The sequence below is a fragment of the Nannocystis punicea genome (genome assembly GCF_026965555.1).
GTDB lineage: Bacteria > Myxococcota_A > Polyangia > Nannocystales > Nannocystaceae > Nannocystis > Nannocystis punicea.
Genome location: NZ_CP114040.1, coordinates 5,462,709 through 5,693,394 on the forward strand (window position 1 = coordinate 5,462,709; position 230,686 = coordinate 5,693,394).

Genomic DNA, 230,686 nt, shown 5'->3' on the forward strand with positions numbered 1-230,686 from the left:
GCCGTCGCCGCGGACCTCGGGACAATCGCAGACGGCCGGCGGGGCGACGGGCGGCAGGGCGGGCACCGGGACGGGCGCGGGGACGTCGACCGGGGCCGGGGCGGCGACCGGCGGGGCGGTCTGGATCCCGACCAGCACCGCGACCCCGCCGAGCAGCACGCCGAGCACCGCGGCTCCGGCGGCGATCCACAGCGATTCACCGCGCGCAGGTCGCGGCTCGGGTCCCGGGGCAATCGTGGGCATCGTCGGGACAACCTAGCGCGTCCTCGCCGCATTCCCAAACGGCCGCCGCGGGCGGCGTCGCTGCGAGCGCGCGGCGATCGTTCTCGGGGGATCGTGCATGGCGCGGCCGGGCGGCAGTGCGATGGCCGACAGATGTCCGCGGCACGGCGTCGCGGGCGCGGATCTTGGCCCCGAATTGCGCCAAACTCGGGCGCGACGGGCCGAACCGCGCCCGCGTGAGAAAATGGCCGCCGGGCGCGCCGCGGCGAGGTGAGCCGCGCGCGCGTTTCTGGCATCCTCTCGCACCTGCGGCGCCGCGCCGCGCCGCCTGCCAATGACACCTCCGGCCACGCACGCAGCCCTGCAGTCCTCGCCCGCTACCCCAGGAACGGCGCTCGAGCAGGCCGTCGGCCTCGTCGCCGGCGAGCTGACCGAGGTAGAGGCGCGGCTCGAGCAACTGCTGCAGTCGTCGATCGCGATCATCCCCGAGCTCGGCGGTCAGCTCGCGTTCGCCGGCGGCAAGCGGTTCCGTCCGCTGGTGACGCTGCTGGCCGCGCGCGCGGTGGGCTTCATCGACCCGGTGCGGATCACGGTCGCGGCCGTCGGCGAGCTGCTGCACACGGCCACGCTGCTCCACGACGACGTCATCGACGCCGGCGAATTCCGCCGCGGGCGGCCAACGGCGCGCCTCCAGTACGGCAACGGCATGGCGGTGCTGACCGGCGACTTCTGCCTCGCGCGCGGGCTGCAGGCGATCGCCTACTCGGGCCGCCTGCACGCGGTGCAGACGCTGTCCGACGCGGTCACGCGGATGGCCGAGGGCGAGGTGGCGCAGCTGCAGATCGCCGGCGACGCGGCGCTCGACAAGGCCCGCTACTACCTCGTCATCGAGCGCAAGACGGCGGCGCTGATCGCCTGGTGCGCCAGCGTCGGCGGCCTGCCGGCGCCGGAGCGGTCGGCCTGGCTGCACCGCTACGGGCTCGAGATCGGCTACGCGTTCCAGATCGCCGACGACGTGCTCGACTACGCCGGCGCCCTCCACGACACCGGCAAGGCGCGCGGGCAGGACCTGCGCGACGGCAAGCTGACCTTGCCGCTGATCCTCGCCTGCGAGCGCGATCCGGGGCTCGGCCGCGCCGTCCAGCAGCTGCTCGCCCACGGGCCGCCGGTCGATCCCGCGGCCGCCGAGGCGATCGTCGCCCGCGTCGCCGCCTCGCCCGGGGTCGAGCTCGCCGCCCGCGCGGCCGAGGACCACGCCGAGACCGCCGTCGCCCAGCTGGCCGAGCTGCCGCCGTCGGCGGCCCGCGACGCCCTGGTCGAGCTCGCGCGCAGCGTGTCGCGCCGGGTCCGCTGAGCGGGGCCTGTCGCAACGTACATGTCGCAAAGTTCCTGTTCGCTCGCACCTGTCGCTTCCGCCCTGTCCCGACGTTCCTGTCCGAACCGACCTGCCCCGAGGACCCGATGACCCAGCCCGCCCCGCTCGCCGAGACCGTCGCCGCGATCGACGCCCACGGGACCCGCGTGCAAGGCATGTTCACCGACATCGCCCGCGGCTACGACCGCGCCAACCGGTGGATGAGCCTCGGCATCGACGCGCTGTGGCGCCGCCGCGCGGTCGCGGAGGTGCTGCCCGAAGGGACAGGCGAGGCCGGGGCGCGGCCGCGGATCCTCGACCTGTGCGCCGGCACGCTCGACTCGACGCTCGAGCTGCACCGCCGCTACCCGGAGGCCGACATCGTCGGCGGCGACTTCTCGGCCGGGATGCTCGCCGTCGGCGAGGCCAAGCTGCAGGGCGCGGCGCGGGCGCGGATCGTCGCCCGCCAGATGGACGCGCACGCGCTGCCGGAGCCCGACGCGACGTTCGACGCGGTGTTCTGCGCGTTCGGGGCCCGCAACCTCAGCGACCTCGAGGCCGCCACGCGCGAGCAGCTGCGGGTGCTGCGGCCCGGCGGTCGGCTGACGGTGCTCGAGTTCTTCCGCCCGCGCGGGCTGTTCTCGCGGGCGTTCCACGCCTGCTACAACCGCACCGTGCTGCCGGTGGTCGGCTGGGCGGCGACCGGCAACCTCGGGGCGTATCTCTACCTGCCGCGCAGCATCGGCGCCTTCGTGACGATCGAGGACTACTGCGCGCTGCTCGAGCGCGCCGGTCTGCGGGTGATCGGCCGCGAGCGCCTGTTCGGCGGGGTGGCCGGGATCGTCCGCGCCGAGCGGCCGCGAGGTGGGGCGTGAACGCGGCACGGCGCCCGGGCGTGCCGGTGATGCGCCGCCCGGCCGCGAGGTCGGGCGAAACGGCGGCGTGGCCTGCTGCGTGCGCGCCGCGTCCACCGCGGCTCGGAGGCGTTGTCTCGGGCTCGGGGCCCGTGGGAGGTGGCGCGTGAAGCTGGTCGTGATCGTCACGGGTGCGAGCGGGGCGATCTACGCCCGCCGGATGTTGCATGTCCTCGCGGACCTGTGCGCAGGGACATGGCCGAACGAACCTGCCCACAAGGACCTGCAGGTCGACTGGGTGGCGTCGGCGACCGCGCCGCAGGTGTGGCTGACGGAGCTCGGCGAGCCGATGCCGTCGGAGATCGGGGCGCCGGCGCTCGCGGTCGCGACCGGCGAGCCCGTCGAGGAGGACGCGGTCGGGCGCCCGCCGGCGCTCCCGAGCGCGGCGGCCGCGAGGCGAGAGTCGGGCGCGTCGCGGGCCAGCCCGGCGACCGAGGTGTTCGGCTCGAACGTGCTCGGGGGCCGGCTGCCGAGCCCGTCGGTCGCGCAGACGCTGCGCGGGCGCGGGGCCGAGTCCGAGCGGATGGTCAGCCAGATCCGCCGCTGGGACCGGCAGGACTTCTCCGCCCCGTTCGCGTCCGGTAGCAACGCCCCCGACGCGGTGCTGGTGATGCCGTGCTCGATGAGCGCGCTGAGCCGGGTGGCCCACGGCGGCGGCGACGACCTGGCGGCGCGCGCCTGCGAGGTCGCGCTCAAGGAGCGGCGGCGCCTGGTCCTGGTCGTGCGCGAGACGCCGCTGAGCCTGGTGCACCTGCGCAACATGGTCGCGGCGACCGAGGCCGGCGCGGTCGTCCTGCCCGCGGTCCCTTCCTTCTACGGCTCGATCCGCACCCTCGACGACGCGGTCGACACCGTGGTCGCCCGCGCCCTCGACCACGTCGGGCTCCACGTCGCGTTGACCCGCCGCTGGGGCGCCCCGGAGAGCCCATGACGCCCGCCGAGCTCGCGCGCCTGTTCGACCTGCCGGCCGAGGCCGGCTCGCGCGCCCAGGCCGCCCGCGCGGCCCACTTCGGCCGCCGCGTCCTCGTCCGCGGCGCGCCGCCGCACCCGCCGCCGGCCGTCGCGGCCCTGCTGCGCGCGGGGGCGCCGGCGCTGGTCGATCCGGCGAGCTGGTCCGAAGAGCATGTCTCGCGGGCCATGGCCGTCGGGGCAGGGTCTTCGGGGCAGGGCGATGCGGGCATGTCCATGGGGCCCGGTGCGAACGGGCAGGGCGCAAGCGCCATGTCCGAAGCGACAGGCGCGAACAGACAGGGCGCAAGCGCCATGTCCGAAGCGACAGGCGCGAACAGACAGGGCGCAAGCGCCATGTCCGAAGCGACAGGCGCGAACAGACAGGGCGCAAGCGCCATGTCCGAAGCGACAGGCGCGAGCGGGCAGGGCGCAAGCGCCATGTCCGAAGCGACAGGCGCGAACGGACAGGGCCTGCAGGACAGGAACTTTCAGGGAGATCACGGTGCCGCGAGCGCGGGGGCCGAGACGACCGGCACGCGTGCCGCCGGCGACGCGAGCGGCGACCCGGGCTGGCCTGAACCGGGCGCGCTGCGGGCCGGCGATCGCCTCGTGTTGCAGGTCGACCGCGCGCGGCTCGCCGCTTACTTCGCGTACCTGAGCCGCCTGGCCGCAGAGGCGCCCGAAGGGCTGGCGGTGGCGCCGTTCTGCGCCCTGGCGGGCGGGCTGATGCGCCTGCACCTGATCGCGGCGGCCCGCATCGCCCTGCCGGGGCGGGTGCGCGTGGAGGCCCGGCACGACCTCCTGGGCATCCGCCTGGCCCAGGTGGCGCTCGGCTTCGGCGCCGACACTCTGGCCGGCCCGCTGGCGGCGACCCGCAAGCTGCCGCTGGCGGGCGTGCCGCGGCCCGACGAGGCGACCCCAGCCGGCCTGGCCGCGCTGATCGAGCGGGCCGGGCTCGAACCTGTCCTTGACGACATGACCTCGGAGACATTGCCATGAGCGAAACCGCCGTCCGTCCGTCCGCCGCCGATCACGCCTCCGACGTCGTCGCCGCGCCGGCGGTCCACACCGGCGAGCGCGGCTTCGCCGAGATCGCGGCCAAGGTGCGCGCCGGGGTGCCGCTCGACCGCGACGACGGGGTGGCGCTGTACCGCCACCGCGACCTGCTGGCCCTCGGCGCGCTGGCCAACGAGGTCCGCGAGCGGCTCCACGGCGACCGCACCTACTTCAACGTCAACCTGCACATCAACCCGACCAACGTGTGCGAGGCGGACTGCAAGTTCTGCTCGTTCGCGCGGCTGACCCCGGATATGCCGCAGGCGTACACGATGACGGTCGAGCAGGTGCGGCAGAAGGTGATCGAGCGGGCGCACCAGCCGATCACCGAGGTCCACCTGGTCAACGGCCTCCACCCGGGGGTGCCGTTCTCGTACTACACGGACATCCTGCGCGGGCTCAAGGAGCTGCGCCCGGACGTGCACCTGAAGGCGTACACGGCGGTCGAGATCCACTACTTCGCCGAGAAGTACGGGATGACCTACGAGCAGGTGCTGCGCGCGCTGATCGAGGCGGGCCTCGGCAGCATGCCGGGCGGCGGCGCCGAGATCTTCGCCGACCGCGTGCGTCGCAAGATCTGCCGCGACAAGGCCGACGCGCGCCAGTGGCTCGAGGTCCATCGCACGGCCCACCGCCTCGGCCTGCGCACCAACTGCACGATGCTCTACGGGACCGTCGAGACGCTCGAGGAGCGCGTCGAGCACATGCTGGCGCTGCGCGAGCTGCAGGCCGAGACGGGCGGGTTCCAGACCTTCATCCCGCTGGCCTTCCACAACGAGCACAACGACTTCCGCAAGCTGCCCGAGCCGACCGGCGTCGACGACCTGCGCACCTACGCGGTCGGCCGCCTGATGCTGCACAACATCCCGCACATCAAGGCCTACTGGGTGATGATCGGGGTCAAGACGGCCCAGATCGCGCTCAGCTTCGGCGTCGACGACCTCGACGGCACGGTGCAGGAAGAGAAAATTTATCACATGGCCGGCGCCGACACGCCGATGGCCCTGGCCCGCGCCGAGCTGGTCCGGCTGATCCGCGAGGCGGGCCGCGTGGCCGTCGAACGCGACACGCTCTACGGGGTGCGCTGGGTCGACGACGGCGCGCCGCTGCCGGAGATCCGGATGGACGCGAGCGTGCCGTTCTCGGGCCACACCAGCCGCGTGCAGCTGCCCGTGGTGCGCTGAGGCGGGGCCTCGCGGGCCTCGCTCGGCGGCACGCTGGGCTGCGTCGTGGAGGATGGGCCGGGAGAGCGGGGGCCTGTAGAGCGTGACCAGGTACGCGCTGGCGCGCTGCGGGCCGCGTCTCGAGGACGCGCTGGCGCGTCGCGGGTCGCGTGACGAGGACGCGCCGGGCGCTGCGGGCCGCGTGACGAGGACGCGCTGGCGCGCTGCGGGCCGCATGACGAGGACGCGCTGGCGCGCTGCGGTCGCGTGACGAGGACGCGCTGGCGCGCTGCGGTCGCGTGACGAGGACGCGCTGTCGCGCTGCGGGTCGCGTGACGAGGACGCGCTGTCGTGCTGCGGGCCGCATGACGAGGACGCGCTGTCACGCTGCGGGCCGCGTGACGAGGACGCGCTGTCGCGCTGCGGGCCGCGTGACGAGGACGCGCTGTCGCGCTGCGGGTCGCGTGACCAGGACGCGCTGTCGCGCTGCGGGTCGCCTGGCGCGACGCATCGGGCGCCTGGTCGGCGTGGAGGCATCCGGGTAATGCGGGGAGTCGAGTTCGGCGCCGGAGCCCGGCGGGCGATGCCAGCGCCGAGCGCACGGCTCGCCGGAATCGGCGGAGTCCTCGCATTCCTCGGATTGCCCGTAAACACCTTCGTTCAGCGCCTGGGCGAGCGCCGGAGGTCGGCGAGGCTGGCGCCCTCGATCGGCGGAATGACGATTCGTCGATTGCAGAAAGTCGACGAAATCGAGTTCGGCGGGCCAGCGCTGGGGCGTGAAAGACATTCATCGTAGCGTGCCGGCGAGCGCGCCGTCGGCCCTGGCGCAGGGCATTGACGCATTCACTGCGGCTCAGTCCGGTGGTGCACGCATTCGCCGCCGTGATTGCGATCATTCGTGGCAGCGCTCGCGGCATATCGTCGCGGTAAATTCTTTCGAGAAAGATGGAATCGGCCGCTATACCCGCCGGTACGCCGTTCCGCGGCCGAGCGGCCGTGCCGCGATCGGTGCGGGCGCCGCGCATCCGGCGGATGCCGCGCGTCGCCGCCTCGCACTCCACGCATTCGCATTCGCATTCCACGACGGAGATTTCATCGATGCATCGCCAAACGACGAGACGGCCGGAAGCGGCCCGCAATCAGGTGACCGCGCGGCTGCAGTCGCTGCTCGGCCGCGCAGTGCCCGAGGCCGGGCGAGGGCGGCCCGGGCCCATCGATCCGCTGCTCAAGCTGGCCATCGTCTGCGCCCTCGCCGGGCTCATCGCCGTGCCGCTGCACTTCGGCCTGTCGCCCTTCCTCGTCGAGTTCGACGAGCTGGTGGCGCTGCCGGTGCTGCGCTCGGTGCTCCTCATCAGCGGGGCGCTGCTGCTCGGCCACGCGGCGCTGACCCTGATGTTCTCGCTGCTGTACCGGCCGACGCCGGCGCCGCGCGAGGGCCTGCCGCGCTGCACGGTGATCGTGCCGGCGTACAACGAGGGGCCGATGGTGGGGGTCGCGCTCGGGTCGATCCTCGTCGGCGACTACCCGCGCGACCGGCTCGAGGTCCTCGCCATCGACGACGGCTCGACCGACGACACGTGGTCGCACATCCAGCGGATCGCGCGCGAGCACCCGGACGTGGTGCGCGCGATCCGGATGCCGAAGAACGGCGGCAAGCGCGAGGCCCTGCGCGCGGGCTTCTCGGCGGCCACGGGCGAGGTCGTGGTCTCCGTCGACTCCGACTCGCGCCTCGACCCCGACGCGCTGCGCCAGATCGTGGCGCCGATCATGGCCGACCCGCGGGTCGCGGCGGTCGCCGGCAAGGTGCTGGTGCTCAACCGCTACAGCGGGCTCATCACCCGCCTGCTGGCGATCCGGTTCTTCCTCGCGTTCGACCTCGGGCGCGCCGCGCAGTCGCGCTTCGGCGCGGTGCTGTGCTGCCCGGGCGCGCTCACGGCCTATCGCCGCTCGGCGGTGATGGCGGTGCTCGATCGCTGGGCGACCCAGACCTTCCTCGGCGAGCCGTGCACGATCGGCGAGGACCGGGCGCTGACCACCTGGCTGCTGCGCACCGGTCACCGCGCGGTCTATCAGTCGACGGCGATCGTGCACACCCTGGTGCCGACGCACTACGCCGGGCTGACGCGGATGTACCTGCGATGGGAGCGGGGCAACCTGCGCGAGGGGTTGACGCTGCTGCCGCTGCTGGCGACCCGCTGGCGCCGCGAGGACCGCTGGTGGCCGACGCTCGACATCCTGCTCGAGCTGGGTCAGGTGCCGCTCGCGTGCCTGGCGGTCGCGCTGACCGTGACGCACTTGCTGGCGGCGCCGCTCGACATCCTCCGCCTGGTCGCGACGATCTCCGTGTTCGCGCTGGTGCAGTCGCTCTACACGCTGCGGTCCGAGCGCAGCACCGACTTCCTGTACGGGGTGGGCTACGCGTTCTTCGCGTTCCTGTGCCTGCAGTGGATCTACCCCTGGTCGCTGGTCACCGTGCGCAACGGCCGGTGGCTGACGCGGTGACGGGCGCGCCGTGCCGCCCGTCGTCGGCTGGCTGCCCGTGGGGGCGGCAGCGTTATGGCTCGGAGGACATGTCCTCTCGACCATGTTGCTGCCGGCCCCGGCGCCGCTGCGCGAGCGGCTGTGCCTCGGCCTGACGATCGCGCTGGCGGCGGCCTTCGGGCTGGTCGAGCTGCTCGGGGCGCTCGGGTGGCTGACCGCGCCGATGGGGCTGGTCGGCTGCCTCCTGTTCGCCGCGGCGGTGACGCGGCCGCGCGGATTGGCGGCGGCGATCGAGGACGGCGCCGCGCTCGGGCGTGGGGTGGTGGCGGCGCTGCGCGGGCCGTGGGCGCTGGCGGCCGTCGCGGGGGTCGTGGCGGTGGCGCTGGCGTCGCTGGCGGCGCTGTGGCTCGAGTCGTGGGGCTGGGACGCGCTGGCGTATCACCTGCCGCCGGTGCACGACGCGCTGCAGACCGGCCGCGTGCGCGAGGTGCCGACGCACGTGACCTACGCGCGCGCGTACCCGCAGGCGATCGAGCGGGTGTTCACGTTGTGGCGGCTGCTGCTGGCGGACGAGTCGCTGGTCGACCTCGGGCAGCTGCCGTTCGCGGTCGCGGGGGTGGCGGGCCTGGCGACGCTGGCCGGGCGCGCAGGGGTGAGGCCGGGTCGCGCGGCCGGGCTGGCGCTGGCCTGGTGCGCGACGCCGGTGGTGATGCTGCAGCTGGCGCACGCGTACGTCGACGTGGCTCACGCGGGGCTGGCGATCCTGGCGGTGGTGTTCGTGACTGGACCGGTCGATCGCGGGCGGCTGGTCGGCGCGGCGCTGTCGCTCGGGCTGCTGCTCGGCAGCAAGCCGTCGGCGCCGCTGCCGTTCGCGCTGCTGGCGGTGACCTTGTGGCTCCGCAGCGGTTCGCGGCGGACAGAAGCGCTGGCGGCCGTCGCCGCGGCGCTGGTGCTCGGGGGCGAGAGCTACGTCCGGGGTTGGCTGATCCACGGCAATCCGGTCTGGCCGGTGGCGCTGCAGGCGGGCCCGCTGGCGCTGCCCGGGCCGGTGACTGCGACGATGTTCTTCGCGGTGCTGACGCCGCCGGGCTTCGCGGAGCTGGACTGGTGGGCCCGGCTGGTGGCGTCGTGGACGACCCTGCCGGGGCCGGGCGCGTACGGCTACGACATGCGGCTGGGGCTGCACGGGCCGCTCCACTTGCTGCTGCCGCTGGCGATCTTCAGCCTGTCTTTCGGGGCAGGCCGTGCCGCGCGCGGGCCGATCGCGTTGTTGGCGATCGTCAGCCTGGCGACGCCGGCTGCGTTCTGGCCGCGCTTCACCCTGGCGGTGCCGGGGGCGTTGCTGGTGGCGCTGGCGGCCGGCAGCGAGGGGTGGAGCGGGCGGGCGCGGGCGATCGTCGACGCGTCGATCGGAGCGCTGGCCCTCGCGGGGGTGGTGCTGGCGGCGCCCGGGTTCACGCCGGAGGGGCCGCCGATCTGGCAGCTCGGGGGCGCGACGCCGCTGCAGCGGGCGGAGGCGGCGACCTCGGTCGGGCAGGCGCGACCGTGGCTCGAGGCGCGCGCGCGGGTCGGGTCGGGCGAGTGCTTCGCCTACGACGAGAGCGTGGAGGTGCCCGGGTTGCTGTGGCGGCCGGACGGGCGCGCCCGCGTGGCGTACGTGCCGCCTGAGGTCGTCGACGGGCCGGACCTCGAGGCGTGGCTGATCGCCGAGCGGGTACGCGTGATCGCGGTCGACCGCGGCGGGCCGCGGGCCCGATGGTTGCGCGAGCGCCCGCACCGGTTCACGCGGCTGTTCGCGTGCCGGACCGCGCCCTGCGAGGTGTTCGCGGTCGCGGATTTTTAAACCAACATGCTCTTCGGGAATGTCTTCAGGAACACGCCTCGCTCGACATGTTCGAGGGAGCTGCAGCGGGGGAGTTTCTGCGACGCGAGTCGGGTGGTGAGCTGCTGGACGAGGTCTGCCAGTTCGGCTGGTCGACGGCAGCGCGTGGCTCACCCTTCGGGCAGGGCCTGTCCCTCCACTGCGAGGAGGATGGGGTGGGCGGGGCGAGACGGCTGGCGGGCGCGGCGGTCGCCAAGTGTTCTGGCTCCGAGGGCATGCTCTTCGGTACATGCCCGAGACGACATGTTTAAAAGGGCATGCCCGAGTGGACATGCCCTTTCGACCAAGCGGCGAAGGCCGCACTCCCGGGGGAGCGCGGCCTTCGGCGTCGGCGCGCGTCGCTCACAGCGAGACGACGTAGGCGATCACCGACTCTTGCTTCTCGAACGCCAACTTGGCGGCCACGGCGGCGTCCCACGAGCTGAACTCGCCGATCCGCACGCGGTGCCACATGCGGCCGGCGGTCTCGCCCGACTCGACGCGGACCTCGTGGCCGTTGCGGCGCAGCTTGTCGGCCAGCTTGGCGGCCTCGTCCTGGCTGGCGAACGCCTTCATCTGCAGCGCGAAGCCCTTCTTCCCCTTCGACGCCGGGGCGTCACCCTTGACGGAGGCGTCGCCCTTGACGGCGGCGACGATGCTGTCCTTGGCGGACTCCTTGGCCGGCTCCTTCTCGACGATGGCGGCGGGCAGCGGGGCGGCCGGGGGCTCGGCGCTGGCGAGCGGCGGCAGGACCTTGGGCGCCGAGGCCATGGCGGGCTCCTTGCCCGGCGCGGGGATAGGCTTCTTGCTCGGCCTCTTGTTCTTGCCGGGCACGCCGCCCATCGCGGCCTCACGCTCGGCGCGCACGACGTCCTCGTCGCGCGGCGGCACCGCCGGATCGCGGGTCTCCGGCACGCCCTCGGTGGCGGGGTGCTGGAGGCCGTCCTTGAAGCTGTAACCGGCGTCGGCGACCAGCGGCTCGGGGTCGGCGAGCACCGCCCGCGCCTCGTTCTGCGCGACGACCTGGGCGTTGGTGTGCCCGGCCTCGTTGCGCCGCCCGACCATCACGCCGAGCGCGAATACGAAGCATCCGACCACGGACAGGCCGAAGAACAAAAAGAAGACCTGGCGGTTGTCGAGCGAGAAATCGACCTTTTCCTTCGAGGCGGTCAGCTCTGGCATGGTGCGGCTCCGGCGAGTGCCTCCTTGTAGGTCAGGTCCGGTGTGGGACAAAAAATTCGGCGGCCCCGACGATCCTCCCGTCCCGACGCCGCCGCCCGTCCGATCGCGGCGCCGCGATCGCCGCGAGGTCGGGGGGCGAGTCGCGGATGCCGCGGGCGCCGCGCGGCGCACCTGTCGTCCGCGGCGTGGTCGAGTCGTGCTGCGGCGGGTGGGCCACTGTCCGCGCGTGGGCCCGTCGTCCGTCGCGCTGTCTGCCCACGAGGGGCGATTGCGACGCAACTTCCGAGAGCCCACGGGGAGTCGGTAGCGAGGCGATGCTGGTCGCGTGGCGGCAGCACGAGTCCGGCCTCGTCCGACCTGGGCAGGTCGCCGACGGAGTGTGAGGGCGCCGGCGTGGCGGGGTCCGCGGCGGGCGAGTCGCGGAGCGGGCACTTCATCGTCCGCCCCGAGCAGGTCGCCGACGCGGCCTGGCCAGGAGCGCGCGGTCGGGAGCGGATGGCGTTGTCTGCCTGAAGAGACAGGTGCGATCGAGGGCAGCTACTGGACGAGCCGCAGCTCGCGGGCCGGGTCGCGCAGGGGCTGCAGCTTCTTGCCCTCGGGCCGCTCTCCGCGGGGGTTGGTGCCGCGGCGGAGGATCTCGGTGGTGGGCGGGTAGAAGAGGTCCCAGGACTCGGTCCTGGCCACCTCGCCGCCCTGGTAGAGCTTGCGCGTGCGGGCGACCTTGAAGCCCCGCATGCCGCGTTGCGACACGGTCTCGGCGCCGGTGGCCAGGCTGGAGTCGTTGCGGACGATGGTGTTGAACGGCAGGACCTCCTGCACGCGCCGCTCGAAGGCGACCTCGTCGAACACCTTGCGCGCGCCGAGGACCTCGACGCGCACCTTGCCGGCGGCGACCCGGGTGTGGAACACGACCGGGAAGTCGAACGAGTTCTTGAGCTTCATGTCGACGTGGCCGTAGACCACGGTCGAGTCGAGGCCCATGTCGACGTAGGCGCTCGGCCGGCTGTGCGGCCGGCTGTGCACGAGGTCGAGGCCGGAGAAGAAGGCGGCGCCGTAGAGGGTGGAGCTGATCTGGCAGATCCCGCCGCCGACGGTGTCGATCAGCTCGCCGTCGGCGATCCCGGCGGCGAAGCGATAGCCGGCCTCGCCGGTGCGATCGCCGACGACCTGGTTGAACGACATGGTGGCGCCCGGCATCAGGACGTAGCCGTCGAGCGGGGCGGCGCCGATCTTGAGGTTGTAGGCGCGGTCGGCGTAGGCGGCCTCGGTCGAGTACGGGGTCTCGAAGGCGGCGAGGACGACGCCGATGTCGAGGCCGTCGGCGATGCTGGCCCAAGGGTCAGGTACTTCGGGACCTGGCTGTGTGACCAGGTCGATTCGGCCTGTCCCGGAGGCCAGGCCGACGGCCACGGCCGACAGCGAGTCGAAGGCCGAGAGCCGGGTGCCGCGCTGGGCCGGCAGGACGCGCCGGTTGTCCATGTCGAAGCGGGTGGCGAGGCTGGGCCGCTCGACCTTGGGCGCGAGGGCGAGCAGCTGCTCGAGCGCGACGTCCTCGTTGAAGCGGAAGCCGGGGGCGAGGTCGACCTCGCCGCGCAGGGCCCGGTCGCGGGCGCGCAAGTCGGCGAGCAGGTCGCCGCTGTGACCGACGCGCAGGGCGGCCGCGATCGCGTTCTCCGGGGCGGGGACGGCCCCGAGGGCGCGGGCGGTGGTCTCGACCTCGACGCCGGGGGCGGCGAGCACGAGCTTGCGGTCGAGGGCGGTGAGGACGGCGGTCTCGGCGATCGCCGGCAGCTCGGTCGCGGTCAGGCCGCCGACGTCGTGGCCGCCGAGGCGTACGCCCGCGACGACGCGGTCCTGGTCGCGCGCGGCCGCGAGGTCCTGCCACAGGGCGGCGGCGACGGCGGCGAGGCCGATGGCCATGGCGGTGGACTCGAGGATCGGCAGGACGCCGAGCCGACGCCGACGCGCGGCCGGGAGGGTCTCCGGCGCGGCCGCGGCCTCGGGTGCGTCGAGGAGCGAGGGCGCAGGCGCGGCGGTCGGCGCGAGCGTGCGCGGCTGGGCCCGGCGAGGGGCCAGCGTGCGTGCGGCCGCTGCGGCGCGCGGGGCTGGCTGCGACATACCCGGCGACGCTAGGCACGCCTGCCGTGGAAGTCCAAAAAACGGCGAAAACGCGGGGGCGCCTGCGGGCGCGGCAGGTCGGGGTGCAGTTGCTCGCCGGGCGTGATCCGGTGACGACGCGGGCTGCGAACTCGCCGCCGACCGTCTGCACGTCCGCGCCGCGACGCCGGATGTGCGCGCGTCCAGGTAGGCGAACAGACCCGCGCGTCCGAGCCTCGTCCCAGGACCCAGGCTTTGAACCGACTCCCCGACATCACGGGTCAGGAGCGTGGGGGCGGTCGGGGGTCGGCGAAGCGGCCGGGAGCGGAGGCAGGCGTGCGAAGGTGTCGGTCGCGCCCTGCCGATGAGGTTGGCCGCACGGGGGGCGGAGACGGCCGGGCCAGGCCGCCGTGGCCTTGCGCGGCCGATCCGCAGGAACGCGGCGGCCGGGGTCGCTTGTTCCGGACCCGGCCGGTCCCGGCCACGGCGAGGTTGCCGGAACCGGCTGCCCCGGGCGGCGTCCATCCGCGGTATGACGAGCCCCGTGGCGCCCGCCGAACCCTCCGGTCTCCCCCCTGGCTATCGCCCGCGTGCTCGCGGGATCCCCGTGCGTAACAAACTGCTGGTCGCCGCGGTGATCGCCAACCTGGCCGGCATGATCGCGGCGGTCTACCTGGCCCGGCTGATCCGCGACGTGCCGGCCGACGCGTCGACCGAGACCATGCTGCTGGCCGGCTACTACACCGCGCTGTGTTTGGTGGCGGTCGTCGACGCGCTGCTCGTCGACGAGCTCTTGTTCGGCGGGGCGTTCCGCCTGACCCACCTCCAGGGCAAGGACCCGAAGTTCGCGCGCGCGAGCGACGAGGCGGCGATGGTGGCGGCGACAATGCAGCGCTCGTCGGTCAGCTTCCCGATCGTCCTGTTGCTGTCCGGCGGGCTGACCTACCTGCTCTTCAACTTCGTGAACCAGGACTTCAACTCTTACTACCGAAGAGTTGGAATTCACGTCAGTTCTTTGCGGGGCGACGATCCCGAGAGTCAGCCCCGCCGGCTGCAGGCGATCGCCGAGCTCTCGGTGCGCAGGTACCCGACGATCGTGCCGACCCTGCGCCAGCAGCTGGCGCGCGGGGGCGAGGTCGGGGCCTGGGCGGCGTGGGCGCTGGGGCGCTTCATCGACGTCACCTCGGAGCGCAAGGCCATCCTCGGCGATCTGCGGGAGACGCTGAAGTCGCCGGACCCGAACCTCCGGCGCGAGGCGCTGATCTCGCTGGCACGCTACCAGGACCGCGACGTCGCCGACCTACTGATCGGCGAGCTGGAGCGCGACCTCGCGGCGGGTGTGATCGATCGCCGGCTGCTGATCGCGGCGGGGTACATCCAGGTGCCGAAGCTGCTGCCGGTGCTCGGCCAGATCCTCCAGCGCGGAGACGAGAAGGCCCAGCGCGTGGCGGCGTGGGCGATCGCGCAGCACCGCGACCAGCGCGAGGCGAAGGACCTCGACAAGATGCTGACGGATCGCCTGCCGTCGGCCGCGTTCCCGGTCCGCTGCGCGATCGTGTTCAGCCTCGGGATCCTCGGCAACGAGCGCGCGAACGTGTCGCTGATGCACGCCTACGACACCGCGACGCCCGAGGAGCGGACGACGACGTGCCCGGTCGAGGTGGTGTACCTCCGGCCCGACGGCCAGCAGGACCACTTCGAGCTGCTCCTGCCGGTCGACAACTACGAGAACCAGATCTTCAAGGTTTTGGGCCAAATCCGCGCCACGTCTCCAGAAATTCGTGCAGAGGTGGAGCCGTGGTTGGAGCGCCTCGTGGCGACGCACAAGGGCGACGGGACGCTCAAGGCCGATCGCGCGCAGTCGCTGCTCGATGGCATCCGCAGCGCTCGCGACGACTCGAAGGTGGCCGCGCCGGAGTAGGCGCCGCGAGCCTGGAGCCGGTACAATCGGTGTGCGCGAAAGAGCACATCGACATGCACCGCTTCGCTTTTCCAGTCCTCGCGTTCGCCTGTGTCGCCGTCTCCGCGACGGCGGCCCACGCCCACATCGCCCTGAGCTCGCCGCTGCCGCGGCACGTGGAGCAGAAGTCCGGACCGTGCGGGGTCGGGCCGAACGACGCGCGCGGCAGCGAGGTGGCGACCTTCCAGGGCGGTGAGACGATCCTGGTCCGCTGGACCGAGACCGTCGACCACCCGGGGCACTTCCGGATCAGCTTCGACAACGAAGGGCACGACGACTTCGGCGACCCCGCCGGTTACGACGACTTCTACTCGAACCCGGCGGTGCTGGTCGACGAGATCGCAGACAAGAACGGGCCGCAGCAGATGTACGAGCAGGAGGTCACGCTGCCGCTGATGAGCTGCGACACCTGCACGCTGCAGCTCATCCAGGTGATGACCGACAAGCCGCCGTACGAGGTCGGCACCAACGACCTCTATTACCAGTGCGCCGACCTCGTCCTCATGGGCGCGGAGGAGACGACCGGGGAGGAGACCACCGGCGAGGCGACGACCGGGGAGGAGACGACCGGGGAGGCGACGAGCACCGGCGAGGCGACGACCGGCGTCGGCACGACCACGTCGGGTGAGCCCGACAGCACGACCGGCGGAGATCCGCAGCCGACGACCGACGGCGGCGACGGGACGACTGCCGATGCCGGCGGGACGACGGCCGCGAGCGGCAGCGACAGCGAGGGGACGGGCAACGCGACGGACAGCATGTCGGACGGCGAGGGCGGCTGCGGTTCGTGCCGCACGGGCGGCGCAGGCGGGAGCGGCCTGGCGGCGGCGCTGCTGCTGCTGGTGACTCGCAGGAGGCGGCGTGGTTAGCCCGGGCGCGCGGCGGAGCGGCTGGCTGGTCCTGGCCGGCCTCGTGTGGCTGCCCGGCACGGCGCGCGCGCACATCCGCTTGATCGAGCCGGCGCCGCGCCACGAGCAGCAGAAGGCCGGGCCGTGCGGGGCAGGCGCCGAGGATGCGCGCGGCGAGGTGGTGAGCACGTTCCGCCCGGGGCAGACGATCACGGTGCGCTGGCAGGAAGAGGTCGCGCACCCGGGGTACTTCCGGATCGCGTTCGACGACGAGGGTCAGGACGCGTTCGTCGACCCCGAGGAGGCGGGCCAGAGCGGGGATCCTGCGGTCGTGCTGGTGGACCTCATCGCCGACAAGGACGGGACGCAGACGTACGAGCAGGCGGTGACGCTGCCGAACCGGCCCTGCGACCGCTGCACGCTGCAGCTGGTGCAGGTGATGACGGACAAGGCGCCCTACGGGGACGGCAACGACCTCTACTATCAATGCGCCGACCTGGTGCTCAGCGAGGACGCGCCCGAGACGAGCGGAGCGCCTGCCGAGAACGACGCCGCGGGCGGCTGCCGGGTGGGCGCTTCGGGGCCGCTGGCGCTGGCGCTGTTGCTCGGTCGACGGCGCCGCCGAGCGTGAGTGCTCGGCGGAGCGGCCGGGCGTCGTCCCCGTTCGGCGCGCGGACACGCGTCGCTCGAGCGGGCAGCGAGGACGGGCGGACGAGCCACGGGACGAGGCGCGGTGAGGCGGGCAGGGACGGCGACCGCGAGGGCTCGCCGAGCTCGAGCGTGCTGCCGCGCGTGCTTCATCCAGCCGTTCACGACCTCGATGACGCCCGGACGAGCGGTCGCGCCGAGCCGCGGGTCGCAGGAGCCTAGAACTGCAGCGCGAACCCGCCGCCGGCCGGTTTGACGCGGACCTTGGCGGTCCAGTTGTCGCGGTCGCGGACGAAGCGCTCGTAGCGGACCGCGCCGATGGCGGTGAGCGGCATGCCGACGAGCATCATCAGGGCGCCGGGGATCAGGAAGTGCAGGCCGGCGTAGGGACCCCCGGGTGCAGGACCCGCGGGGGCGGGCTGCGGGTTCATGACGAGGATGGCGCCGACGATGGTGGTGGGGATCCCGAAGGCGAACAGGCTGGCCCCGAAGATCAGCGACTTGAGGCCGCGCGGTCGCGGGTACTGTTCGTCGATGAGGGACGGCGAGCCGGGGTCCTGACAGGGCTTGCCGGCCGCGGCCGAACGGACCGGCAGACGACACGGACGCAGACCGGCCGTCGCGGTCGTCGGAGCGAGGGCGACGAGGGCAGCGAGCGAACACAGGCACAACGCGCGACGCATGGACGGCTCCGGTTCGAGGGCAGCGGTCTTGACCACACCAGCGTCCGCCATGCTCGGGGGATCTGCAAGCGGGCAGTAGCCGGATGCGCGGTCCGCCGAGGCATGCTACCGATGCGGCGTCAGGAGACCCCCATGATCCAGCAGGCCCTACTTCGCACTCTCACCCTCGCGTTCGGCATGACGGTCCTGTTCGCCGGGGGTTGCAAGGACACGTCGGGAACCGGCTCCGGCGTGCCCGGGAACCCCGATCCGGCCGGGACGGCAGGTGCGGGTGGCGGCGGCGCGCAGACTCCCGTAGAAGCCAAGCCCGAGACGACGCCGGTGGCCGCGACGGCCGGTGAATCAGCAGCGCCCACCAGCCCGCCTCCGCCCGACGACTCGACCACGGTGTTCGTCGAGTGCACGACCCGCTCGAGCATGTGCACGCGCGAGTACAACCCAGTGTGCGGCAAGCTGACCGACGGGTCGCGCAAGTCGTACTCGAACAAGTGCGTGGCTTGCGGCGACCATGCGGTGGTCGGTTACTCGCCCGGCGCCTGCCCCGAGCCGCCGCCGACCTGACCTTCGCCGGCGTGGGCCGAAGTCGTACTGCCCGGGGCGGGGAAGCGCGGAGAGCCGCGCCGGGGCCGCGCCGTCGGTGGCTCACGGGGCCACGCACGCGGTCCTGGGCGCTTTCGCGGGCGCACGTGGGGCGTCCGGCGGCGTTCGCCGGCCGCGCGACCGGCGGCCGAGAAAGTGCTTGACGCGTTCGGGATAGCCGGGTAAAAGCCCGACCCTCGTCGCGCCACTTTAGCTCAGTTGGTAGAGCAGCTGATTCGTAATCAGCAGGTCTCCGGTTCGAGTCCGGAAAGTGGCTTGAAAGTTCGACTCTGCCAGAAGCGACCTCCCTCGCGGGCTTTTCCGCGGCGGAGGTCGCTCACGTCTTTGGCTGCGTGTCGAAGGCGCCGCTGTCAGTTTCGCGGCGCCGACGGCCCGCGGCCCTGGAGCGCCGTATGAATGGACATGCCTGAAGCGACATGTCCCTTGGGACTGGCCGCGGCGGCGCGCGTCTCGCTGTTGCCGCCGCGGTAGATGAGCAGCGCGACGGCGCTGCCCGGCCGGGAGCCGCCGTCGCGGAAGTGGGCCTGGACCTGCACGCGCCAGTGGAGGTCGTCGTGCCTCTCCATGCGGCAGGTGAACCCGAGCATCGCGTCGTCGACCGGCCGCTGGCTGGGCACGTCGGACGGGAGCACCACCCACCACCAGTCGCCGACCTCGGTGCCGTCGTAGACGCGGTAGAGCTCGCCGTCCTGCACGTGGGCGGCGTAGGCCGACGGGATGGGTCGCGGCGACGGACTATCGCCGGTTCCCGCGGCGATACGCTTGGCGTCACTCTGATTCACGGCTCACCTCCTATGCGGCCTCTACGGTGGAAAAGCCCGCACGCCCGGCAAGTGACCCCGGCTACCCGCGGCGCGGCGGGCCGGCCGCTGGCCCCGGGGTCGTGCGGGGCACGAATTGGCCGGGTCGGTGGCTTCGCCACACGGCGCGTCGCGTCGATCGTCGCGGCGGTCGGCGGCGCGGCGGGTCCAGCGTTGCCCGGTGGCCGCGCCGATCCGCGCGGGCGCTGTGATGCGCGAGGGGGTGGCAGTCGGCGTGAGACGGCGTGGCCCGCCGGCGCGGGAGGTGGGATGTCCCGGAGGACATGTGAGGCGAGGCGCCGCCGGGGAGGTCGTTGGTGCGCGCAGGCCAGGTGTCCGGGAGGACATGTGCGCCACGCCTGCGCCACCGGCCCGGACATCCCTGGCCGACGCCACTCGGGGCCCACCGAGCCCCACGCGCCGGCGTGCCTTCTCCACCGCGTCGACGACGTCGACCGCCTCGCGCCGGCCCTGGACATGTCCGAAGGATCATGTCCTGAAGGACATTTCGCGGCTCGGCTCAGAAGCTTCGGGCGACGGCGGCGCGGAAGTAGTTGAGGCCGAACTCGTCGTCGAAGCCGCGGGCGTACTGCAGCATGAGGTCGATGGCGTCGCCGTAGCCGAGCTTGAAGCTGGCGATGAAGCTGGCGCCGACGCCCCACTTGAGCATCTGGCGCGTGAACTTCTCCCCGTTGGCGCCCCAGGCGGCGCCGAGGTCCATGAACGGGGCGAGGGTCAGGCGGCGCAAGAAGCCCGGCAGGGTGCCGAGGCCGCGCTCGACGTCGGCGAGGGGGATCCGGTACTCGACGTTGAGGACGCCGTAGTAGCGGCCGGAGAACGCGAACGGGCGATAGCCGCGCAGGTTGCCCCAGTCGCCGTAGGCGGAGCGGAGCAGGAAGCTGCGCAGGACCTCGGCCTGCTGCGAGGTGCCGCCGAGGTAGAACGGGGCGCGCCGGCCGAGAGTGCCGGCCGAGGCGCCGCCCTCGAGCGAGATGCCGAGCACCTGGTGGCCGCGCCACGGCATGCGCAGCATCTCGACGTAGCGACCGGTAACCCAGACGTCGGAGAAGCGGCCGCCGAGGTGCGGATCGATGAGGTTGACGTTGAGGCTGGCGGCCCGGCCGGTCTCGTTGCCGTAGGCGTAGCGGGTGCTGCGGCGGCTGTCGTAGTCGAAGCCGAGGGTGACCGAGCCGAGGCCGCCGAGGTCGGGCAAGGTGGAGGCCGGGGCGTTGGGATCGACTGCGGGCGCGTTGCTGGCGTTGGCGTAGTGGGTGTACGCGTAGCTGAGGCTGGCAGCGGCGTTGTGGACCGGGTGGCGGACCACGGGCACGCTGACGGAGGCGCGCGCGGTGGTGATCCGCTCGTCGTAGCCCCGCTGCAGGTAAGACGGCGGGCTGGCGCCGGGCTCGAGGTCGCCGGAGCCGTCGTAGACGTAGCGCTCGAAGGTGCCGCGGCGGGCGTAGTCGCGGCTGACGAGCACGCGGAAGGTCGGCAGGAAGCGCGCGAACTCGTAGACGATCGAGCCGGTCGGGGCGGCGAAGGCGGTGTTGTAGCCGCCGTTGAACGAGAGGGTGTGGAACTGGAGGACGTCGCTGATGCCGATCGAGGCGCCGATCTCGGTGCCGAAGCCGCCCGAGGTGGCCGCGGCCAGCGCGGAGGGGAAGATCGTGCGCGGGAAGAAGGTGCGGTAGGGCTTGTAGCGCTGGCTCTTGAGGCTGACCGGCCGGCCGCGATCGCCGACCTGGTCGGGGGTCGGATCGTCGATCGCCGGCAGCGGATCTTGCACCGGCAAGGGCTCGAAGAACTCGGCGGGGTCGAGCTTCATCACCCAAAGGTCAAATCCGTAGGCGGTGAAGCCGAGGTAGACGAGGCGCTTGCCGTCGTGGCTGACGACCGGCTCGAAGGCGCCGCCGAGGACGTTGGTGACCTGGTGGACGCGGGCGGTGGCGACCTCGTAGGCGTAGATGTTGAAGACGCCGTCGCGGTCGCTGTTGAAGAGGACGTACTTGCCGTCGGGGGTCCAGCTCGGCTCGCTGTCGAGGAAGCGATCGGCGGTGGCCCGCAGGGTGGTCTGCGACTCGCGGTCGTAGATGTAGATGTCGCGCATGCCGCCCTCGCGGAAGGCGGAGTAGGCGACCTTCTTGCCGTCGGCCGACCACCGCGGAGCAGTGACGATCTGGATCCGCTCCATCGGGGCGACCTCGGTGACCTCCTTGGTCGCGAGGTCGAGGAAGGCGAGGCGCGCCTGGGCCGAGTCGTTGCGCGAGAAGACGACGGTGCGGCCGTCGGGCGAGACGTGCGGGTCGCGGGCGCGAGCGCCGAAGGTCAGCTGCTCGAGGTCGCCGGGGTTCTGCCGGACGTTGCGCGCGCCCGGGGCCGGCGGCCGCCAGCGCCACAGGTCGGTCCACGAGTAGCGCAGGTCGTGGACGCCCCAGACCTCGAAGACCATGTCCTCGGAGACACCCACGAACGAGCCCGAGCCGGCGTCCTGCAGCTCGACGATCCGCTCGACGCCGACGGTCTGGCCCTGCTTGCCGATGCCGATGCCCTCGCGGATCGCCCCGCCGGTGCTGCGGATCCGCCGGATCCCGGGGTTCGAGTGGCCGTCGTCCTCGAAGTAATAGATGTGCTGATCGTCGGGCGACCAGAACGGGTGACGCACGAAGTTGCCCGAGGCCTGGGCAGAGGTCGTGAAGGTGATCCGCCGGCCCTCGCGGATCCCTCGCGCCCGGATCGCCCGCGCCTGGCCCTGGAAGCGCCGCACTGTGTCGAGCTCGAACTCCTCCCACAGCTTCTCCCAGGTGACGCCGAGGACCTTCTCGACGGCGCGGTTGATGGCGAACGGGAGGGTCTGGCCGCCGTAGACGTGGTTGAGCTCGGCGAGCTTGTCCTCGCCGTAGCGGTTGCTGATGTAGCGCAGGAGGTAGAGGCCGTAGAGGTAGACGCTGCTGCCGTGCGGGAAGATGTTGGCGCCGGAGGAGACGCGGTCGATCGGGATGAAGCCGTGCTCGACGATCGGCGCCCGCAAGTACATCTCCCACTGGCTGTGACGGCCGCGACCCTGGCTGGTCAGGCGCGTCTCCTCGTGGCTGGCGAGGCCCTCGACGAACCACCGCGGCTGGATGACGTTGGGCTGCCAGACCTTGCCGGCCCGCCCGAACCCGAGCAAGGCGTTGATGAGCCGCGGGATGCCGTGCGTGGTGTCGAGGTGGATGATGTGCGTGTATTCGTGGGTCAGCAGGATGTCGATCCAGTCGTCGTAACCCTCGAGCACGGACATCGAGTCGGGGGCGGTGACGTAGGCGACGATCCGCGGGAACGGGCTGGTGTTGGCGAGGCCGTTGGCGGCGTCGGTGTGGTCCTGGTAGACGACGTGGGTCTTGAGCCACGGCGAGTGCGAGAGGCTGGTCGAGAGCCGCTCGTGCGCCCGCTCGAGCACCATGGCGGCCTTCTCGGCGGCGCGTACTCGTTGCCCTGGTAGTAATGGACGTAGAAATGGTCGGTCTCGAGGGTGCGCCAGCGTGGGTCGCGCGTGGCGGCCCCGGCAGGCCGCCAGACGAGACACGCGAGCACGAGCCCGAGCAGCGCCAGGACCCCGCGCAGGCGGCGAGGAACACGGGCAGGGCGCGACGCAGGCACGGGCGCCAAGCCTAACAGGAGGCTCCGCCGGCCGGGACGCGAAGCGGGCCGCGATCGTCGGTGCGCGAGGTCGGTGGCGCGCACGAACCGGCGATCCGTGATGCAGCCGGCGGTCAGGCGGCGCCCCGGGCGCGTCGGGGCCCAGTCACGGCGCAGGGGGCCGTCACGGTGCGCGCGAGGGCCTCGCGGCGGGAGCGGACGGAGACACGGGGCTGGCGGCGGGATCGACCGGGGACGACGGGACGGGCTGCTCTGCGGTCCTGGGGGGTGTCGCGCAGGTCGAGGACGCGGCGCGCAGCTCGAGCTCCGGGCGGGGTGGCGTTCGTGCGGCAGCCGAAGCACCGGGGTTGCTCGGCGGGGCGGTGGGCTCGGGGATGGAGATCCGGCGTGGCAGCGGAGGAACGGGACGTTTCGGGTCGAGCGTCAGGATGAGCAGGGGCGGGCGTCGGTGCAGGGTGCTTCGGGGTCGCTCGACGGGCCGGGGATCACGGGCTGGCGTCGGTGCAGGCGCCGGCGTAGCAGCCGAAGAAGGGGGCGCAGTCGTTGTGGCTGTTGCACGGGTCGCCCTCCTGGCCGTCCCAGCACTGACCGAGCATGCACACGGGCGAGGTGGGGCCGCAGTCGTGGTCGTTCTTGCAGGGATCACCCTCGTTGCCGTCGTAACAAATGTGCTCGACGCAGCTCGGGGTGAACTCGGCGCAGTCGCCGTCGTTGTCGCAAGGGTCGCCCTCGTCGCCGTCGTGACACTGATGATCGTCCTCGGCGCAGTACGGGGCCGCGTCCGGGCAGTCGTTGCTCTCGAAGCACAGCTGGCCCTCGCCGACCGGCGCCGGCGGGGCGGTGGTGGAGGTGATGCCTCCGGTCGGATCGGACTCGCCCGTGGTGGTGTCGGTCGTCGTGGTGGTGGTGCCGCCGTCGGCGGGCAGGTCGGGCTCGGTGGCGCCCGAGGAGGAGGTGGTGTCGGTGGTGGGTTCGACCGGCTCGGAGTCGGAGGTGCTGGCGGTGCCTTCGCCGGTCGAGTCGGTGCCGGCGACCGGCTCCGCCTCCGTGGTGGCCGGGGTGACCGTGGTGATCATCGGCGGCGGTCCGGCGCTGTCGGTGATGCCGAAGCCGAACCCGGACGGCTTGTCCGGCTCGACGCACGCGGTGAGCGTCGCCAGACCGAGGGACAAATACACGATGTGTCGCATGAGCGAGCCTCGCTGGATCGTGGCGATCCGTCATCAGCATGTGCCCACATTTCCGCGCGGCATGATCAAATTCCATCGGCTGTGACCCGGACGGCAGCTGCCTCGCAGACGGGGCCCTGGTGCCTGTTGCGGGCGGAACAGGGGCGAATGGCCGGATTTTGCCGCGGGCGGTCTCGCGCCAGTGGACAATGTGCGTGTGCCGGTCACGACATTGGGACGCCGCGGAGATGCGCGCGGTGATGCGAATCATGATTGTGCAGAGTGGGTCGCTACGAGCGACGCGCGGCACGGGCGAGCGGCGACGGCTCGGCGGCCACGTGGGTGCCACACCGACGAGGTCGCAGGGCCAGGCGCGGGGGCTCGCGGCGGCGTGCGCGGGGTCAGAGGGCGTGGGCCTGGCGGGCGGCCTCGTGGGCGGCTGCCTCGGCGCGGCGCTGGGCGGCGCGCACGTGGGCCCACAGGCACATCAGCGCGGCCGGGGTGATGCCGGGGATCCGGGCGGCCTGGCCGGTGCTGGTCGGTCGCACGCGGGCGAGCCGCTCGGCGGCCTCGGTGGTGAGGCCGGGGAGGCGGCGGAAGTCGGTGCCGGGGTCGATCGGGAGGTCGGCCGCGCCGCCGCGCATGACCCAGATCTCCTTCTCCTGGCGGTCGAGGAAGCCGGCGTAGCAGCGCTGCGACTCGGCCCGCTCGGTCAGCCACGCGGGGGCGGCCGGGTCGGGCCGCGCGAGCAGCTGCTGGACGCGCTCGACGCGGGCGCGGGCCCTGTCGTAACGGACAGGGTCGATGAGACCTGCTGCAAAGGACATGTCCGAAAGGCGGGCGTCGGCGTTGTCCTCGCGCAGCAGCAGGCGGTACTCGGCGCGCGCGGTGAACATGCGGTAGGGCTCGTCGCAGCCCTGGGTGACGAGGTCGTCGATCATGACGCCGGCGTAGGCGTGCTCGCGGCCGAGGGCCAGCGGCGGGCGGCCGAGGGCGGCGAGGGCCGCGTTGGCGCCGGCGAGGAGGCCCTGGGCGCCGGCCTCCTCGTAGCCGCTGGTGCCGTTGATCTGGCCGGCGAACCACAGGCCCGGGATGTCGCGCGCGCCGAGAGTGTGGTCGAGGTCGCGGGCGTCGACCGCGTCGTACTCGACCGCGTAGCCGGGGCGCAGCATGACGGCCCGCTCGAGGCCGGGGATCGTGCGGATGAAGGCCTCCTGCACGTCGGCAGGCAGGCTGGTCGAGATCCCGCCGGGATAGACGCTGTGGGTGTCGAGGCCCTCGGGCTCGAGGAAGATCTGGTGGCGCTCGCGCTCGGCGAAGCGGACGATCTTGTCCTCGAGCGAGGGGCAGTAGCGCGGGCCGCGACCGACGACCTGGCCGCTGTACATGGCGGAGCGGTGCAAGTTGGCGCGCACGAGCTCGTGGGTGGCCTCGGTGGTCCAGGTGATCCAGCACGGGACCTGGGCGAGGACCGGCGGCGGGCCGTCGTCGGGCAAGGTGAAGCGCGGCAGCGGGTCCTCGCTCGGCTGCTCCTCGGTGCGCGCGTAGTCGAGGGTGCGGCCGTCGAGCCGCGCGGGGGTGCCGGTCTTGAGCCGGCGCAGGGAGAAACCGAGCGCGCGCAGGTGCTCCGACAGGGCCAGGGCGGGCGGCTCGCCGACGCGGCCGCCAGGGGTGGTGCGCTCGCCCGTGTGCAGGAGGCCGCCGAGGAAGGTGCCGGTGGTGACGACGACGGCGTCGCCGGCGACGACGGAGCCGTCCTCGAGGACGACGCCGCGGGCCCGCCCGGCCTCGAGATGGACGGCGGCGACGAGGCCCTCGAGGACGCGCACCTGCGGGTGGCCCAGGAGGGCGGCGCGGGCAAATTCGCCGTAGCGGGCCTTGTCGACCTGGACCCGGGTGCTGCGCACTGCCGGCCCCTTGGAGCGGTTGAGGACGCGCCCGTGGATCGCGCAGGCGTCGGCGGCCCGGCCCATGAAGCCGCCCATGGCCTCGATCTCCTTGACGAGGTGACCCTTGGCGACGCCGCCGACGCTGGGGTTGCACGGGGTCTGGCCGATCGTCTTGAGGCTGCCGGTGACGACGAGGACGCTCGCACCCACCCGCGCCGCGGCGAAGGCGGCCTCCAGCCCGGCGTGTCCGGCTCCGACGACGATGACGACGGGTTCCACGGCGGCGGGAGGGTAGCAGACGATGGTGGGGGTCAAAGCAGAGGGCGAGGTCGGGCAGGCGGCTTGCGCGGGTTCGCGCATCGTGGTATGGGGGCGGCGTAGCTGGCTGGAGCGGGCTGGTGCGTGCTCGGCGGAGCAGCTGATTCGTAATCAGCAGGTCTTCGCTCAGGAGGGCGCGTTCGCGCGCGTCCTTGGAGCCATTTGCCCGCGGGTGGGCTATCTTGGCGGACGTGACGGGCTTCGTCTCGATCGTCGGCGCCGGGCCCTGGGACCCGGAACTCCTCACCCTGGCGGGTCGCGAGCGGCTGACCCGCGCGGACGTGGTGATCGCGGATTACCTGGTCAACCCGGCCCTCTTCACCCATTGCCGCGCGGACGTCCACCTGTTCCAGCGCACCGAGAGCCCGCACGCGGGGGCCCACGGCGAACCGGTGCCCGACCAGGAGGCGATCAACCGCCTGATGGTCGAGCGCGCGGCGGCCGGGCTGTACGTGGTCCGCCTCAAGGGCGGCGACCCGATGGTGTTCGGCCGCGGCGCGGAGGAGGCCGAGGTGCTGGCGGCCCGCGGGATCCCGTTCGAGTTCGTGCCGGGCGTCAGCGCGGCGATCGCCGCGCCCGAGGCGGCCGGGATCCCGGTGACCCACCGCGACCACGCTCCCTGCGTCAGCCTGGTGTCGGGCTACGAGGCCTACGAGAAGGGCGGTCGCGCGGTCGACTGGGAGCACCTGGCCAAAGGGACAGGCACGCTGGTGCTGATGATGAGCGTGCGCAACTGCCGGCAGAACGCGGAGCGGCTGATCGCGGCCGGGCGCGACCCGGCGACGCCGTCGGCGGTGATCCGCTGGGGCACCCGGGGGATCCAGCGCACCGTGGTCGCGCCGCTGGGCCAGATCGCGGACCGCGTCGAGGCGGAGGGGCTGCGCCCGCCGGCGGTGATGGTGGTCGGCAGCGTGGTCGACCTGCGCCGGACGACGCAGTGGTTCGAGCGCCGGCCGCTGTTCGGCAAGCGGGTGGTGGTGACGCGGGCCCGCCAGCAGGCGAGCGACCTGCTGCAGCTGCTGGCCGGTCAGGGCGCGGACGCGGTGGCGGTGCCGTGCCTCGACATCGCGCCGCCCGAGGACCTGTCGGCCCTCAGCGGGGCGGCCCAGAGCCTCGACGAGGTCGACGGGGTGATCCTGTCGAGCCCGAACGGAGTGCGCGCGTGGTTCGACGCGCTGGCGGGGCTCGAGCTCGACGTCCGGGCGCTGCACGGCAAGTGCCTGGCGGCGATCGGCACCGGCACGGCGAATGCGTGCTGGGAGCGCGGGATCCGGCCGGACATCGTGCCGTCGGCGGCGCGCTCGGAGGGGCTGGTGGAGACGCTGGCGTCGCGCGGGCTGCTGGCGCGGCGCTGGCTGCACGTGCGCGCCGACGAGGGCCGCGACCTGATCGGGGAGGCGGTGCGCGCGGCCGGGGGGACGTACCGGCTGGTGGTCGGTTACCGGGTGATCCGGCCGAAGGTGCCGGGGCTGCTGACGCGCTCGCTGCTGCCGCCCGAGCACGGCGGCGAGGGGACCGACGCGATCTGTTTCGCCAGCGGCAAGACTGCGCGCCACTTCGTCGAGACGATCACGGAGGCCCACGGAGAGGCGCTGGCGCGCGAGATCCTGGGCCGGGCGCGGCTGGTCGCGCTGGGGCCGGTGACCGCGGGGGCGCTCGAATCGATGGGCTTGCGCGCAGACGCGGTCGCGGGCGGGCTGACCGACGAGGCGATGCTGGCGGCGGTGGTCGAGGCGATGGCCCGCGGGTAGCGCGGGCGTGGCGACGAGCGATGTCGGCGGCGGGGCGCCGCGGTGGCGAGTGATGCTGTCGGGGCGAGGCGCCGGGGTCGCGCGATGCTGTCGGGGCGAGGCGCCGGGGTCGCGCGATGCTGTCGGGGCGAGGCGCCGGGGTCGCGCGATGCCGGCGAGGCGAGGCGACGGGGTCGCGCGATGCCGGCGAGGCGAGGCGACGGGCTGCGGGTCGCGCGGGACCGGTGCGACGAGGCGAGCCGCGGGTCGTGCGGGGCCGGCGTTCGCGGGCGCGCAAGCGGGCGCGCGGGGGGCTCTCGGGGGCTCTCGGGCGAAGGACGAGCGGCCGAGCGTTTGTCCGTTGCCCGGCGGGCCGGTATCGTCGGGCGATGAGCTTTCTCCGCGAGTACGCGGCGAGCGAGGCCGGGGCGCGCACGGCCGTGACGCTGCGGTGGCTGGCGGGGCGCCCGCGCGAGCTGTTCGTCGAGCTGCAGCGCGAGCAGCCGATCTTCTCGACGCCGAGCTTCGTGCTGCTGACCCGCTACGCCGAGGCGCTCGAGGTGCTGACGCGCGGCGATGTGTTCCTGGGACATGCCCTCGAGGCCAGGCGACAGCCGCTGTTCGGCGGGTTCTCGCTCGACGAGCGCGAGGGGCCGCGGGCGGCGGTCGAGGCGGCGCTGGTGCGGCTGTGCGTGCGCGGCGAGGATGCCGAGCGGGTGGCGACGATCAGCCACGAGGCGGCCACCGCGGCGGTCTCGGCCGGGCGCAGAGCCGGCAGGTTCGACGTGGTGCGCGACCTGGCCCACGTGGTGGCGGGACGCGTGGCGGCCGAGTACCTCGGGGTCGGCGGGCCGGAGGAGAGCACTCTGGTGCGGTGGGTCGAGGCGATCGGCCGCGACATCGAGGACAACCCGACCGACGACAGCGAGATCCACGAGGAGGCCCGCGCGGCGGCGGCCGAGCTCGGCGGCTACACCGACACGATGGTGGCCTCGCGCCGGGCCCAGCGCTCGTCGGGGCGAATGGCCGGCGACGACGTGCTGGGGCGGCTGGTGGCGCTGCAGAACGTGGCGCACCTGCGGCTCGAGGAGCGTCGCCTCCGCGAGGTGCTGCTGGGGCTGCTGGTGGCGGGGATCGAGCCGATCGCGTGCTCGATCGGGCTGGCGCTCGGCGAGCTGATCGACCGCCCCGAGGCGCTGCGGATGGCTCGCGCGGCGGCGAAGGCCGGCGACGACGACGGGCTGTGGGCGGTGCTCCGCGAGGCGCTGCGGTTCTCGCCGCCGCGGCTGACGGTGTCGCGGATCTGCGGGGAGGACTATACCCTGGCCAAAGGGACAGCCAACGAGGTGGTCCTGCACGCGGGGGTGACGGTGGTGGTGGCGACGGCGGCCGCGGCGTTCGACCCGGAGCGCGTCGACGACCCGGAGCACTTTCGCCTGCACCGCCCCGATCACCACGACTTCCTGTTCGGCGAGGGGCCGCACGGGTGCCTGGCCCGCCAGGTGGCGATCGCGGCGGTCCGCGAGGGCTGCAAGGCGCTGCTCGGCCACGAATTCCGCCTGTCCGGGCCGCTGCGCCGCGACGGAGGGCGGCCGATCGCGTTCCCGGTCGCCCTGGGCCCGCTGCGCGCGGTCGGGTGAGACCGCCGCGGCAGGGGTTCGCAGGCAGGCCGCGGGGTGGGCTCCGAGGCGGGCGTTAGTGTCTGTCCTTTCGGACATGTTGGTTGGCGCGGCCGTGCTCGTGGGGCGGCGAGAGGATGTCCTTCGGGACATGTCGATCGCCGCGGTTGGTGGAGGGCGGCGGAGGATGTCCTTCGGGACAGGGGATGCGGAGGGGCTCGCGGCCGGGTGACGGCGCGGTCAGGGGGTTGGAGCCGGCGTGGCGGGCTCCGCGACGCAGGGACCTCCGGGGGGTTCCGAGAACTCGAGTTCGGCGTCGCCGGCGAGCTGGTCTTTGGGACATGGGATCGCGGACCAGCGAGCTCGAGCATATGCGGCGCACCTAGCGCCCAACCCATGAAAGCGGTCCGAGCAGCCTGGCGCCGTGGCCGCGGCGAGCCCGGCGATGGGCTTTTCGGGGCTGTTTGGGCCGGTTTGGCGGCGGGGGGCGGCGAGCGAGGGTGGCGTGGAGGTGCGTGCCGCCGCGCTCGTGCCATGGAGAAGCCATGACGACAGGGCAGAGCAGTTTCTCCACCGACATCGCGACCATCCGCAAGCGAGCGCGCGAGCACCTCGAGCAAGGCGCGCTCACGCCGAACTACGGCGCCGACGTCGAGACGGCGATCCGCGTGCTCAACGAGGCGCTGGCGACCGAGATCGTGTGTGTGCTCCGCTACCGCTTCCACGCGGTCACCGCGACGGGGATCGCCAGCGAGTCCGTGAAGGCGGAGTTCGAGGAGCACGCGCAGGAGGAAGAGGCGCACATGCTGTGGATCGCCGAGCGCATCAACCAGCTCGGCGGCAAGCCCAACTTCAACCCCGACGGCCTGTCGAGCCGCTCGGCGTCGCAGTACGTCGAGGGCAAGAACCTGGTCGACATGATCAAGGAAGACCTGGTCGCCGAGCGGATCGCCATCGAGACGTATCGCGAGATGATCCGCTACTTCGCCGAGCACGACCCGACCACGCGCATGCTCCTCGAAAAGATCCTCGCCCAGGAGGAGGAGCACGCCAACGACATGCACGACCTGCTGGTCGCGCACGAGGGCAAGCCGATGCTCGACCACTAGAGGGCGGCGCGAGCGGGCGGCGCCGCGTGCAGGCGGATGTCGTTCGGGACATGTTCGCCCGAGGCCCGGGCGAGGAGTCGCGCCGTCACGCGCAGCTCCCGACGACGCCGCGCAGGTAGCTGCGCTGGCGGCGATCGAGCGCGGCGGTGATCCGCGTCAGGGGCACTCCTCGGCGCGGTTGGCGGGCGACAGTAGGGGGTCCTCGTCGTCCTGCTCGATGGAGGTCGAGCCGCATGACGGGGCCGATGGGACTGGCAGCGGCCAGGGCGGCTCGCGTCGCCGGTCATGCCGTCAGGCGTAGCTCTCGACGACGCCGCGCAGGTAGCTGCGCTTGCGGCGATCGAGGGCGGCGGTGACCATCGTCAGCGGGCACTCCTCGGCGCCGTCGGCGAGGCGGATGATGGGCAGGCGGTAGTAGACGTTGTCCTCGTCGTCCAGCTCGATGGCCCAGGCGGCGTCGTCGAGGTTGAGCAGCATGACGAGGCCGATGTGACGGGCCGCGGCGTCGAGGATCTCGCGCTCGCCGATCTTCAAGATCTGGTTCGGGCGGCGGTACCTGGCCAGGAGGAAGGACTCCAGGGTGTCGAGGGACTCGAGGTCGGTGCCGAGCGGCTCGCCGATCAGGGCGTAGAGCTCGTCCCGGACCTCGACGTCGCCGGCCAGCCAGACCTGGAACGCCTCTCGCGAGTGCAGCAGCAGCGCTTCGTGCATGGGCGGAGCTTAGTCGAGGGGGGCGCCGATTGTCTCGACGGCGGCGCGGCTCGCAGGAGCTACGAACGGCGAGGACAGGTGGCGACAGCGGCCCGTCGAGCGGGCTCCGAAGATGGCCTTCGGGACATGTCGGGAGAGGCGACGGGCCTGGGCGCGGCGAGGGTCAGGAGAGCCGCTCGTCGAGCCAGGCGAGCGCCTCGGACTCGGTGCCGCACAGGCGGAGGGTGTTGGGGCGGCCGCTGAGGCGGAGCATCAGGTTGATGGCCGCGCGGACGAGCGGGCTGCTGGTGACGGTGCAGGTCGGGCCGGCCTCGCCCATGGTCTGAAGGTGCTTGCGCGCCTCGGTGGTGTACTCGGTGCCGCGCGGGACCACCGACATCGAGGGTTTCATGTAGTAGGGGCCGTCCTTGCCGAAGCGCTGGACGAACTGCTCGGCCTCGGTGAGGCCGAACTCGCCGGCGACGGTCACGCGCACGTACGGGCGACCCCGGGGCGTCAGGAGCTCTTCGAAGGCGATGGACATGGTCGTGGCTCCGCAGCGCGGCTGGGTGGATGGGAGGGAGCGACGCGTCGCCCCCAGTCCGCAACTTTAAGAAAGGGCGCGGGGGAGGGTCAATCGCGTCGCCGGCGGGTGTTTGCCGGGCGAGGTCGGGGCGCAGGCGTCAACGTCGTACTCGCGAGTGCCGCGAAACCGCGTGTGTCGGCGCGGCGTGGCGGTGAGCGCTGGCGAACGCGGGGGCGCTGCGGGATCTCGCGCGGGTGCTTCCAGCGCGACCAGAGTGAGCGCGGAGCAGTGGGCCGCCGAGCGTGGAGCGGTGCATCCACGTGGGGGCTCAAGTGCGGACGGGCGAACGACGGCGAGGGCGAGTCTGGTCGTTGCCGCGTGGCAGCGGGGATCGAGCGCGGGCGGGCGAGACGAGAGTGCGCCTGGCTGGTCGATGAGACATGTCGACACGGACATGTGGAATGGAGCATGACCGTTCGGGCATGTCCGAGAGGTCACCCGCCCCAGAAGGCGACGACGTCGGCGATGGTGTCGCGCGGGCGGAGGACGGTGACCGCGTCGCCGTCGAGGCCGAGGGCGGCGGGGATCGCCCGGCTGCAGTAGCGCGACCACATCGACAGGGTGTAGGCGCCGGTGTCGCGGATCAGGACGTGGTCGCCGGGGGCGAGGGCCGGCAACGGGAGGTCGCGGGCGAGCACGTCCCCGCCGAAGCACAGCGGGCCGGCGAGGGTGGTGGCGACGGGGTCGCCGGCGAGGGGCAGGCCGTCGCGGCCTATGGCGAGGAAGTCGTGGTGCCACTCGTGGGGGCGGTAGACGCGGCGCACGAACAGGTCGGCGCCGACGTGAAGGCCGGCGACGGGGCCGGGCTTGACGACCTCGACGCGCGAGACGACGAAGCCGCAGTCGGCGAGGATCGAGCGGCCGAACTCGGTGACGAGCTGGACGTCGCCGCGGAACAGGTCGGGGACGGCGGCGCGCAGGGCGGCGGCGTAGGCCGTGGGAGTGAGGCGTGGGGCGTCGTCGCGGTACTGGGCAGGCAGGCCGCCGCCGAGGTCGAACATGTCGAGCGGGACAGGTCGCACGGCGACCAGCTCGCGCCGCAGCTGCCACACGCGGGCGACGCCGTCGACGAGCTCGGGGATCGTGACGCCCTGCGAGCCGATGTGGACGTGCAGGCCGGTGAGGAAGCGGTGGCGGGCGAAGGCCTCGACGATGGCAGAGTGCTGCGACAGAGGGACGCCGAAGCGGCTGCCGCGGTGGCCCACGCTGGTGAGGGCGATGGCGGCCTCGGCGAGCTCGGGGTTGATCCGCAGGCCGATCCGGCTGGCGCAGGCCGGGGTGTGGAGGGCGGCGATCCGCTCGATCTCGGCGAAGTTGTCGGCGTTGATCCGCAGGCCCATGCGCAGGGCCTCGGCCAGCTCGGCCTCGGTCTTGACCGGGGAGTCGAAGACGATCCGGTCGGGGCTGCAACCTGCTCGAAGGGCCAGGTGGACCTCCTCGATGGAGGCGGCCTCGAGACCGGCGCCCGCGGCCACCGCGACGCGCAGGACGCCGACCAGCGGGTTGGCCTTGATCGCCACGGTGTGCAAGGCGCGGGGTCCCGCGAACGCAGCGGCGACGTCGGCGAGCTTGGCGCGGAGGCGGTCGAGGTCGTGGACGAGCACCGCCGGCTCGTCGGCGTGACCGGCCGCGCGTACGCGGCGGAAGGCCTCTGCGAGCTGTTCGGGCGCAGGACGGGCGTCGACGGCGATCGGCACGATCGAGAGCGTCGCCCATGTCGCGCGCGCGCGCCAGAGCGCCACACCCCTCGCATGGCGGCGCGCTGCCTGCGGCGACGGCCGCTGCGCGGGTCGGCCACGGCGGCGTGAGGCGTTGCGAGGAGCCGAGGTCTGGAGCGCGTGCGGCCGGCGCCGCGTCAGTTGCGTTCGCTGGTGAGGATCGCCTTGGCGGCGTCGTGGCCGCTCTGGACGGCGGACTCGATGGTGGCGGGCAGGCCGGTGCGGACCCAGTCGCCGGCCATGTAGAGGCCGCGCACGGGGCCGGTGACCTCGGGGCGGCAGTGGTAGGTGCCGGCGGCGTGGGAGATGGTGGCGCGCTTCTCCTTGATGACCTTGAAGCGCTTGATCTTGGGGCCCTGGGGGCCGGCGGCCGGGAAGTAGCGCTGGAGCTCGGACTGCAGCAGCGCCTGCAGGGTCTCCGGCGGGTCGTCGACGCAGGCCCGGGCGGCGCTGATCGTGCAGTTCATCATGACCTCGCTGCCGACCTCGCCCTCGATCTGCGAGCGGTTGAACATCCAGTGCAGCGGGCCGGCGACCAGGCCGACGAACGGGTCCTCAAACGGGGCGCGGTCGACCGAGAACCACAGGTTGACGATCGGCGACGGGCGCAGGCGGGCGATGTCCTGATAGACAGGGTGGTTGGGCAATGTCCCCGGGAGCATGTCCAGAAAGGCTTGCGGGGGGACGGTCGAGACGACGACGTCGGCGGCGAGGGTGTCGCCCGACTTGAGGGTGACGCCGGTGACGCGCGAGTTCACGACCTCGAGCGCGCGCACCGGCTCGCCGAGGCGCAGCTCGCAGCCGCGGGCGCGCAGGTAGGCCAGCGACTGCTCGACGTAGAGGCGCGACAGCGGGACCTTGGGCACGCCGAGGCGCGAGGCGTCGCGGCTGGTGAGGAAGGCGCGGTCGAGCACGGCGGTGAACATCGCCGCCGACGAGACCAGGGGGTCGTCGTTGAGGGTGCCCCAGATCAGCGGGTCCCAGAAGGCGTTGCGCAGGGTCGCGGTCTGGCCCAGGCGGCGCAGCCAGCTGTCGCAGGTCTCGTTGTCGTCGGGGCGCTGGACCTCGCCGCGCAGCATGAGGCCGGCGCGCAGGGCCGCGGCCTTGTCGAGCACGCCGAGCCCGCGCATGGTCAAAAGGCCGGTGGCGAGGTGCAGCGGCGCCGGCAGGGCCGGGCACTGCAGGTGCAGCCGCTTGCCGCCCGGCTTCACCATCGTCACCTCGAGGTTCTTCTGGAAGTAGACGCCGTCGGTGCTGTCGATCGCGCGCAGGAACGCCAGGGTCTCGCGGTAGCAGCCCATCATCAGGTGCTGGCCGTTGTCGACCTCGCGGTCCAGGGTGGCGTCGTGGAACGAGCGGGCCCGGCCTCCGCCGGCGCGGGTGGCCTCGATCAGGGTGACGACCCGGCCGGCCTCGGCCAGGCGCACTGCGGCGGACAGGCCGGCGAGGCCGCCGCCGATCACGATGACGCTGCGGGTGCTTTCGGACATGACGGAAAGGACATTCTCGAGAGGACAGGGCCAAAGCGACAGGTCCGGGGGGACATGGCCCCCGGGACAGGACGCTCAGGACAGGACGCTGGCCCCGGCGCGGGCCAGCGCGAGGAAGGCGACGCGGAGCTTGTCGCGGCGGCGCAGCGAGGCGCGGCGGGTGAACACGTTGTAGTTGCGGGCCCGGATCTCCTGCAAGATCTCGTAGTAGGTGCGGCCCATGATCTCGGCCGGCAGGAGGCGGCGCTGCTGGATCTCCGGCAGCAGCGCCCAGGCGGCGTGGTACTCGCGCTCCGCCGCGGCGGCGAAGTCGGCCGCGGCGCCGACGAACCGGCCGTCGTAGCGGTAGTTGAAGACGTCGTCGGGCGTGAGGCCGTGGCGCGCCAGCAGCTCGAGCGGGAGGTAGATCCGGCCGCGCGCGGCGTCCTCGGCGACGTCGCGGAGGATGTTGGTGTACTGCAGCGCGAGGCCGAGGTGCTCGGCGTAGCGGCGGGCCGGCTCGCGCTGGTCCTTGAAGAGCGCCAGGCACAGGAAGCCGACGCACGAGGCGACGCGGTAGCAGTAGAGCCGCAGCTGCTCCATGTCGTCGTAGGTGTTGCGGTCGAGGTCCATGGCGACGCCGGCGATGATCTCGTCGAAGGCGTCGCGCGGGTAGTGAAAGTGCTTGTTGCTCTCGGCCAGCTGGCGCCCGAGCTCGGTGTGCGGCGGGTCGTCGTCGACGTAGGCGTCGCCGTAGATCCGCGCGACCTCGGCGCTCCAGCCGGCCAGGGCGCGGCGGGCCGCCTCCTCGCCGGCGGGCCCGGGCTCGCGCTCGTCGACGATGTCGTCGACGACGCGGCAGAACTCGTAGACCTGCTGCAGGCCCTCGCGCTGCTCGGGGCCCAGGAACAAGAACGCGAACTTGAAGTTCGAGTTGGAGCGCTGCACCAGCCGCCGCCACAGGGCGACGGCGCCGCTCGGGATCGTGCGCGCGAGTTCCATGAGCTGGGCCATCGTGCAGCTACACCTCGCCGCGGAGGAAGCGGCGGCCGAACGAGAAGATCGAGCGCGCGGCGATGCCGAGCATGTCTTGCTTCTCGAGGGTGGGGCGGAAGCCGAGCACCTCGTAGTCGAGGTCCTCGATGCGCTGGAGGATGGCCATGCCGCCGCGCCAGGTCGCCTCGAGCTCCATCGACAGGCCGGGCTCGACGCGGCGGACCAGCGGGTAGCCGCGGAGGAACATGCTGCGGCAGCGCGAGACCGAGAACGCCATCAGCTCCTTGAAGGCGCGGGTGTGGCGGGCGGCGAGCAGGTCTTCGCGGGTGACGTTGAAGTGGACGAGGTCCTCCTCGGGCAGGTAGCAGCGGCCGCGCGGGGTGTCGACGCTCAGATCCTGGAGGAAGTTGGCGATCTGCAGGGCGGCGCAGATCTCGTCGCTGAAGCGGTGCAGCTCGGGCTCGTGGTGGCCGTGGACGTAGAGCACCAGCTGGCCGACCGGGTGGGCCGAGTGCTTGCAGTAGTGGCGCAGCTCGGCAAACATGCCGTAGCGCTTCTGCGTGAGGTCCATGCGGAAGGCGGTCAGCAGCGCCTTGAACGGGCCGATCGGGATGTTGTGGCGGCGCACCGTGTCGCGCAGGGCCAGGAACACCGGGTGCTGGATCTCCTTGTGGTAGGCGGCGACCAGCAGCTGCTCCCAGCGATCGAGGGCGTCGACGCGGCGGCTCTCGAACCGCGGCTCGTCGGCGAAGTCGTCGGCGGTGCGGGCGAAGGCGTAGATCGCCATGATGTTCGGCCGCAGGTGCGCCGGCAGGAAGCGCGAGGCGACCGGGAAGTTCTCGTAGTGCGTGGTGGCCATGCGCTCGCAGTAGCGATAGGCCGTCTCGAGGGTCCACGGGCCGGGAGGGGCCCCGTCGGGCGAGCTGACGCGCTGACCCTCGAGGTCGCCCTCGGGAGGCGGAGGGACGCAGAAGAGGCGGGGTTCCGTGGCGCTGACCATGACGGGGTTCTCCGAGGAGTGACAGGCGAGGCGAGGTCGTGCGGGGCTTCGGCGATCGTGCTGGTGCAGGACGCGGTGTGTCGTTGCGAGCCGCCGCGAGGTTCTCAGGGTGAGCGGAAGTCTAACGGCTTTCGGATCGGAGCTCGTGCAGCAGGAGGACCGCGCGATCGTGCTTGATCTCGGCCGACTCCACGAGTCGGTGGACGAGGAGGTCGACCTCCGCGCCCTGGGCCCCGGCCCCGACCGCGACGGAGCGGGCGTGGAGCGACATGTGGCCGCGCTGGATGCCTTCGGTGGCGAGGGCGCGCAAGGCCGCGAGATTGCTGGCGAGTCCGACTGCGGCCATGACTTGACCCAGCTCGGCGCCCGAGGTCGCGCCGAGGATCTCGAGCGCGAGCCTGGCCGCGGGGTGCACCTTGGTGGCGCCCCCGACCACGCCCACAGCCGCAGGCAGGCTGATCGCGCCGCACAACCAGCCTTCGGGGTCGAGCCGCCAGGTGGCGAGCGGACGGTAGGCGCCGGTGAGACCCGCGTACGCGTGGGCGCCGGCCTCGATCGCGCGCCAGTCCTGGCCGGTGGCGAGGGCGACCGCGTCGACGCCGTTCATGACGCCCTTGTTGTGGGTGGCGGCGCGGTAGGGGTCGAGCTCGGCGAAGCGCGAGGCGGAGGCGATGCCGGCCGCCGCGGCGGCGCCCGAGAAGCCGCGCCCGGCCAGCGCGCCAGGAGGCACGCGGCAGGTGACGTGGGCCCGCCGGCGATCGGCGAGGTTGCTGAGGATCCGCAGACCGGCTGTCCATCCGGTCATGTCCGAAAGGCGGGGCGCGAGGACCTCGGCGATCGTGTTGAGCAGGTTGGCGCCCATGGCGTCCTGGCAGTCGACGACGACGTCGACGACGAGCATGTCGGGCGCGAGGACGCGGACCAGCAGGTCGCGCGCGCCGCCGCCGCGAGCGACGAGGCGCGGGTGGGCCGAGTCGGCGAGGGCGAGCAGGTCCCCCCGCGCGGCGTGGATGGCCGCGACGGCCGGCTGCGGCGCGGGCTCGCCGGCCCTGGGCGCGGTCAGCTGGACCTGGGCGATCATCCACGGCGGGTCGCTGCGGGCGAAGAAGCCGCCGCCGGCGCGGATCATCTTGGCGGCGTTGGAGGCCGCGGCGACCACCGAGGCCTCCTCGACGGCCATCGGCACCAGGAAGTCGCGGCCGTTGATGCGGAAGTTGGTGGCGACCGCGAGCGGGAGCTCGAGCGTGCCGATGACGTTCTCGATCAGGTTGTCGGCGCTGCCGAGGTCGAGGCTGCCGGGGTCGAGGGCGGCGAAGCGGTCGCGCGGGATGTGGGTGGCGGCCGCGACTGCGTCGCGCCGGCCGTCGACGCCGAGGCGGAAGAAGCCGGACATGCGCGAGGACAGCGGCGGCCGCTCGTCGCGGCGCAGGCCGGGGGCGGCCACAGGGAGGCGGCCGATCGCGGCCAGGCCGTGCTCGCGATGCAGTCGCTCGGCGAGCAGGTCGAGGTCGGCCTGACGGGCGGCGAACACGACCACGAGGTCGCCCCCGCCGGCGCCGCTCGGCTTGGCGGCGAGGCCCATGCGCGCGGCCTGATCGACGATCGTGGCGATCGTCGGGGTGACGATCGGGGCGTCGCTCAGGCGCTGCAGGGCGCGCAGGCCGTCGTTGTGGAGGGCGACCGCGTCGCGGATGGCGGTGAGGCCGACGTCGGCGTCGGTGCTGTCGTAGCCGCCGCGGAACAGCTCGGCGGCGCGGCGCAGCTGGGCGGTGGCGGCGGCGTGGGCGGCGGGGTCGCGCTCGCCGGCGGCGCGGACCTGCTGGACGAACGAGGCGGTGTCGGCGGGCGCGCCGGCGTCGAAGAAGCCGATGTGCAGCCAGGCCGGGTGGGCGACCGGGACCGGGGCCTCGCCGCGGGTGAAGGCGATCGTGCCGCCGAGGACCGCGCAGGCGACGTCGGCCCCGCTGCCGCCGCCCTGGACCTGGGCGTGGGCGGCCTGGGCCAGGCGCAGGGCGATGGCGCGGACGGCCGGGTCCTCGAGGTCGTGGCCGGCCTCGGCGAGGTGGAAGCCGACCACCGCGGCGACGGCCGCGGCCGAGCTGCCGAGCCCGAGCTTGCGCGCGCCGGCGGCGAACGAGCCGGTGTCGACGCTGGTCAAGGGGCCAGGTGCTTTGGTTCCTGTGCTTTCGGACAGGAACTGGCGGACATGCGCGTAGGCGGCCTCGGTCAGCGCCGAGGCCGGCGGGCGGTCGGGGTCGTCGCAGTCGGCGGCGACGGCCCGGCGGCCGACGGCGGTGACGAGGGCGGTGGCGCCGGCGAGCACCGCGTACTCGCCGATCAAGAACGCCTTGCCCGGGGCGGAGACTGCCAGGCGGGTCACGCGAACACCTCGACGGTGGGGTCGGGGCCGGGGCCGACGACGTCGACCGCGTGGACCCCGGCGACGCCGCGCAGGCGGACGGCCAGCTCGTCGGCCTGGTCCGCGGCGCACAGGACCTTGACGTGCGGTCCGGCGTCGCTGGTGACGTAGCCGCGCAGGCCCTCGGCGCGCAGGCGCCACACCGCGTGGATGACGTCGAGGGTGGCGCCGCGCCAGTACACGATCGGCGGGCGGCTGGCCATCATGCAGGCGTGCATCTTGAAGCAGGAGTGTTCGAGGATGTCCCCGAGGACAGCCAGGTCGCGGGCCGCCAGCGCGGCCTCGGCGGCGGCGAGGTCGGCCTCGGAGGTGTCGACCCACGGGCCGTAGTAGGGCGAGGTGTCGCGGCTGCGCTGCATGCCGGCGGTCGAGCCGATCGCCTTGGGGCCGCGCTCGGTGTGGACGATGAGCAGGCGGACGTCCCAGTGCGACTGCGGCTGCAGCGGGTAGGCCCGGCAGTCGCTGCCGTCCGGGAGGACGCCGCGCTCGAGGCGGACGAAGCCGCCCCACAGCGAGCGCGCGGCCGAGCCGGAGCCGCGGCGCGCGAGGGCCGAGAGGGCGGGCCGGCCGGGCTCGTAGTCGAAGGCGGCGGCGGCGGCGAGGGTCAGCGCGGCGAAGCCCGAGGCCGAGCTGGCGAGGCCGGCGGCGGTGGGCAGGTAGTTGTGCGAGGCGACGGCGCAGGCCGGGCGCGGACCGGCGTGGCCGGCGGCCTGCCACACGCGGTCGAGCTGGCGCATCACCTTGGCCGCGACCTCGCCCGAGGCTGGCTCTTGGTTCAGGTGGAAAGAGTCCTGGTCCCCGGGACAGACGGTCGTCTCGCTGCGCAGACGATCGAGGGTCAGCGACAGCGAGCCGACGGCCGGCAGGTTGAGGTCGGGCGGCGACGAGTCGCGCTTCCCCCAGTACTTGACGAGGGCGATGTTGGTGTGGGCGACGGCGCGGGCGCTCTTCATGACGCGGCGACCTCGACGAACAGCGGACGGAGGGAGGGGAAGGCGGCGGTGAGTCTGTCGGGGGCGTCGCCGGCGAGGGCCAGCAGGCAGCCGCCGCAGCCGGCCCCGGTGAGCTTGGCCCCGCGCGCGCCGGCGGCCCGCGCGTCGGCGGCCATGCGATCGAGCGCGGGCGAGGAGACGTCGAGCGCGCCGAGCAGGCCGTGGGCGACGTCGAAGAGGACGCCGAGAGTGTCGAGGTCGCCGTGCTCGATGGCGTGGATGCCCGACTCGACGGCCTGACCGATGGCGATCAGGACCGGGCGGACGACGCTCGGCAGGTGCTCGAGGCGGCTGCGGCAGCGCGCGACCTGATCGGCGGTGCTGCGCGGGATGCCGCTGGGGATGATGCAGAGCGGCAGCGGGGCGCCGGGGTTGATCGAGCGCGGCGGCTCGCCGCGGACGTAGCGGAGGACGCCGCCCTGGGCGGCGACGCGGCTGTCGAGGCCCGAGGGCTCGCCGTGGAACACGCGCTCGCCGGCCAGCGAGGCGGCGACGACGTCGTCGACGCCGGCGTCTGGCCCGAAGACCAGGCGGGCGAGAGCCACGGTGAGCGCCGCCGAGGAGCCGAGGCCGGCGCGCGAGGGCAAGGCGCTGGTGCCGTGGATCGCCCAGCCGGTGACGGGGCCGTCGCAGTGGGCGAGGACCTCGAGGCAGGCGCGCGCGACCGGATGATCGCTGCCGGCGTGCAGCTCGAGGTCGAGGTCCCAGGCGGGGACGGTGAGGGTGATCGGCAGGCGCGGGTCGGGCCGCGGGCGCGCCTCGAGGACGATGCCCTGCGGCAGGCCGGCGGCGACGGCCGGGTAGCCGTAGACGACGGCGTGCTCGCCGAGGACGATGACCTTGCCGTGCGCCTCGGCGCGCGGGTGCAGGGGGATGCTCATCGCCGCGGCTCCGGGACCCAGCGGGCGAGGGTGGGGCCGAGCACCCGCGGGGCGCGCTGCAGGTCGGCGACGGTGCGCGAGCCGGTGAGGAGCATGATGCTGCGGACGGTGAGGACGACGCGGCGGAGGAAGGCGACCACGCCGTCGTAGCCGCCGGCGCGGTGGGCCTTGAGCACCGGCGCCGCGAGACCGCCGGCGGTGGCGCCGAGGGCGACCGCGCGGGCGACGTCGCTGCCGGTGCGCAGGCCGCCGGTGGCGACGATGCCGCGGAAGCCGAGGCCCTGGACCTGCAGGACGCTGGCGGCGGTGGGGATGCCCCAGTCCCACAGCTCGTCGGCGAGGGCCCGCTCGTCGGGGTCGACGGCGCGGTGGGCCTCGACGGCGACCCAGCTGGTGCCGCCCGAGCCGCTGACGTCGAGGTGCTCGACGCCGACGCTGCGGACCCGCTCGGCGACGCCGCGCGACAGGCCGCAGCCGGTCTCCTTGGCGACGACCGGGATGTGCAGCTCCTCGACGAGGCGGCGCAGGGTGTCGAGGCCGCGCGAGAAGTCGCGATCTCCGCCCGGCTGGACGATTTCCATGGCCGGGTTGAGGTGGATGCAGAGGGCGTCGGCGCCGGTGTCGCGGCACAGGGTCGCGATCTCGGCGGTGGTCATGGCGCGGGCCTGGACGATGCCGAGGTTGCCGAGCAAGAGGACGTTCGGGGCCTGCTCGCGGACCTTGAAGGTGTGGGCGGTGTGCGGGCGGACGAACATGGCCCGCTGGCTGCCGAGGCCGAAGCCGAGGCCGAGCTGGTCGGCGGCGCGCGCGAGGTCCTGGTTGATGACCGCGGCCTCCTCGGTGCCGCCGGTCATCGCGGCGATGACGACGGGCGCGCGCAGGCGCTTGCCGAGCAGCTCGACGCTCGAGTCGATGTCGTCGAGGTGCATCTCGGGCAGGGCATCGTGCACCAGCTCCACCTGCTCCAGGAGGCTGGTCTTGTCCCGGAAACCGACGTTGTCGCCGGCGCACAGGGCGAGGTGATCCTTCTTGCGCTGCGAGATGTCGAGGCGATCGGCCATGAGCCCCGGCAATGTAGCTGCTAGCCCCAGGTGGCCGCCCGCTCCGCCACGCGCCGGCCCGTGCGGAAACTCGTTCCCGCGCCCGGATGTCGCAAAAGACGGGCGCCGGCGCCGCCCGGACCCGTGATCCGCAGCACAGGGCCGAGCGCCTTCGGGTGATCCCGCAGCCGGTCCGCACGCGCGCGCACGGCCGCTCGAACCGCGTTCTCAGGACATGTCGGATCGGGCATGACCGATCGGCCAGGTCATTCCAGGCCGCGTGGGAGGGCCCTCCGGATGGCCGCGAGCGAGGTGCCGTCCTCCAGAAAGAGGGTCTCGCGGACCTGCGGCAAGAAGAAGGCGGAGAGGTCGCGGGTGTTGCGCGGGAGGACAGCCCGCACGGGTCGCCGTCGTCGGCGAAGAGCCGGCCGTCGACCTACCCGTCGGCTCCGCCGCAGCAGAGGCCGTGGTCCGCGAGCCAGCGCGGAGGTTCAGCGCGGCGCGCTCGATGCCGAGCTGCAGCTCGGCCCGCCGTCGCCGGTGAGGGGCCGACGCTGCGATCGATCTGTCCGTAGGACCAGGTGCCGGGCGAGACGGCGGCGTCGCGGACGAGATGTCCGAAGGGTCATGTCGAGACCGATCGCCACAGACGCCCGTCGCGGCGAGCGCGACGGAGCGAAGGCGCGAGGTGTCCGAAGGGACATGTCGAGTCGCAGGGCCCGAGGTCGCGAACTCGAGCCCGGATCGATGGATCCGGGGGTCGGGTCTCCGCGGCCCCAGGCCGCCGGGAGCGCTTGTCGGGCCGATGTTGCTCTGATAGAGGTCGACGCATGGTCTTCGCTCGTCGTGCTTGTTCGTGCGCGCTGTTGTCCATGCTCTGGCTCGCGGCCTGCAGCTCCGCGAAGGAGCCCGGCGAAACTGCCACCGAGGGATCGGGCAATCCGAGCGGCGATCCGACCGGCGGCGGTCAGGGCCACGCCGCATGCGAGAAGTACCTGGCGTGCGTCGCGGTCGTCTTGCCGTCCGAGCTACCCGACGCCGAGGCGGGCTTCGGCCAGGCGGGGACGTGCTGGCAGAGCACGCCCGAGATCGCGCAGGGCTGCGTCGACGCCTGCGAGTCCGGCCTCGTGGCCTTCGCCATGATGTACCCGAACGAGCCGGCGTGCGGCGGCAGCGGGATGGGCACGACCGGCACGACGGAGAGCCCCACGACGACGGAGGGGACGACGACGGAGGGGACGACGACGGAGGGGACGACGACGGAGGGGACGACGACGGAGGGGACGACGACGGAGGGGACGACGACGGAGGGGACGACGACGGAGGGGACGACGACGGCCACCACCGACACCTCGGCCGGGCCGATGACCACGGACATCGGGCCGTGCGAGGACCTGCCCCTTCAGCCCGACGGCGCGACCTGCACGCAGCCGAGCGGGTGCGGCTGCAGCTCCGGCAAGTGCTTCGTCTATCCGGTCTTCGGCGGCTATTGTGGCGAGTGCCTGGTCGACGCCGACTGCGACGGCGGAGGCTGCACGGGGCCCAACCCGTTCACCGGCCCGGGGGCCGTGTGCAACGACGGCGGCCCCGGCGACGGCTGCCAGTCCGACGCGGTCTGCTCCGACCCGAACAACGGCGTCTGCGCGGCGGTCATCGAGGTCCCCGGCATCATCACGGTCTCGACCTGCGGCGAGTGCCAGACCGACGCGGACTGCAGCGCTCCGACGCCCGTGTGCGCGCCGAAGTACGACGTCGCCGATTTCAGCGGGCGGTTCGACTGCGTGGCCAAGGGCTCGGTGGCGAACAACGGCGGCTGCAACAGCGACGCGGCCTGCGCGTCCGGCCACTGCGGCGCGGCGAGTCTCATGGGCCTGGTCCAGTTCGGCGTCTGCGGCGAGTGCCTCACCGACGCCGACTGCAGCCCCGGAGAGCAGTGCGTCGAGGGGGAGGCCGACCTCGGCGGTGGCAAGCTGACCGGCGCGACTTGCGAGTGAGCGCGTCGGCGCCGGCGTGAGCAGGGTCGATGGGACATGGTGGTGAGGACATGTCCATGCGAACATGTCTTTTTCGACATGCCACTCGTCGGTCGTGAGGGCTCGATCTCAGGGGAGAGCTGTCCCGAGGGGCAGGTTACGGTCCGGAGGCCTCGGCGCGGGGGACCGCGGGCGCAGGTCGGCTGCGAGGTCGCGGCGGACGACGAGGCTGCCCGGCGGACGCAGGTCGGCTGCGGGCGACGAGGCCGCCCGGCGGCCGTGTGCGCCGGCTGCCCATGAAGGCGACGAGGCTGCTCGGCGGGCCGTGTACGTCGTGCTCATGACGGCGCCGGGGCGCATCCGCGGCCGCGACAGCGCGCCGGTCCCGTTCCTGGCGCGCGCGCCAGGTCGAGCGGTCCGGCTGGCGTGCGCGGCGGGCCAGCGCCGCGACCTCGCCGCAGCCGCGGCCGTGGGGCCGGGTTCAGGGAGCGGGGCCCGCGGCCGCTCCGCCGCGGTTGCGCGCGGCCAGGGAGTCGCGCTACGGATCGGGCGCGATGCACCTGACGCAAAGGCTCCCCAACGGCGTGACCGTGTACAAGTGGCCGCACAACGTCGAGCCGACCGCCGAGTCGGTGGCGGCCGAGATGGCCCGCTTCGGCTTCCGCAGCTACGACCTTCAGACCGTGCCGCCGTGGTTCTTCCGCAGCCGGCACGCGCACGACGAGGAGGAGATCCGCGGGGCGGTCAGCGGGGTGACGACGTTCCACTTCGACGAGGGGCCGGTGACGCTCGAGGCCGGCGACATCCTGATCATCCCGTCGGGGGTGCAGCACGAGGTCCGTAGCCACAACGGGCGCACGTTCTCGGCCTACAAGGGCTCGCGCAGCGGCGAGCGCCACGTCACCGAGCACGGCGACGGCCGCGGCAGCGTCGAGGACCTGGCCGGCGGAGGCAAGTCGTGAGCCACCTGATCGCCCTCGACCTCGACGGCACGCTCGAGGACAGCCGCGACGACATGGTGGCGGCGGTGCTGCGGGTGCGCGCGAGCTTCGGCCTGTCCGAACAGCCAGGTGACACGTACCGCCCGTACGTGAACGCCGGCATGGACCACCTGTACCGCAGCTGCTTCAAGGAGTACGTCGGCGCGGGCGGGACGGTCGACGACGTCCGCGCGGCCTACGAGGCCGACTACCTGGCCCACATCGCCGACACGACCCGGCTCTACCCGGGGATGGGCGACGCGCTGGTCGAGCTGGCGGCGCTCGGCAGCCTGGCCTGCGTGACCAACAAGCCGCAGCGCCTCAGCGCGGCGCTGCTCGAGGCGCTCGGGGTCGGGCGCCTGTTCTCCGCGGTGATCGGCGGCGACACCTGTCCCGAGAGCAAGCCGAGCCCGATGGTCCTGGCCGAGGCCAGCCGCCGCGTCGGCCGCACGGGCGCTGCCCTGATGATCGGTGACTCGGCCGCGGACGTGAAGTGCGGGCGCTCGTTCGGCGCGACGACGATCTGGTGCGCGTGGGGCTACGCGGCCGACCCCGGCGCCGAGACTCCCGACCACCGCGCCGCGACGCCGCTCGACCTGCCTCGGCTGGTGCGCTCGCTGGTCGCGTGAGGCGCGAGTCGTGACGACGGCGAGGCTGTCCGAAGGGACATGCCTCGTCCGGGCATGTGCCTCGTGATTCGTCGCGCTTGCTGGCCGTGCGGGGGCCTTCGTGGTGCGTCATCCGGGGATCTCCGCTTCTCGTCGGTGCCCGATCCATGATGTCTTGGCCCTGGCATGGAACCCCGCCTCAAGTCCCCCCCGAGCAAGCTGGCGAAGCTGAAGCCGGCGATCGCCGCCCTCCTTCCGGGGGGCCTGCCCGCCGACGTCGCCCGCTTCTACGCCAAGAGCGACGGCCTGAAGTTCTCCTTGCAGGGCGAAGAGGCCGTCCTCGTCGGCCTCGCCGAGATGTTCGGCGGGCTCAAGAAGGGGGCGTTTCGCGGGCACGTCGTCGTGAAGAAGGCGGACCTGGACGAGCTCGAGTGGTCGGATCTCCCGTTTTACGAGCGTTTCTTCAATGAGTATGCGGACGTCTTCGACAAGAAGTCGCTCGACCGGCTCAACCTCCGCATGCGGCTCAAGCTGCTCGTCAGCGTCGCGGGCGAGTCGACCGAGCTCGGCATCGACTACTTCGACGCGAAGCCCACGATCTACTTCGTGCACCGCGCCGACGCTGCGTACCCGCTGAAGGACCTCGGGTTCGACGACTTCGTCGAATGGTTCGCGAAGTTCGGCACGCGCCGCTGGTACTTCGCCTTCCTCGACAAGAAAGCCGAGGCGAGTCTCAACATCGATCTCCGCGCGGAGCTCGAGCGCTCGCTCGAGGATTTCCCGCCGGAAGCATGGGCGCCGCTCCTCGCGCGCCTCCCGAAGAAGAAGGAGCCCGGTCCCGTGCGCGCGCAGGTGCTCGCCGCTGCGAGTGACCGACCGGTCGTCCTCACGTCCTTCCCGCCGCTGAAGCAGCCGCCCGAGGTCCTCGACGAGGAGCACCCGCGCGGCGTGGCGTTCAGCGCCGACGGCCAGCACCTCGTGGTATGGGGCGCCAACCACGAGGTCGTCGTCCACGACGTGGGCCGCCGCGAGCGGCTCTGGAAGCAGAAGCACGCGGAGGCGATGGACCTGTCCGCGGACGGCCAGACCGTCGCGGTGCTCGAGCACCCGCGGGCGAGCGAACGCGCCGATCGGCTCGTGCTGCGCGCGTGTGCGACGGGCAAGCCGCTCCATCGCGAGCCGTGGCGGCCGGGCTGCGCGCTCAAGACGCTGGCCTGCGTCGGAGGCGGCAGGGTCGTCGTCGCCGACACCGCCGACACGCTGCACGTCCTCGACGTCGCCACGCAGCGGACGCTGAAGACGGTGCCCCGCGTGAAGCACGTGCGCCGGCTCGGCGCCGCCGGCGACACGGCCCGCGTGCTCGCCCACATCCAGGCCTACGACGAGGGCGCCATGGCGCTCACGGGCCCTTCCGCCGTGAAGCTCCTCGATCTCGCGACCGGGGCGGTCGTGACGAGCTGGGCCGGCGCCACGACCTTCGCCGCCTCGGCCGACGGCGCACTCGTGGCACTCGGCTCATCCGGCAAGCGGTCGGTCGTGCGGATCGTCGAGCTCGAGTCGGGTCGCGTGGTCCACGAGCTCCAGGGCGGCGCGACCAACCCGGACGAGGACCCCCACGCCGGTTTCCATCTGGCGTTCTCGCCCGATGGCGCGCGGCTCGTCGTCAGCGAGCGGGTGTACGACGCGAGCAGCAAGACGGTGACGAGCACGGTGAGCCTCTACGACGCGAAGCTGGGGACGCTCGTCGAGCGCGTCGACCTCGGACGGAACCCCGAGCGCCCGCGCCTCACGATCGACGCCGAAGGGCTCGCCCTCTCGGCCGATGGCGTGCTCTGCGTCGCCGCCGACGCGTACGGCCTTCGCCTCTGGCGCGTTTGACGTATCCCCTTCGCTCGTGTGCCGACGATCAGGTCGGCGGCGTGACGGCGAGCCGTCGGGCGTACGGCAGCAGCGTCCGCGGCAGAGACAGCTCGCTTCCGAGGCAGGGGAGCGTCGGGTACCTGTCTTTTGGTTCCGGCGCGACAAACCGGATCTCGTGGCAAGCAGGCTCGTCGGGTACCTGTCCCGTAGTTCAGGCGCGAGCGGGCCCCGGATCTCGACGGAGTCGACCTTCGCCGCCCCAAGAGAGCTCCCGGAGGACGGGGGCCGGGGGCGTGTCGGACCGAGTTCCGCAGGACGAGGCAATTGCCTGGGCGAAGCAGGCCAGCCGCGTCGAAGTCCGAGGACTGCCCGAGGGCCGGCGCGCCCCCGGACACCGGCCCCGCGACCCTCGCCGCGCTTCATCCGGGGCCCGGTCGCGCCGTGCGACGGCCGACGCACGGTGGCTGGCCGCCGGGTAAGAAGTACTATGCAACATGTCGTATTCGCCATGCACGAATAAACATGTCTACAAGGACATGTCCAAAAGAACATTATCAGGGCCGCAGCTGGAACACCGCGTCTTCGAGCCAGTCGTTGAGGAACAGCCCGCGCGGATCGAGGGCGGCGCGGTGGGCGAGAAAGGCGTCCATCTGCGGGTAGCGCTCGCGGACCGCGCGCGGGTGCAGCAGGTACTTGCCCCAATGCGGGCGCGCGCCGGCGATCGCCAGCATCTCTGCGCTCCACTGCTCGTAGAACACGTCCGCGTCGCGGGCCGAGCGGGTCGTCACCACCTCGAGGTCGCAGATCGCCCGGCCGTGCGCCGGGGCCAGCAGCGCCGCGCTGGGGCCGATGAAGCGGGCGTGCACCACCATGTTGACCGGGAAGCTGGCCGCGCGGGCCAGGTGTTCGATGAGGCCGATCGTGCGGCGCCAGGCCGGCTCCGCGTCGGCCAGCGGCACCCCGTACGACATGTCCCAACAGCGCGGGTAGGCGCGCTGGTAGTGGAACGCGCGCGACGCCGGGGCCACCGCGCAGCCCGGGGTCATCGACAGGCGCGGGGCCAGCTGCATGAACGCGGGCGTGAGCTCGGGGGCCACGCGGCCGAGCAGCGGCAGCACTCCGTTGCACGAGGCGAACGTGCAGGCGTAGGTGAAGGCGAACTTGAGTCGGTCGGCCAGCGTCGCGCCGGCGTCGGGCTCCTCGGTGCGGCGCATCAGCTTGCACCACATCGTCTCGGTGAACGGGAACCAGTAGAGCTCGACGAATTCGTAGGTCGCGAGCAGGTCGGGCAGGCCGCCGAGGACGTCGTCGACCGCGATCATGCGGTCCTCGACGTGGAGGTGGAACTCGGGCCAGCAGCGCATCGTCACGTCGTGGACCACCCCGAGGGCGCCGAGCGAGCAGCGGGCCGCGTCGAACAGCGGGCCGTCGGCGGCGCTCAGGTGGTGCACCTCGCCGCGGGCGTCGACCAGGGTCATGGCCACGACCTCGTCGGACATCGTCGACGTGCGCAGGCCGGTGCCGTGAGCGGCCACCGCGATCGCGCCGCCGACCGAGATGTCCTGGAAGATGGTCGGAGTGATCAGGGTGAGGCCGCGGGCCTGCGTGAACTGGACCAGGTCACGCACCGTCGCGCCGGCCTCGACGCGGATCGCGGGGGCGCCGTCGTAGCTCGTCTCGTGCATGCCTCGCAGCTGGCCGAGATCGATGAGGCTGCCGCGGGTGGGCACCAGCGGGCTCCACGAGCACGAATTGCCGAGCGGACGGATCCGCCCCTTGCGACCGGCCTGACGCACCGCCTCGCGCAGCTCGTGCAGGCCGCGCGGGCGGTAGAGGTCGGCCGTGCAGGCGAGGTTGTCGTTCCAGTTGCGCCACTTGTACTGCGGGATCAGCTGCACTGGTTTGCTCGTCAGATGTTGATGCTGTTCGGGACCAGCCGCGGCAGCAGGTACGGGTAGGGTCGCGGCCGCTCGCGGTTGCGACGCTCGATCTCTCGCTCGACCGCGTCGAGGTCCGCGTGCAGCCTCGCGAGCAGCGGGCGGGCCGCGGGGACGCGACCGAGCTCGTAGTGGGTGTAGTCGCCGAAGCGATCGAAGCGGTAGAACGCGATCTGGTTGTTCTGGAACTGTTCGGCGCCGACGTGCAGCGGCGGCAGGGTGGCGGCGATCCGGGCGGCGTCGACGACCTCGTCCTCGCGCGGGGGCGGGCGGTAGGCCGCGCCGGGGAACGCGGGTACGTAGGTGAAGTGGTCGGTCTGCGGGAAGTGGACTGCCGCGTGGCCGGGGCCGGCGATGAACAGGAATTGCGCGAGCAGGTCGACGAGTACGTCGCGGCTATCGAGGCCGGATGCCGACAGCAGGCCGCGCAGGCGCCCGCCGTCGTCGGCCTGCAGCTCGGCGACGAAGGCCTGCAGCTCGGCGTCGGCGCGCACGGCCGCGTCGTCACCGTAGTAGAGGGCGACGTAGTCGGCGACGAAGCGGCGGAGCACGGGGGTCCACAGGCGGGCGTCGTCTCGCCACGGGTACTCGCGCGGGTCGTCGCTCACGCCGCGCGCGGCCAGATCGGCCTCGAGCTCCTGCTCGCGCACCGACCAGCGCTCGTAGCTGCGACGCATGATGTTGCGGGTGTCGCACAGCTCGCCGGCGTAGAGGGTGGCGAACAGGCCGCCTGGCTTTTTGAGCAGGTTGAAGGCGGCCCGGTTGACGGCCATGGTGTGCTGGGTGTGCGGCCGCAGCAGCACGTGGATCGGGTGCGAGGGCGCCAGCTGCCGGCGCGAGCTGACCGCGAACGGCTCGGCGACGTAGTGGTGGCGGTAGATGTGGCTCGACAGCGCCTGCAGGTTGAACTCGGCGATCTCGACGTAGGTCTTGGCCAGGGCCCAGCGATCGCTGCCGTCGCGCAGGTAGAGCGGGTTGGGATCGGCGGCGCCGGGCTGATCGACGCGGATCGCCGCCGGCACGAGGTCGCAGTCCGGATCGAGGCCGGGCCGCTGGCAGAACAGGGCGATCGGGGCCGGCAGGTACTTGCCGCGCCAGCGCGAGTCGCGACCGGCGGCGCCGCCCGGCGAGAGGCTGCGCGCCAGCAGCTCGAAGTCGGCGACGAAGAGGTTGCCGGCGGCGTGCTCGGCCGCCAGGGTGGCGCCGGGGCCGAGCACGCGCCCGAGCTGGGCGTCGCTCACCGGCAAGCGCGCGCGCAGGTCGTCGAGGTCGCGCACCCGCGCGAGCAGCAGCGGGTTGGGGCCGTCGATGCGGTTGCGCGCGAACAGGCCGTCGCGCTGGTGCTCGGTGACCGCCGGGGGGGCGCGCAGGCCGAGCCGATCGCTGAAGAGCCCGCGAAACACCTCGAGCTTGTCGACGCCGCCGAGGACGCCGCGCAGGCGGTACCACAGCTTCTTGCCCTGGGCGTCGGCGACGGAGCGCAGCAGGTGCGGGAGGTAGGGCAGGGCCCAGCGCGGCCCGTAGAGCTCGCTGAGCGGGAACTCGCCGGCGACTGCGATCGGCGCCAGCGGGTTGTCCTCGCTGCGCGCGTAGGTGTAGCGCTCGCGGGCGAGGCTCAGGGCCCGACGCCGCGCGACCGGATCGGGTGCGTGCTGCGGCAACGTCGGCGACGGGTCGGGCTTCATCGAGCTCGACCGTAGCACGGCGATCCAGGCGGGGGCGCGGAGCACCTGTCCCCAGAGACAGGCGATTCGGCCGCGGGGCCGTCGGCTCGGGTTTCGCGGGCGAGGGTCGCCGCGGCAGACACTGCATGGGGCCAAAGCGCGTCCTGACGCCCCCGGGCCAGGTCACGCGTGGGTGGGCGCAATCATCCATGACCTCGAGGACAGGTATCGAGGAGGCTGTCTCTCGGGGCATGTACGAGGCCGTCGTGACGGCGTTCCGCGACGCGCGACGCGCGACTGCGCGGGCGGCGTCGCGGCCGCGGCGAAGCGTCGCGCCCAGAGAGCGCGCCTCGCCCAGCAGCGCACCCACAGCTCTTCGTCCGCCGCCCGCAGATCTCCGAGCGGTTGCCGGCCGCGCTCACAGAACATGACCCGCGCCGCGAGCTCGTTCATGCGCTGAAGCGGACACGACCGGCGCGCAAGGCCTCGCGTATGTCCTTCAGGATAGGCTTCATCGGGCATGTGCTTCCTGACATGTCATCCAAGACATGCCCTTTCGCGCATGCACTCCGGGACATGTCATGAAGTGCGCCGGCGGCGGGTGAACGAGCGGATCAGGGCGGCGACGTTGGCGCGGACCTGTGGGTCGGTGCTGAGGCGGTAGCCGGGGGTGCGCATGGCGGCCGGGAGGAGCGGGAGCAGCTGGTCGTTGAGCCGCTTCTCGGCGCGGGCGTCGACGATCTTCTCGAACAGCTCGGCGACGACGGTGTCGCCCTCGAAGTCGATGGTGAAGCGGGCGTCGCCGAAGCTGTAGCGCAGGCCGCAGACGAGGAAGTTGAGGCGCGCGGGGCCGTCGATGACCAGGGCAGGTTCGGCGCCGATCCGCAGGCCGCGGTCGTCGACGCGCAGGCGCACGCTGGTGCCGGGCAGCAGCAAGACGTCGACCAGCGTGTGGTGGAACAGGACCAGGCGGCCGCGCTCGTCGACGGGGAAGCGGTCGAGCACGCCGCGCACGCCGGAGGCGCTCGCGTCACCGACGTCGCCGATCTGGCGGCGGATGATGGCCTCGACCAGAGCGTTCTCGAGCTGGCCGAGGCCGCCGACCTGGACCTCGCCGGACTGCAGGTGATAGCGGGCGCCGCGGAGCTGGATCGCCAGGCGCAGGCCCGGCATCCGCGCCGACAGGCCGCGCTCGCTCTCGACGGTCGCCTCGACCTCGTTGGCGGTCAGGGTGACGGTGTCGGCCGGATCCATCAGCAGGGTGAACTCGCCGTAGTCGCCGGGCAGGCGGGCGCCGAACACTGCGATCCGCGCGGGGTCGTGCGGCGGGGCGGCCGGCATCGGCGGGCGCGGCAGGCCGAGCCGCTGGGCCCACACCGCCGGCAGCTTCGGCGCGGCGAGCACCTTGTAGAGGTGCGAGAGGACGGCCTCGGTGACGGGGCTGACCGCGGCGGCCTCGTGGTAGTGCTCCTCGGCGATCCCGCTGATCGTCAGCTTCACCGCGGCGTCGCGCGAGCGCAGGCTGAGCTCGTGGAGGTAGAAGTCGGGCAGCCAGTCGAGCGCCTCGCCGGTGACGAACAGGCCGGCGGCTGACCGAAGGGACAGGCCGTCGTTGTCGAGGTGGAGGTCGATCGAGCCGCCCTTCGCCACGCAGATCTTCAGCGGGCCCCACGGCTTGCCGCGGCCGAGCGCCAGCAGGATGTCGTGGCCGGCCCGCGGCGAGCGATCGCTGGGCCAGAAGTGGCGCATGAACGCGGCGAACAGGGTCCGCATGGCGTGGCTGAGCAGGTGCTGCGCGAGCTCGCCGGCCGGCGGGGAGGCGTCGATCTCGAGCGTCCACGGCAGGAAGGTGAGGTCGACGGTGCGCACTGTGATGTGCAGGCCGAGGCCGAGGACGCGGACGGTGGCGCCCTTGCCGAAGCTGATGTGGGCGCCGCCGCGGCTCAGCGAGAGGTCGACGGTGCGGGAGGCGTCGGCGCTGACGCGCACTGCGCCGAACGAACCGAAGGTCTGCTCCCACACGACGAGGCCGGGCGGGGCCGGCAGCGGCGGCGGGAGCGGGGCCGCCGCCGGCAGGGCGAGCCGGCGCAGCGCTTCGGCGAGCGGCTTCTCGGGCACGAAGCGGGCGAACAGCCGGCGCAGGACCTCGTGCACCAGCGGGCCGGCGGGCGGGTGGCTGCGCAGCTCGAGCGCGCCAGTGCCGGGGCGGTAGACGACGCCGTCGACCGCGAGCTCGGCCAGCAGGTCGGTGCCCTCGGAGACGATCTGCAGCGGAGCGTCGGCGCCGAGCTCGAGGGCGTCCGGGCGCCGCTCGAGCCGCAGGCCGGCGCCGGCGGGCAGCTCGAGGCGGACGCGGACGCGCTTCGAGCTGTCCTTGGGGACCTGCGTCAAAGGCCATGGCTCTTCGGGCAGCTGCTGCGGGGCCAGCGGGAGGTGCGGGCGCAGGCGGACGAGGCCGAACTGCTCGACGCAGCGGGCGGCCAGCCGGGACAGGTAGTCGCCCAGCGGCGGGTCGCTGTCGGCGCGCAGGGCGACCGCGGCGATGTCGTGCTCGACGGCGGCGACGCGCAGGACGAGGCCGAGCTCGGGGGCGACGACGGCGAGCTTGCGCGCGCTGGTGAGGCGGAGGTCGGCGGGGCCGAGGCGGACGGCCAGGACGTCGGCGGGGTCGAAGCGGACGTCGAGCGCGCCGACCACCGGGACGGGGACGCTGGCGGCCACGGCGGACAGCTGCTGCTCGAGCTCGGGGTCGAGGGTCGGGCCGCCGTCGCGGCGCACGCCGAGGATGGCCGGAAGGACAGGTGCGGCGCGGACCCGGATCAGCTGGGCGAGGGCGAGCTCGCCGAACTCGCCCAGCTCGGGGGTGGCGTCGGCGACGACGCTGCCGTCGTGCCAGCGGTACTCGAGCCTGTGGATGTCGGCGTCGGGCAGGACCGGCAGGCCCTGGAAGCGCAGGCGCACGCCGGTCGGGGCCTCGACGACCAGGGCGTCGCTCGTGTGGCGGACGCGGACCTCGGCGTCGGCGTCGGCGGTGAGGCGGACGCCGGTGCGCGGGTTGAACGGCTGATCGAGGAGGAGCAGCTCGTCGGCGTCGCGCTCGCCGACGAGGCCGAGGCGGGCCAGGAGCGCGGGCGAGAGCCGGGGGATCACGCGGGCGTCGACGACGCGGCGGAGCAGGGCGCGCATCAGCGGGCCGAGCGGTGGGTCGGTCTGGATCTCGAGGCGGACCCGCGGCTCGACGCCGGGCGCGCCGGGGGCGGCGCCGACCAGGAGCGCGCGGACCAGCCGCAGCTCGGCCAGCTCGGGCAGCTCGTCGGCGTGCACCGACAGGCCGCCGGGGGCCTCGAAGCGGACGCCGCCGGCCGCGCGGGTGAGCACCAGCTCGCGGTCGCCGAGCAGGGCCAGCTCGCCGCGGGCGCCGAGCGGGATCCGGGCCAGCACCCGGGCGCCGGGCGGCGGGTGGCCGGCGTGGAGCTCGCGCGGGACGACGCCGGCGAGGCGCGCGCGCAGGCCGGAGGCTGGCGCCTGGGACAGGTGCTCGGGGGCATGTCCTCCGGGACCGGTAAAGGTGTCCGCAGGGGCATGTCCGTTGGGGCCTGTCTCGGAGAGCGTGTCCGAAGGGACCTGTCCGTTGGGACCTGTCCCTGCGGCCTGGCCGGCCGTCCCCTTGCGGGTCCGGCGCGGGCGCTTCTGGCCGCGGAGGCGGCGGACGAAGTCGGCCAGGCGGGCGCGCCGCTGCTCGTCGGCGAACAGGTCGTAGCCGGGGATGTTGACGGCGGCGGGCAGGCGGCCGCGCAGCCAGCGAGAGGCGAGCCAGGCGGCGAAGCGGAGGATGGCCCGGCGGACAGGTCCGGTCGGGCCGGGGTCGATCTCGAGGCGGGCCGGGCCGAACAGCAGGCGGACGGCGAGGATCGGCACGGCGAGGCCGAGGACCCGCAGGAGGGCGGGCCGGCTCAGGCCGAGCTCGAGCCGATCGCCGCGCAGCTCGGCGACCAGGCGAGCGTCGGCGGGCAGCCAGGCGCTGGCGCCGAGCGGGCCGGAGAACACGCGGCGGGCGCGGGTCCCCGGATCGGCGGGCAGGTTCTGCGCGAGGTAGTCGACGAGGCTGCGGCCGGGGTGCCAGCCGAAGCCGCGACGGAGGGCGATCCGGAGGGCGACGCCGGCGGCGGCGAGGAGGAACGGGCCGATGGCGTCGGCCTCGGCGGTGACTGTCCCGAAGACCAGGTCGAGCCGGGTCCGCCGCAGCTCGACGGTGGGCAGGTCGGGGAGGCGCGCCAGCAAGGCGCTGCCGGGGTCGATCTCGAGGACCTCGGCGTCGAGCGCGAGGCGCAGCGGAGCGCCGAGCGCGAGCTCGAGGTCGAGGGGACCGACGACCGGGAGCTCGACCCGGCCGAGCGCCTCGCGGGGGACGTCGCTCGCACCGACGGCGCGAGGGCCCTCGTGCGGTCGGCGATAGCCGGGGACCTGATCGTCGAGGCCTGCCATGCCTCGGGTGTATCGGATCTGGCGGAGCTTGGGCAGGGAGCCGGTCCATCACGCGGCGGCGCCGGCGACCCGAAGTGCCGGAACACGGCGACGCAGGTCCGCGGCGTACGCGCTCAATCGCCCGTGTCGCGGCGAAACGGGGCCGCACGGGCCCGTTCGTGCGGGACGGCGATCGGGGTCAGCGTCGCCTCGACGAGCATCCGCAGCGCTCGCTGCTGGCGCCGCAGGCTGCTGCGATCGGCGGCGAGCAGACCGACGACGATGAGGAACGGGACCAGCAAGGTGGCGGCCACGACAGGTCCGGCGATCGCCAGCTGAAAGCCTGCCATCGCCAGGCCGAGCGCGATGATGTACGCGAACGCGGTGCGCGTGAGCGGGTGGAGGCGGAAGCGGACGACGACGTGGGCGCCGCCTTCCCGCGGGGTGAGGGCGACCTCGCAGATCGCCCGCGTGCCGGGCCGCCAGGCGCCTGGATCGGCGGTGAGGTAGAAGCCCTGCGGGCCGCGCTCGAGCGCGTAGCCGGGGTCCTCGCCGTGGCCGGTGTGCGCCTGCAACAGAGCGACCTCGGGCGAGTCGAGGAAGCGCTGCTCGACGGCGACAGGGTCGGCGGTGACCGTGAACTCGAGCACCGCGGGGACGCGGGCCAGGGCGCGACGCGGCGCGAGGGCGGAGGGCTGCGACGAGGACGACATCGCCGGCCCGCGCGAGTGACCTAGCCCTTGGGCAAGGACTTTTTGACCAGGTCGCTGGCGACCACGGCGAGCTTGCTCGCGGCCTCGGCGACGGCGGCGGAGGTGCCCACGGCGCGGACGATGCCCGACAGGCCGGCGATCGCCTGGCGCAGGCTCTCGAGCTCGTAGACCGTGAGCGGCAGGAGCTCGACGACGACGAGGCTGACGCGCTGGTGCTCGTCGCGGAGGACGCTGATCCGCTCGTCGAGGCCGCGGATCTGGTCGTTGATGGCGCTCCAGCGGGCGGGTTGCTCGTAGGGATCGACCTGGTCGAGCCGCTGTCGCATGCGCTCGCTGGCCTCGGTCAGCCGCGCGAGCGCCTGCGACAGGTCTTCGAGGAGTTCGTGTTTGTTGCTCATGCCGAGGTTCGGGGGCGGAGGGCGGGAGAGTGGCTGGGCGGGGCACGGCGCGGCGGCGGGCTCGCCGGGCTTCGCGCGCCTCGCAGGCCGCTTGCGCTGCCGTTTGTCCGCCACCCCGAAACACTACGCAACTCGCCGTGGCGGCGCCAGGTGGGCGAAACACGGCGCGATCGCGACACGCGCGCGGCGAGTGTCACGGCGGGGTCGGGTTCGGGCTCGGAGGGTTGCCGGGGTCGCGGTGCGAGTCGGGCGGGCGCCGCTCGTCGGGCCCGCGCGTCGGCGGCGTGGTCGGATCGCTCGGCTCGTCGACGTCCGGGTTCGTGATGCCTCCCGGACCGGTGACGCCGTTCCCGTCGCCGCCGCTGCTTCCGCCGCCCGAGCTGCCGCCGTTGGCCGTGGCGGCGCCGACGGTGGCGCGGACTTCCTTGAGCCCGGCGTCGACCTGCTGGCCGACGATCGCGCCGTACTCGACGTAAAACCGCGCGCCGTCGAGGAAGCGCGGCGGGCTGGCGAGGATGAGCAGCTGCTGGACGAAGCGGTGCAGCGCGGCGCGGTCGATGGTGAGGGCGTGGGTGCGCGCGAGCACCGACTCTTCCCACTCGAACGAGCGATCTTGCACCGCGCCGGCGGCGGTGGTGGCGGCGACGAGGGCGTCGAACAGCGCGAGCTGCCGGGTGCGCTCGGGATCGCTGGCGATCTTCCAGAAGTTGATCGTGCGGGCGTTGTACTGGCCCTGCTCGGCGATCTGCTGCTGGCGCTCGACCAGGTTGCGCTGGCGCAGCTGGGCCACCGCGGCGCGCGCGGCCGCGAATTCGGCGGTCTCGCGCTCGAGCCGCCCGCCGGCCTCGGCCAGCACCGCGGCCTGGGCCCGCATCTCGCGCTGGGCGCAGCCTGGCGTGAGAGACAGGGCGAAAAGGACAGGTCCGAAGGTCCATGCGCGATGGGACATGGCGGTCACCGAGCGCAGCCTGGCGCGAGAGACAGGGCGAAAAGGACAGGTCCGAAGGTCCATGCGCGATGGGACATGGCGATCACTGGGCAAGGACGGCGCCGGCGAGCACGCCGAAGCCGACGGTCGAGACGATGAGCTGGGCGAGGGCCTCGGGGGCCATGCCGCCCCTGGTGAACTTGACCAGCTCGGTGACGCCGGCCGCGAGGTAGACCTGGCGCAGGGCCATGGCGGCGCGCGAGCGGACGATGCTGGCGTCGTGGCGGACGCCGAGGTCGAGCGCGTCGGCCCGCTTCTGGTTGGCGCGGCCGAGCGTCCAGGCGTTGCCGAAGGCGGTGAGCGTTTTCGTCAGTTCGTCGCGGCACTTGCCGGCCTCGTAGGCCGACAGGAGCGCCTGCAGGGGGCAGCCAGCGCGCTCGAGCTTGATCAGGCTGGCCTCGGCCTCCATGAGCAGGACCGCCTCGTCGAGCTGGGCGACCAGCTTGGCGCGCGCGAGCCGGAGCCGGCGCTCCCCGTGGCCGATGGCGGCCACCAGGGCGTCGTGCTCGACGCGCAGGGTCTCGCGGATCAGGGCGAGGACCGCGAGCTCGAGGGTGTCGACCGTCTGCTGCAGGCGGTCGATGCCGACGATGGTGGTGTGGACGACGCGGGCGAACCGCGGGGCGCCGGCCAGCGCCTTGGCGGCGGCAGGATCGTTGTCGGCCGCGGCCTTGCGGCGGGCCCGGATCTGCCGCGACTCGATCAGGGCGTCGACCGCGGCCAGCTGCTCGGCGAGCTGGTACCAGCGCCCGAGCTCGGCCAGGGGCCGCAGATCGTAGGTGGTGAGGATCGCCGGGATCGGGACGTCGGCCAGGGCCGCGAACCGGTCCTGCAGGACGCCCTCGTCGCAGACCTCGCGGCCGGGGGTGAAGACGACGCCGTCCGGGGTCGGGGTGAAGCTCGGAGTGGCGGGGGGCTCGGCGGCCGTGCCGGGCGTCGTCGTGGGGGCGGAGGTCGAGGTGGGGGCGGAGGTCGAGGTGGGGGCGGAGGTCGAGGTGGGGGCGGAGGTCGAGGTGGGGGCGGAGGTCGAGGCCGCGGCGCCGGTGCCGATCGGGGTGGTCGGGGCTGCGGCGCCGGGCGAGGGGGTCGGCGCGCTCGCCGGAGTGGAGGCAGTCGGGGTCGGGCCGGCGCCGGGCGAGGTGGTCGGGTTCGCGGAGGTCACCGGTCGCGTGGCGGGGGTCGCCGGGGCGAGCGCGAGCCCTCCGAGCAGGCCGGCGCCCGGGAAGACGGCGTGGGCGGCTGGCTGGAAGGACAGGTCGAAAAGGACAGGTCTGGAGAGACCTGCGCCATCGGACATGGCTGTGGCGACAGGTGCATCGGGACCTGTCCCCAGAGACAGGTGGTCGGGTGTCTCTCGAGGCATGGCCGCCGCTACAGGTGCGTCGGGACCGGCCTGGAGAGACAGGGCGCCGGGGACAGGCGAGGATGTCGCCAGGGACACGGCCGAGGCGACAGGTGCTTCGGGACCGGTCCGAAGAGACAGGTCGGCGGGGGCCGCGGCGAGCGACGCCCGGCCGGGGTCGCGGTGGACGGACCGCGAGGCGACGGAGGCGGGGCGCGGGGCCTCGGGCTGCTTCGGCTGCTCGGGCGGGGTCGAGAGCGCGGGGGTGCCGGACTTGGTCGGCTCGGGGCGGATGTTCGCGGCCGGCGGCTGCTTCGGGGTCGCGGGCCGGGGCTTCGGGGTGAGCTCGGTCTTGCCCTTGCTCGGCGGCTCGGGGGCGGAGCAGGGCTGCTTGGCGGCCTCGTAGGCGAACAGGCGGCGCGACAGCTCCTCGTGGTGCTGCTGCAGGGCGTCGTGGACGGCGAGCAGCTGATCGATGGTGGCCCCGAGCTCGCTCGGGCCGCACGCGGGGCCGTTGCAGACCACGCGCTCGCGCAGGGTGGCGAGGTTGTCGCGGCGGTCCATGCACAGCCGGCGCTGACGGTCGACGCTGGCCTGAAGGACAGGTGAGCTGCCCGGGCGCAGGAAGGCCGGGCAACCGGGGCCGGCGGCGTCGGCCGGGCCGAGGTGGAGGGCGCGCGCGGCCATCTGGTGCTCGTTGACGGCGCGGGCCAGCCGACTCTCGCCGCTGTCAGGGCCCTTCCAGTGGCGCTGGAGAGTCCGCAGCTCGCGCAGGAGGTCGGCGGCCGGATCGGGGGCGGGAGGCGGCGGCGACTTGCCCTTGCCGGTGACCGGCGCGGGCGGGTCGCCGAGCGGGAAGGCGTGGCCGACGAGGGCGTGCAGGCGGGTCGAGATCTTGCTGCAGAGGGTGGTCCAGCCGTCACCCTTGAAGCGCGCGCGGCAGCGCGTGAAGTAGAGGACCTGAACCTCGGGATCGGCCTCGCCGCGGGCGCCGAGGATGTCGAGGAGATCGCGGTTGCGCCCGACCTCGGCCCAGGCCTGGGCGGCGGCGACCTCGTCCGTCAGCATCGCCTGCGACTGCGCCAGCTCCTCGCTGAAGCCGTCGACCAGGCGCGAAGCCTTGAGCTCGCCGTCGGCGCCCTCGGCCGTGGCGGCGTCGCGCGGACGGTGCAAGTGCAGGCCGCAGCCGAGGGCCGTGGCCAGGAAGAGCGGGACGAACCGAAGCCGAGCGGGCACGGAGGCTCAGCACTGTGGCACGGGCTCGCCGCACAAGCCAGCACCCCGCGCTGCGAGCAGTCAGGTAGGATCGCGCCGACCATGGCCTCGGGCCCGGATCCAGGTCGCGCCCCCCCAGGCTCGACCGACGCGCTGCGGCGGCTGCATGACCGCCACGCGGAGCGGCTGCGCACGGCGGCGCGCTGGCTCGGCATCGACGACCACGATCGCGACGCAGCCGTGACGTGGTGTTTTCGGACGGTGGCCGCGGCTGTCCCGGAGGACAGCGCGACCGGCTGGGCGGCGCTGATGCGCGCGCTGGCGCGGGCGCGGGCGTCGGAGGTGCCGCCCGGCCCGCGCGCGACCGGAGAGGCGGCGCTGCTCGGCTTCCTCGCCCGCCGCACCGCCGACGAGCGGGCCGTGTTCGCGCTGGCGGAGCTGGGCGGCTTCGACGCGATCCAGCTGGCCCAGGCCATCGGCGCGCCGCCGGCGGCCGGCCAGGCGCTCATCGTCGGCCTCCGGCGCGCGTTCGCGGCCGACCCCGCGGTGGCGGCCGCCGGCGGACCTGCGCCGGTGCTGGCCGAGTGCCTGATGGTCGACCGCGCGCCGCCGGGCTGGCGGGCCCAGGCGCTGGCTGAACTTCTGGGCATGTCCGAAGAGGCAGGCGAGCCGGGGATCCCGCGGGCCGCGATCGCGGCGGTGGCAATCCTGGCGGTGGCGGTGCTGGTGGCCCTGCGCCCGCGCGCTCCCGTGCCGGCGCCCGAGCCCGCGCTGGCGCCCGCGGCCGCGGCGACGGCCAGCGAGCGGCCGCCCCTGCACGAGGCGGCGGTGCCGACCCCGGCGCCGACGATCGAGGCACCGCCGCTGATCGGTGAACCAAAGGACATGGTGAAAGGGACAGGTTCCGGCCGCCATGTGGTGGTGCGCAAGCGGGGCGGGCGAGGCCCGAGCGGCGGGGTGAACGCGAAGAAGGAGGCGCAGGCCCGGCGCGAGGCGGAGGCGGCGGCGAACGACCCCGGCAACGTGATCGTCGAGCTCGAGATGCTCGGCGCGGCCCGCAAGGCCCTCAAGTCGTCGCCGGCCCAGGCGCTGGCCTACGCCGACCAGCACGCGCGCGACTACCCGCACAGCCAGATGGCCGAACTCCGCGCCGAGGTCCGCGTGCGGGCGCTGTGCGCCCTCGGCCGCGCGAGCGAGGCCCGCGCAGAGGCGCAGCGCCGGCCGTCGACGAAGGTGCAAGCGGCGCTGCGCGAGGGCTGCGGCGGGTGAGACGACGCCGAGGTTGTTTGGCCTGTCGGACATGTCTCTCGGGACATGATGAGACCTCCGGGGCATGAGTCATGGCCTCGCTGCGTATCTGTCTCTTGATTTAGGAGCGACCGGTCCCCGGACGAGGCGATTCCGGGGCCCGGTCTTGCCGTGCGCTCGCCCGTGCCTCCGGGGCAGCGTCATGCCTTCGCTGTGTATCTGTCTCTTGGTTCAGGCGCGAGCGGGCCCGAAATCTCGGCTCAGCCGACCGTCACCGTTCAAGAGAGCTCCCGAAGGGCGGGAGGGGACAGGACGTCCCGCGACAAATCAGCGACCTCCGTCGGGTCGCGGTGTCGCCGCGTGCCTGTCTCTTGGTTCAGGCGAGAACGGCCCCGGGCCTCGCCGCGTACCTGTCTCTTGGTTCAGGCGCGAGCGGGCCCCGGATCTCGGCGGAGCCGACCGTCACCGCCCAAAGAGAGCTCCCGAAGGACGGGGCCCGGGACGCCCTGGCACCGAGTTTGCGCAGGACGAGGCAATTGCCGCCTCGAAGCGCCCCAGCCGTGACGACGTCCGAGCAACTGTCTGAGGAGACAGGGCGTCCCGGACACCGGCCGCGCGACCCTCGCGGCGCATCATCCGGGGCCCGGTCGCGCCGTGCGATCGCCTGGGCGTGGCCGCGAGGACTCGTGGGAGGGGCCAGCGCACCGGTCGCGCGACCATCGCTGCGGGTCGGCGAGGGTCTGTCGCGTCGTGCGGTCGCCTGCGCGTTCTCTCATCGCCCGCTCGTACCAGCGGGCATATCGATGCGCGACGACATGCCCGTATCGACATGTCCAAAAAATCATGGCGCGAAGACCAGCGAGCCGCCGGCCGGGATCGTGAAGCTCAGCTTGCCGAGCGCGGACACGGTAGCCTTGCCGCCGGCGAGCGCGTCGGTCAGCTCCGTGGCGGCTGCGAAGCCGAGCGCGGGGCCGGCGTCGACCGTGAGCATCTGCGGCGCGCCGGCGCGGGTCAGCGCGACGATCGCCGCGTCGCCGTCGGCGATCTTGCGGCCGAACACCAGCGTGTCCTCGTCGGCGTACAGCGGCACGTAGGCGCCGCGACGCAGCGGCGCCAGCTGCTGGCGAGCCGAGCCGAGCTTGCGCGCGTGCTCGAGGGTCGCCAGCTCGTCGGCCGACAGCTCGTCCTCGGGCCGCCACATCAGGCGGTTGTTCGGGTCGGCGCCGCCCCACTGGCCGTACTCGTCGCCGTAGTAGAGGAGGGGCGCGCCCGGCAGGCCCAGGAGCCACGTCAGGGCCAGGCGGGCGCGGCGGTACGGCTCGGGGTCGTCCGGCGCGACCGCGGTGTTGTCCCACTGGTTGCCCGGCACCCCCTTGTCGTGCTGCCCGTCCTGACCGCGGTAGTCGGCGTGGCTGACGAAGCGCGGCGTGTCGTGGCTGCCGATGTACGGCGTCATCACTGCCCCCGCCGGCCACTTGTCGAGGCCGTGCTGCACCCAGTAGTCGGCGTGCAGCATCCCGCTGTCGCCCCAGGCGAAGGTGCGGTAGCTGACCCCGTGGTAGAGCACGAAGTCGAACTGGCCGTCGAGGCCGAACGGGCCGATGTAGCGCGAGATGGTGCCGTAGTTCTCGTCGTTGCACGGGTCGGCGCAGTCGTTCCAGCCCATCGCGGTCTCGCCCATCAGGAAGTACTTGGTGCCCGCGCGCTCGAAGCCCTCGCGCACCGCCGCGGCGAGGTTGCGCGTCGCCGCCTCCTCGACGTGCTTGACCGCGTCGACGCGCAAGCCGTCGAGGTCGTACTCGTCGAGCCACCAGGCCGCGTCGGCCACGAACTGCGCGTTGGCCTCGGTCACGCTGTGGTCGATGTCCGGCAGGTAGTCGGCGAACATGCACTCGAGCGCCTTCTCGGTCCAGTCGCAGCCCGGCGTGCCGCACACGCAGCCGGTGCGGAACCACTCCGGGTGCGCCTGCATGTACTCGTGCTCGGCGTGGATGTGGTTGATGACGTAGTCCTGGAGGACGCGGATCCCGTGGCGGTGAGCCTCGTCGATCATGGCCGAAAGGGCAGCCTCGCCGCCCAGCCGCGGATCGACCTCGCGGGCGCGGATCGGCCAGTAGCCGTGGTAGCCGGTGACCCAGTGGACGCCGTCGGCCGCCTTGAACGCGGCCTGCGGGCCCGTCTGGAACGGGGTCAGCCAGATCGCGCGCACGCCGAGCTGATCGAGGGTGCCGTCGGCGATCGCCTGGCGCAGGCCGTCGAGATCGCCGCCGTCCCAGTCGCCGCGCGGATCGGCCATCGGCGTCGGGCCAGGGCTGTCGCCGGGCTCGCCGTCGCGGAAGCGATCGGTGACGACCATGTAGACGAGCGCGTCCTCCCAGCGGAACGGCTCGACCTCGATCCAGAACGGCAGGAGGATCGGCTCGCTGACGTGGCCGTCGGCCGAGGCGACGGTGACCGTGACGCGGTGCTTGCCGTCGGGCAGATCGGCGAGGTTGATGGTGATGTCGCCGGTGGCCGGGTCGACGGTGAACTCGCCCTCGGTCAGCGGGCGCGTGTCGCCGCCGGTGCGCAGGGTGAAGCTGAAGTCGCGCACCGCAGGTCCGGCGCCGGCGAGGCCGTCGACGTAGCGCAGCGTCGCAGCGTAGGCGCCGGCGCCAGGGCCGGGGCGCTCGGCCTGCGAGGCGGTGACCTCGACGCCGGGGAGGCGACAGTCGGGCACCAGGACCGCCGAGTTCTCGGTCCCGCCGACGTACTTGCGCCGGCCCTGGCCGGGGTCGAGGATCCACTGGTCGGCGCCGCCCTGGGTGTAGACGATCTTGTAGCCGTGCAGACCGGGCGGGAGATCGACTGTCCCTTGATACATGCCATTCGGGTCAGGTCCTTCGAGACCTGTCGCGGAGGCCAGGTCAAAGCCGTGCCACTCGCCGGCCACCCGCGGGGCCTCGGCGCCGGTCGGCGGATCGAAGCGGAAGCGGGTGGGGCAGGCGAGCGGGTCGCCGTCGGTCGGATCGGCGGTGGTGGGCTCGTCGGTGGTCGCGGTGGTGCCGGTGGTGGTGCCGGTGGTCGGGTCGGGCAGGGTGGTCGAGGCCGCGTCGGTGCCCGGGAAGCTGCTCGGGTTGTTCGTCAGTCCGGCCGTGGTGGTGCCGTCGGTCTCGCCGGGCGTGGGCGTCCCTGTCGAGCAGGCGCCGAGGAGCAGCAGGGCAGGGACGAGGCGGACGAGCGGACGCTCCATGCGAGGCCGACCATAGCAACACGCCGCGCGACGAGACAGCGTCCGCGCTGCGCGGTAGTGTGGGCCGGTCATGCCGCGAACATCCTCCGTCGCCCTACTGGTCGCGCTGGCGTCGACCTCGCTCGCCGCCCCGGCAACGGCCGCCGAGCCGCAGCGGACCCGCTTCGCGCTGCCCAGCAGCAACGGCTGGGGCGCGCTCCTGGTCGACCTCAAGGCCGGCAAGGCGACTGAACTGCGGGAGCATGCCTTCGCCGCCGAGGAGCCGCAGATCGACGCGCAGGGCCAGGACATCTGGGACGGTGAGCAATTCGCGGCGGTCCACACTCGCGACCTGATGTACGACGCGTACTTCGGGGTGCGGGCCGAGGGCGAGCAGCTGTGGCTGCCGTCGGTGCCGGTGGACGAGGACGCCAGCGGCTACCTCGGCTGGAGCGACAGCGAGGCGGTCGGCACCGGCATCGTCACCATGGTGCAGCCGCTCGGGGCGCTCGAGGCGACGACCTTCGCGTTCGCGCCGCAGGGCCTCGAGGCGGCCGGGATGGTGCTGCTGCTGCGGCTCAAGAACACCGGGGCGCAGCCGCTGCAGGGCGTGCAGGCGTTCTCGCTGCACAACTTCCACCTCGGGTTCGGCCGCGCCGACCGACCGTGGGACGTCCACGAAGACATCGGCAACAACGGCGAGACGGTCGAGTTCGTCGGCGGCCAGGAGGCCCGCTTCGGCGAGCGAGGGTTCGCCGGGACGATCGTGACCCAGGCGCTCGCGCCGATCGTGCACCGCGGGGTCGGACCCGCGGTCGATCTGTACGCGCTGGTGAACCAGGGCCTGACGGACCTGCCCGACAACGCGGCGCCGCCGAATGCGGTCGACAACGCGACCACCGCGTTCCAGTGGAACCTCGGCAGCATCGCGCCCGGCGCGGAGGCGTGGGTCGGGATCGCGGCGATCCACCGCGGCGACCCGTTCGCCGGCGCCGACGCGGAGTCGACCCTCGACGCGTGGATCGACGGCGTCGGCCCGCAGCTGCTGCTGGCGCGCGAGCGGGGCGTGTGGGCGGACCTCCACCAGGACCAGTCGAAGCTGCCCGACGGCCTGTCGGCGGCCGAGGTGCCGATGCTGCGCCAGGCGGTCGCGATGTTGCACATGGGACAGGTCCTCGAGGACAGGTCGTTCGCCCGCGAGTGGCTGAGCCAGGACGGCGAGCCGCGGCGCACCCGCTTCCCCGGGCCGGGCGACGAGCCGGCGCAGCTGCCGGCGTGGATCGAGCACCGCGGCCGCGGGGCGGTGCTGGCCAGCCTGCCGCCGGGCGAGTGGACCTACGCGTGGATCCGCGACGGCGCCTACGCGACCACGGCGATGGCGGCGCTCGGGATGCAGGAGCACGCGAAGGCGTCGCTGACCTACTACCTCGACGCCGAGGCCGGCCGGTTCCAGCAGTGGTCGGAGCTGCAGCCGTACGGGATGCCGCCGTACCAGATCAGCCTGGTGCGCTACCACGGGTTCGGGGTCGAGGAGACCGACTTCAACGCGTTCGGCCCGAACCTCGAGTTCGACGGCTTCGGCCTGTTCCTGTGGGCCCTGCGGGCCTACGAGGTGCTGACCGGCGACACCTCGCTGGCCGACGCGCGCTGGGAGCAGGTCGCGACCGAGGTCGCCGACGTCCTGGTCGCGCTGGTCGACCCCGAGACCGGGATGATCCGCGCCGACTCGTCGATCTGGGAGACGCACTGGCTCGGGCGCGAGCGCCGGTTCACGTACACCAGCATCACCGCGGCCCGCGGCCTGTGCGACGCCGCGGCCATCGCCGAGCGCCGCGGCGACGCTGCCCGTGCGGACATGTACCGAAAGACAGGTGAGTCGATCCGCGCTGCCATCGCCGCGCACGCGACCGACGGCGACGGGGCGCTGGCCGGCAGCGTCGAGGAGCTGGCGACGGGCGAGGGCTACTTCGACGCGGCGGTGTGGGACGCGCTCGCTATGGGCCTGTTCGATCCGCAGGGGCCGATCGCGCAGGCCACCTTCGCCGCGCTCGACGAGCACCTGCGCGTCGACGCCGGGCCGGGCTGGTCGCGCAACGACGACCGCTGGGACCACGCGATGATGGAGGACGCGACGCCGTGGGGCAGCGACTACGACAGCGCGGAGTGGGTGATCACCGACCTGCGCGGGTCGGTGGCGCTGCGAGCGGCCGGCGAGTCGGCGCGGGCCGACGCGCTGCTCGAGTGGGTGCGCGAGCAGGCCGCGACGAACTACTTCATGACCGCGGAGACGTTCGACGAGAACACCGGCGTGTACAAGTTCAACTCGCCGATGCTGGGCTTCGGAGCGGGGGCCTACGCGCTGGCGCTGGCCCACCGCGCGGGCGCGTTCGCCGACCCGGCCTGCGGGGCGTACTTCGTCGAGGACGAGGCGCCGGGCACCACCGGCACGGATAGCGACACCGGCGAGACGACCACCACCGGCGGGCTCGACACGACGACTGCGGTGCCGACGACCGGCGCGACGTCGACGGGCACGACCACCGAAGCGATGACCTCGACGTCGGGCGTGGCGAGCGCAGGTGTCACTGCAAGTGCGGGCCTCACCGGCGGGACCAGCGAGGATGGCTGCGGATGCACGTCGGGCGGACCTGGAGCGCCGGCTGCGCTGCTGCTGCTCGGTCTGCTGGGTCCGCGTCGGCGACGGCGCGCTTGACCCAGCGGCGCGCGGCGCTCCACCATCGGCGTGGATGACCGCGTCGTCGCTGCTCGTCGCTTATTTCTCGATGGAGATCGCCCTGTCGAGCGAGCTCCCGACCTACGCGGGCGGGCTCGGGGTGCTCGCCGGCGACCACTTGCGAGCGGCGGCCGACACCGGACTCCCGATGGTCGCGGTGACCTTGCTCTACCGAAAGGGTTACTTCCGCCAGGTCCTCGACGCGCAGGGTCACCAGCAGGAGCGTGACGTCCAGTGGCTCCCCGAGCACCACCTCGAGCGGGTGCCTGTGCAGGTGGTGGTGACCATCGAGGGGCGAGAGGTGAAGGTCGGGGCCTGGTGTACGTGGATCCACGGCGCCGGCGGCGGGCGCGTCCCGGTCTACATGCTCGACACCGACGTCGACGGCAACGACGAGGAGGACCGGCGGATCACCGACCACCTGTACGGCGGCGAGGAGCGCTACCGGCTGCAGCAGGAGGCGGTGCTCGGGCTCGGCGGTCGGCGTCTGCTGGCCGCGCTCGAGCTGACGCCGACGCGCTGGCACCTCAACGAGGGCCACTCGTCGCTGCTGGCGCTCGAGCTGCTGGCGCTCGAGCTGTCCGCGAGGACAGACGACCTCGAGGGCGCGATCGCGGCCGTGCGCGAGCGCTGCGTGTTCACCACGCACACGCCGATCCCCACCGCTCACGACCGCTTCCCCAAGGCGCTGGCGACCGCGGTGCTCGGCCGCGAGCTGGTCGAGCTGTACGCCCGGCTGCCGACGCCGCACAGCGCCGAGATCAACATGAGCGCGCTGGGCATCGAGCTCAGCGGGTTCGTCAACGGCGTGTCGCACCGCCACGCCGAGGTCTCGACCGGCATGTTCCCCGGCCGGCCGATCCACGCCATCACCAACGGCGTCCACTCGGCCACCTGGACCGCCCCGGCCATGCGCGCGGTGTTCGACCGCTGGATCCCCGAGTGGCGGCGGCACGCCCACGCCCTGCGGCAGGCGCAGAAGATCCCGACCGAGGCCATCGTCGCCGCCCACCGCGAGGCCAAGCGCGCGCTGGTCGACGAGATCAACCGCCACGGCGATCACAACTTCGGCGAGGAGCGGTTCACCATCGGCTTCGCCCGCCGCGCCACCGCCTACAAGCGCATGTTGCTGGTGCTGCGCGACGTCCGGCGCCTGCGGGAGATCGCCAGCCGCTGGGGCGCGCTGCAGATCGTGTTCGCCGGCAAGGCTCACCCGCGCGACCTCGAGGGCAAGCGGATGATCGAGGCGGTGTTCCGCCAGCAGGAGGTCGTCCTGCCGTCGGTGCGGATCGCGTTCCTGCCCGGCTACGACATGCGCCTCGGCGGGCTCATCACCGCCGGGGTCGACCTGTGGCTCAACACGCCGATGGCGCCGCTCGAGGCCTCGGGCACCAGCGGCATGAAGGCGGCCCACAACGGCGTGCCCAACCTCAGCGTGCGCGACGGCTGGTGGTGCGAGGGCTATGTCGAGGGCCAGACCGGCTGGGTGCTGGCGCCCGGGCACCCGAGCGACGACGCCGACGCGGCCCAGCTGTACCGCGTGCTCGACGAGGAGATCCTGCCGCTCTACCTCGGCGCGCCCGAGCGCTGGGCCGAGCGCATGCGGGCCAGCATCGCCCTCGCGGCCAGCTACTTCAACGCCCACCGCATGCTCGGCGAGTACCTCGAGCGGGCTTATGCGCCGCGCTGGTAGGCTGGCCTTCGGGCCATGTTTCGAGGGGCATGCACGGAGGAGCATGTCCCGATGGGCATGCCCGGGAGGACATGCCCTCAGAGATAGCCGTTGGCGGCGAACCACGCGGCGGCGCGGCGCAGGGTCTCGTCCAGCGGGCGGACGGTGAAGCCGAGCTCCTCGCGGGCCTTGCGGTTGTCGAAGTGCAGCGCCTGGCTGGCGTAGTCGACCGAGCCGCGGGTGATGAGCGGCTCCTTGCGGGTGGCGCGGTCGGCCAGCTGCTCGAGCGCCCAGCCGGCCGCCTTGGCCACGGCGACCGGGGTGGCGAACATCGCGTGGCGCAGGCCGAGCACCCGCCGCATCTCGGCGATGAGGTCGAAGATCGTGAGGTTGTGGCCGGTCAGCAGGTAGCACTCGCCGCGACCGCCCCGCTCCTCGGCGAGCAGATGGCCGCGCGCGACGTCCTCGACGTCGACGATGTTGAGGCCGCCCTCGAAGCACACGCGGATCCGGCCGCTGAGCGCGTCGACGAGGGTCTTGCCGGTCGGGGTGGGGCCGACGTCGCCGGGGCCGAGCGGCATGCCGGGGCCGACGATCGTGACGTCGACCAGCGGCGCGAACGCCCGCGCGACCTGCTGGCCGAGGTACTTCGAGCGCACGTAGTCGAAGCTGCCGGACCACAGGTTGAACGGGGTGGCCTCGTCCGAGGGGACGCCGTCCTCGCGCACGCCGACGGCGGCGATCGAGCTGGTGTACACGACCTTGCGCACCCCGGCCTCGGCCGCCGCGGCGAGCACGTTGGCCGAGCCGGTGACGTTGACGTCGTAGATGACCTTCGGGTCAGGTACCCAGGTGCGGTAGACGGCGGCCAGGTGGTAGACGACATCGCAGCCGCGGACCAGCGCGCGCATGCGGGCCGCGTCGAGGACGTCGCCCTCGACGCGCTCGAGCCGGGCAGGATCGATGCCGGCGAGGTTGCGCGGATCCTCGCCCGGGCGCAGCACCGCCCGCACGGTGCGACCCTGCTCGACCAGCAGGCGGACGACGTGATGGCCGATGAAACCGGCTGCGCCGGTCACGAGCACGGGTGCTGCGGACATGCCGGCGATGAAACCGCAATACGCTCGTGACGTGAAGCCCCACGCGGCGTGGTAGGGTGGGGCCCATGAGGTCCCCCCGCCTCGGCAGCGTCACGCGGACGCTCCTCCTCGCCGTCACGCCGACGCTGTGCGCCGCCGGCTGCTTCGTCGACGTCCCGCCGGCGCTGACCGGCGGGAGCAGCGACGGCGGGGACGCGACCGAGGGGACGACCACGAGCACGACCCTGGCGACCACCGGCGACATCCACGACGACACCGACGCCAGCTCGAAGGGCTGCCCGACGACGTCGCCGCCGGGCAAGTGGTACCTCGATCAGGACGGCGACGACTGGGGCGTCGAGCCGGCCCAGATCGCCTGCGACGAGCCGCCGGGGACCGCGCCGGAACGCGGCGACTGCGACGACCACGACTCCGAGCGCTTCCCCGGCTCGCTCGAGGTGTGCGACGGCGAGGACGACGACTGCGACGAGATCGTCGACGAGTTCTCGCCGGTCAACGAGGCGTGCCACGGCTGCGCCCTGGCCGAGCGCGACGGGGCGCCGCACTGGTTCTGCAAGGTCGACGCGATCGACTGGGTGGCCGCGCGCGCGGCCTGCTCGGCGCTCGGCTGGACGGTCGACCTGCTCAGCCTCCACAGCGAGGCCGACGACCTGTGGGCGCGCAAGCAGGTCGAGGCGCTGTTCGAGGGCGGCGATCCGATGGGCACGGTGTGGATCGGCCTGCGCCGCGCCGACCCGCACTGGACCGGCTGCGAGGCGAACCCGGCCCACTGGGAGTGGAGCGACGGCAGCCCGGTCGACTACTCCGCCTGGTCGATGGGACAGCCGGACTCGGCCAGCTGCGACCCGATGTGCGAGCCGGTCGACGCGCTCGACGCCGCCTGCCCGCGTGAGAACTGCGGGCAGATGCTCTACATGCTCGGCGGCTGGAACGACCGCGCCTGCTTCAGCGCGGGCGTCGGCTACGCCTGCCGCGCGGCCCCTCCGCCGTGAGCCCGGCGGCCGTTGCGGCGGCGATTTCGGTGTGGCATTCCTTGCCGACGATGACGACCCGGGCCGACCCGCGCCTCGACCTGTCCTGTGAGACATCCGGCCTGCAGCCGCGCCCGCCGGGCACCTTCGAGGTGCTGGCGCAGGCGCCGGGCTCACCGGCGCGGGCGGGGCGCCTGTGGACGGCGCACGGCCCGATCGACACCCCGTGCTTCATGCCGGTCGGCACCTACGGCGCGGTCAAGGGCCTCGACGCCGACGACCTGCGCGAGGTCGGGGCGCAGATCATCCTCGGCAACTCGTACCACCTGGGTCACCGGCCCGGCGCCGCCCGCGTCGCCGCGCTCGGCGGCCTCCACCGCATGATGGCGTGGGACCGGCCGATCCTCACCGACAGCGGCGGCTTCCAGGTGTTCAGCCTGCGCGGCCTGCAGAAGATCGACGACGCCGGGGTCTCCTATCAGACCCATTTCGACGGCTCGCGCCACCGCATGACCCCCGAGAGCGTGCTCGCCACCCAGGCCGCGCTCGGCTCCGACATCTGCATGATCCTCGACCATTGCCCGCCGGCCGACGCGGAGCCCGCGCTGATCCGCGCGGCGGTCGACCGCAGCACGCGCTGGGCGGAGGAGGCGGCGCGCCGGCGCGGGGAGATCCTGCAGCCGGGCCAGCTGTGCTTCGGCATCGTCCAGGGCGGCACGAACGTCGCCCTGCGGCGCGAGCACCTCAAGGCGCTGGCGGACCTGCCGTTCGAGGGCCTCGCGCTCGGCGGCCTCAGCGTCGGCGAGCCGATCCCCGAGATGCACGCCACGATGGCCGCCATCGGCCCGGAGATGCCGCAGGACCGCCCGCGCTACGTGATGGGCATCGGCACCCCGCACGACCTGCTGGCCGCGGTGAGCTCCGGCATCGACATGTTCGACTGCGTCATGCCGACCCGCCACGCCCGCAACGGCCAGCTGTTCACGTTCTCGGGCCGGCTGAACATCCGCCAGGCCCGCTTCCGCGACGACGACGCCCCGATCGACGCCGCCTGCGGCTGCCGCTGCTGCGCGCGCTACAGCCGGGCCTATCTGCGCCACCTCCACGAGCAGAACGAGCCGCTGTACGGCCGCCTGGCGACGATCCACAACCTGTACTTTTATCAACAATGGGTGGGCGCCCTCCGGCGCGCCTTGCGCTTCGGCCGCTTCGAGGCCCTCCGGAGCGAATTTTCATCCATTATTTCCACCGTTTACGCCGAGGGCGCGGCGGGCGAGGGCACCGTCGACGGGGTCGCCGACGCCGCCCTCGCCGCGCCGGAACCGGCGTGACAGGCCCGGGGTTCTTTGGTACCCCCCTGCGACCGGTGACCGGCCTGCGTTTTTGCACGCGTCGGCCGCCCGCGGCGGCGTCAGAACGCAGGTGCCCCCGTGGATACTCCCGTCCGGACCATCGCCATGCTCGCCACCATCCTCGCCCAGGCCCCCGCCGCTTCGAACCCGCTCAGCGGGTTCATCGTCCCGATCCTGATGTTCGCGGCCATCTACTTCATCTTGATCCGCCCGATGGGCAAGCAAGAGAAGGAGCGGAAGTCGAGGCTCGACAAGCTGGCCGCGGGCGACTCCGTGCGGCTCACCGGCGGCATCATCGGCCGCATCAGCAGCATCGACGGTCCGACCGCGATGGTCGAGGTCGCGGAGCGGGTCAAGCTCAAGGTCCTGCGGGCCGAGATCGCGGACCGCTACGACCCCGAGGCGGCGACGGCCAAGCCCGAGGCCGGCGCGGCGGCTCCCAAGTGAGGAATTTTCGGCAGGAAGCAAGGCGGACCGATGCGTAAGTTCCTCAAGACCAAGGCCCTGCTGCTCCTCCTCATGGTCGCGACCGCGGTCATGATGGTGGTGCCGTCCATCGCACAGATCCTCGGCACCGACAAAGAACTGCCGGGCTGGCTCACCAGCACCTTCGACAATCGCTTCAAGCTCGGCCTCGACCTCCAGGGCGGCCTGCACCTCGAGTACTCGGTCGCCGTCGACGAGGCGCTCGAGAACAAGCTCGACCAGATCGCGGCCGAGCTCGAGGCCGGCTTCAAGGAGAAGAAGGGCGTCGTCGTCGACATCGAGCGCATCGGCATCGACCGCCTCGACATCAAGTTCCCCGACGCGGCGCAGGTGGCCACCGCCGAGGACGACGTCATGGGCGTCGCGCTGACCGACATGGAGCGCGTCGACACCCAGGACGAGTCGGCGGGCGTCATCCACCTCAAGATGTCGGACCAGCGGATCGGCGAGCACCGCTCGCACGCGGTCGCGCAGGCGCTCGAGACGGTGCGCCGCCGCATCGACGCGATGGGCATCGCCGAGCCCAACATCTACCCGAAGAACCGCCAGATCGTGATCGAGCTGCCGGGCCTGTCGGACACCACCACCGAGATCAAGGCGGCGCGTCACGAGGTCGAGGACCGCCTGCGGCCGCTGCTGCAGCAGGCCGGCGCCAACCAGGTCATCCTCGCCGACAGCGACGAGGATCCGGGCGCCTTCCGCGTCACGCTGACCGACAAGGTCGCGCGCGACATGCTGCACCAGCTGTTCGCCGGCAAGATGATCGAGCAGACGATCATCGACGAGCGGCTCGGCACCGGCGTCGAGCTCGAGATCCTGCCCGACGATCCGGGCCGGCCGTCCGCGCCCGACACCGTCGAGGTCAAGCTCAGCGAGCGCTCGCGCGACAACATCCTCGAGGGCTCGTCCGACTTCCGCCGCCTGCTCAAGGTGGTCGAGCGCGCGGCCGTGCTCGAGATGCGCATGGTCGACGACGAGCTGCCGTTCGGGCCGGGTCAGCGCAACTACTTCCAGGCGCTGCTCGAGGGCGGCCAGATCGGCCCCGGCAGGGGCATCAGCGTCAACAAGCTGTCCAACTACGGCAGCCCGAAGGGCCACAACGTCGAGAACGTGTGGGCCTTCTACGCCAAGGACCGCAAGACGCTCGAGGACTTCTTCAACCAGCTGCCGGCGCAGTGGCGCCTGCCGGCCTCGCACCTGGTCGCCTACGGGCCCGACTCGGTGGTCATCCGCGGCGAGCCGACCCGGGTGTGGCGCACGTACATCGTCAAGGCGCGCGCCGAGGTCACCGGCGAGAGCATCCTGGCGGCCAACGTCAGCCCCGACCCGCAGACCGGCCTGCCGGGCGTCGACCTCAAGCTCGACCGCCTCGGCGCCGACCGCTTCGAGCAGATGTCGGGCGACAACATCGGCCGTCGCATGGCGATCATGCTCGACGACGCGGTCATGTCCGACCCGGTCTTCAACGACCGGATCCCCGGCGGCAACGTCCGCATCACCGTCGGCGAGACGCCCGGGCAGAGCGTCCGCGACACCGCCAACGACCTGGTCAAGGTGCTGAAGTCGGGCAGCCTGCCGGCGCGCCTGGTCAAGGAGTTCGAGATCCGCGTCGGCGCCGACCTCGGCAAAGACGCGGTCGAGAGCGGCTTCTGGGCCTTCGTCGTCGGCCTCGGCGCCGTCGTCGCCTTCATGGCCGTGTACTACCGGCTGTCGGGCCTCATCGCCGTGTTCGCCCTGGTGCTCAACGTGCTGCTGATCCTGGCGGCCATGGCGTTCTTCCAGGCGACGCTGACCTTGCCCGGCATCGCCGGCATCGTCCTCACGCTCGGCATGGCGGTCGACGCCAACGTCATCATCTACGAGCGCATCCGTGAGCTCGTGCGCGAGGGCTACACCGCCCGCGCCGCCATCGAGGCCGGCTACGACCGAGCCTTCACCACCATCCTCGACTCGCAGCTGACCACGGCGATCGCCGGCGTCGTGCTGTGGCAGTACGGCTCGGGCCCCATCCGCGGCTTCGCCATCACCCTGCTGATCGGCATCGCCACCTCGATCTTCACCGCGGTGTTCTGCACGCGCCTCTTCTTCGACTTCCAGGCCAACCGCCGCGGCTTCGACCGCGTGTCCATCTGAGGCACACCACCATGGCGCAGAAGTTCTTCGAGCTCATTCCGCCAGGCACGCGGTTCCCCTTCGTCAAGTCGGCGAAGTACTTCATCGCGTTGTCGGCCGTGCTGATGGTCATCAGCATCGCCACGATGGCCTACAACTTCAGCTCGCGCGGGTCGGCGCTGAACTTCGGCATCGACTTCGCCGGCGGCTCCTCGGTCCGCCTGCAGCTCGCGCCCGGCAAGGATGTCCCGATCCAGGAGGTCCGCGAGGCGCTCGACGCCGCCGGCTTCGAGGGCGCCTCCGCGGTCACGGTCCCCGACGCGGACAACCAGATCATCGCCCACGTCAAGGACGTGGCCTCGATCGACATGGCCACCGCCAAGGGCTGCGAGGAGGCCGTCAAGGCCTACCCGAAGGCCAAGCTCAAGCGCCCGATGTCGTACCAGGAGGGCGCGAGCAAGATGTTCTTCGTGTTCGAGTCACCGCCGGTGTACAGCGAGCTCGAGGCGCTGCTCACCAAGGCCGGCTGCGAGGGCAAGGTCGACAAGGGCACCGGCAAGCAGGACGAGTTCCCGGTCGAGGTCAGCCTGGTCGGCATGGGCTTCAAGATCCAGGACGAGCTCAACAAGGCGCTCGGCGCCGGCACGGTCACCGAGATCGTGTCGTCGGAGACCGTCGGCGCCAAGGTTGGCAGCCAGCTCAAGGCCGACGGCGTCAAGTCGCTGCTGTACGCGCTCGGCTTCATCTTCCTCTACGTGATGCTGCGCTTCGACCTGCGCTTCGCGCCAGGCGGCATCATCGCCCTCGCGCACGACGCGTTCATCACGGTCGGCGCGTTCGCGCTGACGTGGAAGGAGTTCAACCTCCAGACCATCGCCGCGCTGCTGACGATCGTCGGCTACTCGATCAACGACACCATCGTCGTGTTCGACCGCATCCGCGAGCGCGTGGCGCTGAGCCGCGACACGCCGATCGAAGAGACCACCGACGTCGCGCTCAACGAGACCCTGAGCCGCACGATCCTCACCTCGGGCACGACGCTGCTGGTGGTGCTGGCGACCTGGGCCCTCGGCAAGGGCTCGATCAAGGACTTCGCGTTCGCGCTGATGATCGGCATCGTCGTCGGCACGTACTCGTCGCTGTTCATCGCCTGCCCGGTCTTCTTGTGGGTCAACCGCCGCTTCTACGGCGGGGAGGGCCACCTGCTGACGGCCGAGGACGCCGCGGCGACGGTCGACCCGGGCACGGTGCTGGCGGCCGAGAACGCCGAGGTCGACGAGGCCACCGGTCGCGCGATCGGGGACCTGCGGGCCGAGGCGGCCGCCAGGGCCGAGGCGCAGGGCGAGGGCGAGGCAGCGAAGGGGCAAGGCGTGGGTGCGGAGGACGGAGACGAACCGGCCAAGGCCAGCCGCCGCCGCCGCCGCCAGCGGCCGCAGAGCTGAGCTCCGCGAGCCCCCCGCATGAGCTCGCGGCTCGCGCTGACGAAGCCCCGCCCGGCGCAGTCCGACGCGCCCCGTCCGGCCCCGCCGCCGCTTGTCCTTCGGGGCATGTCCTCGGAGGCAGGTGAGCTGCGGGACCGCGGCGCGGCGCTCGGCGTCGGCCCGCACGCGGTCGCGCTGATGCTCCGCCGCGGCGTCACCAGCCCGGAGGCGCAGGCGCGGGTGCTGCGGCCGCGCCTCGCCGATCTGCGGGCCCCGACCGGCATGGCCGGGTTCGAGGCGGCGCTCGAGCTGCTGCAGACGGCGCAGCAGAGGCGGCTGCGGATCGGCGTGTTCGGCGACTACGACGTCGACGGGGTCACGACCACGGCGATCCTCACCACCTACCTCGAGGCGCTCGGCATGGACGTGGTCGCGCGCGCGGCCTCGCGTGAGGGCGGCTACGGGCTGCAGGTCGAGGACGCGCGGGCGCTGCGCGAGGCGGGGGCGCAGGTCGTGCTCACCGGCGACTGCGGGACGTCCGATCACGACGCGCTCGCCTGGCTCGAAGGACAGGGCATCCCGACCGCGGTGATCGATCACCACCAGGTGCCCGAGCGCATGCCGCCGGCGCGGGCGCTGCTCAACCCGCACCAGCCCGGCTGCGGGTTCCCGTTCAAGGGCCTGTGCAGCGCCGGGGTGGCGTTCTACCTGTGCGCGTCGCTGCGCAGCGCGATGGCCCGGAAGACCCAGAGCGCGCTGCCCGACCCGCGCGCGTGGCTCGACCTCGTCGCGCTCGGCACGATCTGCGACATGGTCCCGCTGGTCGACGAGAACCGGATCCTGGTGCGCCACGGGCTCGGCGTGATCGCGTCGCGCCGCCGGCCCGGGGTGCGGGCGCTGCTCGAGGCCGCCGGCGTCGGCGAGGACGACCCGATCGACGAGACACACCTCGGCTTCCGCCTCGGACCGCGCCTCAACGCGCCGGGTCGCCTCGGGCCGGCCGAGCCGTCGCTGCTGCTGCTGCGCGCGCGCAGCTCGGTCGAGGCGCGGGCGATGGCCGAGCGGGTCGAGCACTTCAACATCCACCGCCGCGAGCACCAGGACGCGATCGTCCGCGAGGCGCTGGCCAAGCTGGCGGCCGATCCCCGCACGCCGGAGCGGCGCGGGATCGTGGTCGCCGGCGATTCGTGGCTCCACGGGATCGTCGGCATCGCGGCCGCCGGGGTGGTGGCGCAGTACCGGCGGCCGGCGCTGGTGCTGGCCGTCGATCGCGCGCGCGGGGAGGCCCGCGGGTCGGCGCGCACGGCCGGCGACATCGACGTCCACGCCGCGCTGCGCGCCTGCGCGCCGTATCTGCGGCGGTTCGGCGGCCACCGGGCGGCCGCGGGGGTGAGCCTCGACCCGGCCCAGATCCCGCAGCTCATCGAGGCCTTCGACGCGGCGGTGGCCGACCAGATCCGCGAGCGGCAGCTCGGCGAGCCGGCGCTCGAACACGACGGGCTGTTGCCGTTCGAGGCCATCGACGAGCCGCTCCTGGTCGATCTGGAGCAGCTCGCGCCCTACGGGGTCGGGTTCGCGCCGCCGCGGTTCCTGTGCGAGGACGCGGTGATCGAGCGGGTGCGGGTGCTGAAGGGCCGGCACCTGTCGCTGGCCCTGCGGCAGGGCCGGGTGGGCTTCGAGGCCATCGCCTTCGGCCAGGCCGCGGCCCACCCGAACCTCGCGCCGGGCGAGCGGGTGGCGTTCCTGTTCGTGCCGCTGCGCTCCAGTTTCCGCGGCCGGGTGCGGCTCCAGCTGATGGTCGAGTCGATGTGGCCGGCGCGCGGGTTTTGACGCCCCGATCCCCTCGGCGCTACACTCATGGGATGACGGTGTTTCGGTTGCGGTCCCGACGCGTGACGGCGCCCCGCGTGACGGCTCTCGCGGTGAGCCTGATCCTCGCCTGCGGAGCTCGCAGCGGTCCGACCGACGAGGACACCGACGGCGGCACCGGCGTGCAACCGGTCGATCCGCGCGAGGGTGGCTGCGACAACCCGATCGTCCTGCCGCTCGCCAACATCGAGGTCCGCGGGCGGTTGCAGGGGCCGAGCCGCGTCGAGGGGTGGTGCGGCGACGGCATCAACGACGCCGGCGCCGAGGACACGTACCTCATCACGCCGGCGACCGACACCGACGTGTTGTTGTTGATGCAGCCGAGCACCGAGTTCACGCCGACGCTCCGGGTCACGCGCGACGGCTGCTACATGGACGAGGCCAACCTGCCGCGGGTGTGCGCGGCGCCCTACGGCGACGTCCCGTTCCGCCACTTCTTCGCCCAGGCCGGCCACGAGTACTTCGTCACCGTCGACTCGCCGGAGGGCACCGACGGTCACTACGCGATGCAGGTGGTGTACACGGCGCCGCCGATCGAGGGCTGCACGATCCACTCGACGCAGATCGACCAGGAGATCGGCGGCTTGTTCACGTGGAGTAACGTGTTGGGCGGGCGCGCCGGATCGGTCGACGGCCGCTGCGGGGGACCTGGCGCGGAGAACATGTTCCAGCTCAACGTGTTCACGCCCGGCGCGATCACCTTCACCGTCACCGCCGACGTCTCGTTCGCGCCGGTCCTCAGCATCCGCACCGGCTGCGGCGGCTCGACCGAGCTGACCTGCACCTCGATGGTGGAGCAGGGCTCCCCGAACTTCTCGCTGACCTGGGAATTCCAGCCGGGCGTCTACTTCGTGGTCATCGACCAGAACGACGTGCTCGGCGGGTCCTACACGCTCGACGTGGCCTCCTAGCGCCCCCGGGTTCCGTCGTGTTCATCCGCCTCCGCGCCGCGCGACCGGAAGACTGGACCGGCAAGCTCAGCGACTTCGCCGTCGGCCTGGTGTTCCTGTCGGCCTCGGTCGCGGTGTTGCTGGCGCGCTTGCCCGACGCGTGGGTCGAGGCGGTCGACGGCCGGCACTGGATCATCCGCGTCGGGCTGATCGCGCTGCTGCTGTGGCTGAACCAGTGGGTCGGCAACCTGGTCCGCACGGTCCTGCCGCGCGCGCCGTACCTGTTCGGCCGCACCTTGACGGTCCGCGAGCGCGGCCGCCGGGTCCGCCTGCCGGTCCGCGAGATCGCCCGCGTCTACGTCGAGCCGCGCCCGCCCGGCGAGCGCGACACCTTCGTCGTCGCGCTCAAGAACGGCGAGACCTACGACCTGTGCCCGATCGCCTGGCAGGGCGCCGCCCGCCTGTACGCCCGCCTGGCCCGCGCGCTGCCGCGGCCGCGCTGAGCGCGAGGGCAGGGGCAGGTCCCTGCGGACAGGTACGAACGGGCATGTCCGTCCGAGCAGGTGCGGAAGAGCAGGTCCGATCGGGCAGGTCCGATCGGGCAGGCCGCGTCAGGTCGGCAGGCGCGACACCTGCAGCGTGTACTCGCTGCACGATTGGTCGTTGGCGACGCGGATCACCCGGATGAACACCTTGGCCGGCCAGGGCACGTTGTTGAGGTAGTTCGGGTTCGGGTTCGGGTTCGGGTTCGGCGGGGTGTGGGCGTCGAAGAACTCCCACTCGCGGGCGGGCGGGGTGCCGGGGCCGTAGGTCGCGTTCAGGCCCTCGAACGGCATCTTGTTGCAGGCCGTGTAGACCTCGAAGCGGTAGTCGGGGTTGGCGGGATCGCCCGGGTTGACCGCGAAGACGGCGGCGAGCTTGCCGGCGTTGGGCCGGTTGCCCATCGCCATCGCCTCCGGGAATTCGACCCAGTACCAGTCCTCCTGGCCGTTGCCGGGGCCGTTGTCGATCCCGGTGATGGAGCCCTTGATCGGCGGGACGACGCCGCCTTCGGCGATCACGCCGAGAGCGCCGGGCATGCCCTCGGCGCAGGTGTCGGAGGCCTTTTCCGGGGGCGTGACCGCGCACTCGCAGTCCGAGGCGTCCGAGGCGTCGGGGTTGGCGTCATCGCAGTCGGGGCCGGGGTCGTCGGGGCCGTACTGGTCGCAGCCGACCCAGAAGCCGTCCATGTCGGCGTCGACGCAGACGCCGCAGCTCTCCCACGAGTTGTAGCTGGCGTCGTCGCAGTCGGGCCCGGCGCTGCAGCCCTCGCCGTGGAGATCGCCGTCGTCGTCGACGCAGTTCGGGTCGGGCAGGGTGGTGGTGCCGGGGGTCGGATCGCCGGTGGGATCGCTGCCGGTCGGATCGCTCTCGGAGCTCGGCCCGGTCGGGGCGGTCGTCTCGGAGTCGGACATGCTGCCGCCGGCCGTCGGGGTGGGGTCGGTCTCGCTGCCCGGCTGCCCGGTCTCGGTCCCGGGGGTGGCGTTGCTGCCGTTCCCCTGGCTGTCGAACGGGTTGGTCGAACCGATCCCAGGATCTCCGCCGGCGCACGCGCCCAGGTGCGCAGCGGCGGCGAGCACGAGCGAGAGCCGGACGAGGGTCGGGGTAGGCCTGGACGCTCCGAGCATCCTCCCCACAATACACAAGGAGCTGCCCGCCTTCGCACTTTGGCGCATGTGAGCTCGAGGGTGGGGTCGCCTCCGCGGGTCCCGCCGGGTCGCCTTCGAGCGCCGGTTTCGCGGTCGCGATCCGGGAGACGCAAACGTCGCTGACAAACGTCGCCGGCGACGCGCCGGAGGCGAGCGGCTTTGGTACGATGCCGCCCGACCTTGCCCGAGCTGTTCAAAGCGCTGGCGAGCTACATCCCGGCAATCGTCACGCGGCGGCTCTCGGTCGACCCGCGTCCGCTGCATCAGCCCCAAGCCGAGATCGTGGCCGCCGCAGTCCTCTGCGCCGACGTCTCCGGCTTTACGGCCCTGACCGAGGCGCTCGCCAAGCAAGGGCCCGCGGGCGTCGAGAAGGTGGCCGCGGGTCTCAACACGTATTTCGGCCGGCTGATCGAGATCACCGCGGCGCACGGCGGCGACGTCGTCAAGTTCGCCGGCGACGCGCTCACGGCGGTGTGGGTCGCCGAGGGCTCGTCTGCCCGCGCGGCCGAGGCCGCGGTCGCGTGCGGCCTGGCGATCCAGGCCGCCCTGCACGCGTGCCCGATCGACGACGGCATCGAGCTGTCGCTGCGGATCGGCGTGGCCGCCGGACGGATCGCGCTGGTGCACGTCGGCGGGCTCGGGGGGCGCTGGGAGCTGGTGCTCGTCGGCCCCGCGATCGAGGCGGTGCGGCGGGCCCAGACGTTCGCGCGGCCCGGCGAGGTGGTGATCGATCGCCGCGTGTGGACCATGCTGGGCACGCGCGTCGACGGTGAGAGCCGCGGCGAGCACGGGTTCGGCCGCGTCGTCGGCGTGCGCGAGCCGGTGGTGCCGACGCCGCTGGTGCGGCCGCAGCTGCCCGACGCCGCCGAGGACGCGCTGCGAGGCTACGTGCCGCCGGCGGTGATCGCCCGCCTGTCGGCCGGGCAGAGCAGCTTCCTCGCCGAGCTGCGCCGGCTCAGCGTCCTGTTCATCAACTTCCCCGACCTCAAGCACCAGACGCCGCTGATGGAGGCGCAGGAGGTCATGATCGCGGTGCAGCAGATCGTCGAGGCGTGGGAGGGCACGATCGGCCACCTCAGCGTCGACGATCACGGGACCACCGTGCTGGTCGCGTTCGGCCTGCCGCCGCTGGCCCACGAGGACGATCCGGGGCGCGCCATCGAGGCCGCGCAGCAGGTCCGCGAGCTGCACAAGCGCCTCGGCTGGCGGGCCACCTGCGGGATCGCCTCCGGGCGGGCCTTCTGCGGCACCGTCGGCAGCGCCGAACGTTGCGAGTACACGGTCCTCGGCGACGTGGTCAACCTGGCCGCGCGGTTGATGCAGGCCGGCGACGGCAAGTCGGTCCTGTGCGACCACTACACCTTCGTCGCCACCCGCGGGCAGTTCCTGTTCGATCCCCTGCCGCCGATCTCGGTCAAGGGCAAGGAAGGGACGATCTCGATCTACACCCCGGCCAGCGCGAGGCTGCCGGGGCGCAGCCAGCAGCAGCGGGCCGTCTCGGGCCCGCTGCCGGTGGCGGGCGCGCCCAAGGCCACTCTGGTCGGCCGCATGCGCGAGCGCGGCGTGCTGATCAACGGCCTGCACGAGGTGCTGCGGGGCCGCAGCGCCACCATCGTGGTCGAGGGCGAGGCCGGGCTCGGCAAGACGCGCCTGGCCGACGACCTGCTCGAACAGGCCGAGGCCGCCGGGGCGCAGCGCCTGCTCGGCGCGCGCGAGATCAGCGAAGCGGCCGGCCCGTACCACGCGTGGCTGCCGATCTTCGCCACCATCTTCGGCCTGAACCAAGGGACAGATCAGGGCTCCGACCCGTGGCAGCGGGTGGTCTCGGGGCTGCGGCGGCTGGTGCCGGGGGCGGTGCCGCGGGCGCCGTTGCTCGGCGCGGTGCTGCCGATCGACGCCGTCGACAACGACCGCACCGCGCCGCTGCAGGGCCGCGCGCGCGCCGAGCAGACCCGCGTGCTGCTGGTCCAGATCCTGCTCGCGTACCTCAAGGGCAACCCGGCGGTGCTGCTGCTGGAGGACGCCCAGCGGTTCGACTCGGCCTCGTGGGCGCTGCTGGCCGACGTGCGCGAGGAGGTCCAGCCGCTCCTGTGCGTCATCGTCACCGGGCCGGTCGACAGCGACACCGCCGCGGCCGAGCTGCGGCAGATCCTCGCCGACCACGGCACCTATCACCTGCAGCTGCAGCCGCTGTCGCTGGCCGAGACCGAGAACCTGGTGTGCCGCCGCCTCGGCGTGTCGCGCCTGCCGCCCGAGGTCGCCAGCTTCATCTACGAGCGCGCCGAGGGCCACCCGTTCTTCTCCGAGGAGCTGGCCTCGGCGCTGCGCGACGCCGGCTTCATCACCATCTGGAACGGCGAGTGCCTGCTGTCCCATGAGGCAGGTGACCTGCGCACCGCCAAGTTCCCCGACAACCTCGAGGCGGTCATCACGAGCCGCATCGATCGCCTGCAGCAGCAGCACCAGCTGGTGCTCAAGGTCGGCGCGGTGCTCGGGCGCGTGTTCTCGCTGAGCCTGCTGCGCGGGATCTACCCGATCGAGGCCGACAAGGCCCAGCTGCCCGAGTACCTGCAGGCGCTCGAGCGCCGCGGCCTCCTGGTGCCCAAGCCCCACGCGGCCGAGGGCACCTTCCTGTTCAAGCACGCGCTGACGCAGGAGGTCGCCTACAACCTGCTGCCGTTCGCTCAGCGGCAGCAGCTGCACCAGGCGGTCGCCGAGCACTTCGAGCGCGCGCACGGCAGCAAGCTCGAGCTGTACTACCCGCTGCTGGCGCACCACTGGTACCGCGTGGTCGCCTCGTCGGCGCTGGTGCCGGGCGGCGGGCGACCGAGCCCGGAGCTGATCGGTCGCGCGGTGCTCTACCTGCAGCGCGCCGGCGAGCAGGCGATCCGCAACGACGCCGGGCAGGAGGCCGTGCAGCACTACAGCCACTCGATCGAGCTGCTGCGCCACCTGCCCGAGAGCCCCGAGCGGGTCGAGCAGGAGATCGGGCTGCAGATCGGCCTCGGCAACGCCCAGGTAGCGACGCTCGGCTTCGGCTCCGACGAGGTCGAGCAGACCTTCGCCCGGGCCCGCGAGCTGTGCCGCGAGGTCGGCGACACGCGCCACCTGTTCCCGGTGCTGTTCGGCCTGTGGCAGCACTACGTCGTGCGCGCCCAGCTCGACGTGGCCCGCGAGCTCGCCGAGCAGATGTTGATGTTCGCCGAGCGCCGGCGCCAGCGCGTGCCGCTGCTGGTGTCGCACCGCGGGCTCGGCACGCAGCTGTTCCACCAGGGCGACTACGAACGCTCGCGCGCCCACCTCGAGCGCTCGGTCGTCCTCTACGCCCCCGACTTCGACCGCAACCTCGGCCACCTCTACATCCACGACCCGCGGATCGCCGCCCTGGCGATCCTCTCGCTGACGCTGTGGATGCTCGGCCGCACCGCCGAGGCGCTCGAGCGCAGCCGCGTGTCGGTGGCCCTGGCCCGCGAGCTCGGCCACGGCTTCTCCACCACGTTCGCGCTGGTGACCGCGGCGATCCTGCGCCAGATCCTCCGCGACGTCGACGGCGCCCGCACCCTCGCCGACCAGGTCTACCAGCTCAAGGCCGAGGCCACTCTCGGCGCGTGGGTCAGCTTCGCCGACGCCATCCGCGCCTGGGCGATGGCCGAGCTCGGCCAGCACGACGAGGGCCTCGACCTGCTGCGCCAGGCGCTCATCGAGCTGCAGGCCGCGGGCATGGGCATGTTCATGCCGTGGACCTTCTCTGTCTTCGCCGACCTGTGCATGAGGGCAGGTCGCGTCGACGAGGCGCTCAGCGTGATCGCCGAGGCGATGGAGTCGTCGCGGCTCAGCGGGGCGCGCTGGTGGGAGGCCGAGCTGATGCGCCAGCGCGCCGAGCTCGCGCACGCGACCGGCGACGTCGACGAGGCCTCGGAGCTGCTGCGCGACGCCCTCGCGCTCGCGCGTGAGCAAGGCGCGCGCGCGCTCGAGCTGCGCGCCGGCCTCAGCGTCGCCCGCCTGTTCCCCGACGATCCGACGGCGCGGGCCCGCCTGCGAGCGCTTCACGACGACCTGGTCGACAAGGTCGACGACGTGCTGCTGGCGGCGCTGGCGGCGGCCGCAGCCGGCAGTTGAGGGCCCGGGCCGCGGCGGCGGCATCTGTTATGGTTGCCGGGCCATGTGGAAGAAGCTGGCGATCTTCCTGCTCGTGCTGCTGCTGCTGGCCGGCGGCGTCGTCACCTACTTGTGGCTGCAGGTCACTGCGCTGCCCGACTGGTACACCGAGCTGGCCAAGGAGGACGCGCCGGCGGCCGCCGAGGACGCCGGCGGGAAGCTGCAGTGGCAGCCGGCGGAGGGCCAGGCCGGCCGCAAGGAGCTGCGCAACTTCCACCGCAAGGCCGCCCGCTCGGCCCCCGAGGTCAAGGAGGTCATCAAGGCCTCGCGCGCGACCTTCGAGGACGGCCAGCTCGAGGCCGGCGTGGTCGCCGACCTGCGCAAGCTGCCCAAGGACAAGATGAGCGGCGACCAGCAGGGCCTGTTCGAGCGCGCCCGCGAGGCGTTCCCGTCGCTGACCGAGCGCGACGTGTACATCGGCGTCGAGGACCCGTCGCCGGTGATGAAGGACGGGCGCGTCACCATCGGCCCGAGCGCGCGGGTCAAGATCGGCAAGTTCACGTACTCGCTCGACGGCGCGGCCGAGAAGCTCGGCATGACGCCCGACAAGCTGCGCGCCGAGCTCGAGAAGCACATGCGCGAGCTCGGCGTCGCGGCGCCGGACTGAGGCACGGGTCGAAGAGACATGTACATCCGGACATGCTCGATCGGGCATGTCCGGACGGGCATGAGCGTTCGCGCATGTCGGATGGGCCAGCCCCTCCGTCCGGCCTCGCGGCTCACAGGAGCGGCGAGAGCAGGCGGGCGAAGCCCTCGCCGAGGCGGCGCGGCAGCGACTGCTGCTTGCGCGACTCGGGCCGCACCTCGAGCGCCCGGGCCAGCTCGCGCGTGAACACCTCGGCGAGGTCGAGGGTGAGCCGGCGGTCGTAGAACAGGGCGGTGACCTCGTAGTTGAGGTAGAAGCTGCGCACGTCCATGTTGGCCGAGCCGATCGCGGCCACCCGGTCGTCGACCAGCAGGTACTTCGCGTGCAGCATGCCGGGCAGGTACTCGTAGATCCGGCAGCCGGCGGCCAGCAGCTCGTCGTAGTAGCTGGCGCCGGCGAGGCTGACGAGGCTCGAGTCGTTGTTGCGCGGCAGCGGCACCAGCAGGCGCAGGTCGCAGCCGCGCAGCGCCGCGGTCTTGAGCGCGAGCGACAGCGGCTCGTCGGGTACGAAGTAGGGCGTGGCGATCCAGCAGCGCTCCTGCGCCGAGGCGATCGCGGCGGTGAACTGGGCCGCGATCGCGTCGATGAACGGCAGGTCGGGCCCGCTGGGGACGATCTGCAGCATCGGCCCGCACGAGTGGCCGGGTGGGCGCGCCAGCAGGTCGGCGAGCTGGCGCGCGAACGCCGGGTCCTCGGCGTGATCGTCGGAGTGCGCGGCCAGCCAGTCCTCGAGGAAGATGGCCTGCAGGCCGAGCACTGCGTCGCCGGTGATCCGCACCTGGAGGTCCGACCACGGCCGCGCCCCGAGCCCGCGCCCGAGGTACTCGTCGCCGACGTTGAGGCCGCCGGTGAAGCCGAGGTCGCCGTCGACGATGACGATCTTGCGGTGGTTGCGGAAGTTGATCATGAGCGGGCGGTAGCGCAGCCGCACCGCGCCGAAGGTCAGGACCTGCCCGCCGGCCGCGATGAGGCGGTCGAACAGCTCGCGCGGGGTGCCGAGGCAGCCGAACTCGTCGTAGAGCAGCCGCACGTCGACGCCGGCGCGCGCGCGCTCGCACAGGAGCTCGATCCAGCGCCGGCCGGTGTCGTCGTCGCGCCAGATGTACATGGCGATGTGGATCTGCTGCTTCGCGCCGGCGAGCGCGGCCTCCATCGCCGCGAACGCCTGCGCCGGATCGGCCAGCAGGTCGACCGCGTCGGCCCGCCGCAGCGGCGCGGCCGAGCTGTTGAGCGCGAGCGCGACCAGCCCGCGAAGCGGCTGGTCGAGCTCCTCCAGCGGCGTCTCGAGCGGCAACAGGCCGCGCGTGACGTCGGTCGGGTTGACGCTGCGCCGCGCTCGCAACCGCCGGCGCCGCCGCACGCCGGCCCGCCCGAGCAGGAAGTAGAGGCACAGGCCGAACAGCGGGAGGAAGATCAGCGCGAGCAACCACGCGAGCGCGGCGCTCGGCCGCCGTCGCTCCAGCAGCACCAGCGCCGTGATGCCGATCACGTAGAGGACGGTGACGAGCTGGATGAACCAGAGCTCGGTGAAGACTTCAGGCAACGCGCGACAAGTGTAGCGCGGCGAGCGGCAGCTATAGTTACGCCGATGTCCTCGGAGCGTCTCGTCCCGCACAACCCGGCCACCGGCCAGCCGCTCGATCCGGTCGACTGCACCACGCCCGAGGGGGTCCGCGAGGTCGTCGCTCGCGCCCGCTCGGCCCAGCGCGCCTGGGCGGCCACCGCCGCCGACGCACGCGCGACGCAGATCCGGGCCGTGGCGAAGGCCATCGGCGACCACGCCGACGCGCTGGCCCGCTCGATCAGCGACGAGATGGGCAAGCCGATCCGCGAGGCCAGGTCCGAGGCCCGCAGCATCGCCGCCCGCGTCGAGTCGTTCGTCCGCGCCGCCGATCAGGCGCTCGCCGACGAAGACGGGGTCGAGAACGGGATCCGCGTGCGTGTGCGCTGGCGTCCGCTCGGGGTCGTGGGAGTGATCGCCCCGTGGAATTACCCGGTGGCGACGCCGAGCAACCTGCTGCTGTCGGCGCTGCTCACCGGCAACGCGGCGGTGTTCAAGCCGTCGGAGTACACGCCGCACACCGGAGCGCTGCTCCACCGCCTGTACGCCGAGACATTGCCCGAAGGACTGGTCGGCCTGGTCCAAGGGGCAGGTGCGGTCGGGGCCGCGCTGGTCGCCAGCGACGTCGACATGATCGCGTTCACCGGCTCGATCGCCACCGGCCAGGCGATCATGCGCGAGGCGGCGGCGACGATGAAGCGGCTGGTGCTCGAGCTCGGCGGCAAGGATCCGATGCTGGTGCTGCCCGGCGCCGATCTGCAGGCCGCGGCCCGCCACGCCGCCGACGAGGCGCTGCGCAACGCCGGGCAGGTGTGCGTCAGCGTCGAGCGCATCATCGTCCACGCCGACGTCGCCGGCGAGTTCACCCGCCGCGTCGCCGAGCTGGTGCGCGCGGTGAAGCCCGGCGATCCGCGCGACGAGTCCACCACGTTCGGGCCGATGGCCAGCGCTCGCCAGCGCGACCTGGTGCTCGCGCAGCTGGCCGACGCCCGCAGTCACGGCGCGACCTTCGTGATCGAGGGCCAGGCGCAGGGCCCCGGCTACTACCTCACGCCCAGCGTCGTCACCGACCTCAAGCCGGAGATGACTCTGGTCAAGGACGAGACCTTCGGTCCGGTGGTGGCGATCCAGGTCGCGCGCGACGTCGACGAGGCAGTGGAGATGGCCAACGACACCCGCTACGGGCTCGGGGCGAGCGTGTGGGGCGCGCCGGGGCCGGAGCTCGACGCGGTCGCCGATCGCATCGAGGCCGGCATGGTCGGGGTCAACCGCGGCCTGTCCACCGCCGCCGGCGGACCGTGGGTCGGCTGGAAGATGTCGGGCCTCGGCTACACGCGCAGCGTCACCGGCATGCGTCACTTCCTTCAGCCGCAGTCGCAAGCGCGTCGCGCCGAGTGACGGGCCCCTCGTCGGGCCCGGCGGCCGTCGCGCTACGCGGCGGCGGGTAGGCTACGCGGTTGCTGAAGTCGCGAGTCCGGCGGCCTACGATGTTGCAGTCCTCGCATGGTGGTTGCCGGTGACGCGGCGAAGCAGACGTGGCCGTCGCCGCGTCTGAACCCGCCACATCGTTGGCATTGCAACAACGTGGGCCCGCAGCCTACGTGATTGCTGCACGCGGACCGGCGGCCCCGGTGCCTGGCGAAGGACCGCAGGGCGCAGCGGCGGGCTACCTCGTTGAAGTGGCGGGCTACCTCGTTGAAGCTCAGAGGTCCGGCCGACTACCTCGTTGAAGCGTGGGCGGGCAGGGCGGCCCGAAGGCGGTGGGGCTACCTGGTTGCAGCCGCGGTCGCGGCGCGGCCGCCTGCGCGGGGCGCACCTGCCGGTCGGGCGTCGCGGGGCTCCTGGCGAACGCGCGCATTTGTTATGGTTCGGTCGTGGGCCTGCTCTCCAGCCTGCTCGCCGAGGCGGCCACCAGCCGCCCGGGCGAGGTCGTGATCGAGACCGACCAGCCGCTGCGACTCGTGCACACGCAGGGCGGGGCGACGCTGGGCGAGGCGCTGTCGGGCGAGATCGTGTTCGACGCGCTGGTCGAGGTGCTCTCGTGCGAGCAGCAGGCCGACCTCGCGCTGGGCGAGCCGGTCAAGTTCGACCTGATGGTCGACCAGGTCATGTGGCACCTGGTCGGAGAGACAGCTCGAGAGATGACCTCGGTGCGCGCGCGGCCGGGCGCCGACGGGTTCGAGTCCAGCGACAGCGTCAACATCGCGCTCGACGAGCCCGAGGCGCCGATCGAGCCGACGCGGCAGCCGCGACGCCACGCGAGCGGATCGGCCGACATCGACATCGAGATCCAGATCGACGACGACGCGCTCGAGGAGCGCGCCGGCGTGCGCCTCGCGGCCTTGCGTCCGCTCGCCGTCGAGGCCGAGCCGCGCGTCGGCTGGCCGCGCCGGATCGCCGGCACCGGCTGGAACGGGCGCGCCGAGTCGCCGCGTCGACGCGGTCCGGCGCCGGCGCGAGAGACGGGCCGCCGCGAGGACCTCGACGCGATGGCGCTGGCGATCCCGAGCGGCACTCTGGCGTTCCTGCACCGCGCCGACGGCGGGGCCGAGGCGCTGGCCCGGGCGCTCGGCTGGCCGCTGCGGACGATCGGCGAGCGCGACACGCCCGATCGCGTCTGGGCCGAGTGCAGCGCGCTGCCCGAGGGCGCGGCGTTGGTGGTGCGGCTCGAAGATCCGAGCGCGTGGCTGCCGTGGCTGCTCCGCCGGGTCGAGGAGGGCAGGCGCGTCCTCGTCGAGACGCAGGCGACCTCGCCCGCAGGCGCGCGACGGATCGCGCTCGGCGTCGCCGCGACCGACCGCGCCGCGGCCTGGCTGTCGGCGATCCGGGTCGTCCACGCGGCGCTGCTCGGCGGCGAGTGGACGTTGCTGTCCTTCGAGACCTGATTCGAGGGGCAGGTGAGGAGTTTCGGCCGGCGCGGCGAGCGGCGCTCGCAGGGCTGCGTCCGCGTGGGGTCCGTGCAGCGGGCTAGCGGCTGGCCTCTTCGACATGATTCAAAGGACAGCCCGCCACGAGCGGTCTGACTGGGAGAACACGCCTCGCGGCCGCGACGGCCGGCACGAGAGGTGAGGCGCGGGCGCCCGCGTCGTTCGGCGGTCTAGCTGTCCTCGGAGACCTGGTTCAAAGCACAGGTCCGGAGCTCGTTCGCTGGACCCGGAGGGTCTCACTCTTCGCCGTCTTGCGGCTCCTGGGCGGCGGCCAGCGAACCCTTGACGCCCTCCTGCGCGATCTGCTGATAGAGCTCCTCGCGATAGACCGGCAGGCCTTGCGGGGCCGAGATCCCCAGGCGAACCTGACGCCCGCGGATCTCTCGGACAACGATCTCGATGTTGTCCCCGATCCGGATCTTCTGCCCGACTTTTCTGGTTAGCGTCAACATGGAAACCCTCCGTGGCGGAGCGGGTGCACCCTCATGAGTATCACGACGAAGCGATCTTCGTACCGGATAGCTATTGAGGAATATCGAGTTTTCTGCAAGAGCTTCTTTCGCGCGTGACAGGCTGATTCCGCTCGGATTGAGGCCGAATGCGCAGGGATGCGCGGTTTTGAGCGGGTGCCGATCTGGCTCAAAGGCCAGGTAAAAACTGCGGGCTCCAGCAGGTGCGCGCAGCGTCGTGCATGCGCCGCGACGATCGTCCGTCGTCGTCACGCGCGTCGTTCACTCGCGGCACAGACCTTGTTCGCGTTGTTGCTCGGCGGGGTCGATCGCGACCTGCGCGAGGTCGCAGTGCAGCGCCGGGATGAAGGGGTTCACGCGCAGCGCTCGCGCGAGCGCGAGGCGAGCGCCCGCGAGGTCACCGACCAGTCGCAGCGCGCGCCCCTCGGCGGCGGCGAGGTTCGGCTGCTCGGGGTCGTCCTCGCCGGCGCGACGCAGCAGCGGCACGGCGCGAGCGGCCTTGCCGAGCTGCAGATAGAGCTCGCCGAGGCGCCGCGCGAGCTTCGGATCGTCGCGCACCCGCGCGTCCGCGGCCCGAGCTTTCTCGTACTGCTTGGCGGCGGCGCCGAGGTGACCGCGCAGCGTGAGCAGCACGCCGAGCCGCGCGTGTTGACGCGCCGCGCCGCCGCCGAGATGCGAGAACACGTCGCCGAGCAGCGAGAGATCTTCGCCAGCCTCGGCTGCGGCCTGTTGATCGGGCGCGAGCGGCTGCAGCTTGCGCAGCGCGCCGCCGGGCTTGCCGGCGGTGCGCTTCTTCATCACGTCGCGCCAGTGGGCGTCGAAGCGCTCGAAGCTGTCGCCCCACGCGGCGGCCAGCGCGGCCTCGGCGTCCTCGCCGGCGGCGACGCGGCGCAGCAGCTCGTCGATGCCCGCGCCGCCGCGCTCCTCGTGGAGCACGCCGAGCATGGTCTGGACCTGCGCGTAGGCGAGGGCGGCCCGCTCCTGCGAGGGCAGCATCGCCAGCGACGGGTACATCTCGGCGAACGTGACGAGGTCGTCGGCCGCGAGCGCCTTGGCCAGCAGCTTGCGCGAGGGCGGCTCGAGCGGCAGCGGATCGGGGCTGCGCCAGCGCGTCTCGAGCAGCTTGGCCAGGCCCTCCTGCAGCCACACCGGGGCGCGGTTGCGGGTCTTGAGGGTGACCAGGTAGTGCACGTACTCGTGCACCGCGGTGTCGATCCACCCGTAGCCGTAGAGCATCACCCGCGGCGAGACCATGACGATCCGCCGGTACTTGGTGATGCCGACGGTGCCGGTCGTGTACACGTTCTCGCGCGTGAGCGGCGAGACGAGCGCGAGCTTGACCGCGTCGTCGAGGATCTCGAAGCGCACCGGATGATCGGGCTCGACGCCGAGGTCGGCGGCGAACGCCTGCCGGGCCTCGGCCATCGCGGCGAACAGGTAGGAGGCGATGAGCTCGTCCTTGGCGTTGGCGAACACGACCTCGACCTGTCCGTCGGGGCTGGTCAGCCGCGTGGCCGGGCCGAGCGCCCGCTGAGCCCCGCGCGCGAGGTCGAGGTAGTGCTGGGCCTCCTCGCGCAGCGCCCCCGCCGGCGGCAGCTGCCCCGAGGCGACCGCGCCGGCCAGCAGCGACTCGGCCTCCGGGTAGGCCGCGCGGTGGAACGCCAGCACGCCCGCCTTGACGTCGCGCGCCGACCCGCCCGGCATGGCGGCGACGGCGTCCGCGGCGTCGGCGAGGTCCCAGGCGTTGATCGCCCCGTCGAAGCGATCGGCCAGCTCCGACCAGGCGTCGGCGTCAGGGGCGAGCGCGAGCGGCGTGGGCTCGGCTGTCGCTTGCGACCTGGCGAGAAGGACAGGGTCCTCGGGACCTGTCGCTTCGGGCATCGAGGTTGGCACTTCGGCCATGGTCGAAAGCACAGGGTCTTTCGCACCTGGCGAATCAGACATGGCGGATGCGACATGTCCCCGAGAACCGGGCGCTTCGGACATGTCCCTCACGACCTGGCCGTTCGGACCGGCGGCCTCGCAGCCGGCGAGGGCGAGGGCGAGGGCGAGGCGGCGCCGAAGGGGTGGCCGAGACGTCATCGCAGCAGCTCCTCGTAGTAGCGCTCGACCGAGCCGCGGAAGCCCTCCGGAGCGTGCTCCTTCATCGCCTCCATCAGCTCGTCGCGGAGCGAGCGGTCGCGCTCGGTCTCGGTCGAGACCTCGTCGGGCTCTGGGGCGGTCTGCGGCGCGGACGAGCTGTCGCGCAGGCTGTCGAGCGCGCGCTGCAGGCCGCCCAGCGCCCCGCCCTGGCGCTCGAGCGCCGGCCCGCCGCGGCGCTCCCCGAGCGCCCCGCTGCTGGCCTCCATCTCCGAGATCGCCCCGCGCATCGCCTGCTTGCCGGGGTCGGGCAGGTGGCGCGCGTTGGGGCCGTCGAGGACCTGCTCGGCGCGGGCGCGCAGGCCCTGCTGCTTCTGCGACAGCGCGTCGAAGCGGGCCTGGGCGGCCTCGTCGAGGCCCTCGGCCGGGGCCGGGAGCTGGGCCTCGAGCAGCTTGCGCAGCGCGTCGCCCCGCTCGCGCAGCGGCCCGAGCTGGCGGCGCTCCTGCGAGTCGTCGCCCGCGCCGGCGACTGCCCGCTCGAGCGCCTGGGCGGCGGCCCGCGCGGCCTCGGCGGCGGCGAGGGCCTTGGGCTCGGCGGCCTCCGCCTCGGCGGCGACCCGCTGCAGCTGCTCGCGCGCGTCCTCGAGGGCGCGGCGGCCGTCACGACCGAGCCGGGCGTCGTTGATCGCGTCGAGGGCCTTGCCGATCGCGCCGGCCTGCTTGGCGGCCTGCTCCGCGGCGGCCTGGTCGAGGGTGCGGCTCTGGGCCTGCTTGCGCCACTGCTCGTGGAGCGACCGGCTCTCGCCGCGCAGGCCGGTCTCCTCGTCCTGGATCCGGCTGATCTCTCGCATCAGCTCCATGCGCGCCCGCTCCTCGGGCGTCATCGCGGCGCCTGGCCCGGCGGCCATGCGGTCCTGGACCCCGGTACGCAGCTTTCGCAGCTCGTCGAGGACGCCGCGGGCCCGGTCGAGCGCGCCGTCGACGTCGCCCTGGCGCAGCTGCTCGCCGACGTCCTGCTGGCGCATCTGCTCGGCCATCGCCTCGAAGGCGTCGGTGTTGAGGAATTCCTGGCCGAGCTCCTTGTCGAGCTTGGCCCGCGCCTCCGACAGCCGCCGCAGGTCCTCGCGGATCCGCTGCTGCAGCTGATCGACCTCGCCGCGCACGCTCTCGTCGCCGGCCTTGAGCCGCTCGAGCAGGTCGACGAGCTTCTGCTGCGAGGTCTGCAGGCGCGCCACCAGCTGCTCGATCTGCGCCAGCAGCTCGTTGTCGACCAGGTCGTCGAGGCGGATGACCTCGTCCTCGAGCTGGGTGAGTTGCAGTCGGTTGGTCGCCAGCAGCTTGCCGAGCGTCCGCGCGGCCGCGTCGGGGCGCTCGTCCTCGGCGCCGGGCGGCAGCTCCGCGTGCTCGGCCGACTCGCGCCGGTGCAGCTCCATCAGCCGCTTGTGCACGCCGACCAGGACCGCGACGTCGCGCGGCGGCGCCAGAGTGTCGACCGACAGCGAGTCGATGGCGGTGCTGATCGCGGCGAGCAGACCGCCCGAGGCGGCGAGCAGCTCGCGCATGCCGGTGACCCTGCGCACAGGAGCGCCGTCCTCTGCGGGCGGCGCGTCGTCGGCGCGGATCAAACCTGGCTCTTCGGTCAGCATGCGACGTGCCAGCAGATCGACGGCGGTGTCGCGCAGCGCGGCGAGGTTCGCCAGGTTCTCGGCGTGCTCGGTCTCCTGGTCGCGGATCGTCAGCGTCATCTTGGCCGAGCGCGCGACCTTGCCGGGCGGATCGGTCAGCGGAGCGAGGCCCAGCCCCGGGTCGTTGTCGCGGACCTCGATCCAGTAGGTCAGCCGCCCGCGGTCCTCGACCGGCAAGGACGACAGGTCCCAGGTGTAGCGGTGCTGCCAGGTGCGCGCGCGCGGCGGCGGGCTGCCGGCGTCGAGGCGCACGGGCTGCTTGTCGCCGCCCTCGAACACGAGCACCGCGCTGGCGATGCCGAAGTCGTCGCGGGCCTTGAAGCGCAGCTCGACGTTGTCGAGCTCGCTCGGGGCGCTCTGCGAGCGGGGCAGGGGCAAGAGCTCGATCTCCGGCGCCTCGTCGGCCTCGATCTCGAGCGGCGCCGGGGCTGAACGGACCGGCTCGTCGCCGTCCTCCGGGGTGACGACGACGTGCCAGCTGCCGGCCGCGCGCACGACGAACCGGCCGCGCCACTTCCCGTCTGTCTCTTTGGACAGGTCGATGCGCTCGGGCGCCGGCGGCTCCGAGAGCGGGCCCTGGTCGTAGCTGAGGATCACGTGCACCGCGCTGGCCGGCCGTCGCGTCTCGAGCTCGACCTCGGTCTCGGTGCCGGCGAGCGCTCGCACGGCGCCGCTGGGGTTGATGAGCTGCCGCGGCATCCGAGCGCTGTAGTCGGGGTAGCGCAGCGTGAGGCTGAGCGAGGACCAGACCGGCTCGGGCGGGGCCGGCGGGCGGCCGTCTTCGGCGGCGAGCCACAGCTCGAGCCCGCGCGCGAACTCGGGGTAGCCGGCGAGCACGGCCCCGAGGAGGGCGAGCAGCGCGGTGCCGAGCGCCGGGACGCGGAAGTTGGCGGGCGGTGCCGCGAGCTCCGGTCGCGCCTCGGCGAGCGACCACTCGACCTGCCGCACGTACGCGGCCGCGAGGTCCTGCGAGCCGAGGTGACCACCCGGCCCGGCGAGCAGGAGCTCGGTGGCCCCGAGGATCTCGCGGCGCAGCGAGCCGTCCGAGCGCAGAAAAGGTGAAGCCTCGCGGGGTCGGCGCGTGAGCGGCCCGCGGAATTGGGCTATGGTAAGCGCCGTCCGATGGGGAGTCCCAGTCAGTGCGAGGATCCGACGCCAGGCGCGTCCGAACAGGGCCAGCAGCGTGACGACGGCGCCGGCGAGCCAACCGGCGGCCGCGAGATCGCCACGCAAGGTCCAGCCGGCGAGCCCGGCCGCGACCACGGCCAGGGCCGCCAGGAGGGCGATGCTGTGGAGCGCCGCCGCCGCGAGCTCCCGCCGACGCACGACCCGGCGAACGGCTGTCAGAAACTCGAGCAGAGACGGGGGACGGACGTTCATGAGGGTCGGCGTCAGCGTCGGTCGCTCTTCGGTATATCCCCCTTAAACCACTTCGTCACGGTCCGGATCCGCCACGCGCTCCGGCAACTCCCCCGCGCGCTGGTCGCGCCCTGAATAGGGCGGCCGCGCGCTCGTAGAAGGACGCTCACGTGGTTCCTCCAGAAGCCGACGACCAAGCGCTGGTCGAAGCGTGTCGCCAGGGCGACCGGCAAGCCTTCCGCCTCCTGACGCAGCGCTACCAGCGCAAGGTCTACTCGATCGCGTACGGGTTCCTGCGCAACCCTGAAGACGCGCTCGACGTCGTGCAGGAGAGCTTCATCAAGGTCCACCGGTACCTCCACAACTTCGAGGGCAACTCGAGCTTTTACACGTGGCTGTACCGGATCGTCACCAATCTTTGCATCGATCACATCCGCAAGAACCGGCGCCACAAGGAGCTCGAGTTCGACGACGGGTTGCGCCACGACGACGACGGTGACACGGCGTATGTGCCGCCGTCGCCGCTCGGCGATCCCGCCAGCCTGGTGCAGCGGCGGGAGATCCTGGAGGCCGTGCAGGACGGGCTCCAGCACCTCAGTGACAAGCACCGCGCCGTGATCGTGATGCGTGAGCTCCAGGGCATGTCCTACGAAGAGATGGCGCGCACGATGGGCTGCTCGAAGGGCACGATCATGAGCCGGCTCTTCCATGCCCGGCGCAACATGCAGCGCCTCCTCACCGAGCGGCTGGGTTACGTCCCCAGCGGTCCGACCGGCGGAGCCGATGAAGATTCCGACGCTGAGCGCGTCCCAGCACCACAAGCCATGCTGCCATGACCGAGCCGCACTTCGACCCGCAGCAACTCAACGCCTTCCTCGACGGCGAGCTTTCAGCGCCAGAGCGCGCCGAAGTCGAGCGGCTGCTCACGACCAACCCGGAGGCCAGCGCCTACCTCGCCGGATTGAAGGCGCTCCAGGGCGCCGTGGTCGCCGGCTTCGAGGCCGAGGCGGCCAAGGTCCCGGAGGCGCGGTTCGAACAGATCTGGGACGAGATCGAGCGCACCCTCGACCGAGATCTCCGTTTGCAGAAGGCGCCGGAGCCGGCGCCCTCGCTGTGGGCGCGGCTGCGCGAAGTGTTGCGCCCCGTGTTCGTGCCGGTGGCGTCGGCAGCGGCGGTCGCCGGGCTGGTGGCAGTGTTGTGGAGCGGGCGCGGCGCCGAGGAGGGCCCGGCGAACCCGGCGCCGGCGGTCGCCTCGACGGCGGCGCCCGAACTGCCTGTCCTTGCGGACAGCTCGAAGCCGGCGGCCGACGAGAGCGAGGTCGTGTTGCCCGAGCCGAACGGCGGGCCGGCGCACATTCAACGGATCGATTGGGGCGTCAAGTCGGGACGCATCAGCGAGATCGAGGGCAAGCGCAACACGACCACCGTGATCTGGATCTCCGACGACGACCCTAGCAGCAGTGAGCGTTCCTTATGATGTACAAGTCGACCACGAAGCGGCTGTTGGCCACGACCGTCGTTGCCGTCCTGCTCCCCGGCGTTGTCGGGAGCGCTTACCTCGTGCCGGACGTGGCCCACGCCGAGGTCAAGGCCGTCGCCTGCAAGGTGACCGCGTTCCTGGTCCAGAAGGACGGCGACGGCATCATCCCCGCGGACCTCAAGTTCCTCGAGGAGCAGCTGCAGGACGACTCGTTCGCGGCGTTCAAGGGCTTCCGCTTGCTCGAGACCAAGGCGCTGCGCCTCGGCATCGACAAGCCCGGGCTCGCGGCGCTGAAGTCCGGCTTCCAGCTCAAGCTCAGCCTGCTCGGCGAGGCCAACAGCAAGCTGAAGCTGCACGCCAACCTGATCGCTCCCGGCCGCGACGCGCCGCTCGTCGACACCGATTACGCGATCGACGACAACGGCCTGCTCCTGGTCGGCGGCGTGCGCCACCTCGAGGGCAAGATCTTCTTCGCCATCCAGTGTGGCAAGCAGCCGAGCTGAAGCGACCGCCGCCGCGTGATCGCGCGAGTCCGCCTCCGTCCCCGGGGCGTCACCGCGCTCCGCGGCGTCCGCTCGTTTGCTCGGAGCGCGGCCGGGCGGTACTCTGAGCCGCCTTTTCGCCGCCCCCCCGGCGCGTCCGGCCATGACCACCCCTGAGCCCACGAAGAGCCCGAGGCCCCGCTGGCGCCGCATCGCGCTCATCGGCGGCTCGCTGGGCGCGCTGCTCCTCGGCGGACTCGCGGTCGGCGTCGCCACGTTCCCGCGGTGGGGCGACAGCTGGGTTCACGAGCTGGCGCTCGAGCGGCTGCAGAAGATCGCCGGGGTGCCCGTCACGATCTCCCGCCTCGACCTGGTCGACTTCGACAGCGTGGTCGTCGAGGGCGTCGAGCTGTCATTCGGGCCCGGCAGCTCGCTCACGGTCGACCGCATCGACGTGGGGATCGATCGCGCCGCGTTGTGGTCCGGGCAGGTCGTCGTCGACCGCGTACGGGCCGCCGGCGGGCGTCTCACGGGCGACGGCGCCACCCTCCGCGACTACGCCCGGGACCTGCGCGCCCGGCTGTCGACGCCCCGCGAGGGCGGCGAGGGCCGCGTCAAGCTGGTGCCGCCGAAGGCCACCCTCGAGCGCTTGCAGCTCGATCTGCGGCACGACCTCGGCGGTCGGCCGCTGACCTTGCGCGGCGTCGCGGCGGCCGAGGTGCAGCTGACCGATCGGACAGCCGCGCTCACGCTCGCGGAGGTCGAGGCCTCGGTCGGCGAGCGCGCGCTGCGGGCGGCTCAGCTGGCGACCAAGATCGACCTGTCGAAAGGGACAGGTATCGACGGCGCGTTCCCGCTGACCGTCGAGGTCGAGCGGGCGGCGACCGCGATCACCCCGCAGATCGCGGTCGCGGAGATCCGCGGCACCGTGACGCTCGCGGACGCCTCGGCCAGCCGGGTGATGCTCGACCTCGCCGGCGGCTTCTCCGACGAGGTCACCGGCGACGAGGAGCACGACGCGTCGGCGCCGCTGTGGGCGCTGACGGGCGACGTGGCCCGCGACCTGTCCGACGGCACGGTGAACCTCAACATGGACGCGTTCAAGCTCGGGCGCGTCCCCGACGTGCTGGCGCGCTTGCCCGTGATCGAGTCGGAGTCGGCGACGATCGGCGGCGATCTCAAGGTCGCGTTCGCCGACGGCAAGGCCGACCTCGTCGGCGACCTCGAGATCGCCGGGCTCAACGTCGACCATCCGCTGCTCGCGCGCCAGCCGGTGCGTGGCCTCGGGTTCTCGCTCGCGCTGACGGCCGACGTCGATCCGCGCGAGCGGGTGGTGAAGATCGAGCAGGCGACGCTGCAGCGCGGGCCGGTCAAGCTGACGCTGTCCGGCGAGTTCGTGCACGCCGACGAGCCGGCTGCGCGGCACTACCGGGCCGACCTGACGATGCCGAAGGTCCGCTGCCAGGAGTTCCTGAACGCGATCCCGGCCGAGCTGGTGCCGAGCCTGCAGGGCTTCGAGCTCAAGGGCGACTTCGAGTTCGAGATCAGCGCCGACATCGACTTCCGCGACCTCGACGCGCTGGTGCTGACGGCCAAGCTCAAGCCGGAGACCTGCAAGCCGGTCAAGGTCCCGCAGCTGGTGTCGGCGACCCGGCTCAACGGGCCGCTGGTGCACCGCGTGGTCATGCGCGACGGCTCGGAGCGCTCGGTCGACGTCAGCGAGGGCTCGGCCGACTACACGCCGCTCGACCAGATCTCGCCGTACGTGCTGGCGGCGGTGATGACGACCGAGGACGGCGGGTTCTGGAAGCACAAGGGCTTCATCACCTCGCAGTTCCGCGCCGCGCTGCGCAGCAACCTCGAGGCGGGCAGGGTCCGCCTCGGGGCGTCGACGATCACCATGCAGATGGTCAAGAACGTGCTGCTCAGCCACGAGCGCACGCTCTCGCGCAAGATGCAGGAGGTGTTCCTGACCTGGTACGTCGAGCAGTCGCTGACGAAGAACCGGATCTTGGAGCTCTACCTCAACGTGATCGAGTTCGGGCCCGGGGTGTACGGGATCACGCGCGCGGCCTCGCACTACTTCGCCAAGGCGCCTGCCGATCTCACCCCGCCCGAGGCGGCCTACCTCGCGCTGATGCTCCCGAGCCCGGTCCGCCGCCACGTCCACTACTGCGAGGGCGCCCCTTCGCCGGCGTTTCAGGCCAAGCTCAAGCGGCTGCTGGCGATCATGCACGGGCGCGGGCGACTGGACCCCGAGACGTTCGAGCAGTGGAAGGACGAGGGGGTGGTGTTCGACGCGACCGAGCTGACGAGCAAGCGGGAGTGCCTGGCGGAGGTCGAGCGCCTGCTGGCGGCGTCAGGCCAGCAGCGCTCCCTCACCGGACTCCTCGACGACGGGCAGGACATCGTCGACCTGTCGATCGACGCCGAGCCGCTGGCCGCCGCCACCGGCGGCAAGCCGAAGCCGCGCGGGCAAAAGGCCGGCTTCGAGGACGCCACGCTCGAGGTCATCGGCGGCCTGGACGAGGGCGACTCGGGCCGCCCGGCGAGACGACAGCCATGATCCGTCGCGCCCTCGGTCTTGCTGTCTTTGCGGGCATGTCCTTGTGGACATCTCGTGCCTCGGCCCAGGAGGTGCTGATCGAGGCCGACGCCAGCCCGCGCCCGCCGGAGTACCAGGTGCGCAAGGTCCACGGCGACATCCGCTTCGGCGCCGGCTTCGGCTTCGTCGCCGAGGACCCGATCTTCAGCGCCGAGCCGTCGCTCGGCCTCGACCTCCGGGACATCGCGCCGGTGCAGCTGCGCCTCGGCGCGCCGGTGCACATCCGCATGTACGACCGCGATCCCGAGCAGGGGCCGGTGGTCCGCAACACCGAGTGGGACGAGGCCGGCGACTACCTGGCGATCCTGCAGCGGCTGCAGTACAGCGGCGACTACGTGTTCGGGCGCGAGGGGCGGGTGCTGATCGACCTGCGCGTCGGCGACCTCCAGCGCGTGCAGGTCGGGCACGGCAGCCTGGTCCGCGGCTACGCCAACAGCCTCGACCTCGATCGCCGGCGCAGCGGCGTCGACCTCGACGCGCGCATCGAGGGGCTCCTGCTCGAGCACCCCGCGGGCGCCGAGATCGCGTTCGTCGCCGGCGACCTCTCGGGCCAGCAGATCTTCGGCACGCGGATCGCCGCCGACTGGGCCGGCGCGGCGCTCGGCTTCTCGGTGTTCGGCGACCCGTACGCGCCGCGCACCCTGGTGCCGTGGGCCGGGAACCCGGACGCCCTGACGGTCGACAGCAAGAACCGCCTGCAGACCACGGGCTCGCTCGGGGCGATGGCGATGGGCATCGACCTCAGCTACCGCTGGACCGATCGCTGGCGGTTTCTGGTCACGCCGTACCTCGATCTCAACCTCATGCCCGGGCTCGGCAAGGGCATGCACCTCGGGCTCGACACGGAGTTCATCCTCGGCCGTCGTCGCCGCGCGCGCCTCGGCGTGGTGGCCGAGCTGACGGTGGGCGATCGCGGCTACGACCCGACCTACTTCGACGTCTTCTACACGATGCAGCGCATGCAGGCGCAGTTCGTCGCGTACCCCGGCGATCTGCCGGCCGACTTCGCGACCACAGCGCTGCCGAAGTACAGCTTCGTGCTGCAGAACAACCTCGGCGGCGTCGGCGGTTACGGCGGGATCCGCTTCGCCCACGACGACGGCGCGTTCTTCGAGACCGGCTATCGCTACCGGCCGGGGCCGCTGGGGCACACCTGGGAGACGCGGCTCGGCGTCGACCTCGAGGTCGTGCAGCTGTCGCTGCTCCACGCCCACCGCGGCAAGCTCGGGTTCGACATCATCGACCCCGCGGGCAGCCTGGCGCGCTTCGATCTCAACGTCCCGGTGCTGCGCTGGCTCGACGTGTTCGCCCAGGCCGGCTTCCAGTACCAGGTCCGCCGCGCCGACGGAGAGTCGGCGGCGGCGCGTCAGCCCGCCGGCGGGTTCGTCGGCGGCGGCGGGCTCATGCTCCTCGGTGTCGCGGGCAAGTTCGGCTGGTGATCATGACATGTCCCTTCGCTACTGACCCATCAGACAGGTACTCGCCTGCGCCCGGCCGGGGCGGCGCGCGCCGGGGCGGCGGCGGAGTCCACGCCGACGGGCGCGGGCCGGCGTTGCGGACGCGAACGCGGCGAGAGATTGACAGGGCGGTGGGCGTCGTGTTTGGAACCATGCCGAGTCCGATGTCCGGAATCAGGCAGCAGGGCGCGGGAGTAGAGAGCGACGGGAGGTTCACGTCGTGAACGACGCGCCACGGACAGGTCGCTCGCGCCTGCGGAAGATCGGGCTGTGGTGCCTCGGCCTGGCCGGCACCGGCATGGTCCTCGGGGCAGGTTCGGTCGCCGGGGTGTTCTGGTACTACGGCCGCGGGATCGAGGGCATCGACGTCGCCGCGATCCGCGACTACCGGCCGCCGCAGGTCACGCGGATCGTCGCGCGCGACGGCGTGGTGATCGGCGAGATCTTCAGCGAGCGGCGCACTCTGGTCGGCTACGAGGACATCCCCGCTCACGTCGAGAACGCCTTCCTCGCGGCCGAGGACGCCGACTTCTACAACCACGAGGGCATGGACTACGTCGGCATGGTCCGCGCCATGCTGAGCAACATCGAGGCCGGCGAGATCCGCCAGGGCGCGTCGACGATCACGCAGCAGGTGGTCAAGAACTTCCTCTTGTCGCCGGAGCGGACCTTCGAGCGCAAGATCCAGGAGATCCTGCTGGCGCGTCGGCTCGAGCGCGCGCTGAGCAAGCGCGAGATCCTCGAGCTGTACCTCAACGAGATCTACTTCGGCCACGGGCGCTACGGCATCGAGGAGGCCAGCCGTTTCTACTTCGGCAAGAGCGTCCGCGACATCAACATCGGACAGGCGGCGCTCCTGGCCTCGTTGCCGAAGGCGCCGGGCAAGTCGTCGCCGCTCAAGGATCCGCAGCGCTCGAAGGAGCGCCAGGTCTACGTGCTGCAGCAGATGGTGCGGCATGGGTGGGTCCAGCCGGTCGAGGCCGAGAAGTTCATCCAGGGCCCGCTCGAGCTGAGCCCGCAGACGCAGGACGCGGTGGTGGTCGCGGGCGCGCAGGAGTTCGTCGACGCCGCGCGCGAGAAGCTGATCGCGATGTACGGCCAGGAGCGCCTCGATCGCCTCGGCGCGACGGTGACGACGACGGTCGACCTCAAGCTGCAGGCCGAGGCCCACAAGGGGCTGATGGACGGCCTGATCGCGCTCGATCGTCGGCAAGGCTACGGCCACAAGATCAAGCCGACGCCCGAGAAGCAACAGGCGAAGGTGCTCGAGAAGGGCAAGGGGCCGCTGCAGGTCGGGGCGGTGCTGCCGGGGCTGATCCAGGCCCGCGAGGCGAGCACGCCGGTCGACGCGTTCGTGGCGCTGGTCGGCGACACCCGCGTGCTGGTGAAGGTGCCCGAGGGCACGCGCTACGACGATCCGAAGCTGTCGATCGACGAGCAGTTCCCGGCCAGTGGGGTGGCGATGGTGCGCATCGTGACGCTGCCGACCGCCGACCAGCCGGCCCACGGCGAGATCGGCTCGGGGCCGCAGGCGGCGGTGCTGGTGGCGGCGGTCGACACCGGCGAGGTGTTGGCGATGATCGGCGGCGAGGACTACCAGCGCGGCGACTTCAACCGCGCGACCGCGGCCAAGCGCCAGCCGGGCTCGTCGTTCAAGCCGTTCGTCTACGGCGCGGCGCTGGCGACCGAAAAGTACACTGCGGCGACGATCGTCAACGACTCGCCGGAGATCTACGAGAAGTGGCGGCCGACCAACTTCGAGGCCGACGAGTACCGCGGCGACATCCGCCTGCGCGTCGCGCTGACGCACTCGGTCAACACGATCGCGATCAAGCTGCTCGACGCGATCGGCTTCGAGGCCGCGCACACTTTCGCGCGAGCGGCGGGGATCCGCGGCGAGCTGGCGAGCAACCTCGCGCTCGCGCTCGGCGTCAGCGAGCTGACTCCGTTCGACGTGCTCTCGGGCTACCTCACGCTGGCGCGCGGCGGCTCGCAGCTCGAGCCGATCGTGATCCGCAAGATCGAGATCCCCGGCGAACCGGCGTGGACGCCCGAGCGCGTGCCGCAGCAAACGCTGCGCGACGACATCGTCTTCATCCTCACCTCGATGATGACGAGCGTGGTCGAGGAGGGCACCGCCAAGGCCGCGCGCGCGCTGGGGCGGCCGTCGGCCGGCAAGACGGGGACGTCGGCCGAGCACCGCGACGCCTGGTACGCGGGCTACACGCCGCGGCACGTCGCGGTCGCGTGGGTCGGCTTCGACGTGCCCAAGAAGATCGGCAAGGGCGAGACCGGCGGCAAGGCGGCGCTGCCGATCTGGATCACGGCGATGAAGGCCGCCGAGGCCGACGAGCCGCCGCTGCCGTTCGTGCCGCCGGCGTCGGTGCAGGTGCGCACGATCGACCGTCGCACGGGCCTCCTGGCGCCCGCCGACGCCAAGCCCGAGGACGTGCTCGAGGAGTACTTCATCGCCGGCACCGAGCCGATCGAGACCGCGGAGCCCGCGGCCTTGCCGACCGGCGACGTCGTCCTCGACCTCTACGGGGACGGCGACGAGCACGCCGACGCCGCGCCTGCCGCCGAGGCTCCGGGGCCCGAAGAGCCCAAGAACGGGCTCCCCAGCGTCCACGACGACCCAGGCTGATGGCTTGATGCTACTGTACGATCCATGAGCGCGCAGAAGGTCGTCGACCTGGTCGTCGAGCACGGCCGGGTCCAGATCGTCCAGGCGGGGGCAGGGGTCGCTCCGCAGGTCGCGCCTGTGCCGCTCTCGACCGCCCTGGCGACGCGAAACGTGGCCAGCCTGACGACGCCGTGGAGCGTCCTGCTGGGCAGTGGCGCGGCGTGCATGGCACTCGGCGCGATCACCCTCGGCTTGTTCCCGTTCTCGGTGGTAGGGCTGGTGCTGACCAACTTGTTGTTCTCGGCCGGGGCCGGGCTGGCCGTGCTGGCCTTCGCCAAACGGTCGAGCTCGGCGGGCTCGTCGCAGCCCGCGGCGCTGCCGGCTCGCGTCGATCCGTCCGTGGTCGCCGAGCGCAGCCGGCGCGTGCGGGCGATCCTGCGCGGCTCCGGCCCTGTGACGTTCGAGCGCATCAAGAGTGAGCTCAAGTGGACGCAGGTGGCGCTGGTGTCGACGCTGGTGCACATGAAAGAGCAGGGCGAGGTCGTCGAGGACCTCAGCCTCGACACCGGCGAGTGGGTGTACACCCTGGCAGACAACCCTGACGCCGTGCTGGGATCTCCCACGCTGGCGGAGCGGCAGGCCCAAGTGGGCGAGGTGAAGGGGCAAGGATGAAGGACAAGAACATCGCGTCGATCCTGGCCTTCCCGCTGTTCGGCGGCTGGGGAGCCCACAAGTTCTACCTCGGGCAGGTCGGCGCGGGCATCGTCTACCTCGCGTTCGCGTGGACGCTGATCCCGGCGATCATCGCGTTCTTCGAGTTCATCATCCTCGCGCTGATGGACCGCGACGAGTTCAACCGCCGCTACAACGGCAACAACGCGCTGAGCGGCGCGCCCGTGGTCGTCAACATGCTGCCGCCGGCGCCGGCCTACTACCCGCCGAACTTCTCGCAGGTCCCGCCCGGCTACCCGCACCACGGCTACCCGCAGGCGGGCTATCCGTACCCGCCGAACGTCTACCCCGGCGTCTACCCGCCCGGGACGCAGCCCGGTCAGGTGGCCTCGGGGACAGGTCCTTCAGGACAGGAGTCACCGGCGCGCAGCGCCGCGGCGGTCGACGAGCTCATCGCCCGCCTCGAAAAGTTGAACGAGCTGCGGATCGCCGGGCTGCTCACCGACGAGGAGTTCACCCAGCAGAAGGCCCGCGTGCTGCAGCACATGTGACGGGTCCGTGCTCGTCGTCGTCGTCTACTGCGTGTTCCTGCTGATGATCGGCGTATCCCTCAGGCGCCCGCTTGGCGCCTTGAGGGAGGGCCAGCGGCAGCGCGCCAACCTCGAGCGCGAGCTGCGGGCCCTGGCCGAGGCGCCCGAGCTGCCGGCGGTGACGAGCGCCCACCTCTCGCCCGCGCTGGCGCGCCTGTTCGACGAGACCCGCCTGCTGCGCACTTCCCTGGAAGAGCCGTTGCAGGCCGTGCGCGCGTGGCAGGCGGCCGATCGCAACCCGTGGCTGGCGCGCGTCGACGTCGGCGACGGCTCGGACCTCGATCGCCTCGAGGAGGTCGACGTCGCCCTCGTCAACGCCCGCCGCGGCGTGTGGGACTGGCTCGGCATGGTCGATGACCTGCCCGAGGCCGACCGCGAGACGCTGGCGGGGCTCGGCCTGTCCGTCGGAGCTGTCCGCGCTGCGCTCGAGGAGCGCGACGCGTTTCGCCGCACCAGCGTGGAGGCCCGCAAGGAGTCGGCGCGGATCGAGCGGCTCGTGATGCACGTGCGCGCGGGGCTCGAGCGCTTCGAGGGCGCGCTGTCGCGGGCCACGCGGGCCGGGCTGTACCGCTGAGCCCCGACCTCCGGAGCCGAGTCCGGGGCGCGCTGGATGGCGCCGAGACAGGCCTCGCACTCCTCGGGGGGGGACCTCGTCGACGGCGCCGACGTCCTGCTCGCAGCTGTCTTGCCGTGGCGCGAGCGCGCGGGCCGACGGGCTCAGCCGCCCGAGTAGTGCAGGGCGAACTGCAGGAACTGCGAGGGCGGGAGGTCGCCGCGGAACGAGCCGACGAGGACCTGGTAGCCGAGGCCGAGGCCGACGCCGTGGAACAGCTTGCGCGTGCGGTCGGGGCTGAGCAGGAGGCCCAGGTTGAGCTGCGCGCGCGGGCCGTGCGGCAGCATGGCCGGCAGGCGGGCGGCGCCGCCCTCGAGCAGGCGCTCGCGCGTGGGCGCGAAGAAGAAGTCGTAGCCGACGCGGAAGTCGAGGTAGCCCCGCTGCAGGAAGCCGAGTCGGCCGAGCGACAGCGTGGGACCGCCGCCGAGGAGGGCGGTCATCTGGCTGCGGCCGTTGGCGCCGAAGTCGATCGTGCCGCCCTCGCCGCGCAGGGTCACCGCGTAGCCGATGAAGTTGAAGCTCTGGCCGATGTCGACCTGCGCACCACCTGTCCTTCCGGACAGGCTGCTGTTGCCGAAGCTGCTGCCGATGCTGTACTGGGCGCGGGCGATGATGTGAAACCGACCGGGGTTGTGCTTGGGTCGGAACATCTCGCGGTACACGGCCGCGACCGCGGCGTCCTCGGCGGCGGCGGCCTCGGCCTCGGTCGGCACGGGCTGGCTCGGACGCTTCTCGGGGTGTTGATTGACCGACGGACCGAGCAGGGCCTCGGCGAGCCCGGGACCCTGGGTCTCCCCGGCTGCGGCTGGCGCGGTCGGCTGCGCGACCGGCGCCGAGACGGGATCGGCTGGGGACGGCTCGGCAGCGGTCTGGGGCGTGTTCGCGCTCGAGTCGGCAGGCGGAGCCGGAATACTCTCGGCCGGCGCGGCGGTTGTGGGGTCTGTCGGCGTGGGTGCACCGGCCGGCGGCGCGGTTCCCGAAACCGTGTTCGTTGGCCGCTGGACCGGGACTGCGGCAGGAGCAGCCCCCGCGGTGACCGGGAGGGCGACGACGAGGAATGCGAGGCCTGCCCGGGGCGGCCGCCGGAGCGCGAGCATGCGACAAGGCTACTCGTGGCCCAGGATCGGAGCGAGTCATTTCGTTGCACCGGCGGAGACATGTGTTCAAAATGCCCCCGCGAAGACGCCCGTACGGCCTAAAAACCCGTGCTGGGCGGTTCTTTCGCTACCCATCGATCGGGAGACCCCTCATGATTTTCGCTCGCAACCCCCATCGCGGGAACCTCGGCCCCGGCTCGGGCCTGAAGTTCGCGCTCGTCGCCTCGGTCGCGTTCACGGCGACCGCTCCGCTCGCGGCCTGTGGCCCGACGATCTTCGAAGACGCGTCCGCCCTGTCCGTCGTCGGTGATCCGCCGCCGCCGCCGCCCAAGCCGAAAGTCGTGCAGGAGAAGCCGAAGCGGGTCGTGGTCGAGGAGAACCGGATCAAGATCAACGAGAAGATCGAGTTCGACTTCAACAAGGCGACCATCCGCCCCGAGTCCGACGGCCTGATGACCGAGATCATCTCGGTCATCAAGGAGAACCCCCACATCAAGAAGATCGCGATCGAGGGTCACACCTCGAGCGAGGGCAGCGACAAGTACAACCTCAAGCTGTCCGACAAGCGCGCCAAGGCCGTGATGGAGTACCTCGTCAAGAAGGGCGGGCTCCCCAAGGAGATGTTCAGCGCCAAGGGCTTCGGCGAGAGCAAGCCGCTGTCGGACGAGTCGACGGAGGAGGGCAAGGAGAACAACCGCCGCGTCGAGTTCAACATCGTCGAGCAGGACGTGACCCGCAAGCGCGTGGCGATCGACCCCGAGTCGGGCGAGAAGACGGTCATCGAAGAGAAGACCAAGACCGAGGCCGACGCCGCCGGCCCGCCGCCGCCGCCGCCCGCGCCCGCCAAGTGAGTCACACCGCGAGATTGCGAAGATAAGGAGTTCGTGATGCGTAAGAGCACGATGTTGAGCCTTCTGTTCGTCGCTGTGTCCGCGGTCGTGCCAGGGTGCAGCTGCATCGCCCGCGACGCCGAGACCTACAAGAACGACACCCGCAGCCTCCTCGAGACCCGTAACAAGGCGATCAAGGACTGCTACGACGTGGCCCTCACCACCGATCCGAAGATCGACGGCGAGGTCGTGGTCAACTTCACGGTCGAGAAGAAGACCGGGAAGATCATGAACGTGGTCGCCGACAAGGAGCGCACCAAGGCCCCCGAGTCGCTGAGCAAGTGCATCGTCGACGCGGTCGACGGGCTGATCCTCGACCCGGTCGACCAGCGCGACGGCCAGGCCACCTTCAGCTGGAAGTTCCGCGCCAACGAGCCGAAGCCGGCCGAGGAAGAGGCCGCGGCGCCGACGGGCTGACCCGTCGAGCGCGCCTTCGCGGCCGATAGCGAAGGGCGACCGGCAGCCGTGCCGGTGCGAGCGTCCCCGCCGGGCAGACTCTCGGGTCTGCCGGACGGCGACGCTCGTTGTGTTCGTACCGCGCGAGGCATGCCGCGGGCGGACCGGGCTGCTGCCCGCCGGGACGAGGGTGAACCGCCGGGCATGCCGCGGGCGGACCGGGCTGCTGTACGCCGCTACGAGGGTGAACCGTCGGGCATGCCGCGGGCGGACCGGGCTGCTGCACGCCGGTACGAGGGTGAACCGTCGGAATGGTGACCGTGACCCGAGGGCCGCGTCGCGCCGTTCGCGGGCCGCTGGGGCCGGGCCGATCCGCGTCACAGGTCGCGGTTGCGGCGTTGTCCAGGCCGTCGCCTGCGGCCTACACTCGCGGCCGTGCGGCACACCATCGAGCACGTGTTCGACACCTCCCCCGAGCGCCTGTGGGAGGTGTTCTTCTTCGACGAGGACTACGCCCGCGGGCTCTATGAGCGCATGCGCCTCACGGTGGTGCGGCGCGACCTCCAGCGCGAAGGTGAGGGGCCGAGCCTGATCGTCCGCCGCAAGCTGCAGCTGGCGGCCGACCGCGAGCTGCCGGGCGCGCTCAAGCGGCTGTTCCAGGGCACGTCGACGGTCACGGAGATCGGCGAGTTCAACGCCGCGCTGCGCCGCTACAGCGTGACGATCCAGGTGCCCGTGATCGGCAACCTGGTGGACTACGGCGGCGAGTACACCTGGGACACCTTGCCCAGCGGACAGCTGCGCCGCGTGTGGCGCGGGCACTGCGACGCGCGGATCCCCCTGGTCGGCGGCAAGCTCGAGGCGTACCTGCTCGGCGAGATCGAGAAGAGCATGGCCGAGAACTTCGCCTACACCCGCGACTACCTGAAGGCGCACCCCGCGGGCTAAACATGCCCGAAGAGGCAGGTCGATGGAGCGGGCCACGGGCGGCGTGCTCCGCGGCTGAATGAGCTGCCCGGAGAGACAGGTCGATGGAGCGTGCCGCAGGCGGTGTGCTCCGCGGCTGAATGATCTGCCTGGAGAGACAGGTCGATGGAGCGTGCCGCAGGCGGCGTGCTCCGCGGCTGAATGAGCTGCCCGGAGAGGCAGGTCGATGGCGCGCGCCGCAGGCGGCGTGCTCGCGGCTGAATGAGCTGTCCGGAGGGGCAGGTCGATGCAGCAGGCCGCAGCGGGCGTGCTGGCGGCTGAATGAGCTGGAGAGGCAGGTCGAACTGAACGATCTGTCCGAAGAGACATTTCTATCAGATCGGGCGCGGCCGCGTGCTCTCGCGGTTGAATGAGATGTTCCGAGGGACAGGTTGCTGCAGCGGACGAGAGCGGTGCTGTCCGGGAGCTGAACGAGCCAGATCGAGAGCCAGCTCGACGGGAGGGGGTCTCGGCTGGACCCGTCGGGAGCTGAACGAGAGAGGCCGGGAGGTCGCTCGACGGGCTCGGATCGCCAATACGCCGAAGGAGCTGTCTCGAGAGAGACAGCTCCTTCGGAGCGACTTGGCGACCGCCGGTCAGACGGCCGCGAGGGCGTGGTCGAGGTCGGCGATCAGGTCGTCGACGTGCTCGACGCCGACGCTGATCCGGATGAAGCCGTCGGCGATGCCGAGGCGATCGCGGGTGTCCTTCGGGACAGACGCGTGCGTCATGATCGCGGGGTGCTCGATCAGGCTCTCGACGCCGCCGAGGCTCTCGGCGAGGGTGAACACGCGCACCGTCTTGAGGAAGCGGCGCGCGGCCTCGAGGTCGCCGCGGAGGTAGATCGAGATCATGCCGCCGAAGCCGCGCATCTGCTGGCGGGCGAGGGCGTGCTGCGGGTGGCTCTCGAGGCCCGGGTAGATGACGCGCTCGACCTTGGGGTGGCGCTCGAGGTGCGCTGCGATCGCCGCGGCGTTGCTCGCGTGCCGCTCCATCCGCAGCGCGAGGGTCTTGAGGCCGCGCAGGGTGAGGAAGCTGTCGTGCGGGCTGGGGACCGCGCCGACGGCGTTCTGCAGGAAGGCGAGGCGGTCGTAGAGGCCCGAGTCGCGGCAGACGACGGCGCCGCCGACGGTGTCGGAGTGGCCGCCGATGTACTTGGTGGTGCTGTGGACGACGATGTCGGCGCCGAGCTCGAGTGGGCGCTGGAAGGCCGGCGACAGGAAGGTGTTGTCGACCGCGAGCAGCACGCCCTTGGCCCGGCAGATCGCCGCGATCGCGGCGACGTCGCCGAGCTTCAGCATCGGGTTGGTCGGCGTCTCGAGCCAGGCCAGCTTCGTCTGCGGAGTGATCGCGGCGGCGAAGGTGTTCGGGTCGGTCGGGTCGGCGTAGCTGAAGCGCAGGCCCTGGCGCTGCAGCACCTTGTCGAACAGGCGGAAGGTGCCGCCGTACATGTCGTCCCCGGCGACCACGTGATCGCCGGCGCTCAGCAGCTGCAGGACCGTGTTGGTGGCGGCCAGGCCGGAGGCGAAGGCGAGGCCGTAGTGGCCGCCCTCGAGCGAGGCGATCGCCCGCTCGAGCGCGTAACGGGTCGGGTTGTGGGTGCGGCTGTACTCGAAGCCGCTGTGCTCGCCGGGGCCGCGCTGGGCGTACGTCGAGGTCTGGAAGATGGGAGGCATCACCGCGCCGGTGACGGGCTCGGGGTGCTGGCCGCCGTGGATGGCCAGGGTCTCGAAGCGGGCGCCGGCGGGCACGTGATCGGAGGCGGGGTCGTAGACAGCCATGCGGACATGTCCCTTGGGGCTACTGCTGCGAGGCGAGGTAGTCGATGAGGTCGATCTTGGTGAGGAGGCCGAGCAGGCGGTCGCCCTCGGTGACCAGCACGACCTTGGCGTCGTTGAAGATGCTGCGCAGCAGCTGGATCCGGGTGTGCGGGGTGACGGTGGCGTAGTCGCTGTTGACGAGGTCGGCCAGCGGCTCGTCGAGCCGGCCCTCGCTGCGGACGAGGAAGTTGAGCAGGTCGAGCTCGCTGACGATGCCGCAGTGGCGGCCGTGCTCGTCGAGGATCGGCAGCTGGCTGATGCTGTTCTCCTTGAGCGTCTGGATCGCCACGCGCACCGAGGTGTCGCGGGTGGCGGTGATCGTCCGCCCGGGCTTGCGCTTGAGGATGTGGGCGACGTAGCCGCTGGCCTCGTCCTCGTCGAGGAAGCCGTTCTGGCGCATCCAGTCGTCGTTGAAGATCTTGCTGAGGTACTTGGTGCTGCTGTCGGGCAGCAGGACGAGCAGGCGCTTGGGCTGCTTGAGCGTGCGCGCGTACTTGATCGCGCCCAGCACCGCGGCGCCGCCCGAGCCGCCGCAGGAGATGCCCTCGCGGCGCACGAGCTCGCGCGTCATGATGAAGCACTCCTTGTCGTCGACCTGGACGATCTCGTCGAGGATGTTGAGGTTCATCGTCGACGGCAGGAAGTCCTCGCCGATGCCCTCGACGTAGTAGCTGAAGGGCTTGGTGAGCCGGCCGGTCTTGACGTACTCGTAGTAGAGCGAGCCGACCGGGTCGACGCCGACGATCTTGACCGCCGGGTTCTTCTCCTTGAAGTAGCGGCCGCAGCCCGACAGCGTGCCGCCGGTGCCCATGCCCGAGACGAACACGTCGAACTCGCCGCCGGTCTGCTCCCACAGCTCGGGCGCGGTGCTGAGGTAGTGCGCCTCGGGGTTGGCGGGGTTGTGGTACTGGTTGGCGTAGAAGGCGCCCGGGGTCTCCTCGACGATCCGCCGCGAGACCGAGTAGTAGCTGCGCGGGTCGGAGGGGTCGACCGCCGTCGGGCACAGCACGACCTTGGCGCCGTACGACTTGAGGTTGTCGATCTTCTCGCGCGACATCTTGTCGGGCATGACGAAGATGCACTTGTAGCCGCGGGTGGCCGCGACCATCGCCAGGCCGGCGCCGGTGTTGCCGCTGGTCGCCTCGATGATGGTGCCGCCGGGCTGCAACATGCCGCGCGTCTCGGCGTCGCGGATGATGTTGAGGGCCACGCGGTCCTTCATCGAACCGGCCGGGTTCAACATCTCGAGCTTGACGTAGACCTCGGACGTGAGGCCCTCGGTGACGTGGTTGAGACGGACGATCGGGGTGTTGCCGATCGCGGCGGTGACGTCGGCCCGGGCGCCCTTCATCAGCGCCCGCTCGGACCGGGACGAATTGTTGCTCATGAACCCTCCGCGGCGTCGTCGCGCGCGCGCGACGAAGATACGGGGGTTTGCGTCACGTGGCGAGCGCAGGCGCGTGGGTGCGCGTGGCCTTGCTCACGGTGCGGACGAGCGCTGTTTCCTCCGCTTGCCGACCTCGAAGAACCAGCCGAGGCTGAAAGTGACGATCGGGTACCAGCGCTTGAGGTCGAGGTTGAGGTGGATGAGGTGCGTCTTCATGCCGCCGACGCGCAGGCCGAAGTTGAGCGCGCCACGGTCGAGCCGGCTCGTCAGCGACAGCTCGAGCTGCAGCGCGTGGTTGCCCCACAGCGCCGGCTGAGCCAGGCCCTGGTGACCGTCGGTTTGATTAGCCACGGTCGGGAACGGGAAGATGAAGGACCAGCCGGCGGCGGCGCCGAACAGCTTGCCCTGATAGCCGAAAAACAGGCTCGGCTGAAGGATCGCCGGCATCGCGTTGCGCGAGTTGCCGACGTTGTAGCCGATGCCGATGCTCGGCCGGAACATGGCGTACTTTGCGAACTGCAGCTGGTAGGCGAAGTCGAGGAGCAGCGGCGCGAAGTGGAAGCGCTGGCACCGCTTGGGGCTGTCGTCGCACGCCTGGCTGGCGCGCACCCAGTCGGCGACGATGGCGATCCGCAACCGATGACGCGCGGGCAACTGGCGCTGGCGCGGATCGCTGAGACCCTCGTTGCCGATGCTGCGCGCGGGAGCGGCGGCCGCGGCGGTCGGCAGCGCGAGCGCGAGCGCGACCAGGACGGAAAGACAGCGCACGGCCGTCAGGATCAACCGAGCGCGGCGATGTGTAAAGTGTTCGGCCGATCGCGGTCCGAGCAGGGGGCCGGAGCGGAGCCGGACGCTGCGCACGGCGGACCCGCAGCGCGCGCGGACGGATCGGCGGTCACGCGGCCAATGGTTGGCCGTACGGCTGAAATCGAGATGCGCGAGGTGGCGAGGCGAACTCTGGAGCCGCGCCTGGCGTCGGCGCAGGCGATTCCGGCTCGGGCGGCCGGCGCCGCCGAGAGTCCGTCCGGATCGAACCGGCGGCGTCCCGAGTCACTCCGGCCTCGGGCGGCGCCGCGAGTCAGTCAGGATCGACGCAGTCGCGCTCGCCGTGGATCGCGATCGGCTCGCCGCTGAGCGCGCGCGCGGCCTGGAGCCCCGCCATGACCGCTCCCTCGGCGCAGGCGAGGTCGAGGCCGCCGCCGACCCAGTCGCCGGCGAGCCAGAGGTTGCGGAAGCCGCTGTCGCCAGCGCCGATCCGGTGGCGCGGATCGCCGGGGAGGGTGACGATCTGGCGATCGCTGGCGTTCTGGGTCGCCCAGCAGTGCTGGGCGGCGAGGCGGTGCTCGGCCGCGCGACCCTGCGGATCGAGGAGCAGCTCCCAGTTGAACTCGTCGGCGCCGGCGAGCGAGGCCTCGGGCCACAGGGCGCGCGGATGGCTCTTGAGCCAGGTCTCGGCGATGTCGCGCACGGGCTCGCGGCTGCCGTCGGCGGCGCGGTCGGGCCGCGGTCCGCTGAGCGAGGCGATCGCGCCCGGCCAGTGCTCGCGCGGCCAGCCCTCGTACACGGCGGCGGAGGAGAGGTTGACCCACCGCGGCAAAGAGGTGCGGAGGATCTCGCCGGCGCCGGCGAGCGCAGGGCTGCCGAGGAGCTGGGCCCACGTCGGCGAGAGCCACAGCTGGGCGCCCATGGCGGTGATCGAGTGGGTGTGCGCGAGCAAGGCCTCCCACCGCGGGTCACGGGCGGCGAGCTCGCGGGCGGCGCCGGCGAGGGCGGGCGGCGGGATGCCGAGGACGATGTCGTCGAAGTCGACGCCGGCGCGCAGGATGACCTCCTCGACCTCGGGCGACTCGTTGGCCTCGAAGTCGATGGCCTGGATCACCGGGTCGTCGCCGAGGACGATCTGCGAGTAGAGCGGGCGGCTCGGCCAGCACGGCAGGCCCTTGACCTTGACGAGCGGCTCGTACTCGTCGACGCCGGGCGCGAGCTCGATCTGGCGGCCGACGACGGCGGCCGAGACCGCCGCGTGCTTGGGGTCGGGGCAGAGGTGCTTGAGCTTGTGGAAGAAGCGGAAGCCGACGCCGCGGTCGCGCAGGAGGCGGTAGAGCGGGGCGAACAGGACCTCGCCGAGGCCGGCCGCGGGGGTGTAGTAGAGGGCGCCGGAGAAGGCGAGGTAGCGGCGCAGCGCGGCCCGCAGCAGCGCGCCGGCGGCGGCGGCGGGGCGCTCGAGGTCGCCTGACTCATAGGACATGTGGTCGGCGTAGAGGGCGACCAGCACGGTGCTGGCGAGCGAGTCCTCGGCGGCGCCGTGGCGGCGCAGCCAGTCGCGCAGGTCCTGGTCGTCGATGGCCGAGAAGCCGGCGCGATCGAGGCCGTCGTGGAGGATCCCGCGCACCGTGGCGAGCGCGAGGTCGACCATGGTGGTGAACTGCGGGTGGGTCTGGCGCGCGCCGAGGCCGATCAGCGCGCGCAAGCTGTGCTCGCCGCAGTGGGTGAGCGGCTGGGCCCAGGCCCGCCGCTGGCGCGAGGTCTTCGGCGCGTCGTCGCCGTGGACGGCCGCGGCGGCGCGACGGAGCAGGCCGTCGTAGTCGGGGCTCTGCGGGTCGAAGCCGTCGTAGGCGCGCACGCCCTGGCCGCCGGCGCGGCGCATCAACGCCGGCCACAGCGAGCGCGAGGCGTCGGCCCAGCGCGGGACGATCGCGGCCCAGGTCGAGTACTGCGGGTGCAGCCGCGGGATGCAGTCGATGGCCCAGAGCAGCAAGGTCTGGGCGAAGTGCCACACGCTCGGTTGCGACGCGCCGTCGCCGGGGAGGTTGTCGCCGCGCGGCAGGCTCATCTTCCACGGCGGCGCGCGGTCGGAGCCGTCACCTGTCCCGAGGAGCAGGCTGTCGCACGGCTTCCACGCCTCCTTGAAGGTGGCCAGCGGCGCGCCCGGGGCCCGCCGCGTCTCGGCGTAGACGCGCCGCGCGAGGGCGAAGGCGTTGTCGTACCAGCCGTACCAGACGTGGTGCCCGAGCGCCTCGCTGCGGGCGTGCGCGCGCAGGTTACGGCCGCTGCGGGCCTTGCCGCCGAGGCGCCAGCCGATCTGATAGACGGTGATCTCGAAGCGCTCGCGCCAGTTCGGCAGCTCGGTGAGCGCGAACACGGCGCTGAGCGAGCCGAGCCCGCCGCCGAACACGGCGAGCTTGCGGGGGCGGGTCGAGGGGCCGGGGGACATGGCTGCAGAGGTCGGCGATGGTAGCTCCGTTTCGCCCGGAGCGGTCCTCCTCGGATGTTCAGCCCCCGCCCGATCGATCGGCCATGTCGATGAAGTTGTGGAGGAAGCCGCAGGTGGAGCAGACGAGCGAGTGCACCGGCGCGGAGTGGGTGAAGCCGCCGCTCGGCGAGGTGAACCGCAGGGTGCTCATGTGCAGCGGCAACGGAGCGCGCGTGTCGTGCCCGGCGAAGATGGCGACCGGCAACAGCGTGACGCCGCCGCACATGACGCAGGTCTTGTGCGCGCCGGAGCGGCGGCGCTCGCGGGTGTCGTCGGCGACGCCGCGGGCGCGGGCGTCGGCCTCGGCGAGCTCGCGCCGCAGCCGCTCGTTCTCCTGCTCGAGCGCGGCAATCTGCAGGATCATCGCGTCACGATCGTCACGGTAGGCCACGCACACGCGACTTTAGCAGGTAGCGAGCGGAGGCTGCTACCCTCACGCCCGGTGACCCGCTTCATCGCCCGTCAATGCGAGCGCGCGAGCTGCCGCCTCCGCTTCCCGGTGGCCGAGGGCAGCCCGCTCGGCGAGTCGTGTCCGCACTGCGGCGGACCGACGGCCGTCGACCCCGAACCCTACGAGAGCCACGAGGCGCGCGCGCCGGCGCAGGCGAGCGGACCGAAGGTGCTCGCGCTGCTCGACAACGTCCGCAGCCTCAAGAACGTCGGCTCGATGTTCCGCACCGCCGACGGAGCCGGGGTCGAACACATGCACCTGACCGGCTTCACGCCGACGCCCGATCACCCGGCGATGGCGAAGACGGCGCTCGGGGCGGAGAAGACGGTGCCGTGGACGCTCCACCGCGACGGCGCGGCGGCGGCCGCCTGGCTGTGTGACGCCGGCTACCGGCTGTGGGCGCTCGAGGGCGGACCGCGGGCGACGCCGTGGTTCGCGGCGCTGCGCGAGAGCGCCGGGCCGCCGATCGTGCTGGTGGTCGGGCACGAGGTGTCGGGGGTCGACCCGCGGATCCTGGCCCGCTGCGAGCGCGTGCTGGCGCTGCCGATGCTCGGCATCAAGGGGTCGCTCAACGTGAGCGTGGCGTTCGGCGTGGCGCTCTACAGCCTGCGCTTTGGGACAGGGTCCGACTGATCCACTGCGAGGGCGCAAGACTGTGCGCCAGCGCAACTTGCCGGGGCGAAAGAGGCGAAGAACCGACGTGTAAGCCCGGCGGTGCTGCCGCCGCCGGCTGTGCGATCGAACAGGTGCGATGGGCCATGAGGCCGGATCGCAGCGCGCGTGGGCCGAGATGCGGCGCCGCCGGATACGCGAGATTTCATGGCCCGCTCGCTGTTCACTGCGTGTGCGGAACCGCCACATCGAAGTTGCCACTCGTGCGTGACATATCGCGGACGAGGCGCCGGGGCTGGAGTTGTGTTACCGTGCCGGCCTCTCAGAGGAGAACCCGAAACGTGATGCTGCTTCGAACTCTGGCTGTTCCTGTCCTGGTGCTCGGTCTGGCGGTGGCTGGCTGTGGCAAGAAGACCCCCGACGGCACGACTCCACCGGGCGAGACCGGCGCTGGCGGTGCATCCGCCGGAGGTGGCGAGTCCGGCGGTGAAGCGGGTGCTGGTGGTGAGTCCGGCGGTGAGTCGGGCGGTGAGGCGGGCGCGTCCGGCGAGCCCGATGCGTCGCAGAAGGTGTGCGACGCGGAAGTGGGCGACACGCCGAAGGCCGTGTTCGCCGACAACGTCATCCTGCGCCTGCCGAAGGGCATGGACCTGGTCGAGGAGAACCCGTTCTTCGCCCGCATCGCCACCAAGGAGACCGTCTCCACGTGTGACGGCGTGATCAGCTTCGGCGCGCTCGGTTACTTCCAGACCGACACGGCCAAGAACGTCAAGCAGATCCGCGACGAGACGATCCAGGCCGCCCGCGGTGTGCCGCCGAACGAGATTACCTGGGCCGACGAGACCGAGAAGGGCCGCGACTACTCCGGCTCGTACTCGATCCCCGAGGACTCGAAGGGCAACCCGCCGATCAAGGGCTGGTTCGTGCTCAAGGAGAAGGCCGGCTACACGTTCTGGTACGCGCTCGAGACGCATCCGAACGCCTGGAACGCGCTGGCGAAGACCTTCCAGGAGTCGGGCAACCGCCTCCGCATCGGGCCGAACATCGCCGCGCCGCCCCCGCCGCCCGCGCCGGCCGGCAAGAAGAAGGGCAAGTGAGCTGAGCGCGTCGTCAGGCGCGTCCCCGCGGCTCCGCGCTCCGGCGCGGGGCCGCTCGTGTTTCGTGCGGTCGAGGGCTCGGTCGCGCGGGGCGATGCGACGTCGTCGAGTCATCGTCGAGCGGTTCGCCGACGAGCGAGGTCGATCGAGGTCGAGCTTCTGCAGTCGCGAGCGTAAGCATGCTCGCGGCTCTGCGGCCGCGAACGCAGGGACGATCGAGGTCGCGGGTCTGCGGCAGCGAGCGCAGGGATGCTCGAGGCTCTGCGGTTGCGAACGCAGAGACGATCGAGGTCGCGGTCTGCGGCAGCGAGCGCAGGGATGCTCGAGGCTCTGCGGTTGCGAACGCAGGGACGATCGAGGTCGTGGGTCTGCGGCAGCGAGCGCAGGGATGCTCGAGGTTCTGCGGTCGCCAGCGCAGGAGCGATCGAGGTCGGTTCTGCGGCGGCGAGCGCAGGGATGATCGAGGTTCTGCGGCGCCGAGCGCAGGCATGGACGAGCTCGCCGTTGCGAGCGGCGAGATCGACGGACGCGAGGTCCTCGTCCGCCGGGCGAGGCGCCGCGAGCGGCGGGAGCGGGCCGGCGAGACACTGTTCTCGGCGAAGTCGTCGCGCGTGGGCGCGGATTGACTTCGCCGGCGGCCCGCGGTCTGATCGCGCCACGCCGGGCCGCGGGCCCGTCACGCCAAGGAGATCTCGATGTCGCGCGTCGCCCTGTCTCTCGCTCTCGCGCTCGCGTGGGCCCCGCTCGCCGGCTGTGCCGTGAGCGCCAGCGCCAGTACTGGCTCGGGGGCCATGTCCTCCGGGACAGGTCCTCAGGGCAAGCCGGCCCGGCGGGTCGACGAAGGCGGCGGCGAGGCGGGCGGGGGCGGGGCCGGGGCAGCGCCGGCCGGGCCGCCGCCGTGTCAGCCGGCGCTGGCCGACGCCCCGACGGCGCTGTTCGGCACGCGGATCCTGGTGCGGATGCCGAAGGGCGTCGAGCTGGCCGAGCAGAACCCGTTCTACGCCCAGGCGGTCGCGCCCGACCAGGCGACGAGCTGCGGGCAGCCGGTGGCGTACGCGGCGGTCGGCTTCTTCGAGTACCCGAACGCGCCCGCCACGGCGGTGCGCGATCAGGTGCTCGAGCTGCGCGGGATCGCCAAGGGCACGGCGACGTGGGAGGACGAGGGGACGCGCGGCAAGGTGTACACCGGCGCTTATTCGGTGCCCGCCGACGCGGCCACCGGAGCGCCGGCGGTGCGCGGGTGGTTCGTGCTGCGCGACGCGAACGACAAGTACGGCTACTTCGCGCTGTACGAGACCGACCCGGCCCACTGGGACGCGCTGAAGAGCGTGCTGGTGGCGAGCGGCAAGTCGCTGCTGGTGAAGCCGCGGTCGATCGCGCCGCCGGCCGATGCCAAGGTCAGCGCTGCGCCTCCGGCGGCGTCGGGCGGGGCTGCCGGCGCGAGCGCGGCTGGCGGGCTCACGGCCGAGCCGGCGGGGGCCAAGCCTGCCAAGGACGCGAAGGCCGTGAAGGCCAAATAAACGGCGGCGGGGCTAACGCACGCGCTTCCCGGCACGAGGCGCTTGCGGGTCGCATCACAGTCGAGTAAAAGCCGCAGGTCCCAGCCGCGCGTGGCGCTCGTGACCCTGTCGTCCAGAGGCCTAGGACAGTGGCCTTTCACGCCACCAACACGGGTTCGAATCCCGTCAGGGTCGTCTCTCTCGCGCGCGGCTGGGCCGCTTGAGCCCGCCTCAGGGGCTCAGGGCCCGTAGCTCAGTTGGTAGAGCAACGGACTTTTAATCCGTGGGTCGTCGGTTCGATCCCGACCGGGCTCATTCGCTTCACGGCCTCGCGGGCCGAAGGGCCTCCGGGCCGTGGCCCGCGAGGTTCTTCGGGCGAAGGCGTGCGCGAGGATGGGCGGGGCAGGCGCGCTGAAACTGGCCGCCCCGAGATCTTCTGTTATGGTGGCGCTGAGCTCGCCCCCCGGAGGTTTCGCCATGTGGATCGCACGAGGCCCGACTCTCGCCGTCAGCTTCGCCGTGGCCATGGGCCTCGGAGCGTCGCTGGCCGCGGCTGCTCCCGCCGACGCGCTGTCGGCCTGTCTGGAGCGGTGCGACCGCGCGCGGCTGTCGGAGACCAACCGGGCGACCTGTCGCCTCGACTGCGAGCAGGACGCGGCGACCGATCCGGAGCTGATCCGCTCGCAGATCGCGGCGCAGACGAAGACGGGGACGGGCGCCAAGCCGACGCCGTCCCCGCGACCGAATCAAACCGCCGCGGCCGCGCCGACGCCGGCACCGGCGCTCACGGGGCGGGCGGCGTGCAAGGCCGAGTGCGCGGCCGATCGCACGTTGTCGGCCGACGACCGGGCGACCTGCGCGCTCGAGTGCGATCAACTCGACGAGCCGGCGCGGCCGGTCGGCTCCGGGGCGCCGAGTGCGGCGACGACCGGGCCGGCGACGACCGCAGTGGGAGGGTCCGTGACCGCGGTGACCGGCGGGGCCACGAGCGGGCCGGTCGCGGTGGCGACCGGGTCGGTCGCGCCGCCGAGCCTGGGCGTGGGGCCGTCTAGCTTTTTGGCCATGTGCCTCGAGACATGTCGCAAGGGCCCGGTCAAGTTGAGCGCGACCGACCAGGCGACCTGCCGCCTGACCTGCGAGAACTCGGCGAGCGTGGTCGACGTGGCGCTGGACGCGGTGCCGAGCGGGTGGTTCGCCGCGCCGGCCCTGACGGTGATGACTGCGCCGAGGCCGGCGCCGGTGACGGCGAGCGCGACGGGCACGCCGGCGCCGGCGCGACCGATGACGACCCCGGCCGCGGGCGGCTCGTGTCAGGCGGAGCGAGCGACCTGCGAGAGCGCGTGCGGGAAGGTGCGGGCGCAGTGCGAGCGCGGGTGCGGCAAGCAGAAGGTCAAGACGGACCGGGAGACGTGCAAGCTCGAGTGCGGCGAGAACCTCGGGCTGTGCACGGCCGACTGCGCGGGGGCGTACGCGAGCTGTGTCAACCGCGGCGTCCGCTGAGGCGGGCCGTGGCGCGGCGTCTTGACGGCGCGGGCACGGATGCACGATTGGCGAGGTTGAACCAGCCTGTCGCGGCCAGTATGGGCTACGGACGGCGAGTGCAGCGAGCCTTCCGTGCTCCGGTCGTGCAGCGAGGCGCGGTTGCGGGGATTCAGCTGTCCTTCAGGACATGAACCAAAGCCCAGGCTCTTCAGACTCCGGCGGAGCCTCACCCGCAAGATCAAGAACCAAGCACCGGCGAGCTCGTCGATGAAGGCCCGGACGTCCCCGAGGCGCCGGAGGTCGCGGTCGTGTGATTCGCGGTCGCGGGCCCCGCGGCAGTCGTTCGTGGATCGCGCCGAGGAGGGTCAGCTGCGGGGGCTGGGGAGCGGGTGGGCGGCGAGGTCGAGGAGGGCGAGGCGCAGGGTCTCGCCGACGGCGCCGAGGCTGCGAGCGTCGAGCTTGTCGCGGGTGTCGGCGTGGGTGTGCCACGCAGGGTAGTCGTAGTCGATGAGCAGGACCGAGGGCACGCCGGCCTCGTCGAGCGGGACGTGATCGTCGAGCAGCGGCACGGCCAGGGGCGTGGAGTCGAAGGCGGTGAAGCCGTGGGCCTGTCCGATCGACCAGATCCGCTGGACGAGGGCCGGGTGCTGGGCGAGGCTGGCGCGGTCGGGCTGGACGCGGAGATCGCGGTCGCCGACCATGTCGAGGACGACGCCGAACTCGGCGCGGGCGACCAGCGGGAAGCGACCCTGAAGGACCTCCATGGCGAGCGCGCGGGAGCCGGCGAGATACGGGCCGAGGTCGGGCCGGCCGAGCTCCTCGCCGTCGAACAGGATGACGGTGAAGCCGACGTCCGGCGGCAGCTGGCGGACGAGCAGGGGCACGAGCTCGAGCACGACTGCGACGCCGCTGGTGCCGTCGTTGGCGCCGACGATGGGCTGGTCGCGGCGTGATGGATCGGGGTCGGACTCGGCCCAGGGCCGGGTGTCGAAGTGGGTGGCGAGGACGAACCGGCGCGGCGCCTCGGGCCGCACGTGGCCGAGGAGGGTGGTCATGTCGAAGCTGACGCCGGTGAGCGGATCGGCGCCGCGGTGTTCGAGGCGATCGATCACGGTGGCGCCGGCGGCTCGCAGATCGCCGGCCAGCGCCTCGATGGCGCCGGTTCGCCGGGGGTCGCCGAGGGCTCGCGGGTAGCGGTCGAGGAGGAGGTCGACGCGCGCGAGCGCGGCCGCGCCCGAAAATTGCTCACCCACGTCGCCGCTGGCCGCGACGCCCGAGGACGGCGGGCCCGGGGGTCGGCCGCAGGCCAGGGCGAGGGCAGCGAGCGCGAGGAGGCGGCGAACAGGCATGCGTGGCCCCTGGCATGCCTCGCCGCGGCGGCCCGCGCAAGAGGAAACGCCAGGCGCGGGGCAGGAGCTCGCGCGGACGGCCACTTGCGGTGACAGGAGCTTGCGGTGGCGGGAGCTACTGGTCGCAAGATTTCGCGGTGACGGCATCCCGCTGTCGGTGAAGCCTCGGGACCGGATTCGTCAGCGAGCCGGACATGACTTCTCGGTGGAGTGAATCTTCTAATATGTTCAAAAGGTAATGTTCGTATGGACATGTTTTAATGGATATGACTGTCAGGACATGTCATTAGAGATCGGAGAGCGCGCGGCTCGCCCTGGCGGCGATGATCTGCTCGCCCGAGAGCGGAGTGGCGGTGCGCGGCGTGGGGGCCTGCTGAAAGCAGGCCTTGGCCGAAGAGTGTCGAGTGATGGACTCGGGGCAGCGCTCCGAATTCGCCGGCCGTGCTCCGCCTCGCGCGGCGATGGATGCGACGGCGGAAAACGCAGCGCAGGCGGCCGGGGGAGCGAGACGCGATGCGCTCTGGCAAGGGTTCGAGCAGCTCGAGCGTGCGTCGGGCCTCGTGGGGCTTCGGTCCTCCGAGAGACCGACTCGCGTATGGCCCGGTTGCGCGGTCGAGGGCGAGCTCGGGCGGTCGGCGAGCTCGGCGCGATGGGTGCGTCAGGGCAGGCGTTCGAGCAGCTCGAGCGTGCGTCGGGCCTCCCGGGCGACGGACGGACGTGGGTCGACGACGAAGGCGGCGACGGCGGGGATGTCGGGGCGGCGGCCGAAGTCGGACAGCACGGCGAGGGCGCCGACGAGGGCCGCACGGGAGGAGGCGGGGTCGGCGAGGGTGGCGAGGCCGTGGCCGCGGTAGTCGATGGCGCCGAACTGTTCGGCGAGGAGGACTCGCGCGTGGTGGCGGACGAGGCCTTGAGGATCGAAGGTGGCCCGGATCAGCCCTTCACGATCGCCGCGAGCGGCGAAGCCGCGGACGCCGACGACCCGCACTGCGGGGTTGCGATCGGCGGCGAGCACCGGAGCGAGCTCCTGCAGGACGGACGGCGGCGTGATCGCGGGCTCGACCGCGAGGTGCCCGGCCCAGATCCGCAGCCACGGATCGCGGCGCGCGAGCGCGGCGGTGAAGACGTCCCGGATCTCCGGCTGGCCGCGGTAGAGGCCGACGAGGACATGGGCCGCGGCGCGCACGAGCGCGAGGTCGCGGTCGCGTAGGCTGTCCCAAAGAGCAGGTCGTGCTGCGGGGCTGCGCACTAGCTGTTCCAGGGCCTGGCGGCGGGCGACGCCGGCGCGGACCCAGTCGGACATGCGGACGATCAGGGGGAGGCAGCGGACCACGAGCTCGGCGTGACGCGCGGTCAGACGCGGCTGCAGGCCGGCCCAGGCGAGGTCGGCGATCGGGCCGACGTAGTCGTTGAGGCGGTTGATGAGGAAGGCGGTGCCGAGACGGTCGACGCGGTGAGCGAGGCGACGCACCGCGGCCTCGCGCGCGTGGCCGTCGCGGACCAGGCTGGCGACTCCGAGCGCGCCGCTGGTGCCGCCGCAGAGCTCGATGCGGTCGAGGTCGCGGGCGCGGAGGTCGAGGAAGCGGAGGCCGAGGTCGTGGTGGAGGCCGGCGTCGCGGAAGGCCCGGTCGAGCGCGGGGACGAGGGTGATCGGCAGCGCGGCGAGGATGCGATCGATGTCGGCGGCGGCCGACGCCACGGTCGCGGTGTGGCGGTGCAGCAGGTCGGCGGCGCGGAGCAAGATCGAGGCGACCGGGGTGCCTCGACCGGGCTCGCGCAAGTTCGCGGTCATGCGGACATGCTGCCTCGATCGCGGCCGCGACCTCCAGCGCGAGGAGAGTGGCCGAAGCCGCGCGCGCGGTGTATGCCTCGGCCATGAAGGCAGACGCAGATCCGAAGGCGAATTCGTCGGTGTATACGCGGCGCGAGCTGCTGGGCGCGGGTGCGGGGGTGGTGAGCCTCGTGGTGATCGGCTGCGCCGGCAAGCTGCCGCCCGCGCACGAGGTGCAGGCGGAGGGCGGCGAGGTGGCGATCGCGCTCGCCGACGCGCCCGAGCTGGCGCAGCCGGACGGGGTGATGACGCTCGAGGTGGCGGGGGTCAAAAAGCCGGTGCTGCTGGTCCGCGACGGCGACAACTACGAGGCGCTGCTGCTGAAGTGCACGCACATGGGCTGCACGCCCGGCTGGAACGCGGCCGAGCGCCGGCTCGACTGCCCGTGCCACGGGTCGCGCTTCGACGCCCACGGGGCGGTGCTGAAGGGGCCGGCGAAGCAGCCGCTCGAGAAGTACGCGGTGACGTCCGACGGCACGACGCTGCGCTTCCGCGTGGCGTAGCGCGGGCGCTGTCATTTCCGCGAGGACAGCGCCTCTGCTGCGCCGTCCCGCGGCGCAGGGCGGGCCGGCATGGGCAGGGCACGGCTTCGCTGCGCGTGCGCTCGGCGCAGGTCGGGCTGGCACCACCATCGCCTTGCGGCGCTTCCGCAGCGAAGGGCAGGTCCCAATCGCCATGGGCGAAGAGACATGTCCTTATGCGCATGCTCGATTGGGCATGCTCATGAGGACATGTCCGTGTGAACATGTCCTCTCGATCGGGCTCAGGCAAGCTCGCTCGCTCCGCCAGGTGCTCACCCGCCGGCGCGCAGGGCGGCGATCCGCGGCTTGCGGCTCTCGGGGCTGTCGAGGCTGAAGGAGCGCGCGTCCCCGAGGTGTTCGCGGATCATGGCGGCGGTGCGCTCGACCTCGGCGCGCAGGGCCGCGTCGGGGCGGATGAAGCTGGACCAGGCGATGTCCTCGTGCTCGGGGTCGTACTCCCACAGGCCGACGATCCGGCCGCGATCGAGGATCGCGTGGCTCGGCAGGTCCTGCAGGCCGCCGATCGCCTCGACCTTCGGGACGTCGGCGGGGTCGAGGAGCAGATCGAGCTGGCGCCGCAACAGCATCAGACCGTCGAGGCCGGCGACGAGGCGGTACACGGGGGTCTCGGGCGGGACGAAGGCGCGCAGGGGGTCGAGGTGCTCGGGGAGGGTCTGCAGCGGGCTGTCCTTGGAGACAGGTCGAAGATCGAGCGGGGCGACGGCGGCCTTGCTCGCCTTGACGCCGAGGCCGGAGAACGCCTGGAAGTGGGCCAGGCTGGCGGGGCCGCTCCAGCGGAAGAACCGGCGCGCGAGCTCGACGTGGGCCTCGGCCTCGGACAGGGCGAAGCCTCGCAGCGGCGAGTCGGCCCAGCGGACGTAGGCGTAGCGCTGCTGATCGAGGCGGCCGCCGATCGGCTGGCGGCGGAGCTCGCCGGTGGTCTGCAGGCGGCCGAGGACCAGCGGCAAGGTGGTGGTGAGGCCCCGCTTCTTGCCCTCCGGGCCGAGGCTACGCACGAGATCGCCGAGCCTGTCCTTGAGGGCAGCCGGGTCGAGGGCCTCGCCGGCGAGGACGTCGAGGACGGCGCGGGCGAGGCGGTCGAGCTCGGCGTCGGTGACCCCGAGGTGCTTCTTGGCGGTCTGCACCTGGGCGGCGTCGCCGAAGCCCTGGCTGCAGCGGAGGGCGAGCGCGAAGTCGGAGCGCGGGACGACGTAGGTGCAGCCCCGCGCGCTCGGGAGCTCGTGGATGTCGAGGCGGGCGACGGCGCGATCGATGGCCGGGCGGGTGTGGCCGGCGCGGGCGAACTGGGTGAGGTAGGGGCCGGCGCCGCCGACCGAGCGGGCCCAGCCGGTGCGCTCCAAAACTGTCTCCGGGGACAGGTCGGGTCGACACTCGAGGAGGCCCTGACGGGCGGCCCAGAAGGCGCGCAGCTTGTTCGGAGTCACGCGCGAAATCGTACACTCGGGCCGGCGGGCGCGATAGCCATGCCCTGCTCGCCGCGACTCCGAGCGCGCGTGGAGGTCAGCTCGGTCCACGTGCGTGCGGCGCCGCGGAAGAGCCCGCGGAACCGCTGCAGGTGGCCGAGGTGCCCGCTGAGGCGCTGCAGCGCGACGGTTGCCGATTCGGGCGGCGCCGAGGACACCGCCCGACGCGATCACCCGCGCTGCGGCTCACCAGACTTCGCAGCTGTCCTTGGCGCGCATGGCGGCGCCGGGCTGGCACTGGAACGTCTCCGCGAAGGCCGAGAAGTGGGCCAGGGGGACGTTGACGCGCTGCTTGGGCGGGCTGTGCGGGTCGACCGTGGCGCGCAGGCGCTGGCTCTCGGGGGTCTCGTGGGTGCACCAGCCCTGGGCGAAGCCGATGAAGAACAGCTGCTCGGAGGTGAGGCCCTGGATCAGCGGCTGCTCGGGCTTCTTGCTGGCGTGCAGCTTGTAGCCGGCGTAGGCGGCCTTGATCCCGCCGAAGTCGGCGATGTTCTCGCCGAGCGTCAGCTTGCCGTTGAGCTTGACCGCGGGCAGCACCTCGATGCCGCCGTAGGTGTTCTCGATGCACTTGGCGCGGGTCTCGAACTTGGCGGCGACGCTCGGGTCCCACCACTCGCGCAGGACGCCGTCCTTGTCGAACTTGCGGCCCTGGTCGTCGAAGCCGTGGCTGAGCTCGTGGCCCATGACCATGCCGATGCCGCCGAAGTTCATCGCCATCGGGAACTCGGCGCTGAAGTACGGCGGCTGGAGGATGCCGGCCGGGAACACCATCTCGTTGGCGCTCGGGTTGTAGTAGGCGTTGACGAGCGCGGGCGGCATGTGCCACTCGCCCTTGTCGACCGGCTTGCCGACGCGGTCGAAGTCCCGCTGCAGCAGGAACTTGCGGATGGCCTGGCCGTTGCCGGCGTGGCCGGTGCGCTGCAGCTTGAGCTTGCCGTAGTCGCGCCACTTGTCGGGGTAGCCGATCTTGTTGTGCAGCGCCTTGGCCTTCTCGAGCGCACGCCCCCGCGTGGCCTCGTCCATCCACGCCAGCGCCGGCAGGCCGGCGGCGAACGCCTCCTCGATGGCGGCGATCATCTCGAGGGCGATGTCCTTGCTGGCGCCGGCGAACCGCTCCTTGACGAAGGCCTGACCGACGAGCTCGCCGAGGCCCATGTTGGTCCAGCCGGCGCACCGCTCCCACCGCGGCGACAGCTCCTTGGCGCCGGTCAGCGCCGAGGTGAACTGGAAGTCGGCGTCGACGATGTCCTTGCTCAGCGCGGCCGCGCTGACGCGGATGATGTGCCAGCGCAGGTAGGCCTGCAGGGTGGCCGGGTCGGTGCCGCGGAGCAGCGCGCCGAGCTTCTCGAAGTAGCCGGGGACGGTGACGTTGAGGTCGGCGCCGAGCTTGGTGTAGCCGAACGACTTGAAGAAGCCGGCCCAGTTGAGCTCGGGGTCGAGCTTGGCGAGGCCCTCGGCGCCCAGCAGGTTGTAGGTCTTGTCGGGGTCGCGCATCTGATCGCGCGGGGTCTGCAGCTCGGCCAGCCCGGTCTCGAAGGCGACGATCTTGGCGGCGAGGTCGGCCGCGACCTCGGGGGCGTCGCCGAGGAAGCCGAGCATGCGCGCGACGTGGGCCTGGTAGGCGGCGAGCAGCGCCTTGGTGCGCTCGTCGGTCTTGAGGTAGAAGTCGCGGTCGGGCAGGCCGGTGCCGCCCTGGTCGACGAAGGCGACGTAGACGTCGGGGCGCTTGGGATCGGGCTCGACGAACAGGTCGAACAGCGGGCCGTGGCCGCCGAAGAGGTCGGCGTCGAGGCCGCCGACGACCGTCATCAACGTGTTGACGTCCTTGACGCCCTTGACGCGCGCCAGCAGGGGCTTGATCGGCGCGATGCCGGCCTTGTCGATCGCCGCCTCGTCCATGCACGCGCCGTAGAAGGCGCCGAGCTTGCTCTCGATCGGGTCCCTGGACTTGCTGGCGGCGGAGCGCTCGAGGATCTCGCGCAGGACCGCGTTGTTGCGATCGGTGACCTCGCCGAAGCCGCGGCCGTAGCGCGGCTTGTCGGCCGGCGGCGGGGTCTTCCGCAGCCACCCGCCGCAGGCGTACTGGTAGAAGTCGGTGCACGGGTCGACGTTGGTGTCGAGCGCCGCCAGGACGCCGGCGCCGACCGGCTCGCGCGCGACGAGGTTGGCCCGCTGCACGGGCGAGGGCGCGGGCGCGGCGACGGGCTCGGGCTTGGGCGCGGGGGTCTCCGTGGCCGCCGGGCGGTCGCAGGCGAGGGCGAGCAGGGCCAAAACCCAGGGCGAGGGCGAGAGGCGTGACATCGGCGGGACGATGCCACAGCGCGCTCACGCGCCGCGGGTTTCACGAAGTTAGACAACTCACCGCGGCGCGGACGCCCGCGGCCCGGGTGAGGCCTGGCGACACCCGGGTGCAGCGCGGACAGGCTGCTCGCGCCGGCGGGCGCAAGGAGCCGCGACCTGGCGGAAGAGACCTGGCTGAAGGGGCAGGTCGTGGACCTGGCGGAAGGGGCAGGTCAGTCGGCCCAGCCGTCGGCGACGAGGCCGGCGACGATGGCCCGCGCGCGGTGGCCCCAGATCGGGTGCGGCTCGGTGGCGAGGGCGTCGGCCAGGCGGTTGGCGGCGGCGGCGGAGGTGATGTTCTCGCGCTCGGCCAGCTCGAGCGCGCGGCGGGTGACGACGTAGACGGCGTTGTCCCAGTCGCGACCGTAGTGGCGCTCGATGGCGGCGTCGTGCGGGACCTTGCCGTACTGCTCGTTCGCGCAGTAGACGATGCCCATGCGGTTGCACAGGAAGTCGGGCACGTAGACGATGCCGCGCGCGCGCAGGGCCTCGCCGTCGCGCACGTCGTCGAGCAGCTGGTTGTTGGCGGCGCCGCAGACGATGCGGGCCTGGATGGTCGGGATGGTGTCGGGGTCGAGGATGCCGCCGAGAGCGTTGGGCGCGAGGATGTCGCACGGCTCGGCGAGGATCCGGTTGTCACCCGGTTCGGCGGGGACGACGGTGAGCGGGGCGCCGGCGAACTCCTTCTCGAGCTGCTCGCGCCGCGCGGGCGACAGCTCGCTGGCGAGGATCGAGCCGACGCCGCGCTGGACGAGCTCGCCGATCATCGCCGCGCCGACGTTGCCGGTGCCCTGCATGACGATCTTCTTGCCGGCGAGGTCGCCGAGGCCGAGGTGCGCCAGAGCGCCCTCCATCGCGCACACGACCCCCTTGGCGGTCGCGGGCGAGGGGTTGCCGGCGCCGCCGACGGCCGGCGGGGTGCAGGTGACGAAGCGGGTGCCGCGAGCGACGACGGCCATGTCCGCGGGCCCGGTGCCGGCGTCCTCGGCGGTGATGTAGCAGCCGCGCAGGCTGGCGACGAAGCCGGCGTACTCGGTGTAGAGCCGCTCGCGGAAGCCGATGTCGTGGTAGGGGTGATCGATGTGGCGGGCGATGAGGCCCTTGCCGCCGCCCCACCACAGGCCGGCGAGGGCGCTCTTGCGGGTCATGCCGTGCGACAGGCGCAGGCCGTCGCTGAGGAAGCCGGCGAGGTCGCCGTACGGCCAGTAACGCAGGCCGCCCTGACCCTGGCCGCGGGTCGTGTTGTGGACGAAGGCGCCGAACAGCGCGCCGGTGGTGGCGCCGACCTCGAGGAAGACACCTTCGTGGCGGTGATAGTCGCGGGTGTCGCCGAGGAGGTGGTTCGCGATCTCGGCCAGCTCGGGGTGCGAGCTGCGGACGACGCCGTTGTCGTGGACGAAGGAGGCGCGGCGACGGCCGAGCGAGGTGAGGTGCGCTGCGAATGCTTCGGGGCTGAGGTCGACGAGGCGCGGCATGACTGCGCCGACTTTAGCCGCGGCCTCGTGGGCGGCGAGGCGGGCGAGGCCGTGAGGGCTCGCACCGTCGCCGGACGCGCGCTCGCGTCAGGTGAAGACCTGTACATCGACGTCGTTTGTGCCGCGACTGGCGAGCGCGTTCGTGGTGGTGCTGGTTCGGCCCCGCGGGCCGGCGCGGGGACCGGACGCGCGGGGCCGCGTCGGCAGGACGAGGCTGCAGGGAACCGGCCTGCAGGCGGCGCGGCGCTAGCGATGCGCGAAGGTTTGCGCGCCCTCGGCGGCGCCGCGGGGGGCGAGGCCGATCAGGCTGAGGCCCTTGACGCCGGTGTCCTTGTTGAGGGTGCCGTCGATCTCGGCGTAGCGCAGCATCGGGTTGCGCGAGCGGTTCTTGCGGTCGCCGAGGCGGGCCCGGAAGTCCGACAGCGGCTGGACCTGATAGGCCCACAGCTGATCGGCGTGGACCCACTTCTTGCTGTAGATGGTGCGCAGCACCAGCGACTGCTCGTCGCCGGCGAGGGCCTCGACGTTGGCGACGAACTGCTTGTTGTAGTCGAAGTACTCCTCGGCGTTGCTGAAGTAGACGATCCGCACCGGCAGGTTCAGCGCCTTCGCGGCGGCGCCGACCGATTGCAAGGAGTTGGGGCCGGTGAGGTCGCCCGCCATCATGCGCACGCGATCGGCGAGGAACATGTTGCGGACGTACTGGTACATCTCCGGGTTCGACATCCACGCCGTCGGCTGGTCGTTCTGGTGGCGCCGGTACACGCGATCGAGGTGGATGAAGACGGTCTCGCGGGCGGCCCGGTAGAGCCGGACGATGCGCTTGCGATCGGCCTCGGGCAGGCCGGCGTAGGCGGCCTCGAGGATCTTGACGCTCTCCTCGACGGCGCCCTCGGACCAGCGGTCGAACAGGGTCTTCGGATCGGGCGAGGCCTCGACGAGCGCCTCGTAGCAGCGGTGGAGGTCGACGACGCTCTGATCGATGTCGAGCAGGAACATCAGCTCGCTGCCGGCCGCGGCCGCGATGGTGTAGTTCTGATCGGAGCCGACGCCGACGTAGACGCCGCCCTTGCCGCCGACGTACGGGAAGAACACGTCGTGCCGGACCTCGTTGCTCTTCATGTAGTGGATCGGCGTCGTGAGCAGGCTGTCCTCGGGGCCAGCCAGCATCGCGGTCCGCTGTTCGCCGGTCAGCGGGGCGGTGCCGCCGGCGCCGGCAGGCGGGCTGGGCGGGGGATCCGCCACCGGGGCGGCGGCGGGCGCCGGCGCGGGCGTGCGCGCAGGCGCGGCGGGCGTGGGCTCGGGCGCGGGGCTGGTGCCGGCCGACAGCGATTGATGGGCGCTGGCCGAGGACGCAGCTTCGGTCGGGGGGCGGCCGCCGCACGCGATCGTGAGCAGGAGGCCGAGGGCGCACGCGGGCGACATCCAGCGCTGAAATCCGCGGGTGAGGCGAGGCAAATTGCGTGGGCTCGGGGAGACCGGCATCGGCGAGAGCCTATGCCACAAGCCCGGCAATGTTGGGAAATTGGTGCTTGTCAGTTCGGGGCGGAAGGAATACACATGCGGGCGCGCGGGTAGGTCCCGCGCCGCCGCACGTGCCGCGGATCCGCGGATTGGTCCCGGATCCACACGTGGAGCCACCGCGGAGCCCCGCGGAGACCCGCTCTGCAGACTGGCCGTCGCGTGCGACCCGAGCGGCCGCGCGCGGCCGCCCCCGCGAGAGCAGCACGCATGACCACGCACGAATCGAACTCCAATCGCAGCGTGACCATCCGCGCCGAGAGCTTGTCGAAGATCTACGGCGACTTCGCCGCCCTGCACAGCGTCACCTTCGAGGTGCGCAAGGGCACCGTCGCCGCGTTCCTCGGCCCGAACGGCGCCGGCAAGTCGACGACGATGAAGATCTTGACCGGCTACCTCGCGCCGACGTCCGGCAGCGCGAGGGTGCTCGGCTTCGATCCGACACACCCCGACCAGCGCATCGAGATGGCGCAGCGCCTCGGTTACCTGCCCGAGAACGGCCCGCTCTACAACGACATGACGCCCCGCGAGACGCTCGAGTTCGTCGGCAAGGTCCGCGGGCTCGGCAACGGCCTCAAGTCGGCGATCGAGCGCGTGACCCGCCAGTGTGCCATCGGCGAGGTGTTCGACAAGCCGGTCGGCAAGCTGTCGAAGGGCTTCCGCCAGCGCGTCGGGATGGCCCAGGCGCTGCTGCACGACCCCGAGGTGCTGATCCTCGACGAGCCGACCAGCGGCCTCGATCCGCTGCAGATCCGCGACGTCCGCGAGCTCATCCGCGAGCTCGGGCGGACCAAGACGATCCTGCTGTCGACGCACATCCTGCAAGAAGTCGAGGCGGTCGCCAGCGAGGTGATCGTGGTCGGCGAGGGTCGGCTGGTGTTCTCCGGCACGCTCGACGAGCTGCGCGCCGGCAGCACGGTCGAGCAGCGCTTCTACGCGCTGATGGACCAGAAGCGGCGCAAGGAGGCCGCGTAGTCATGGCTTCGACGTCTTCGAAGGACGTGATCCTCGGCATCGCCGGCAAGGAGCTGCGCAGCTTCCTCGGCAACCCGACCGGTTACGTGTTCCTCACCCTGTTCATCGCCCTGTGCGCCGGCGCGGCGTTCTGGCCGCGCGAGTTCTTCGACCGCAACCTCGCGGATCTGGCGACGCTCAACCGGCAGATGCCGGTGATCCTGATGCTGTTCGTCCCCGCGATCACGATGACGCTGTGGGCCGACGAGCGGCGCGCGGGCACCGACGAACTGCTGCTGACGCTGCCGGTCCGCGACACCGAGGTCGTGCTCGGCAAGTTCCTCGGCGCCGTCGGGGTGCTGTCGATCGGCCTGGCGTTCAGCCTGGCCAACGTCGGCGTGCTGGCCTACCTCGGCGAGCCCGACGTCGGCCTGATGTTCTCGACGTTCCTCGGCTACTGGCTGATGGGCACCCTGTTCGTCGCCGTCGGCATGATCGGCTCGCTGCTGACGACCAACGTCACGGTGGCGTTCGTGCTCGGCGTGCTCGGCTGCGCCGCGTTCGCGCTGGCCCAGTCGGTGGCGATCGGCGGCGGCGTCATCGGCGTCGCGCTGCTGGCGGGCCTGGCCTCGCTCGGCTGGCTGGTCGCGTTCGGCTCCGGCATCCACGCCGGCTACGCGGCGCTGGTCGGCGCGTTCGTCGGCGTGGTGCTGTGGCTCGGCGACGTCATCCCCGGCTTCACCGGGCTGTTCGCAGCGTTCGACGCGCCGTCGCACTTCGCCAGCTTCGGCGAGGGCGTGCTCCGCCTCGGCGACGTCGTGTTCTTCGCCGGCGGCACGGCCGTCGCGCTCTACCTTTCCGGTCTTCTGCTGTCCCGGAGGCACTGGTGATGCACCCGCGCGTCCATCGCTTCATCCGCTTCGCGTCGATCGCCGTCACGGCGGTCTCGCTGACCTACATGGCCCAGCGCGCCAACGTGCGCGCCGACGTCACCGCCGAGAAGCTGAACCAGGTCACCTCGGCCACCCGCGACCTCATCGACGCCGTCACGCCCGAGCGGCCGGTGGCGATCCACGCGTTCGTGTCGCGCGAAGTCCCGCGCGACTACGTGACGGTGCGCGCGCGCCTCCTGTCGGTGCTGCGCGAGATGGAGGCCCGCGGCAAGGAGGGCCTGACCGTGCGGATCGTCGAGCCGTCGTCGTTCTCCGACGAGGCGGTCGAGGCCGAGGAGAAGTACGGCATCCGCCCGCAGGTGGTCGCCAACCGCGACGGCGACCGCGTGCAGGAGATGCAGGTGTTCCTCGGCGTGGCGGTCACCAGCGGGCCGCACGAGCAGACGATCCCGTTCATCGACCGCGGCATGTCGCCCGAGTACGAGCTGGTCCGGGCGCTGCGCACGGTCACGCAGGAGAAGAAGAAGGTGGTCGGGGTGCTGCGCACCGACGCGACCATCATGGGCAACTTCGACCTGCAGGCGCGCAAGCAGCAGCCGGCCTGGCGCGTCATCGGCGAGCTCAAGAAGCAGTACGAGGTCCGCAGCCTCAACCCCGGCGCCGAGATCCCGAAGGACGTCGACGTGCTGCTGGTGCCGCAGATGAGCAGCATGACGACTGCGCAGCTCGAGCACCTGAAGAAGTACATCGACGAGGGCCGCCCGGCGCTGCTCACCGTCGACCCGATGCCGCTGTTCGACATGCGGCTGTCGCCGAGCGAGCCGATGCTGCCGCCCCCGGGCCAGAACCAGGGGATGATGTTCGGCATGCAGGACCAGGGCGGGGAGCCGAAGGGCGACTACCTCGGGTTCCTCGAGAAGATCGGCGTGAAGTGGGAGTCGGACAAGATCGTGTTCGACACCGACAACCCGCACCCGCGCTTCGCCGGCAGCCCGCCGCAGGTGGTGTTCGTCACCGAGCGGCCCGACGGCACCAAGCCGTTCGACAGTCAGGACCCGGTGGTCGCGGGCATCAACGAGGTCGTGGTCCTGTTCGGCGGCGCGATCAAGCCGGCGGCCGGGTTCGAGGCGCAGTTCGTGCCGCTGCTGCAGACGGGCACGAGGGGCGGCTACAACAAGTTCGAGGAGATGACCGAGCGGCACATGCTGTTCGGGCTCCAGGGGCCGATCCTGCCGCGCCAGCGGACGATGACGGGCGCGAGCGAGGTCATCGCCGCGCACATCACCGCCGGCGAGACGTCGGGCGAGGCGGCGAGCAAGGGCAAGAACGTGATCGTGGTCGCCGACCTCGACATCTTCGGCGACCAGTTCTTCGTCCTCAACGAGCGCGGCGGCGACCTCGACGGCGACGGCATCGACGACCTGCGATTCGACAACGTCACCTTCCTGCTCAACGCCATCGACACGCTGACCGGCGACGCCGGCCTCGTCGAGCTGCGCGGGCGCAAGGCGCAGTACCGCCGCATGACGACGATGGACGCGCTGACGAAGGAGGCCGACGACAAGCGCAACGCCGAGATCGAGGCCGCCAACGCCAAGGCCGAGGTCGAGCTCAAGGGCGCCCAGGAGGCGCTCGACGCCGCGGTCAAGAAGATCCAGGACGACGCGTCGCTCGACGAGACGACCAAGGCAGTCCTGCTCAAGAGCCGCGAGGAGGCCGAGAACCGGCGCCTGGCGGCCAAGCGCGAGACGATCGAGCGCGACAAGGCGCGCGCGCTCAAGGCCACCGAGAACGAGCGCGACAAGGCGGTCGAGTCGGTGCGCGCGAAGGTCCGCCTGCTGGCCAGCACGACGCCGCTGTTGCTGCCGATCGTGCTGGGCTTCGGCGTGTGGCTGCGCAAGCGCGGCCGCGAGGCCGAGTCGATCCCGAGCTCCCGGAAGCGAGGTGCCGCATGAACCGCACGACCATCCTCACCGCCGTCGTCGCGCTCGCCAGCCTCGGCGGCGCCCTGGCGATGCGCCCTGGACCTGTCCCTCAGGTCAGCTACGAAGACACCGGCCAGCTGCTGTTCCCCAGCTTCACCGACCCGTCGCAGGCCGCGAGCCTCGAGGTGATCGGCTGGGACGAGACGGCCGCCCGCAACACGTCGTTCAAGGTCGAGCTCAAGGACGGCCGATGGACCATCCCGAGCCACAACGACTACCCGGCCGACGGCACCGAGCGCATGGGCAAGGCCGCGGCGTCCTTCATCGACGTGAAGAAGGACATCTACCGCGGCGACCGCCCCGAGGACCAGTCGAGCTACGGCCTCGACGACCCGACCGACCCCAACGCGAAGGAGCGCGGGCAGCGGATCACGATCAAGGACGCGTCCGGCACGGTGCTGTCCGACGTGATCGTCGGCAAGAAGGTCGAGGACAAGGAGGGCTACCGCTACGTCCGCCTGCCCGACCAGAAGCGCGTGTACGCGGTCAAGATCGACGTCGACATCTCGACCAACTTCACCGACTGGATCGAGAAGGACCTGTTGCTGCTCGAGCAGGACCAGGTCGTGTCGTTCATGAGCGACACGTACAAGGTCGACGAGAGCCAGGGCAAGGTCACCGGCAGCGACCCGTTCCTGGTCAAGAAGGACGCGGCCGACCCCGAGGGCTCGTGGCTGCTCGCCGAGGGCTCGACGCCGATCGCGGGCAAGGAGCTCGACCCGTTCAAGGTCAAGCAGGCGATCAGCGGGCTCGACCGCCTGCAGATCGTCGGCGTGCGCCCGCGGCCGGAGATGCTGACGCTGCAGGCGCTGCAGTCGAAGGGCTTCTTCGTCACCCGCGACGGCTCGCGCCTCTACGGCAACGAGGGCGAGGTCAAGGCCATCTGCGACGACGGCGTGGTCTACAACCTCTACTTCGGTGAGGTCACGTACGACTCCGGGCTCGCGCTCACGGCCGGGCAGGAGGGCGCGGAGGCGGCGCCCAAGCCGGAGGACGAGGCGGCGGCCAAGAAGGACGCCAACCGCTACATGTTCGTCGACGTCTTCTACGACCCGACGCTCGACACCAAGGCGACCGCCGGCGGCAACCCGGAGGACGCCGCGGGCGCCAAGCGGGCCAAGCAGCTGTCGGCGCGCTTCGGCAAGTGGTTCTATGTGATCTCCGACGCGAGCTTCAAACAGATCCGCAAGGCCAAGACGGAGTTCTTCAAGGACGCGCCGGCGGGCAGCGGGGCGACGCCCGCGAGCCCGGCGGCGCCGGTCAAGCCGGCCGCGCCGAAGGTCGAGAAGAACGAGCAGAAGAAAGCGCCCTAGTCGGCGGAACTCGAGTTCGCGGCCGGGCGGGACGCCCGCATTTCGGCCCCTCACACAGCCCGGCGGCGCCCGCTCCGGGCTGTGTGCATTTTCGCCCCGGCGCTTCGGGCCGGCCGGGGACGTGGTCCGGATCGGTTGTCATCGCCGGCCGGCGCGGGCATAAGTCGCATGGCGCCGCATGGGGAGCGAAACAGACGAGGAGCCCTCCAGACCCCGCCTCAGCTGGCGAGAGGGCTTCTATCTCGTCGGGCCGCAGCCGCTCAGCACGCCTTACTTCGTGTCGGGCTTCTTGCTGGCGGCCGGCGTCGGCTACGCGACGCCGGTGGTGCAGGTCGGCCTGTACGTGCTGCTGCTGCTGCTGGCGCCGCTGTACATCGAGGCGGTGCTGCTGACGCTGTCGAACGGCGGCACGTACATGATGACCCGCTACGCGCTCGGCCACCTCGGCAAGCTGGCCGTGGCGGTCTCGGCGTTCGTCGGCGTGATCATCTCGATCTCGTACGCGGTGTCGACGCTGGCGTGCCTGCTGGCCTACGGGGCCCACATCACGGCGCTGAGTCAGGTGGTCCTCGGGACAGGTACGGTCGGCGTGGTCGGCCTGTCGGCGCTGCCGGCGATCGTGTTCGGGATCTGGGTGACGCCGAAGGAGTGGCGCTACGTCGCGCTGCGCCAGGGCCTCATCGCCTTCGTCGCGCTGCTGTTCTCGGCGGTGGTGCCGGACCCGATCATCGCCACCTTCGCGCCGATCGGGATGCTCCTGCGGCTCAACAACTTCGGCCTCAAGCCGAGCGTGCGGGTGTCGAAGGCGATCTTCCTCGTCAACCTGCTCATCATCGGCGCGACGATCGTGGCCGGCTACGTGTGCCTGGCTTTGCAGGGCATCGACGCGTCGGCGGTGTGGGCGGGCTACGGCCGGGCGGCGCCGGCGGTGCCGCTCGACGCGACGTTCGACATCGGCATCATCCCCGGCCTGGCGATGCTGTCCGCGCCGATCCTGCTGGCGGGCGTCGGCAACGGGGTGCTCAGCGCGACCGGGGTCGAGACGGTGATGAACATCCCGGAGGAGCTCGAGAACCCGCAGCGCGACGTGCCGAAGATCTACTGGGCGATGCTGCTGACGCTGCTGGTGGTCGGCGGGTCGCTGGCGCTGCAGGTGTTCCTGCTGCTGCCGCCCGAGGTGCTGCTGTCGCGCAGCGGCGACCTGGTGGGCGCGCTCGGCTACCACGTCGGCACCACGCTCACCGGCGTGTCGGGGGTCGGCGGGGCGTGGCAGGCGGCGCTGGTGGCCAGCGCGGCGCTGATGCTGATCGGGGCGGTCAACGCCGGGTTCGCCGGGTCGCGCGGGCTGTGGCTGGCGATGACCCGCGACAACCTGCTGCCGCGCGCCCTGATCACGCCGAACCAGCGCGGGGCGCTGGCCCGGCTGCACTGGCTGCTGCTGGCGGCGGCGCTGCTGCTCGGCTCGCAGTCCGACTGGAACCCGCTGTCGCTCGACCGCTGGCACAAGGCGATGTTCGGCCTGGTGATGTTCTCGGGGATGGCGGCGTTCATCCTCCTGCGCCGCTTCAAGGGCGAGGAGCGGCGGGTCTACACCGCGCCGTGGAACATCAGCCTGCTCGGCACGCGCGTGCCGGTGGCGGCGTTCCTCGGGGTCTCGGCGCTGTCGTACGCGCTGCTCAGCCTGTGGGCGGCCAGCTCCTCGCACCTCGAGGAGCTGCGCACTCTGGTGTGGGTGGTGCTGGTGCTCGTCGGCACCGTGGTGCTGGTCTACAACCACCGGCCGCTGATCCGCGCCGGCTACCGCTACGTCCGCCGCGTGCTCGAGACGGTCGAGTCGACGGTGATCGATCCGCAGCAGCGCACGGTGGTGGTCGCGGTCGGCGGCGTCCGCGTCGGTCGCCTGGTGTCGAAGGCGATCGACCTGGCGCACCAGCAGAGCCGCACGACCGGGATCCCGTACCGCCAGGTCGTCGTGTTCCACATGACGAAGGGCGTCCGCAGCGAGTTCGTCTACCGCATCACGCAGGACTCGATCCGCCCCGAGGGCATCGAGGGCGCGACGGTCCGGATCTTCACGGAGCTGACCGAGATCGCGCCCAAGGACCTCGACCTGTACCTGGCCCTGGTGCCCCACAAGCAGACGCCGCAGCACAAGAGCCTGCTCCACGCCGCGTTCGACGCGCTGGTCCGCTTCCACGAGGCCCACAGCTTCAAGGGCCACATGGTCATGATCGGCACCTACGGGGTGAAGCCGGCCGACATCGAGGAGCTGCAGACGCGCCTCAGGGACACGACGCTGGTACCCGTGCCGCTGTTCGACGACTGAACGTCGGGGCATGTCCGGCGGGACATGCTCGCGCGGGCATGTCCGCACGGGCATGTCCGTTCGGGCAGGCGCGTCAGCGGGCGCTCGCGGGGTCGTAGTGCGGGTCGAGCTCGACGGGCGGGCCGTCGTCGGGGACGGCCATGTGGACGACTGCCTCGCCCTCGTAGCAGAGGACGCCGTGGGGCAGGGCGAGGATCCAGCCGTCGACGTCGGCCCGGATGTCGCCGCCGGCCGGCAGCGAGCGGCCGTGGATGTCGCTCAGGGTGGCGAGCCTGTCGCCGACCCGCACGAGGTCGCCGGGCTCGACGTGGTAGTGGACGATGCCGGTGGCGCGCGCGCGCGGGACCAGAGCGCGCATGACCGGGAACTCGACCCGCGGGATCGGGATGCCGACGAGCGGCTCGAGCGCGCCGGGCAACATGCCTGCGCCGCGCAGGACGTTGAGGCAGGCGACGATGCCCGCCTGCCGCGCGGCCGGATCGACCGCGCCGGTCAGGCCGAGCTCGACGGTGATCGCGGGGATGCCGGCCTGCAGCAGAGCAGTGCCGCTGACCGAGCGGTGCAGCCGCGCTTGCAGGTAGCGGTCGCTCGGGATCTCGTTGACGACCGGCAGGCCGCTCCAGGCGCACAGGGCGTCGAGGCGATCGGCGAGCTCGCGGGCGGCCGGCAGATCCTCCGGCCGGCGGTAGAGGACGCGATCGCGGATGATGAAGCAGCAGGCGCGCAGGCCGTAGCAGTGCAGGTCGACGAGGAAGTCGGCGCGGCGCATCTCGGCGAACAGGCGCGCGTAGCCGGCCTCGAGCACGGCCGGGTGATCGCTGCTGCTCTGGCCGGGCTCGGGCGGGAAGTCGGGGAAGAGACGGTTGGGGTCGCGCCGGTCGAGGTAGGAGACGCGCTGACGGGCGTGTAGGCCGGCCGGGTTGAGGCTGGGGATGGCGACGAGGGTGCCCCGCAGTTGCTCGGCGAGGCCCTGCTCGAGGAGGCCGTGGACGACGCTGAGACCGGTGACCTCGTCGCCGTGGATGTTGGCGGTGATCCACACGGTCGGACCAGGCTCGCGCCCGTGGACGAGGACGATGGGCAGCCGCTCGAGGTGGCCGGTCGGCAGGGTGGCGAGCTCGAACCAGCCGTGGACGAGCTCGCCGGGAGCGGCGACGACGTCGCCAAGCGCGAAGGAAGTCGTCATGCCTTCAAGTGTGCCTCAGCCGGGCTCGAGGACGAAGGGGTAGCGCACAGTGGCGACGTTGGGGGCGTCGGCGGGGAACTTCCAGCGGCGCGCGGCGGCGGCGATGCACGCTCCGACGCTCTTTTCGGCGAGGGTGTCCTCGAACACAGTGGCGCTGCCGACTTCGCCGTTGGTCTCGATGCGGATATCGAGCGTGACGCGCCCCTTCAGGTTGGGGTCGCGCGCGAGGCCCTGCTCGTAGCAGGCGCGCACCTCCGCGACGTGCGCGCGGACGACCCGGCGAATGACCTCGCGGTCGAGCGAGCCCAGGACCTCGGCCTTGGCCTGGCGCACAGTGGGCACCCGCGTGCCGCGACCGCCGAAGCCTGCGCCGGCGCCGCGACCGTAGCCGCTGCCGTAGCCGCCGTGACCGCCGCCGCCCTTGCCGATGAGGCCGGTCGAGCCGAGGCCGATGGTGCCCTCGCCGGCGCCGCTCATGTCGACGCCGAAAGGTGATTCGACGGGGATCTGCACGGTCCGCAGGGTGCCGTCGGGCTGCCTCTCGCTGCGCTCGTCGACGGCGACGAAGGCGGTGTAGGCGGTCAAGATCCGGTGGCGCAGGGCGAGCGCGACGACGGCCTCGCGGGCGTCGCCCGTCAGCTCGCCCGGGTGCTGGTTGAACGGGTAGAGGCCGAGGTCGTCGATCCGCTTGCGCGCCCACATGCTGGCGAGGCCGTCGTGCTCGGTGACCCGCGCGCCGGCGAGCTTGACCGGGAGCTCGACGTCGGCGCCTCCGAGCTTGCCGCGGACCTTGACCTCGCCGGCGAGGGCGCCGCTGTAACGACCGTGGAGGACCAGCGGCTGGCCGGCGAACAGGTCGGGCAGGCGGACGGGAGCGATGTCCTCGATGTCGAGGCCGCCCCAGTCGATCGAGATGTCCGTGAGGACAGGTCGATCGATGCTCTCGTAGAACTCGTCGACGACGGCGTTCGGCCGCTCACCCGGGCCGACGACGATGGCGCTGCCGCGGCCGACGCGGCCGAGGCCCTCGACGAGGAAGCGGTTGACGCTGCTGCCGACGCCGAGCGCGAACACTCGAGCGTCGCGCCGCTTGGCCGCGAGGGCCTCGAAGATCTGCTGCTCGTTGCCGATGTAGCCGTCGGTCATGAAGAGCACCATGCGCAGGCGCTCGGGGTCCTTGGGGGCGTCGAGCGCGGCGGCGACGCCGGTGAGCATCTCGGTGCCGCCGCCGGTGTTGCGCGCCCCGGCCAGGAAGTCGAGCGCGCGCCGGCGGTTGTCCTCGGTGTTGGCGACGCTGCCTGGCTCGAAGGACAGGGCGCCGCTGGCGAAGGTGATGAGGTTGAAGGTGTCGTCGCTGCGCATGCCCGCGAGCGCGCGCTCGACCGCGGCCCTGGCGGTGTCGAGCGGGACGCCGCCCATCGAGCCGGAGACGTCGACGACGAACACGAGCTCGCGCGGGCGCGAGCGGCCGGCGTCGAAGCCCTGCGGCGGCTGGATGGTGAGCGCGAAGTAGCCGCCGCGGTCATCTGTCTTTTGGGCCATGATCTCGGCGCGCGGCTGGGCGCCGGCGAGCCGCCAGCCGAGCTCGAAGTCGCGGTCCGCTCGCACGGGCCCGCGCGCGAGGGCGACTGCGACGCCCTGCGCGTGCGGAGTGACCGTGACCGCGTGCATCTTCGAGGTGACGTCGGCGACCGGCAGGGTGGTGTCGATGTCGACGGCGATCTCGACGGGGACGCACGAGTCGACGCCGGGCGCGAGCATCGGCGGGGTGATGCGATCGGCGTCGGCGACTGCGCCGGGCGGGTTGTAGCGGGGACCGACGACCGTGGGCAGGGCGAGCGAGTAGCGGCCGGAGCGCTGACGCAGCGGCTGCACGAGGTGGATCTCGACCTCGATGGTCTCGCCGGGGCCGATGTTGGTGACGGCCTGGGTGAAGACGTTGGGCCGCTCCTGGGTGAGGAGCGCGGCGGTGCGACCGGCCTCGCGGGCCTCGTCGTAGGTCTTCTGCGCGTCCTCGCGGCGCTTGAGCAGGCCGTGGATCGAGCGCGAGCCGATGCGGATCCAGTAGTCGTCGACGGCGGCGTCGTCAGGCAGCGGGAAGGTGTAGACGGCCTCGAGGCGCTCGCTCTGCGGGTTGACGAAGGTCTGGGTGACGGTGGTCTCGGCGAGGGTGCCGACGACGACCGTGTCGTAACGGATGGCCTGGAGCGGGAGGCCGAGCCAGCGATCTCCGGCGGCGATCTTGAGCTGGGCCTGATCGGGGGCGACCGCGGGATCGATGGCGACGAGCTCGGTGGGCCGCGGGCCGCTGCAGGTGGAGGACTCAGGGCCGGTGTGGAGCACCCGGTCGGTCGACTCTGCGCTGTCGTCGGGGGCGTCGAGCTCGGGGTCGTCACTTTCGGCGACGGGGGTACAGGCGAGAGCGAGCAGCGACCACAAGGACGAGAGCGCGAGCGGACGGACCAAGGTGCACCTCCACGGCATGCAGCGGGCCAGGAGACAGGCCGAGGCCGCGAAAGTTCCCCGCGCACGGTGCGACGGGCCCGCGCACGCGAGACGGCGTATACTGAAGATCGGTGAGGACAAGAGGGACGATCGTTCGCAGTTCGTTCGCGCTCGGCGCGGTGATGTCGATCGGCGGCTGCTTCCACGACTCGCCGCCGCAGCTCGGCTGCGCGAGCGAGTCGGTGTGCACGACGACGTCGGCGAGCACGACGACCACGACGATGGAGCCGACTACGTCGACGACGACCACCACGGGGGAGTCGGCGGAGCCGCGGACGTTCCGCATCGACTCGCTGCGCCTGGTCGACCCGCACCTGTTCTCCGACATCTGCTTCGATGTGACGGGTCTGGTGAACATGTTCGGCCTGACGCAGCAGATCGGCGACGGCGAGCTGAACCTCATCCTGCACTTCGCGGACTTCGATCCCGGGGCGCTGGCCGCGGTGCTCGAGGAGGCGCTGTCGTGCGACCTGACGGCGCAGACGTGCGTGCAGGACGAGGGGGTGAGCCTGCAGCTGCCGGTCGAGCGCATCACCGAGGCGCCGTGCCTGGCGGTCGATCCGGCGGTGTTCGCGACCATGAACGCGGCGTCGCTCAACCAGCCGGAGCCGACGTGCTTCCGCACCAGCGCGGTCGAGCTGGCGCTGCCGCTCGGGGCCGCGGATGCGCCGATCAACATGTTGCAGACGCAGGTCGCGTTCAACTTCGACGACCCCGACGATCCGCAGGCGATCCTGCACGGCGTGATCTCCGGGTTCATGACCCGCGCGTCGGCCGAGGCGGTCGACATCGAGGTGTCAGGGGCGGACTACAATTTGTGGGCCCTGGTGCAGGGGCCCGAGGGCTGCGCGGAGAGCCACCCCGACTTGCTGCCCAGCGTGGATGAGCTCGCCGGGCCGGACGGGCCCATCGAGGGGGTCTGGCTGGCGTTCAACGCGACGGCCTCGCGCGTGGCGCTGGTGCCGCCATGAGGCGCGAGGGCGGCCGGGAACTTCACGCGCGGGCCGACGTCCAAGCCCCCGTGACCGAACGCGCCCGTCCACTGGTGGTCGAGGTGGTGGCCCGACAGGGCGCGACGATCGTGGATGTGACAGCGGTGGGCGGGCGGGTCCGCGCCTACCGGATCGGTGAGGGGCCGCTGGCGCAGGCGACGGTGGCCGTGCCCGGGGCCGACGCCGAGGGGTGCTGGACGCTGGTGGCGCTGGGCGGCGATGGGCCGCTGCTGCGGCTGCCCGCCGGTGCGACGGGCGAGCTGCGGGCCGGCGAGGCCGAGGCGCGGCCGCTGTCCGCCGGCGAGGCGATCGAGCTGGCGAACGGGACATGTGCGATCGTTCAGGTCGGTCCGCTGACGTTCGAGCTGCGGGCGGCGCCGGCCGAGCCGCCGGTGAAGTGGAAGCCCGTCATCGAGTGGCCGCTGTGGCTGGCACAGGCGGCCTCGCTGGCGCTGTTCCTGACCCTGGCGCTGCTGGTGCGGCTCTACGGGCCGAAGGCCGAGCCGCCTCGCTGGGACGACCCGGAGCTGCAGGAGCGCCTGATCCGCTACACGGCCGAGCTGCCGCCGCCGCCTCCGAAGACGTCGGAGCCGGGCGCGGCGGGCGAGCGGGCGAGCGAGGCGCCGCGCGAGGCGATCGCGCGCGCGTCGCGGCCGACGCCGGTCGAGGCGCCCGCTGCCGGGACGCCCGCGGCGCCGGCGGTGACCGGGTCTCGAGGACAGGATCTCGAGGACAGGTCCCGAGAGGCAGGTTTTCTGGGGCTGGCGGAGTTCGACCGGATCTTGCGCGAGTACACCGCGTCGCTCGACCGGTCGATCCGCAACTACGCGCCGTCGCCAGAGAGCGACTCGGCGTGGGCGGCGGCGACCCGGACGGTGCCGCGGGCGATCGCCGGGCTCGGACTCGGCGAGACGATCCGCGGCGGGGGCGGGGTGGCCGAAGCAGTGGTCGACCTCGATCTCGGCGAGCTGCTCGCAGGCCTGGCGGCCAAGCGCAAGCGCGGTCCGCCGGGGACGGGCCGCAAGGAGGCGGCGTTCACCCGCGCCGCAGTGCCGGAGGTCCGCGAGACGCCGCGTCAGAGCGTGGAGTGGACTGCCACGGTGGGGCAGGATCTGATCCGCGGGGTCATCCGCCGCCACACGCCCGAGGTGCGCAAGTGCTTCCGCGAGGGGCCGGCGACCGGCAAGGTGGAGGTGGCGTTCACGATCGGCAGCGGCGGCAAGGTGCGCGCGGCGGCGATCGAGAGCAGCACGGTCGACCACGCCGGCGTGCAGAGCTGCATCACGTCGACGGTGAAGTCGTGGACGTTCCCGACGATCGTGGCGGCGACGGGGGACGTGGCGGTGCGCTACCCGTTCTCGGTCGGCTGAGCCGATGAATCACTGCCACGCCGAGCGCAGCGCTGCATCACGCTGAAGTCGTGGACGTTCCGACGCGCGGCGCGGCGACGGGGGCCGTCGCCGTGCGCTATCCGTTCTCGGTCGGCTGGGCCGACGGATCACTTCTTGCCGAACAGGCCGCCGAGGCTCGAGCCGAGGTTGCCGAGGTCGACGTTGCCGATCGCGCCGCCGGCCGAGCCGAGGGCGGCGTCGACCTGACCGGCGAGCGGCGCGGGGAGCTTGGCCTTGAGGAAGTTGGCGACCGTCTCGATCGCGCTGCGAGCGTTGCTCTCGGAGATGCCGGTCTTGGACACGATCTGCTGGATGAGCTCTTCCATAGGGGTTTGGGCCTCGGTGACGGCAGTATGCGAGCCGCCGCGCGGCGGCGTCAACCGGGTCCGAGGACGATCGGGGCCTCGATCAGGCGCGGGCGCGCGTCGGGGTGCGGATCGTCGGGGAGGAGCTTCGGCTCGCTCCGATCGGCGCCGACCATGGTTCGCCAGCGCCGCGGCACGCGCCGCAGGGCGATCGGGTAGACGACCAGGGCGCCGTCGCGGCGGATGTGCAGGCGGAGGAAGTGCTTGAAGTCCTGGATCCGCAGCGACGAGAACGCCTCGTTGCCGTGGCGGCCGAACACATTGACGGCGACCAGCAGGTAGAGGCCGAAGATCGCGGCGCTGAGCGGCCAGCCGAGGCCGAGCAGGAGGCCGAGGCTGAGGCCGAGCTCGCCGGCGCTGTCCCACTCGAGCGCGAAGGCGCGGCCGAGCTGTCCTCCGAGCCAGGCGAGGACGAGGACGGCGAGGGCGTGGCCGACCGCGTGGCTGAGGCCGGCGAGCGCGCGCAGGTGCGGCCGGCGGGCGTCGGCGAACCACACGAGCGCGCCGGCGGTGACGAGCAGCCACAGCGAGGCCCACGGCGAGCGCAGGGTGGCGCACAACATGTCCGAAAGGGCAGGCAGAAATTCGGCGGCCGGCGGGCCGCCGAGCGCGGCGTGCATGTTCCAGCCGATCAGGAGGTAGAGGAGGCCGGTCACTGCGCCGAAGCTGGGGTTGTAGAGGGGGAAGGCGAGGTTGCGCCAGGCGAGGCGGCGCGAGGTGGCGGCGTCGGGGAAGGCGCAGCGCAGGCCGTAGCCGCCGGCCAGGGGATCGTCGTGGAGGACGTGGGTGGGGTGGAGGAAGGCGCCGCCGCCTCCGGCGGTGATCTTCTGGATCCGCCCGTCGGCGGTGGCGTGGCGGCGGTAGTGGTGCAGGTCGCCCGAGAGGAACACGCGGATCCGCTGGCCGAACAGCCGCTCGAGGAAGGCGAGGTTGCCGTCGCGGACGCGGCGGGCCCGAGCCGTGCGATCGCGCTGCTCGTGGGCGCGGACCCAGTGCGGCTCGGCGGTGCAGAGGATGATCTTGGCGGCGGGTCCCATGCGCTCGGCGAGGGCCCGGAAGTACTCGACCTGGTTGGCGTCGATGTCCGAGCCGAGCTGGACGTCGACGCCGACGAGCCACCAGTCGTGCGGCAGGCGGGCGGCGAAGTAGCTGGCGCGTTGATGGACCTGCCAGCCGCAGAACCACTGCTTGTCGAGGAACAGCTTGGTGAAGGTGGCGAGGCTGTCGTACCAGTCGTGGTTGCCGGGCACGGCGAACAGCACCGGGTGCGGCGGCTCGCTGTGCTCGAAGGCGCACTCGTACGGGAGGACCAGGCGCTGCTCGTAGGCGGCGCGACTCGGGGTCGGATAGACCTGGTCGCCGCCGAACACCAGGACGCTGGCGCGCGGCAGCTCGTAGGCGCGGCCGTGCGGACCCTGCACGCGGAGGATCGGCCGCGTGGCCCAGTAGGCGACCGCGTAGGTCGGGTTCCAGCCGTCGCCCGAGTCGGACACGAAGTCGAGCACGAGCTGGTCGCGGTGCGCGAAGTCGGTGAGCTCGTGCGTGGGAGTGGGCCGCAAGATCCGGCGATCGAGCTGGTCGCCGAGGGCCGTCGACACTGCGACGCGACCGGCCGTCTGCATCAGCTGAACCGGCGCGTACCAGCGCACCATGTCCGCGGGGGCGTGGAGGTCGCGGGCGGTCGGGAGGTCGGTCATGGCCGACACGGCAGTATTTGGCCGGTCGCAGGGCGGTGCCATGCGCGAGGCCGCGAGATGTCCTTCAGGACAGGCGCGCAAGCAGCCGGCGCAGCCGCGTCGGATCGACGAACACGAGGTAGAGGCTGATCATCTGCAGGCTGAAGTAGACGAGCTGATACATGGTGACGGCGACCACAACGTGGAGGCCGACGCCGAGGAGGAAGCCGAGCGGTCGCAGGCGGCGTGGGACCAGCAGGAGCGGCGCGAACAGCTCGAAGCCGAGAGCGGCGTGCTGCAGGATCGTCCACGCCCCGGCGGGGAGGACGCGCAGCAGCCACGCGGCCGCTTCGGTGCAGTAGACGCCCTGGATCTGCACCCACAGCACGTCGTCGTAGGCGAGCCAGTCGCCCCGCAGCGACTTGCACAGGCCGGAGGCGACGTAGTGGATCAACAGCGAGACCTGCAGCACGCGGATCGGCCAGGCGGGGATCCTGGCCTCGGGGCCCTGTCCCGAAGGACCTGGCGCGAGGGCCAGGACCAAGAAGCCGAACACGTAGAGGCGGTTGATCGTGAAGGCGCTGATCGGATCGGCCAGCGAGACGTAGACGAGGCCGGCGATCACGACCCAGGTGGCGGCCCGACGCGCCCAGCCGAAGATGACGGCGAGCATGGCGCCGAAGTAGACGGCGAAGAACGGGCCGAGCGCGCCGCGCGTGAGCAGCGGGACGTGCGGGGCGTAGTAGGCGTCGACGCCCGGCGCGGGGTGATAGCCGACGGCGGTGAGCCACTCGCTCGCGTGCTGGGCCCAGGCGAGGGTGTAGAAGACGAGGGTGTAGGTGAAGGCCTGGCGGAACGCGTCGAGGCGGATCGGGTCGACGGGCTCGTACCAGAAGCGCTCCCAGCCGGCGCGGGCGCGGGCGAGGAGGGTCATGGCGCGCGCTCCGGGAAGTCGTGGACGGACAGGACGCGCCGCTCCTGGCGCGGGACCTGGGCCAGCGGCGGCCGCCTCCAGGCGCCCTGGGCGACGTCGTCGGGGCGCGGGACGAAGCCGGCCCAGACGAAGCGCAGGCCGATGATCGGCGGCAGCTCGGGGTGACGCCCGCGATCGCCGGCGACGAGGTACTCGGCGACCTCGCGGCGGCCGGCGTCGCGCTGGACGCCCCAGGCGACGAGGAAGCGGTGCAGCCGGGTGCGGTGACCGAACGGCTCCATGCCGAAGTCGAGGGTCTCGTCGAGCTGCTCCCACTCGGGGCGCCCGGACCGCCGCACCTCGACGAAGTACATGTTCCACACCTTCGGGCGGACGGGGAACAGGCAGGCGACGTCGTGCCAGTCGTGCAGCAGCGCCGGCTCTCCGGGGATCGGCGCCCGCCACAGGCCGTGATAGGCGGTCGGGGCGATCCACAGGAGGATGAAGGCGGCGACACACAGCCGATCGCGGAGGCGGGGGCGAAGAGCGTTCATGCGCGCCGGGGCCTTGAGAGCCCCGGTTTGCCACGCCTGTCCGCACCTTGTCGAGCCCCGCGCGGCCGCGGCATCATCGCCGCTGCATGGCGGGCGCGCAGGGCATCGTCGACGAGGCGCTGGCGGGGCTGGTGCACCAGTTCGCCGACCCGATGGCGTGCTTCCGTGAGCTGGTGCAGAACGCCATCGACGCCAACTCGAACGAGATCGACATCCGCTTCGCCCACCAGGACGGCCGCCTCGTGATCGACGTCGACGACTACGGCGACGGCATGGACCGCCGGATCATCGACACGCGGTTGACGCGGCTGTTCTCGTCGACCAAGGACGACGACCGCACGAAGATCGGCCGCTTCGGCATCGGCTTCGTGTCGGTGTTCGCGCTGGGACCCGACGTGATCCGCATCGACACCTCGCGCGCGGGTGAGCACTGGCGGGTGGTGTTCGGCCCCGATCGCACGTTCACCCGCGTGGCCAGGCCCGAGCCGGTCGACGGCACGAAGATCCGGATCTACAAGGCCGCGGGCCTCGAGGAGGCGCAGGCGTTCGCGCGGCGGGCGACCGAGGCGATCGCGTACTGGTGCCGCCACGTGAGCGTGGAGATCCGCGTCGACGGGCGCGTGCTCAACGAGCCGTTCGACGTGCCCGCGCGCTGCAAGGTCGACCTCGAGGTCGGCGAGGCGCGCGTCGTCGCCGGCTACGCTGCCGACGGCGTCGGTCGCGTGGGTTATTACAATCGCGGCCTGACGCTGCTCGAGGAGGCCGGCGGCGAGTTCCCCGGCGTGCACGTGAAGGTGTGGTCGCCGGCGCTCGAGCACACGATGACCCGCGACAACGTGCTGCGCGACGAGGGCTACGAGCGGGTGATGGGGCACGCGCGCAAGCTGATCCGCGGGCCCTTGCGCGAGCGGCTGGTCGAGGTGCTCGCCGCCGACGTGCCGGCGTGTCACCGGCCCGGCGAGCCGCACGAACACCTGTACGTGGCGCTGGCGAACCTGCTGGCGCGGCGGGAGGCGCCGGCGGCGGCGCGACAGCGGCCGTTCGTGCGCACGATCGACGGGGCGCTGGTCGACCTGGCGACGCTGACGCGGGCGAAGCAGAAGCAGCGCCTGTGGTCGGCGGGGGTGGCGTCGCCGGTGACGCGGCTGCTGGTCGCGCGCGGCGACGTGGTGGTCGCTACCGCCGGCGAGTCGGGCCTGCTCGCGCTGCTGCGCGCGGTCGAGGCGGCGCCGACGCCGGCGGAGCAGGAGTGGTTCGCGACGGCGCTGGTCCCGGTCGCGCAGCGTCCGGCCGGTTGGGGGCCGCTGGCGATCGCGGTGCGGGCGATCGCGGGCGTGCAGCTGGCCGGGGTCGAGCTCGCCGAGCTGGCGTACGCGGGCTCGCCGGTGGCGCAGCGGGTCGCGGTCGTGCAGGCGTCGCCGGGCGGGCTGTCGCGGCTGGCCGACGCGGCCGCGCTGACGCCCGGCAGCTGGCTGGTGCTGCACCACGGCCACGCGCTGGTGCGCGAGGCGCTGGCGCTGGCGTCGCGCGAGCCGGAGTTCGCGGCGGTCAAGCTGCTCAAGCTGTTCTTCCTCGAGCGGCCGGATCTTTCGACCAGCCGGGCGACGGCCCTGACGGCCGCGGCCGTGGAGGCGCGATGGCGACGGACGAGCTGATCGCGGCCCTGTGCGCCGAGGGCCGCGTCGACTCGCGCGGCGGGTTCTCGCTCGACCGCGACAAGGCGCGCGAGAAGCTGCGGACGTTCCAGGTGGCCGAGCCGCACCGCTACGTGCTCCACCTGGTGGCGCTGGCGGTCCTGCGCGGGGCGACGCGGATCGCGTTCGAGATCGACACCGACGATCTGTGGGCCCGCTTCGACGGCGCGCCGCTGACCGAGCACGACTTCGAAGACCTGTACAGCTCGAGCTTCGCCGCCGCGGGCAGCGAGGTCGAGCGGGCGCGCCAGCAGCTGGCGGTCGGCCTCAACGCGGCGCTGGCCCTGAACCCGCGCCACGTGCGGGTGACGAGCGGCCCGCCCGGCGGACGCGTGCGCCTCGAGGCGAGGCACGGGGCCGAGGACCGCATCACCCGCGTGCCCGAGGACCGCGACATGGGCACCGTGGTCCACGTCAAGCAGCGGTTCCGGCCCGGCCTGGCCGTGCGCTTCTTGAGACATGTCCGTGGGGACATGCTCGAAGAGATAGCCTTGCGCGAGCGCGTGGCGTTCGCCCATGTGCCGGTGACGATCGACGGGGCCCCGATCGGGCGGGCCGACCCGCTCGCGGGGCTGGTGCAGCACCAGCGCCAGGTGCGGGACGGGGAGGGGCGGGTGTGCGTGGTCGGTCTGCGCGACGACCCGCACGCGCAGGCCGAAGTGCGCCTGGTCCGGCACGGGGTGTGGGTGTCGACGCTGCACCTGCCGCACCTGCCCGGCGGGATCCTGGCGGTGGCCCGCGACGACTCGCTGCAGACCGACCTGTCGGGCCAGGAGGTCGTGCACAACGCGGCGCGCGATCGCTGCCTCGCGCTGGTCGAGCTCGCGGCCGAGGCCTCGCTGCTCGACTACCTGCGCGACCCCGGCCGCGACGACCGCTGGTTGCGGGCCCGACTGGTGCGCTCGTGGCTGAAGTGGCCGCGGATGCGCGACGCGACGACGCCGCTCGGGACGGCGATGGCGGCGGTGCCGTGGTGGCGCGACATCTTCGGCGCGCCGGTGAGCCTGGCGATGCTGCGGGCCGCGCTCGAGCGACAGCAGGCGGTCTACTACACGCCGGCGGAGTTCGCCGAGCGGCTCGAGAAGGCCGCCGAGATGGTGATCGCCACGCCGCCAAAAGCGGTGGGCGTGCCCTGCGACGACGTCCTGATCCTGCGCGAGCTGTTCGGCGACAAGCTGCGCGATCGCACCCGCGAGCTCGAGCGCGAGGTGAGGCGCGGCGCCCGGCGCCGACTGTGGCGCGCGCGGCCGACCACGCCCGTCCTCGAGCCGTCGCGCTATTCGGCGCTGGCGGCGATCCGCGTCGAGACGCCGGCGCGCCCGCTCGAGGGCCAGGTCGGGCTCCGCCGCGATCGCAGCGGGCCGTCGATGGTGCGGGTGATCGTCGACGGCCACCTGCTGTGCGAGCTCGGCGTCGATCTGCCGCTGCCGATCGACGCGGTCCTCGCCGGGGTCGAGGCCGACGACGACTACGAGGGGCCGCGGCGTGACGACCGGCTGGCGCTGGCCCTGCTGGCGCTGCTCGACGCGGGGCTCGAATTGGTCGAATCGGACATGTCCCAAAGGACATCCTCGGAGATCGACGCGAACGCGCTGGCGCTGGCCCGCGGGTGGCTGCGGCTGCGTCACGCGCCGGAGGCGTCGCAGCAGTGGCTGCAGCGGTTCGGCTTCCGCGAGCCGCAGGCGATCGAGGCCGCGGGGCACCCGCGGGTGCCCGCGCTCCCGCGCGTGCGTCCGAAGCGGACGCCGGTGACGGCCGAGCAGCTGCTCGCGCCGTGGCTGGCCGAGTGCGAGAAGTTCCCCACCTCCTGCGGTCGTTTTCTCGGCGTCGGGGCGCTGGCGCTGGCGCTGGCGCGCGGCGACAGGGTGGTGTGGACCGACGAGCCCGTGCTGCTGGCGGGGCCGCCCGACCGGATCGTGCTGATGCTCGACCGCAGCGCCGAGGCGCTGGTGGAGCAGCTGTTCGGCGCCGCGATCCCGCGCCTCGGCAGCAAGGAGATCGAGGCGCTGGCCGCCGAGCACCGCTTCATGGCGCGACCGGCGGAGGAGCCGGCGCTGCCGAAGGGGCTGTGCGCTGCGGAGGTGCGGATCGTGGACGGGCCGCTCAGGGCGGTCCTCGGGCTCAAGTTCTTCCGCGCCGGCGAACCGCCGCCCGCCTCGGTGCGGGTGCTGGTGCGCGGGCGCAAGCTCGACGAGCGCGAGGTGTGGGCGCCGTTCGGTGGCATCGTCGCGGTGGTGCAGGACGATCGGCTGACGCCGAGCGCCGACTGGGACGAGGTCGTCCGCGACGCCGCGTGGCGAGCGGTCGAGCAGGCGCTGTTCGAGGCGATGCCGCTGCTGACCGCGGAGGCGCTGCGGCGCGCGCCGCTGATCGTGATGCTGGATGTCCTCGCGGCCAGCTTCCCGTCGCAGGCGCTGCGACGCGCGTGGGAGCGGCTGATCGAGGTCGAGGGCGCGAGCATGGGCGAGGGCTCGTACGAGCTGTTGCTCGGGCTGGCCTCGCAGGTCCAGCTCGAACGGCTCGACGAGGTGCTCGAGCGGGCGCTGCGAGTGCCCGCGCGCAGCGCCGGCGAGCGACGCGTCCACCCGATCGGCAACATCGCCAAGATCGCCGACGACTGCGGCTCGCGCATCGATCCCGCCCGCGCCCGCACCATCGCCAACGTGTTGCGGGAGATCCGGTCGCTGTGCGGACAGCAGCGGCCGGGCGCGTCGCTGGGGCGGCAAGTGCTGGCCGGCGGCGGTCCGCTGGTCCACGAGCAGACGTTCCGCCGCAGCGACGGCGCCGTGGTGACTCTGGCGGCGCTGATCGAGCAGCACGCGCGCGGCCAGGCGATCGAGTACGTGCGATCGGGGAGGGCCGACGAGGGGTCCGTCGACCCGCACGTGCTGTGCCTCGCTCGCGTCGACGAGGAGCGGCTGCTGCGACTGTTCGGCGAGGGGGCCCTGCGGCCCGCCTCTTCCGGGTCGAAGAAGATCGCCCAGCTGCGTGCGCCGGCTCTGCCGACCGCTCCTGGCGACGCGCTGGCGATCGGGTTCGTGCGCGGCAGCGACGTCGGCGGCTGGTTGTGGATCCCCGCCGGGGCCGAGGAGGAGGACTGCCGGGTCGGCCTGTACACGGAGGACGGCGCGCTGCAGCGGCGGGTGTCCTTGCTGCCGCCGCTGCCGCTCGCGGGGGCGGTCGTCGGCAGCGGCGTGTGGTTGGAGGGCTTCAAGGTCGAGATGTCGACCGAGGCGCTCCAGGCCGTGCGCGACGCGGCGTGGCGGCTCTACGACGCGCTGCTTCAGCGATCGGACCCTGCCGTACTGCTGGCGGTGCGGCGGATTTCGGGGCGGATCGGTGGGGCTCGCATGCCGCAGCAGCTCGAGCCGCTGCGCGACCGCCTGCGCCAGGCCGCCGGCGCGGGTCAGCACGAGTCGGTGCCGCCGAGCCCGCCGAACGAACATGACCTCGCGGACATCTTCGCCGCGCTCGAGGCCGCTGCCCGCGAGCGGGCGAACTCGGCTGCGCCGGCGGTGATCGATCCGCCGCCGCCACTGTCTCCGCCGGGCACGCCCGACGTGCGGCTACTGGAGGCAATTCGCACCGAGCTCCGAGCCTTACGCGAGCGACATGAAAGGTTGCTGTCGAACTTCAACCTCGAACACCTGAGGCTGGTGGCGGCCGGGCCGCGCGCCGAGGCTGTCATCCTCGGCGCCGAGGCCGTGGTATTGAACACCAGTCATTCGCTCGTGGAGCGGGCTGCAGCCGAGTTTGACCGCGATCCCTGGTGGGTCGACATCCTCGCCTCGTTGGTGTTCACGGCCTTCAACGTGTGGCGCGACGAGATCACCGACGCCGACGAGCAGGCCTTCCATCACTCGCACCTGGAGCGGGTGGCCCGGCGAATCGCTACTCGCGGGTAGCGAGTAGATGTCCCTTCGGACATGTCTCGTGGGTGCATGTCCAGATGTCGCCGAATCCTGGGATCGGCGCGTGTGTGGAAACGCGCTAGCAGTGGCGCGCGGGTCTCTGATAGAAGCGAGCTCGACCTCCAAGGTTCGACTTTTCTCTCGCGAAGGATCCGACGATGACGAAGAACAGTGATTGGCGTGTGACGGGACTGGGCCTGCTGGTCCTGCTCGGCGCGTGCGGCGACAGCGTCGACAGCGGCATCACCGCTACGGCCGACGAGACCTCGACCTCGAATGGCACGAGCGAGGGGTCGGCGACGACGACCCAGGGTTCGAACTCCAACAGCGAAACCAACAGCTCGCCCACGACGACGGCCGGCTCCGAATCGGACTCGGAGGGGCAGACCACGACGACGACGACGACGGGGCCCACCACCGAGGCGGAGACCGAGGGCGCGACGAGCACGACCGATCCCGGCACCTCGACCGATCCCGGCACGACGACCGAGGACGACTCGACCACCACCCAGGGCGTCGACACCACGACGACGACCGACGGCACCACCACCACCACGACCGGCGACGAGACCACCGGCAACGACACCAACGACACCGGCGACGAGGAGTGTCCGCTGGCGCAGATGCACGTGCCGTGCGACGCCGACTCCAACGACGTGCTGCACGCGATCGGCCTCAATTGCACGTCGCTCGGCGGGCAGTGGGTCAACAATCAGAACGCGGTGACGGTCGCCAACTCGGTTTTCCAGGCCGCGCCGCCGATGCAGGGGCAGCAGGCGTGGCAGGTCGCCAAGTCGTTCGGCACCTACATCGACCCGAACACCAACCAGCCGTTCTGGGGCTCGCGCGAGGGTGACAAGGTCCTGCTCATCAGCTCGGGCCTGCTGCCGCCGCCGAACGGGCAGGGCGCGGTGATCGTGCCCGACGGCGACGTGTTCAACGACGTCGCCGTCGGCGGCCAGTGGGACTCCGACTCGATGCCCCCGCCGATGACCGCGGTGAACGGCAGCCCGGACCCGATGGGCTTCACCAACTGCGACGGCACCAACGACTGCTCGAACACCATCGCCGCTCAGTGGGCGCTCGGCGGCGGCGACGCCGAGGACAAGATGTGGTTCGGCTTCGAGGTGACCTCGCCGGCGATCGCCAACGGCCAGACCGCCGACGCCAACGGCTACACCTTCGACTTCGCGTACTTCTCGGCCGAGTTCCCGGAGTGGGTCGACACCGACTACAACGACATCTTCGTCGTCTGGCAGTCGTCCGAGGACTACACCGGCAACGTCACCTTCATCAACGGGCAGCCGCTGACCGTGACCGCGCTGTGGCCGATCGAGTTCCAGGGCGAGTGCGAGTTCTTCGATCCGAACTGCCAGGGCAGCGACCCGCACCTCCAGGGCACGGGTCTCGTCAATGAAGGCGGCGCGACCGGCTGGTACAAGGCGACCGGCGGCGTGAAGCCCGGCGAGACCTTCTCGCTGACCTTCGCGATCTTCGACATGGGCGACTCGAGCTACGACACCACCGCGATCCTCGACAACTGGTCGTGGGACTGCGAAGGTTGCGTGCCCAACGAGGTCGACGACTGCGGTATCGCGCCGCAGTGAGCCGTGGCCGCTGACCGCGGCACCGCGAACATCCATCGTTCGACGCGCTGGCCCCGGGGCATGTCCCCGGGTCCGTCGCGATCGCGCACCGGAGGCCCTGCGCGTCGGCACCGGGTACGACGACGTGTTCGTCGTCTGGCAGGCGTCCGCGAGCTGCACCGGGAACGTCGTCTTCATCGACGGTCAGCCGCTCACCGAGACCGCTCGTACCACGACACCACCGCGCTCCTGGATAACTGGGCGTGGGATTGCGACGGCTGCGTGTCGAACGAGGTCGACAATTGCGACATCACGCCGCAATAGACGAGGCTCGTCGGCGCGCGCGGAAGCCGCTTTACGACCTGCGGGGTCTTTCTGTACCGTGCGGGCCGCATGCGTCGTATCGCGGTCGTCTTCCTCCTGTCGTGCTCCACCCTCGTCGCCTGCGCCCAGCTGGGCGCGCTGTTCGGCGCCAAGCCGCAGCCACAGGCGGAGACGCCGGAGCAGGCCGCCGCGCGCGAGCGGACCGCCGCGGCCGAGCGGCAGAAGGAGGAGCAGCGGCAGCAGGAGGCCGCGGCCGAGGCCGAGAAGCGCGAGCAGGCGCTGCTGGCCGAGCTCGAGGCGGCGCGCGCCGAGGTGTCCGCGGGGACAGGTGATCCCCAGGCCGCCGCGATCGCGTTCGCCGACAAGGTGCGCGCGCTCCAGGGCTCGCAGGCGGTCGCCAGCGGCAAGGTCGACCTCGCCGTGGTGTCGCGCGAGGCGGCCGGCTACCTCGACGCGGTCATGCAGAAGGCCCCGAGCTTCGAGCTGCTGCGCGCGCTCGACTCGCTGAGCGGACCGGAGGCCGACGCCGCGTTCGTGCGCGCGTGTCCGCAGCTGCGCGCGAAGGTCCCGGCCAACGCGGTGATCGGCTTCACCGGCGACTGTCTCAAGCGCGCCGGCGGTGACGCCGCCCGCCTGAAGTGGCCCGGTGTGCAGAAAGATCTGGTCGCCTATCGCAAGCACGAGGAGGAGGAGCTCAGGCGCGCGCGCGAGGAGGAGGCCCGGCGCGCGCAGGAGGAGGCGGCGCGGGCCAAAGCGGAGGCGGAGACGGCCTCTCGCGGCGAGAGCTACGTGGCGGCCTCGGTGTTCGCGGCCGGGCGCTGCAACTTCGGCAACTGCGCCAAGGACGGCTGGACCGTCACGACCAAGGAGGGCGACGTGCGGGTCCGCTGTAACTTCGGCAATTGCCTCAAGGACGGCTGGGTCGCCGATTTCCCGGGTGGCAAGAGCGCCCGCACGACCTGCAGCTTCGGCGACTGCTTCAAGGACGGTTGGCGCACCGAGCTGCCCGACGGCCAGAGCGCGAGCACCCGCTGCAGCTTCAACAATTGCCCCAAGGACGGCTGGAGCACCGACATTCCCGGCCTCGGGACAGCGACCACGCGCTGCAACTTTCAAGACTGTCTGAAGGACGGCTGGACCACCGACTTGCCGCAGGGCGGGCAGGTGCGCTGTCGCTGCAACTTCCAGGACTGTCTGAGCAATGGCGCCACTTGTGATTAGTTCGGCCGCCCGGCCTTGCTCGCGTGTCACGCGGCGCGGCCCGCGCTGCGCGTTTCTGGAGACGTCCGCCGATCGGAACTGTGACGCGACAGCGACGGTCCGCGCGGATATAGTGAGCGAGGATAGCTGCGGCGGTTTCCAGCCGCGCCCGCCATGACAAGCGCCTTATGACGACCCGGCGACAGCCCCGCGCCACCCGTGAACCCGCGCCGGTCGATCCTCTCATCGGGGCGACCATCGCCGGCAAGTACCACATCACCCGATTGCTCGCGCGCGGCGGCATCGGCCTCGTCTACCTCGCGCGGCAGGTGTCGCTCGAGGGCGGCGAGCGGGACGTCGTCGTCAAGGTGCTCGCGCCCAACTGGATCGACAACGCCGAGGCGATCGGCCGCTTCGAGCGCGAGGGCCAGCGGCTCGGCGAGCTGCAGCACGCCAACATCGTCGCGCTGCACGACTGCGGCCACGAGAACGGCGTCGCCTACCTGGTGATGGAGTACCTCGCGGGCGAGCTGCTCAGCGACTACCTCGCGCGCAAGGGTCGGCTGACGGTCGAGGAGTTCGTGCCGATCGCCGCCCAGATCTTGAAGGGCATCGGCTACGCCCACTCGCGCGGGCTGATGCACCGCGACCTCAAGCCCAGCAACATCATGCTGATGGTCCGCAAGGGCCGCGCCAACTACGTCAAGATCCTCGACTTCGGCATGGCCAAGCTGGTCGAGGGCGAGCGCGAGGTGACGGCCGAGCAGATCGTCGGCACCGCCAATTACATCGCGCCGGAGCAGATCCGCGGCGAGACGCTCGACGTGCGGGTCGACGTCTACGCGCTCGGGATCCTGTTCTATTTGATGCTGTCGGGCCGCCTGCCGTTCGAGGGCGAGGGCAACGCGGCGCTGCTTTACAAGCACGTGCACGAGGCCCCGCAGCCGCTCACCGCGGTCCTGCCGGCCAACCACGGCGTGCCCGAGGATCTGATCGCGCTGGTCCACCGCTGCCTCGCCAAGCAGGTCGACGACCGCCCGGCCGACGCCAACGAGATGGTCGAGGCGATGATCGATTCGTGCCCGGCGTCGATGTTCCACCTGCCGGTCGCCGAGGGCGTGGCCGCGGTGTCGCATTCGACCGGCAGCATGGTCGCCACGCCGACGTCCGACCTGCTGCGCACCGCGCCGTATCGGACCCGCGGCTCCGGGCGCACGCGGCCGCTGCTGACGCCGACGATCCCGCCGTCGCAGGCGAGCGGCGGCTTCGCGGCCACCGTCGTCGCGCCGGTGCCCGACACGAGCACGCGCAGCTGGGGCCTGGTCGCCGGCGCGGCCGCGGCGGTGCTGCTCGGCGGCATCGCCACGGCGGTGCTGTACGGCGGCGGCAGCTCGGCCCCGGTGGTCGGCACCGGCGTGACCGAAGAGAAGCGCATGGCGGCCCAGCTCGATCAGGTCGAGCGCGAGATCCTCGGCGGCGAGTTCGACAAGGCCCGGCGCCACCTCGACGGCATGGCCCGCGATCTCGAGCCGTACCCGGTGCTGAAGCGCCGCGCGGAGGCGAGCCTGACCCGGATCGCGGTCGCCAGCACGCTCGCGCTCGCCCAGCGGCTCGAGAAGGAAGGCAACCTGCCGGCGGCGCTCAGCGCCTATCGCGACATCCTCGCCATCGAGGCCAGCCACGCCGAGGCCAAGGCCTCGATCGCGCGCCTCACCGCGGCCACCGAACCGACCCCGCCGCCGCAGTCCGAGCCGGAGCCGGGCGGGCAGGCCAGGCCCGGCACAGGCAAGGCTCGCCCGGGCGCGGCGAAGGCCGGCAGCGGTCGCCCCGAGCCCGCGAGCGCGCCGACCCAGGCGCCGACGCCTGCGCCCGAGCCCGAGCCCGCGGGGGCGAAACAGCCCGCGCCGGAGCAGGCCAAGGACCCGTTCTTGCCGGTCGCGAAGAAGGACGACGGCGGTATCTTCCTACCTGTCGGAGGCAGCAAGTGATGCGAGGTCGCGCGCGAGGTTCTCAACGTGGGGTCGCCGCGGCGCTGGCGGCGTCGCTGGCCCTCGGGGTCGTCCCTGGAACGCAGGGACAGGTCCTCGCGGCCATGTCCTCTGCGACAGGGTTGAACGAGCAGATGGCGACGCAGCCGTCGGCGGCCGACCTGAGCGCGCAGGCGATCGAGCGCTTCCAGGCCAAGGACTACGACGGGGCGGTGCGCCTGTTCGAGGAGGCGTACGCGATCGACAAGGTCCCGAACTACCTGTTCAACATCGGCCGCGTGTACGAGGAGAAGGGCGATATCCGGGCCGCGGTCGATTACTACCAGCGGTTCGTCAAGGAGCCGGGGGTCGAGATCGAGGCGCGCGACCTGGCGCTGCAGCGGCTGCGGGTGTTGAAGGGCATCCTGCAGGAGACCGACCCGTCCGAGGCGAAGTCGGCCCCGAGCGAGCCGACGCCGGCTCCGGTGGCCGAGGGGCCGAAGCCCGAGCCGACACCGGTAAAGCCCGCGGCGCCCGACCCGAAGTGGCGGACGATGAAGCTCGCCGGCGCCGGTCTGCTCGGGGTCGGCGGCGGGGCCCTCGTCGTCGGCGGGATCCTCGGCGGCCTGGCCCTGTCCAAGCAGAGCCAGCTTGACGCCACCCACGACTTCGCAGCCCGCCAGGACCTCAAGCAGGGCGGCGAGCGCCTGGCAGTCGCCACCGACGTGCTCATCATCGGCGGCGGCGCGCTCGCCCTCACCGGCGTGATCCTGCTGGCCGTCGGCGTCAGCAAGGGCAAGTCCAGCGCCGTGGCCGCGCGCCGCGTCCTGCCCACCGGCACCGGCCTCGTGGCCCGCTTCTGATCGATCCGCTGTCCGCTTCGCCTACGCAGGAGGTCGCCCGTGTTCACCGCGCCTGTTTCGCTTCGCTCGTTGCCGCTGGGGCTCGCCGGGCTCGCGTGCGGCCTGGCCTTTGGGGCATGTACTGCGATCACCAACTTCGCCGACTGCAAGGTCGACGAGGACTGCGCCGGCGCGGGCAACGGCTACGTGTGCGGCCCGGGCAACAAGTGCGTCCCGGGCGACGACGAGACCACCAGCGGCGATCCGGGCACGAGCCCGACGACGTCGCTGCCGACGACGTCGACCACGGAGCCGCCGGTCACGACCACGCTCGAGACCGAGACCGACGCGGTGACGAGCACGACCACCAGCACGACCGAGACGACCGCGTCGACCGACCCCGACACCGAGACGACGACCACCACCGGCGGGCCGCTGACCTGCACGGCCCACAGCGAGTGCGTGGCGGCGCTCGGCGACGATCACGTGTGCGGCAAGGCGGGCGAGTGCGTGTCGGCGCTGACGGCCGAGTGTCAGACGTTCCACTGGCCGAGCGACAAGCCGGCCGACAAGGTCGTGTTCGTCGGCTCGATCATGGCGACCTCGCCGCCGTTCGACGCGCTGGTGCTGCCGCTGCAGAACGCGGTCCAGCTGGCGGTCGAGGACTTCAACGCCAACTCCGACCTGCCCGGCGGGGTCAAGATCGCGTGGATCGGCTGCGACGACCAGGGCTCGGCCGACAAGGCGACGGCGTCGCTCACCCACCTCAGCGACACCATCGGCGTGCCGGTGGTGGTGGGGCCGATCTTCAGCGAGCTGGTGCTGCTGCTGGCCGATCAGGCCAAGGCCAGCGGGACGCTGCTGATCTCGCCGACGGCCTCGGCCAAGGAGATCACGGATCTCGAGGACGACGGCCTGGTGTGGCGCACCATCCCGAGCGACGTGTACCAGGCCAACGCGTTCGCCGACCGCATCCCGCAGCTCACGCCGGCGCCGCAGAAGGTCGCGCTGTTGAACAAGGCCGACGCCTACGGCAAGTCGCTGCACATGGACGCGTTCACGCGGCTGATGGACAAGGAGCCGCAGCTCGAGATCACGAACCACGAGTATCCGAACCCGGTCGGCCTGACCCAGGCCGAGCTGCTGCAGATGTACGGCACGGTGATCGCCAACGCCTGGGGCGCCCCCGGCGACCACCCGGACACGATCGGCATCATCGGCACGACCGAGGCCATCGACATCATCCTCGGCTTCATGAACGCGTGGTCGGCCGAGAACCCCGACCCGCCGCTGCCGCGCTTCGTCGTCTCGCACGGGGTCGTGGCGGCCTTGCCCGACCTCATCGCCAAGGCCCCGGCGCCGCTCAAGCCGGTGCTCATGCAGATCACCGAGGGCGTCGCGCCGATCATCTTCGATGAGGCCAACTTCAACAACTTCAACATCCGCTACAAGATCCGGTTCAACGACCAGGCCCCGATCACGGCCGCCTCGCTCAGCTACGACGCGGCGATGGTGCTGATGCTGGCGATGGCCGGCGTGCCCGAGGGCGAACCGATCGACGGCAAGAACGTCGCCGCCGCGATCGCCAAGCTGGTCGACAAAGCGGGCACCGCGGTCAGCTTCGGCGAGGTGATGGGCCTGTCGCTCACGTTCATCAAGAAGGCCCGCAACATCCTCGTCACGGGGGGGACCGTGGACCTCAAGGGCGTCAGCGGTGCGCTCGACTTCGATCTGGCGACCGGCGAGGTCCGCGTGAACCTGCTCGGCTGGGGCATCGACGCGGACATGGGCATGCCCGACGTAGGGGTGCTGGACCCCAAGCGGATGTACGTTCTGGCCCCCGTGCCCAGCACCGAGGGCATGTGGGTGGATCTCCCGTAGCGGTCACCCTCGCTCTTGCCGTCGGGGTATAGTCGGAAGCTGAGGCTTCCGTGGTCGACCCCATTGGTTCGCGCAGGACGCTGGATCCGGGCCCTGGCGCCCGTATCGGCGGCAAGTATGAGATCGATCGCCTGATCGCTCGCGGCGGCGTCGGCGTGCTCTACCTGGCCCACGATCGCGAGAAGCAACGCGAGGTCGTGATCAAGTTCCTCGCCGGACATCTGACCGGTGAATCGGAGGCGAGCGCCCGCTTCGATCGCGAGGTCGAACGACTCAGCGCGATCCAGCATCCGAACATCGTCGAGGTCCTGGGGCACGGCCAGGAGAACGGCGCGCCGTATCTGGTCATGGAGTACCTGCACGGCGAGTCGTTGCTGACCTTCCTGAATCGCAAGGGCTACCTGTCGCTGGCGGAGTTCGTGCCGATCGCGGCGCAGATCCTGAAAGCCCTCGGCTACGCGCACGGCCGCGGCCTGATGCACCGCGACATCAAGCCGGCGAACATCATGCTCGTCACTCGCAAGGGCCGGGCCAACTTCGTCAAGCTGCTCGACTTCGGCATGGCCAAGCTGGTCGAGGGCGAACGCGACATCACCTCGGAGCAGGTGCTCGGCACGGCCAACTACATGGCGCCGGAGCAGGTCCGCGGGGAGGCGCTCGACGAGCGCGTCGACGTGTACGCGTGCGGCCTGCTGTTCTATCGCATGCTGTCCGGCGCGCCGCCGTTCGTGGCCGACAACAACTCGGCGCTGCTGTACAAGCAGGTGCACGAGGTGCCGCCGCCGCTGGCGGTCAAGCTGCCGCCCGGCAGCGAGGTGCCGCCCGAGCTGGCGCAGCTCATCGATCGCTGCATCGCCAAGGATCCCGAGGCGCGGCCGCTCGACGCCAACGCGCTGACCCAGGCGCTGGTCGACTGCGTGCCCTCGCACCTGTTCCGCCTGCCGCTGGCGGAGGGCGGCGACCCGAGCGCGACTGCGTCGACGCTGGCGATGGTGCCCGAGCTGGCGCCCTCGACCAGCCTGGTCGGGCGCGAGCTGCCGTCGGGGTCGATGAAGCCGATGTCTCGCAAGCGGCGGCAATCGGCGGTGGTGAGCCGCAGCGTCAGCGCGGTCGACCTGGCGCAGGCCGACGCCGAGGCCGAGGGTCCGTCGATCACGGCGGCGATGCCGACCGAGCCACGCCGCTCGATGACAGGGGTCATCGCCATCGGTGCGGCGGCGCTGGCGGCCGTGGTGGTGGCGGTGGTGATGTTCGCCGGGGGAGGGGAGCGCGCGCCGAAAGGGGTCGACAAGGTCGACGCCGCGCGAGTGGCCGCGCGCCTCGATCAGGTCGACGCGTGGATCCTCGACGGCGACTTCGGCAAGGCCCGCGAGGAGCTCGAGGCGGTGCGCTACCAGCTGCACGTGCTGCCCAACGGCGAGAGCCGGGCGTCGGCGCAGGAGCGCAAGATCGCGGTGCTCATCGCCGTCCAGGTGGCGCGCCAGTTCGAGCAGGCGAACGACAAGGGGGCGGCCGAGAAGGCGTACCGCGACGTGCTGGCGCTCGACGGCGGCAACGCCGAGGCCCGCGCGGGGCTGGCCCGCCTGCAGTCGGCGGCCAGGGTCGTCGAGGTGGACGTGCCCGACGAGCCGCGGCCGAAGCCGAAGCCGCGCCCGAAAGCCGGCGACGGCAAGCCGCCGGCGACGAAGGCGACGGACTCGAAGTCCGACGAGACGTTCAAGCTGCCGCCCAAGAAGAGCGACAGCTCGATCTTCCTGCCGACCGGCAAGAAGTGACAGCGGGCCTGCTCAACCGTGCAGGCTGAGCACGTAGACGTCGTAGAGCGCGTGCGTCCAGGCGGCCACGCCGAAGCCGCGCAGCTGATAGACGAGGGCGAAGAAGACGCCGGCGAGGGTGCGGTAGACGAACGCGGCGTAGGTGAAGGGCTCGCCGGCCGGGCCGACGTGGTGGGCGAGGCTGAAGATCAGCGACGACAGCACCAGCGCGCCGAGCCAGGCGCGCCGCCGACCGGTGAGGCCCGACAGCAGAAAGCCGATGCCGCCCATGCCGAGGACGCGGAAGATGAGCTCCTCGTGGAGGCCCGCACCGGCCGAGATGACGGCGATGTCGGCGACGCTGGTGCGGGCCTGAATCGCCAGACCGGGCACGAGCTCGGCGAAGCGGTGGATGACGAGCAGGATCAAGGTGCCCATGGTCGAGGCGTAAAAGCCCGACTCGACCAGCATCGGCACGAATCGCTGGGGGCTGAAGCGGCCGTAGCTGCGCAGGATGACCAGGACGGCGGCGTAGCCGACGAGGCCGGCCCCGAGCGCGGCCATGTAGTTGCCGAGATCGCGGGCGCACAGCTCGATCAGCGACTTGGTGATGAAGTCGACGCCGTTGAGGCCGAGGCCGCCGGAGCCGAGGATCCCGAGCTGGTAGACGAGCAGCAGCGGGAACACCAAAACCGCGCTGGTGAACGGATCGATCCGCGCCGAGAAATGATCCCAGAAGGCGCCGCGCGCGCGGGGCGGGGGCGGCCGAGGCGGCTGTGCACGGGCCATGCGCCGCCAAGCCTGCGCGAGCGAGCGTCAGCCGCCAAGCAATCGGCCAAAACGACCCTGTCGGAGGGAGAGGCCGGAGGCCGACGCCGCCCGCGCCGGGAGGCTTTGGCGCGGCGAGGGGACACGAGGATTTTTCGCCCCGCGGGGCGTGAGATGCGCCGGGGCTGTCGAGCGCCGGCGCGCCCACGTCCAGGGCATGCGGCTCCGAGGGGATCCGCCAGCGCCCGGCATTCCCACCAATGCCGCGGGAAATGGCCGGATTCGGAGACCCGCATCGAGGAATCACGGGGGACGACCGGGGAGAGTCCGGCCAGCGAGGCACTACCCGCCCGCGCCGCTTGTCGAGTCCCGCGATGGGCTTGGCAGGGAACTCGTCGGCCTTGCACCGAGGGCGCGGCCTCGGGCCCGCCTGGGAGCCGTATCGAGTCGGGACGAGCGGGGAGGGCGGGCTCGCTGCAGGACTCGCTCGGTCACGGCCGCCGGGTCTCGAGGGCGTCGAGGACGCTGTCGGGGCGGGCGAAGTAGGCGTGCTCGAGCAGGGGCTCGGCCGACGAGCGGGCGTTGCCGGCATTCGGTTCGACCGAGGATGACGCGCCTGGCCGTACCGGTCGATTGAAGTCGTCGCCATCGGCCGGTGCGACGACCAAATGCAACGAGCCCCGGCAGGACGGCCAGGGCTCGATGCGGGGCGCCGGGGCTACTTGCGCTTGCCGGGCTTCTTGACGGGTTTCTTCGCCGCCGGCTTCTTGGCGGCCGGCTTCTTCGCTGCCGGCTTCTTCGCTGCCGGCTTCTTGGCGGGCTTCTTGGGCGCGGCCTTCTTGGCGATGGGCTTCTTCGCCGCCGGCTTCTTGGGCGCGGCCTTCTTGGCGACGGGCTTCTTCGCCGCCGGCTTCTTGGCGGCGGGCTTCTTCGTCGCGGCCTTCTTGACGAGCGGTTTCTTGGCAGCCGGTTTCTTGGCGGCCGGCTTCTTGGCGGCCGGCTTCTTGGGCGCGACCTTCTGCTTCTTGGCCTTCTCGTCCTTGGCCTTCTTCGACTTCTCGGCGTCCTTCACCTTCTTGGCCTTCTCTTTGGCCTTTTCGGCGTCCTTGGCCTTCTTCGCCTTCTCGGCCTCCTTCGCCTTGCGGCCGGCCTCCTTCTCGGCGAGCTTCTTGGCCTTCTCGGTCTCCTGGGCCTTCTTGCGCTCCTCGGCCTCGCGCTTGGCGGTCTCCTTGGCCGTGATGGCGTCTTGCTTCTTCTGCTCGGCGTCGAGGCGCTTCTGCTCGGCGGCCCGGACCCGCTCCTCTTCCTTGCGGCGCTTCTCGTCTTCCTTGGCCTGCTTGGCGGCGTTGCGGGCCTGCTCTTTTTCGAGCTTCACGCGCTCGCGGTCCTCTTCCTTGCGGCGCTTCTCGTCTTCCTTCTCCTTGCGCTTGCGGTCGCGCTCGGACTCGCGGCGGAGGCGTTCTTCCTCGCGGCGCTGGGCCTCCAGGACCTTGCGTTGCTCGGCTGCGGCTCGCTTCTCGGCGTCTTCTTCGGCCTGGCGGCGCTCGCGCTGGGCGGCGATCTCCTCGGGCGAGGGGCCCATCTCGAGCCCGAGCAACTGGCGGACTTCTTCTCCGGAGACTCGCTCGCCGCGGCGCTCGTCGGCGGTCTCGCCGCGGCCGTGGACGAGGAGGCGCGCGAGATCGCTGCGGAACATCATCTCCGCCTTGTTATCGCCCATCAGCTCGCTGACGTAGCCGACGCCGAAGGTGGGATGGACGACGATCTGGTGGAGCTGGAGCAGCGCCTTGGGGCTGTACCGAACGGCGTTATTCACGTCGTACGTGTGGACCCCGTCGAGCCAGGACAATTTCTTCATACTCTTGCGCCGGGACACGCTCAGCGGCTCCGGGCTCTCGTCGTCCCGGCCCCGCGGAGGCTTGAAGGAGTGAATATCACCGCAGACGCCGCACTGGACGCGGCGGATCTCGTCGCCGTAGCTCTCGAGGATGACGTGCGTGGTATCGGCGCGACACTTGGGGCAGTAAGCCTCAGTTTCGCCGCCGTTCGAGCTCTGGTTGCCACCGAAATGGCTCTCGAAGATCTGGTCCATGGCTTATCTCCGGACCGAAGCCGCTGGGCCAGTGACGTAGCATGCCCGGATTTGGAAGTACAAGCCCAAATTGGAGGATTTTGCCGGGGATGGCCCCGCCGGACCGGGCAGCCACGGTCGATGGTGGCAAGGCCGGTCGCTCGGAAGATTCGCTGGACGAGCCGCGAGTGCCATGAATTCTCGGGTTTGGACCGGGAGTCCCTTGGGCCCGTGCCCATGGGACAGGTCGTCCGGGTCACACGGAAAGCGGCGGATCGCCCTCGCTGGTGCCCGCAGCGCCGCTCCCCCGCGCTCGCCCGAACTCTTCGCCGTGGCCCTCACCGGGCTCGAGACCCATCGTCTGCATCAGCTTGCGAACATCGGTGACGGTGCCCTTGGCCCGATCGGCGAGCGTGCCGAGCTCGCGGCAGACGACGCGGAATGCGCGGCCGTACTCGCCCGCCTGCGCGGCGATGATGTTGCCGTTGAGGGCCAGCAGCTGCAACCGGCGGGCGACGTCGTCGAGGAAATGGATCACGCCCTCCATGCCGTCGGCGGCCTCCTCCTGGGCCGCCGTGCGCTGCTCGACGCCGATCCTGGCCGCGGCGACCAGCGACTCGTAGAAGGACTGCTCCGACTGGAAGGCCTCGATCATGCCGATCGGCGCCGTCTCGTCGGGCGACGTGGTCGGGTACAGCGGGCGCGCGGTGACGAGATAGACCAGGCCGTTGCGCTTCAGCGAACCCTTGAAGATCTCGCGCTTGCGCAGCACGACGTCGACCAGCTCGGCGTCGGCGTAGCCGCCGATTTCGCCGGGCTTGCCGACGCCCAGGGCCGACGTCGAGGCGATCCGGCGGTTGCCGTGATAGAGCGTGATGCCGAGGCTCGTCGCCCGGGCGAGCAGCGGGAGGAGCGTATTGTCCTGGTCGAGGACGGTGTCGCCCGCGCGAAGGCGGCCCTCGACCCGGTGGAGGCGACCCAGGCGCCGAATCACGTTGTCGCACAGCTCGGTGGCCGAGACCCCCCGGTCGAGGATGCGGCGCCGGATCACCGACCACACCGCGTTGAAGATCTGGGTCTCCGTCGTCATTTCGCTCACGTGCCCGCAGTGTACTGGGCCCGGCGGCCCCGTGGTAGGAGCCCGTCATGACCGGACAAGACGGCGCGCGGCCGCCTGGGCGCCTGCCTCCGCGCGTGCGGATCGCCCCCAGTCCGACCGGCGACCCGCACGTCGGCACGGCCTACATCGCCCTGTTCAACTACGTGTTCGCCCGCAAGCACGGCGGGAAATTCATCCTCCGGATCGAGGACACCGATCAGGAGCGGTACACCGCCGGCAGCGAAGCGGCCATCTTCGAGGCGCTGCGCTGGCTGGGTCTCGAGTGGGACGAGGGCCCCGACGTCGGCGGCCCGCACGGCCCGTATCGCCAGTCGGAGCGCCTGCCGCTGTACCGGCGGGAGATCCAGAAGCTGGTCGAGAAGGGCGAGGCGTACCCGTGCTTCTGCACCAAGGAGCGGCTCGACCAGCTGCGCCGCGACCAGATCGCGGCCAAGCAGTCGACTCTCGGCTACGACGGCCGCTGCCGCTCGCTTTCGCCCGCGGAGGCCGCGGCGCGCATGGCGGCCGGCGAGGCGCACGTGGTCCGGCTGCGCGTGCCGGACGACGGCGAGACCGTGTTCGTCGACCACCTGCGCGGCGAGGTCCGGTTCGAGAACCGGCTGATCGACGACCAGGTGCTGTTCAAGTCGGACGGCTTCCCGACCTATCACCTGGCCAACGTGGTCGACGACCACGACATGGGCATCACCCACGTGATCCGCGGCGAGGAGTGGATCACGTCGACGCCCAAGCACGTGCTGCTCTACAAGGCCTTCGGCTGGGAGGCGCCCGAGTTCTTCCACCTCGGCCTGCTCCGCAACGAGGACAAGTCGAAGCTGTCGAAGCGCAAGAACCCGGTCTCGGTGTTCCACTACCGCGACCTCGGCTACCTGCCCGAGACCATGCTGAACTTCATGGCCAACCTCGGCTACAGCATGGGCGACGACCGCGAGCGCTTCACGGTCGAGGAGATGATCGCGCACTTCGACTGGTCGCGCGTCAGCGCCGGCGGGCCGGTGTTCGACCAGAAGAAGCTCGAGGCGTTCGACGGCGCCGACATCCGCGCGATGTCGGTCGACACGCTCTACGACCGCCTGATGGAGCGCACGCTGTCGCGCGAGCGCCTGCTGCCGCTGCTCGCCCAGGCGCAGGAGCGGGTCAACCGGCTCGACGACTTCATCCCGTACCTGTCGTTCTTCTTCGGCGGCAGCCTCGACTACGGGCCGGTGCTCGACAAGCTCAAGGTCAAGGACCGCACGCCCGCCGAGGTCGCGACCACGCTCGAGGCGTTCGCCCAGGACATCGAGCGCGACCCCGAGGCCCGCGCCTTCACGGCTACGGCCCTCGACGCGTTCGCCCGCGGGTTCTGCGAGCGCAACGGCTGGAAGAACAAGGACCTGTTCATGCTGCTGCGCGTGGCCGTCACCGGCCGCACCGCCTCGCCGTCGCTGTTCGACACGATGGCGCTGTGCGGCAAGGACCGCTGCCGCCTGCGGATCCGCGACGTCGTCGCGCTGCTGCGCACGCAGAAGGGCTGAGCGGAGCGCGCGGGCATGTCCGAAGGGGCATGCCCGCCGGGACATGTGCGAGGCGACATGTCGCTTCGCGCATGTCCGATGCGACATATCTGCAAGCGCCGAGCGAGGCCGCGGCGACGCTGCCCCGCGGGCTCAGGGCGCGAGCTCGATGGCGGGGACCTCGCCGAAGCCCTTGGCGTAGACGGTGCGGGGGTTGCAGGAGGACCCGAGGGACATGTTCTGCAAAAAGCCCGGCTGGGTCAGCAGGCGGCCCGGGGTCGCGGCGGCCTCGAGGCGGGCGGCGAGGTTGACGGTCGCGCCGATGACGGTGTGCTCGAGGCGGGCGGGCGAGCCCATGTTGCCGTGGACCAGCGGGCCGGCGGCGACGCCGATCCGCAGCTCGAGGGCGCGGCCGCCGTCCTCGGCGATGTCGGCGTTGCAGGCCGGCAGCTCGGCCAGCATCGCCAGGCCGCAGCGCACTGCCGCGACCGCGAGCTCGCCCACGGGCCTGAGGCCGCGCGGGTCGATGAACACGACCATGATGCCGTCGCCGAGCCGCTTGTCGATGATGCCGCCGTGGGCCAGGATGACCGCGTCCATGCGCTCGAAGTAGCGGTTGAGCTGGCGGACCACGGCGGCCGGCCCGAGCTCGCTGCAGCGGCGGGTGAAGTCCTTGAGGTCGGCGAACAGCACCGCGCCCTCGGTCATGCGCCCGCCGACCCGGACCTCCTCCTCCGGGTTGATCCGGATCGCCTCGATGACGTGCGCCGGCAAGTAGTGGGCGAGCTTGCGCTGGGTCAGCTCGGTGTCGCGGCGCTCGAGCGCGGAGGCGTCGAGGCGGCGCAGCAGGTCGGGCAAGGTCCCGCGCACGTAGGCGCGCAGGCGCTGCAGCTCGGCGACCGGATCGTCGATGATGCGCTCGTCGTAGTAGATGTCGTAGCAGCAGTGGCGCACCGCCGGGTCGAGGTGGATGCACTCGCGGTGCTCGACCCGCGCCGGCGGGAGGCTCCAGATGGTCGGGATGGCCTCGAAGAAGCCGCGGCGGCTCCAGCAGGCGCCCGGGCGATCGGCGATCTCGTGCTCCATCACCGCGCGCACGCGGGCGGCGCCGTGCCGGCGATCGACGAGCTGCATGCGGGTGATCCGGTTGCCGCGGGTGTACATGCGCTCGATGTCGCCGAAGAACTCGCCGGGGCCCTGCAGCGCCCACAGGAGCAGCCACATCGGGCCCATGTCCTGGCGCTGCATCATCGACGCCGAGGCGTCGCGCCAGTGCAGCCACAGCGGGTGATCGTAGTCCGGCGAGGTGTCGAGGCCGCACAGCTGGCGGGCCGCGGAGTCGCAGAAGCGGCGGTCGAACTCGACGCTGATCCAGCGCTCCGGATCCTGCAAGTACTCGAGGCTGAGGCCGGCGCCCTCGACGATGCGGTCGGCGACGTCCTCACCGAAGCGCTCGCAGAAGTAATGGACCAGCGTGAGCGCGAAGCGGTTGTTCAGGTGCGCCTTCGTCAACGCGGGGTCGTAGACGCGCTCCGGCACGCGCCCAGACTACCGCGCCAGGGGGCCCCTGGCGAGGCTCAGGCCGCTGCGCGCGGCGCGGGCGACGAGATGTCCTCGGGGACATGTGCGTCCCCGCGCCGAATGTGGGCGTCAGGGGTTCTGCGCGGTCACCCAGGCGCCGATGAAGCCCTCGGGTGGGACGCCGCAGTTGGTGCCGACGTAGTCGGGGCCGTTGGCGTTGCCGACCTTGAACACCACGCCCGAGGGGTTCACCAGCTTGACCCGGTAGGAGCGGCCGGCGATGAAGGTCTTCTCCTTGGCGAAGGCGAGGGTGACGATGAAGCGCTCCGACTGGCCGGCGGCGACCTGCGCGAAGAAGCTGCCGGCGGCCGGGCCGAGCACGCCGTTGGCCGGGAACGAGAACGGGTTGCCGGTGAGGTGGACGTACTGGTCGCCGTTGCTGTACTCGGCGCCGCCGCTGTCCTGGTAGATCTTGGCGGACGAGACATCGGAGGAGAAGCCGCCCCCCATGGTGTCGAGCATCAGCGGGATCTTGTCGAGTCGCAGCGCGCTGGCGGTGTTGTTGTAGACGGTGAAGGCGAGGGTGGCGACCTCGCGGAAGTCGACGCCATCGGGCGGGAGGAACCGCTTGTCGACCGGCGGGTCGTCGGTCTGGACGAACACGACGCCGGCGTTGCAGCCGCCGCCCTTGGTGGTGCCGCAGTTGCTCAGGGCGTTGAGCTCGCAGGTCTTGCTCGCGTTGCAGTACCATTGCTGGCAGCCCTGGAACACCCCGCACTCGCTGTTGGCGGTGCACTTCATGAACAGGGGGCAGCGCTGGCCGGTGGCCGGATCGGCGGGGGCGGCGGCGCAGGCCGGGCCGGGCTCGACGCACTGGCCGTTCTCGCACACGCCGGTGTCGCAGTCGGCGTCGATCAGGCAGCCCTCGCCGGCCTGGCACTCGGGACAGGTCGCGCCGCCGCAGTCGACGTCGGTCTCGTCGCCGTTGTGGACGCCGTCGTTGCACTTCGGCGGCTGGCAGACCTGGCCGGTGCAGACGCCGCTGTCGCAGTCGGAGCCGAGCTGGCAGTCTTCGCCGGCCTGGCACTCGGGACAGGTGGGTCCGCCGCAGTCGACGTCGGTCTCCTGGCCGTTGTGGACGCTGTCGTCGCACGCGGCGGCCTGACAGACCTGGCCGGTGCAGACGCCGCTGTCGCAGTCGCCGTCGTCCTGGCAGCCGTCGCCCGGGCCGCAGTCGGGGCAGGTGGGGCCGCCGCAGTCGACGTCGGTCTCGTCGCCGTTGTGGGCCCCGTCGTCGCAGGCTGCCGCCTGGCAGACCTGGCCGGTGCAGACGCCGCTGTCGCAGTCGCCGTCGTCGTCGCAGGCCGCCCCGTCGCCGCACGCCGGGCAGACCGGGCCGCCGCAGTCGACGTCGGTCTCCATGCCGTTCTGGAGGCCGTCGCCGCAGGTCGGCGGGGCGCACTGGTGGGCGAGGCACAGCTGTCCCATGGGACAGTCGCGGGCGGTGACGCACTCGACGCAGGTGCCCTCGCCGTCGCACACGCCGGTCGTGCAACTCTCGCCCGCGGTCACGGCGACCTCGTCGCAGGCGCCGTCGCTGCAGACGGCCGCGTGACACTCGGCCGCGGCCGGGCAGTCGTCGGGGCCGCCGCAGCCGGGCATGCCGGTGGTCGTGGTGTCGGTGGTGTCGGTGGTGCCGGTCGTGGTGGTCGTGGCGTCGGTGGTGTCGGTGGCGGTGGTGATGTCGGTCGTGGCGTCGGTCGTCGCTTCGGTGGCGGTGACCGGGCTGGTGGTGGTCGTGAGGGTCTCTCCGCCGGTGGTGGGCGTCGTCGGATCGCCGGTGGTCGGGCCGGTGCCGCTCAGCGAGTCCGAGGCGCCGGTGGTCGGGTCGCCGGAATTGCTGGTCGTCGGGACCTGTCCCGAAGTGCTGGTCGAGGTGGTGCCGGTGCCGGTCGCGCTGCCGCCGTCGGTGGTCGCGGTGCCGGCGTCGCCGCAGGCGGTGAGGAGGGCGAAGACGAGGGCAGGAGAGAGCAGCCGAGTAGACATCAGGCGTCGACGCTACTGCCTGGATCGCGGGCCGAGGAGCGCGGTCCGCTTGCCCTCCGTCACGCGGACGGCTGTCCCGCGCCGAGACGCGCCCACCCGCGCGAAAGAGTGAACGGAGTGTGCCGACGTCCGCTGGGGAGGGCAGGGCGCGAAGCGCTTCGCGCCGCGGGGTGATGGGTCGCCGGGAGCGGATCCTCGCCGGAGGTTCCGACGAGCGCGGTCGGCGAGGTGGCGCGCGGTTCTGCCCTGGAAGAGGTCTGTCCTCCGGGACATGTGAGTGGGCGCAGAGATCGGCCGTGCGCCTGGCGCCGCGCTGCGCGGGTCGCTCGCGCGAGTCGAACGACGGGGCCGTGGCGAGGCTGCTCGGCGGAGGCTCGCGGAAGTCGAGGCCTCGTCCACCTGCGTCGACGCGATGACGCTTGCTACCTGCGGGCGAGATGTGGCGCTCAGGACATGCTCGAAGGGATATGCGGAGGCGAGGGCGGCGAAGTCTTGCATGGCCTTACAGGCATGTCTTGAAGGACATGCTGAAGCCGCCGGCGAGCGACCGCCGCGGGGCGCGCGGACGGGAGAGGTCATGGGCACAGAGCAGCGCAGACGTCCGCGTCGAGGCAGAGGTGCGGGGCGGCCGCGAGCGGTCGCAGGTCGAGCTGCGAGATGTCCTCGAGGACAGGCTCCTCGCAGGGCCGGCGAGGGACGCGAAACTCGCGGCGGACGCGCGGTCCGACGGCGGTCTGCGAGCGAGATCTGCAGCGCCGCAGGATCGCGGCGCGCGGCGCCTCGCGGAGGATGGGTGCGCCGACAGTGCGCCCCGGGTTCTCGTCCCAGACTTTGCAGCTCAGGGCGAGGCGCTTTTATCCCGCCCGGGCCGCAGCTCCGCGAGCGTCGATGAGCTCGTCGGGGAGGGGTCAATGCGGGTTCGGCTCCGACTTGTGGCGATGGGTGTCGGGAGCGTGCCGGCAGACCGCGGGTTCGGCTCCGACTTGTGGCGATGGGTATCGGGAGCGTGCCGGCCAGGGATGGCTGACTCGTTGCGGGTGCGGCTCCGACTTGCGGCGACAGTGTCGGGAGCGTCTCCACGAGCCACGAGCTCCAGGGTCCTTGCGGCGGGGACGGCGAGCGTGAGTCACGGCGCTCGCGGCGGCTGTTTCTCGAGCGTCCGCTCGTGGACGTAGCCGCGGCAGGCTCGTCGCGCGCGCACGGCCGAGACGGCTGCTGCACCTCGACGGCGAATCAGCCGCGCGGGCCGAGGGCGATCGGACGCACGCTCGGCAGGCTCGCGCGCAGCCCGGGCGCCGACGAACGGCGAGTCAGCCGCCGCTGCCGGGACACGCCTCAGACGCGCTCGGGCAGGGCCGTGGCGCTGCGCACGGCCGAGACGGCTTGCAGCAGCCACACGAGGGCGAAGCAGCTGACGAGGCCGAGGCCGACGGCGAAGGGGCCGAGCGGGAGGAGGACGGCCAGGATCGCGGCGGCGGCGATCCAGGCGTGGCGCAGCGCTCGTGCGGCGCGGGCGGTGCGGCCGAGGGCGCGGACCAGGGTCGCCAGCTGGGCCTCGTCTTCGGGCTGCAGCGGCGACTGGGTGCGCGCGGGCAGCAAGCGGTGGTTGTACCAGAGCAGGCGGGTGGCGATCTGATGAAGGCGCGCCAGCTCGACCACCGGCTCGCTCTCGCTGGCGGCGATCACCGAAGGCGTGTGGCTGAAGACGCCGGGGACGAACACGCGGGCGCGGTTGAGCGCGTTGACGGCCTCGGCGAGGAAGCTGCGGGCCTGAGCCGCGGTGCGCTCCGGATTGTCCTCGGCGTCCTGGCTCTCCAGGGTCAGCAGGGCGAGGTGGAGGGCGTCGCAGGCCTCCCCCAGCGGGCGCTGCGCGGCCGGAACCAGCGACTCCTCGTCGGGCTCGCAGCGGCGATACGCGCTCATCTGAGGGGGGGCCATTACCAGGCAGCATAGCGGACGGCGGGGAGCGGGCCAGCGCGGGCGAGGGCGCGGCGGGCTCGACTGTGATCGCGGCCGCGCGACCTCAGCTGTCCCTCGGGACATCCGGCCCGCCGGCTTCGCCGGCGCGGGCCCGCGCCTGGGCCTCGTTCCACCAGCCGTCGAGCGGCGGCTGTCGGGTGACCGCTAGCGAGCGAACCGGTCCGCGGCGCGCTCGCGGCCTCGGCTGTCCTTCGGGACATCCAGCCCGCGGCTTCGCCAGCACAGGCCCGCGGCTCGGCCTCGTTCCACCAGCGCCGTCCGGCGACCGCTCCTGGCGAGCGGACCGGTCCGCGGCGCTCGATCGGGCCGCGGCGTCAGCTGTCCTTCGGGGCATCCTACACGCCGGCACCGCCGGCGCGAGCCCGCGCCTCGGCCTCGTTCCACCAGCCGTCGAGCACCAACCGGCGGACCGCTCCTGGCGAGCGATCCGGTCCACGGCGCTCGAGCGGCCGCGGCATCAGCTGTCTTTTGGGACATCCTGCCCGCCGGCTTTGCCGGCACGGGCCCGCGCCTTGGCTTCATTCCACCAGCCGTCGAGTCGCTCGAGGCCCGCGGCCTCGGGCTCGATGCCGGCGGCGTGGCAGCGCTCCATCACGTAGGCGAAGCGGGCCTCGAACTTGGCGCAGGTGGCCCGCAGCGCGTCCTCGGCGGCGACGCCCAGCTTCTGGCCGTAGCGCACCAGCACGAACAGCAGGTCGCCGAACTCCTCCTCGATCGCCTTCGGGTCGCCCTCGGCCCGCGCTCGCTCGAGCTCTTCCCACTCCTCGCGGATCTTGTCGACCGGGCCCTGGATCGTCGGCCAGTCGAAGCCGACCGCGGCGGCCTTGTCCTGCAGCCGCCACGCCCGCTGCAGCGCCGGCAGCGAGCGCGGCACGCCGGCCAGCGGGCGGGCCGGGCCGCGTTCGGTCCCTTCGGACAGGTTCTCCGCGCGCTTGAGCTGGGCCCACTGACGCGCGACGTCGTCGGCGTCGCGCGGCGCGTCGTCCGCCGCGGGCGCGAACACGTGCGGGTGACGCCGGATCATCTTGTCGCGGATGGCCGCGATCACGCCGTCGAGGTCGAAGGCGCCCTCGCGCTCGCGCAGGGCCGACTGGAAGACGATCTGGAACAGGAGATCGCCGAGCTCGCGGCGGTGCGCCTGGGGGTCGGCCAGGGCGTCGAGGACCTCGTACGCCTCCTCGATGAGGTAGGGCCGCAGGGTGTCCAGCGTCTGGGCCCGGTCCCAGGGGCACCCCTCCGGGTCGGCGAGCAGGCGGTCCATGAGGTCGCGCAGGCCGTCGAGGCCGTCGCGCAGGCCGTGAGCGCGGTGATCGACCTCGGCGGGCACGGCCGCGCCCGCCGGCGAGTCCGGCTTTGCCTCCGAGGGGTCGCGTGGTAGCTTCACGGGCAGCCCATTACCACGGGCGGCCCACGCCTGAACCACCCAGTGACGATCCGACTCAGTTTCGAAGATCAGGTCCCGCTCCAGCTCGTCCTCGGCTCGGTCGGCGGGCAGACGATGGAAGAGCTTCAGCGGGCGGCGGGGGTGACGCTCCACGTCCGCGGCGGCGACGTCACGATCGAGGGCGACGACGCCGCGGCTGCTCTGGTCGAGCGCCTTCTCCGCCAGATGGTGGCGATGGCCCGCGCCGGCACGCCCATTCACCCGGGCGACCTGCCACGCGCGCTCGAGGTCATGCGCAACGAGCCGCGGGTCGACCTGCGCTCGCTGTTCGACGACACGATCATCCCGCGCAGCGGCAGCGGCCGGCCGATCGCCCCGCGCAGCCTGGCGCAGAAGCACTACGTCGACTGCCTGCGGCGCTTCGACCTGACCTTCGGCGTCGGCCCGGCCGGCACCGGCAAGACCTACCTCGCGGTGGCGATGGGCGTGCGCATGCTGCTCGACAAGCGGGTGCGGCGGATCATCCTCGCCCGCCCCGCGATCGAGGCCGGCGAGAACCTCGGCTTCCTGCCCGGCACGTACGAAGAGAAGATCAGCCCGTACATGCGCCCGCTCTACGACGCGCTGCACGACATGCTCGACGTGCAGAAGGTGATGCGGATGATGGAGCAGGGCATCATCGAGATCGCGCCGCTGGCGTACATGCGCGGGCGGACGCTCAGCGAGACGTTCCTGATCCTCGACGAGGCGCAGAACACCACGCCCGAGCAGATGAAGATGTTCCTGACGCGCATCGGCGCGGGCACGCGGGCGGTGGTCACCGGCGATCCGACGCAGAACGACCTGCCGTACGGCAAGCGCAGCGGCCTCGGTCACGCGCTGCGAGTGCTCCGCGGGGTCGAGGGCATCGCGTTCTGCAGCTTCACGCACACCGACGTGATGCGCCACCAGCTGGTGCAGCGCATCATCCTCGCCTACGACCGCGAGGACCAGCGCCGCCGCACCACCGGCCGGCCCGCGCGCCCCGGCGAGGGCCGCCGCGACGAAGAAGGTCGCCGCGACGCCGCCGAGACCCAGTCCGACGACGACGGTCCGGGCGAAGGTCGCCACTGAGGCGAGCCTCGCCGCGAAGACTCGCGGCTCGTCGCGGAGGCCGAGCGCGGCGGCGGGCCGGTGATTCGTGATGTTGCGAGCCGGCTCTGTCCGCGACAGGATCCTCGGCGTGAAGACTCGCGGCTCGTCGCAGAGCCGAGCGCGGCGGCTCGCCGGCAATTCGTGATGCTGCGAGCCGGCTCTGTCCGCGACAGGATCCTCGGCGTGAAGACTCGCGGCGATCGTCGTGCGAGGGCCGAGCGCGCAGACGGCCTGTTCGGCGCCACGAGCTTGACGCGAAGGCTTCGGTGAGCGCGTGCGCCGTGCGGAAATCGCGGCTCGCCGGCGACTGTGCCGGCCTCTGACTCTGCAGGCGACACGGCAGTGGTAGGGTCCGAGCGCGGAGAGGTGCCGCCGATTCGTGAGGTTGCGAGCCGGACTCGTTCGCCGTCACGATCCTCGGCGAGCGCGTGCGCTGCGGAAATCGCGGCTCGCCGGGCAGCGGTCCGAGGCCGCGACTTCTGCGGGTCAGGCAGAAGTGGTTCTCCTCGGGAATGACTCCCGTGCGTGGGCCTCGATGCGAACGGGTGATGCGTGCCGCGGAAGTACTGGCGCCGAGCGTCGCGTTCGGTCGTTCCTCGGCGGGAGAAGGCGCGACTGCGATCGCCAGCCGCTGTCCCTCGCGCCGTTCCTCGTGAGTGAAGTTGCAGGTCTCGCCGCGCCCGTCCGCATGACGTCCGCTTCATGCGAGGCGCCGCTCATGTCCGGGGTGACCCCAAAGGCAGCGGGCGTGACAGGTGTCCTCGGGCTCCAGACCCCGGAGGGGGTCACGAGTGTGTCGCGGTTTTGAGTGGATCGGCTCGCGGCCGTTCGAGTAGTGTGACGTGGTGAACTACGCCTGTCGTCTCGCTGTCACATTGCCGCGGCCTGCGGGCCTGCTCGCCCTCCTTTTCGCCATCGGTCTGCCGGCGTGCGGCGAGGTCGAAGACGCCAGCGCGACCGCGCCGACCAGCGGGGACACCAGCAGCGAGGCGAGCAGCGACTCGACCGGCACCAGCGGGGACACGCCGACGAGCACCCAGGGGCCGGTCACCGAGACGGGCGGCAGCGAGGGCGCGACGGAGGGCGCGACCACCGGGCCGACCAGCGGGGACGAGACCACCAGCACCACGGGCACGGACACGAGCACCACCAGCCCGGTGACCTCGACTGACGGCACCACCTCGACGACCTCCACTTCCACGACGTCGACGACCTCGGACACGACCGGCGACGAGACCACGGGCACCACCGGCGAGCCGTCCAACACCGACTGTCTGCTCGAGGGCTTCGCCAACCCCGACATGGCGCTCAAGCTCGATTACGATCAGTTCGGGCCGGTCATCGGCTCGCACTGCAAGGGCACCAACCACCAGGACATCACCGACATCGAGCGCGTGGTGTTCCTCGGCGACTCGGTCACCGTCGGCACCCCGCCGCAGCTCGGCGACGACTATTACCGCTCCAAGCTGGCCGACGTGCTGGTCGACCGCTTCGGCCTGACGCCGCCCAACCCGCTGTGGAAGCAGGCCAACCCGATCGACGGGGTCGCGCTGGTCAAGGAGTCGGGCGACTTCGTGTCGTGCTCGAAGTGGGGCGCGCGCACCGACGACTTCCTGCCGCCCGGCAACCAGGTCAACGACTGCTTCCCGCCCGACATGTTCGACAAGCGGACGCTCGTCATCACCACCATGGGCGGCAACGACATCGCCGCGATCGCCAAGGACGGGGCCAACGGCACGCCGCTCGACGAGGTCAAGGCCAACGCCGCCGAGGCGGCCGACCTGCTGCGCCAGACCGCCCACTGGTTCGTCGACGACCCGGAGAAGTTCCCGAACGGGGTGTTCCTGGTGTTCGCCAACGTCTACGAGTTCACCGACGGCACCGCCGACCTCATGGCCTGCCCGGCGGCGGGCCTCGGCGGCTTCGACAAGCCGTGGCAGAACCCGGCCGAGCTCATCGACGTGATGATCGGCTTCAACGAGGAGTTCATGAGCGTCGCCGTCGAGACCGGCACCGACATGATCTTCATGCTCGAGAACTTCTGCGGCCACGGCTTCAAGGCCGGCGACCCGAGCGCGCCGTGCTACCGCGGCCCGGGCCAGCAGAACTGGTTCGACCTCACCTGCATCCACCCCACCGCGCAAGGCCACACGGTGATCACCGACCTGTTCACCGCCGTGATCGACGAGTAGCGCGTCCGCCGCGAAAGTGCGCGGCGGGCGACGCGCGAATCCGCACGATGAGCGTTTTCGCGCCCGGCCCTCCGGACGCGTCCGGTCACGCGTACCGCCGCGCATCGCTCGCCGTGGGCCGCCGGGAGGGTTTGCGGGGGGCCAGGCGGGGTTGCTTGCCTTGGGATCCGGGCACGGCTATGCGTGCAAGGCCCAGCCCCCGGACACCCCAATGACCGCCGTATCGCGTCTTTCGCCGCCCTACAACCCGAATCAACCCCTACCGGACCCCGAAGCCGTGCTCGAGGTGCTGCAGCGGGAGCTCAAGCGGTCGATGGGGGGGCTGGTGGTACCCGGCTCGCCCCGGCCGTACTTCATGCAGTACTCGCTGCGGCGGGTCCACGCGCTGCGCCTGCGGGCGGCCCACGGGGCGCTGCTGCGCTCGCGCGAGTCGACTGCCGGCCAGCTCTGGGCCGATGTCCGGGTCGGCAGCCACAAGTTCGACAACGTCATCGACGGCGGCCTCGGCGACCGCTCGGAGGAGCGGGAGAGCAGCGACTGGGTCGACGCGCCCGACGACCTCAACCTCCAGGCGCTGCAGATCGGCCTGTGGAAGCTGACGCAGATCAAGTTCGACGAGGCCCTGGAGGACTACTACGAGCACCGCAAGGCGACCGTCAGCGAGTTCCTGCGCGACGAGATCAGCTCCTTTACGCGCGAGCGGCCGGTCGTCCACAAGGAAGAGCTGCACCACGACCCGTTCCCGCGGGCCCAGTGGGAGAAGACGCTGGTCGAGCTGTCGCGCCGGTTCCTCGACCACCCGGAGGTCTACGACCCGAGCATCAGCCTGTCGGCCGAGCGGGTCCATCGCTGGCTGGTCAACAGCGAGGGGACGGCGGTCATCACCGAGGACGTGTTCATCCAGCTGGGCATCGAGGGCTGGGTGCTGACCGAGGACGGGGTGTACGTCGAGGGCTCGCGCCAGCTGTACCTGCGGGCGGTCGACGAGGTGCCCGAACGCGCGCACCTCGAGCGCCTGCTGGCCGACGTGCTCGAGGAGCTGGCCGCGCTGCGGTCGGCCGACAGCCCCGGGGCCTTCATCGGCCCGGCGCTGCTGTCGGGCCAGGCCGCGAGCACGCTGTTCCACGAGGCCCTCGGCCACCGCCTCGAGGGCGAGCGGCTGATCGCCCGCGGTGAGAGCAAGACGTTCGCCCGCATGCGCGGCGAGCGGATCCTGCCCCGCGGGATCCACGTGTTCGACGACCCGACGCTGACGCACTGCGGCCGCGAGCCGCTGTGGGGCCACTACCGCGTCGACGACGAGGGCGTGGCGTCCCGGCGCACCCTGCTGGTCGACGACGGGGTGCTGAAGGGCTTCCTGCAGAGCCGCAGCCCGATCCCCGGCAGCGACCACTCGAACGGCCACGGCCGCCACGACGGGGTCGAGCGGCCGATGGCGCGCATGGGCACCTTCGTGGTCGAGGGCGCGCCGGGCTCGGGCGAGTCGTGGGACGCGCTGCGGACCCGCCTCATCGAGCTGGCGCGGGCCCAGGGCCGGCGCCACGGGGTCATCATCCAGCGCGTCCTGGCCGGCGAGACGTCGACCTCGGACTACGACTTCCAGGCCTTCAAGGGCAGCCTCGCCGAGGTCTATCTGGTCGACGCCCAGACCGGCAAGGTCCGCCGGATCCGCGACGTCGAGCTGATCGGCACCCCGCTGGCCGCGCTGCAGAAGATCACGGCGTTCGGCCGCGACCGCGAGACCGACCAGGGCTACTGCTACGCCGAGAGCGGGTCGATCCCGGTCAGCGGGATCGCCCCGCCGATCCTGCTGTCGGAGCTGGAGCTGCAGCAGAGCAGCACCACCGGCTATCACGACCCGCTGCTGCCGCCGCCGTTCGCCGACGACGGCTCGCGCGGGCGCAAGGGCGGGCTGCGCGAGCGCGGCAAGCGGAAGAAGCCCCTCAACTGAGGGCGCCGGCGTCCGGCAGGGCGGGGCGGCGCCGGCCGGCCGCGGCAGGTCCGGGACAGCCTGTTGCCGGCGGCGGCCGGCTCTGCCAGCCTCGAGAGGATGGGGCCGCTCGTGTGCGCCGGGCTGTTCTACGTCTGGAACCTCCAGGCGTCGCTCCGGCTCGCGTACCGCGGGGCGCTGGGGCCTGGCGGTGACCCGCTGCCGGCTCACGTCCTGGGCAACTTCGTCCTGCTGGCGACCGTCACCGCGGTGGCGTTCACGCGGGCGGAGGCCTGGCACCTGGCGAGGCCGTGGTGGCTGCTGGCGGCGACCCTCGGGCTGACGTCGGGGCACTGCGCGGCGATCGCCTGGTCGGAGCAGCTGGGAACGACGCGACGCGAACGGAGCGAAGCATGAGCGAGCTGTACAGCGTCCTGGTCGAGTCGGCGGCGGGCGGCGAGGTCGTCCTGCGGATCACCACGGTGCACCCGGACGCGGGGCCTCCGCCCGACACCGCCAGCTTCACGGTCGCGGTGCTGCTCGACCTGTGGTCGCTGCTCGACCGCGGCTTCGGAGCCCTGGTCGACGGCTGCTCGCTCGACCGGGCCGAGGCGCAGCGACTGGCGCAGGACCCGGCGTGGGCCTCGCGCTGCCGGCACCTGCGCGAGCTGAGCTTCGGCCGCCAGGTCGTGTGCACGGCCGAGGAACACGCGGCGCTCGAGGCGGCGATGCTGGCCGGTGAGCCGATGCTGTTCCGCGGCGAGCCGGTCGGCGGGCTGCTCGGCTACGCCAACCAGGCTTACGTGTTCATCCCCGGCGACCCGATGGTGTTCGCCACGGCGGTGGCGCCGCTGGTCGCGGCCCACGGCGTCGATCAGCGCGAGTTCGACGAGGCCTACGAGGACTGGCCGGACGACCCGGAGCAGCGCCCGCGGGCCCGTGTCCGGCTGAAGGTCCACGACGCCGGCTGGCTCGGCTTCGTCCGCCCGGGCTGGCGCTGGGACAGCGCGGCGCGCTGAGGCGGCGAGCGCCGGTCGGCGCCTCACGGCTCGTGGACGGCGGCTGCCGGTCTCGAGTCGGCGGCGAGCTCGGGTCGGCTGCGTTGGGCCTCAAAGGGTGGCGGGCGGCGGCTGCGGTTCTCGCGTCAGCCGGCTGCGTCGTCGGGCTCTCGCGTTGGTCGGCTGTGTCGGGCGCTCTTGGGGCTCTGCGGACGGCCGCTGCGGTTCTCGCGTCGGGCAAGCTCGGGGTCGGCCCCGTCGGGGCGATCGGCCGGACGCCCGGCGCCTTCACGGTCGTCTCAGGCAGGGGTCGTGCCCCACCACGAGCCGTGACGCTCAGCGATCGCGCGGTGGATTCTCGGCGACGATCTCCGAGTAATCCCGCACACGTGCGTCATAGGTCTTGAACTTCCACTCGAAGCCGGATCGCGCCGCCACGTAGCTCGGGCCGAGCGGGATCTTGCCGTCGCCACCGGGGAGGTCGAGGACGTAGTGCGGCAGGCACAGGCCGGAGATGTGGCCGCGGAGGGCGGTCATCAGCTCGAGGCCGCGGTCGATCGTGGTGCGGAAGTGCGACAGGCCGCGGGTCGAGTCGCAGTGGTGGAGGTAGTAGGGGCGGATCCCGAGGGCGTAGACCAGCTCGCGGAACAGCGTCCGCAGGGCCTCGGCGTCGTCGTTGACGCCCTTCAGCAGGACGGTCTGGTTGAGCAGGATGAAGCCGGCCTCGCGCAGGGTGCGGGCGGCGGCGATGGTCGCGTCGGTGATCTCGCGGGCGTGGTTGAAGTGGGTGACGACGCAGACCATCAGGCGGCCCTTGAGCGCCTGCACCAGGCCGGCGTTGACGCGCTCGGGCAGGACCACGGGGATCCGGGTGTGGAGGCGCAGCAGGCGGACGTGGCCGATCGCCTCGATCCGCCGCCGCAGCTCCTCCAGGCGGTCGTTGCCGAGGATCAGCGGGTCGCCGCCGGTGAGGATGACCTCGCGGATCTCCGGGTGCGCGGCGATGTAGGCCAGGGCCGGCTCGAGGGCCGCGAGCGAGTAGGCGGCGGCGTCGTCGTCGGCCAGCGACTCCTTGCGGAAGCAGTGCCGGCAGTACACGGCGCACTGATAGGTCGGGTAGAGCAGGACGCGGTCGGGGTAGCGATGGGTCAGCCGGGCGGCCGGGCTGTGGGCGGCGTCGCCGATCGGGTCCTCGCGCTCGCGCGGGTCGTGCACCAGCTCGTCGGCGGTGGGGATGACCTGGCGCCGGATCGGGTCGCGCTCGTCGGCCCAGTCGATGAGCTCGAGGTAGCGCCGCGGCGCCTTGACGTGGAAGCTGGCGGCGGCCGCGGCGTCGCGGGCCCGGTCGGCCGGGGCGATCGGCAGGTCGGCCAGATCGGCGGCCCGCCGCAGCTCCAGGCGCTTGCGGGGTGAGGTGCCGGTGGCCGCGAAGGACCCGGCGGCGACAGGGCGGAGCGAGTCGGTGGCAGGCAGAGCGGGCCGGGGAGGTTCGGTGTCCCCGGCAACCGTTGGCGACGCGGCCAGGCAGGGCTCGGCGGCCACGGGACGACCCGGCTCGGCGCCGACGGCAACCGGGCGGCTCGAGGCGGCAACCGACGGGGCGGGTCGGCAGGGCTCGGCGACGGAACCACTGGAGTCGACGGCCGCGGCCTCGGCGGTCGGGGGACGGCTCGGCTCGCCGGTCACTGGCCGAGCCGAGCCGTGACTCGACGCTCGGGGCCCGCGGTCGAGCGAGCGGGAGGCGGCCGCCCCCGGTTCGTCGTGGCCGGCGTCCACGCGCCAGGAATCGCTGCGCTGCGGCGCCTCGGCGTCGTCGTCCCGGTCGGCCACGATCGCGCGGAGGCTAGCCGCGGCGTCGGGGTGCGTCAACACGGCGCGGCGAGCTTTCGCTACCCTCGGCGTGGACGTGCCTGTCGCCGAGCAGACGGTGTGGGACGGAGAGGTCGACGAGCAGCGCCGGATCGGCGTGATGCTCGACCGGATCTTCGTCGCCGTCGCGGTGGCGATCGGCGCGGCGACCGTCTTCCAGGCGGCGAGCCAGGCGATCGATCCGCTGATGAGCTTCAACCTGGTGGTCATCGCGCTGTTCCTGGGCCTGCGCGTGGTGGTCCGCCGCGGTCACGTGCGCGCCGTCAGCGTCGGCCTGGTGGTGACGCTGTGGATCCTCGTGACCGTGGCGGTGTGGTTCGACGGCGGGCTCAAGAGCCCGTCGCTCGCGGCCTACTTGACGATCCTGATGCTGGCGGCGCTGCTGCTGCGCCCGGGCGCGTTGTGGGTGTACCTGGCGCTGTCGGCGGCGGCGGCCCTGGGCTTCGTGGTGGCCGAGAGCGCGGGGGTGCTGCCGCCGCGGCAGTCGGTCGACACTCTGGTGCGGCCGTTCTTCGTCCACCTGATCCACCTGCTGGCGTCGGCGCTGTTCCTCTACATGGCGGTCGACAGCCTCGAGCGGGCGCGGGCGCGGGCGCGGGCCAATCAGGAGCGGGCGGCGCTGCTGCTGACCCAGCTCGAGCTCGAGAAGGAGCGCGCCGACGAGCTGCTGCACAACATCCTGCCGGTGCGCGTGGCCGATCAGCTGAAGCGCAAGCTGCACCCGATCGCGGAGCGCTTCGAGTCGGCGACGGTGCTGTTCGCCGACATCGCCGAGTTCACCCGCTTCGCCTCCGAGCGGCCGCCCGACGTGGTGGTCGAGCTGCTCAACGACATCTTCTCGCGCTTCGACGCGCTGGCGGAGGAGCGCGGGCTCGAGAAGATCAAGACCATCGGCGACGCCTACATGGTGGTGGCGGGGATCCCGACGCCGCGGGCCGACCACGCGGCGGCGATGGCCGAGATGGCGCTGGCGATGCGGGTCGAGTTCGCGCGCTTCGTGGCCGCGCGCGAGCTCGCCCTCGGGCTGCGGATCGGGCTCCACTGCGGGCCGGCCGTGGCGGGGGTGATCGGCCGCCGCAAGTTCATTTACGACCTCTGGGGCGACACCGTGAACACCGCCAGCCGCATGGAATCGCTCGGCCAGGTCGGCGAGATCCAGGTGTCCGAAGCGGTCGCCACGGCCCTCCAGGGCCGATTTACGTGCGTTCCGCGGGGGTCGCTCGCGGTCAAGGGCAAGGGCGAGCTGCAGGTGTTTTGGCTGCAAGACCCGGCGGAAAAGCCGGCAGTCGTGGGGTCTTGAGTCCTCACGTCGCTGGGGCGCCCGAAGGTGTGCATGGCGCTGCGCCGCGCGGGTGTACGCTGAGCCGGATGGACGAGGGGCTGCTGCGTTACCCCGACGTGCTCGCCTATCTCCGGCAGCTGGCCAGAGATCCGGCGTTCGGTCGGGTGCAGTACGTCACCGAACTCGGCGGCACGCTGCGCGCCGCGGTGATCGGGCGCGGGCGAGCCCGGCTGGCGATCGTCGAGGCGCTCGGGTTCGTGCCGCCCGAGTTCGACGTGGTGCTGGTAGTCGGCCCCGAACGCTCGCTGGCGGCGGCGCTGGGGCGCATGCCGGCCCACCGCGCGCACGCGCTGGCGCTGCCGACCTCGACGGGGCGGCTGCGGCGGGCCATCGACGAGGCGCTCCTGGCGGTCGAGGCCATCCTGCAGAGCCGCGTCGCCGATCAGCTGGTGGAAGTCGGCCTGGCGCTCAACCGCGAACGCGACCCCCGTCGCGTGCTCGAGCTGATCGTCCGCCACGCGCGGGCGATCACCGGCGCCGACGCCGGCTCGATCTACGTGGTCGAAGACGACGGGGCGACGCTGCGCTTCCGCGTGGCCCATAACGACTCGGTCGCCGCCGACCTGCGCGACCACACACTGCCGGTCTCCGACGCCTCGGTGGTCGGCGCGTGCGTGCGGACCGGCCAGATCATCAACCTCGAGGACATGTACTCGGAGACAGGTCGCACCGCGCTCGGCCGCGCGTTCGTGCACGACCGCTCGTTCGACGAGCGCTTCGGCTACCAAACGCGCTCGCTGCTCACGGTGCCGATGCGCGCCCCGGAGGGCCAGGTGATCGGCGCGGTCCAGCTGATCAACGCCAAGGACGGGCGCCATCCGCTGGCCTGGCCGGCCGACTTCGGCCGCCGCACCCGGCCGTTCTCGGCCGCCGACGAGCGGGTCTGCCTGGCGCTGGCGACCCAGGGGGCGGTCGCGCTCGAGAACGCCAACCTCTACGCGGAGGTGCAGGCGCTGTTCGAGGGGTTCGTCCGCGCCAGCGTGACGGCGATCGAGCAGCGCGACCCGACCACCAGCGGGCACAGCCAGCGGGTGGCCGACCTGACCGTGGCGCTGGCGAAGGCGGTCGACCGCTCCGACGGGCCGCTCGCCGAGGTGAAGTTCTCGACCGACGACCTGCGCGAGATCGAGGTCGCGGGGCTGCTGCACGACTTCGGCAAGGTCGGCGTGCGCGAGCACGTGCTGGTCAAGGCGAAGAAGCTGTTCGACTGGGAGCTGACGCTGGTCGAGGAGCGCCTCGACCACCTGCGCACCGCGGCGCGGCTGAGGCTGGCCGAGCGCGAGCTGGTGGCGCTGCGCACCGGCACGATCGACGTCGAGGCGGCGCGGCGGGCGTTCACGGCGGAGCTGCTGCAGATCGAGCGCTGGCGCGAGGTGGTGCGCCGGGCCAACGAACCGGCGCTGCTGCCGGAGGCGGTCGAGGCCGAGATCCACGAGGTCGCGGCGGCCCGCAGCCACACGCCCGACAAGGTCCTGCGGATCCTCGACGACGCCCACCTGACGGCCCTGCGGATCGCTCGCGGCAGCCTGACCGAGCACGAGCGCTCGGAGGTGCAGAACCACGTGCGCCACACGTTCGAGTTCCTGCGCCAGATCCCGTGGGGCCAGCGGCTCCGGCGAGTGCCCGAGATCGCCGGGATGCACCACGAGTACATGGACGGCAGCGGCTATCCGCGGGGCGCGGCGGCCGCGGCGATCCCGATCCAGGCGCGCATGATGACGGTGGCCGACATCTTCGACGCCTTGACCGCCGCCGACCGGCCGTACAAAAAAGCGGTGCCCGTGGAAATGGCGCTCGACATCCTCCACGCCGAAGCCCGCGCCGGCAAGCTCGACCGGGTGGTGCTCGACGTGTTCGTCGGGGCGCGGGTCTACGACCGGCTGGACCTGTCCGGAGGCCGCAAGTGACGCGGCGCTGGCAAGCTCTACCGCGGGCGGCTCGACGTGTTGTTCGGGCGCGGTTGCGCGGCAGTCTCGAGTTGTCCGGAGGCCACGAGTGATGCGGCGAACGAGAGCGGGGCGCAACGCGGCCGGCGCGCAGGCAGGCGCCCGCGCTGGCAAGCTCGACCGTGGGGGACGCGACGCGTTCGTCGGGATGCGGATGCACGACCGTCTCGAGCTGTCCGGAGGGCACGCGTGATGCGGCGAACGAGGGCGGGACGCAACGCGGCCGGCGAGCGGGCGGACACCGGCGCTGGCAAACTCGACGGCGGGATGCTCGGCGTGTTCGTCGGGGTGCGGAGGCACGACCAACTCGAGCTGTCCGGAGGCCACAAGTGACGCGGCGAACGAGGGCGGGGCGCAGTGCGGCCGGCGAACAGACAGGAGCGACCGGCCAGGGCAAGGTCGTGAGGCGCGGCGCGCCGCTTGCCGAGGACGCAGGCGAGCCAGCGGCGGGAGACGGGGACGAGCGAGGCCAGGAGCTCGCGGACGAGGACGATCTCGAGCCGGATGCCGACGAGGCGGAAGCAGACGACGAGGTCGACGAGTCGGACGCCGATGACGAGGCCGACGCTGAAGCCGACGACGAGTCGTACGCCGATGACGAGGCGGACGCGGACGACGAGTCGTACGCCGATGACGAGGCGGACGCGGAAGCAGACGACGAGTCGGACGCCGATGACGAGGCGGACGCGGAAGCAGACGACGAGTCGGACGCCGATGGCGAGGCGGACGCGGAAGCAGACGACGACTTGTACGCCGATGGCGAGGCGGACGCGGACGACGAGGGCGACGCGAACGACGAGGCCTACGATGACGCGGCGGATGCCGACGACGCGGCGGACGCGACGGACGAGGCGTACACCGACGAGGTCGAACTGCGCGACGCCGATGACGACGACGCGGACGACGAGGCGTACGCCGATGACGACGCGGACGACGAGGCGTACGCTGATGACGACGACGCGGACGCCGTCGACGCGGACGCAGACGACAACGACGACGAGGCCGATGCGCACGAGGACGAGCGAGGCGACGTGAACGCTGGCGGCGGCGAGGCGAACGCGGACATCGAGACGGGCCCGGCAGACGACGAACAAGGCGCTGACCTCGACGCAGGCGAGGACTTCGACTCGGACGCCGACTCGGACGAGGACGCCGACTCGGACGAGGAAGACGACTCGGACGAAGAGGCCGACGCGGTCGAAGAGGCCGACGCGGAGTTCGCCGGCGACGACGCGTTCTCCCTTCGCTTCGCCGACGCCGAGGACCTGTCCTTCGCGTCAGGTCGAAGCCGGATCCGCTTCACCGTCGCCCCGCGGCGCAAGGCCCCGCGGTGGTTCGTGCAGGCGCTGTCGCGGCGGGTCGATCGCGCGGCCCGGCGGCTCGGGATCGGCGCGGGCGGGGCGGTGACTTGCCACCTGGTCGACGACCCGGCGATCGCCCGGCTGAACGCCGAGCACATGGGCAAGGTCGGGCCGACCGACGTGCTGTCGTTCCCGGCCGGGCCGCTGGGGCCGGGCGAGGCTGGGGCGCCGGCGGGCGACGTGGTCGTCAGCGTCGACGCGGTCCGGCGCCAGGCGCGGGCTCGCCTGGGGATCTCCGACGTGTCGGAGAGGACAGGTATCAAGCGACAGGTCCTATGGGGCCTGGTCATCGAGACCGGTCCGAAAGAGCCTGTCCTTCCGGACATGGTCGAAGGTTCTGCCGAAGCGGCCGCGGCGCTCGACGAGGCGACCGTCCTGGTGGTCCACGGCCTGTGCCATCTGCTCGGTCACGACCACGGGGGGCGCGGGGAGGCGCGGGCGATGCACCGGGCCGAGCGCCGCGGGCTCAAGGCCGCCGGCACGCCGGACGTGCCGCGCCCGTACGGCATCGACGCGCGTCGCGGCCGGCGCGAGAGGAGGACGCGGTGACGACACCGGTGATCGTGGTGCACGGCGGCGCGGGGACGGTGGCGGAGGACCTGCGCGGGTCGGCGGTGACCGGCACGCACGCGGCCGCAGCGGCCGGCCAGGCGGTGCTGCTGGCGGGCGGCAGCGCCGAGGCGGCCGTGCTCGCGGCCGTGCGCGCGCTCGAGGACGATCCGGGCTTCAACGCCGGCCGCGGCGCGTGCATGAACGCCGACGGGGTGTTCGAGGCCGACGCCGCGATCATGCGCTCGCGCGACCTGCGGTCGGGCGCGGTCGCCGGGGTCCGCGAAGTCCGCGACACGATCCTGCTGGCGGCGCTGGTGATGAACGAGACCCGCCACTGCCTGCTGGTCGGCGACAACGCGGCCCGCTTCGCCCGCGAGCGCGGGGTCGGCCACTTCGGCCGCGAGGAGGTGTGGACCGCCAAGGCCGAGGCCCACTTCGCGGCGGTGCGCGCGGGGCAGCGGCTCGACAACCGCGCCGACACCGTCGGCGCAGTCGCCCTCGACGCGCGCGGCGAGCTGTGCGCGGCCGGCTCGACCGGCGGCGTGCTTTACAAGTTGCCCGGTCGCGTCGGCGACACGCCGATGGTCGGCTCCGGCCTCTACGCGCACCCGGAGCTCGGCGCCTGCGCGACGACGGGCCTCGGCGAGGCGATCTTGACCCACGTGCTCGCCTACGCGGCGCTGCAGCGGGTCCGCGGCGCGGCCAGCGACGCGGTGACGCCCCTGGCCGCCGGCCTGGTGCGCGAGGTGTCGACGCGCTGGGACGGAGCCGCCGTCGGGCTGATCCTGCTCCGCCCCGACGGCACCGCGGCCGTCGTGCACGCCAGCGATCACATGAGCTGGGCGCTCGCGCGAGGCGACGAGGCGGTCGCGGCCGGTCTGTCCGTGCTCGCCTGAGCCGGACGCTCGCGCGAAACGACGAGGCCGGGCTCGTCGCTCGCTGCCGAGTTGCCGCGACGCGCTTGGCCGCCGAGCGGGTGCCGTCGTGCACGCCAGCGCTCGCATGCGCTGGGCGCTCGCGCGAGGCGTCAGACGGCCGCCGCCGGCCTGGTAGCGCGCGCCCGAACTGGGCTCCCGATCGAGGCAAGAAAGCCGAGGTTCGTCGCTCAGGGACCAGCCGGCACGCGGCTCTCGCGGCCCGGCAGTCGGTCCCAGCCGTGACTCGGTGGGCTGGGCGCTCACGAGAGGCGACGAGGTGGTCCCCGCCGGCCCGTCGGCGATCCCATGCTGGACGCTCGCGTGACGAGGAAGCTGGGGTCCGTCGTTCGTCGTCAGCGGCGAGGGCTGCCGCCGCCGGGCTGTTCGTTCGAGCCGCGGATCGGTGCGCGTCGCCCCGGCGCCGGCGTTCTGTCGTTCGCCAGGCGTCGGGTGTCGGCCGATGCGCAGGGCCGGCCCGACGCCTGGACTCGTGGACCGGCGCCGCCGGGCTGCCGCAGATCCGCGGCCTGCAGCGGGCGGGCGGCGATCTGGGCACTGGACGCCGGGGCGGGGGGGCGCCTATAACCGGCAGGTGCTTCGTTGCGCGCTGATCGTCGCTTTGGCCGCACCGCCGGCCGCCGGTCCGAGCGCGTCACCGGTCCCGTGGGGGCCGCTGCCGGGTCAGCCGGCGCCGGCCGGCGATGATGCGAAGGGACAGGTTCCCGCGGACATGTCGCAGGGGACAGGGTCCTCGGAGCAGGTCGAAAAGGACAGCCCCGCCGCGCCGGTGACGAGCGGCACGCCCGCGCCGGCGTCGCGCCTCGAGCCGATGGGTCCGAGCGGGCCGGCGCCGGTGGCAGTGCCGCCGCCCGAGCCGGGCGAGGCGACGCTGGAGCTGTCGGGCGCGGGGCAGGGCGGGCAGGTCGTCGTGACCTCGCCGCGGGGCAAGCTGCTCGGCTCGTACGCCGTCGGCCCGGGCCAGACGATCCTGCTGCGCGGGGCGCCGGGCGAGTACGTGGTCCGCAGCCCGGACGCGCCGCACGGCCTGGTCGTGCCCGTGGTCGAGCGTACGCACGTGCAGGTCGGTCCGACCGGGCTGACGATGGTGCGCGACGAGGGGCCGACGCCAGGACCGGTCGTCCGCGTCGGCCGGTCCGCGGCCGCGCGCGACGGCAACTGGCGCCGTCCGGTCTCGCCGATCCTGTCGGCGCTGGTGCCGGGCCTGGGTCAGATGGTCAACCGCGAGTACGCGCGCGGGGCCGGCTTCTTGCTCGGGGCCGTGTCGCTCGGGGGCGTTGCCCTCGGCCTCGCGCTCACCCGCGACCCGTCCGACGCGGCCACCCCGGGCGCGCACGGCCGCACCTTCGCCTCCGACGTCGTCGGCGCGGCCGGCCTCGGGCTCCTGACCGGCGGCCTGCACCTCCTCTACATGGCGCAGGTGATGGACGCCTACGCCGGGGCGATCGGCAAGCGCACGCCGAAGCCGCACAGCCGCCACAAGGTGTCGCTCGAGCTGCGGCGCATGGCGACCGTGGGTATGCGCGCCGGCGATCCGGCCGCCCAGCTGTACGCCGACTGGAACGTCGGCGTGCTCGGTCAGGTCGCGCCGCGCTTCAGCGTCGGTCTGACCGACCTCGGCCTCAAGTTCGGGCCCGGCCGCGCGGTGCTGCAGGGCGGGCCGCGGCTGCAGTACCGGGTGCTCGAGCGCGGGCGCGTGTGGCTGTCGCTGGCCGCCGGCGCGATCGTCCAGGGCGCGTTCGCCAGCGGGACCCCGCCGGCCGTGCCCGAGGGCGAGAAGCCGCCGCGCACCGCGGCGGTCGCCGCCATCCCGTACGGCCAGCTCGACCTGCGGCTGTTCATCCTCGATCGCTGGTCGATCGACATCGTCCCGCGGATCAGCGCCCCGCTCGGCGCCGCCCGCTACTACCGCCAGGACGGCGCGATCCCCAAGCAGGCGATCACGCTCGAGCTCGGCACCGGCCTGGGGGTGTACTTCTGATGCTGGCCTTTCGGACCTGTCGCTCGGGACACTGGCTGCTCGGACATGTCCGTACGGCCATGCTGGTGGCGCTCGCGGCCGGCGCGGCGGGCTGCGTGTTCGGCTACCGCAGCGAGGCCGAGGTCGAGGCGACCTGGCAGCTCACCGGCGTCCAGACGGTGCGCGTCGACCTGCCCGACACGCCGCTGACGGTGGTCGGCGACCCGATGGCCACGGGCCTCGAGCTGCGCGGCGAGTGGCGGGCCGCCGGCGGCAGCGAGAAGGTGGCCAAAGCCAACGCGCGCACGCCGCGGCTCGTGTTCGACGTGACCGGCGGGTTCGCGCGGCTCGGCGCGGTGGTGCCGCTGGCGGTCGACGACCAGGTCGACCTCGAGGTCGAGGAGATCCGGCTGCCGCCCACGCTCGACCTCGAGTTGCAGACGGGGCTCGGCGACGTCGACGTCGTCGGCGTGGTCGGCAACATCGGCGTCGACGTCGAGATCGGCGACATCGACATCGACGGCGGCGACGGCGGGATCGCAGTGCGCACCGGCGACGGCCGCGTGCGCGTCGAGTCGGCCGGCAACATGGACCTCAGCACTCGCCACGGCACCGTCGAGGTGTGGCAGGCGGGCGCGGGCGGCAACGACGTCGTGGTCCGCGCCGGCGGCGACGTGCGCGTGTGGCTGCGCTCCGACGCCGATCTCGACCTCGACCTCAAGGGGAAGTCGATCCGCGTCCAGACCGGCACCGTGTCGACCATCACCAGCGGCTCGTTCCGCCGCGCGGTCGGCGGCGGGCACGTGAAGATCTGGCTCGACGCCGGCCCAGGCCACGTCGAGGTGCGCCTCGGCGAGCCCGAGACGCCCTGAGAGGCCGCGAGCGCGGGCCGCGGGCGTTGCCGCGGCAGCGTCGCCTGGCGGGCAGGGGCGGGCACAGCTCTCGGCGAGGCGATGTCCGAGGGGCCCCAGACCCTCGCGGGCCCGGGGCGAGGCCGGCGCAGCGTGACGCGCCGCTCGGCCGGGCTTGCGAGCAGCCCGGCGCCCGTGCTAAACGCTTCGCCGCTCCTCGCGCCAGAGTGGCGAAATCGGTAGACGCGGCGGACTCAAAATCCGTTGAGGTAGCCCCTCGTGTCGGTTCGAGTCCGACCTCTGGCACTCTCGCGGGCTTCGTGCCAAAACGATCCCCGTGACCATCGATGTCGTGCGATCGCCGGCTGAACGCTCCCCTGCTGGGGCCGCCGGTCTCTCTCGTCATCTGCTGTGCGCGGTGCCGCAGCTGGTCGATCCGAACTTCGTGCGCTCGGTGGTCTTCATCATCGATCACTCCGAGCGCGGCGCGTTCGGGCTGGTCATCAATCACCGCCTGCCCACGACGATCGCGGAGTTCGCCGACGCGGTGACGCTGCGCTGGGAGGGCCCGGCCGATCAGGGGCTGCGCCTCGGCGGCCCGGTCGAGCCAGTGCGCGCGTTCCTCCTCCACGATCAGTCGCAGTGGGACCCGCTCGCCGAGGACGTCGCGCCCGGAGCGTTCCTCACCGCCTCGCTCGAGGGCGTGCGCCGCGTCAGCGACAACCGCTTCGGCGGGGCAGGTCGCAATTATTTGGTGTTCCTCGGCTACGCCGGCTGGGGCCCCGGTCAGCTCGAGTCCGAGATGGCCCAGGGCAGCTGGCTGGCGGTGCCGCTGCGCGAGCCGGCCAGCGACGCGCCAGGGGTCCCGGTGCCGTGGCTGTTCCACACCGCGCCCGAGATCATGTGGCACGAGGCGCTCGCGGCCGTCGGCATCGACCCGGCGCGGCTGATCGGCGCCAGCGTCGGCTCGGGCCGCGCGCCGCAGGCGTGAGCCGCGGGGCGAGGGCCTCCTTCGACACGCTTGCGATCGGTTGCGCCCGTGAGTCCATGGTCGAATAGACATGTACATCGTTACATGTCTATTCGTGCATGTCGAAAAGAGCATGTCAAAAAGAGCATGTCCATATGGACATGCTCTCGCGGGCATGCGAGAGAATCACCGATCGAGGGCAGGGGCAGCGTCCGGCGCTGCGCAGTGTTCCGCGTCCGTGATGGAGCACCGAGCGGACCTCAGCGGTCGTGCAGGCGGGTGCCGAGCGGGCGGCGGGCCTCGTCGCGCAGGCCGATGAGGACGCTGTCGCCGGCCTCGGCGACGGCGAGCTCGCCGTAGCGGGCGGCCTCGAGCTCTTGGCCCTCGCCTTCGGGGAACAGGAACGTCTCGGCGCCGAAGCTGACCGCCTCGCCGCGCTTGTGGTAGCGCAGGCGCAGCTCCCCTGGCGCCAGCGCGCGGCCGTCGTCGACGCGGACGAACTGCGCCACGTCGTCGGCGTCGCGGGTGACGATCAGCGCGCCGCGCGGGGCCATGGCCTCGATGTTGGGCAGCGCGGCCAGCTCGTAGCGCAGCTCCATGTAGTCGCCCTGCATGAGCGAGCGCGGGTCGACGGGCCTGAGGCGCAGCAGCACCGTCTCGCCCGCCGACAGCACCTGCTCCTTCTGCGTCACCACCCAGCCGGGGATCGCCAGACCCAGCCCGAGCGCCAGCGACAGCCAGCGCAGGTCGGCCATGCGCGCCGCCAGCGGGCGGGCCTGGACCTCGCGCGGCCGGACGGCCCTGCGCCGCAACAGCCCCGCGAGCAGCAGGAACAACACGCCCTGGCTGACGGCCACGATCGACTTGCTGAGCAGCGTCGAGCCGTGCTCGTAGTACCAGAAGAACAGGAAGCCGCCGATCGCCGTCAGGCCGAACAGGCGCAGGCTGTGGCTGCCGCGCAGCTGCCCGAGGAGCAGCAGCGTCAGTCCGGCGCTCAGACCCGGCGTGTCGAGGCCCAGCAGCGCGGTCAGCCAGATCCCGACCAGCGCGGCCGCCAGCGCCCGCCCGCGCAGCTCCGGCCGCTCGCGCCCCGCCTGGACCATCAGCCAGGTCGACAGCGCCGCCCAGCCGGCCGACAGCGCCATCGCCTCGACCGCCCAGCTCCCGAACAGCATCGGCAGCGCGTCCGAAGCTCGGCTCCCGTGGCGGCCGCCGGCGCCGATCGTGATCGGCCCCCACACCGCCAGCGGCAGCGCGTAGGCCAGCGGCTGCCACAGCCGGCCGAGCCGGGCGGACAGCGGCGCCTGCAGCACCCACAGGCCGCAAATACATGTCCCGAGGAACAGGGCCAGAAGACCATGTCCGAAAGCGCCGACGTGCAGCTCGGCCGCCAGCACCAGCAGGGCCCCGGCGCCGACCAGGATGGAGGCGACGCCGATGGCGAGGTCGCGGACCAGCCAGACCGTGACGGCCTGGAGGAGGATCGTCGCCACGCACAGGGCCTCGTCGTCGCCGACGACCTCGCTCAGGCTGACGAGGATCAGGATCTGGCCGCCGATGGTGGCGATCCAGCGCAGCTGCAGCTCGAGCAGGCTGGCCGAGCCGCGCGCGAGCGCTGCGGCCAGGCCGAGGCCCGTCGCGCCGAGCGCGAGGCCGAGCGGCACGACCTCCGTGATCTCCATCTCCACGAGGAAGATCGCCAGCAGCAGCGCGCCCAGCCACACCGACACCGAGGCGCCGGCCTGCTGCAGCCGCAGGCCCTCGCCCGTCAGCCCGGCGAGGGCGTCGCGGGCCCGCTTGCCCAGCGGCGTCGCGGCGTCGAGCGCAGCGCGATCGACCAGGCCCTCGTCGGCCAGCTGCTCGAGCAAGCCTCGCGTGCTCACGCCGCGTCCTCCCCTCGCGAGCGGCGGGCGCGGAACCACTCGCCGCCGACGTAACCCTGCACGCTGAGGAGCAGGCCCATGATCAGGAGGCCGCCGACCTTGGCGTTGAGCACGTCGAACACCAGCTTGCCCTCGGCCACGGTCAGCAGGCCGAACAGCGCGGCGACGCCGAGCCGCTCGAGGCCGAAGTCGCCGATCCGGCGGCCGAGCTGCAGCATCACGACCGGCTGGGCCAGCGCCAGCAGCAGCGCCAGCGGCTGTCCCGAAGGCCAGCCGTCGATTCCGATCGCGGTCGCCCCGTGGGCGAAGCCGATGCACCAGCCGAGCCCCAGCGCGACCGCGCCGATCGCATCGCTCGCGCCGCGGCCGGCCCGGCGGTGCAGCCCCAGCGCGGTCAAGGCCGCGCCGCCGGCCAGGCTGACCCAAAGGCCAGGTGTAGCGAACGGGTGGCTGCCGAGCGCCTGACCGATCCACAGATAGGTCGTGACCACTGCCAGCAGGAGCGCAGTGATCCACGCGCCGACGAACCGGGTCGCCAGGGCGTAGCCCGCCAGCACCGCCGACCAGGCGAGGAACAGCTCGAACGCGTCGGCGCCGGTCTGGTAGACCTGGCCGACCAGGGCCAGGAGCGGCCCGAACAGCAGGCCGCCGGCCAGCGCCGCCGCGCGCCCGCTGAGCCTGTCGAGGCCGATCCAGCCGCCCGCGAGGGTCGCAGCGGCCATCGCCGCGGCCGCCAGGCCGATCCGCGTCTGCGGCGAGAACACGTCCCAGTTGGCGGCGACGAAGAAGATCGCGCCGGCCACCACGAGCACCGTGCCGAGGATGATCAGGTGGAAGCGCGCGAACCGGTACCACGCGTCGGCCGTGGGCTTGCGGCCGATGAGCTCGAGGCCGCGCTCCAGGGCCGCGGGCTCCAGCACGCCGGCCGCCGCGAGCGCGTGCAGGCGAACGGCGAGCGGCGGACCGGCGAGCGGGTCGGACACGCGGGCGACCTTAGCACGCCGATCTGCGGTCGGCGACAGCCCGCGTGGGACGAGGACGGTGCGTCGTCTCCATCGAGCGAGGCCGTGGGGGCGCCAGCGGGCGCGCGCTGACCTGGCGCAAGGGACATGTCCACGCGTGGAGCGCTGCGGGCCCCGAGCCGTACCGGCGGCCGGGGCTCGCGGAGAGCGACGTTCCGGCGCCGGCGGGCGCGAGCGCTCGAGCTTCGGAGAGCGCCGTGCAGCGGCGTGCGCGGTGCATGCTGCGGCCTCCGGGGATCTCCAGGGCCCCGAAGGTCAGCTTCAAGATGTCGCAAGGGACAGGTCGGACGGGCCCGCGCCGCGCACCTCGTTTCGCGGCGTGAGGCGGTGAAGGGTGGCTGTCGGGCGCTCCTGCGCTCGTTCGTTTCAAGATGTCTCAAGGGACATATCATCACCGAGAAGCGATGTGCGCGGCGGACGTCCTCGCGGCGTGACGGTCGCTGCCGCGCGCTCCTGCGCCGCTTCGGTTCAGCATGTCCTAAGGGACATGTAATCGTCGCGCAGAGAGGTGCGCGGCGCAGGTCCTCGCGGCGTGACGGTCGCTGCCGCGCGCTCCTGCGCATCTCGTTTTCAGCATGTCCCAGGGGACATATCGTCGCCGCGAAGCGGTACGCGGGACGGTCGCCGTCCTGCCAGCCGATCTCAATGTGTCGCAAGGGACAGGTCGCCGCCGCGAAGGGACGTGCGCGGCGGGTCCATCGCGGTGACGTTCGCTGCCGCGCGCTCCTGCGCCTTCACATGTCTCGACGGACAGGTCGTACCTCGCCCGAGACGATGGCCGCGGTGCAGCGGCCGCGGCGGTGGTGCCTGAAGTCCTCGCTCTCCCGCCGCAGATCGGGCCGAACATTGCATCGTCCGCGGGTGCCCCGACGGCCGCGCCCGGGTTATCGTGGCCGCATGCGACCCGCGATGACGGCATCCTTGCTGACCGCGCTGGCGCTCGTCGGGTGCGGCGGCGAGAAGGGCGACACCCTCGACACCGACACCGGGACGAGCGAGGCCGGCTCGACCACCGCGACCACGGACAGCGGCACCACGAGCACCTCGAGCGCCACCGACCCGACCGAGGCGCCGCCGACCTCGACGTCGTCGACCGCCTCGACCTCGACGACCCCCGGCACCAGCACCACCGAGGCCGCGACCACCGACGGGCCCGACACCGGCCCCGGTCCCATGCCGGCCTGCGGCGACGCCTCCCACTTCGCCACCTTCAAACAACCCACGACGCTGATCCACGTGGCGCCCGACGGGGCCGACGGGCCCGACTGCGGCGCCGAGGCGTCGCCGTGCCAGACCCTCGAGGCGGCCGCGCAGAAGGTCACGCCGGGCGCCGGCATCCGCCTGCACCCCGGTACCTACGCCCCCGACGTCTTCCTCAGCGATCTCGCGGGCACCGCCGACGCGCCGATCTGGATCGGCGGCGAACCGCTCGGCGAGCGCCCGCTCATCACCGGCGGCGGCGAGGCCCTGCACCTGTCGCGCGTCCGCCACCTGGTCCTGCACGACCTCGAGATCGCCGAGGCGGGCAGCAACGGCGTCAACGTCGACGACGGCGGCGCGGTCGACGATCCCGAGGCGACCCGCTTCGTCGCGTTCGAGCGCCTCTTTATCCACGACATCGGCGACGGCGGCAACCAGGACTGCCTCAAGCTGTCGGGCCTCAACGACTTCTGGGTGCTCGACAGCCAGTTCGAGCGCTGCGGCGGGGGCGGCAGCGCGATCGATCACGTCGGCTGTCACCACGGCCTGCTCGTCGGCAACTGGTTCGCCGAGAACGGCGGCAACGCGGTCCAGGCCAAGGGCGGCAGCGAGGACATCGAGATCCGCGGCAACACCATGCTCGACTGCGGCCAGCGGGCGGTGAACATGGGCGGCTCGACCGGCTTCGAGTTCTTCCGCCCGCCGCTGACGATGAACGGCACCAACGCGGAAGCCCGCGACATCCGCGTGATCGCCAACGTGATCGAGGGCGGCGAGACGCCGCTGGCGTTCGTCGGCTGCGTCGACTGCTTGGCGGCCAACAACACCATCATCCGCCCGCAGCACTGGCTGCTGCGGATCCTGCAAGAGACGGTGTCGAACCAGGAGTTCACGTTCGCGCCGGCGTCGGGCGGCCGGTTCGTCAACAACCTCGTGGTGTTCGACCGCGCCGCGATCTCGACGTACGTCAACATCGGCGGCAACACTGCGCCGGAGACGTTCACCTTCACGACCAACCTCTGGTTCGCCGCCGACGCGCCCGACCAGTCGAGCCCGGCCGGCGACCTCCCGGTCGCCGAGACCGACCCGATCACCGGCGTCGATCCGCAGCTCGTCGACCTCGCTGCGGACTACCACCTCACGCCCGGCGGCCCCGCCGTCGGCTCGGGCACGCCGCTGCCCGAGCTCACGGGCGACCGGGAATTCGGCTGCTGGTCCGAGCCGCCGAGCCGCGGGGCCTTCGAGCTGAAGTGACCTGTCCCTCGGGGCAGATCACTCGTGGTTCCGAGACATGAACTTCAGGACAGGCGACGTGGCCTGCCCCGAAGGACAGGTCACACGCAGGCCGCCGCGGTCTTGAGCAGCTCGCTGTAGGCCTCGGCGTCGAGCAGGGCGGTGAACTCGCTGAGGTCGGGCGGGCGCACCGCGATCATCCAGCCCTCGCCGTAGCAGTCGTCGTTGATGGTGGCGGGCGCGAGGTCGAGGCCCTCGTGGACGCGGACCACTGCGCCGCTCAGGGGGGTGAACAGCTCGATCTCCGCCTTGGCGCTCTCGAGCACCGCGAAGCACTGGCCGGGCGCGAGCTCGTCGCCGGGCTGGACGCGGAGGGCGAAGTCGGTGATCTCGCCGAGCTGATCGAGGGCGCGAGCGCTGATCCCGACGAGCACGCTGTCCCCGGCGAGTTCGGCCCAGACGTGGTTGCGCGCGTAGCGACGGGGATGGATGGGGGGCATCGGGACCGCGTTATCCCACGCTGGCCTTGCGCCAGCAACGGCCCTGGAGGCCGGACACGGCTAGCGGCGCGCGGTCGTGGCGAGCTGCACTGCGATCCCGAGCAGGGCCAGCGCGGCCCACGCGACGACCTCCGGGACCGCGTCGGGGAGGGCACCTGTCCACGGCAGCGCGGTGAGGTCGGTCAGCCAGCGGACGGGGCTCTCGGCCATCACCTCGGCGCTGCGCACCACCAGGGCGGCGCCCGTGATCGCGGTGGCGACGATGAGCACCACCCGCGACACCACCACGCTGGCGCTGCCGGCCACGCAGGCCAGGAGCAGCTGGACCTGCCACGAGACCCCGCCGACCACCGGCGCCGCGGCCCAGGTCAGCAGCAACGCCGCGACCGCGCCGATCGCGAACACGCCGATCCGGAAGTACGCCAGCGCCGCGCCGAGAGCGAGCAGGCCGGCGCCGACCTGCATCAGGCTGGCCGTGAGGACCTGTCCCGGAAACCAGATCGCGGCCAGGGCGGCGCCGGCGCCGACCCCGAACACGAGGCCGTAGAGGCCGAGCACCAGCGGGAACAACCTGTAACCGGCGATGCAGTGCACGAGCCCCACGAGGAGCGCGACGACGGGGGGCAGACCGAGCGGCACCGGCGGACCCTAGCGACCGCGACCGGGCAGGGCAAAATAACTGCCGGTCGGGGGTCGCAGCGCCGATCTTCGCCTGCGGTCCTTCCGGAGGCGCCCGGGTAGGTGTTGGCCCGCAGCCGGGCCCCTCCGCGTCGAGCTCGCTCGAGGTGGATGGACGGGCCTGGTCGCGACCCCTTCGTCACGCGGCCGCCGCCACGCCGAGTTCACACCGGGCTCGGGTCAGGATGTTTCACCGTTCGCTGCGAGGACGGACACATCGCCGGTTCGCCCTCGCCGCCGGCGGTCGTGGTATGGCAAAACTCAGCGCCATGCGCTCCTTCCTGCTCCTCGCACTCCTGGCAGTGACCCCGCTCGCCTGCGGCGGCGAGGCGGGGGCCGGCGGTCCCGGGGGTCCGGGCGGCCCCGGCAAGGGTCGGCGCGGCGGCGAGGCCGAGGCCCTCGCGGTCGCGGTCACGACCCTGTCGCCGGCGACCATCGAGCGCCACTACCGCGGCGCGGGCACGCTGCGGGCCCTGCGAGCCGCCGACCTGGTGGCGCTGCAGCCCGGCGTGGTGCTCGAGCTGCGGGCCGAGGAGGGCGACAGCGTCGCCGAGGGCCAGCTGCTGGCCCGCCTCGACGGCCGCGCCTATCAGCTGCAGGCCGCGCGCGACAAGCTCAGCGCCCAGAACGCGGCCAAGGAGCTGCAGCGGCTCGAGCAGCTGACCGGCCTGTTGTCGCGCGAGGAGCTCGACAAGCAGCGCTACGCCGCCGAGTCGGCGCTGGCCAGCGCCCAGGTGTCGCGTCACCAGGCCTCGCAGACGACCGTCTCGGCCCCGTTCGCCGGCACCATCACCCGCCGCCACATCGACGTCGGCAACCTCGCCACCACCTCCAAGTCGCTGTTCACGATCGCCGACCTCAGCGCCCTCGACCTCGAGCTGCACGTGCCCGAGCGCGAGGCGAGCGCGGTCCAGGCCGGCGCGCCGGCCACGATCGAGCTGCAGGACGGCAGCACCTTCGAGGCCCGGGTCGAGCGGCGCGCGCCGGTGGTCGACCCGCTGACCGGCACCGTGAAGTTCGTCGTCCGCGCCCGCAGCTTCCCCGCCGGCGCAGTGCCCGGGGCGTTCGCGCGCGCGACCCTGCGCGTGGCAGTGCGCGAGTCGACCCCCAGCGTGCCCCGCAGCGCGATCGTCGAGGTCGAGGGCAAGCCGCACGTGTACGTGGTCGAGGACGGGCGCGCCCGCCGGCGCCCGGTCGAGCTCGGCCTGGTCGGCGAGGAGCGAGCGGAGATCCGCGGCGGCGTGGCCGAGGGCGCCCAGATCGTCGTCGACGCCGGCACCGGCATCGCCGAGGGCATGCCCGTGCGCGCGATCGCCGAGGCCGACGGCAAGGCCGGCAAGCGCGACGGCAAGGGCGGGGCCGAGGCGGCAGTAGCGAGCCCGACGGGCCAGGCCGAGGCCAAGGCGGCGGGAGCGAGCCCGACGGGCCAGGCCGAGGCGCCGGCCATCGCCGCGCCGGCCGAGGTGTCCGCCGGGGCAGGTCCGCCGGGGCAGGTCCCCGAGGCCAGGTCCGAAGAGACAGGCGCGAAGGGGCAGGTCCCCGAGGCCAGGGCGCAAGAGACAGGTCCGAAGGGGCAGGCGGCCGCGGCGGCGCCAGGGGGCCGGTGACGGGCGAACCGCGGCAACGCGGCATGGTGGCCGGCGCGGTCGGGCGGCCGGTCACGACCACGATGGTGCTGGTCGCGCTGGTCGTGTTCGGCCTGGTGGCGCTGACGCGGCTGCCGCTGGCGCTGCTGCCGGACCTCAGCTACCCGAGCGTCACCGTTCGCACCGAGATGCCGGACGCGGCCCCGCAGGAGGTCGAGGAGCTGCTGACGCGGCCGGTCGAGGAGCTGGTCAGCGCGGTCCCGGGGGTGGTGCAGGTCGAGTCGGTCTCGCGCGAGGGCACCAGCGAGGTCGTGCTCGACTTCGGCTGGGGCACCGACATGGACCGCGGGCTCGACGACGTGCGCGAGAAGCTCGACCGCGTGGTCCTGCCGACCGGGGTGCAGCGGCCGGTGGTGCTGCGCTACGACCCGTCGCAGGAGCCGATCCTGCGCCTGGCCCTGGTCTCGAAGGACAACATGCGCCCGGCCGAGCTGTGGGAGCTGGCCGACCGCCGGGTCAAGCGCGCGCTCGAGAAGATCCCAGGGGTCGCGGCGGTGCAGATCCACGGCGGCGACAAGGAGGAGATCCGCGTCGAGCTCGACCCGCAGCGGCTGTCCGCCATGCGCGTGACCGCCGACGAGGTCGCCCAGGCGATCCGCCGCGACAACGTCAACCGCCCCGGCGGCGCGCTGTCGGAGCAGAAGAGCCGCTACCTGCTGCGCACCGTCCACGAGGCCCGCGCCCCGGCCGAGCTCGAGGAGGTCGTGGTCCGCAGCCAGAACGGCGCCGAGCTGCGCCTGCGCGACGTCGCCGACGTCGCCCGCGTGCCGGTCGAGCGCGAGGAGCTGGCGCTGGTCGGCGGCCGCGAGGCGGTCGAGCTGGCCGTCTACCGCGAGGGCGACGCCAACACCGTGGCGGTCTCGCGGGCGGTCCAGACGGCGCTGCCCGAGCTGCACCTCGGGACAGGCCAGAGCGTGCTCGTCCTCAGCGACCAGGCCGCCTTCATCGAGTCGGCGATCGCCGAGGTCCAGAGCAACACCCTGCTCGGCGGCGCCCTGGCGGTGCTGGTCCTGCTGTTCTTCCTCCGCGACCTGCGGGCCACCCTGGTCATCGCCGCGGCCATCCCGATCTCCCTGCTCGTCACCTTCGTGCCGCTGCAGATGCTCGGCGTCAGCCTCAACCTGATGAGCCTCGGCGGCCTGGCGCTCGGCGTCGGCATGCTGGTCGACAACAGCATCGTCGTGCTCGAGTCGATCGCCCGCGTCCGCGAGCGCGACCCCCACGGCGCCGCCGGGGCCACCGCGGTCCGCGGGGCCACCGAGGTCGCCGCCTCGGTCGTCGCGTCCACGCTGACCACCGTCGCGGTGTTCCTGCCGATGGCCTTCGTCGAGGGCGTCGCCGGCCGCCTGATCCGCGACCTGGCCTACACCGTGTCGCTCAGCATCCTCTCGTCGATGTTCGTCAGCCTGACCCTGGTGCCGGTGCTGCAGAGCCTCGGCGGCGGGGCAGGGGCGGGCGACGACGGCCCGCCGCCGCCGCGCTCGCTGGTCGCCTGGCTGCTGGCCCCGTTCGCGCTGGTGTTCCGCGGCCTGCGCCTTGCGACATGGGCGATCGGACATGTCCTTCGGGTCCTGACCGCGCCGCTGACCGCGGCCTACGCGGGGGTCGAGCGCGCCTACCCGCGGCTGCTCAAGGGGGCGCTGCGCTGGCGCTTCACCGTGGTGGCGCTGGCGGTGGCGCTGTGCGTGATGGCGTTCCAGCAGCTGCAGGGCCTCGGCAGCACGCTGCTGCCGGAGATCCAGCAGGGCGAGTTCTTCGTCCAGATCTCGCTGCCGCAGGGCAGCTCGTTAGGGCGCACCGCCGACGTCGCCCGCCGGGTCGCCGCCGCGGTCGAGCGCGACGAGGCGGTCGCGCAGGTGTTCGCCCGCGTCGGCAGCATGACCGCCGGCGACAGCGCCACCGGCACGGTCGCCGGCACCCACCTGGCCCAGGTCAACGTCCGCCTGCACCCGGGCCTGCCGGCGCCGGAGGAGGCCGCGCTCGAGGAGGCGCTGATGCTGGCGATGGCCGGCGCCGCCGGCGACCCGGAGGCCACCCTGCGGCTCGGCCGCCCGGCGCTGTTCTCGTTCGATGCCCCGATCGAGGTCCGGATCTTCAGCGAGGAGCCCGAGCGCGCGATCGCCCACGCGCTCGCGCTCCTGCCCGACCTCCGCGCCATCGAGGGCCTCGCCGACGTCGCCCCCGACGACCTCGCCGGCCGCCCCGAGGTCCGCGTCGACTTCGACCGCGAGCGCCTCAGCCGCCTGAACCTCGGCGTCGACGCGGCCGCGCTCGCGGTCCAGCGCGCAGTCCAGGGCGAGATCGCGACCAAAATGCACGCGGCCGACCGGCAGCTCGACGTCCGCGTCCAGCTGCCGCACGTCGACCGCACCCGCGCCGCCGACGTCGGCAAGATCGCGGTGGCCGTGATCGGCGACGTCCCGGTCACCGTGGCCGCGGTCGCCGACCTGGTCGAAGGGACAGGCCCCGCCGAGATCCGTCACCTCGACGGACGTCGCGGCCTGCGGATCCGCGCCCGCCTCACCGGCGAGGACCTCGGCGCAGTGGCCCTCTGCGTCGAGGACGTCCTCGCCGAGCACGACCCCGGCGACGGCCGCGTCCAGGCCGAGCTCGGCGGCCAGGCCGAGTCGCTCGGCGGCTCGATGAAAAGCATGATGTTTGCGGCACTTATCGCCGTGTTCCTCATCTACGTGGTGATGGCCTCGAGCTTCGAGAGCCTGCATCACCCGCTGCTGATCATGGGCACCGTCCCGCTCGCGGTGGTCGGGGTCGCCTGGGCCTGCGTGCTCACCGACACCCCGATCTCGGCGATGGTCGGGATGGGGGCCATCATCCTCGGCGGCATCGTCGTGAACAACGCGATCGTCCTGGTCAACACCGTCAACTACCGCCGCGGCCAGGGCATGGAGGTCGGCCCGGCGCTGATCGAGGCCGGCCGGCTGCGGCTGCGGCCGATCGTCATGACCACGGCCACGACCGTGCTCGGCCTGTTGCCGATGGCGGCCGGCGTCGGCGACGGCGCGGCCCTGCGCCAGCCGCTCGCGGTCACGGTCATCGGCGGCCTGACCGCGGCGACCCTGCTGACCCTGGTCGTGATCCCGTGCCTGTACAGCCTGCTGCCGGGCAAGCGCCAGGACGCCTGGGCCGACATGGCGGGGGAGGACTGACGTGGGCGCGGACCGACGGCCTGGCACGGAGGACATGTCCCCCAACGCAGGTCCGATCGGCCCTGGCCCCGAGGACATGTCCGCGAAGGCAGGCCCGCAGATCGCCGGCCGCGCCAGCCTGTCCGACCTCGCGCTCGACCGCCCGGTGATGATCGGGATGCTGCTGCTGGCGATCCTGGTCCTCGGCGCGATCGCCACCGCCCGCCTGCCGCTGGCGTTCCTGCCGGCCGGCGGCACCGCCCGCGTGTCGCTGCGCATCAACCTCCAGCGCACCAGCCCCGAGCTGGTCGAGCGCGAGATCATCCGCCCGGTCGAGGAGGCGATGGCCGGCCTGCGCGGCCTGCAGCGGATCCAGGTCGGCAGCGGCGGCTGGGGCGTGCGCGTCAACCTCGAGTTCGTCGCCGGCACCGACATCGCCGCCCGCAAGGCCGAGATCCGCGAGCGCTTCGACCGGATCCGCGGGACCCTGCCGGACGCGATCACGCGCGTCACCCTCGACTCGTGGGGCCGCTCCGACGACGCGGTGGTCAAGCTGCGCCTCGCCAGCGACAGCGACCTGACGCGCTCCTACGACCTGATCGAGCGCCACGTGGTGCGGCCGATCGAGCGGATCCCCGGGGTCTCGCGCGTCGAGCTCGAGGGCGTCGAGCCGCGCGAGCTCGAGGTCGCCCTCGACCTCGAGGCCCTGCGCCGCGCCGGCGTGTCGGCCCAGGCCGTCAGCGCCGCCGTGCGCGAGGCCCGGCAGGGCCGCAGCCTCGGCGTCCTGCGCGAGGACGCGACCCAGCCGGGCGTCCGCGCCCCGCCGGTCGACGCCGATCCGCAGGCGTTCGCCGCCCTGCCGGTGGCCCGCACCCGCGGCGCGCCGGCCAGCACGACCGCCGCCACCACCGCGCCGCGCGCCACGACCCCGATCGCTAGCGCCGCGTCTTCGGCTGCCTCTTCGAGCATGTCCTCCGGGACATCTACGAACGCCGCCCCCGCCGTCTCGGCCACCGCGCCGCTGGCGGCCCAGGGCCCGCAGGGGATCGGGGCGCGCTCGAACACCGCCAGCGTCGGCCCGGGCGTCTACACCAGCACGCCGATCGGCGCAGGCGTCGCCGCGGCCACCGCCTCGGCCGTCGGCCAGACCGGCGCGACGCCGCCGGCGCGGGTCGGCGAGGTCGCGCGGGTCGAGGTCCACCCGCGAGAGAACCGCAACTTCCGCAGCCTCGACGGCCGCCTGGGCGTCGATCTTTCGGTCTACGCCGACGCCGGCGCCAGCCCGGTCGACGTCGCCCACGCAGTCAACGGCGTCGTCGAGGAGCTGCAGGCCAGCCCGCGGCTCGGCGGGATCTCGGCGGTCGTCTACCACGACCAGGGCAAGATCATCCTCAAGACCCTGGCCGACCTGCGCGACACCGGCATCTACGGCGGCGTGCTCGGCGTGGCCATGCTGTGGCTGTTCCTGCGCCGCTGGGGCGTCACCATGGTGGCCGCGCTGTGCATCCCGCTGACGATCCTGGCCACCTGCGGGGTCCTGCTGATCCGCGGCGAGGAGCTCAACTGCATCGTCCTGCTCGGCCTCGTGCTCGGCGTCGGCATGCTGGTCGACAACGCGGTCGTCATCACCGAGGCGATCGAGCTGCAGGCCCAGCGCGGCCTGTCGGCGCGGGCGGCCGTGCGGGCAGGGGGGCGCGAGGTCGGCCTGGCCACCGTCGCGTCGACGCTGTCGAGCGTGATCGTGTTCCTGCCGCTGGTGTTCGGCGACCCGGCCAACCCGATGAGCGCGCTCCTGGCCCCGCTCGGCCTCACCTTCGCCACGGTCCTGCTGTGCAGCCTGTTCGTCAGCCAGACGCTGGTGCCGCTGATCATGCCGACGGTGCTGAAGCGGGGCGGGGTGGCCGAAGGGACAGGTCGCAGCGGGCGCATCCTCGGGCCGCTGACCGCCGGCTACGGGCGCCTGATCGCGCTCACCCTGCGGTTCCGCCGGACCGCGCTGGTGCTCGGCCTGGGCCTGGCCGCGAGCGCGGTGATCCCGACGCGGCTGCTCAACTACAACCTCAGCGACATCGACCCCAAGCCCGACTGGGTCGAGGTCAGCATGCAGTTCGTCGGCAGCCCCGGCTACAAGGACATCGCCGAGCGCGTGCGCGTGGTCGAGGAGGCCATCCTGGCCAAGAAGGACGCCCTCGCGGTCACCCACGTCTCGTGCGCCTACTCGGACTTCTGGGGCCGCTGCGACGTCCACCCGATCGCCCGCGCCGCCTCCGAGGCCGACGCCGAGGCGTTCACCAAGACCGTCAAGCAGGCGCTGCCCGAGCAGGCCGGCGTGCGCTACCTGGTCGGCGAGAACAACCGCGGGCAGATGCGCGGCAACCCCGACCGCCACGAGATCGAGCTGGCGATCAAGGGCGAGGACATGGGTGTCCTCATGGACCTGTCCGAAAAGGCAGCCGCACACCTGCGCGCGACCCTGCCGCGGGGCAGCGCCGACAACCCCGAGGCCGGCGGCGTCGACACCGTCGTCGGCCCCTACGACGAGGGCTCGCGCGAGCTCCACGTCCAGCTCGACGGCGCCCTCCTGCGCCGCTACGACCTGCGCGCCGACGACGTCGCCCGCCTGATCCAGACCGCGTTCCAGGGCACGCCGCTCGGCCAGGTGCGCAGCCCCGAGGGGCAGATCGAGCTGCGCCTGTCGGCCGGCGCGGCCGCGGGCGGGGCAGGGGACGGGCCCACGATCGAGGAGCTGCGCGACCTGCCGATCCCGCTGGCCGACGGCGGCGAGGTCACCGTCGGCGGGATCGCCACGCTCGAGCGCACCCGCAGCCCGTTCTTCATCCAGCGCCTCGACCGCGAGACGCAGGTCAAGGTCAAGGCCCGCTTCTTCACCCCCGATCCGGAGAAGAACCGCGAGCTCGTCAAGAAGGCGATGGAGAGCTTCGTGTTCCCGGCCGGCTACAGCAGCGGCGAGTGGTCGCGCTGGGGTCGTACGCAGCGGTCCAACCTCGAGGTCCTCATCGACCTCGGCCTGTGCCTGCTGCTGGTCTACGCGGTGATGGCCTCGCTGTTCGAGAGCTTCCTGCAGCCGTTCGCGATCCTCGCCACCTGCCTGCTCGGCTGCGTCGGCGCGCCGTGGCTGATGTGGTGGACCGGCACGACCGTCGACACCACGGCGATGATCGGCCTCTTTATCCTGATCGGCATCGCCGTGAACAACGGCATCATGCTGATCGACCGCGCCATCCAGCTGCGCGCCGCCGGCATGGGCCGCGACGCCGCGCTCGCCGCCGCCGGGGCCGATCGCCTGCGCCCCATTTTGATGACGGCCGGGACCACGGTGCTCGGTCTGGTGCCGATGCTGATCCACCACCCCACGCTCGCAGGCGTCTACTATCATGCCATCGCGCTGATCCTCGTCGGCGGACTGGCCTCGAGTACGGTGATGACGCTGGTCTTCCTACCCGCCACGTACAGTTTGATCGACGACCTCGCCCGTGCGGGCCGATCGGTGTGGCGGCGCGTGGCGCGGTGAGCGAAGTCGAGCAACCCCCCGTGTGTGGCCGCCAACGTCCGTCGGCGAGCAAAAAGACCAACCCGGTCGCGGGCGTCGCATGGATGATGAAAGCCCATGCCCGTCTCCGGCCCCGACTCTTCGCCCGACCTGGCGACGCTCCTCGCCGAGAACGCCGCGCTGCGCGAGCGCAACGAGCTGCTCACGGCCGTCATCACGCACTGTCCCGCGGTCATCTTCGTGAAAGACACGGAGGGTCGGCTGGTGGTGTGCAACAGGACCTACGAGCGCCTCGCCGACGCCGAGCCCGGCGGACTGATCGGCAAGACCGACCACGACATCTTCGGCCCCGAGGCCGGGGCGCAGAACCGGACCAACGACCTCCGGGTGTGTGAGACCGGCGCGCCGCAGGAGGTCGAGGAGCTCATCCCGCAGCGCGACGGCATGCACGTCTACATCTCGGTCAAGTTCCCGATCTTCGACGCGGGCGGCCAGCTCTACGGGATCGGCGGGGTCGCCACCGACATCACCGAGCGGCGCCGCGCCGAGGACGAGCGCAACGCGCTGCAGGAGCGGGTCATCGCGGTCCAGCGCTCGGTGCTCGAGGAGCTGTCGACCCCCATCGTGCCGATCGCCGACAACGTGATCGCGCTGCCCCTGATCGGCTCGATCGACCGCGACCGCGGCCGCGCGATCATGCAGGCGCTGCTCGACGGCATCGCCCAGCACCGCGCCCGCGCGGCGATCCTCGACGTCACCGGCGTGCGCTCGATCGACGCCCAGGTCGCCGCCGGCCTCCTGCAGTCGGTCCAGGCCGCCCGCCTGCTCGGCACCCGCGTGCTCGTCACCGGCATCCGCTCCGAGGTCGCCCAGGCGATGGTCGGCCTCGACGCCGACTGGAGCGGCGTCGAGGTCCTCGCCACCATGCGCGAGGCCGTCGCCTGGGTGCTCGGCCGTGGCGCGGCCCACCGGTGAACGGCGTGCGCCTCGGGACATGTGCTCGAGGAAATGTCTCGCAGGGCATGCTCTGAAGCGCATGTCCTGGAGAGCATGGACCGAAGAACATGCGCAGGACGGCATGTTCCAAGGGACATGCAAGGACGGCGGCCGCGAGGCCCGGCTGTCCGTCGGCGACGCGTCCGCCCTCCCGTGCGCGCAGACCCGCCGGCCGGCGCCCCGCGGGGCGATGCCAGCGGGCCGGGCGCGCGACTCCGCGGCCCGCGGGGCCGAGCCGCGGCGAGCGGGCGCGAAACCCTGTCCCGCAGGCCAGGCGTGCGCGGATCGCCGACGCGGTCTCCGGCCGCTCGGCTTCAGCCGCGCACGCGCGAGCGGGTGAACAGCCCGCCGAGGCCGAGCAGGAGCGACAGGCCGCCGACCGCGAGACCTGTCCCGTAGGCCAGGCGCGTGCGGATCGCCGACGCAGCGGTCTCCGGCCGCTCGACGCTGGCGGTCAGGCGCGCCTGCAGCTCCGGGTCCTCGGGGGCGAGCTCGGCCGCGGTGGCCAGCAGCATGCGCCGGCCCTCCTCGGTGGCCGCGAGGTCGGCCTCGGCCAGCAGGGCGTGCACCCGTAGCGCGTCGGCGCGCACAGGATCGGCGTCGTCGAGCAGGGCGGCGCTCTTGCGCCACAGGCGGGCCCCCTGCGCCAGATCGCCGGTCGCGGCGGCCTCGGCGGCGGCCTGCTCGTAGGTCGGCACCAATTCGGCGCGCGCGCTGAGCTCGGGGTCGTCGGCCAGCAGGCGGTCGAGGATCGCGATCGCGGCCGCCCGGTCGGGCTCGCGCAGCGCCGCCGCGATCTCGGCCCGCTCGCGCTCGCGTCGGCCGTCGTCCAGGCGCTGGAAGAACGCCCGCGTCAGCCGCTCCGGCTGGGCCTCGCACACCTCCGCGAGCACGCTGTCGCGCGGGGCCGAGCGGCAGTCGGGCTCGGCCAGGTCGGGGTGATTGGCGGCGATCCGGCTCATGATCGCGATCCGTGCCAGGTCGCGGTAGGTCAGCTGGGCGGCCGACTCGCCGGTGCCGCCGCCGACGAAGCGCAGCAGCTTGCGTTCGGCCCGCGGCGCCGGTCCGGTCACGTAGGTGAAGAAGGCCTCGCGCGCGGCCTCGCGGACCCGCGGGATCGCGGCGTCGACGTAGTCGAGCAGCGGCCCGGCCGCGTCGCCGGGGCGGACCATGCCGTAGGCCGCGAGCAGCTCGGTGAGCCGCGCCGGATCGTCGCCGACGGCCTGCAGCGCCTTGCGCGGGTGGGCCCGGTCCATGCGATCGATCTGGTAGCCGGCGTACTCCGCGGTGCGGTAGGCCACCGAGTCCTTGACCACCTGCGCCTCGCCCTCGTCGGCGGGCAGGGGCGGGCGGATCGAGCGGCGGAGCAGCCCGGGCAGCGCCGGATCGCCGAGGCGGCGGATCGCCCGCCCGACCTCGTCGCGGAACGTGCTCTCGTGCAGGTACGCCGCCGTCAGCAGCGCCTCGACGACCTCGTCGGTGCGGGCCGGTTCGGCGCCGATCGAGGCCGCGGCGCGCAGCAGCGCCGCCTGGATCACGCAGTCGCGGTAGATCGGCCGCAGCAGCTTCGACACCTGCCGCGACGGCAACGCCAGCAGGTCGGTGAACCAGTCCTCGGACAGCTTGATCCCGTGGTGGCCGTGGGCCTTCTTCCACGCCAGCTCGAAGTGCCCGTAGCGGTTCGGCACGTCGCCGCCGATCACCGCCAGCATCGCCTTGTAGTCGGCCTTGCGAGCCGTGCGCGGCGCCAGCATCGCCGCCTGCACCGCCGGCCACAGCGAGGAGGGGGCGGCCGCCAGCGCGCGCGCCAGCGGCCCGAGGTCGCGGTGCGGCCCGTCGCGCAGCGCCGCGATCAGCCCCGCGAGCTCGTCCGCGGTGGTCGGCGGCGCGATCGGCTGGCCCTCGATACCTGGCGCATCGACCCTGTCTGGAAGTTCATGTTCTTCGGGACCTGTCGCTTCGGACTCACGCGGCGGCGCCGGCTTCGACTTCGGCTTGCGCTTCGGCGCGCGGGCGACCTCGGCGTCGTCGACCGGGAGCTCGGCGACGGCCGCGTCGACCTCGCCGTCGGCCAGGGCCGCGGCCTGGGCGAACCACAGCTCGAAGCGGTCGGCCCAGGCCTGGGCCTGCAGCGTGTCGGCCGACGAGCGGGTCAGGACCTCGACCTGCGGCTCACCGGCGCAGGCGGCGACCAGGGTCGAAAGGAGCAGGGCGCGCCGTGGCATGCGGGCTGGGTACCAAGGGCAGGGGAGATCCCCAAATTTGTCACCGCGGGCCCAGGGCTCAGTGCAGCCGGTCCTCGGGGACAGGTGCGCCGATCTCGGGGACGAAGCGGAGGAAGCGCAGACCGGCGCCGGTGAGGGCGCGCAGGCCGTCGTTGCCGGCGTACTGGAGGTAATAGTGGTTCTGAATGCGCGCGATCGCGCAGATCGCCGCCTCATCGCCCGGCATCTGGAAGCGGATGATCACCTTCGTCCGCAGCGGCAGCGGCTCGGGCATCTCGATGAACATGCCGGTCTCCGAGATGTTGCGGGCGACGCACCACTGCTCCCCCACCTCCTCCGAGAAGACCAGTACGGGGAAGACCTTGTCGATCCGCGACGAGCCACGGCGTTCCTGGGCGACACGCATGAGGGGAGGATCGCCGGGTCGGAGTATGAACACAAATATCCTACATGTGTGCCATGGTGCTCCGATAACTACGGCGCGACAGTGTGTTTTCTGCGCGCGTGCGCGAGGTCTGGCCGCCGGTCGCGCCGCGCGCTTGCGTCGGCTCCCGCCATCCCCCATAAAGCCCGGACTTTTGGCCATGGAAACCGATCGAACGCCCGAGTCCGTCGACGAGATGTCCTTTCGGGCAGGTACCGTCGCGCTGTGCGGGCGACCGAACGTCGGCAAGTCGACGCTCCTGAACGCCCTCGTCGGCAGCGACCTCGCCGTCGCCACCCGGTTCCCCCAGACCACGCGCGAGCGCCTGCTGGGCGTGTGGTCCGAGGCGGGCTTCCAGGCGGTGCTGGTCGACACCCCGGGTATCCACCGCGCCAAGTCGGCGCTCAACAAGTTCATGGTCGACGAGGCCCTGCGCGGGGCGCAGTCGGTCGACCTGGTCCTCATGCTCGCCGAGGCGCCGATGCTGGCCGACATCGCTGCGGCCGAGGAGTGGGAGCCGGGCCCTGCCGCCGCCGCGGCGCTGACCTCGATCGCCGCCGCCGGCCGGCCGATCGCCCTGGTCCTCACCAAGTGCGACCGCGTCGAGGACAGGGCGATGCTGCTGCCGATCCTCCGCAAGTGGTCGACGCTGCATCCCTTCACCGCGCTCATCCCGATCAGCGCCACCACCGGCGAGGGCCTGCCGGCGCTGCGCGACCACGTCGTCGCCGCGCTGCCGGTCGCCGAGCCGCTGTTCCCCGAGGATCAGCTGAGCGACCGCGCCGTCCGCTGGCACGCCGGCGAGCGCGTGCGCGCGGCCCTGTTCGACCACCTGCGCGACGAGCTGCCGTACTGCTGCGCCGTCACAGTCGAGTCGTTCAAGGAGCAGCGCAAGCCGCCGCGGGACATCGTCCACGCCAGCGTCCACGTCGAGCGCGAGAGCCAGAAGCCGATGGTCATCGGCCGCGGCGCCGAGACGATCAAGGCCATCTCGATGTCGGCCCGGCGGGCGATCGCCGAGCTGACCGGAAGGCCATGCGAACTCTACCTCGAGGTCAAGGTGACCCCGAATTGGACCCGCGACCCGGCGCTGATGCAGCGCCTCGGCCTGCACGCGCCCGTGGGGGGCCTGTCATGAGCGAGCACGACGACGATCTGGCCGAAGGGCCAGGCGAGGAATTCACCGGCGACGAGCCGGCGCCCAGCGCCGACGCGGGTCGTCGCACCAGCGTGGTAGCGATCGTCGGCCGGCCGAACGTCGGCAAGTCGACGCTCTTCAACCGCCTGGTCGGCGCGCGCAAGGCGATCGTCGAGGACCGCCCGGGCGTCACGCGCGACCGCCTGTACGGCGTCGTCAACCACGACGGCAAGAGCTACGTCATCGTCGACACCGGCGGCCTCGACTTCGACGACGAGTCGCTCGGCGGCCAGATCCGCGTCCAGGCCGAGATCGCGATCGAGGAGAGCGATCTTATCCTGTTCGTGGTCGACGCCTTCGACGGCATCGTCGCCGACGACCGCGAGATCGCCGACATCCTGCGCCGCTCGAGCCGGCCGGTGCTGGTGGTCGTCAACAAGTGCGACAACCCCGAGCGCGAGATCGCGGCCCAGGCCGCGCACGAGCTCGGCTTCCCGATCGTCGCGGTGTCGGCCGCGCACGGGCGCAACGCCGCCGAGCTGCACGACACAGTGCTCGCGCAGGTCCAGCAGCCGGCGCTCGAGGGCGCGATCGCCAGCGCGCTGGTCGGCACCCGCGTCGCCTTCATGGGCCGGCCGAACGCCGGCAAGTCGAGCCTCATCAACGCGCTTCTCCGCGAGCCGCGGGTGATCGTCAACGCCGAGGCGGGCACCACCCGCGACCCGATCGACCTGCCGTTCGAGTTCAACAAGCAGCCGATCGTCCTCATCGACACCGCGGGCCTGCGCCGGCGCAAGCAGATCGAGCGGGCGATGGAGAAGCTGGCCGCGATCAAGGCGATCCGGACGATGGAGCGGACCCAGGTGGTCGCGCTGATCATCGACGCCAGCATCGGCGTCACCGACCAGGATCAGCGGTTGGCCCGCATGGCCCACGAGCGCGGCAAGGGCGTGGTGGTCTGCCTCAACAAGTGGGATCTCGTCGCGCGCGACAAAAAAGCGGCGCACGCGGTGCAGGTTCAGGCCGAGGAGGAGCTTCAGTTCCTCGAGCGGCCCTACATCATCAAGACGTCGATCACCGGCGCCGGGCGCGACGCGGGGCAGGGCCACGCGCGCGGCCTCGGCGAGCTCATGGAAGCTTGCCTGCACACCGCGCGCGCGCTCGGGAAGCACATCTCGACCGCGGATCTCAACGCCGAGCTGGCCGCTGCCGTCGCCGAGCACTCGCCGCCGATGTTCGGGCCAAAACCGGTAAAACTGCTGTTCGCCACCCAGGCGGAGAGCGATCCCCCGCTGATCGTCATCTCTGCCAATCATGGGCGCTGCCTGCCGGCCTCGTACGAGCGCTACCTGTTGCGGCGCTTCCGGACGCGGTGGAACCTGCGGGGCATCCCCGTGCGGCTCGTGGTTCGCGCCCGCGGGCGCACCAACAGCGAGCGGGGCCGGGGCGCGAACAAGACCGCCGAGTAAGTCACGATCGGCGCTTCGAGCTCGCCGTCCCAAATGGGTGACGGCCGGACCCGGATGTGAGGCAACGCCGGGCGCTCGCGCGCGGACGCCAGGCCTCGGCGCTTCTGCCACCTGGAGTGTTCGCGGACTTTACAAGCCGGGGCCACCTTTGCGATGGTAGGGCACACCGTCCACCTCCGGCCTCCCTGGAGAACCCTCATGTCGCGCGTTACTTCCCTGAGTCGTCTCTCGCTCACCGCCGGCGCTGCCCTGGCGCTCACCGCCTGCCTCGAGCACCCGATCAAGAAGGTGCTCTACGACAAGAGCTCCGAGGCGCAAGAGAACGTCGCCATCGCGATCAACAAGGACGTCGACATCCTCTTCGTCATCGACAACTCCGGGTCGATGGCCGACGAGCAGGCCCTGCTCGCCAAGAACTTCGCCGCGTTCATCAACGTGCTCGAGGCGGAGGACGTGAACGCGAACTACCGCATCGGCATCACGACCACCGACAGCGGCAACCCGCGTTGCTCGGGCGCGCTGACCAAGCCCGAGGGCGGCAAGCTGGTGCTGTCGAGCTGTGTCGACCGCGTCGCGCTCGGAGACTTCACCTTCAACATGGAGGACTCCAGCGCGGCCTGCACGAGCGTCTGCGACCTCACCGACGCCCAGCTGCAGATCAAGCCGACCGAGACGCAGTACTCCAACGGCGAGAAGGCGGCGCGCAACTGGATCGAGCGCATCGAGGGGGTCACCAACCTCCCCGACGAAGTCACCACGGTGCAGGCGTTCCAGTGCTTCGGCCCGCAGGGCGTGTCGGGCTGCGGCTTCGAGTCGCACCTCGAGTCGATGTACAAGGCGCTGGCGCTGGCTGGTCAAGAGAGCTCGGCCACCAACTACGGCTTCATCCGCGACACGGCGATCCTCTCGATCGTGTTCATCACGGACGAGCTCGACTGCTCGTACGTCCCGGAGTTCGACGCGATCTTCAAGGACAACAAGGTCTTCTGGGAGAACCCCGACGACCCGAACGCCACCAGCGCGATCTGCTTCAACGCGGGCGTGAAGTGCGAGGGCGCCGGCCCGATGTACAGCAGCTGCCGTTCGGCCAACTACGACATCGACGGCAACGTCGACGTGACCGACGACAAGGCCGTGCTGCAGCCGCTGTCGAAGTACGTCAACTTCGTGCAGAACCTCGAGACGCAGAAGCAGATGTTCGACGTCAACCAGGAGGTCCTGGTCGCGCTCATCGCCGGCGTGCCGCCCGGCTACGAGGACGGCGCCGATATTGTCTACGAGGACGAGCCCGATCCGGCCGAGAACGACCTGTTCGGCATCGGCAAGGGCTGCACCTTCACGCCGATGGGCGGCGAGACGCAGACCGCGATGCCGCCGGTGCGCGAGCGCGAGTTCGCCGAGGCGTTCCAGGTCGGCGGCGACCGCAACCTGTTCTCGATCTGCCAGGACAACTACTCGGCCGCGCTCGAAGCGATCGCCAACAAGATCCGCGACCAGATCAAGCCGGCGTGCATGACGAAGTGCGTCAAGGACATCGATCCGTCGGACGGGGTCCTGCAGCCGAACTGCCAGATCTTCGAGGACAACACCGCCGCCATGACGCGCAACGAGATCCTCCCGTGCGAGGAAGTCGCCGGCGAGTGGATCGCGCCCGCGGGTGAGACGGCGTGCTTCGCCGAGCTCATCGATCCGGCCAACGAGACCCCGAGCATGATCGACAACATGTCGCCGGAGTGCGTGGAGGAGGGCTACAACCTCGAGTTCCTGCTCATCCGCACGGCAGCGGCTCCGGCCGGCACGACCATCTCGGCCGCTTGCGAGCTGTCGCCGAACCCGGGCAACGACTGCCCGATGCTCTGAGCCTGGCTCATTGCTCGAGCGGAAGGCGCTCCCGCCGCGAGGCGAGGGCGCCTTCTTGCTTTCGGGCGCGACGACGCCCGGGCCGCGCCAACTTGGTTGTCGAAGTACCTGGGTCTTCGCAACCACGTTGCCCCGGTTCGTCGGTGCAACCGCGCGAGATTCCAGCGTTTCAGGCCTGGCCTACGAGGCGCAAGGAGAGCGGCGGAGGTCCCGATGTCGCTGCGCTCCGCCCTTATCGTCTCGCTTCCCCTCGTCACCGGTCTCCTCACCGGCTGTCTCGAGCACCCACTCAAGAAGGTCACCTACGACAAGACCCAGGTCGACGTGATCACCGTCAACGTCCAGCTCAACAAGGACGTCGACATCCTGTTCGTCATCGACAACTCGGGCTCGATGGCGGACGAGCAGGCGACGCTGTCGAAGAACTTCGAGGCCTTCATCGGCGTGCTCGAGCGCAAGGACGTCGACGCCAACTACCGGATCGGCATCACCACCACCGACTCCGGCAACCCGCTGTGCAAGGGCTCGCAGACCACCCCCGAGGGCGGCAAGCTGGTGCTGTCGAGCTGCCTCGACCGCATGGAGCTCGGCGACTTCACCTTCAACATGGACGACTACGGCTACGCCTGCAGCGACTACTGCAAGCTCGACGACGCGATGCTGACCGACCGGATCAAGCCGACCGAGACGCAGTACTCCGACGGCGAGGTGGCGCCGCGGCGGTGGATCGAGCGCATCGAGGGGCAGACCAACCTGCCCGACGACGTGACGACCGTGGAGGCGTTCCAGTGCTTCGGCCCGCAGGGCGTGTCGGGCTGCGGCATGGAGTCTCACCTCGAGTCGATGTACCTGGCGCTGGCGCAGGCCAGCGCCGTGGACTCGCCGACCAACTACGGCTTTTTGCGCGACCAGGCGATCCTCTCGGTGGTGTTCATCACCGACGAGCTCGACTGCTCGTACAACCCCGAGTTCGGCGAGATCTTCACCACCGACAAGACCTTCTGGGAGAACCCGGACGACCCGCAGGCGACCAGCGCGGTCTGCTTCAACGCCGGCGTGAAGTGTGAAGGGACCGGTCCGACGTACGACAGCTGCCGGTCGGCCAACTACGGCATCGACGGCGCCGTGGACGTGCCCGACGAGCAGGCGGTGCTGCAGCCGCTGTCGAAGTACGTCAACTTCCTGCAGAAGCTCGAGGACGACAAGAAGGAGCGCCAGCCCGATCAGGAGGTCCTGGTCGCGCTCATCGCCGGCGTCCCGCCCGGCTACGAGACCAACGCCGCCGGCGCCGACATCGTCTACGAGGACGCGACGGATCCCGAGTTCCAGGACAGCTTTGGCATCGGCGCCGGCTGCACTTTGGCCAACCCGGTGGATCCGGCCAAGCCGCAGACGGCGATCCCGCCGGTGCGCGAGCGCGAGTTCGCCGAGGCGTTCCAGGTCGGCGGCGACCGCAACCTGTTCTCGATCTGCCAGGACGACTACTCGGAGGCGTTGCGCGAGATCGCCAAGAAGCTCGAGGAGCAGCTCAAGCCGGCGTGCATGACCGAGTGCGTCAAGGACATCGACCCGAGCACCCCGGTGCTCGACCCCTCGTGCGTGCTGACGCAGATCAACGACGCCGAGGGCACCCGCGAGGACCTCCCGCACTGCGAGGAGGTCGACGGCGAGTGGGTCGCCCCCGCCGGCGAGACGGCCTGCTTCGCGGAGCTGATCGATCGCGGCAACCAGACCCCGAGCGAGCTCGACAACATGGACCCGTACTGCGTGGGCGAGGGCTTCAACCTCGAGTTCAAGCTGTTCCGCAGCGCGCCCGCGCCGGCCGGGACCACCATTCAGGCGACCTGCGAGCTGTCGCCCAAGGCCGACCAGGACTGCCCGATGCTGTGAGCTCGGGGCCCGCGGCGCGTCATGAAGAAGGGGGCTCGAGACGGAGCCCCCTTCTTGATTGTCCAACCGTCTGCTGGCAGAGCTCGACGGTTCGGGAGTAGGGCTGCCGACGCCGCACCGACCCCGAACGAGAGTGCTTCAGTACGCCTTGGCCATCAGCACCCGGCGCGCGCTCGGGTTGCCGGAGAACACGCAGCGGCCGGGCTCGGGCTCGGGGCCGTGGCCGGGCAGGGGGATGCAGCGGATCGTCACTCGCGTCTGCTCCTTGATCTTGGCCTCGGTCTCGCGCGTGCCGTCCCAGTGGCACCACGCGAAGGTGCTCTTCTCGCCGGAGAAGGCGGCCAGGAACTCGTCCCAGGTGTCGATGGTCCGCGAGCGCTCGCGCAGGCGGTCCTGGGCGATCCGCAGCAGCTCGTCCTGGAAGCGGTCGAGCCGCTCCTTGATGGTGGCGACGAACTCGTTCTGGGCGATGAACTCCTTGCCGCGCCCGGCCGCGGTGTCGACCCGCATCTTGACGCAGACCTGGCCCTTGGCGAGGTCCTTGGGCCCGAGCTCGACGCGCACCGGCACGCCCTTGCGCTCCCACATGTAGAACTTGTTGCCGGGCCGCAGGTCGCGGTCGTCGATCACGACCTCGATGAAGTCGCGGTGGCGGCTGCGGGGCGGCGCGAGGTCGACGTCGGCCAGCTGGGCGCGGATCGACTCCGCGGCCGCCAGCACCTGCGCGCGCTCCTCGTCGTTCTTGTAGATCGGGACGATGACGACGTGGATCGGGGCGAGGCGCGGCGGCAGCACCAGGCCGCTGTCGTCGGAGTGGGTCATGATGACGCCGCCGACCAGGCGCGTGCTGACGCCCCACGACGTCTGCCACACGTAGTCGCGGCCGCCGGCCTCGGTCTGGAACATGACGTTGAAGGCCTTGCCGAAGTTCTGCCCGAGGTCGTGGCTGGTGCCGGCCTGCAGCGCCTTGCCGTCCTGCATCAGCGCCTCGATGCAGGTCGTCTGCACCGCGCCGGCGAACCGCTCGCTGTCGGTCTTGACGCCGCGGATCACCGGCATCGCCATGATCTGCTCGGCGAAGTCGCCGTAGACGTCGAGCATGCGCATGACCTCGGCCTGGGCCTCCTCGTGGGTCGAGTGCGCCGTGTGGCCCTCCTGCCACAGGAACTCGGTGGTGCGCAGGAACATCCGCGTGCGCTTCTCCCAGCGCATGACGTTGGCCCACTGGTTCACCAGGAGCGGCAGGTCGCGGTAGCTCTCGATCCAGCGCGAGAAGAAGTAGCCGATGATCGTCTCGCTGGTCGGGCGGATGATGTACGGCTCCTCGAGCTTCTCGCCGCCGGCGTGGGTGACGACCGCGAGCTCGGGCGAGAAGCCCTCGACGTGCTCGGCCTCCTTGGTGATGAAGCTCTGCGGCACGAGCAGCGGGAAGTAGGCGTTCTGGTGGCCCGTCGCCTTGAAGCGGCCGTCGAGCTCGCGCTGCAGCTTCTCCCAGATGGCGTAGCCGTGCGGCTTGATGACCATGCAGCCCTTGACGACCTTGGCCGGCTCCGCCAGCTCCGCCTCGCGGATGACGTCCTGGTACCACTGCGGATAGTCGGTCTCACGCGGGGTGATCTTCCCGCCTGCCTTGCCGACCTGATCCTCTTGCTGCTCCGCTCGGGCGCCCTGTTTCATGCGCGGAGGATGCCGAGCGCGCGGCGAGGTGGCAAGTCCGCCACGTCACGGCCTGGCGCACACGGGCGCGGCGCCGGGGCAGGGGAACGGCGCTCCACCGTCAAGGGCCCGTCAAGGGCGTGATCTGCTGGCGCAGCGCCTGGATCTCGGCGCGCACCTGGTCCTTGAGCGCTTGCAGGTCGTCGAGCGTCAGGCCTCGGGTCGAGATCGGGGTTCCGACGGCCACGTAGGCCCGCGCCTGGCCGAAACGCCAGTCGTGCTTGGGCAGCGCCGCGGCGGTGCCCGCGACCGCCATCGGCAGGATGTCGGCGCCGGTCTCGATCGCCAGGTGGAAGGCGCCGTCCTTGAACGGCCCCATCTCGTCGCCGAGCGCGCGCGTGCCCTCGGGGAAGATCATCACCGGCGTGTCGCGCAGGAGGTACCGCCGGCACCGCGCCATCGCCCCCTTGGCCGAGCCGCGGTCGCCTCGCACCACCGGGATGTCGCCGGCGAGGAACATCGCCCAGCCGAGGATCGGCACCTTGAACAGCGACGCCTTGCCGAGCCACTTCATCTCCCACGGCAGGTGCGAGATGAGGAACGGGTCGGTCTGCGAGCAATGGTTGCTGACCACCACGGTGCGCCGCGGTCGGTACGGCGGCAGCGGCCGGTACACGCGGAAGTCCCACAGCGGGTTGAGCTTGGTGACGCCGATGGCCGCCAGCCGGAACAGCCGCCCGGTGATCCTTCGACCATGGTCGAACGGCCAGGTGAGCGGCGCGAGCACACACTGCAGGCAGAACGCGAGGCCGCCGAGACCGAAGATGAGCAAGTATGTCCAAATGGACAGGAGGATCGTGCGCGGAGCGGTCATGGGCGGCATGCAGGCGGGGCCCTGAGACGGGAGGCAGCCGTCATGCCACGAGCCTTTCGGCGTGCCAAGCTCCGCGGGCCGCGCAGGCCGTTGCCGAGCCGCGCGGCGGTGCGAGCGGCGGGCGAGCACGCGCGAGGGGGAAACCACCTGGCGCCGTCCGTGGCGCCGTCAACCCAAGCCGATTTCAACGAGGGGTCGGTCGTGCGCGCGCCGGCCCGCGCGGCCCATCTTCCCGCGGACCGGCGCACGCACTCCCGACTCCCAACTCTGCTAGTGGCCGCAGCTACCCCGATCCGTTTACACGTCCGTCATGAGCTGTCGCACGGCGCGGACGCACCGGGACGCCGACGGATCGAGGGGGTCGTGACGCTCGGGCGAAGCCGTCGCGCGACGAATCAATCATCGCTCGCGTTCGCCGCACGGGAGCTCGAGGCGCGTGCAAAGCAAGCGTCGCCGACGTTGCCGCACTGGCCTCACCGTCGCCCGTGTTCGCCGCACGGGAGCTCGAGGCGCGTGCAAAGCAATCTCGCGACGAATCACTCATCGTCGCCCGCGTTGCCGCACGGGCCTGCACCCGCGTTCGCCGCACGGGAGCTCGACGCGGGGCTGCCCGGTGAATCGTCGTCGCCGTCGCCCGGGCCTCAGTGGCGCAGCGCGGCGGCGTCGAGCAGCGCGCCGCAGCGGCGGGCGGCGTCGTCGAGGGTGAACAGGCCGACCAGGTGGCCGCGGTCGCTGATGACGACGGCTTCGGCGCGGTGGGTCAGCATCAGGCGCAGCACCGCGTCGACGCTGCGCCACGGCGGTGCGACCGGGGGGTCGCCCCGCATCAGGTCGCGTACCAGCCGGCGCGAGAGCAGTTCGCCGCGCAGCCTGGCGAGGTCGCGCTCGTACACGAGGCCGAGCAGCTCGCCGTAGTCGAGCACCGGCAGGAGCGCGACGCCTTCGCTGCGCATGCGCATCAGCGCCGGAGCGGCCGCCTCGTCGGGCAGGACCGAGGAGGGCAGGGCGCGCATGAGCTCGCAGACGGGCCGATCAGCCATCGCCGAACACTTTAGCCGAGACCGCGGCGGGATCCACCGCGCCACGCCGACATCAGGGGTGCGGTGTGATGTCGCCCGGCCGGCTGACGCAGCGTCATCGGTCGGCGCGAGGCCGCGCGTCGGGGGTCGCCTGACCGTGCAGCACTTCGAGCGAGAACAGCACTGCGGCGACCCACAGGGCAGTGCCGAGGCCGAGGTGCAGCACCTGCATCCAGCCGGGGGCGGACACCATCACATTGAGGACGCCCGCCGCCAGCTGGGCGAACACCAGGAGCATCACCCAGCCGCTCGCGCGGCGGACGGCCGGCCCCGCGTTGTTGCCGAGGTGGTGGGCGATCACCGCGGTGAAGAAGCCGAGGCCGCACGCCAGGACCGGGTGCATCAGTCGCAGGCGCTGAAGGAAGTGCGCGCCTGCTCCGAGGTCGCGCTGCAGCCGTTCGGCGAGCGCACCGGCCTCGACCGGATAGAGGGTGTCGCCGAGGGCCGTGACGGCCCCGCTGATGCCGACCAGCACGAGGCCGCCGAGGCTGGCCCACACCAGCCAGCGGACGCGACGCGAGGCCGCGCCGCGGCGGGACGGCTCACCGTCGCGGTTCGAGGCCCACGCCGCGAGCGCGAGCGCGCCGGTGAGCAGCGACGTGTTCACGAGGTGCGCCGCCATCACGATCGCCCGCGCGACCGAGTCGTTGTCGCCGACCAGGCCGAAGCGCACCAGGCCTGCGCCGATCAGCGCCTCGGTGATCGTGAACACCAGCGCGAGCCAGGCCCCGAGCCGGGCCGTGTGCCCGCGCGGGAAGCCGCGCAGCGCCGCTACTAGCAGCGCCAGCACGATGATGCCGCACAGCCCCGAGGTCAGCCGGTGCGAGAACTCGATGACGGTCTCGATGGTCGGGCTGATCGGCACGATTTCGCCGTGACAGGTCGGCCAGTGCTGCCCGCAGCCCGCCCCCGAGCCGGTGATCCGCACGACCGCGCCGAACAGGATCACGAGGACTGTGTACGCGAGGGTGCCCCAGGCGAGGCTGCGAAAGCGTGCGCGAGCTGCGGCCACGGGCCCTCCATACTCGCTTTTTCGCCCGCCGGAAAGCCCCGCGACCGGCCGTCACGGGCGCACGGCCCGTGCGCTGGGCGACGAGACGCCTGGCGCGCACCGCTCTCGCCGGCCGCAGGTCTGCGGGGGGTCCCCCGCCACCCGACGACGCGGCCGCCGCCGTGCGCTCCTCTGCACGTCGGCGAGCCATGCGCGCGCCGTTCGTGCGCGGCAGAGCCGAGATGCTGGAGTTCATGTGTCCTCATGGACATGTCGTTTAAGACATGATTTTTCAGGAATGTCCATGAAGGCATGAAGATACGGGCATGCTCTTCAGAGCATGTTCGTAGCGACATGGTCGATGCGACATTGATGCGAATGTCTTCACAGACATGTCTCTCAGATCATGTCCGATTCGCCATGCCTCAAGCGACATGTCCGAAGTCACGCAGAAGAAGGGTCATGTCTCGAGAGACACGCTTCACGCGGCCGGCCGCGCGCGGCGCCGTCGCAGCCGGCGCATCAGCCCGGCAGGGAGGCCCCACAGCTGGGCGCCGCCGGGGTACTTGCCGGCGCGGACGATCGCGGCGAACACCACGAAGCCGACCGCGATCACCACCGCGAGGGCGCCGGCGCCGACGAGGGCGCGCAGCAGGCGGGGCAGGGCGGAGAGCGGGCCGGCGAGCACCTGCGCGAGGCCGGTCCAGGCCGCCCACACGACCGCGCCGAGGCCGGCGTTGGCGGCGGCGAGCACCGCGAACTCGCGCCAGCGGCCGGGGCGGGCCAGCGCGCCGATCTCGCGGCGGTAGAACGCCCGCAGCAGCGTCAGGTTGACGAGCGCGCCGAGAGATGTCCCGAGGGCCAGGCCGGGCGCGCCCAGGCGCTCGTAGGTCAGGGCGTTGAAGCCGATGTTGACGGCCACCGAGGCGAACGACGCGATCAGGGGCACGCGCGGGCGGTCGATCGCGTAGAACGCCGGCGCGACGATCTTGACCATGCTGTAGGGCGCGAGCCCGATCGCGTAGGCCTGCAGGATCACCGCCACCGCGGCCGACTCGGCCGCGCCGAAGCGCCCGCCCTCGTAGATCAGCGACACGATCGGGTGGGCCAGCAGCACCAGGCCCACGGTGCTCGCCGAGGTCAGCAGCCAGGCCGCCGACAGGCCCTCGCCGGTGCGCGCGATCAGGGTCGAGCGGTCGCCGCGGGCCGCCTCCTCCGACACCTGCGTGGCGGTCACGGTCGCCAGCGCCACGCCGAACACGCCGATCGGCAGGAAGAAGATCCGGAACGCGTACTCGATCTGCGCCACCGCGCCGTCGCCGAGGCTGGCGGCGAAGCGGGTGTTGACGAACACGTTGAGCTGGACGGCGGCCACGCCGACGATCGCCGGCAGCATCAGGGCGACGATCCTGCGCACGCCGGGGTGGCGCCGGAGCCCGCGCAGGCGCGGTCGGGCGCGGTAGCCGAGGCGGCGCAGGGAGGGGACGAGCACGGCCGCCTGGGCGACGCTGGCGAGCAGGGTGCCGACGCTCCAGGCCATCACTGCGGCCCGCCCGCCGAGCCCGCCGAGCCACATGCCGAGGCCGGCGGCGATGCTGACGAGGTTGAACACCACCGGCGCCAGCGCGAACGGGAGGAAGTTGCGCTGCGCGTTGAGGATCCCGCCCCACACCGCGCCGACGCTCACGAGCGCGAGGATCGGCATCATGACGCGCGTCAGGGCGGCGGTCTCGGCGATCTTCTCGGGGCTCCAGCCCGACGTGATGGCGACCACGAGCGGCTCGGCGAACACCACGCCGAGCAGCGTCAGCGTGCCGGTGACGAGCAGGATCCCGGCCAGGGCCAGGTTGGCGAGCTGGTAGGCGCGCTCACGATCCTCCTGCACCAGGGACGCGGTGAACGTGGGGACGAACGCGCTCGACAGGGCCCCCTCGGCGAGCAAGTCGCGCAGGAGGTTGGGGATCCGGAACGCCACGGAGAACGTGTCCGCGAGCGCGCCGGCGCCGATGAGGCGCGACTGCAGCGACATGCGGACGAGCCCGAGGACGCGCGACGCGGCGACCGCGGCGCTGATCGAGCCGGACGACTGGAGGGCGGAGGGCACGTGGCGCGGCAGTAGAACACGCGCCGGGGCCGTGCGATAGTCCCGGCCCCGTGCTCCTCGCGCTCATCAAGACGCTCAGGCCGCGCCAGTGGATCAAGAACCTGTTCGTCGGCATCCCGCTGATGTACAGCCTGCGGCTGACCGATCCCACGAGTCTGCTCGTCACCGCCGGCGCCATCGCGCTGTTCTGCCTGATCTCCGGCTGCGTCTACATCCTCAACGACCTCGTCGACATCGAGAAGGACCGCGCTCATCCGAAGAAGCGCAACCGGCCGATCCCGTCGGGCAAGCTGCCCGAGGCGGTCGCGCGCCGGTTCGCGGTGATCTGCGTGCCGGTCTGCCTCGCCCTCGGCTACTGGCTGCAGCCGCTCTACGCCGCCGCGCTCGGCGGCTACTTCCTGCTCAACCTGGCCTACAGCTTCAAGCTCAAGCAGATCGCCTACGTCGACGTGATGTCGATCGCCGCCGGCTTCATCCTCCGGGTGCTGGCCGGGGCGCTCGCGCTGCAGATCCCGGCCTCGCCGTGGCTGCTGGCCTGTACTGGCCTTTTGGCCATGTTCCTCGGCTTCGGCAAACGGGCCCACGAGCTCGCCGGCGCCGAGGATCCGCAGCGCCAGCGGGCCTCGCTCACCGCCTACAACCTGACCACGCTGCGCGTCATCCTCTACGCGGTGGGCTTCGCCACGGTCGGCCTCTACGTCGCCTACACCCTCAGCGAGCACGTGCAGGAGATGTTCGGCACCAACCGCCTGGTGTACACGGCGGCGTTCGGGGTGGTGGGCATCGCCCGCTTCATCTACCTCGCCACCAACCGGCGCGAGGCCGAGTCGCCGACCGAGGAGATGCTCAAGGACCCGCTGTTCATGATCAACTTCGTCGTCCTGGTCGCGCTCACCGCCGCGATCCTGTACGGGTGGATCTGAGGCCCGCGTGCTGACGGTCATCCAGCGGGTCTCGCGGGCGGCGGTGCGGGTCGACGGCGAGGTCGTCGGCGCCATCGAGCGCGGCGCCATGCTGCTCGTGGCGGTCGAGCGCGGCGACGTCGACGCCGACGCGAGCGCCACCGCCAAGAAGATCGCCTCGCTGCGGTTCTTCCCCGGGGCCACGCCGATGGACCGCACCCTCGCCGAGGTCGGCGGCGGCGTCCTCGTCGTCTCGCAGTTCACTCTGGCCGGCTCGCTGCGCAAGGGCCGGCGGCCCAGCTTCGACGGCGCAGAGCTGCCCGAGCGCGCCCGCGCGCTGTACGAGGCCGTCGCCGAGGCGCTGCGGGCCGAGGGCCTCACGGTCGCCACCGGGCGCTTCGCCGCGCACATGGAGGTCGAGCTGGTCAACGACGGCCCGGTCACCTTCCTGCTGCGCTGCGTCGCCGGCCAGGTCCAGTGAGCCCGCCGCTGGCGCGACCGCCCGCGGGGCGCTAACGTCGCCGCGTATGCGCATCGCCCTGCTCGTGCTCGTCGCCCTCGCCGCCTCGGCCTGCGCCTCCATGCAGGTCGGCGAGAGCCGCCGCAACGTCACGGCCTTCTGCGTCGGCGCCGACGGTAGCGCCTACGCCATCGCCACCCAGGTCAGCACCGGCGACCGCAAGAGCGACCGCGTCTGCCGCCGCGCCGTCGCCGGTATGCAGCATGAGCCGGGCGCCGACCTGCCGTGCCGCATGATGGAGTTCACGATCGTGCGCGACAGGTGAGGGCAGGGCAGCTCGGAGCTGCCCGAGAAGACATGCCCTCCCGAGCATGTCCCTGCGCGCATGTCCTCTCGCGCATGTCCTCACAGCCAGCGCACGAACAAGAACGCCGCCAGCACCGCGGGCGGGGCCAGGAGCAGGCCCTCGAGGCCGCGCAGGCGACCGCTGCGCTCGGGGGCGGGCAGGGGCAGGGAGGCCAGCAGGGCCGCGTTTCGCCGCCGTTCGCGCGCCAGCACCTGCAACGGGCTCAGCCACAGGGCCGCGAGGGCGCACCACAGCGCGATCCTCGGCGCGTCGGGCGGCCCGGCGCGGACCGCCAGCCAGCCGCTGGCGAGCAGCAGCGCGACCAGGCGCAGCCGCATCAGCGGGCACAGGCGCAGCAGCTGCGTGGTGCCGAGCTGCAGGACCGGGTTGTGCATGTGCGCGACGAAGCCCGGCCGCGGCGCGGGGAGGCCGGTGCCCGCGAGGCGTCGCGTCGCCTCGGCGAGCCACGGCACGGCCTCCCACAGCCCGGCCGCGTACAGTCTGCCTGCAGTGACGCGCACGATCAGCGCCGCCAGCATCGGCGCCGCCAGGAGCGTCCAGTGCTGGGACGTGGCCGCGCCGCGCTCGGCCAGGCGGGCCAGAGTCAGCTGCCCCGGCATGGCGACCAGAGTGGCCAACCCCACGCCGAGCGCCGGCGCGTAGAGGTGCACCGCGGCCTCCTCGGCGGTCCAGCCGCCCGCGCCGAAGCGCTGCGCCTCGGTGATCCAGTGCCCCGGCGGGAACCGTCGGCCCGCGTAGGCCGCGACCCCGGCGATGCCCGGCTCGATCAGGATCGCCGCCAGCGCGAGCCACAGGAAGTCGGCGAGCAACCATCCGCAGCGCGCGACGTCGGGCAGGGTGGCGGCAGCGATCGCGCCGATCCCGGCGACGATGGTCAGCGCCAGACCCCGCCGATGCGCAGGGCGGGCCGCCTGGAAGTGACGCGCAGGCTCGATCGGCAGCGGCAGCAGGCGCTCGCGCTCCGGCGCGTGGAGGTAGCCGCCGAGCCGCGCGTGGAGCCCGGCCAGCAGGACGAACGGGCCGCCCGCGAACACCAGGCCGCGCTGGGCGGTGAGCTCGGGTTCGTTGGCCAGCGCGATCGACCAGGCCGCCGCCAGCACCAGCGGTGCGACCCAGGCGCTCGGCCAGGTCGCGGGCCAGCGGGGCAGGGGAGGAGCGCGCACGCCCGGACCATACCCGCAGTCCCCCGGCGCCTGAAAGTCGGACTCGTCGGGGGCGCCTCCACGAGCTCGTGCTCGAGGTCGGTCGGGCGCTCGTCGGTCGGCGCCCACGACGCCTCGCCCGGCGCGGACTAGTTCTTCGCGCTGTAGATCGTGAACAGCTCGACGTCGGTGACCGCCACCAGCCGGTAGGCGTGTTCGCCCTCGGCGATGGCGACCGGCGTCGTCGGCAGCAGCTCCACGCGATCGACGCTGTCCTCGGCGCGAGTCTCGAGCAACGCGCGGCCGCCCGTCAGCATCACCGTCATGTCGCGGCGGCCCTTCGTCGAGATCGCCACCACCTCGCCGGCGCGGACGCGGAGCACCTTGGCGGTGTAGCCCTGGCCCTGCGCCCACACGAATTCGCCGCCGAAGCTGCGGCGCTCGAACGGGGGCCCGTAGTCGTCGTCACCGGGGTCGACGGCGGTGTCGTCCAGAACGGCCTCCGGCTCCTCCGAACCTGCGCGATCCCTGTGCTCCATCGCCGCGATGATAGCGCGGAGCCTCCCAGCATGCGAGGGGGGAAGGGGGCCCCAAATCCGCCGCTGTGATGCTGCCTGCACACCGGCGCCAGGCTTCGCCGGTCGCCGCTGCGATCGCCGCGAGAGAACGACGTCCCCGCCGCCGATCCGGGCTGTCGGTCGCCTGCGGCGCCGGGCGTCACGCGTCGCTTTTTCTCGGTCTCGGCCGGCTGCGACGCCGCGAGCGCCTCGTGATCTCGGCGGTCCCGCGCTGCTCGTCGGCGGCCTGCTCGTCGTCGGTCTCTTCGCCGCGGCCGGCTCGTCGGCGAGCCGCGCTGCTCGTCGGCGGGACCGCGCTACTTGTCGGCGGGCTTCTTGTCGTCGGTCTTCTTGGCCTCGGCGGGCTTGTCGGCGGGCTTCTTGTCGTCGGTCTTCTTGGCCTCGGCCGGCTTGTCGGCGGGCTTCGTGTCGTCGGGCTTCTTCGCCTCGGCCGGCTTGTCGTCGGGCTTCTTCGCCTCGGCCTTGCCCGCCTCGGCCTTCTTCGCGTCCGTTTTGGCCTCGGTCTTCTTGCCCTTGCCGGCCTTCTTGTCGGCCTCGGCGGCGGCTTCGGGCTTGGCCTCTTCGGTCTTGGGGGCGTCGACGAATTCTTCGCTCCCGAGGTCGCGGTCGGCCTTGCGGCGGCGCTCGAGCGCCAGCTTCGCGCGGCGGGCGACGTCCTGGTCCCACGCGTCGACATTACCGTCGCCGTCGGTGTCGTAGCCGACGCGGTCGATGTTGCCCTGGACGAAGAACGTGAACACGTCGGGTTTGCCGTCGCGGTCGCGGTCGGCGTCGATGCGGACCAGGCGGCCCTTGTCGTAGCGGCGCCAGGCGTCGACGTAGCCGTCGTGGTCGGTGTCCTGTTCGTCGACGGTGGGCTTGCCGTCTTCGTAGTGGCGACCCAGGTCGATGCGGCCGTCGAAGTCCTGGTCGTACTGTTCGCGGACCAGCTCGCCGGTCTCGTCGAAGTGGAGGAACGCGTCGAGGCGGCCGTCGAAATTGAGGTCGGCCTGCTGGCAGCGGGTGCGGCCCTCGTCGGGCGCGCGGCCGCCGATCAGGGTGACGATGTCCGCGCGGCCGTCGTAGTTCGAGTCTTGCTGCTGCACGCGCTTGCCGGCGGCGTCGCAGTGCTGGCCGTCGATCGCCAGCGGGATCAGCGCGACCTGGCGCACTGGCAGGATCGGCTCGATCTTGTGCGGCGGCTCGTTGTCGGGCGTGGACTCGGCGGTGGGGGCGG

The 230,686-nt window shown here is 72.3% G+C and carries 163 protein-coding genes and 4 tRNA genes (2 of these 167 only partly in view); 95 read left to right on the forward strand and 72 right to left on the reverse strand.

Annotation, left to right across the window (positions count from 1 at the left end):
* Window positions 1-243: the 5' portion of a S1C family serine protease gene (locus O0S08_RS21100; protein WP_269040999.1), read on the reverse strand. It extends 1,278 nt beyond the left edge of the window; 243 of the gene's 1,521 nt are visible here — the first part of the coding sequence; it begins with the start codon at window positions 241-243; its stop codon lies off the left edge, out of view.
* Between the two features lie 313 nt (window positions 244-556).
* Between O0S08_RS21100 and O0S08_RS21105 the strand changes: the two genes are divergently transcribed.
* From O0S08_RS21105 to O0S08_RS21135, 7 genes are all read left to right on the forward strand, one after another.
* Window positions 557-1,576, forward strand: coding sequence for a polyprenyl synthetase family protein (locus O0S08_RS21105; protein WP_269041000.1), 1,020 nt, complete (start codon window positions 557-559; stop codon window positions 1,574-1,576).
* A gap of 107 nt (window positions 1,577-1,683) precedes the next feature.
* A complete protein-coding gene (locus O0S08_RS21110) occupies window positions 1,684-2,451 on the forward strand; it encodes a ubiquinone/menaquinone biosynthesis methyltransferase (protein WP_269041001.1) in 768 nt (255 codons plus the stop codon).
* Between the two features lie 145 nt (window positions 2,452-2,596).
* Window positions 2,597-3,421 carry a UbiX family flavin prenyltransferase gene (locus O0S08_RS21115; RefSeq protein ID WP_269041002.1) on the forward strand — a complete coding sequence of 275 codons (825 nt, stop codon included), beginning with the start codon at window positions 2,597-2,599 and terminating at the stop codon, window positions 3,419-3,421.
* A gap of 458 nt (window positions 3,422-3,879) precedes the next feature.
* Window positions 3,880-4,440, forward strand: coding sequence for a hypothetical protein (locus O0S08_RS21120; RefSeq protein WP_269041003.1), 561 nt, complete (start codon window positions 3,880-3,882; stop codon window positions 4,438-4,440).
* A complete protein-coding gene (gene mqnE / locus O0S08_RS21125; RefSeq protein WP_269041004.1) occupies window positions 4,437-5,681 on the forward strand; it encodes an aminofutalosine synthase MqnE in 1,245 nt (414 codons plus the stop codon). Before O0S08_RS21120 ends, mqnE begins: the two co-directional genes overlap by 4 nt.
* Before the next feature lie 1,077 nt (window positions 5,682-6,758).
* The gene (locus O0S08_RS21130) at window positions 6,759-8,162 is read left to right on the forward strand and encodes a glycosyltransferase family 2 protein (RefSeq protein ID WP_269041005.1); all 1,404 of its coding nucleotides are present in this window, start codon (window positions 6,759-6,761) and stop codon (window positions 8,160-8,162) included.
* A 10-nt stretch (window positions 8,163-8,172) separates the two neighbouring features.
* A complete protein-coding gene (locus O0S08_RS21135) occupies window positions 8,173-9,984 on the forward strand; it encodes a hypothetical protein (RefSeq protein WP_269041006.1) in 1,812 nt (603 codons plus the stop codon).
* Window positions 9,985-10,365: 381 nt separating this feature from the next.
* On the opposite strand, the gene O0S08_RS21140 is transcribed toward O0S08_RS21135, so the two are convergent.
* Window positions 10,366-11,184 carry an SPOR domain-containing protein gene (locus tag O0S08_RS21140; RefSeq protein WP_269041007.1) on the reverse strand — a complete coding sequence of 273 codons (819 nt, stop codon included), beginning with the start codon at window positions 11,182-11,184 and terminating at the stop codon, window positions 10,366-10,368.
* A 537-nt stretch (window positions 11,185-11,721) separates the two neighbouring features.
* Window positions 11,722-13,302, reverse strand: a complete 1,581-nt coding sequence (locus tag O0S08_RS21145; protein ID WP_269041008.1) for a VanW family protein — start codon at window positions 13,300-13,302, stop codon at window positions 11,722-11,724.
* A gap of 586 nt (window positions 13,303-13,888) precedes the next feature.
* Here O0S08_RS21145 and O0S08_RS21150 point away from each other — a divergent pair.
* The 3 genes from O0S08_RS21150 to O0S08_RS21160 are packed head-to-tail and all read left to right on the forward strand — an operon-like array spanning window position 13,889 to window position 16,720.
* Entirely contained in the window at window positions 13,889-15,202 is a 1,314-nt protein-coding gene (locus tag O0S08_RS21150; RefSeq protein WP_269041009.1) for a HEAT repeat domain-containing protein, read from the forward strand.
* Between the two features lie 53 nt (window positions 15,203-15,255).
* Window positions 15,256-16,110 (forward strand): SCE4755 family polysaccharide monooxygenase-like protein, encoded by an 855-nt coding sequence (locus O0S08_RS21155; protein WP_269041010.1) that lies wholly within the window; start codon window positions 15,256-15,258, stop codon window positions 16,108-16,110.
* Window positions 16,103-16,720 (forward strand): SCE4755 family polysaccharide monooxygenase-like protein, encoded by a 618-nt coding sequence (locus O0S08_RS21160; RefSeq protein WP_269041011.1) that lies wholly within the window; start codon window positions 16,103-16,105, stop codon window positions 16,718-16,720. The genes O0S08_RS21155 and O0S08_RS21160 overlap by 8 nt, the downstream gene beginning before the upstream one ends.
* 235 nt (window positions 16,721-16,955) lie before the next feature.
* Here the strand turns inward: O0S08_RS21160 and O0S08_RS21165 are convergent, their stop codons facing one another.
* On the reverse strand, window positions 16,956-17,420 hold the full coding sequence (locus O0S08_RS21165) for a hypothetical protein (RefSeq protein WP_269041012.1): 465 nt from the start codon (window positions 17,418-17,420) through the stop codon (window positions 16,956-16,958).
* Window positions 17,421-17,552: 132 nt separating this feature from the next.
* Between O0S08_RS21165 and O0S08_RS21170 the strand changes: the two genes are divergently transcribed.
* On the forward strand, window positions 17,553-17,981 hold the full coding sequence (locus O0S08_RS21170) for a Kazal-type serine protease inhibitor family protein (RefSeq protein WP_269041013.1): 429 nt from the start codon (window positions 17,553-17,555) through the stop codon (window positions 17,979-17,981).
* A 222-nt stretch (window positions 17,982-18,203) separates the two neighbouring features.
* Window positions 18,204-18,276: transfer RNA gene (locus tag O0S08_RS21175), tRNA-Thr, on the forward strand.
* 94 nt (window positions 18,277-18,370) lie between these two features.
* Here O0S08_RS21175 and O0S08_RS21180 read toward each other — a convergent pair.
* The 4 genes from O0S08_RS21180 to mnmG all read right to left on the reverse strand — a co-directional run bounded on the left by O0S08_RS21180 (window position 18,371) and on the right by mnmG (window position 25,796).
* On the reverse strand, window positions 18,371-18,802 hold the full coding sequence (locus O0S08_RS21180) for a hypothetical protein (protein ID WP_269041014.1): 432 nt from the start codon (window positions 18,800-18,802) through the stop codon (window positions 18,371-18,373).
* A 538-nt stretch (window positions 18,803-19,340) separates the two neighbouring features.
* On the reverse strand, window positions 19,341-22,262 hold the full coding sequence (locus O0S08_RS21185; RefSeq protein WP_269041015.1) for a hypothetical protein: 2,922 nt from the start codon (window positions 22,260-22,262) through the stop codon (window positions 19,341-19,343).
* 682 nt (window positions 22,263-22,944) lie between these two features.
* Window positions 22,945-23,649 (reverse strand): hypothetical protein, encoded by a 705-nt coding sequence (locus O0S08_RS21190; protein ID WP_269041016.1) that lies wholly within the window; start codon window positions 23,647-23,649, stop codon window positions 22,945-22,947.
* 380 nt (window positions 23,650-24,029) lie between these two features.
* Window positions 24,030-25,796: a tRNA uridine-5-carboxymethylaminomethyl(34) synthesis enzyme MnmG gene (gene mnmG / locus O0S08_RS21195; RefSeq protein WP_269041017.1), complete on the reverse strand. Its 1,767-nt coding sequence runs from the start codon at window positions 25,794-25,796 to the stop codon at window positions 24,030-24,032.
* A 230-nt stretch (window positions 25,797-26,026) separates the two neighbouring features.
* Between mnmG and cobA the strand changes: the two genes are divergently transcribed.
* From cobA to O0S08_RS21210, 3 genes are all read left to right on the forward strand, one after another.
* The gene (cobA, locus tag O0S08_RS21200) at window positions 26,027-27,586 is read left to right on the forward strand and encodes a uroporphyrinogen-III C-methyltransferase (RefSeq protein WP_269041018.1); all 1,560 of its coding nucleotides are present in this window, start codon (window positions 26,027-26,029) and stop codon (window positions 27,584-27,586) included.
* A gap of 368 nt (window positions 27,587-27,954) precedes the next feature.
* Window positions 27,955-29,205, forward strand: coding sequence for a cytochrome P450 (locus O0S08_RS21205; RefSeq protein ID WP_269041019.1), 1,251 nt, complete (start codon window positions 27,955-27,957; stop codon window positions 29,203-29,205).
* Window positions 29,206-29,729: 524 nt separating this feature from the next.
* A complete protein-coding gene (locus O0S08_RS21210) occupies window positions 29,730-30,293 on the forward strand; it encodes a ferritin-like domain-containing protein (RefSeq protein ID WP_269041020.1) in 564 nt (187 codons plus the stop codon).
* A gap of 291 nt (window positions 30,294-30,584) precedes the next feature.
* Here the strand turns inward: O0S08_RS21210 and O0S08_RS21215 are convergent, their stop codons facing one another.
* The 10 genes from O0S08_RS21215 to fni all read right to left on the reverse strand — a co-directional run bounded on the left by O0S08_RS21215 (window position 30,585) and on the right by fni (window position 42,105).
* Complete coding sequence (locus O0S08_RS21215) at window positions 30,585-31,004, reverse strand: hypothetical protein (protein WP_269041021.1); 420 nt, start codon at window positions 31,002-31,004, stop codon at window positions 30,585-30,587.
* A 163-nt stretch (window positions 31,005-31,167) separates the two neighbouring features.
* The gene (locus tag O0S08_RS21220; RefSeq protein WP_269041022.1) at window positions 31,168-31,527 is read right to left on the reverse strand and encodes a hypothetical protein; all 360 of its coding nucleotides are present in this window, start codon (window positions 31,525-31,527) and stop codon (window positions 31,168-31,170) included.
* A gap of 476 nt (window positions 31,528-32,003) precedes the next feature.
* Entirely contained in the window at window positions 32,004-33,266 is a 1,263-nt protein-coding gene (locus O0S08_RS21225) for a type III PLP-dependent enzyme domain-containing protein (RefSeq protein ID WP_269041023.1), read from the reverse strand.
* A 158-nt stretch (window positions 33,267-33,424) separates the two neighbouring features.
* On the reverse strand, window positions 33,425-34,777 hold the full coding sequence (hpnE, locus tag O0S08_RS21230; RefSeq protein ID WP_269041024.1) for a hydroxysqualene dehydroxylase HpnE: 1,353 nt from the start codon (window positions 34,775-34,777) through the stop codon (window positions 33,425-33,427).
* A gap of 75 nt (window positions 34,778-34,852) precedes the next feature.
* Window positions 34,853-35,758, reverse strand: coding sequence for a phytoene/squalene synthase family protein (locus O0S08_RS21235; RefSeq protein ID WP_269041025.1), 906 nt, complete (start codon window positions 35,756-35,758; stop codon window positions 34,853-34,855).
* 19 nt (window positions 35,759-35,777) lie between these two features.
* Window positions 35,778-36,752 carry a squalene synthase HpnC gene (gene hpnC, locus O0S08_RS21240; protein ID WP_269041026.1) on the reverse strand — a complete coding sequence of 325 codons (975 nt, stop codon included), beginning with the start codon at window positions 36,750-36,752 and terminating at the stop codon, window positions 35,778-35,780.
* A 121-nt stretch (window positions 36,753-36,873) separates the two neighbouring features.
* Window positions 36,874-39,132 (reverse strand): hydroxymethylglutaryl-CoA reductase, degradative, encoded by a 2,259-nt coding sequence (locus O0S08_RS51090; RefSeq protein WP_276082613.1) that lies wholly within the window; start codon window positions 39,130-39,132, stop codon window positions 36,874-36,876.
* Window positions 39,129-40,124, reverse strand: a complete 996-nt coding sequence (gene mvaD, locus O0S08_RS21255) for a diphosphomevalonate decarboxylase (RefSeq protein WP_269041027.1) — start codon at window positions 40,122-40,124, stop codon at window positions 39,129-39,131. The genes O0S08_RS51090 and mvaD overlap by 4 nt, the downstream gene beginning before the upstream one ends.
* Window positions 40,121-41,044: a mevalonate kinase gene (mvk, locus tag O0S08_RS21260; protein ID WP_269041028.1), complete on the reverse strand. Its 924-nt coding sequence runs from the start codon at window positions 41,042-41,044 to the stop codon at window positions 40,121-40,123. The genes mvaD and mvk overlap by 4 nt, the downstream gene beginning before the upstream one ends.
* Window positions 41,041-42,105 (reverse strand): type 2 isopentenyl-diphosphate Delta-isomerase, encoded by a 1,065-nt coding sequence (gene fni, locus O0S08_RS21265; RefSeq protein ID WP_269041029.1) that lies wholly within the window; start codon window positions 42,103-42,105, stop codon window positions 41,041-41,043. The genes mvk and fni overlap by 4 nt, the downstream gene beginning before the upstream one ends.
* An 851-nt stretch (window positions 42,106-42,956) precedes the next feature.
* Between fni and O0S08_RS21270 the strand changes: the two genes are divergently transcribed.
* From O0S08_RS21270 to O0S08_RS21285, 4 genes are all read left to right on the forward strand, one after another.
* Window positions 42,957-44,078 (forward strand): hypothetical protein, encoded by a 1,122-nt coding sequence (locus tag O0S08_RS21270; RefSeq protein WP_269041030.1) that lies wholly within the window; start codon window positions 42,957-42,959, stop codon window positions 44,076-44,078.
* Between the two features lie 533 nt (window positions 44,079-44,611).
* Window positions 44,612-45,019 carry an AraC family ligand binding domain-containing protein gene (locus O0S08_RS21275; protein WP_269041031.1) on the forward strand — a complete coding sequence of 136 codons (408 nt, stop codon included), beginning with the start codon at window positions 44,612-44,614 and terminating at the stop codon, window positions 45,017-45,019.
* Window positions 45,016-45,666, forward strand: coding sequence for an HAD family hydrolase (locus tag O0S08_RS21280; protein WP_269041032.1), 651 nt, complete (start codon window positions 45,016-45,018; stop codon window positions 45,664-45,666). Before O0S08_RS21275 ends, O0S08_RS21280 begins: the two co-directional genes overlap by 4 nt.
* A 165-nt stretch (window positions 45,667-45,831) precedes the next feature.
* Window positions 45,832-47,523, forward strand: a complete 1,692-nt coding sequence (locus O0S08_RS21285) for a WD40 repeat domain-containing protein (protein ID WP_269041033.1) — start codon at window positions 45,832-45,834, stop codon at window positions 47,521-47,523.
* 536 nt (window positions 47,524-48,059) lie between these two features.
* Here the strand turns inward: O0S08_RS21285 and O0S08_RS21290 are convergent.
* The 7 genes from O0S08_RS21290 to O0S08_RS21320 all read right to left on the reverse strand — a co-directional run bounded on the left by O0S08_RS21290 (window position 48,060) and on the right by O0S08_RS21320 (window position 60,247).
* Window positions 48,060-49,403: a D-arabinono-1,4-lactone oxidase gene (locus O0S08_RS21290; protein ID WP_269041034.1), complete on the reverse strand. Its 1,344-nt coding sequence runs from the start codon at window positions 49,401-49,403 to the stop codon at window positions 48,060-48,062.
* 11 nt (window positions 49,404-49,414) lie between these two features.
* On the reverse strand, window positions 49,415-51,127 hold the full coding sequence (locus tag O0S08_RS21295) for a lipoxygenase family protein (protein ID WP_269041035.1): 1,713 nt from the start codon (window positions 51,125-51,127) through the stop codon (window positions 49,415-49,417).
* Window positions 51,128-51,685: 558 nt separating this feature from the next.
* On the reverse strand, window positions 51,686-55,591 hold the full coding sequence (locus O0S08_RS21300) for a hypothetical protein (RefSeq protein ID WP_269041036.1): 3,906 nt from the start codon (window positions 55,589-55,591) through the stop codon (window positions 51,686-51,688).
* Window positions 55,592-55,704: 113 nt separating this feature from the next.
* Entirely contained in the window at window positions 55,705-56,283 is a 579-nt protein-coding gene (locus O0S08_RS21305; RefSeq protein ID WP_269041037.1) for a hypothetical protein, read from the reverse strand.
* A gap of 20 nt (window positions 56,284-56,303) precedes the next feature.
* Window positions 56,304-56,681 (reverse strand): hypothetical protein, encoded by a 378-nt coding sequence (locus O0S08_RS21310; RefSeq protein ID WP_269041038.1) that lies wholly within the window; start codon window positions 56,679-56,681, stop codon window positions 56,304-56,306.
* A gap of 193 nt (window positions 56,682-56,874) precedes the next feature.
* Entirely contained in the window at window positions 56,875-57,630 is a 756-nt protein-coding gene (locus O0S08_RS21315) for a hypothetical protein (RefSeq protein ID WP_269041039.1), read from the reverse strand.
* A gap of 82 nt (window positions 57,631-57,712) precedes the next feature.
* Window positions 57,713-60,247 (reverse strand): hypothetical protein, encoded by a 2,535-nt coding sequence (locus O0S08_RS21320; protein WP_269041040.1) that lies wholly within the window; start codon window positions 60,245-60,247, stop codon window positions 57,713-57,715.
* 81 nt (window positions 60,248-60,328) lie between these two features.
* Between O0S08_RS21320 and O0S08_RS21325 the strand changes: the two genes are divergently transcribed.
* Complete coding sequence (locus O0S08_RS21325; protein WP_269041041.1) at window positions 60,329-61,495, forward strand: hypothetical protein; 1,167 nt, start codon at window positions 60,329-60,331, stop codon at window positions 61,493-61,495.
* Window positions 61,496-62,315: 820 nt separating this feature from the next.
* Here O0S08_RS21325 and O0S08_RS21330 read toward each other — a convergent pair.
* On the reverse strand, window positions 62,316-64,706 hold the full coding sequence (locus O0S08_RS21330) for an alpha-amylase family glycosyl hydrolase (protein WP_269041042.1): 2,391 nt from the start codon (window positions 64,704-64,706) through the stop codon (window positions 62,316-62,318).
* A gap of 70 nt (window positions 64,707-64,776) precedes the next feature.
* On the opposite strand from O0S08_RS21330, the gene O0S08_RS21335 reads away from it, so the two are divergent.
* Window positions 64,777-67,398: a glycoside hydrolase family 15 protein gene (locus tag O0S08_RS21335; RefSeq protein WP_269041043.1), complete on the forward strand. Its 2,622-nt coding sequence runs from the start codon at window positions 64,777-64,779 to the stop codon at window positions 67,396-67,398.
* A gap of 34 nt (window positions 67,399-67,432) precedes the next feature.
* A complete protein-coding gene (gene glgP, locus O0S08_RS21340) occupies window positions 67,433-69,112 on the forward strand; it encodes an alpha-glucan family phosphorylase (RefSeq protein ID WP_269041044.1) in 1,680 nt (559 codons plus the stop codon).
* Window positions 69,113-69,189: 77 nt separating this feature from the next.
* Here glgP and O0S08_RS21345 read toward each other — a convergent pair whose 3' ends face one another.
* Window positions 69,190-70,191, reverse strand: coding sequence for an NAD-dependent epimerase/dehydratase family protein (locus tag O0S08_RS21345; protein ID WP_269041045.1), 1,002 nt, complete (start codon window positions 70,189-70,191; stop codon window positions 69,190-69,192).
* A gap of 65 nt (window positions 70,192-70,256) precedes the next feature.
* Between O0S08_RS21345 and O0S08_RS21350 the strand changes: the two genes are divergently transcribed.
* The 8 genes from O0S08_RS21350 (at window position 70,257) to O0S08_RS21385 (ending at window position 79,795) form a co-directional block, all read left to right on the forward strand.
* Window positions 70,257-71,183, forward strand: coding sequence for a MopE-related protein (locus tag O0S08_RS21350; protein WP_269041046.1), 927 nt, complete (start codon window positions 70,257-70,259; stop codon window positions 71,181-71,183).
* 50 nt (window positions 71,184-71,233) lie between these two features.
* Window positions 71,234-72,493, forward strand: coding sequence for a tRNA guanosine(34) transglycosylase Tgt (gene tgt / locus O0S08_RS21355; protein ID WP_269041047.1), 1,260 nt, complete (start codon window positions 71,234-71,236; stop codon window positions 72,491-72,493).
* Window positions 72,494-72,592: 99 nt separating this feature from the next.
* The gene (gene yajC / locus O0S08_RS21360; RefSeq protein ID WP_269041048.1) at window positions 72,593-72,961 is read left to right on the forward strand and encodes a preprotein translocase subunit YajC; all 369 of its coding nucleotides are present in this window, start codon (window positions 72,593-72,595) and stop codon (window positions 72,959-72,961) included.
* Window positions 72,962-72,991: 30 nt separating this feature from the next.
* The gene (gene secD, locus O0S08_RS21365) at window positions 72,992-75,133 is read left to right on the forward strand and encodes a protein translocase subunit SecD (RefSeq protein ID WP_269041049.1); all 2,142 of its coding nucleotides are present in this window, start codon (window positions 72,992-72,994) and stop codon (window positions 75,131-75,133) included.
* 11 nt (window positions 75,134-75,144) lie between these two features.
* Window positions 75,145-76,554: a protein translocase subunit SecF gene (gene secF, locus O0S08_RS21370; RefSeq protein WP_269041050.1), complete on the forward strand. Its 1,410-nt coding sequence runs from the start codon at window positions 75,145-75,147 to the stop codon at window positions 76,552-76,554.
* Between the two features lie 105 nt (window positions 76,555-76,659).
* Complete coding sequence (recJ, locus tag O0S08_RS21375; protein WP_269041051.1) at window positions 76,660-78,363, forward strand: single-stranded-DNA-specific exonuclease RecJ; 1,704 nt, start codon at window positions 76,660-76,662, stop codon at window positions 78,361-78,363.
* Window positions 78,364-78,455: 92 nt separating this feature from the next.
* Entirely contained in the window at window positions 78,456-79,313 is an 858-nt protein-coding gene (locus tag O0S08_RS21380; RefSeq protein ID WP_269041052.1) for a hypothetical protein, read from the forward strand.
* Window positions 79,314-79,330: 17 nt separating this feature from the next.
* Window positions 79,331-79,795: a hypothetical protein gene (locus O0S08_RS21385; protein WP_269041053.1), complete on the forward strand. Its 465-nt coding sequence runs from the start codon at window positions 79,331-79,333 to the stop codon at window positions 79,793-79,795.
* 108 nt (window positions 79,796-79,903) lie between these two features.
* Here the strand turns inward: O0S08_RS21385 and O0S08_RS21390 are convergent, their stop codons facing one another.
* Entirely contained in the window at window positions 79,904-80,959 is a 1,056-nt protein-coding gene (locus O0S08_RS21390; protein WP_269041054.1) for a hypothetical protein, read from the reverse strand.
* Between the two features lie 201 nt (window positions 80,960-81,160).
* On the opposite strand from O0S08_RS21390, the gene O0S08_RS21395 reads away from it, so the two are divergent.
* Both O0S08_RS21395 and O0S08_RS21400 read left to right on the forward strand, forming a co-directional pair.
* Complete coding sequence (locus O0S08_RS21395; RefSeq protein ID WP_269041055.1) at window positions 81,161-85,099, forward strand: adenylate/guanylate cyclase domain-containing protein; 3,939 nt, start codon at window positions 81,161-81,163, stop codon at window positions 85,097-85,099.
* 43 nt (window positions 85,100-85,142) lie between these two features.
* On the forward strand, window positions 85,143-85,745 hold the full coding sequence (locus O0S08_RS21400) for a hypothetical protein (RefSeq protein WP_269041056.1): 603 nt from the start codon (window positions 85,143-85,145) through the stop codon (window positions 85,743-85,745).
* Window positions 85,746-85,857: 112 nt separating this feature from the next.
* Here O0S08_RS21400 and cls read toward each other — a convergent pair whose 3' ends face one another.
* On the reverse strand, window positions 85,858-87,327 hold the full coding sequence (cls, locus tag O0S08_RS21405) for a cardiolipin synthase (protein ID WP_269041057.1): 1,470 nt from the start codon (window positions 87,325-87,327) through the stop codon (window positions 85,858-85,860).
* Window positions 87,328-87,372: 45 nt separating this feature from the next.
* On the opposite strand from cls, the gene O0S08_RS21410 reads away from it, so the two are divergent.
* On the forward strand, window positions 87,373-88,743 hold the full coding sequence (locus O0S08_RS21410; RefSeq protein ID WP_269041058.1) for an aldehyde dehydrogenase family protein: 1,371 nt from the start codon (window positions 87,373-87,375) through the stop codon (window positions 88,741-88,743).
* 476 nt (window positions 88,744-89,219) lie between these two features.
* Window positions 89,220-90,230, forward strand: coding sequence for a hypothetical protein (locus O0S08_RS21415; protein ID WP_269041059.1), 1,011 nt, complete (start codon window positions 89,220-89,222; stop codon window positions 90,228-90,230).
* Window positions 90,231-90,508: 278 nt separating this feature from the next.
* Here the strand turns inward: O0S08_RS21415 and csrA are convergent, their stop codons facing one another.
* The 3 genes from csrA to O0S08_RS21430 form a co-directional block, all read right to left on the reverse strand.
* Entirely contained in the window at window positions 90,509-90,724 is a 216-nt protein-coding gene (gene csrA, locus O0S08_RS21420) for a carbon storage regulator CsrA (protein WP_269041060.1), read from the reverse strand.
* Between the two features lie 279 nt (window positions 90,725-91,003).
* A complete protein-coding gene (locus tag O0S08_RS21425; RefSeq protein ID WP_269041061.1) occupies window positions 91,004-92,644 on the reverse strand; it encodes a peptidase MA family metallohydrolase in 1,641 nt (546 codons plus the stop codon).
* A gap of 176 nt (window positions 92,645-92,820) precedes the next feature.
* Window positions 92,821-95,832, reverse strand: coding sequence for a DUF4175 family protein (locus O0S08_RS21430; RefSeq protein WP_269041062.1), 3,012 nt, complete (start codon window positions 95,830-95,832; stop codon window positions 92,821-92,823).
* 203 nt (window positions 95,833-96,035) lie between these two features.
* Between O0S08_RS21430 and O0S08_RS21435 the strand changes: the two genes are divergently transcribed.
* From O0S08_RS21435 to O0S08_RS21475, 9 genes are all read left to right on the forward strand, one after another.
* A complete protein-coding gene (locus tag O0S08_RS21435; RefSeq protein ID WP_269041063.1) occupies window positions 96,036-96,701 on the forward strand; it encodes an RNA polymerase sigma factor in 666 nt (221 codons plus the stop codon).
* Complete coding sequence (locus O0S08_RS21440; RefSeq protein ID WP_269041064.1) at window positions 96,698-97,342, forward strand: anti-sigma factor family protein; 645 nt, start codon at window positions 96,698-96,700, stop codon at window positions 97,340-97,342. The genes O0S08_RS21435 and O0S08_RS21440 overlap by 4 nt, the downstream gene beginning before the upstream one ends.
* Window positions 97,339-97,848, forward strand: coding sequence for a hypothetical protein (locus O0S08_RS21445; protein WP_269041065.1), 510 nt, complete (start codon window positions 97,339-97,341; stop codon window positions 97,846-97,848). Before O0S08_RS21440 ends, O0S08_RS21445 begins: the two co-directional genes overlap by 4 nt.
* 142 nt (window positions 97,849-97,990) lie before the next feature.
* The gene (locus tag O0S08_RS21450) at window positions 97,991-100,393 is read left to right on the forward strand and encodes a transglycosylase domain-containing protein (protein ID WP_269041066.1); all 2,403 of its coding nucleotides are present in this window, start codon (window positions 97,991-97,993) and stop codon (window positions 100,391-100,393) included.
* A 35-nt stretch (window positions 100,394-100,428) separates the two neighbouring features.
* Window positions 100,429-101,871 carry a hypothetical protein gene (locus O0S08_RS21455; RefSeq protein WP_269041067.1) on the forward strand — a complete coding sequence of 481 codons (1,443 nt, stop codon included), beginning with the start codon at window positions 100,429-100,431 and terminating at the stop codon, window positions 101,869-101,871.
* Between the two features lie 238 nt (window positions 101,872-102,109).
* Window positions 102,110-104,533: a penicillin-binding protein 1A gene (locus O0S08_RS21460; RefSeq protein ID WP_269041068.1), complete on the forward strand. Its 2,424-nt coding sequence runs from the start codon at window positions 102,110-102,112 to the stop codon at window positions 104,531-104,533.
* 24 nt (window positions 104,534-104,557) lie between these two features.
* Complete coding sequence (locus O0S08_RS21465) at window positions 104,558-105,184, forward strand: hypothetical protein (RefSeq protein ID WP_269041069.1); 627 nt, start codon at window positions 104,558-104,560, stop codon at window positions 105,182-105,184.
* Window positions 105,181-105,735 (forward strand): NINE protein, encoded by a 555-nt coding sequence (locus O0S08_RS21470; protein ID WP_269041070.1) that lies wholly within the window; start codon window positions 105,181-105,183, stop codon window positions 105,733-105,735. Before O0S08_RS21465 ends, O0S08_RS21470 begins: the two co-directional genes overlap by 4 nt.
* Window positions 105,736-105,742: 7 nt before the next feature.
* Window positions 105,743-106,348 carry a hypothetical protein gene (locus O0S08_RS21475; protein ID WP_269041071.1) on the forward strand — a complete coding sequence of 202 codons (606 nt, stop codon included), beginning with the start codon at window positions 105,743-105,745 and terminating at the stop codon, window positions 106,346-106,348.
* 143 nt (window positions 106,349-106,491) lie between these two features.
* On the opposite strand, the gene O0S08_RS21480 is transcribed toward O0S08_RS21475, so the two are convergent.
* Complete coding sequence (locus O0S08_RS21480; RefSeq protein ID WP_269041072.1) at window positions 106,492-107,100, reverse strand: hypothetical protein; 609 nt, start codon at window positions 107,098-107,100, stop codon at window positions 106,492-106,494.
* A gap of 536 nt (window positions 107,101-107,636) precedes the next feature.
* On the opposite strand from O0S08_RS21480, the gene O0S08_RS21485 reads away from it, so the two are divergent.
* From O0S08_RS21485 to O0S08_RS21495, 3 genes are all read left to right on the forward strand, one after another.
* Window positions 107,637-108,335: an OmpA family protein gene (locus O0S08_RS21485; protein ID WP_269041073.1), complete on the forward strand. Its 699-nt coding sequence runs from the start codon at window positions 107,637-107,639 to the stop codon at window positions 108,333-108,335.
* Between the two features lie 36 nt (window positions 108,336-108,371).
* Window positions 108,372-108,791, forward strand: a complete 420-nt coding sequence (locus O0S08_RS21490) for an AgmX/PglI C-terminal domain-containing protein (RefSeq protein ID WP_269041074.1) — start codon at window positions 108,372-108,374, stop codon at window positions 108,789-108,791.
* Window positions 108,792-109,205: 414 nt separating this feature from the next.
* Complete coding sequence (locus O0S08_RS21495) at window positions 109,206-109,718, forward strand: DUF2505 domain-containing protein (protein ID WP_269041075.1); 513 nt, start codon at window positions 109,206-109,208, stop codon at window positions 109,716-109,718.
* Window positions 109,719-110,332: 614 nt separating this feature from the next.
* On the opposite strand, the gene O0S08_RS21500 is transcribed toward O0S08_RS21495, so the two are convergent.
* From O0S08_RS21500 to O0S08_RS21520, 5 genes are all read right to left on the reverse strand, one after another.
* Window positions 110,333-111,517, reverse strand: a complete 1,185-nt coding sequence (locus O0S08_RS21500; RefSeq protein ID WP_269041076.1) for a cystathionine gamma-synthase — start codon at window positions 111,515-111,517, stop codon at window positions 110,333-110,335.
* Between the two features lie 19 nt (window positions 111,518-111,536).
* Complete coding sequence (locus O0S08_RS21505) at window positions 111,537-112,943, reverse strand: pyridoxal-phosphate dependent enzyme (protein ID WP_269041077.1); 1,407 nt, start codon at window positions 112,941-112,943, stop codon at window positions 111,537-111,539.
* Window positions 112,944-113,036: 93 nt separating this feature from the next.
* A complete protein-coding gene (locus O0S08_RS21510; RefSeq protein ID WP_269041078.1) occupies window positions 113,037-113,711 on the reverse strand; it encodes a hypothetical protein in 675 nt (224 codons plus the stop codon).
* 310 nt (window positions 113,712-114,021) lie between these two features.
* Window positions 114,022-116,157 (reverse strand): NAD(P)-binding protein, encoded by a 2,136-nt coding sequence (locus tag O0S08_RS21515; RefSeq protein ID WP_269041079.1) that lies wholly within the window; start codon window positions 116,155-116,157, stop codon window positions 114,022-114,024.
* Window positions 116,158-116,215: 58 nt separating this feature from the next.
* The gene (locus O0S08_RS21520) at window positions 116,216-116,560 is read right to left on the reverse strand and encodes a hypothetical protein (RefSeq protein WP_269041080.1); all 345 of its coding nucleotides are present in this window, start codon (window positions 116,558-116,560) and stop codon (window positions 116,216-116,218) included.
* A gap of 78 nt (window positions 116,561-116,638) precedes the next feature.
* Between O0S08_RS21520 and O0S08_RS21525 the strand changes: the two genes are divergently transcribed.
* The 7 genes from O0S08_RS21525 (at window position 116,639) to O0S08_RS21555 (ending at window position 121,355) form a co-directional block, all read left to right on the forward strand.
* Window positions 116,639-117,280, forward strand: a complete 642-nt coding sequence (locus O0S08_RS21525) for an RNA methyltransferase (protein WP_269041081.1) — start codon at window positions 116,639-116,641, stop codon at window positions 117,278-117,280.
* Window positions 117,281-117,600: 320 nt separating this feature from the next.
* Complete coding sequence (locus tag O0S08_RS21530; protein ID WP_269041082.1) at window positions 117,601-118,356, forward strand: hypothetical protein; 756 nt, start codon at window positions 117,601-117,603, stop codon at window positions 118,354-118,356.
* Between the two features lie 488 nt (window positions 118,357-118,844).
* Window positions 118,845-118,982: a hypothetical protein gene (locus O0S08_RS21535; protein WP_269041083.1), complete on the forward strand. Its 138-nt coding sequence runs from the start codon at window positions 118,845-118,847 to the stop codon at window positions 118,980-118,982.
* 69 nt (window positions 118,983-119,051) lie between these two features.
* Window positions 119,052-119,876: a hypothetical protein gene (locus O0S08_RS21540; RefSeq protein ID WP_269041084.1), complete on the forward strand. Its 825-nt coding sequence runs from the start codon at window positions 119,052-119,054 to the stop codon at window positions 119,874-119,876.
* A 101-nt stretch (window positions 119,877-119,977) separates the two neighbouring features.
* Window positions 119,978-120,050 (forward strand) — tRNA-Glu (locus tag O0S08_RS21545).
* A gap of 47 nt (window positions 120,051-120,097) precedes the next feature.
* Window positions 120,098-120,170, forward strand: a tRNA-Lys gene (locus tag O0S08_RS21550).
* Between the two features lie 162 nt (window positions 120,171-120,332).
* Window positions 120,333-121,355, forward strand: coding sequence for a hypothetical protein (locus O0S08_RS21555; RefSeq protein WP_269041085.1), 1,023 nt, complete (start codon window positions 120,333-120,335; stop codon window positions 121,353-121,355).
* A gap of 347 nt (window positions 121,356-121,702) precedes the next feature.
* Here O0S08_RS21555 and O0S08_RS21560 read toward each other — a convergent pair whose 3' ends face one another.
* Both O0S08_RS21560 and O0S08_RS21565 read right to left on the reverse strand, forming a co-directional pair.
* The gene (locus tag O0S08_RS21560) at window positions 121,703-122,686 is read right to left on the reverse strand and encodes a M28 family peptidase (protein WP_269041086.1); all 984 of its coding nucleotides are present in this window, start codon (window positions 122,684-122,686) and stop codon (window positions 121,703-121,705) included.
* A gap of 658 nt (window positions 122,687-123,344) precedes the next feature.
* Complete coding sequence (locus O0S08_RS21565; protein WP_269041087.1) at window positions 123,345-124,478, reverse strand: HEAT repeat domain-containing protein; 1,134 nt, start codon at window positions 124,476-124,478, stop codon at window positions 123,345-123,347.
* A gap of 83 nt (window positions 124,479-124,561) precedes the next feature.
* Between O0S08_RS21565 and O0S08_RS21570 the strand changes: the two genes are divergently transcribed.
* Window positions 124,562-125,020: a QcrA and Rieske domain-containing protein gene (locus tag O0S08_RS21570; protein WP_269041088.1), complete on the forward strand. Its 459-nt coding sequence runs from the start codon at window positions 124,562-124,564 to the stop codon at window positions 125,018-125,020.
* A gap of 290 nt (window positions 125,021-125,310) precedes the next feature.
* On the opposite strand, the gene O0S08_RS21575 is transcribed toward O0S08_RS21570, so the two are convergent.
* The 4 genes from O0S08_RS21575 to O0S08_RS21590 form a co-directional block, all read right to left on the reverse strand.
* A complete protein-coding gene (locus tag O0S08_RS21575; RefSeq protein ID WP_269041089.1) occupies window positions 125,311-126,483 on the reverse strand; it encodes a DNA glycosylase AlkZ-like family protein in 1,173 nt (390 codons plus the stop codon).
* A gap of 225 nt (window positions 126,484-126,708) precedes the next feature.
* A complete protein-coding gene (locus O0S08_RS21580; protein WP_269041090.1) occupies window positions 126,709-128,823 on the reverse strand; it encodes a M13 family metallopeptidase in 2,115 nt (704 codons plus the stop codon).
* A 212-nt stretch (window positions 128,824-129,035) separates the two neighbouring features.
* A complete protein-coding gene (locus O0S08_RS21585; RefSeq protein ID WP_269041091.1) occupies window positions 129,036-130,337 on the reverse strand; it encodes a Glu/Leu/Phe/Val dehydrogenase dimerization domain-containing protein in 1,302 nt (433 codons plus the stop codon).
* Between the two features lie 246 nt (window positions 130,338-130,583).
* Complete coding sequence (locus tag O0S08_RS21590; RefSeq protein WP_269041092.1) at window positions 130,584-131,822, reverse strand: LIC_10091 family protein; 1,239 nt, start codon at window positions 131,820-131,822, stop codon at window positions 130,584-130,586.
* A 246-nt stretch (window positions 131,823-132,068) separates the two neighbouring features.
* Here O0S08_RS21590 and O0S08_RS21595 point away from each other — a divergent pair, with 246 nt between their 5' ends.
* The 5 genes from O0S08_RS21595 (at window position 132,069) to O0S08_RS21615 (ending at window position 139,329) form a co-directional block, all read left to right on the forward strand.
* Complete coding sequence (locus O0S08_RS21595; protein WP_269041093.1) at window positions 132,069-132,833, forward strand: ABC transporter ATP-binding protein; 765 nt, start codon at window positions 132,069-132,071, stop codon at window positions 132,831-132,833.
* A gap of 2 nt (window positions 132,834-132,835) precedes the next feature.
* Window positions 132,836-133,702 (forward strand): ABC transporter permease, encoded by an 867-nt coding sequence (locus tag O0S08_RS21600; protein ID WP_269041094.1) that lies wholly within the window; start codon window positions 132,836-132,838, stop codon window positions 133,700-133,702.
* Window positions 133,702-135,660, forward strand: coding sequence for a Gldg family protein (locus tag O0S08_RS21605; RefSeq protein WP_269041859.1), 1,959 nt, complete (start codon window positions 133,702-133,704; stop codon window positions 135,658-135,660). The genes O0S08_RS21600 and O0S08_RS21605 overlap by 1 nt, the downstream gene beginning before the upstream one ends.
* Complete coding sequence (locus tag O0S08_RS21610; RefSeq protein WP_269041095.1) at window positions 135,657-137,003, forward strand: DUF4340 domain-containing protein; 1,347 nt, start codon at window positions 135,657-135,659, stop codon at window positions 137,001-137,003. The genes O0S08_RS21605 and O0S08_RS21610 overlap by 4 nt, the downstream gene beginning before the upstream one ends.
* A gap of 178 nt (window positions 137,004-137,181) precedes the next feature.
* A complete protein-coding gene (locus O0S08_RS21615; RefSeq protein WP_269041096.1) occupies window positions 137,182-139,329 on the forward strand; it encodes an APC family permease in 2,148 nt (715 codons plus the stop codon).
* A gap of 73 nt (window positions 139,330-139,402) precedes the next feature.
* Here O0S08_RS21615 and O0S08_RS21620 read toward each other — a convergent pair whose 3' ends face one another.
* Both O0S08_RS21620 and O0S08_RS21625 read right to left on the reverse strand, forming a co-directional pair.
* Window positions 139,403-140,515 carry a succinylglutamate desuccinylase/aspartoacylase family protein gene (locus tag O0S08_RS21620; protein ID WP_269041097.1) on the reverse strand — a complete coding sequence of 371 codons (1,113 nt, stop codon included), beginning with the start codon at window positions 140,513-140,515 and terminating at the stop codon, window positions 139,403-139,405.
* A gap of 15 nt (window positions 140,516-140,530) precedes the next feature.
* Window positions 140,531-142,981 (reverse strand): VIT domain-containing protein, encoded by a 2,451-nt coding sequence (locus O0S08_RS21625; RefSeq protein WP_269041098.1) that lies wholly within the window; start codon window positions 142,979-142,981, stop codon window positions 140,531-140,533.
* Window positions 142,982-143,091: 110 nt separating this feature from the next.
* Here O0S08_RS21625 and O0S08_RS21630 point away from each other — a divergent pair, with 110 nt between their 5' ends.
* Complete coding sequence (locus tag O0S08_RS21630) at window positions 143,092-143,991, forward strand: hypothetical protein (protein WP_269041099.1); 900 nt, start codon at window positions 143,092-143,094, stop codon at window positions 143,989-143,991.
* 50 nt (window positions 143,992-144,041) lie between these two features.
* A complete protein-coding gene (locus tag O0S08_RS21635) occupies window positions 144,042-145,382 on the forward strand; it encodes an AgmX/PglI C-terminal domain-containing protein (RefSeq protein ID WP_269041100.1) in 1,341 nt (446 codons plus the stop codon).
* Between the two features lie 128 nt (window positions 145,383-145,510).
* Here O0S08_RS21635 and O0S08_RS21640 read toward each other — a convergent pair whose 3' ends face one another.
* The 4 genes from O0S08_RS21640 to O0S08_RS21655 form a co-directional block, all read right to left on the reverse strand.
* Window positions 145,511-145,729, reverse strand: coding sequence for a hypothetical protein (locus O0S08_RS21640; protein ID WP_269041101.1), 219 nt, complete (start codon window positions 145,727-145,729; stop codon window positions 145,511-145,513).
* A gap of 50 nt (window positions 145,730-145,779) precedes the next feature.
* Window positions 145,780-147,465: a hypothetical protein gene (locus O0S08_RS21645; protein ID WP_269041102.1), complete on the reverse strand. Its 1,686-nt coding sequence runs from the start codon at window positions 147,463-147,465 to the stop codon at window positions 145,780-145,782.
* 64 nt (window positions 147,466-147,529) lie between these two features.
* Window positions 147,530-148,378, reverse strand: a complete 849-nt coding sequence (locus O0S08_RS21650; RefSeq protein ID WP_269041103.1) for an HTTM domain-containing protein — start codon at window positions 148,376-148,378, stop codon at window positions 147,530-147,532.
* A complete protein-coding gene (locus tag O0S08_RS21655; protein ID WP_269041104.1) occupies window positions 148,375-148,911 on the reverse strand; it encodes a hypothetical protein in 537 nt (178 codons plus the stop codon). The genes O0S08_RS21650 and O0S08_RS21655 overlap by 4 nt, the downstream gene beginning before the upstream one ends.
* 86 nt (window positions 148,912-148,997) lie before the next feature.
* On the opposite strand from O0S08_RS21655, the gene O0S08_RS21660 reads away from it, so the two are divergent.
* From O0S08_RS21660 to O0S08_RS21695, 8 genes are all read left to right on the forward strand, one after another.
* Window positions 148,998-150,566: an ATP-binding protein gene (locus O0S08_RS21660; RefSeq protein ID WP_269041105.1), complete on the forward strand. Its 1,569-nt coding sequence runs from the start codon at window positions 148,998-149,000 to the stop codon at window positions 150,564-150,566.
* On the forward strand, window positions 150,548-154,510 hold the full coding sequence (locus O0S08_RS21665) for a hypothetical protein (protein ID WP_269041106.1): 3,963 nt from the start codon (window positions 150,548-150,550) through the stop codon (window positions 154,508-154,510). The genes O0S08_RS21660 and O0S08_RS21665 overlap by 19 nt, the downstream gene beginning before the upstream one ends.
* Window positions 154,511-154,674: 164 nt before the next feature.
* Window positions 154,675-156,123 carry a choice-of-anchor L domain-containing protein gene (locus tag O0S08_RS21670; protein ID WP_269041107.1) on the forward strand — a complete coding sequence of 483 codons (1,449 nt, stop codon included), beginning with the start codon at window positions 154,675-154,677 and terminating at the stop codon, window positions 156,121-156,123.
* 372 nt (window positions 156,124-156,495) lie between these two features.
* Window positions 156,496-157,647, forward strand: a complete 1,152-nt coding sequence (locus tag O0S08_RS21675) for a hypothetical protein (protein WP_269041108.1) — start codon at window positions 156,496-156,498, stop codon at window positions 157,645-157,647.
* Window positions 157,648-157,814: 167 nt separating this feature from the next.
* Window positions 157,815-159,614 carry a serine/threonine-protein kinase gene (locus tag O0S08_RS21680; RefSeq protein ID WP_269041109.1) on the forward strand — a complete coding sequence of 600 codons (1,800 nt, stop codon included), beginning with the start codon at window positions 157,815-157,817 and terminating at the stop codon, window positions 159,612-159,614.
* Window positions 159,615-159,718: 104 nt separating this feature from the next.
* Window positions 159,719-160,456 (forward strand): tetratricopeptide repeat protein, encoded by a 738-nt coding sequence (locus O0S08_RS21685; protein ID WP_269041110.1) that lies wholly within the window; start codon window positions 159,719-159,721, stop codon window positions 160,454-160,456.
* 39 nt (window positions 160,457-160,495) lie between these two features.
* Window positions 160,496-162,316 carry an ABC transporter substrate-binding protein gene (locus O0S08_RS21690; protein WP_269041111.1) on the forward strand — a complete coding sequence of 607 codons (1,821 nt, stop codon included), beginning with the start codon at window positions 160,496-160,498 and terminating at the stop codon, window positions 162,314-162,316.
* Window positions 162,317-162,366: 50 nt separating this feature from the next.
* Window positions 162,367-164,091 carry a serine/threonine protein kinase gene (locus O0S08_RS21695; RefSeq protein ID WP_269041112.1) on the forward strand — a complete coding sequence of 575 codons (1,725 nt, stop codon included), beginning with the start codon at window positions 162,367-162,369 and terminating at the stop codon, window positions 164,089-164,091.
* Between the two features lie 12 nt (window positions 164,092-164,103).
* On the opposite strand, the gene O0S08_RS21700 is transcribed toward O0S08_RS21695, so the two are convergent.
* The 3 genes from O0S08_RS21700 to O0S08_RS21710 all read right to left on the reverse strand — a co-directional run bounded on the left by O0S08_RS21700 (window position 164,104) and on the right by O0S08_RS21710 (window position 167,999).
* Complete coding sequence (locus tag O0S08_RS21700; RefSeq protein ID WP_269041113.1) at window positions 164,104-164,859, reverse strand: CPBP family intramembrane glutamic endopeptidase; 756 nt, start codon at window positions 164,857-164,859, stop codon at window positions 164,104-164,106.
* Between the two features lie 697 nt (window positions 164,860-165,556).
* Window positions 165,557-166,930, reverse strand: coding sequence for a hypothetical protein (locus O0S08_RS21705; RefSeq protein WP_269041114.1), 1,374 nt, complete (start codon window positions 166,928-166,930; stop codon window positions 165,557-165,559).
* A gap of 235 nt (window positions 166,931-167,165) precedes the next feature.
* The gene (locus tag O0S08_RS21710; RefSeq protein ID WP_269041115.1) at window positions 167,166-167,999 is read right to left on the reverse strand and encodes a methyl-accepting chemotaxis protein; all 834 of its coding nucleotides are present in this window, start codon (window positions 167,997-167,999) and stop codon (window positions 167,166-167,168) included.
* A 56-nt stretch (window positions 168,000-168,055) separates the two neighbouring features.
* On the opposite strand from O0S08_RS21710, the gene gltX reads away from it, so the two are divergent.
* Complete coding sequence (gene gltX, locus O0S08_RS21715; RefSeq protein ID WP_269041116.1) at window positions 168,056-169,546, forward strand: glutamate--tRNA ligase; 1,491 nt, start codon at window positions 168,056-168,058, stop codon at window positions 169,544-169,546.
* 132 nt (window positions 169,547-169,678) lie between these two features.
* Here the strand turns inward: gltX and O0S08_RS21720 are convergent, their stop codons facing one another.
* From O0S08_RS21720 to mazG, 4 genes are all read right to left on the reverse strand, one after another.
* Complete coding sequence (locus O0S08_RS21720) at window positions 169,679-171,064, reverse strand: adenylate/guanylate cyclase domain-containing protein (protein WP_269041117.1); 1,386 nt, start codon at window positions 171,062-171,064, stop codon at window positions 169,679-169,681.
* 111 nt (window positions 171,065-171,175) lie between these two features.
* Window positions 171,176-173,092 (reverse strand): hypothetical protein, encoded by a 1,917-nt coding sequence (locus O0S08_RS21725; RefSeq protein WP_269041118.1) that lies wholly within the window; start codon window positions 173,090-173,092, stop codon window positions 171,176-171,178.
* A gap of 1,335 nt (window positions 173,093-174,427) precedes the next feature.
* On the reverse strand, window positions 174,428-175,030 hold the full coding sequence (locus O0S08_RS21730) for a hypothetical protein (RefSeq protein WP_269041119.1): 603 nt from the start codon (window positions 175,028-175,030) through the stop codon (window positions 174,428-174,430).
* 499 nt (window positions 175,031-175,529) lie between these two features.
* Window positions 175,530-176,456 carry a nucleoside triphosphate pyrophosphohydrolase gene (gene mazG, locus O0S08_RS21735; protein WP_269041120.1) on the reverse strand — a complete coding sequence of 309 codons (927 nt, stop codon included), beginning with the start codon at window positions 176,454-176,456 and terminating at the stop codon, window positions 175,530-175,532.
* A gap of 42 nt (window positions 176,457-176,498) precedes the next feature.
* On the opposite strand from mazG, the gene O0S08_RS21740 reads away from it, so the two are divergent.
* The 5 genes from O0S08_RS21740 (at window position 176,499) to O0S08_RS21760 (ending at window position 182,731) form a co-directional block, all read left to right on the forward strand.
* A complete protein-coding gene (locus O0S08_RS21740; RefSeq protein WP_269041121.1) occupies window positions 176,499-177,569 on the forward strand; it encodes a PhoH family protein in 1,071 nt (356 codons plus the stop codon).
* Between the two features lie 896 nt (window positions 177,570-178,465).
* The gene (locus O0S08_RS21745) at window positions 178,466-179,782 is read left to right on the forward strand and encodes an SGNH/GDSL hydrolase family protein (protein ID WP_269041122.1); all 1,317 of its coding nucleotides are present in this window, start codon (window positions 178,466-178,468) and stop codon (window positions 179,780-179,782) included.
* A 211-nt stretch (window positions 179,783-179,993) separates the two neighbouring features.
* Window positions 179,994-181,733, forward strand: a complete 1,740-nt coding sequence (locus O0S08_RS21750; RefSeq protein ID WP_269041123.1) for a TldD/PmbA family protein — start codon at window positions 179,994-179,996, stop codon at window positions 181,731-181,733.
* Between the two features lie 99 nt (window positions 181,734-181,832).
* On the forward strand, window positions 181,833-182,129 hold the full coding sequence (locus tag O0S08_RS21755; protein WP_269041124.1) for a hypothetical protein: 297 nt from the start codon (window positions 181,833-181,835) through the stop codon (window positions 182,127-182,129).
* The gene (locus O0S08_RS21760) at window positions 182,126-182,731 is read left to right on the forward strand and encodes a hypothetical protein (protein WP_269041125.1); all 606 of its coding nucleotides are present in this window, start codon (window positions 182,126-182,128) and stop codon (window positions 182,729-182,731) included. Before O0S08_RS21755 ends, O0S08_RS21760 begins: the two co-directional genes overlap by 4 nt.
* Window positions 182,732-183,046: 315 nt before the next feature.
* Here O0S08_RS21760 and O0S08_RS21765 read toward each other — a convergent pair whose 3' ends face one another.
* Window positions 183,047-184,252, reverse strand: a complete 1,206-nt coding sequence (locus O0S08_RS21765) for a KamA family radical SAM protein (RefSeq protein WP_269041126.1) — start codon at window positions 184,250-184,252, stop codon at window positions 183,047-183,049.
* Window positions 184,253-184,610: 358 nt separating this feature from the next.
* Between O0S08_RS21765 and O0S08_RS21770 the strand changes: the two genes are divergently transcribed.
* From O0S08_RS21770 to O0S08_RS21805, 8 genes are all read left to right on the forward strand, one after another.
* On the forward strand, window positions 184,611-185,879 hold the full coding sequence (locus O0S08_RS21770; RefSeq protein ID WP_269041127.1) for an adenylate/guanylate cyclase domain-containing protein: 1,269 nt from the start codon (window positions 184,611-184,613) through the stop codon (window positions 185,877-185,879).
* A 68-nt stretch (window positions 185,880-185,947) separates the two neighbouring features.
* Window positions 185,948-187,828: an HD family phosphohydrolase gene (locus O0S08_RS21775; protein WP_269041128.1), complete on the forward strand. Its 1,881-nt coding sequence runs from the start codon at window positions 185,948-185,950 to the stop codon at window positions 187,826-187,828.
* Window positions 187,829-188,268: 440 nt separating this feature from the next.
* Complete coding sequence (ybeY, locus tag O0S08_RS21780) at window positions 188,269-189,777, forward strand: rRNA maturation RNase YbeY (RefSeq protein ID WP_269041129.1); 1,509 nt, start codon at window positions 188,269-188,271, stop codon at window positions 189,775-189,777.
* Complete coding sequence (locus O0S08_RS21785) at window positions 189,774-190,676, forward strand: isoaspartyl peptidase/L-asparaginase (RefSeq protein WP_269041130.1); 903 nt, start codon at window positions 189,774-189,776, stop codon at window positions 190,674-190,676. The genes ybeY and O0S08_RS21785 overlap by 4 nt, the downstream gene beginning before the upstream one ends.
* A gap of 751 nt (window positions 190,677-191,427) precedes the next feature.
* Window positions 191,428-192,696: a hypothetical protein gene (locus tag O0S08_RS21790; RefSeq protein WP_269041131.1), complete on the forward strand. Its 1,269-nt coding sequence runs from the start codon at window positions 191,428-191,430 to the stop codon at window positions 192,694-192,696.
* A complete protein-coding gene (locus tag O0S08_RS21795) occupies window positions 192,696-193,547 on the forward strand; it encodes a hypothetical protein (RefSeq protein ID WP_269041132.1) in 852 nt (283 codons plus the stop codon). Before O0S08_RS21790 ends, O0S08_RS21795 begins: the two co-directional genes overlap by 1 nt.
* A 200-nt stretch (window positions 193,548-193,747) precedes the next feature.
* Window positions 193,748-193,832, forward strand: a tRNA-Leu gene (locus O0S08_RS21800).
* A gap of 112 nt (window positions 193,833-193,944) precedes the next feature.
* Window positions 193,945-194,517, forward strand: a complete 573-nt coding sequence (locus tag O0S08_RS21805; protein ID WP_269041133.1) for a YqgE/AlgH family protein — start codon at window positions 193,945-193,947, stop codon at window positions 194,515-194,517.
* Between the two features lie 239 nt (window positions 194,518-194,756).
* Here the strand turns inward: O0S08_RS21805 and O0S08_RS21810 are convergent, their stop codons facing one another.
* On the reverse strand, window positions 194,757-196,379 hold the full coding sequence (locus O0S08_RS21810) for a GDYXXLXY domain-containing protein (protein ID WP_269041134.1): 1,623 nt from the start codon (window positions 196,377-196,379) through the stop codon (window positions 194,757-194,759).
* On the reverse strand, window positions 196,376-197,362 hold the full coding sequence (locus O0S08_RS21815) for a DUF2157 domain-containing protein (RefSeq protein WP_269041135.1): 987 nt from the start codon (window positions 197,360-197,362) through the stop codon (window positions 196,376-196,378). The genes O0S08_RS21810 and O0S08_RS21815 overlap by 4 nt, the downstream gene beginning before the upstream one ends.
* Before the next feature lie 936 nt (window positions 197,363-198,298).
* Between O0S08_RS21815 and O0S08_RS21820 the strand changes: the two genes are divergently transcribed.
* Window positions 198,299-199,855 (forward strand): right-handed parallel beta-helix repeat-containing protein, encoded by a 1,557-nt coding sequence (locus tag O0S08_RS21820; protein WP_269041136.1) that lies wholly within the window; start codon window positions 198,299-198,301, stop codon window positions 199,853-199,855.
* Between the two features lie 80 nt (window positions 199,856-199,935).
* Here the strand turns inward: O0S08_RS21820 and O0S08_RS21825 are convergent, their stop codons facing one another.
* On the reverse strand, window positions 199,936-200,334 hold the full coding sequence (locus O0S08_RS21825; protein ID WP_269041137.1) for a glycine cleavage system protein H: 399 nt from the start codon (window positions 200,332-200,334) through the stop codon (window positions 199,936-199,938).
* 60 nt (window positions 200,335-200,394) lie between these two features.
* A complete protein-coding gene (locus O0S08_RS21830) occupies window positions 200,395-200,973 on the reverse strand; it encodes a TM7S3/TM198-like domain-containing protein (protein ID WP_269041138.1) in 579 nt (192 codons plus the stop codon).
* Window positions 200,974-201,281: 308 nt separating this feature from the next.
* Here O0S08_RS21830 and O0S08_RS21835 point away from each other — a divergent pair, with 308 nt between their 5' ends.
* The 4 genes from O0S08_RS21835 (at window position 201,282) to O0S08_RS21850 (ending at window position 210,290) form a co-directional block, all read left to right on the forward strand.
* Window positions 201,282-202,619, forward strand: a complete 1,338-nt coding sequence (locus O0S08_RS21835; protein ID WP_269041139.1) for an efflux RND transporter periplasmic adaptor subunit — start codon at window positions 201,282-201,284, stop codon at window positions 202,617-202,619.
* Window positions 202,616-205,825: an efflux RND transporter permease subunit gene (locus O0S08_RS21840; protein ID WP_269041140.1), complete on the forward strand. Its 3,210-nt coding sequence runs from the start codon at window positions 202,616-202,618 to the stop codon at window positions 205,823-205,825. The genes O0S08_RS21835 and O0S08_RS21840 overlap by 4 nt, the downstream gene beginning before the upstream one ends.
* Before the next feature lie 34 nt (window positions 205,826-205,859).
* Window positions 205,860-209,336 carry an efflux RND transporter permease subunit gene (locus O0S08_RS21845; protein ID WP_269041141.1) on the forward strand — a complete coding sequence of 1,159 codons (3,477 nt, stop codon included), beginning with the start codon at window positions 205,860-205,862 and terminating at the stop codon, window positions 209,334-209,336.
* Between the two features lie 96 nt (window positions 209,337-209,432).
* Window positions 209,433-210,290 carry a PAS domain-containing protein gene (locus tag O0S08_RS21850; protein ID WP_269041142.1) on the forward strand — a complete coding sequence of 286 codons (858 nt, stop codon included), beginning with the start codon at window positions 209,433-209,435 and terminating at the stop codon, window positions 210,288-210,290.
* A gap of 335 nt (window positions 210,291-210,625) precedes the next feature.
* Here O0S08_RS21850 and O0S08_RS21855 read toward each other — a convergent pair whose 3' ends face one another.
* Both O0S08_RS21855 and O0S08_RS21860 read right to left on the reverse strand, forming a co-directional pair.
* Window positions 210,626-212,536 (reverse strand): hypothetical protein, encoded by a 1,911-nt coding sequence (locus O0S08_RS21855; protein ID WP_269041143.1) that lies wholly within the window; start codon window positions 212,534-212,536, stop codon window positions 210,626-210,628.
* A gap of 58 nt (window positions 212,537-212,594) precedes the next feature.
* Window positions 212,595-212,942, reverse strand: coding sequence for a PilZ domain-containing protein (locus O0S08_RS21860; RefSeq protein ID WP_269041144.1), 348 nt, complete (start codon window positions 212,940-212,942; stop codon window positions 212,595-212,597).
* A 178-nt stretch (window positions 212,943-213,120) separates the two neighbouring features.
* Between O0S08_RS21860 and era the strand changes: the two genes are divergently transcribed.
* The 4 genes from era (at window position 213,121) to O0S08_RS21880 (ending at window position 219,317) form a co-directional block, all read left to right on the forward strand.
* The gene (gene era / locus O0S08_RS21865) at window positions 213,121-214,098 is read left to right on the forward strand and encodes a GTPase Era (protein ID WP_269041145.1); all 978 of its coding nucleotides are present in this window, start codon (window positions 213,121-213,123) and stop codon (window positions 214,096-214,098) included.
* Window positions 214,095-215,567 carry a ribosome biogenesis GTPase Der gene (gene der, locus O0S08_RS21870; RefSeq protein WP_269041146.1) on the forward strand — a complete coding sequence of 491 codons (1,473 nt, stop codon included), beginning with the start codon at window positions 214,095-214,097 and terminating at the stop codon, window positions 215,565-215,567. The genes era and der overlap by 4 nt, the downstream gene beginning before the upstream one ends.
* 198 nt (window positions 215,568-215,765) lie before the next feature.
* Window positions 215,766-217,427 (forward strand): vWA domain-containing protein, encoded by a 1,662-nt coding sequence (locus O0S08_RS21875; RefSeq protein WP_269041147.1) that lies wholly within the window; start codon window positions 215,766-215,768, stop codon window positions 217,425-217,427.
* 213 nt (window positions 217,428-217,640) lie between these two features.
* Window positions 217,641-219,317, forward strand: a complete 1,677-nt coding sequence (locus O0S08_RS21880) for a vWA domain-containing protein (protein ID WP_269041148.1) — start codon at window positions 217,641-217,643, stop codon at window positions 219,315-219,317.
* A gap of 138 nt (window positions 219,318-219,455) precedes the next feature.
* Here the strand turns inward: O0S08_RS21880 and proS are convergent, their stop codons facing one another.
* The 5 genes from proS to murJ all read right to left on the reverse strand — a co-directional run bounded on the left by proS (window position 219,456) and on the right by murJ (window position 226,021).
* Window positions 219,456-220,994, reverse strand: coding sequence for a proline--tRNA ligase (proS, locus tag O0S08_RS21885; protein ID WP_269041149.1), 1,539 nt, complete (start codon window positions 220,992-220,994; stop codon window positions 219,456-219,458).
* A 100-nt stretch (window positions 220,995-221,094) separates the two neighbouring features.
* Window positions 221,095-221,847 carry a lysophospholipid acyltransferase family protein gene (locus O0S08_RS21890; RefSeq protein WP_269041150.1) on the reverse strand — a complete coding sequence of 251 codons (753 nt, stop codon included), beginning with the start codon at window positions 221,845-221,847 and terminating at the stop codon, window positions 221,095-221,097.
* Window positions 221,848-222,488: 641 nt separating this feature from the next.
* Window positions 222,489-222,887 (reverse strand): CBS domain-containing protein, encoded by a 399-nt coding sequence (locus O0S08_RS21895; protein ID WP_269041151.1) that lies wholly within the window; start codon window positions 222,885-222,887, stop codon window positions 222,489-222,491.
* Between the two features lie 94 nt (window positions 222,888-222,981).
* On the reverse strand, window positions 222,982-223,938 hold the full coding sequence (locus tag O0S08_RS21900; protein ID WP_269041152.1) for a COX15/CtaA family protein: 957 nt from the start codon (window positions 223,936-223,938) through the stop codon (window positions 222,982-222,984).
* A gap of 460 nt (window positions 223,939-224,398) precedes the next feature.
* Window positions 224,399-226,021, reverse strand: a complete 1,623-nt coding sequence (murJ, locus tag O0S08_RS21905) for a murein biosynthesis integral membrane protein MurJ (protein ID WP_269041153.1) — start codon at window positions 226,019-226,021, stop codon at window positions 224,399-224,401.
* A gap of 50 nt (window positions 226,022-226,071) precedes the next feature.
* Here murJ and O0S08_RS21910 point away from each other — a divergent pair, with 50 nt between their 5' ends.
* Genes O0S08_RS21910 through O0S08_RS21920 form a run of 3 tightly spaced genes read left to right on the forward strand, consistent with a single transcriptional unit; the run spans window position 226,072 to window position 227,708 of the window.
* Window positions 226,072-226,944, forward strand: coding sequence for a decaprenyl-phosphate phosphoribosyltransferase (locus O0S08_RS21910; protein WP_269041154.1), 873 nt, complete (start codon window positions 226,072-226,074; stop codon window positions 226,942-226,944).
* Between the two features lie 7 nt (window positions 226,945-226,951).
* Entirely contained in the window at window positions 226,952-227,404 is a 453-nt protein-coding gene (gene dtd / locus O0S08_RS21915) for a D-aminoacyl-tRNA deacylase (RefSeq protein WP_269041155.1), read from the forward strand.
* A gap of 46 nt (window positions 227,405-227,450) precedes the next feature.
* On the forward strand, window positions 227,451-227,708 hold the full coding sequence (locus tag O0S08_RS21920; RefSeq protein ID WP_269041156.1) for a hypothetical protein: 258 nt from the start codon (window positions 227,451-227,453) through the stop codon (window positions 227,706-227,708).
* A gap of 80 nt (window positions 227,709-227,788) precedes the next feature.
* Here the strand turns inward: O0S08_RS21920 and O0S08_RS21925 are convergent, their stop codons facing one another.
* The 3 genes from O0S08_RS21925 to O0S08_RS21935 form a co-directional block, all read right to left on the reverse strand.
* A complete protein-coding gene (locus tag O0S08_RS21925; RefSeq protein WP_269041157.1) occupies window positions 227,789-228,913 on the reverse strand; it encodes a hypothetical protein in 1,125 nt (374 codons plus the stop codon).
* Window positions 228,914-229,041: 128 nt separating this feature from the next.
* A complete protein-coding gene (locus O0S08_RS21930; protein WP_269041158.1) occupies window positions 229,042-229,431 on the reverse strand; it encodes a hypothetical protein in 390 nt (129 codons plus the stop codon).
* Window positions 229,432-229,766: 335 nt separating this feature from the next.
* Window positions 229,767-230,686 carry the 3' portion of a hypothetical protein gene (locus O0S08_RS21935; protein ID WP_269041159.1) on the reverse strand. Its footprint extends 82 nt past the window's final position, so the window shows 920 of its 1,002 coding nt (coding positions 83-1,002); its start codon lies off the right edge, out of view — the gene reads right to left on this strand; its stop codon occupies window positions 229,767-229,769.

Excerpts from the sequence above, each read along its gene's own strand:
- O0S08_RS21105 (WP_269041000.1), top strand. The coding sequence starts at position 557 with ATGACACCTCCGGCCACGCACGCAGCCCTGCAGTCCTCGCCCGCTACC.
- O0S08_RS21110 (WP_269041001.1), top strand. The coding sequence starts at position 1,684 with ATGACCCAGCCCGCCCCGCTCGCCGAGACCGTCGCCGCGATCGACGCC.
- O0S08_RS21120 (WP_269041003.1), top strand. The coding sequence starts at position 3,880 with ATGTCCGAAGCGACAGGCGCGAACGGACAGGGCCTGCAGGACAGGAAC.
- mqnE (WP_269041004.1), top strand. The coding sequence starts at position 4,437 with ATGAGCGAAACCGCCGTCCGTCCGTCCGCCGCCGATCACGCCTCCGAC.
- O0S08_RS21130 (WP_269041005.1), top strand. The coding sequence starts at position 6,759 with ATGCATCGCCAAACGACGAGACGGCCGGAAGCGGCCCGCAATCAGGTG.
- O0S08_RS21140 (WP_269041007.1), bottom strand. The coding sequence starts at position 11,184 with ATGCCAGAGCTGACCGCCTCGAAGGAAAAGGTCGATTTCTCGCTCGAC.
- O0S08_RS21145 (WP_269041008.1), bottom strand. The coding sequence starts at position 13,302 with ATGTCGCAGCCAGCCCCGCGCGCCGCAGCGGCCGCACGCACGCTGGCC.
- O0S08_RS21155 (WP_269041010.1), top strand. The coding sequence starts at position 15,256 with ATGCACCGCTTCGCTTTTCCAGTCCTCGCGTTCGCCTGTGTCGCCGTC.
- O0S08_RS21165 (WP_269041012.1), bottom strand. The coding sequence starts at position 17,420 with ATGCGTCGCGCGTTGTGCCTGTGTTCGCTCGCTGCCCTCGTCGCCCTC.
- O0S08_RS21170 (WP_269041013.1), top strand. The coding sequence starts at position 17,553 with ATGATCCAGCAGGCCCTACTTCGCACTCTCACCCTCGCGTTCGGCATG.
- O0S08_RS21185 (WP_269041015.1), bottom strand. The coding sequence starts at position 22,262 with ATGGTGCTCGAGCGGGCGCACGAGCGGCTCTCGACCAGCCTCTCGCAC.
- O0S08_RS21190 (WP_269041016.1), bottom strand. The coding sequence starts at position 23,649 with ATGCGACACATCGTGTATTTGTCCCTCGGTCTGGCGACGCTCACCGCG.
- O0S08_RS21205 (WP_269041019.1), top strand. The coding sequence starts at position 27,955 with ATGAGCTTTCTCCGCGAGTACGCGGCGAGCGAGGCCGGGGCGCGCACG.
- O0S08_RS21210 (WP_269041020.1), top strand. The coding sequence starts at position 29,730 with ATGACGACAGGGCAGAGCAGTTTCTCCACCGACATCGCGACCATCCGC.
- O0S08_RS21215 (WP_269041021.1), bottom strand. The coding sequence starts at position 31,004 with ATGCACGAAGCGCTGCTGCTGCACTCGCGAGAGGCGTTCCAGGTCTGG.
- O0S08_RS21220 (WP_269041022.1), bottom strand. The coding sequence starts at position 31,527 with ATGTCCATCGCCTTCGAAGAGCTCCTGACGCCCCGGGGTCGCCCGTAC.
- hpnE (WP_269041024.1), bottom strand. The coding sequence starts at position 34,777 with ATGTCCGAAAGCACCCGCAGCGTCATCGTGATCGGCGGCGGCCTCGCC.
- O0S08_RS21235 (WP_269041025.1), bottom strand. The coding sequence starts at position 35,758 with ATGGAACTCGCGCGCACGATCCCGAGCGGCGCCGTCGCCCTGTGGCGG.
- hpnC (WP_269041026.1), bottom strand. The coding sequence starts at position 36,752 with ATGGTCAGCGCCACGGAACCCCGCCTCTTCTGCGTCCCTCCGCCTCCC.
- mvaD (WP_269041027.1), bottom strand. The coding sequence starts at position 40,124 with ATGAAGAGCGCCCGCGCCGTCGCCCACACCAACATCGCCCTCGTCAAG.
- mvk (WP_269041028.1), bottom strand. The coding sequence starts at position 41,044 with ATGAGCATCCCCCTGCACCCGCGCGCCGAGGCGCACGGCAAGGTCATC.
- fni (WP_269041029.1), bottom strand. The coding sequence starts at position 42,105 with ATGGCCGATCGCCTCGACATCTCGCAGCGCAAGAAGGATCACCTCGCC.
- O0S08_RS21270 (WP_269041030.1), top strand. The coding sequence starts at position 42,957 with ATGCTCTGGCTCGCGGCCTGCAGCTCCGCGAAGGAGCCCGGCGAAACT.
- O0S08_RS21275 (WP_269041031.1), top strand. The coding sequence starts at position 44,612 with ATGCACCTGACGCAAAGGCTCCCCAACGGCGTGACCGTGTACAAGTGG.
- O0S08_RS21285 (WP_269041033.1), top strand. The coding sequence starts at position 45,832 with ATGGAACCCCGCCTCAAGTCCCCCCCGAGCAAGCTGGCGAAGCTGAAG.
- O0S08_RS21295 (WP_269041035.1), bottom strand. The coding sequence starts at position 51,127 with ATGAAGCCCGACCCGTCGCCGACGTTGCCGCAGCACGCACCCGATCCG.
- O0S08_RS21300 (WP_269041036.1), bottom strand. The coding sequence starts at position 55,591 with ATGGCAGGCCTCGACGATCAGGTCCCCGGCTATCGCCGACCGCACGAG.
- O0S08_RS21305 (WP_269041037.1), bottom strand. The coding sequence starts at position 56,283 with ATGTCGTCCTCGTCGCAGCCCTCCGCCCTCGCGCCGCGTCGCGCCCTG.
- O0S08_RS21310 (WP_269041038.1), bottom strand. The coding sequence starts at position 56,681 with ATGAGCAACAAACACGAACTCCTCGAAGACCTGTCGCAGGCGCTCGCG.
- O0S08_RS21315 (WP_269041039.1), bottom strand. The coding sequence starts at position 57,630 with ATGTCCCATCGCGCATGGACCTTCGGACCTGTCCTTTTCGCCCTGTCT.
- O0S08_RS21325 (WP_269041041.1), top strand. The coding sequence starts at position 60,329 with ATGGCCTCGGGCCCGGATCCAGGTCGCGCCCCCCCAGGCTCGACCGAC.
- O0S08_RS21330 (WP_269041042.1), bottom strand. The coding sequence starts at position 64,706 with ATGGAGCGTCCGCTCGTCCGCCTCGTCCCTGCCCTGCTGCTCCTCGGC.
- O0S08_RS21335 (WP_269041043.1), top strand. The coding sequence starts at position 64,777 with ATGCCGCGAACATCCTCCGTCGCCCTACTGGTCGCGCTGGCGTCGACC.
- glgP (WP_269041044.1), top strand. The coding sequence starts at position 67,433 with ATGACCGCGTCGTCGCTGCTCGTCGCTTATTTCTCGATGGAGATCGCC.
- O0S08_RS21345 (WP_269041045.1), bottom strand. The coding sequence starts at position 70,191 with ATGTCCGCAGCACCCGTGCTCGTGACCGGCGCAGCCGGTTTCATCGGC.
- O0S08_RS21350 (WP_269041046.1), top strand. The coding sequence starts at position 70,257 with ATGAGGTCCCCCCGCCTCGGCAGCGTCACGCGGACGCTCCTCCTCGCC.
- tgt (WP_269041047.1), top strand. The coding sequence starts at position 71,234 with ATGACGACCCGGGCCGACCCGCGCCTCGACCTGTCCTGTGAGACATCC.
- secD (WP_269041049.1), top strand. The coding sequence starts at position 72,992 with ATGCGTAAGTTCCTCAAGACCAAGGCCCTGCTGCTCCTCCTCATGGTC.
- secF (WP_269041050.1), top strand. The coding sequence starts at position 75,145 with ATGGCGCAGAAGTTCTTCGAGCTCATTCCGCCAGGCACGCGGTTCCCC.
- recJ (WP_269041051.1), top strand. The coding sequence starts at position 76,660 with ATGTCCTCGGAGGCAGGTGAGCTGCGGGACCGCGGCGCGGCGCTCGGC.
- O0S08_RS21390 (WP_269041054.1), bottom strand. The coding sequence starts at position 80,959 with ATGCTCGGAGCGTCCAGGCCTACCCCGACCCTCGTCCGGCTCTCGCTC.
- O0S08_RS21400 (WP_269041056.1), top strand. The coding sequence starts at position 85,143 with ATGTGGAAGAAGCTGGCGATCTTCCTGCTCGTGCTGCTGCTGCTGGCC.
- O0S08_RS21410 (WP_269041058.1), top strand. The coding sequence starts at position 87,373 with ATGTCCTCGGAGCGTCTCGTCCCGCACAACCCGGCCACCGGCCAGCCG.
- csrA (WP_269041060.1), bottom strand. The coding sequence starts at position 90,724 with ATGTTGACGCTAACCAGAAAAGTCGGGCAGAAGATCCGGATCGGGGAC.
- O0S08_RS21425 (WP_269041061.1), bottom strand. The coding sequence starts at position 92,644 with ATGGCCGAAGTGCCAACCTCGATGCCCGAAGCGACAGGTCCCGAGGAC.
- O0S08_RS21440 (WP_269041064.1), top strand. The coding sequence starts at position 96,698 with ATGACCGAGCCGCACTTCGACCCGCAGCAACTCAACGCCTTCCTCGAC.
- O0S08_RS21445 (WP_269041065.1), top strand. The coding sequence starts at position 97,339 with ATGATGTACAAGTCGACCACGAAGCGGCTGTTGGCCACGACCGTCGTT.
- O0S08_RS21450 (WP_269041066.1), top strand. The coding sequence starts at position 97,991 with ATGACCACCCCTGAGCCCACGAAGAGCCCGAGGCCCCGCTGGCGCCGC.
- O0S08_RS21455 (WP_269041067.1), top strand. The coding sequence starts at position 100,429 with ATGTCCTTGTGGACATCTCGTGCCTCGGCCCAGGAGGTGCTGATCGAG.
- O0S08_RS21465 (WP_269041069.1), top strand. The coding sequence starts at position 104,558 with ATGAGCGCGCAGAAGGTCGTCGACCTGGTCGTCGAGCACGGCCGGGTC.
- O0S08_RS21470 (WP_269041070.1), top strand. The coding sequence starts at position 105,181 with ATGAAGGACAAGAACATCGCGTCGATCCTGGCCTTCCCGCTGTTCGGC.
- O0S08_RS21485 (WP_269041073.1), top strand. The coding sequence starts at position 107,637 with ATGATTTTCGCTCGCAACCCCCATCGCGGGAACCTCGGCCCCGGCTCG.
- O0S08_RS21490 (WP_269041074.1), top strand. The coding sequence starts at position 108,372 with ATGCGTAAGAGCACGATGTTGAGCCTTCTGTTCGTCGCTGTGTCCGCG.
- O0S08_RS21500 (WP_269041076.1), bottom strand. The coding sequence starts at position 111,517 with ATGGCTGTCTACGACCCCGCCTCCGATCACGTGCCCGCCGGCGCCCGC.
- O0S08_RS21505 (WP_269041077.1), bottom strand. The coding sequence starts at position 112,943 with ATGAGCAACAATTCGTCCCGGTCCGAGCGGGCGCTGATGAAGGGCGCC.
- O0S08_RS21515 (WP_269041079.1), bottom strand. The coding sequence starts at position 116,157 with ATGTCCCCCGGCCCCTCGACCCGCCCCCGCAAGCTCGCCGTGTTCGGC.
- O0S08_RS21520 (WP_269041080.1), bottom strand. The coding sequence starts at position 116,560 with ATGATCCTGCAGATTGCCGCGCTCGAGCAGGAGAACGAGCGGCTGCGG.
- O0S08_RS21535 (WP_269041083.1), top strand. The coding sequence starts at position 118,845 with ATGGACGAGCTCGCCGTTGCGAGCGGCGAGATCGACGGACGCGAGGTC.
- O0S08_RS21540 (WP_269041084.1), top strand. The coding sequence starts at position 119,052 with ATGTCGCGCGTCGCCCTGTCTCTCGCTCTCGCGCTCGCGTGGGCCCCG.
- O0S08_RS21555 (WP_269041085.1), top strand. The coding sequence starts at position 120,333 with ATGTGGATCGCACGAGGCCCGACTCTCGCCGTCAGCTTCGCCGTGGCC.
- O0S08_RS21560 (WP_269041086.1), bottom strand. The coding sequence starts at position 122,686 with ATGCCTGTTCGCCGCCTCCTCGCGCTCGCTGCCCTCGCCCTGGCCTGC.
- O0S08_RS21565 (WP_269041087.1), bottom strand. The coding sequence starts at position 124,478 with ATGACCGCGAACTTGCGCGAGCCCGGTCGAGGCACCCCGGTCGCCTCG.
- O0S08_RS21570 (WP_269041088.1), top strand. The coding sequence starts at position 124,562 with ATGAAGGCAGACGCAGATCCGAAGGCGAATTCGTCGGTGTATACGCGG.
- O0S08_RS21580 (WP_269041090.1), bottom strand. The coding sequence starts at position 128,823 with ATGTCACGCCTCTCGCCCTCGCCCTGGGTTTTGGCCCTGCTCGCCCTC.
- O0S08_RS21585 (WP_269041091.1), bottom strand. The coding sequence starts at position 130,337 with ATGCCGCGCCTCGTCGACCTCAGCCCCGAAGCATTCGCAGCGCACCTC.
- O0S08_RS21590 (WP_269041092.1), bottom strand. The coding sequence starts at position 131,822 with ATGCCGGTCTCCCCGAGCCCACGCAATTTGCCTCGCCTCACCCGCGGA.
- O0S08_RS21595 (WP_269041093.1), top strand. The coding sequence starts at position 132,069 with ATGACCACGCACGAATCGAACTCCAATCGCAGCGTGACCATCCGCGCC.
- O0S08_RS21600 (WP_269041094.1), top strand. The coding sequence starts at position 132,836 with ATGGCTTCGACGTCTTCGAAGGACGTGATCCTCGGCATCGCCGGCAAG.
- O0S08_RS21605 (WP_269041859.1), top strand. The coding sequence starts at position 133,702 with ATGCACCCGCGCGTCCATCGCTTCATCCGCTTCGCGTCGATCGCCGTC.
- O0S08_RS21610 (WP_269041095.1), top strand. The coding sequence starts at position 135,657 with ATGAACCGCACGACCATCCTCACCGCCGTCGTCGCGCTCGCCAGCCTC.
- O0S08_RS21615 (WP_269041096.1), top strand. The coding sequence starts at position 137,182 with ATGGGGAGCGAAACAGACGAGGAGCCCTCCAGACCCCGCCTCAGCTGG.
- O0S08_RS21620 (WP_269041097.1), bottom strand. The coding sequence starts at position 140,515 with ATGACGACTTCCTTCGCGCTTGGCGACGTCGTCGCCGCTCCCGGCGAG.
- O0S08_RS21640 (WP_269041101.1), bottom strand. The coding sequence starts at position 145,729 with ATGGAAGAGCTCATCCAGCAGATCGTGTCCAAGACCGGCATCTCCGAG.
- O0S08_RS21645 (WP_269041102.1), bottom strand. The coding sequence starts at position 147,465 with ATGACCGACCTCCCGACCGCCCGCGACCTCCACGCCCCCGCGGACATG.
- O0S08_RS21650 (WP_269041103.1), bottom strand. The coding sequence starts at position 148,378 with ATGACCCTCCTCGCCCGCGCCCGCGCCGGCTGGGAGCGCTTCTGGTAC.
- O0S08_RS21655 (WP_269041104.1), bottom strand. The coding sequence starts at position 148,911 with ATGAACGCTCTTCGCCCCCGCCTCCGCGATCGGCTGTGTGTCGCCGCC.
- O0S08_RS21660 (WP_269041105.1), top strand. The coding sequence starts at position 148,998 with ATGGCGGGCGCGCAGGGCATCGTCGACGAGGCGCTGGCGGGGCTGGTG.
- O0S08_RS21665 (WP_269041106.1), top strand. The coding sequence starts at position 150,548 with ATGGCGACGGACGAGCTGATCGCGGCCCTGTGCGCCGAGGGCCGCGTC.
- O0S08_RS21670 (WP_269041107.1), top strand. The coding sequence starts at position 154,675 with ATGACGAAGAACAGTGATTGGCGTGTGACGGGACTGGGCCTGCTGGTC.
- O0S08_RS21675 (WP_269041108.1), top strand. The coding sequence starts at position 156,496 with ATGCGTCGTATCGCGGTCGTCTTCCTCCTGTCGTGCTCCACCCTCGTC.
- O0S08_RS21680 (WP_269041109.1), top strand. The coding sequence starts at position 157,815 with ATGACGACCCGGCGACAGCCCCGCGCCACCCGTGAACCCGCGCCGGTC.
- O0S08_RS21685 (WP_269041110.1), top strand. The coding sequence starts at position 159,719 with ATGTCCTCTGCGACAGGGTTGAACGAGCAGATGGCGACGCAGCCGTCG.
- O0S08_RS21700 (WP_269041113.1), bottom strand. The coding sequence starts at position 164,859 with ATGGCCCGTGCACAGCCGCCTCGGCCGCCCCCGCCCCGCGCGCGCGGC.
- O0S08_RS21705 (WP_269041114.1), bottom strand. The coding sequence starts at position 166,930 with ATGGACCAGATCTTCGAGAGCCATTTCGGTGGCAACCAGAGCTCGAAC.
- O0S08_RS21710 (WP_269041115.1), bottom strand. The coding sequence starts at position 167,999 with ATGACGACGGAGACCCAGATCTTCAACGCGGTGTGGTCGGTGATCCGG.
- gltX (WP_269041116.1), top strand. The coding sequence starts at position 168,056 with ATGACCGGACAAGACGGCGCGCGGCCGCCTGGGCGCCTGCCTCCGCGC.
- O0S08_RS21725 (WP_269041118.1), bottom strand. The coding sequence starts at position 173,092 with ATGTCTACTCGGCTGCTCTCTCCTGCCCTCGTCTTCGCCCTCCTCACC.
- O0S08_RS21730 (WP_269041119.1), bottom strand. The coding sequence starts at position 175,030 with ATGGCCCCCCCTCAGATGAGCGCGTATCGCCGCTGCGAGCCCGACGAG.
- O0S08_RS21750 (WP_269041123.1), top strand. The coding sequence starts at position 179,994 with ATGACCGCCGTATCGCGTCTTTCGCCGCCCTACAACCCGAATCAACCC.
- O0S08_RS21755 (WP_269041124.1), top strand. The coding sequence starts at position 181,833 with ATGGGGCCGCTCGTGTGCGCCGGGCTGTTCTACGTCTGGAACCTCCAG.
- O0S08_RS21760 (WP_269041125.1), top strand. The coding sequence starts at position 182,126 with ATGAGCGAGCTGTACAGCGTCCTGGTCGAGTCGGCGGCGGGCGGCGAG.
- O0S08_RS21775 (WP_269041128.1), top strand. The coding sequence starts at position 185,948 with ATGGACGAGGGGCTGCTGCGTTACCCCGACGTGCTCGCCTATCTCCGG.
- O0S08_RS21790 (WP_269041131.1), top strand. The coding sequence starts at position 191,428 with ATGTCGCAGGGGACAGGGTCCTCGGAGCAGGTCGAAAAGGACAGCCCC.
- O0S08_RS21795 (WP_269041132.1), top strand. The coding sequence starts at position 192,696 with ATGCTGGCCTTTCGGACCTGTCGCTCGGGACACTGGCTGCTCGGACAT.
- O0S08_RS21820 (WP_269041136.1), top strand. The coding sequence starts at position 198,299 with ATGCGACCCGCGATGACGGCATCCTTGCTGACCGCGCTGGCGCTCGTC.
- O0S08_RS21825 (WP_269041137.1), bottom strand. The coding sequence starts at position 200,334 with ATGCCCCCCATCCATCCCCGTCGCTACGCGCGCAACCACGTCTGGGCC.
- O0S08_RS21835 (WP_269041139.1), top strand. The coding sequence starts at position 201,282 with ATGCGCTCCTTCCTGCTCCTCGCACTCCTGGCAGTGACCCCGCTCGCC.
- O0S08_RS21845 (WP_269041141.1), top strand. The coding sequence starts at position 205,860 with ATGTCCCCCAACGCAGGTCCGATCGGCCCTGGCCCCGAGGACATGTCC.
- O0S08_RS21850 (WP_269041142.1), top strand. The coding sequence starts at position 209,433 with ATGCCCGTCTCCGGCCCCGACTCTTCGCCCGACCTGGCGACGCTCCTC.
- O0S08_RS21855 (WP_269041143.1), bottom strand. The coding sequence starts at position 212,536 with ATGCCACGGCGCGCCCTGCTCCTTTCGACCCTGGTCGCCGCCTGCGCC.
- O0S08_RS21860 (WP_269041144.1), bottom strand. The coding sequence starts at position 212,942 with ATGCGTGTCGCCCAGGAACGCCGTGGCTCGTCGCGGATCGACAAGGTC.
- era (WP_269041145.1), top strand. The coding sequence starts at position 213,121 with ATGGAAACCGATCGAACGCCCGAGTCCGTCGACGAGATGTCCTTTCGG.
- der (WP_269041146.1), top strand. The coding sequence starts at position 214,095 with ATGAGCGAGCACGACGACGATCTGGCCGAAGGGCCAGGCGAGGAATTC.
- O0S08_RS21875 (WP_269041147.1), top strand. The coding sequence starts at position 215,766 with ATGTCGCGCGTTACTTCCCTGAGTCGTCTCTCGCTCACCGCCGGCGCT.
- O0S08_RS21880 (WP_269041148.1), top strand. The coding sequence starts at position 217,641 with ATGTCGCTGCGCTCCGCCCTTATCGTCTCGCTTCCCCTCGTCACCGGT.
- proS (WP_269041149.1), bottom strand. The coding sequence starts at position 220,994 with ATGAAACAGGGCGCCCGAGCGGAGCAGCAAGAGGATCAGGTCGGCAAG.
- O0S08_RS21890 (WP_269041150.1), bottom strand. The coding sequence starts at position 221,847 with ATGACCGCTCCGCGCACGATCCTCCTGTCCATTTGGACATACTTGCTC.
- O0S08_RS21895 (WP_269041151.1), bottom strand. The coding sequence starts at position 222,887 with ATGGCTGATCGGCCCGTCTGCGAGCTCATGCGCGCCCTGCCCTCCTCG.
- O0S08_RS21920 (WP_269041156.1), top strand. The coding sequence starts at position 227,451 with ATGCGCATCGCCCTGCTCGTGCTCGTCGCCCTCGCCGCCTCGGCCTGC.
- O0S08_RS21930 (WP_269041158.1), bottom strand. The coding sequence starts at position 229,431 with ATGGAGCACAGGGATCGCGCAGGTTCGGAGGAGCCGGAGGCCGTTCTG.